This window comes from Janthinobacterium sp. SUN073 (genome assembly GCF_030397665.1).
Classification (GTDB): domain Bacteria; phylum Pseudomonadota; class Gammaproteobacteria; order Burkholderiales; family Burkholderiaceae_D; genus Janthinobacterium.
The window spans coordinates 1,117,467-1,348,152 of record NZ_JAPUBT010000001.1; the positions used below are offsets into that span (position 1 = coordinate 1,117,467).

At 63.9% G+C, this 230,686-nt stretch carries 199 protein-coding genes, 2 tRNA genes and 1 pseudogene (2 of these 202 only partly in view); 92 read left to right on the top strand and 110 right to left on the bottom strand.

All coding sequences use genetic code 11. From position 1 onward, the window contains the following. The 3 genes from O0882_RS05060 to ybaK all read right to left on the bottom strand — a co-directional run. Positions 1-34, bottom strand: partial view of a DsbA family oxidoreductase gene (locus O0882_RS05060; protein WP_289945844.1) — the 5' end (the start) only. 638 nt of this gene lie to the left of the window's left edge; the window shows 34 of its 672 coding nt (coding positions 1-34); the start codon lies at positions 32-34; the stop codon falls past the left edge of the window. 89 nt (positions 35-123) lie between these two features. Further along, on the bottom strand, positions 124-768 hold the full coding sequence (gene plsY / locus O0882_RS05065; protein ID WP_289945846.1) for a glycerol-3-phosphate 1-O-acyltransferase PlsY: 645 nt from the start codon (positions 766-768) through the stop codon (positions 124-126). Between the two features lie 97 nt (positions 769-865). After that, complete coding sequence (gene ybaK, locus O0882_RS05070; RefSeq protein WP_289945847.1) at positions 866-1,357, bottom strand: Cys-tRNA(Pro) deacylase; 492 nt, start codon at positions 1,355-1,357, stop codon at positions 866-868. Positions 1,358-1,394: 37 nt separating this feature from the next. Between ybaK and O0882_RS05075 the strand changes: the two genes are divergently transcribed. Beyond that, complete coding sequence (locus O0882_RS05075) at positions 1,395-2,357, top strand: endonuclease/exonuclease/phosphatase family protein (RefSeq protein ID WP_289945849.1); 963 nt, start codon at positions 1,395-1,397, stop codon at positions 2,355-2,357. On the opposite strand, the gene O0882_RS05080 is transcribed toward O0882_RS05075, so the two are convergent. Next, positions 2,354-4,888 (bottom strand): EAL domain-containing protein, encoded by a 2,535-nt coding sequence (locus O0882_RS05080; protein ID WP_289945850.1) that lies wholly within the window; start codon positions 4,886-4,888, stop codon positions 2,354-2,356. The two genes, O0882_RS05075 and O0882_RS05080, sit on opposite strands and share 4 nt — an antisense overlap. 393 nt (positions 4,889-5,281) lie before the next feature. Between O0882_RS05080 and O0882_RS05085 the strand changes: the two genes are divergently transcribed. The 4 genes from O0882_RS05085 to O0882_RS05100 all read left to right on the top strand — a co-directional run bounded on the left by O0882_RS05085 (position 5,282) and on the right by O0882_RS05100 (position 11,026). Beyond that, on the top strand, positions 5,282-6,514 hold the full coding sequence (locus O0882_RS05085) for an efflux RND transporter periplasmic adaptor subunit (RefSeq protein WP_289945851.1): 1,233 nt from the start codon (positions 5,282-5,284) through the stop codon (positions 6,512-6,514). 3 nt (positions 6,515-6,517) lie between these two features. Then, complete coding sequence (locus tag O0882_RS05090) at positions 6,518-9,631, top strand: efflux RND transporter permease subunit (RefSeq protein ID WP_289945853.1); 3,114 nt, start codon at positions 6,518-6,520, stop codon at positions 9,629-9,631. Positions 9,632-9,995: 364 nt separating this feature from the next. After that, the gene (locus tag O0882_RS05095; RefSeq protein WP_289946835.1) at positions 9,996-10,715 is read left to right on the top strand and encodes an MgtC/SapB family protein; all 720 of its coding nucleotides are present in this window, start codon (positions 9,996-9,998) and stop codon (positions 10,713-10,715) included. Next, entirely contained in the window at positions 10,715-11,026 is a 312-nt protein-coding gene (locus O0882_RS05100; protein WP_289945855.1) for a hypothetical protein, read from the top strand. The genes O0882_RS05095 and O0882_RS05100 overlap by 1 nt, the downstream gene beginning before the upstream one ends. Here O0882_RS05100 and O0882_RS05105 read toward each other — a convergent pair. Beyond that, a complete protein-coding gene (locus O0882_RS05105) occupies positions 11,018-12,415 on the bottom strand; it encodes an ATP-binding protein (RefSeq protein ID WP_289945857.1) in 1,398 nt (465 codons plus the stop codon). The two genes, O0882_RS05100 and O0882_RS05105, sit on opposite strands and share 9 nt — an antisense overlap. Beyond that, on the bottom strand, positions 12,408-13,088 hold the full coding sequence (locus tag O0882_RS05110; RefSeq protein ID WP_289945859.1) for a response regulator transcription factor: 681 nt from the start codon (positions 13,086-13,088) through the stop codon (positions 12,408-12,410). Before O0882_RS05110 ends, O0882_RS05105 begins: the two co-directional genes overlap by 8 nt. A gap of 228 nt (positions 13,089-13,316) precedes the next feature. On the opposite strand from O0882_RS05110, the gene O0882_RS05115 reads away from it, so the two are divergent. The 3 genes from O0882_RS05115 to O0882_RS05125 are packed head-to-tail and all read left to right on the top strand — an operon-like array spanning position 13,317 to position 18,802. Next, positions 13,317-14,441: an efflux RND transporter periplasmic adaptor subunit gene (locus O0882_RS05115; protein ID WP_289945862.1), complete on the top strand. Its 1,125-nt coding sequence runs from the start codon at positions 13,317-13,319 to the stop codon at positions 14,439-14,441. Then, the gene (locus O0882_RS05120; RefSeq protein ID WP_289945865.1) at positions 14,434-17,538 is read left to right on the top strand and encodes a CusA/CzcA family heavy metal efflux RND transporter; all 3,105 of its coding nucleotides are present in this window, start codon (positions 14,434-14,436) and stop codon (positions 17,536-17,538) included. Before O0882_RS05115 ends, O0882_RS05120 begins: the two co-directional genes overlap by 8 nt. After that, positions 17,525-18,802 (top strand): TolC family protein, encoded by a 1,278-nt coding sequence (locus tag O0882_RS05125; protein WP_289945867.1) that lies wholly within the window; start codon positions 17,525-17,527, stop codon positions 18,800-18,802. Before O0882_RS05120 ends, O0882_RS05125 begins: the two co-directional genes overlap by 14 nt. Positions 18,803-18,871: 69 nt before the next feature. On the opposite strand, the gene O0882_RS05130 is transcribed toward O0882_RS05125, so the two are convergent. From O0882_RS05130 to O0882_RS05155, 6 genes are all read right to left on the bottom strand, one after another. Beyond that, the gene (locus O0882_RS05130; RefSeq protein WP_289945869.1) at positions 18,872-19,078 is read right to left on the bottom strand and encodes a hypothetical protein; all 207 of its coding nucleotides are present in this window, start codon (positions 19,076-19,078) and stop codon (positions 18,872-18,874) included. An 80-nt stretch (positions 19,079-19,158) separates the two neighbouring features. Beyond that, positions 19,159-20,073 carry a site-specific tyrosine recombinase XerD gene (gene xerD, locus O0882_RS05135; RefSeq protein WP_289946837.1) on the bottom strand — a complete coding sequence of 305 codons (915 nt, stop codon included), beginning with the start codon at positions 20,071-20,073 and terminating at the stop codon, positions 19,159-19,161. Beyond that, positions 20,073-20,573, bottom strand: a complete 501-nt coding sequence (locus tag O0882_RS05140) for a methylated-DNA--[protein]-cysteine S-methyltransferase (protein WP_289945871.1) — start codon at positions 20,571-20,573, stop codon at positions 20,073-20,075. Before O0882_RS05140 ends, xerD begins: the two co-directional genes overlap by 1 nt. A gap of 425 nt (positions 20,574-20,998) precedes the next feature. Further along, positions 20,999-22,279, bottom strand: a complete 1,281-nt coding sequence (locus tag O0882_RS05145) for a TRAP transporter large permease subunit (protein WP_289945872.1) — start codon at positions 22,277-22,279, stop codon at positions 20,999-21,001. Continuing rightward, positions 22,276-22,848 (bottom strand): TRAP transporter small permease, encoded by a 573-nt coding sequence (locus O0882_RS05150; protein WP_071075592.1) that lies wholly within the window; start codon positions 22,846-22,848, stop codon positions 22,276-22,278. The genes O0882_RS05145 and O0882_RS05150 overlap by 4 nt, the downstream gene beginning before the upstream one ends. A 115-nt stretch (positions 22,849-22,963) precedes the next feature. Next, the gene (locus O0882_RS05155) at positions 22,964-23,962 is read right to left on the bottom strand and encodes a TRAP transporter substrate-binding protein (RefSeq protein WP_289945875.1); all 999 of its coding nucleotides are present in this window, start codon (positions 23,960-23,962) and stop codon (positions 22,964-22,966) included. A gap of 130 nt (positions 23,963-24,092) precedes the next feature. On the opposite strand from O0882_RS05155, the gene O0882_RS05160 reads away from it, so the two are divergent. Next, on the top strand, positions 24,093-26,105 hold the full coding sequence (locus O0882_RS05160; RefSeq protein ID WP_289945877.1) for a PAS domain S-box protein: 2,013 nt from the start codon (positions 24,093-24,095) through the stop codon (positions 26,103-26,105). A 32-nt stretch (positions 26,106-26,137) separates the two neighbouring features. Beyond that, a complete protein-coding gene (locus tag O0882_RS05165) occupies positions 26,138-26,722 on the top strand; it encodes a response regulator (protein WP_289945880.1) in 585 nt (194 codons plus the stop codon). Between the two features lie 82 nt (positions 26,723-26,804). Here O0882_RS05165 and O0882_RS05170 read toward each other — a convergent pair whose 3' ends face one another. Continuing rightward, positions 26,805-27,632 carry a siderophore-interacting protein gene (locus O0882_RS05170; protein ID WP_289945882.1) on the bottom strand — a complete coding sequence of 276 codons (828 nt, stop codon included), beginning with the start codon at positions 27,630-27,632 and terminating at the stop codon, positions 26,805-26,807. Between the two features lie 22 nt (positions 27,633-27,654). Continuing rightward, entirely contained in the window at positions 27,655-28,290 is a 636-nt protein-coding gene (locus O0882_RS05175) for a PadR family transcriptional regulator (protein WP_289945883.1), read from the bottom strand. 113 nt (positions 28,291-28,403) lie between these two features. On the opposite strand from O0882_RS05175, the gene O0882_RS05180 reads away from it, so the two are divergent. Further along, the gene (locus O0882_RS05180) at positions 28,404-28,781 is read left to right on the top strand and encodes a DUF3052 family protein (protein WP_289945885.1); all 378 of its coding nucleotides are present in this window, start codon (positions 28,404-28,406) and stop codon (positions 28,779-28,781) included. A 7-nt stretch (positions 28,782-28,788) separates the two neighbouring features. On the opposite strand, the gene queG is transcribed toward O0882_RS05180, so the two are convergent. Next, positions 28,789-29,880, bottom strand: coding sequence for a tRNA epoxyqueuosine(34) reductase QueG (queG, locus tag O0882_RS05185; protein ID WP_289945888.1), 1,092 nt, complete (start codon positions 29,878-29,880; stop codon positions 28,789-28,791). A gap of 78 nt (positions 29,881-29,958) precedes the next feature. Here queG and tsaE point away from each other — a divergent pair, with 78 nt between their 5' ends. From tsaE to O0882_RS05200, 3 genes are read left to right on the top strand one after another with little or no spacing between them, the layout of a single operon-like run. Continuing rightward, entirely contained in the window at positions 29,959-30,447 is a 489-nt protein-coding gene (gene tsaE / locus O0882_RS05190) for a tRNA (adenosine(37)-N6)-threonylcarbamoyltransferase complex ATPase subunit type 1 TsaE (protein ID WP_289945891.1), read from the top strand. After that, the gene (locus O0882_RS05195) at positions 30,411-31,808 is read left to right on the top strand and encodes an N-acetylmuramoyl-L-alanine amidase (protein ID WP_289945894.1); all 1,398 of its coding nucleotides are present in this window, start codon (positions 30,411-30,413) and stop codon (positions 31,806-31,808) included. The genes tsaE and O0882_RS05195 overlap by 37 nt, the downstream gene beginning before the upstream one ends. Positions 31,809-31,821: 13 nt before the next feature. Then, complete coding sequence (locus tag O0882_RS05200; protein ID WP_289945896.1) at positions 31,822-32,658, top strand: D-hexose-6-phosphate mutarotase; 837 nt, start codon at positions 31,822-31,824, stop codon at positions 32,656-32,658. Here the strand turns inward: O0882_RS05200 and O0882_RS05205 are convergent. Next, complete coding sequence (locus O0882_RS05205) at positions 32,655-33,644, bottom strand: carbonic anhydrase family protein (RefSeq protein WP_289945897.1); 990 nt, start codon at positions 33,642-33,644, stop codon at positions 32,655-32,657. The two genes, O0882_RS05200 and O0882_RS05205, sit on opposite strands and share 4 nt — an antisense overlap. Between O0882_RS05205 and O0882_RS05210 the strand changes: the two genes are divergently transcribed. Beyond that, positions 33,562-33,753 carry a hypothetical protein gene (locus tag O0882_RS05210; protein WP_289946896.1) on the top strand — a complete coding sequence of 64 codons (192 nt, stop codon included), beginning with the start codon at positions 33,562-33,564 and terminating at the stop codon, positions 33,751-33,753. The genes O0882_RS05205 and O0882_RS05210 overlap by 83 nt on opposite strands. 97 nt (positions 33,754-33,850) lie before the next feature. Here O0882_RS05210 and O0882_RS05215 read toward each other — a convergent pair whose 3' ends face one another. Then, positions 33,851-34,501: a VTT domain-containing protein gene (locus O0882_RS05215; protein WP_289945898.1), complete on the bottom strand. Its 651-nt coding sequence runs from the start codon at positions 34,499-34,501 to the stop codon at positions 33,851-33,853. A 248-nt stretch (positions 34,502-34,749) separates the two neighbouring features. Here O0882_RS05215 and O0882_RS05220 point away from each other — a divergent pair, with 248 nt between their 5' ends. From O0882_RS05220 to O0882_RS05260, 9 genes are all read left to right on the top strand, one after another. Then, a complete protein-coding gene (locus O0882_RS05220) occupies positions 34,750-35,688 on the top strand; it encodes a peptidylprolyl isomerase (RefSeq protein ID WP_289945900.1) in 939 nt (312 codons plus the stop codon). Between the two features lie 118 nt (positions 35,689-35,806). After that, entirely contained in the window at positions 35,807-37,714 is a 1,908-nt protein-coding gene (mutL, locus tag O0882_RS05225) for a DNA mismatch repair endonuclease MutL (RefSeq protein ID WP_289945902.1), read from the top strand. A 95-nt stretch (positions 37,715-37,809) separates the two neighbouring features. Continuing rightward, a complete protein-coding gene (gene miaA / locus O0882_RS05230; RefSeq protein ID WP_289945904.1) occupies positions 37,810-38,757 on the top strand; it encodes a tRNA (adenosine(37)-N6)-dimethylallyltransferase MiaA in 948 nt (315 codons plus the stop codon). Between the two features lie 91 nt (positions 38,758-38,848). Then, positions 38,849-38,925 (top strand) — tRNA-Met (locus tag O0882_RS05235). A 59-nt stretch (positions 38,926-38,984) separates the two neighbouring features. After that, a tRNA-Met gene (locus tag O0882_RS05240) sits at positions 38,985-39,061 on the top strand. Between the two features lie 183 nt (positions 39,062-39,244). After that, a complete protein-coding gene (locus O0882_RS05245) occupies positions 39,245-39,772 on the top strand; it encodes a sigma-70 family RNA polymerase sigma factor (protein WP_289945906.1) in 528 nt (175 codons plus the stop codon). Then, positions 39,769-40,767: a FecR domain-containing protein gene (locus tag O0882_RS05250; protein WP_289945907.1), complete on the top strand. Its 999-nt coding sequence runs from the start codon at positions 39,769-39,771 to the stop codon at positions 40,765-40,767. The genes O0882_RS05245 and O0882_RS05250 overlap by 4 nt, the downstream gene beginning before the upstream one ends. Positions 40,768-40,840: 73 nt before the next feature. Next, positions 40,841-43,315, top strand: a complete 2,475-nt coding sequence (locus O0882_RS05255; protein WP_289945909.1) for a TonB-dependent receptor — start codon at positions 40,841-40,843, stop codon at positions 43,313-43,315. Between the two features lie 110 nt (positions 43,316-43,425). Further along, a complete protein-coding gene (locus tag O0882_RS05260) occupies positions 43,426-44,997 on the top strand; it encodes a histidine-type phosphatase (protein ID WP_289945910.1) in 1,572 nt (523 codons plus the stop codon). Between the two features lie 66 nt (positions 44,998-45,063). Here the strand turns inward: O0882_RS05260 and O0882_RS05265 are convergent, their stop codons facing one another. The 6 genes from O0882_RS05265 to O0882_RS05290 form a co-directional block, all read right to left on the bottom strand. Beyond that, positions 45,064-46,350, bottom strand: a complete 1,287-nt coding sequence (locus tag O0882_RS05265) for an MFS transporter (RefSeq protein ID WP_289945911.1) — start codon at positions 46,348-46,350, stop codon at positions 45,064-45,066. 714 nt (positions 46,351-47,064) lie between these two features. Beyond that, positions 47,065-47,388, bottom strand: a complete 324-nt coding sequence (locus O0882_RS05270) for a thioredoxin family protein (RefSeq protein WP_289945914.1) — start codon at positions 47,386-47,388, stop codon at positions 47,065-47,067. 18 nt (positions 47,389-47,406) lie between these two features. Then, on the bottom strand, positions 47,407-48,102 hold the full coding sequence (locus O0882_RS05275; RefSeq protein ID WP_289945916.1) for a fumarylacetoacetate hydrolase family protein: 696 nt from the start codon (positions 48,100-48,102) through the stop codon (positions 47,407-47,409). A 91-nt stretch (positions 48,103-48,193) separates the two neighbouring features. Then, positions 48,194-49,396 carry a 3-oxoadipyl-CoA thiolase gene (gene pcaF / locus O0882_RS05280; protein WP_289945918.1) on the bottom strand — a complete coding sequence of 401 codons (1,203 nt, stop codon included), beginning with the start codon at positions 49,394-49,396 and terminating at the stop codon, positions 48,194-48,196. Positions 49,397-49,430: 34 nt separating this feature from the next. Then, entirely contained in the window at positions 49,431-50,072 is a 642-nt protein-coding gene (locus O0882_RS05285) for a 3-oxoacid CoA-transferase subunit B (protein ID WP_289945920.1), read from the bottom strand. Positions 50,073-50,082: 10 nt separating this feature from the next. Next, the gene (locus O0882_RS05290; protein WP_289945922.1) at positions 50,083-50,781 is read right to left on the bottom strand and encodes a 3-oxoacid CoA-transferase subunit A; all 699 of its coding nucleotides are present in this window, start codon (positions 50,779-50,781) and stop codon (positions 50,083-50,085) included. Between the two features lie 175 nt (positions 50,782-50,956). Between O0882_RS05290 and O0882_RS05295 the strand changes: the two genes are divergently transcribed. Beyond that, positions 50,957-51,784, top strand: coding sequence for an IclR family transcriptional regulator C-terminal domain-containing protein (locus O0882_RS05295; protein WP_289945924.1), 828 nt, complete (start codon positions 50,957-50,959; stop codon positions 51,782-51,784). Here O0882_RS05295 and O0882_RS05300 read toward each other — a convergent pair whose 3' ends face one another. The 4 genes from O0882_RS05300 to O0882_RS05315 are packed head-to-tail and all read right to left on the bottom strand — an operon-like array spanning position 51,785 to position 53,901. Further along, positions 51,785-52,642 (bottom strand): ChaN family lipoprotein, encoded by an 858-nt coding sequence (locus O0882_RS05300; RefSeq protein ID WP_289945925.1) that lies wholly within the window; start codon positions 52,640-52,642, stop codon positions 51,785-51,787. It lies immediately after the preceding gene. A 43-nt stretch (positions 52,643-52,685) separates the two neighbouring features. Then, positions 52,686-53,117, bottom strand: a complete 432-nt coding sequence (locus O0882_RS05305; RefSeq protein WP_289945927.1) for a DUF6691 family protein — start codon at positions 53,115-53,117, stop codon at positions 52,686-52,688. Further along, a complete protein-coding gene (locus O0882_RS05310) occupies positions 53,114-53,539 on the bottom strand; it encodes a YeeE/YedE family protein (RefSeq protein ID WP_289945930.1) in 426 nt (141 codons plus the stop codon). Before O0882_RS05310 ends, O0882_RS05305 begins: the two co-directional genes overlap by 4 nt. A gap of 8 nt (positions 53,540-53,547) precedes the next feature. Continuing rightward, positions 53,548-53,901 (bottom strand): metalloregulator ArsR/SmtB family transcription factor, encoded by a 354-nt coding sequence (locus tag O0882_RS05315; RefSeq protein ID WP_071075569.1) that lies wholly within the window; start codon positions 53,899-53,901, stop codon positions 53,548-53,550. Between the two features lie 331 nt (positions 53,902-54,232). Between O0882_RS05315 and O0882_RS05320 the strand changes: the two genes are divergently transcribed. Then, positions 54,233-54,616 carry a hypothetical protein gene (locus O0882_RS05320; RefSeq protein WP_289945935.1) on the top strand — a complete coding sequence of 128 codons (384 nt, stop codon included), beginning with the start codon at positions 54,233-54,235 and terminating at the stop codon, positions 54,614-54,616. Positions 54,617-54,677: 61 nt separating this feature from the next. Here O0882_RS05320 and O0882_RS05325 read toward each other — a convergent pair whose 3' ends face one another. Genes O0882_RS05325 through O0882_RS05335 form a run of 3 tightly spaced genes read right to left on the bottom strand, consistent with a single transcriptional unit; the run spans position 54,678 to position 57,039 of the window. Beyond that, positions 54,678-54,857 carry a hypothetical protein gene (locus O0882_RS05325; protein ID WP_099762197.1) on the bottom strand — a complete coding sequence of 60 codons (180 nt, stop codon included), beginning with the start codon at positions 54,855-54,857 and terminating at the stop codon, positions 54,678-54,680. Between the two features lie 19 nt (positions 54,858-54,876). Then, positions 54,877-55,458: a DUF1697 domain-containing protein gene (locus O0882_RS05330; protein WP_289945936.1), complete on the bottom strand. Its 582-nt coding sequence runs from the start codon at positions 55,456-55,458 to the stop codon at positions 54,877-54,879. Between the two features lie 15 nt (positions 55,459-55,473). Then, complete coding sequence (locus O0882_RS05335; protein ID WP_289945937.1) at positions 55,474-57,039, bottom strand: HAMP domain-containing sensor histidine kinase; 1,566 nt, start codon at positions 57,037-57,039, stop codon at positions 55,474-55,476. 207 nt (positions 57,040-57,246) lie between these two features. On the opposite strand from O0882_RS05335, the gene O0882_RS05340 reads away from it, so the two are divergent. Next, positions 57,247-57,585 (top strand): hypothetical protein, encoded by a 339-nt coding sequence (locus O0882_RS05340; RefSeq protein ID WP_289945938.1) that lies wholly within the window; start codon positions 57,247-57,249, stop codon positions 57,583-57,585. Next, positions 57,582-58,427: an HDOD domain-containing protein gene (locus tag O0882_RS05345; RefSeq protein ID WP_289945939.1), complete on the top strand. Its 846-nt coding sequence runs from the start codon at positions 57,582-57,584 to the stop codon at positions 58,425-58,427. Before O0882_RS05340 ends, O0882_RS05345 begins: the two co-directional genes overlap by 4 nt. Positions 58,428-58,568: 141 nt before the next feature. Here the strand turns inward: O0882_RS05345 and O0882_RS05350 are convergent, their stop codons facing one another. Beyond that, positions 58,569-58,895 carry a hypothetical protein gene (locus O0882_RS05350; RefSeq protein ID WP_034746769.1) on the bottom strand — a complete coding sequence of 109 codons (327 nt, stop codon included), beginning with the start codon at positions 58,893-58,895 and terminating at the stop codon, positions 58,569-58,571. A 663-nt stretch (positions 58,896-59,558) separates the two neighbouring features. On the opposite strand from O0882_RS05350, the gene miaB reads away from it, so the two are divergent. From miaB to O0882_RS05405, 11 genes are all read left to right on the top strand, one after another. Beyond that, positions 59,559-60,926, top strand: a complete 1,368-nt coding sequence (gene miaB / locus O0882_RS05355) for a tRNA (N6-isopentenyl adenosine(37)-C2)-methylthiotransferase MiaB (RefSeq protein ID WP_289945940.1) — start codon at positions 59,559-59,561, stop codon at positions 60,924-60,926. Further along, the gene (locus tag O0882_RS05360) at positions 60,923-61,987 is read left to right on the top strand and encodes a PhoH family protein (RefSeq protein WP_289945941.1); all 1,065 of its coding nucleotides are present in this window, start codon (positions 60,923-60,925) and stop codon (positions 61,985-61,987) included. Before miaB ends, O0882_RS05360 begins: the two co-directional genes overlap by 4 nt. Continuing rightward, positions 61,971-62,435, top strand: a complete 465-nt coding sequence (gene ybeY / locus O0882_RS05365; protein ID WP_289945942.1) for an rRNA maturation RNase YbeY — start codon at positions 61,971-61,973, stop codon at positions 62,433-62,435. Before O0882_RS05360 ends, ybeY begins: the two co-directional genes overlap by 17 nt. Positions 62,436-62,439: 4 nt before the next feature. Further along, complete coding sequence (locus O0882_RS05370) at positions 62,440-62,862, top strand: DUF4259 domain-containing protein (RefSeq protein WP_289945944.1); 423 nt, start codon at positions 62,440-62,442, stop codon at positions 62,860-62,862. A gap of 117 nt (positions 62,863-62,979) precedes the next feature. Continuing rightward, on the top strand, positions 62,980-63,858 hold the full coding sequence (locus tag O0882_RS05375) for a transporter associated domain-containing protein (protein ID WP_034746750.1): 879 nt from the start codon (positions 62,980-62,982) through the stop codon (positions 63,856-63,858). A gap of 79 nt (positions 63,859-63,937) precedes the next feature. Further along, complete coding sequence (lnt, locus tag O0882_RS05380; RefSeq protein WP_289945946.1) at positions 63,938-65,464, top strand: apolipoprotein N-acyltransferase; 1,527 nt, start codon at positions 63,938-63,940, stop codon at positions 65,462-65,464. Between the two features lie 147 nt (positions 65,465-65,611). After that, entirely contained in the window at positions 65,612-66,529 is a 918-nt protein-coding gene (gene glyQ / locus O0882_RS05385; RefSeq protein WP_289945948.1) for a glycine--tRNA ligase subunit alpha, read from the top strand. A 39-nt stretch (positions 66,530-66,568) separates the two neighbouring features. Beyond that, on the top strand, positions 66,569-68,671 hold the full coding sequence (gene glyS / locus O0882_RS05390; protein WP_289945950.1) for a glycine--tRNA ligase subunit beta: 2,103 nt from the start codon (positions 66,569-66,571) through the stop codon (positions 68,669-68,671). Beyond that, positions 68,671-69,258 (top strand): D-glycero-beta-D-manno-heptose 1,7-bisphosphate 7-phosphatase, encoded by a 588-nt coding sequence (gene gmhB / locus O0882_RS05395; RefSeq protein ID WP_289945952.1) that lies wholly within the window; start codon positions 68,671-68,673, stop codon positions 69,256-69,258. The genes glyS and gmhB overlap by 1 nt, the downstream gene beginning before the upstream one ends. 16 nt (positions 69,259-69,274) lie before the next feature. Next, positions 69,275-70,015, top strand: coding sequence for a lysophospholipid acyltransferase family protein (locus O0882_RS05400; RefSeq protein WP_100874414.1), 741 nt, complete (start codon positions 69,275-69,277; stop codon positions 70,013-70,015). Positions 70,016-70,059: 44 nt separating this feature from the next. Further along, positions 70,060-70,983 (top strand): SprT family zinc-dependent metalloprotease, encoded by a 924-nt coding sequence (locus O0882_RS05405; protein ID WP_289946839.1) that lies wholly within the window; start codon positions 70,060-70,062, stop codon positions 70,981-70,983. A gap of 58 nt (positions 70,984-71,041) precedes the next feature. Here the strand turns inward: O0882_RS05405 and waaA are convergent, their stop codons facing one another. From waaA to O0882_RS05425, 4 genes are all read right to left on the bottom strand, one after another. Continuing rightward, positions 71,042-72,316 (bottom strand): lipid IV(A) 3-deoxy-D-manno-octulosonic acid transferase, encoded by a 1,275-nt coding sequence (gene waaA, locus O0882_RS05410; RefSeq protein ID WP_289945956.1) that lies wholly within the window; start codon positions 72,314-72,316, stop codon positions 71,042-71,044. A gap of 18 nt (positions 72,317-72,334) precedes the next feature. Beyond that, on the bottom strand, positions 72,335-73,357 hold the full coding sequence (gene waaC / locus O0882_RS05415; RefSeq protein ID WP_289945957.1) for a lipopolysaccharide heptosyltransferase I: 1,023 nt from the start codon (positions 73,355-73,357) through the stop codon (positions 72,335-72,337). Between the two features lie 4 nt (positions 73,358-73,361). Then, entirely contained in the window at positions 73,362-74,744 is a 1,383-nt protein-coding gene (locus O0882_RS05420; protein ID WP_289945959.1) for a phosphomannomutase/phosphoglucomutase, read from the bottom strand. Positions 74,745-74,842: 98 nt separating this feature from the next. Further along, positions 74,843-75,151: an H-NS histone family protein gene (locus tag O0882_RS05425; RefSeq protein ID WP_289945961.1), complete on the bottom strand. Its 309-nt coding sequence runs from the start codon at positions 75,149-75,151 to the stop codon at positions 74,843-74,845. Positions 75,152-75,583: 432 nt separating this feature from the next. On the opposite strand from O0882_RS05425, the gene O0882_RS05430 reads away from it, so the two are divergent. From O0882_RS05430 to O0882_RS05460, 7 genes are all read left to right on the top strand, one after another. Continuing rightward, on the top strand, positions 75,584-76,423 hold the full coding sequence (locus O0882_RS05430) for a symmetrical bis(5'-nucleosyl)-tetraphosphatase (protein WP_289945964.1): 840 nt from the start codon (positions 75,584-75,586) through the stop codon (positions 76,421-76,423). 100 nt (positions 76,424-76,523) lie between these two features. Next, the gene (locus O0882_RS05435) at positions 76,524-77,444 is read left to right on the top strand and encodes an AraC family transcriptional regulator (RefSeq protein ID WP_289945965.1); all 921 of its coding nucleotides are present in this window, start codon (positions 76,524-76,526) and stop codon (positions 77,442-77,444) included. 129 nt (positions 77,445-77,573) lie between these two features. Further along, positions 77,574-78,128, top strand: coding sequence for a carboxymuconolactone decarboxylase family protein (locus tag O0882_RS05440; protein WP_289945966.1), 555 nt, complete (start codon positions 77,574-77,576; stop codon positions 78,126-78,128). 1 nt (position 78,129) lies between these two features. Beyond that, a complete protein-coding gene (locus tag O0882_RS05445) occupies positions 78,130-79,212 on the top strand; it encodes an acyl-CoA dehydrogenase family protein (RefSeq protein WP_289945968.1) in 1,083 nt (360 codons plus the stop codon). Further along, on the top strand, positions 79,209-80,003 hold the full coding sequence (locus tag O0882_RS05450; protein WP_289945970.1) for an ABC transporter ATP-binding protein: 795 nt from the start codon (positions 79,209-79,211) through the stop codon (positions 80,001-80,003). Before O0882_RS05445 ends, O0882_RS05450 begins: the two co-directional genes overlap by 4 nt. A gap of 17 nt (positions 80,004-80,020) precedes the next feature. Continuing rightward, positions 80,021-81,265 (top strand): ABC transporter substrate-binding protein, encoded by a 1,245-nt coding sequence (locus tag O0882_RS05455; RefSeq protein WP_289945972.1) that lies wholly within the window; start codon positions 80,021-80,023, stop codon positions 81,263-81,265. A gap of 2 nt (positions 81,266-81,267) precedes the next feature. Further along, positions 81,268-82,032: an ABC transporter permease gene (locus O0882_RS05460; RefSeq protein WP_289945973.1), complete on the top strand. Its 765-nt coding sequence runs from the start codon at positions 81,268-81,270 to the stop codon at positions 82,030-82,032. Here the strand turns inward: O0882_RS05460 and O0882_RS05465 are convergent. The 6 genes from O0882_RS05465 to O0882_RS05490 form a co-directional block, all read right to left on the bottom strand. Then, positions 82,022-82,771 carry a lysophospholipid acyltransferase family protein gene (locus O0882_RS05465; protein WP_289945974.1) on the bottom strand — a complete coding sequence of 250 codons (750 nt, stop codon included), beginning with the start codon at positions 82,769-82,771 and terminating at the stop codon, positions 82,022-82,024. The genes O0882_RS05460 and O0882_RS05465 overlap by 11 nt on opposite strands. 148 nt (positions 82,772-82,919) lie before the next feature. Further along, on the bottom strand, positions 82,920-84,221 hold the full coding sequence (locus O0882_RS05470) for a dihydroorotase (protein ID WP_289945975.1): 1,302 nt from the start codon (positions 84,219-84,221) through the stop codon (positions 82,920-82,922). Between the two features lie 24 nt (positions 84,222-84,245). Further along, a complete protein-coding gene (locus tag O0882_RS05475) occupies positions 84,246-85,211 on the bottom strand; it encodes an aspartate carbamoyltransferase catalytic subunit (RefSeq protein WP_289945976.1) in 966 nt (321 codons plus the stop codon). Continuing rightward, on the bottom strand, positions 85,204-85,728 hold the full coding sequence (pyrR, locus tag O0882_RS05480) for a bifunctional pyr operon transcriptional regulator/uracil phosphoribosyltransferase PyrR (RefSeq protein WP_289945977.1): 525 nt from the start codon (positions 85,726-85,728) through the stop codon (positions 85,204-85,206). Before pyrR ends, O0882_RS05475 begins: the two co-directional genes overlap by 8 nt. Positions 85,729-85,767: 39 nt before the next feature. After that, complete coding sequence (gene ruvX / locus O0882_RS05485) at positions 85,768-86,166, bottom strand: Holliday junction resolvase RuvX (RefSeq protein WP_232730726.1); 399 nt, start codon at positions 86,164-86,166, stop codon at positions 85,768-85,770. Beyond that, positions 86,163-86,765 carry a YqgE/AlgH family protein gene (locus tag O0882_RS05490; protein ID WP_101484723.1) on the bottom strand — a complete coding sequence of 201 codons (603 nt, stop codon included), beginning with the start codon at positions 86,763-86,765 and terminating at the stop codon, positions 86,163-86,165. Before O0882_RS05490 ends, ruvX begins: the two co-directional genes overlap by 4 nt. Positions 86,766-87,150: 385 nt before the next feature. Here O0882_RS05490 and O0882_RS05495 point away from each other — a divergent pair, with 385 nt between their 5' ends. Continuing rightward, the gene (locus O0882_RS05495; RefSeq protein WP_289945978.1) at positions 87,151-88,614 is read left to right on the top strand and encodes a deoxyribodipyrimidine photo-lyase; all 1,464 of its coding nucleotides are present in this window, start codon (positions 87,151-87,153) and stop codon (positions 88,612-88,614) included. 1 nt (position 88,615) lies between these two features. On the opposite strand, the gene O0882_RS05500 is transcribed toward O0882_RS05495, so the two are convergent. The 6 genes from O0882_RS05500 to O0882_RS05525 all read right to left on the bottom strand — a co-directional run bounded on the left by O0882_RS05500 (position 88,616) and on the right by O0882_RS05525 (position 97,905). After that, positions 88,616-93,901, bottom strand: coding sequence for an Hpt domain-containing protein (locus O0882_RS05500; RefSeq protein WP_289945979.1), 5,286 nt, complete (start codon positions 93,899-93,901; stop codon positions 88,616-88,618). A 73-nt stretch (positions 93,902-93,974) separates the two neighbouring features. Then, positions 93,975-96,212 carry a methyl-accepting chemotaxis protein gene (locus tag O0882_RS05505; protein ID WP_289945980.1) on the bottom strand — a complete coding sequence of 746 codons (2,238 nt, stop codon included), beginning with the start codon at positions 96,210-96,212 and terminating at the stop codon, positions 93,975-93,977. Continuing rightward, entirely contained in the window at positions 96,212-96,817 is a 606-nt protein-coding gene (locus O0882_RS05510; protein WP_354670242.1) for a chemotaxis protein CheW, read from the bottom strand. The genes O0882_RS05505 and O0882_RS05510 overlap by 1 nt, the downstream gene beginning before the upstream one ends. 26 nt (positions 96,818-96,843) lie before the next feature. Next, entirely contained in the window at positions 96,844-97,209 is a 366-nt protein-coding gene (locus tag O0882_RS05515) for a response regulator (RefSeq protein ID WP_099762169.1), read from the bottom strand. A 34-nt stretch (positions 97,210-97,243) separates the two neighbouring features. Further along, the gene (locus O0882_RS05520) at positions 97,244-97,666 is read right to left on the bottom strand and encodes a response regulator (RefSeq protein ID WP_289945981.1); all 423 of its coding nucleotides are present in this window, start codon (positions 97,664-97,666) and stop codon (positions 97,244-97,246) included. A gap of 86 nt (positions 97,667-97,752) precedes the next feature. Further along, entirely contained in the window at positions 97,753-97,905 is a 153-nt protein-coding gene (locus O0882_RS05525) for a rubredoxin (protein WP_010401308.1), read from the bottom strand. A 96-nt stretch (positions 97,906-98,001) separates the two neighbouring features. Between O0882_RS05525 and O0882_RS05530 the strand changes: the two genes are divergently transcribed. Together O0882_RS05530 and hemL are read left to right on the top strand one after the other, a co-directional pair. Further along, entirely contained in the window at positions 98,002-98,859 is an 858-nt protein-coding gene (locus tag O0882_RS05530) for a hydroxymethylpyrimidine/phosphomethylpyrimidine kinase (protein ID WP_354670243.1), read from the top strand. A gap of 50 nt (positions 98,860-98,909) precedes the next feature. Beyond that, positions 98,910-100,199: a glutamate-1-semialdehyde 2,1-aminomutase gene (gene hemL / locus O0882_RS05535; RefSeq protein WP_289945982.1), complete on the top strand. Its 1,290-nt coding sequence runs from the start codon at positions 98,910-98,912 to the stop codon at positions 100,197-100,199. Positions 100,200-100,204: 5 nt separating this feature from the next. On the opposite strand, the gene O0882_RS05540 is transcribed toward hemL, so the two are convergent. From O0882_RS05540 to mpl, 9 genes are all read right to left on the bottom strand, one after another. After that, a complete protein-coding gene (locus tag O0882_RS05540) occupies positions 100,205-100,921 on the bottom strand; it encodes an HAD-IA family hydrolase (protein WP_289945983.1) in 717 nt (238 codons plus the stop codon). Between the two features lie 286 nt (positions 100,922-101,207). Further along, positions 101,208-102,173 (bottom strand): magnesium/cobalt transporter CorA, encoded by a 966-nt coding sequence (gene corA / locus O0882_RS05545; protein ID WP_034746658.1) that lies wholly within the window; start codon positions 102,171-102,173, stop codon positions 101,208-101,210. A 221-nt stretch (positions 102,174-102,394) separates the two neighbouring features. Next, a complete protein-coding gene (mtgA, locus tag O0882_RS05550) occupies positions 102,395-103,126 on the bottom strand; it encodes a monofunctional biosynthetic peptidoglycan transglycosylase (protein ID WP_289945984.1) in 732 nt (243 codons plus the stop codon). Next, a complete protein-coding gene (aroE, locus tag O0882_RS05555; RefSeq protein ID WP_289946843.1) occupies positions 103,123-103,950 on the bottom strand; it encodes a shikimate dehydrogenase in 828 nt (275 codons plus the stop codon). Before aroE ends, mtgA begins: the two co-directional genes overlap by 4 nt. A gap of 11 nt (positions 103,951-103,961) precedes the next feature. Then, complete coding sequence (locus tag O0882_RS05560) at positions 103,962-104,819, bottom strand: energy transducer TonB (RefSeq protein ID WP_289946845.1); 858 nt, start codon at positions 104,817-104,819, stop codon at positions 103,962-103,964. Between the two features lie 137 nt (positions 104,820-104,956). Further along, positions 104,957-107,026: an RNB domain-containing ribonuclease gene (locus O0882_RS05565; RefSeq protein WP_289945985.1), complete on the bottom strand. Its 2,070-nt coding sequence runs from the start codon at positions 107,024-107,026 to the stop codon at positions 104,957-104,959. Between the two features lie 2 nt (positions 107,027-107,028). After that, entirely contained in the window at positions 107,029-107,643 is a 615-nt protein-coding gene (locus tag O0882_RS05570; RefSeq protein WP_289945986.1) for a chorismate lyase, read from the bottom strand. Further along, on the bottom strand, positions 107,640-108,224 hold the full coding sequence (locus O0882_RS05575; RefSeq protein ID WP_289945987.1) for a YqiA/YcfP family alpha/beta fold hydrolase: 585 nt from the start codon (positions 108,222-108,224) through the stop codon (positions 107,640-107,642). The genes O0882_RS05570 and O0882_RS05575 overlap by 4 nt, the downstream gene beginning before the upstream one ends. Then, positions 108,221-109,597 (bottom strand): UDP-N-acetylmuramate:L-alanyl-gamma-D-glutamyl-meso-diaminopimelate ligase, encoded by a 1,377-nt coding sequence (gene mpl / locus O0882_RS05580; protein ID WP_289945988.1) that lies wholly within the window; start codon positions 109,595-109,597, stop codon positions 108,221-108,223. The genes O0882_RS05575 and mpl overlap by 4 nt, the downstream gene beginning before the upstream one ends. A gap of 115 nt (positions 109,598-109,712) precedes the next feature. Between mpl and O0882_RS05585 the strand changes: the two genes are divergently transcribed. From O0882_RS05585 to O0882_RS05620, 8 genes are all read left to right on the top strand, one after another. After that, complete coding sequence (locus O0882_RS05585; protein WP_289945990.1) at positions 109,713-110,351, top strand: hypothetical protein; 639 nt, start codon at positions 109,713-109,715, stop codon at positions 110,349-110,351. Between the two features lie 19 nt (positions 110,352-110,370). Then, positions 110,371-110,922 (top strand): TlpA disulfide reductase family protein, encoded by a 552-nt coding sequence (locus O0882_RS05590; protein WP_289945994.1) that lies wholly within the window; start codon positions 110,371-110,373, stop codon positions 110,920-110,922. 82 nt (positions 110,923-111,004) lie between these two features. Continuing rightward, the gene (gene aroQ, locus O0882_RS05595; protein ID WP_100874447.1) at positions 111,005-111,442 is read left to right on the top strand and encodes a type II 3-dehydroquinate dehydratase; all 438 of its coding nucleotides are present in this window, start codon (positions 111,005-111,007) and stop codon (positions 111,440-111,442) included. Between the two features lie 90 nt (positions 111,443-111,532). After that, the gene (accB, locus tag O0882_RS05600; RefSeq protein ID WP_096237829.1) at positions 111,533-111,991 is read left to right on the top strand and encodes an acetyl-CoA carboxylase biotin carboxyl carrier protein; all 459 of its coding nucleotides are present in this window, start codon (positions 111,533-111,535) and stop codon (positions 111,989-111,991) included. A gap of 101 nt (positions 111,992-112,092) precedes the next feature. After that, positions 112,093-113,508, top strand: coding sequence for an acetyl-CoA carboxylase biotin carboxylase subunit (gene accC / locus O0882_RS05605; RefSeq protein WP_289946000.1), 1,416 nt, complete (start codon positions 112,093-112,095; stop codon positions 113,506-113,508). Next, entirely contained in the window at positions 113,505-114,449 is a 945-nt protein-coding gene (gene prmA / locus O0882_RS05610) for a 50S ribosomal protein L11 methyltransferase (protein WP_289946003.1), read from the top strand. Before accC ends, prmA begins: the two co-directional genes overlap by 4 nt. A gap of 8 nt (positions 114,450-114,457) precedes the next feature. Continuing rightward, on the top strand, positions 114,458-115,696 hold the full coding sequence (locus O0882_RS05615) for a DUF3426 domain-containing protein (protein WP_289946005.1): 1,239 nt from the start codon (positions 114,458-114,460) through the stop codon (positions 115,694-115,696). An 11-nt stretch (positions 115,697-115,707) separates the two neighbouring features. Further along, on the top strand, positions 115,708-116,646 hold the full coding sequence (locus O0882_RS05620) for a carbohydrate kinase family protein (protein ID WP_289946006.1): 939 nt from the start codon (positions 115,708-115,710) through the stop codon (positions 116,644-116,646). 117 nt (positions 116,647-116,763) lie between these two features. Here the strand turns inward: O0882_RS05620 and O0882_RS05625 are convergent, their stop codons facing one another. The 19 genes from O0882_RS05625 to O0882_RS05715 all read right to left on the bottom strand — a co-directional run bounded on the left by O0882_RS05625 (position 116,764) and on the right by O0882_RS05715 (position 139,694). Then, positions 116,764-117,297, bottom strand: coding sequence for a YggT family protein (locus tag O0882_RS05625; protein WP_289946009.1), 534 nt, complete (start codon positions 117,295-117,297; stop codon positions 116,764-116,766). An 83-nt stretch (positions 117,298-117,380) separates the two neighbouring features. Then, a complete protein-coding gene (locus tag O0882_RS05630; RefSeq protein ID WP_289946011.1) occupies positions 117,381-118,613 on the bottom strand; it encodes a hypothetical protein in 1,233 nt (410 codons plus the stop codon). A gap of 739 nt (positions 118,614-119,352) precedes the next feature. Further along, positions 119,353-120,504, bottom strand: a complete 1,152-nt coding sequence (locus tag O0882_RS05635; RefSeq protein ID WP_141170714.1) for a ribonucleotide-diphosphate reductase subunit beta — start codon at positions 120,502-120,504, stop codon at positions 119,353-119,355. Between the two features lie 118 nt (positions 120,505-120,622). Then, a complete protein-coding gene (locus O0882_RS05640; protein ID WP_289946014.1) occupies positions 120,623-123,577 on the bottom strand; it encodes a ribonucleoside-diphosphate reductase subunit alpha in 2,955 nt (984 codons plus the stop codon). Positions 123,578-123,959: 382 nt separating this feature from the next. Next, on the bottom strand, positions 123,960-124,571 hold the full coding sequence (gene ampD, locus O0882_RS05645) for a 1,6-anhydro-N-acetylmuramyl-L-alanine amidase AmpD (protein WP_289946848.1): 612 nt from the start codon (positions 124,569-124,571) through the stop codon (positions 123,960-123,962). Continuing rightward, on the bottom strand, positions 124,571-125,629 hold the full coding sequence (locus O0882_RS05650) for a sigma-54 dependent transcriptional regulator (RefSeq protein ID WP_354670244.1): 1,059 nt from the start codon (positions 125,627-125,629) through the stop codon (positions 124,571-124,573). The genes ampD and O0882_RS05650 overlap by 1 nt, the downstream gene beginning before the upstream one ends. A gap of 118 nt (positions 125,630-125,747) precedes the next feature. Next, the gene (locus O0882_RS05655; RefSeq protein ID WP_289946016.1) at positions 125,748-126,008 is read right to left on the bottom strand and encodes a PP0621 family protein; all 261 of its coding nucleotides are present in this window, start codon (positions 126,006-126,008) and stop codon (positions 125,748-125,750) included. Beyond that, the gene (gene ccsA, locus O0882_RS05660; protein WP_289946018.1) at positions 126,005-126,808 is read right to left on the bottom strand and encodes a cytochrome c biogenesis protein CcsA; all 804 of its coding nucleotides are present in this window, start codon (positions 126,806-126,808) and stop codon (positions 126,005-126,007) included. Before ccsA ends, O0882_RS05655 begins: the two co-directional genes overlap by 4 nt. A gap of 231 nt (positions 126,809-127,039) precedes the next feature. Then, positions 127,040-127,984, bottom strand: coding sequence for an ABC transporter substrate-binding protein (locus tag O0882_RS05665; protein ID WP_289946850.1), 945 nt, complete (start codon positions 127,982-127,984; stop codon positions 127,040-127,042). Between the two features lie 172 nt (positions 127,985-128,156). Next, complete coding sequence (locus O0882_RS05670) at positions 128,157-130,670, bottom strand: TonB-dependent receptor (protein ID WP_289946020.1); 2,514 nt, start codon at positions 130,668-130,670, stop codon at positions 128,157-128,159. Positions 130,671-130,750: 80 nt separating this feature from the next. Beyond that, a complete protein-coding gene (locus O0882_RS05675) occupies positions 130,751-131,722 on the bottom strand; it encodes a FecR domain-containing protein (protein ID WP_289946022.1) in 972 nt (323 codons plus the stop codon). Beyond that, positions 131,712-132,242, bottom strand: a complete 531-nt coding sequence (locus O0882_RS05680) for a sigma-70 family RNA polymerase sigma factor (protein WP_289946023.1) — start codon at positions 132,240-132,242, stop codon at positions 131,712-131,714. The genes O0882_RS05675 and O0882_RS05680 overlap by 11 nt, the downstream gene beginning before the upstream one ends. A gap of 128 nt (positions 132,243-132,370) precedes the next feature. Beyond that, positions 132,371-134,365: a MacB family efflux pump subunit gene (locus O0882_RS05685; protein WP_289946025.1), complete on the bottom strand. Its 1,995-nt coding sequence runs from the start codon at positions 134,363-134,365 to the stop codon at positions 132,371-132,373. Between the two features lie 5 nt (positions 134,366-134,370). Further along, positions 134,371-135,558, bottom strand: coding sequence for an efflux RND transporter periplasmic adaptor subunit (locus O0882_RS05690; protein ID WP_289946026.1), 1,188 nt, complete (start codon positions 135,556-135,558; stop codon positions 134,371-134,373). A 91-nt stretch (positions 135,559-135,649) separates the two neighbouring features. Next, positions 135,650-135,991 (bottom strand): DUF3325 domain-containing protein, encoded by a 342-nt coding sequence (locus tag O0882_RS05695; protein ID WP_096237848.1) that lies wholly within the window; start codon positions 135,989-135,991, stop codon positions 135,650-135,652. Continuing rightward, positions 135,988-137,691, bottom strand: a complete 1,704-nt coding sequence (locus tag O0882_RS05700; RefSeq protein WP_289946027.1) for a PepSY-associated TM helix domain-containing protein — start codon at positions 137,689-137,691, stop codon at positions 135,988-135,990. Before O0882_RS05700 ends, O0882_RS05695 begins: the two co-directional genes overlap by 4 nt. After that, positions 137,688-137,969, bottom strand: coding sequence for a hypothetical protein (locus O0882_RS05705; RefSeq protein ID WP_289946028.1), 282 nt, complete (start codon positions 137,967-137,969; stop codon positions 137,688-137,690). Before O0882_RS05705 ends, O0882_RS05700 begins: the two co-directional genes overlap by 4 nt. Positions 137,970-138,195: 226 nt before the next feature. Then, the gene (locus O0882_RS05710; protein ID WP_289946029.1) at positions 138,196-139,188 is read right to left on the bottom strand and encodes a FecR domain-containing protein; all 993 of its coding nucleotides are present in this window, start codon (positions 139,186-139,188) and stop codon (positions 138,196-138,198) included. Beyond that, complete coding sequence (locus O0882_RS05715) at positions 139,185-139,694, bottom strand: sigma-70 family RNA polymerase sigma factor (RefSeq protein ID WP_289946032.1); 510 nt, start codon at positions 139,692-139,694, stop codon at positions 139,185-139,187. Before O0882_RS05715 ends, O0882_RS05710 begins: the two co-directional genes overlap by 4 nt. Positions 139,695-139,933: 239 nt before the next feature. Here O0882_RS05715 and ffh point away from each other — a divergent pair, with 239 nt between their 5' ends. After that, positions 139,934-141,301: a signal recognition particle protein gene (gene ffh, locus O0882_RS05720; RefSeq protein WP_096237853.1), complete on the top strand. Its 1,368-nt coding sequence runs from the start codon at positions 139,934-139,936 to the stop codon at positions 141,299-141,301. Between the two features lie 345 nt (positions 141,302-141,646). Beyond that, positions 141,647-142,042 carry an SWIB/MDM2 domain-containing protein gene (locus O0882_RS05725; RefSeq protein ID WP_100874461.1) on the top strand — a complete coding sequence of 132 codons (396 nt, stop codon included), beginning with the start codon at positions 141,647-141,649 and terminating at the stop codon, positions 142,040-142,042. A 211-nt stretch (positions 142,043-142,253) separates the two neighbouring features. On the opposite strand, the gene O0882_RS05730 is transcribed toward O0882_RS05725, so the two are convergent. Beyond that, a complete protein-coding gene (locus O0882_RS05730) occupies positions 142,254-142,871 on the bottom strand; it encodes a lytic transglycosylase domain-containing protein (protein WP_289946036.1) in 618 nt (205 codons plus the stop codon). Next, on the bottom strand, positions 142,868-144,607 hold the full coding sequence (locus tag O0882_RS05735; protein WP_099762131.1) for a proline--tRNA ligase: 1,740 nt from the start codon (positions 144,605-144,607) through the stop codon (positions 142,868-142,870). Before O0882_RS05735 ends, O0882_RS05730 begins: the two co-directional genes overlap by 4 nt. 204 nt (positions 144,608-144,811) lie before the next feature. Between O0882_RS05735 and O0882_RS05740 the strand changes: the two genes are divergently transcribed. Further along, entirely contained in the window at positions 144,812-145,444 is a 633-nt protein-coding gene (locus O0882_RS05740; RefSeq protein WP_289946039.1) for an RNA pyrophosphohydrolase, read from the top strand. Between the two features lie 99 nt (positions 145,445-145,543). Here the strand turns inward: O0882_RS05740 and mqo are convergent, their stop codons facing one another. Continuing rightward, entirely contained in the window at positions 145,544-147,109 is a 1,566-nt protein-coding gene (gene mqo / locus O0882_RS05745; RefSeq protein ID WP_289946851.1) for a malate dehydrogenase (quinone), read from the bottom strand. 466 nt (positions 147,110-147,575) lie between these two features. Here mqo and O0882_RS05750 point away from each other — a divergent pair, with 466 nt between their 5' ends. From O0882_RS05750 to O0882_RS05760, 3 genes are all read left to right on the top strand, one after another. Next, complete coding sequence (locus tag O0882_RS05750) at positions 147,576-147,998, top strand: DUF1841 family protein (RefSeq protein ID WP_070218599.1); 423 nt, start codon at positions 147,576-147,578, stop codon at positions 147,996-147,998. Between the two features lie 154 nt (positions 147,999-148,152). Then, positions 148,153-150,246: a hypothetical protein gene (locus tag O0882_RS05755; protein ID WP_289946043.1), complete on the top strand. Its 2,094-nt coding sequence runs from the start codon at positions 148,153-148,155 to the stop codon at positions 150,244-150,246. Further along, positions 150,246-151,712 carry a virulence factor gene (locus O0882_RS05760; RefSeq protein ID WP_289946045.1) on the top strand — a complete coding sequence of 489 codons (1,467 nt, stop codon included), beginning with the start codon at positions 150,246-150,248 and terminating at the stop codon, positions 151,710-151,712. The genes O0882_RS05755 and O0882_RS05760 overlap by 1 nt, the downstream gene beginning before the upstream one ends. A 2-nt stretch (positions 151,713-151,714) precedes the next feature. Here O0882_RS05760 and O0882_RS05765 read toward each other — a convergent pair whose 3' ends face one another. The 3 genes from O0882_RS05765 to nirK are packed head-to-tail and all read right to left on the bottom strand — an operon-like array spanning position 151,715 to position 156,200. Further along, a complete protein-coding gene (locus O0882_RS05765; protein ID WP_289946047.1) occupies positions 151,715-153,994 on the bottom strand; it encodes a nitric-oxide reductase large subunit in 2,280 nt (759 codons plus the stop codon). A 14-nt stretch (positions 153,995-154,008) separates the two neighbouring features. Then, a complete protein-coding gene (gene ytfE / locus O0882_RS05770; protein ID WP_289946048.1) occupies positions 154,009-154,686 on the bottom strand; it encodes an iron-sulfur cluster repair protein YtfE in 678 nt (225 codons plus the stop codon). 29 nt (positions 154,687-154,715) lie between these two features. Further along, positions 154,716-156,200, bottom strand: coding sequence for a copper-containing nitrite reductase (nirK, locus tag O0882_RS05775; RefSeq protein WP_289946050.1), 1,485 nt, complete (start codon positions 156,198-156,200; stop codon positions 154,716-154,718). 150 nt (positions 156,201-156,350) lie between these two features. On the opposite strand from nirK, the gene norR reads away from it, so the two are divergent. Beyond that, positions 156,351-157,907, top strand: a complete 1,557-nt coding sequence (gene norR, locus O0882_RS05780; protein WP_289946052.1) for a nitric oxide reductase transcriptional regulator NorR — start codon at positions 156,351-156,353, stop codon at positions 157,905-157,907. A 14-nt stretch (positions 157,908-157,921) separates the two neighbouring features. Here the strand turns inward: norR and O0882_RS05785 are convergent, their stop codons facing one another. Both O0882_RS05785 and O0882_RS05790 read right to left on the bottom strand, forming a co-directional pair. Beyond that, a complete protein-coding gene (locus O0882_RS05785; protein WP_071075485.1) occupies positions 157,922-158,263 on the bottom strand; it encodes a cytochrome c in 342 nt (113 codons plus the stop codon). Positions 158,264-158,274: 11 nt separating this feature from the next. Further along, positions 158,275-158,604, bottom strand: a complete 330-nt coding sequence (locus O0882_RS05790) for a cytochrome c (RefSeq protein WP_092796428.1) — start codon at positions 158,602-158,604, stop codon at positions 158,275-158,277. 233 nt (positions 158,605-158,837) lie between these two features. On the opposite strand from O0882_RS05790, the gene O0882_RS05795 reads away from it, so the two are divergent. From O0882_RS05795 to O0882_RS05830, 8 genes and pseudogenes are all read left to right on the top strand, one after another. Further along, a complete protein-coding gene (locus O0882_RS05795; RefSeq protein WP_071075484.1) occupies positions 158,838-159,707 on the top strand; it encodes a MoxR family ATPase in 870 nt (289 codons plus the stop codon). A gap of 30 nt (positions 159,708-159,737) precedes the next feature. Beyond that, a complete protein-coding gene (locus O0882_RS05800; RefSeq protein ID WP_289946854.1) occupies positions 159,738-160,379 on the top strand; it encodes a GNAT family protein in 642 nt (213 codons plus the stop codon). Further along, entirely contained in the window at positions 160,373-161,542 is a 1,170-nt protein-coding gene (locus tag O0882_RS05805; RefSeq protein ID WP_289946053.1) for a hypothetical protein, read from the top strand. Before O0882_RS05800 ends, O0882_RS05805 begins: the two co-directional genes overlap by 7 nt. Positions 161,543-161,855: 313 nt before the next feature. Further along, on the top strand, positions 161,856-163,043 hold the full coding sequence (locus O0882_RS05810; protein ID WP_219132729.1) for a cation:proton antiporter: 1,188 nt from the start codon (positions 161,856-161,858) through the stop codon (positions 163,041-163,043). Continuing rightward, positions 163,044-164,174, top strand: coding sequence for a YbdK family carboxylate-amine ligase (locus O0882_RS05815; protein ID WP_219327933.1), 1,131 nt, complete (start codon positions 163,044-163,046; stop codon positions 164,172-164,174). It abuts the gene before it with no gap. A 236-nt stretch (positions 164,175-164,410) separates the two neighbouring features. Next, positions 164,411-164,893, top strand: a pseudogene (locus O0882_RS05820) (sigma-70 family RNA polymerase sigma factor); the annotation flags it as partial. Between the two features lie 27 nt (positions 164,894-164,920). After that, the gene (locus O0882_RS05825) at positions 164,921-165,727 is read left to right on the top strand and encodes a FecR domain-containing protein (RefSeq protein ID WP_289946857.1); all 807 of its coding nucleotides are present in this window, start codon (positions 164,921-164,923) and stop codon (positions 165,725-165,727) included. Between the two features lie 95 nt (positions 165,728-165,822). Next, complete coding sequence (locus O0882_RS05830; RefSeq protein ID WP_289946059.1) at positions 165,823-168,294, top strand: TonB-dependent receptor; 2,472 nt, start codon at positions 165,823-165,825, stop codon at positions 168,292-168,294. Between the two features lie 13 nt (positions 168,295-168,307). Here O0882_RS05830 and O0882_RS05835 read toward each other — a convergent pair whose 3' ends face one another. Both O0882_RS05835 and O0882_RS05840 read right to left on the bottom strand, forming a co-directional pair. Beyond that, positions 168,308-169,387, bottom strand: a complete 1,080-nt coding sequence (locus O0882_RS05835; RefSeq protein WP_289946061.1) for an alginate lyase family protein — start codon at positions 169,385-169,387, stop codon at positions 168,308-168,310. Then, on the bottom strand, positions 169,384-170,379 hold the full coding sequence (locus O0882_RS05840) for a type 1 glutamine amidotransferase (protein ID WP_289946062.1): 996 nt from the start codon (positions 170,377-170,379) through the stop codon (positions 169,384-169,386). The genes O0882_RS05835 and O0882_RS05840 overlap by 4 nt, the downstream gene beginning before the upstream one ends. A gap of 231 nt (positions 170,380-170,610) precedes the next feature. On the opposite strand from O0882_RS05840, the gene O0882_RS05845 reads away from it, so the two are divergent. Genes O0882_RS05845 through O0882_RS05855 form a run of 3 tightly spaced genes read left to right on the top strand, consistent with a single transcriptional unit; the run spans position 170,611 to position 172,467 of the window. Then, positions 170,611-170,919, top strand: coding sequence for a hypothetical protein (locus tag O0882_RS05845; RefSeq protein ID WP_289946063.1), 309 nt, complete (start codon positions 170,611-170,613; stop codon positions 170,917-170,919). Then, on the top strand, positions 170,916-171,947 hold the full coding sequence (dapA, locus tag O0882_RS05850) for a 4-hydroxy-tetrahydrodipicolinate synthase (RefSeq protein WP_289946064.1): 1,032 nt from the start codon (positions 170,916-170,918) through the stop codon (positions 171,945-171,947). Before O0882_RS05845 ends, dapA begins: the two co-directional genes overlap by 4 nt. After that, positions 171,925-172,467, top strand: coding sequence for a ParA family protein (locus O0882_RS05855; protein ID WP_289946066.1), 543 nt, complete (start codon positions 171,925-171,927; stop codon positions 172,465-172,467). The genes dapA and O0882_RS05855 overlap by 23 nt, the downstream gene beginning before the upstream one ends. Positions 172,468-172,521: 54 nt before the next feature. On the opposite strand, the gene O0882_RS05860 is transcribed toward O0882_RS05855, so the two are convergent. From O0882_RS05860 to kdpF, 7 genes are all read right to left on the bottom strand, one after another. Beyond that, entirely contained in the window at positions 172,522-173,271 is a 750-nt protein-coding gene (locus O0882_RS05860; RefSeq protein WP_289946068.1) for a TorF family putative porin, read from the bottom strand. Positions 173,272-173,403: 132 nt separating this feature from the next. Further along, complete coding sequence (kdpE, locus tag O0882_RS05865) at positions 173,404-174,102, bottom strand: two-component system response regulator KdpE (protein WP_096237871.1); 699 nt, start codon at positions 174,100-174,102, stop codon at positions 173,404-173,406. After that, positions 174,099-176,840: a DUF4118 domain-containing protein gene (locus O0882_RS05870; protein ID WP_289946070.1), complete on the bottom strand. Its 2,742-nt coding sequence runs from the start codon at positions 176,838-176,840 to the stop codon at positions 174,099-174,101. Before O0882_RS05870 ends, kdpE begins: the two co-directional genes overlap by 4 nt. A 58-nt stretch (positions 176,841-176,898) precedes the next feature. Then, positions 176,899-177,474, bottom strand: coding sequence for a potassium-transporting ATPase subunit KdpC (gene kdpC / locus O0882_RS05875; RefSeq protein WP_289946072.1), 576 nt, complete (start codon positions 177,472-177,474; stop codon positions 176,899-176,901). Between the two features lie 10 nt (positions 177,475-177,484). Beyond that, complete coding sequence (kdpB, locus tag O0882_RS05880) at positions 177,485-179,563, bottom strand: potassium-transporting ATPase subunit KdpB (RefSeq protein WP_289946074.1); 2,079 nt, start codon at positions 179,561-179,563, stop codon at positions 177,485-177,487. 4 nt (positions 179,564-179,567) lie between these two features. After that, positions 179,568-181,376 (bottom strand): potassium-transporting ATPase subunit KdpA, encoded by a 1,809-nt coding sequence (kdpA, locus tag O0882_RS05885; protein WP_289946075.1) that lies wholly within the window; start codon positions 181,374-181,376, stop codon positions 179,568-179,570. After that, complete coding sequence (gene kdpF, locus O0882_RS05890; RefSeq protein WP_034746483.1) at positions 181,376-181,465, bottom strand: K(+)-transporting ATPase subunit F; 90 nt, start codon at positions 181,463-181,465, stop codon at positions 181,376-181,378. The genes kdpA and kdpF overlap by 1 nt, the downstream gene beginning before the upstream one ends. Before the next feature lie 463 nt (positions 181,466-181,928). Between kdpF and O0882_RS05895 the strand changes: the two genes are divergently transcribed. From O0882_RS05895 to O0882_RS05920, 6 genes are all read left to right on the top strand, one after another. Beyond that, positions 181,929-183,926, top strand: coding sequence for a DNA topoisomerase IV subunit B (locus tag O0882_RS05895; protein ID WP_289946077.1), 1,998 nt, complete (start codon positions 181,929-181,931; stop codon positions 183,924-183,926). Then, positions 183,926-185,635, top strand: a complete 1,710-nt coding sequence (locus tag O0882_RS05900; RefSeq protein ID WP_289946078.1) for a molecular chaperone HscC — start codon at positions 183,926-183,928, stop codon at positions 185,633-185,635. Before O0882_RS05895 ends, O0882_RS05900 begins: the two co-directional genes overlap by 1 nt. After that, on the top strand, positions 185,632-187,350 hold the full coding sequence (locus O0882_RS05905) for a hypothetical protein (protein ID WP_289946079.1): 1,719 nt from the start codon (positions 185,632-185,634) through the stop codon (positions 187,348-187,350). Before O0882_RS05900 ends, O0882_RS05905 begins: the two co-directional genes overlap by 4 nt. Before the next feature lie 75 nt (positions 187,351-187,425). Next, positions 187,426-189,336 carry a hypothetical protein gene (locus O0882_RS05910; protein WP_289946080.1) on the top strand — a complete coding sequence of 637 codons (1,911 nt, stop codon included), beginning with the start codon at positions 187,426-187,428 and terminating at the stop codon, positions 189,334-189,336. Between the two features lie 47 nt (positions 189,337-189,383). Further along, the gene (gene parC / locus O0882_RS05915; RefSeq protein ID WP_289946081.1) at positions 189,384-191,738 is read left to right on the top strand and encodes a DNA topoisomerase IV subunit A; all 2,355 of its coding nucleotides are present in this window, start codon (positions 189,384-189,386) and stop codon (positions 191,736-191,738) included. 189 nt (positions 191,739-191,927) lie between these two features. Then, a complete protein-coding gene (locus O0882_RS05920; protein ID WP_289946083.1) occupies positions 191,928-192,116 on the top strand; it encodes a helix-turn-helix transcriptional regulator in 189 nt (62 codons plus the stop codon). Here the strand turns inward: O0882_RS05920 and O0882_RS05925 are convergent. The 12 genes from O0882_RS05925 to O0882_RS05980 all read right to left on the bottom strand — a co-directional run bounded on the left by O0882_RS05925 (position 192,113) and on the right by O0882_RS05980 (position 209,912). Beyond that, positions 192,113-192,460, bottom strand: coding sequence for a hypothetical protein (locus O0882_RS05925; protein WP_289946085.1), 348 nt, complete (start codon positions 192,458-192,460; stop codon positions 192,113-192,115). The genes O0882_RS05920 and O0882_RS05925 overlap by 4 nt on opposite strands. A 26-nt stretch (positions 192,461-192,486) precedes the next feature. Then, positions 192,487-194,817: a M43 family zinc metalloprotease gene (locus O0882_RS05930; RefSeq protein ID WP_289946087.1), complete on the bottom strand. Its 2,331-nt coding sequence runs from the start codon at positions 194,815-194,817 to the stop codon at positions 192,487-192,489. 165 nt (positions 194,818-194,982) lie between these two features. After that, positions 194,983-195,459, bottom strand: coding sequence for a hypothetical protein (locus tag O0882_RS05935; protein WP_289946091.1), 477 nt, complete (start codon positions 195,457-195,459; stop codon positions 194,983-194,985). Between the two features lie 215 nt (positions 195,460-195,674). Then, complete coding sequence (locus O0882_RS05940; RefSeq protein ID WP_289946092.1) at positions 195,675-196,892, bottom strand: acetate/propionate family kinase; 1,218 nt, start codon at positions 196,890-196,892, stop codon at positions 195,675-195,677. Beyond that, positions 196,889-198,304: a bifunctional enoyl-CoA hydratase/phosphate acetyltransferase gene (locus O0882_RS05945; RefSeq protein WP_289946095.1), complete on the bottom strand. Its 1,416-nt coding sequence runs from the start codon at positions 198,302-198,304 to the stop codon at positions 196,889-196,891. The genes O0882_RS05940 and O0882_RS05945 overlap by 4 nt, the downstream gene beginning before the upstream one ends. A gap of 9 nt (positions 198,305-198,313) precedes the next feature. Beyond that, positions 198,314-200,590 (bottom strand): DUF3141 domain-containing protein, encoded by a 2,277-nt coding sequence (locus O0882_RS05950; protein WP_289946096.1) that lies wholly within the window; start codon positions 200,588-200,590, stop codon positions 198,314-198,316. Between the two features lie 48 nt (positions 200,591-200,638). Further along, the gene (locus tag O0882_RS05955) at positions 200,639-201,763 is read right to left on the bottom strand and encodes an ABC transporter permease (protein ID WP_099762101.1); all 1,125 of its coding nucleotides are present in this window, start codon (positions 201,761-201,763) and stop codon (positions 200,639-200,641) included. A gap of 1 nt (position 201,764) precedes the next feature. After that, on the bottom strand, positions 201,765-204,512 hold the full coding sequence (gene rbbA, locus O0882_RS05960; RefSeq protein ID WP_289946100.1) for a ribosome-associated ATPase/putative transporter RbbA: 2,748 nt from the start codon (positions 204,510-204,512) through the stop codon (positions 201,765-201,767). Between the two features lie 2 nt (positions 204,513-204,514). After that, entirely contained in the window at positions 204,515-205,588 is a 1,074-nt protein-coding gene (locus O0882_RS05965; protein WP_289946101.1) for an HlyD family efflux transporter periplasmic adaptor subunit, read from the bottom strand. Between the two features lie 18 nt (positions 205,589-205,606). Next, on the bottom strand, positions 205,607-207,064 hold the full coding sequence (locus O0882_RS05970; protein ID WP_289946106.1) for an efflux transporter outer membrane subunit: 1,458 nt from the start codon (positions 207,062-207,064) through the stop codon (positions 205,607-205,609). A 10-nt stretch (positions 207,065-207,074) separates the two neighbouring features. Beyond that, the gene (gene fabI, locus O0882_RS05975; RefSeq protein WP_289946110.1) at positions 207,075-207,860 is read right to left on the bottom strand and encodes an enoyl-ACP reductase FabI; all 786 of its coding nucleotides are present in this window, start codon (positions 207,858-207,860) and stop codon (positions 207,075-207,077) included. Between the two features lie 612 nt (positions 207,861-208,472). Continuing rightward, positions 208,473-209,912 (bottom strand): IgA Peptidase M64, encoded by a 1,440-nt coding sequence (locus O0882_RS05980; protein ID WP_289946112.1) that lies wholly within the window; start codon positions 209,910-209,912, stop codon positions 208,473-208,475. A gap of 214 nt (positions 209,913-210,126) precedes the next feature. Here O0882_RS05980 and O0882_RS05985 point away from each other — a divergent pair, with 214 nt between their 5' ends. From O0882_RS05985 to O0882_RS29070, 3 genes are read left to right on the top strand one after another with little or no spacing between them, the layout of a single operon-like run. Then, entirely contained in the window at positions 210,127-210,729 is a 603-nt protein-coding gene (locus O0882_RS05985; RefSeq protein ID WP_289946114.1) for a TetR/AcrR family transcriptional regulator, read from the top strand. 8 nt (positions 210,730-210,737) lie between these two features. Continuing rightward, the gene (locus O0882_RS05990; protein ID WP_354670245.1) at positions 210,738-211,610 is read left to right on the top strand and encodes a hypothetical protein; all 873 of its coding nucleotides are present in this window, start codon (positions 210,738-210,740) and stop codon (positions 211,608-211,610) included. Then, complete coding sequence (locus O0882_RS29070) at positions 211,519-211,899, top strand: DUF418 domain-containing protein (protein ID WP_354670246.1); 381 nt, start codon at positions 211,519-211,521, stop codon at positions 211,897-211,899. The genes O0882_RS05990 and O0882_RS29070 overlap by 92 nt, the downstream gene beginning before the upstream one ends. On the opposite strand, the gene O0882_RS05995 is transcribed toward O0882_RS29070, so the two are convergent. The 3 genes from O0882_RS05995 to O0882_RS06005 all read right to left on the bottom strand — a co-directional run bounded on the left by O0882_RS05995 (position 211,890) and on the right by O0882_RS06005 (position 217,091). Continuing rightward, complete coding sequence (locus O0882_RS05995; protein WP_289946115.1) at positions 211,890-213,143, bottom strand: cyanophycinase; 1,254 nt, start codon at positions 213,141-213,143, stop codon at positions 211,890-211,892. The two genes, O0882_RS29070 and O0882_RS05995, sit on opposite strands and share 10 nt — an antisense overlap. Before the next feature lie 145 nt (positions 213,144-213,288). After that, positions 213,289-216,057 (bottom strand): TonB-dependent receptor, encoded by a 2,769-nt coding sequence (locus O0882_RS06000; RefSeq protein ID WP_289946116.1) that lies wholly within the window; start codon positions 216,055-216,057, stop codon positions 213,289-213,291. A gap of 35 nt (positions 216,058-216,092) precedes the next feature. Next, a complete protein-coding gene (locus tag O0882_RS06005; RefSeq protein WP_289946117.1) occupies positions 216,093-217,091 on the bottom strand; it encodes a MurR/RpiR family transcriptional regulator in 999 nt (332 codons plus the stop codon). A gap of 202 nt (positions 217,092-217,293) precedes the next feature. On the opposite strand from O0882_RS06005, the gene O0882_RS06010 reads away from it, so the two are divergent. Beyond that, complete coding sequence (locus tag O0882_RS06010; RefSeq protein ID WP_289946119.1) at positions 217,294-218,430, top strand: succinylglutamate desuccinylase/aspartoacylase family protein; 1,137 nt, start codon at positions 217,294-217,296, stop codon at positions 218,428-218,430. Positions 218,431-218,439: 9 nt separating this feature from the next. After that, complete coding sequence (locus O0882_RS06015; protein WP_289946120.1) at positions 218,440-219,828, top strand: YfcC family protein; 1,389 nt, start codon at positions 218,440-218,442, stop codon at positions 219,826-219,828. Positions 219,829-219,893: 65 nt separating this feature from the next. Here the strand turns inward: O0882_RS06015 and O0882_RS06020 are convergent, their stop codons facing one another. Both O0882_RS06020 and O0882_RS06025 read right to left on the bottom strand, forming a co-directional pair. Continuing rightward, complete coding sequence (locus O0882_RS06020; RefSeq protein ID WP_289946122.1) at positions 219,894-220,319, bottom strand: GNAT family N-acetyltransferase; 426 nt, start codon at positions 220,317-220,319, stop codon at positions 219,894-219,896. 165 nt (positions 220,320-220,484) lie between these two features. Continuing rightward, on the bottom strand, positions 220,485-220,682 hold the full coding sequence (locus tag O0882_RS06025; protein ID WP_289946124.1) for a hypothetical protein: 198 nt from the start codon (positions 220,680-220,682) through the stop codon (positions 220,485-220,487). 266 nt (positions 220,683-220,948) lie between these two features. On the opposite strand from O0882_RS06025, the gene argH reads away from it, so the two are divergent. Beyond that, the gene (gene argH / locus O0882_RS06030) at positions 220,949-222,346 is read left to right on the top strand and encodes an argininosuccinate lyase (protein WP_219115461.1); all 1,398 of its coding nucleotides are present in this window, start codon (positions 220,949-220,951) and stop codon (positions 222,344-222,346) included. Between the two features lie 52 nt (positions 222,347-222,398). On the opposite strand, the gene O0882_RS06035 is transcribed toward argH, so the two are convergent. After that, positions 222,399-223,055, bottom strand: a complete 657-nt coding sequence (locus O0882_RS06035) for a hypothetical protein (RefSeq protein ID WP_096237898.1) — start codon at positions 223,053-223,055, stop codon at positions 222,399-222,401. A gap of 673 nt (positions 223,056-223,728) precedes the next feature. Here O0882_RS06035 and O0882_RS06040 point away from each other — a divergent pair. From O0882_RS06040 to O0882_RS06060, 5 genes are all read left to right on the top strand, one after another. Next, positions 223,729-226,260: a M4 family metallopeptidase gene (locus tag O0882_RS06040; RefSeq protein ID WP_289946127.1), complete on the top strand. Its 2,532-nt coding sequence runs from the start codon at positions 223,729-223,731 to the stop codon at positions 226,258-226,260. A gap of 247 nt (positions 226,261-226,507) precedes the next feature. After that, positions 226,508-227,701, top strand: a complete 1,194-nt coding sequence (locus O0882_RS06045) for a type II secretion system F family protein (protein WP_289946128.1) — start codon at positions 226,508-226,510, stop codon at positions 227,699-227,701. Positions 227,702-227,711: 10 nt separating this feature from the next. Then, the gene (locus O0882_RS06050) at positions 227,712-229,409 is read left to right on the top strand and encodes a GspE/PulE family protein (protein ID WP_289946129.1); all 1,698 of its coding nucleotides are present in this window, start codon (positions 227,712-227,714) and stop codon (positions 229,407-229,409) included. Further along, complete coding sequence (locus O0882_RS06055; RefSeq protein ID WP_289946130.1) at positions 229,396-230,199, top strand: hypothetical protein; 804 nt, start codon at positions 229,396-229,398, stop codon at positions 230,197-230,199. The genes O0882_RS06050 and O0882_RS06055 overlap by 14 nt, the downstream gene beginning before the upstream one ends. Next, positions 230,190-230,686 carry the 5' portion of a hypothetical protein gene (locus tag O0882_RS06060; protein WP_289946131.1) on the top strand. It continues 46 nt past the right edge of the window, so the window shows 497 of its 543 coding nt (coding positions 1-497); it begins with the start codon at positions 230,190-230,192; its stop codon lies beyond the right edge, outside the window. Before O0882_RS06055 ends, O0882_RS06060 begins: the two co-directional genes overlap by 10 nt.

A 230,686-nucleotide genomic window follows, 5' to 3' on the forward strand; every position in this document is an offset into this window, starting at 1 on the left:
GAACGGGTGTGGCGGAGGAGGTGGGGACAGTCATGGGGGCAGCCTTTGCGCGAGTCGGTGGCGGCCGCACCGCGCGGCGCCGCAAGCACAGCATATGCGTGCGGGCCGCGGGAAATCAAGCGCTTACTTTTTCTTGACGGGCGCCTTGGCCCCATCCTTCTTGCCGCCGATCTTGCTTTCCTTACCAGAGAGCAAGTTTGCGATGTTCTGGCTGTGGCGGTAAGCCAGCAGCACGCTCATGACGATGACGGCCAGCAAGATGGGATCGACGCCGAACAGCAAGCCATAGTAAAACGGCGCGAACAGGGCCGCCACCAGGGCTGCCAGCGAAGAATAGCGAAACGCGTAGGCGATGATCAGCCAGGTGGCCAGGGTCGCCAGGCCCAGCCAGGGATTAATCCCCAGCAACACACCGAGGGCCGTGGCCACGCCCTTGCCGCCGACGAAGCGGAAGAACACGGGCCACAGATGGCCGAGGAAGACGGCGATGGCCACCAGCGCCACGGCCGTGTCGCCCACGCCCAGCGCGCTGGCAAAATGGTCGGCCAGGAACACGGCCAGCCAGCCCTTGGCGCCATCGCCCAGCAAGGTCATGATGGCCGCGCCCTTGTTGCCGCTGCGCAGCACGTTGGTGGCGCCCGGATTTTTCGAGCCATAGGTGCGCGGATCGGCAATGCCGTAGACCTTGCTCATCACCACGGCAAACGATATCGAGCCGAGCAAGTAAGCGGCCACTGTCATTGCCACGGTTGTGATTACTGGATTCATTTCTTCCCTTTATTATGTTTATTGCACCAGCGTCGAGGCTGGCGCAGCAGAATATACACCATGCTCCATGCCCCGCAACAGGCTTTGGACGATTTCCTTAATCCTGCAGCGCGCACTGCACCGGCTTGGCCTTGAGCAAATCCATGAGCACCTGCGGCGCCAGCGAGACGAGAAAACCGCGCCGCCCGCCATTGATGTAGATGCGTTCGAGCGCCAGGATGGATTGCTCCACGTACACGGGCATCGCTTTTTTGGTGCCGAACGGCGAGGTGCCGCCGATCATGTAGCCGGAATGGCGCTGCGCCACCTCGGGCTTGCACGGCTCGACGGACTTGCAGCCGATGCCACGCGCCAGGTTCTTGGTCGATACCTTGCAATCGCCATGCATGAGCACGATCAACGGCTTGGCCGCCTCGTCCTGCATCACCAGGGTCTTGATCACCGCGTGTTCCGGCACCCCCAGCTCGCGCGCCGAGACGCTGGTGCCGCCGTGCTCCTCGTAGGGATATGGGTGTTCATCGAAGGCAACCTGATGCTTGCGCAGCAGCTGCGTCGCCTGAGTTTCGGAAATATGCTCTTTTTTAGCCATGCGTGATACGCTGATCGTTCAGTGAGGAGTGCTAATTATGCAGCAAGAAATCCGCTTTGCCACATTCAATGTCTGCAACCTTGCCCCCGCCGGGGCGAAATTGTATGACAACCTGGAACCGTTGAGCCCGGCGCAATACGACGCCAAGGCGGAATGGACGGCGCGGCAAATCGACTTGCTCGACGCCGACGTGATTGGTTTCCAGGAAATTTTCTCGCAAGCGGCCCTGCGCGACGTGCTGTCGCGCACGCGCCATTACCGCGCAGCCGCCCTGGCCGGCCACGATGCGATGGACGCGGCCGGACGCATGCTGCCTACGGTGGCGCTGGTGTCGCGCCTGCCGCTGGCCGGCGCCGGAGTTGCCTGGACGAACTTCCCGGCCGGCGTGAGCGTATCCGCCGAAGACAATGTCTGCCGCTTCGCCCGCGCACCACTGCACGTGCAGGTCATCTTGCCTGGTGGACAACTCACGGATGTGGTCGTGGTGCACTTGAAATCGCGCCGGCCCGACTACCGCCATGGCGACGGCAACGATGCCATCGCCTACGCACTGGCCAACCTGCGCTCGCTGCAGCGGCGCGGCGCGGAAGCGGTGGCCCTGCGCGTGCTGGCAAGCGAACTGGGCCACAGCAGCCGTCCCCGCATCGTGCTCGGTGACTTCAACGACATCGCCAATGCCGTCACCACGTCCATCGTCATGGGCGCGGGCGCACCGTGCGAACCAGGCATGGAAATGCGAGAACGCCTGTACGACGCCAACGCCATCGCCCTGCGCCAGGATGCGGCGCGCCACGCGGGCTACACGAATATCCACGACGGCGCCTACATGACGATCGACCATATCCTCGTCTCCGAGCATTTCCACGCCGCCTCGCCGCGCGCCATCGGCGTGCTGCAGGAAGTCACGTATATCAACGACCATTTGCTGCTGGGCCTGCCGCACGCCTCCGACCATGGCCAGGTGCTGGCGCGCATCAAGCTGCTGGGAAACATTAACTAGTTCAATAACTTCGCCAGCGCACTGCCCTCGACTTGCGCGCTGGCATAGCGCCCCTGGTATTGCTGGCAGCCCTGCCCCCGCAGATAGGCCAGCTGCTGCGCCGTTTCCACGCCTTCGGCAATCACCGTCAATTGCAGTTCGCGCGCCATGGCGATGATGGTGGCGGCGACCATCGTGTCGGATTCGCCTGCCGCGCCGTCCGCCGCGGCGGGCAGGAAGGATGGGTCGATCTTGAGTTTATCCACCGGGTAATGGCGCAGATTGGCCAGGCGCGAATAGCCGGTACCGAAGTCATCGATGGCCAGCCTTGCGCCCAGCGCGCGCAGCTGCGCCAGCACGCCAGCCAGGCGCGCGCCGCCCTTCATCAGCAAGGACTCCGTCACTTCCAGTTCCAGGCAGGCGGCAGGCAAACCCGACACGGCCAGCGCCTCTTGGACGCTGAGCAATAAATTATTGTGCAGGCATTGCGCCGGCGACAGGTTCACGGCCACGCGCCAGGCCTGGCCCGCATCGTGCCAGGCGCGCGCGCGCCGGCAAGCTTGCTGCAGCACCCAGTTGCCAATCGATACCATCAAGCCACACTCCTCGGCCACGGCGATGAAGCGCTCGGGCGGCAGCACGCCCAGTTGCGGGTGGCGCCAGCGCAACAACGCTTCGGCGCCGACGATTTGCCCGCTGGTAACATCGAGCGCGGGCTGGAACTCCAGCACAAATTCATCGCGGCCCAGCGCGGCGCGCAAGCCCTGCTCCAGGCTGGCCCGCTCGATGATTTGCGCATTCATCTCGGCATTGAAAAACTGGAAATTGTTACGCCCGCCTTCCTTGGCATGGTACATGGCGATATCGGCGTTGTGCACGAGGGTCTCGATGCTGTCGCCATCGCTGGGAAAGATGGCCACGCCGATCGAGGTCGACACCTGCAGTTCGTATTCGCCCAGCTGATAGGGCTGCGTGACGGCATGCAGCAGGCTGGACGCCACATGGGCCACCTGGTCGATGCCGCCCACCTCGGCCAGGATGATGACGAACTCGTCGCCGCCATGCCGGCTGACGGTATCGACGCCGCGCACGCAGCGCACCAGGCGCCGCGCCACTTCCTTGAGCAGCAAATCGCCCACGTGGTGGCCCATGCTGTCATTGATGTGCTTGAAGTGGTCGAGGTCCAGGTACAGGATGGCCAGCATGCTCAGCTTGCGTCGCGCGGCCGCCAGCGCCTGCGACAGCCGGTCCAGCAGCAGTACCCGGTTCGGCAAGTCGGTCAGGAAATCATGCTCGGCCAGGTGGCGCGTGTGCTCCTCGTTTTTCTTGCGCTCACTGATATCGTTGAGGATGGCCAGGTAATTGCTCAATTGCCCCTGGCTGTCGCGGATGGCCGTCAGCGACAGCCAGGCCGGGTAGCGCCCGCCCGCCTTGCGCTGGCCCGCGATATCGCCTTGCCAATAGCCGTTGGCCTCGACTTCGTCCCACACGTGGTCGAAAAACGCCGGCGCATCCGGCTCCACGCCGTGCTGGACGAAAGGCTTGCCCAGCATGTCGTCCAGGCTGTAGCCGCTGATTTCGCTGTACGCGGGATTCATGCTGACGACGCGCTGCTGCGGGTCCATCACGACGATGGCGACACTGGCATGCTCGATGACCTGTACCGACAGGTACAGAGCCCGCTCGGCCAGTTTGCGCGAGGAAATATCGCGGATCACGGCGTAAAACAGATAGGTATGGTCGAGCGTGACGGAAGTGAGCAGCACCTCGCCCCAGAACAGCTGGCCCGCGCACGTCTGATAGCGCCAGTCGTAGCGGCAGTTGCCGTCGGCGTGGGCCTGCGCCGCCAGTTGCGTGCCGCGCAACGACGACAAGGCGCCATCGGGCTGGCGCAGCGGCGAAAAGTCGCTGAGGCGGCGCCCCAGCAGGCGTGGCCGGTCTTCACATTGAAACAGGGCAATGGCAGCCGGATTGGCTTCGGCGATGTACTCGTCGCGCAGCAGTACGATGGCGTCGGCGGACTTGTCGTACAGCTGGCGAAAATTGTCGCCCATCAGCAGCAAGGCACCCTGCGCGGCGCCATCCTGGCCGCTGGCCGTGATGTCGACATCGATGCACACCACTTGCCGCACACGTCCGGACTGGATGACGGGAAACACGGTGGAACAGATGCAGCGCGGCGCGGCCCCGTCGGCGTCCAGCTTCCACAGGCGTGTGCTGCGCGCCTTGCCGCTCTCCCACACGGCCGCCAGTTCGCCGGAGACATCCTCGGCCAGGCTGGCGGCATCCGGCAGCGAAGCGGCCACCCTGGCCCACGGCTGGCCCAGCGCCAGCTCGGCCGCCACGCCATACAGGCGCGCCGCACCTAAGCTCCAGTAGCGCACGATGCCGTCGCGGTCGATGCCACGCACGGCCAGGCCAGGCGCCTGTTCGACGGCGGCAACGATGATGGACAGCAAGTCCAATGCCTTGCCGGCCGGCCCCGCCTGCGGTTCGGCAGCGGCAAGCAGGCGCCCCGGCGACGGCGCGGCTCCGACAATCCGATCAGACATCAGGCCCCCGTGGCGCGGCCGCGCGGCAACCGGCGGGCGTGTGGCCTGTCCGGTGGCGCAACCATCCCGACCATTCTTGCGCGCCGGCGAATCGGCTTCTTGAGGATGCGCAAGCATCGTGACGTGCACGGCGGGCATGCTTACTGTGGTCTCCGGTCGCCGTTTTTTGCATTCCAGCCCCGATTTTGTGCAATCTGTCGCACGGCGATGGCGGCCGGACTTGAATCTTCCTAAAGTGGCAACATGCGCATCGCCGTGAACGGCCGCAGCGGCAGGCGTGCTGCCTGCGGCCGCCACGGCGATGCGCTACCCGAATTCCCTCCCGGCCAGCGACAGGCCGGGTCCGCACCGAGACCTGGCTCCGAGCCCCTGCGCCGCTCCTGAAAAAAACCTATGAAAAACGAGACCCTGCCCCCCGCCTCTCCCCTTGCCGCCACGCGCCGCCGGCGCTGGCGCACCCCCGTGCTGATCCTGGTCGTACTGGGTCTGGCCGGGGGCGGATGGACAGTGATGCAATCGAAGCAGCAAGCCGCCAAGACGGCCGAATTGCAAGCGAGCAAGAAAAAGGAGCAGGCAAAGTCCGCCGTGCATGAACTGGCGCAGGGCGACGTGGCCGCCATCGATGCGCGCGCGCTGACCATCAGCCTGCCCCTTGCCGGCTCGCTGGCGCCCGTGACCCAGGCTACCATCAAGGCCAAGGTCTCCGGCGTGATCCAGGAAACGACCTTGCAGGAAGGCCAGCAAGTGGCCAACGAGCAAATCCTCGTGCGCCTGGATGCGGCCGACCTGCGCGCCCGCCTGACGCAGCAGCAAGCCATGCTGGACGAAGCGCAGGCGCGCCTGTCCATGGCGGCCAAGAACGAGGCGAACAGCCAGGCCCTGCTCAAGCAAAAATACATTTCGCAGACGGCCTACGACACCACGCAAAACTCGGTCGACCTGGCGCGCGCCAACGTCAAGTCCGCCGCCGCCATGGTCGATATCGCCCGCATCGCGCTGGCCGATACGGTGATCCGCGCACCGATGGCCGGCATCGTCAGCAAGCGCCACCTGCAGGCCGGCGAAAAAGTCTCGCCCGACATGCCCGTCTACACCATCGTCAACCTGGCGCAGCTGACCCTGGAAGCGCCTGTGCCCAGCGCGGACATTCCCCGCATCAAACTGGGGCAAGACGTGCATTTCAAGGTCGACGGCTTCGGCGCGCGCGACTTCGCCGGCAAGGTCACGCGCATCAACCCCACCACCGAGAGCGGCTCGCGCGCCATGCTGGTCTACATCGCCGTCGACAATGGCGATGGCGCGCTGCGCGGTGGCATGTTCGCCAAGGGCAGCATCGTCACCGAGCGCTCGCCCGTGGCGCCACTGGTGCCGCTGACGGCCGTGCGCCATGAAAAGCAGGGCCCCGTCGTGTACGCGCTGGTGGGCAACAAGGTCGTCGCCCAGCCCATCACACTGGGACTGCGCAACGAGGATGAAGGCTATGCGGAAGTCAAATCCGGCCTGGTGCCGGGCGCCAAAGTCATCGTCGCCAAACTCGATGGCGTGAAACCTGGCCACAGCGTGACCTTCGCCGCGCCCGCCGCCGCCCCTGCTGCACCAGCGGCCGTGCTGGCACGGAAGGATTAAGCCATGTGGATGACCAAAGTCAGTATTCAAAACCCCGTCTTCGCCACCATGGTCATGGTGGCGCTGGTGGTGCTGGGCATCTTCTCCTACCGGGGCCTGGGCGTGGAGAGCATGCCCAGCGTGCAGTTTCCGTTCGCCGCCATTGAAGTGAACTACCCGGGCGCCTCGCCGGAAGCCGTGGAAAACGACATCACGCGCCCCATCGAAGACGCCGTCAACACCGTCAGCGGCATCAAGACCATCCGCGCCAACTCGTGGGAAGGACGCGCCGGCGTCTACCTGGAATTCGAGCTGTCGACCAACATGGACAAGGCCATGCAGGACTTGCGCGACAAGGTGGCCCTGGTGCGCCCGCGCTTCCCGAAGGAAGCCAAGGACCCGTTCATCGCACGCGCCGAAGGCGACAACGAGCGCCCCATCGCCACCATCGTGCTGACCTCGAGCGGGCATGACCTGCGCTCGCTGTCGACCATGACGGAGCAGATCATCAGCAAGCGCTTCCAGGGCGTGGCCGGCGTGGGGCAAGTCAAGCTGCGCGGCTTGCGCGCGCGCCAGATCCTCATCAGCATGAAGCCCATCGAACTCAATGCCCAGGGCATCGGTGTCGATGAAGTCATCCGCGCCATCCAGGCCACGAATACCAACTTGCCGGCCGGCTCCATCAGCCATGGCGCGGCAGAGCAGCTGGTGCGCGTGGAAGGCAAGATCAAGGATGCACGCGAATTCGGCAAGATCATCGTCGCGCGCCGCGCCGTCGGCCCCGTCTACCTGGACCAGGTGGCCACCGTGGTCGACGGCGAGCAGGAAGAACTGTCGATCTCGCGCATGAACGGCCAGCAAGCCGTAACGATGGAAATCACCAAGGTGCAGGACGCCAACGTGGTTGAAGTGGGCACCGGCATCCTGAAAGTGGCGGCGGACCTGCAAAAGACGCTGCCGCCCGATATCACCCTGCGCGTGCTGGACGACGAATCGGAGCGCGTGCAAAGCCAGCTCAACAACGTCAAGCGCACCATCATCGAAGGCGCCGTGCTGACCATGGTGATCGTCTTCCTGTTCCTGCACTCGTGGCGCTCGACCATCATCACGGGCTTGACCCTGCCGATCTCCGTGCTGGCCAGCTTCATTGCCATGAAGGCGTTTGGTTTCACGCTGAACTTCCTGACCCTGATGGCGCTGTCCCTGTGCATCGGCCTGTTGATCGATGACGCCATCGTGGTGCGCGAAAACATCGTGCGCCACCTGGGCATGGGCAAGAACCACTACAAGGCGGCCAACGACGGCACCAATGAAATTGGCCTCGCCGTGATGGCCACCACGTTCGCCATCGTCGCCGTGTTCGTGCCGGTGGCCTTCATGGACGGCATCATCGGCCGCTTCTTCCTGCAGTTCGGCATCACCGTGGCCGTCGCCGTACTCGTCTCCCTGTTCGTCAGCTTCACGCTCGACCCCATGCTGTCATCCGTCTGGCGCGACCCCGTCAAGGACCGCTTCAAGTACGCGCCATGGCTGGGCCGCTTCATGGCCTGGATCGAGACGGGCATCGACCGCCTGCACGTCTGGTACGGCAAGGTATTGAAAGTAGCCCTGCGCTGGCGCAAGACCACGCTGGCCACCGCCTTCGCCCTGTTCGCGGGCAGCCTGATGCTCGTGCCGATGATCGGCGGCGAGATGTTCCCGGAAACGGACCAGGGCTGGGTCAACCTGCGCTTCAAGACGCCCGTCGGCTCCAGCCTCGAATACACGGATTCCAAGGTGCGCCAGATCGAAACGGCGCTGAAGGAATTTCCCGAAATCGACAGCCTGGTGGCCAATATCGGCACGCCCGACGGACGCAACGCGGCCGAAGTGAACCTGAAGCTGACGGACATCAAGACGCACAAGCGCCGCTCGCAGCAGGAACTGGAAAAGCTGATCCGTGAACGCCTGGCGCCGATTGCCGGCATCACCCTGTCGGTCGGCAACCGCCCCATCTTCATCGCCATCCTCGGTACGGATGAAGGCAAGCTCGATGCCGTGGCACACCGCCTGATGGACAAGATGCGCAGCATCAAGGGCCTGGCCGACATGGAATACAGCCAGGAAGGCGCCAATCCGTCGACCACGGTGAAGATCAACAACGAACTGGCCAGCGACCTGGGCTTGTCGGTGCAGCAGATCGGCAATGCCCTGCGGCCGTTCGTGGCGGGCGACACGGTCAGCCACTGGTTAGCCAGCGACGGGCAAAACTATGACGTCAACGTGCAGCTGCCCAAGTCGGGCCGGCAAAAGGTGGCCGACCTGGCCGACCTGTCGCTGGCGTCCAGCAAGCTCGATGCGAACGGCAAGCCGGTCATGATTCCGCTGCGCCAGGTGGTCGAATTCGTGCCCTCGTCCAGCCCGCAAGTGCTGAAACGCCAGGCCTTGCAGCGCCGCGTCGCCATCTATGCGGGCGTGCAGGGCCGCCCTGCCGGCGACGTCGACGCCGACGTGCAGAAGGCCATCAAGTCCATCGACCTGCCGCCGGGCGTGCGCTTCGACGTGGCCGGCAATGCGCAGCAGATGGCCGAGACCATGGGCGGCGCGATGATGGCGCTGGGCATCGCCGTGATCTTCATCTACCTGGTGCTGGCGTCGCAGTTCGGCAGCTTTTTGCAGCCGATCGCCATCATGGTGTCGCTGCCGCTCTCCTTGATCGGCGTGCTGCTGGCCCTCCTCATGACGGGCAGCACCCTGAACATTTTCTCCGTGATCGGCTTCATCATGCTGATGGGCCTGGTCACCAAGAATGCGATTTTGCTGGTGGACTTCACCAACCAGCGCCAGCGCGAGGGCCTGGGACAGTTCGAGGCGCTGATGGAAGCGGGGCAAGTGCGCTTGCGCCCCATCCTGATGACGACCCTGGCGATGGTCTTCGGCATGCTGCCGATGGCCATCGGCATGGGCGACGGCGGCGAATCGCAAGCGCCCATGGGCCGCGCCGTCATCGGCGGCGTCATCACCTCGACGCTATTGACGCTGGTGGTGGTGCCCGTCGCCTACACCTACCTCGACAGCCTGGGCAAGCGCGCCGCGCGCTTTTTCGGTGGCGGCGAACATGCTGAATCCACCGACGACGGCAAGGCACACGCCCACTGACAGACCGGTCGCCTTCACCGTCCCCGCATTGGCGGGGACGACGCGGCGGCTTCCTGAAGAGAGCTTCAGTTGACCAAAGCGGCCCCACTGGCTAGACTGTCCCCCGTTATCAATGATATGGAGTGACTCGTGGGTGCTTGTTCCAGTGACAGTAGTCGATTGACCATCGGCGATCGGCCTTAGGCAAGACGCGCGCACTCCGCCCGCCTGGCCCATGGCAAGGTGCGGTTTTACCAGCGGCGATGCACATTCGCCGCCACTTCCCTCCTCATCGTTCCACCGTTATCGTCTGCTGCCCCCTTTCGGGGCGAATTGTCTTCGCCCTTGCACTCGCCTGTTCCTTCCCAGCCGGGAGAAACTGATGGTGGTATTTGATTTTGCGCTGCGCGTTGCCGCGGCATTGACCCTGGGCGCCATGATCGGCGCCGAACGCCAGCTGCGCCAGCGCATGGCGGGCTTGCGCACGAACGCGCTGGTGTCCGTCGGCGCCTCGCTGTTCGTGATGGTCTCCGTGCTCGAAGGCGATAGCGCCGGCCACATGCGCATCGCCGCGCAGGTGGTCTCGGGCATTGGATTCCTTGGCGCCGGCGTCATCATGCGCGAAGGGATGACGGTGCGCGGCCTGAACACGGCCGCCACCCTGTGGTGCTCGGCCGCCATCGGCGTGCTGTGCGGACTCGGTTTTGCATTGGAAGCGGCCATCGGCACGGGCTTCGTGCTGGTCGCCAACCTGGTGCTGCGCCACCTGGCGCAACGCATCAATGCCCACGGCAGCGAGGCGGGCATCGAGACGGAAAGCATCTACCGCGTGACGGCCGTGTGCGAGGCGGAGCAGGAAGTGCAGGTGCGCAAGCTGATGCTGCGCTTGATCAGCGGCATGCCGGCGCTGATGCTGCAATCCCTGCACAGCGAAGACGCGGCACAGGCGGGACGCATCGAAGTGCGCGCCGACCTGCTCACGCCCTTGTCCTGTCTGGGATTGCTGGAGCAGATCGTCAGCCAGGTCAGCCTGGAAGGCAGCGTCTCGGCCGTGCGCTGGGCGCTGGTGAATAACGCGGAATTTGTCGCCGAGCGGGGAGTGTGATGATGAAAAAATGGATGCTGTGGTTCGTACAACGGGGGCCGGCCGTCGCCACCTACCGCCTGACCGTCACCTGCCCCGCCGCACAAGCGGACCACGTCGTGCGCCTGCTGCTGGCCGAACTCAAGGGCGCCGGCCTGGCCCCGTCGCAAATGCTGCGCAGCTGGGACGATGCCCGGCAAGTGGTGCGGCTGATCGCCACGGTGCTGTGCCAGGCCGTGCAGCGCGCCGTACTGGTGCGCTTCGTCAACCGCGCGGGCGCCTGGCCGCAAGTACGGCAAGTGCGCTGGGAAGGCGTGGCCCCCTCAGCTTGAAGCGGGCAGGCGCAGGAGGAACAGCGCGCCGCCTTCCGGACGGTTCTGCGCCTCGATACTGCCGCCGTATGCGTGCACGATCGCTTGCGACAGGGCCAGGCCCAGGCCAAAGCCGGGCGCCTCGCCCGCGCGCGCCTGGGCGCCACGGTAAAAGCGTTCGAACAGATGCGGCAAGTCTTCCACGCCGATGCCCGGTCCCGCATCGCTCACACCCACCAGCACATGCTCGCCCTCGCGCGCCACATGCACGCTGATGCTGCTTCCGGGCGGTGAAAACTTCACGGCGTTATCGAGCAGATTGGCCAGCACCAGGTCCACCGGGCCGGCCGCCACCCGCGCGTGCACGGCCACGCCTGCATCGAAGACGATGCGAATGCCGCGCTGCGCTGCCGCCTTTTCCAGGCGCTGCGCGGCCGCCTGCACGAGCGGATTGAGTGCGATGGTTTCCACGGCATTGCGCTCCTGGCCCACGTCCAGGCGCGTCAGCATCAAGAGTTCTTCCACCAGGGTCGTCAGGCGCTGCACTTCATCGAGGCAGGACGCCAGCGCATCGACATACTCGGGCGTGTCGCGCGGCCGGCGCAGGGTGATTTCGATTTCCGTGCGCAGGCGCGACAGGGGCGAGCGCAATTCATGCGAGGCGTCTGCCGTGAAGCGGCGCTGCGCGTCATAGCCGTGTTCCAGGCGCTCCAGCATGGCGTTCAGGGTATCGACCAGGCGGCCGATTTCATCGGGCGTGCCGGGATGGGGCAGGCGCTGGTGCAGGCTGGCTTCGCCTATCGAATGCGCCTGCCGCACCACATCATCGATGGCGCCCAGCACGCGACGCGTGAGCATTTCGCCAGCCAGCCCGACGGCGCCCAGCAAGGCCAGCGCCATGGCGCCAAACAGCACGGTGGCCGCGGCCAGCACATGGTTGACGTCATCGAGCGAACCGGCCACCTGCACCGTCAGGCGCGCGCCGGAAGACGACACGGGCAGAGACACCATGCGCAGCGGCTCCTCGCCGAACTTGGGCAGGGTTTCGAAGACAGTCTCGCCAGCCGCCAGGCGCGCCAGCAGAATCGGTGACGCCGGCAGCTGCGCCGCCTCCAGGTTACGGCTGCGCGCCAGCACGCGGCCTTCGCCATCGATGATCTGCACCAGGCGGTCGAGCCGCATCAATGACGGCGGCGCCAGGCCCGACGCCACCTCGTGCACCTGCACGGGCTGGCGCGGCGCAGCCGGCAGCATGGCCATTTCCGTCTCGGCCAGCGCCAGCAGGGCCGCATCGAGTTGACCATGCACGGCGCGCGACAGGCCCCAATAGCCAGCCAGCGCGGTACAGGCGACGATGGCCAGGATGACAGCCAGGTGCACCCGCAGCAGGCGCTTGCGGAAGCTAGCCACCGTTGTTGTCCGCCAGGCGGAAACCGCGCCCGCGTACCGTGTGTATCAATTGCGGCAAGCCGGGCGCATCGACCTTGCCGCGCAAATTGCGCACGTGGACGTCGATCAGGTTGTCGATGCCGATCAGGTCCGCCTGCCAGATCTGCTCGGCCAGGCGCGCGCGGCTGACCACCTCGCCCGCCTGGCGCAGCAGAATCAACAGAATCGCATATTCCTTGGGTGTGAGCACCAGCGGCGCACCGGCCCGCGTCGCCTGGTGGCTGACGGGATCGAGCGTCAGGTCGGCCAGCGCCAGCACCAGCGGGCGGCTGATGTCGGAGCGGCGCAGCAGCGCGCGGATGCGCGCCAGCAGTTCCTCGAACTCGAACGGTTTGGTCAGGTAATCGTCGGCGCCCGTGTTCAGGCCCGCCACGCGGTCGGCTGTGGCGTCGCGCGCGGTCAGCATCAGCACGGGCGTCTGGATGGCGCGCGCGCGCAAATCGCGGCAAAAGTCGATGCCCTGTTTGCCCGGCAACATCCAGTCGAGCACGATCAAGTCGTAAGCGACGGCATAGCTTTCGTCCTCGCCCTCTTCGGCGCTGTGCACCACGTCGACGACGAAGCCCTCTTCCTGCAAGCCCCGCGCCAGCAGGCGCGCCGCCTTGCGATCATCTTCCACCAAGAGGATTCTCATGCCTGCCTTTCATCGAGCCCTATGTTTTCCATACGTGCATTTTAACGCGCCAGGCCCTGGCGCGACCGAACCTGAAGAATGATTCAGGCGTTCTTGGGAGCTTCTTCAGGACGACATTGCTATGCTTTTCCGGCGCTGTCATATCGCTGCCCGCGCTCCCCTCTGACCGCCCGCCTGGGCACGGCATCCACGCATGCCCCATCACCATCAATAACAAGGAAACACGGGATGAACACGACCACCCGCAACGCCCTGGGCGCCAGCTGCGCCCTCGCTCTCGCCTGCTCGGCCCTGGCCGGCTGCGCCAAACCGACGGCGGCGGCCACGCCGCCCGTCCAATCGACGCAGCAGGACGACGGCACCATCACGGTGCCGAAAGCGTCGCCACTGCGCCAGCGCCTGCAGATCGCGCCGGCCGAAGAACAGGATATCGCCACGCAGACCGATGCGCCGGGCAGCATCGAAGCCATGCCGGAAAAGCTGGTGAAAATCACGCCGCCCCTGTCGGGGCGCATTACGCGCCTGCAGCGCGCCCTGGGCGACAGCGTCAAGGCCGGCGATGCCCTGTTCACCCTGGATTCGGCGGAGCTGAGCGCCGCGCACGCGGACGATAGCAAGGCGAAGTCCGCCCTGCTGCAGGCGCGCCAGGAACTGCAGCGCCAGAAAACCCTGTTCGAGGCGGAGATTGCCGCGCACAAGGATTACGAGGCTGCCCAGGCGGCCTTCGACCAGGCCAACAGCGATGCGCATGCCAGCGCCGACAAGCTGGCCCAGTACGGCGCCAGCGCCGGCGGCTCGCGCCGCGACTACGTCCTGCGCTCGCCGATCGCCGGCACCGTGATCGAGATGAGCGGCGCCCAAGGCGGCTACTGGAACGATATCAACGCGCCCGTCATGACGGTGGCCGACCTGTCCACCGTGTGGCTGTCGGCCAACGTGGCCGAAAGGGATCTGGCGCAGGTGGCCGTCGGCCAGACGGCCCGCATCACGCTCGACGCCTGGCCCGGCAAAGATTTTGAGGGCAAGGTCGCCTATGTGGGCGCCGTGCTCGATAGCGAGACGCGCACCGTCAAGGTACGCGTGGCCATCGACAACCGCACCGGCATTTTCAAGCCGGGCATGTTCGCCCACGCAGGTTTCGCCGGCACTACCCGGCGCGGCCTGATGGTGCCTGCGGCGGCGCTACTGCAAAGCGGTCTGGTGACGCGCGTGATGGTCGAACGCGGCCCGCTGCGTTTCGAGGCGCGCGTGGTGCAGGTGGGCGCCAGCCGGGGCGGCCAGGTGGAAATCGTCTCCGGCCTGAAGGCGGGCGAACGCATCGTCGTCAAGGAAGGAGTGCTGCTCAATGGTTGATCGTTTCATCGCCACCTGCTGCCAGCGGCGCGGCATCGTCTGGCTGGTACTGTTGTGCGTGACCCTGTACGGCGTCTATTGCTGGAAGCAGCTGCCCATCGAAGCCTATCCCGACATCGCCGACGTCACCTCGCAGATCGTCACGCAGGTGCCGGGCCTGGGCGCCGAGGAAATCGAGCAGCAGATCACGATACCGCTGGAACGCGCCTTGCTGGGCACGCCCGGCATGCATGTGCTGCGCACGCGCAGCCTGTTCGCGCTGTCGCTGATCACGGTCGTGTTCGAGGACGGCAGCGACGGCTACTTCACGCGCGAGCGGCTGCAGGAGCGGTTGGCCGGCGTGAACCTGCCCTATGAAGCCAAGCCGGGGCTCGACCCCTACACTTCGCCCACAGGCGAGATCTACCGCTACACGCTGGAGTCAAAAACACGCTCCCTGCGCGAACTGTCGGAGCTGCAGTTCTGGACGGTCATCCCGCGCCTGCAAAAAGTACGCGGCGTGGCCGACGTCAGCAATTTCGGCGGTCTCACCACGCAATTCATGCTGGAACTCGATCCCGCAAAACTGGACAGCTACGGTTTCTCGCTGGCGCAGGTCAAGGACGCCATCAATGCCAACAACATCAGCGGCGGCGGCAGCGTCATCGACCGCGGCCAGCAATCGTACGTGGTGCGCGGCGTGGGCTTGCTGCACTCGCTCGACGACATGGGCAACGTGGTCGTCAGCAGCAAGAATGGCGTGCCCGTGCTGGTGAAGGACCTGGGCAAGCTCGCCTACGGCAACGTGGAGCGGCGCGGCATCCTCGGCAAGGACAACAATCCCGACACCATCGAGGGCATTACCCTGCTACTGAAGGATTTCAATCCCTCCGAGGCGCTGGCGGGCATCCATGCGGCCGTGGACGACTTGAATAACAATCTGCTGCCGAAAGACGTCAAGGTGGTCGCCTACCTGGATCGCAGCTCGCTGATCGACGCCACCCTGCACACGGTGGGATTTACCTTGGGCGAAGGCATGCTGCTGGTCGCCCTGGTGCTGCTGCTGTTCCTGGGCAGCCCGCGCGCGGCCGCCATCGTGGCGCTGACGATTCCGCTGGCCCTGCTGATCGCCTTCATCTTCATGCACCATTTTAAAATTCCCGCCAACCTGCTGTCGCTGGGCGCGATCGACTTCGGCATCCTCGTCGACGGCTCCGTGGTGGTGCTGGAAAACATGCTGCGCCGTCGCGAGCGCGAGCAGGAGCGGCCGCTCACCATCCATGACGCGATCGAGGCAACCCTGCAGGTAGCGCGCCCCATCATGTTCGGCATGGCCGTCATCATCGCCGCCTACCTGCCCCTGTTCGCCTTCCAGCGCATCGAATACAAGCTGTTCTCGCCCATGGCGTATGCGGTCGGCGCGGCACTCGTGGGGGCGCTGGTGGTGGCGCTGGTGCTGATTCCGGGCCTGGCCTGGCTGGCCTTGCGCAAGCCGCGCCGCACCTTCCATAACCGCGTGCTGGAACAGCTGGCGGCAGCATATGGCCGCTTCCTCGAGCGCATGGTGGGCAAGAAGCGCTGGGTGGCCGCCGTCTGCGCCGCCTCGCTGGCAGGGCTGGCCCTGCTGGGCGGCAACATCGGGCGCGACTTCCTGCCCTATCTCGATGAAGGCTCGCTGTGGCTGCAAGTGCAGATGCCGCCCGGGATCACCCTGGACAAGGCATCCGAGATGGCCAGCGAACTGCGCCGCGCCGCGCTGGAATTTCCAGAAGTGTCGACCATCGTCACGCAAACGGGGCGCAATGACGACGGCACTGATTACTGGACGCCGTCGCACATCGAGGCCAGCGTGGGCCTGCATCCCTATAAAAGCTGGAAGTCGGGCATGAACAAGCAGCAGCTGATCGCCAAAATGAGCGAGCGCTTCGCCCGCATGCCCGGCTACACGGTGGCCTTCATGCAACCGATGATCGACGGCGTGCAGGATAAATTGTCGGGCGCGCACAGCGACCTGACGGTGAAGATCTTCGGCGACGACCTCGACGAAGTGCGCGGCATCGCCGGCAGGGTGGCGCAAGCGCTGAAAACAGTCCATGGCGCCTCCGACGTGGCGGTGGACGTGGAGCCGCCGCTGCCCAACCTGAAGGTGGAGCTGGACAGGGCAAAGGCGGCCCGCTACGGCATCAACGCGGCCGACGTGGCCGACCTGATTTCCACCGGTATCGGCGGCGCGCCCATCGGCCAGGTGTACGTGGGAGAGAAGAGCTACGACATCGCCGTGCGCTTCCCCGCCGAGGTGCGTTCCAGTCCGGACGCCATCGCCAAACTGATGCTGACGGCCGCCAACGGCGCCAAGGTGCCGCTGGCGCAGGTGGCACAGATCGGCACCACCTCGGGCGAAAGCGTAATCGTGCGCGAAATGGGACGGCGCCACATCATCGTGCGCCTGAACGCCCGCGGACGCGACCTGGCCGGTTTCCTGGCCGAAGCGCGCCCGCTTGTGGCCAGGACCGTCGCCGACGAGCACCAGCGCATCGGCGTCGAATGGGGCGGCCAGTTCGAGAACCTGCAGCGCGCGCAAAGCCGCCTGGCCATCATCTTGCCGATGACCCTGGGCGCCATGTTCCTGCTGCTGTTCGGCCAGTTCCGCAACCTGCGCCAGCCGGCCCTGGTCTTGCTGGCCGTGCCGCTGGCCATGCTGGGCGGCCTGGCCGCGCTGCACCTGCGCGGCATGACACTGAACGTATCGAGCGCCGTCGGCTTCATCGCCCTGTTCGGCGTGGCCGTGCTGAACGCCGTGCTGATGCTGGCGCAGATCAACCGCTTGCGCAGTGAAGAAGGCAAGAGCTTGCGCGACGCCGTGCTCGAAGGCGCGCGCGACCGCATGCGCCCCGTGCTGATGACGGCCACCGTGGCCGCGCTGGGCCTGACGCCAGCCATGCTGGCCACCGGCCTGGGCAGCGACGTGCAGCGCCCGCTGGCCACGGTGGTGGTGGGCGGCCTGGTGACGGCCACCGCCCTGACCCTGCTGCTGTTGCCGGCCCTGTATTACCTGATCGAGGCGCATCTGGAACAACGCCGTAACCACATTGATGGAGCATCGCATGACACGCTTTAACTTGATCCTGGCGGCCTGGCTGATCTCGCCCGCCATCACCGCCGCGCCCCTGACCTTCGACACCTACCTGAGCGCCGTGGAAACGCACAGCCTGGAGCTGAAAGCGCAAAACGAGAGCATCGGCTCAGCCAGGGCCGGCATCGGCATCGCCGGCCTGCGCCCCGATCCGGAATTGACCCTGGGCGCCGCGCGCGAAACGCCGCGTTCGATCGAACGCCGTCCCATCACCTGGACGCCGGCCATCAGCATGGCCATCGAGACGGGCGGCAAGCGCGCCGCGCGCCTGAAAGCGGCGCGCAGCAATGTCACCGTCGCCGAGGAAACGGTGGCCGGCTTCAGGAGCGAACTGTACGCCACTGCGGCGGCAGCCTATACGGAAGCGTGCCGCACGCGCGAGGTACTGGTGCGCAAGGAGCACACCATGGCGGCCCTGTCGAAAGTGGTCGAGGCGAACGTGGTGCGGCGCAAGGCAGGCGACGTGGGCGGCATCGAGCTGCTGCAGTCGCGCGTGGAACGCGACCAGTTCCAGGCCGAACTGGCGCAGGCACGCAGCGAGGCGCAGGGCGCCATGCTGGAACTGTCGCCGCCGCTGGGCCGCCAGCTCGATGCGCTGTTTCCCGACGCGCAGCTGGCCTGCGACTTCACCGCCTTTGCGGGCGGCGACACCGGCACCCTCGTGCCGCAGGCGCTGCGCGAACGCAGCGACGTGCGCATCGCCCGCGCCACCTTGGACAATCTGCGCGATGGTGCGGCACTGGTGCGCGCCAACCGCTCCGTCGATCCCACCGTGACGCTGGGCCTCTCCGCCGTGCGCGGCTACCACGACGGCATCGATGCCCATGGCGAAGCGGTGGAAGGGTCGCCCCGTTCGCGCGCGCTGTCCATCTCGCTGGCCATCCCCATCCCGCTGTCGCGGCGCGACAAGGGCGACGTGGTGCAGGCCGAGGCCGGCGTCACGCAAGCGATACTGGCCTTGCGCCAGGCCGAGTTGAAAGCCGAAACGGACGTGCGCGCGGCGCAGCTGCATCTGCGCACGGCGCAGGAACGACTGGCGCGCTACCGCGACGGCGTGCTGCTCGATGCGCAAAAGGTCGTTGACGGCATCCGCCTGTCCTACTTCAGCGGTAATGCCTCGCTGCTGGAATGGCTGGCCGCGCAGCACTCGGCCGACGACGCCTGGCAGGGCTATCTGCAGGCGCGCGCCGACGTGGCCATCGCCAGCACACAGCTGCAACTGGCCATCGGCCAGCGGCCGCGCTTATAGCGGAAGGGGGAAGGTAGAACGAAGAGATGCCGGCGCGGCAATGCCGCACCGGTCATCAGGAACGGGCAATTACTGCGGCTGGGCGGGAGCGTCGCCTTCGGCGGCCGGATCAGCGTCAACGTCGGCGTCGTCCGCTTCCGGCTCATCGCCCTCGCTGCCATCGGCAGCCTTGGGATTGTTTTTCGCTTCCAGCTTGCGCCTGGCTTTTTCCTCGGCTTTCTTCTTCTTTTCCAGCTCTTTTTGCCGTTTTTCGTATTGGAAATTTGTCTTGGCCATTTACTACCTCTTTAGTTTTTAGATGTTACAGATAAGCACATAAGGCACATTATGACGTAATTGGACCAAACACCAAATGTTTAGCCTCGCGGATGATGCTGCGCATGCAGCAGTTTCAGCCGTTCACGGGCCACATGCGTGTAAATCTGCGTGGTGGAGATATCGGAGTGCCCCAGTAACAATTGCACAACACGCAAGTCCGCGCCATGGTTCAGCAAATGGGTGGCGAACGCGTGGCGCAGGGTGTGCGGCGACAGCGGCGCCGTGAGGCCCGCGTTCAGCGCATGTTTCTTGATGATGACCCAGAACATTTGCCGCGTCATGGCGCCCCCGCGCCGCGTGACGAACAGCGCATCGTCCATCTGCCCGTCGAGGATAATACCGCGCGCTTCCTTCAGGTAGCGCTCGATCCACAGCCGCGCCTGCTCACCGAACGGCACCAGGCGCGTCTTGCTGCCCTTGCCCGTGATGCGCAGCACGCCATCGTTCAGGCTCAGCTCCACGGATTTCAAATCCACCAGTTCCGACACGCGCAAGCCGCTCGCATACATGAGTTCCAGCATGGTGCGCTCGCGCAGGCCCAGCGGCGTGCTCACGTCGGGCGCCGCCAGCAGCGCTTCCACCTGCGCTTCGCTCAGGGTATGCACGAAGCGCGCGGGCTGCTTGGCCGAGACCATCTTCAGGCACGGGTCAGCCGCGATATGCTTGTGCCGCAAGGCCAGCTGGTAAAAACGCTTGAGCACGGACAGACGCCGGTTCGATGACGTCGCCTTGCTCTCGTCGTGGCGGGCGGCGAAATACGCTTCGATATCGGCCGTGGACACCTCGTACAGGCCCTCGCGCCCGGGCCGCGCCACTTCCAGCCAGCGCGAAAACAAACGCATGTCGCGCCGGTAGGCATCCAGCGAGTTTTTCGACAAACCATCTTCCAGCCACAGGCTATCGCAGAATTCATCGATCAAGGTGGCGTTGTCTGGCGCCAGCAGGCTGTTCATCATAGGTAAGCCGCCACGCCTTCATGCGCCAGCAGCCAGCGCTTCACGCCCAGGTGGAATCCCGTGGCATCGTCATGATGGGCAAAGCCGCCCAGGCCGCCAGCAGCCGTGACCCGGTGGCAGGGTATGACCACGGGATACCAGTTGGCGCCGCAGGCCTGACCCACGGCGCGCGGCGCCGAGCCGATGAACCGCGCCACATCGCCATACGTGCGCACCTGGCCGCGCGGGATGCCCGCAATCGCCGCCCATACGCGTTGCTGGTAGGCGCTGCCCAGTTCGGCCAGCGGCAAGTCAAAGACATAATCAGGGTCGCGGAAATAGCGCGCCAATTGCTGACAGGCCCGTTCGGAGGCGGCATCCTGCGCCGCCATTTCGGCGAAGTGCGGCGGCAGGTAGACCAGTTCGCGCAACTGGCCGTCCTGCACGCGCACGCCCATGGCGCCGAACGGCGCGGCCACGATGGCACTGAACAGTTCACTTCCCTGTTGTTTTTTCATCTGCTGATCATTCTTCAAGTGTGGCAAATATACAACCTGCAGGTACACCATGGTGCAGTCTGGCGATTATGCACCGTCTTCGGACAGGTGGGCGGACGTTTCCCGCGCACGAAAAAAAAGCGCACCAGTCGGTGCGCTTCAAATATTGCTTCACGTTCCCGGTCGTTTGGGTCCGCCGGTGCCGACTTGTGGCGGCAGACAGCGATGACTCAACAACTTCTGTGAAACGTGTGTCTCCTCAATATATCCCCGGTATCAATACCGTTTTTATAGACCACTCCCCCACCAACCTTGTTACCAATTCTGTCTTTCAGCCTTGCTACCAGGGCGTATAAGCATATACGTGTTTCCCCTTAAGGCTGCCCATCATAGCGCATTTATTCGGCCGGATCGACTTTTTTTGCAGCATGACGGGGACAACTGTTTTAGTTGTAAATTAAATTTGGCAGCCACAGCGAGATTTGTGGTACGTAGGTAATCAGGCCCAGGAAGGCCAGCATCGTCAGCAGCCATGGCATCACGGCCACGGTCAGCTCCGAGATGCCCATCTTGGTGATGCCGGACGCCACGTACAGGTTCAGGCCCACGGGCGGATGGCACATGCCGACCTCCATATTGACCACGATCAAGATGCCGAAGTGCACAGGATCGATGCCCAGCTTCATGGCGACGGGGAACAAAATCGGCGCCATGATCAGCACGATCGACGACGGCTCCATGACGTTACCGGCCAACAACAACAACACGTTGACTACCAGCAGGAAGCTGATCACGCCCAGGCCCTTGCCCGTGATCCATTCGGCCATCGCTTGCGGTATGTTTTCGCTGGTCATCAGGAACGAAAACAGCACGGCATTGGTGATGATGTACAACAACATCGCCGACATGGCGGCCGAATCGAGCAAGACCTTGCCCACTTGCTTGATCTTCAAGTCCTTGTAGACGAAGACAGCGATGATGAAGGCGTACACGGCAGCCATGGCGGCCGCTTCCGTCGGCGTGAAGGCGCCCGAGTAGATGCCGCCCATGACGATGACGATCAGCAGCAGGCCCCAGGCGCTCTTCTTGAACGTGACGAAGCGCTCGCCCCAGCTGGCTTTTTTCATGCGTGGATAGTTGTTCTTGCGCGCCAAAAACCACGTGGTCAGGCCCAGCAGCATGGCCAGCATCATGCCGGGAATCACGCCCGCCATGAACAGCTTGCCCACCGAAGTGTTGGTGCTGACGGAATACATCACCATCACGATCGATGGCGGTATCAAAATGCCCAGCGCGCCCGAGGTGGTGATGACGCCAGCGCCGAAGCCGCGTGGATAGCCCTGCTTGACCATGGCCGGCAGGATGATGGAACCGATGGCCACGACGGTGGCGGGGCTGGAGCCGGAGACGGCGGCAAACAGCGCGCAGGCCATCACGCCGGCCAGCGCCAGGCCGCCATGCCAGTGGCCCACCATGGAGCTGGCGAAGTTGATCATGCGCCGCGCCACCCCGCCATGCGTGAGGAAGTTGCCCGCCAAAATGAAGAAGGGGATGGCCATGATTTCGAACTTCTCGATGCCCGTGAAAATCTTCAGGGCCACCGATTCGATGGGCACGCTGGTCATGGTGAACAGGAACGTCAGTACCGTCAGGCCCAGCGAAATGGAAATCGGCATGCCGGTCAGCATCAGCGCCAGCAGCAACACAAAAATGATCAGTGCGTTCATGCCTTGGCTCCTTTTTCTTCCGCCGTCAATTCCTCTTCCAGCCCCTCGACGTGCGAGTGGTCGTGTTTGGGCAAGGCGCCCGTCTTGATGAAATGCACCATCACTTGCAGGAAGCGGAAGCACATCAGGTAGGAACCCAGCGGTACGGCCAGGTAAACCAGCCACATCGGCACTTCCATGTCGGCCGAAGTCTGGTCCGTGTGGCCGATCGACCATACGAAGCTGGCGCCCAGGGTACCGACGATGCCCGTAAACAGGGCGCCGGCACCCAGGCCGAAGACGATGAAACGGTCGCGCCAGCGCGGGTTCATGCGGTTGATCAAGACGTCGACGCCTACGTGGATGCCCGTGCGCACGCCATATGCGGCGCCGAACTTGGCCATCCAGACGAACATGTAGATGCACAGTTCCTGGGCCCAGCTGGTATTGATTTGAATCAGGAAGTCCTGCACGACCGGTATCGGCAAGCCTGCCAGGTAGCGGTGCACGACCGCGACGAAGATGATGAAGGTGGCTGCGCCCATCAGGGACGCGATCAGCCACTCTTCCAGGTGATCCAGAAATTTCATGGTGGACTTTCAAAGAATGCGGGTACGCTGGCACCCGCGCAGGACGCGCAGGTGCCGTTGCTACAGAAAGACAGGATGTCCCTGCCAGCCGCGCCGGGTGGCGCGGCCAGCGCGATTACTTCGCGCTTTCCTTGTTGATGGCCGAGATCAGATCCTTGCCGATGCGCCCTTCCATGGCCTTCTGCACGGGCGCCAGGGCCTTGCGCCACTCGGCTTGTTCCTGCACCGTCAAGGTATAGATCTGCGTCTTGCCCGCTTTCTTGATGGCCTCGAGGGCCTGGTCGTTGTCGCGCTGGGCGATGGCTTTTTCAAACGTGGTCGCCTCGCGCATGGCTTTTTCCAGCTGCGTGCGGATCTCGGGCGGCAAGCCATCCCAGAATTTCTTGTTGACGATGACGGCATAGCCCAGGTAGCCGTGGTTCGACACGGTCACGTGCTTTTGCACTTCATGCATCTTTTGCGTGTACATATTCGATGGCGGATTTTCCGTGCCGTCGACCACGCCCGTCTGCAGCGCCTGATACACTTCTGAGAAGGCCAGCACCTGCGGGTTGGCGCCCAGCGCGCGCATTTGCGCGTCGAGTACCTTCGACGACTGGATGCGCATCTTCAGGCCCTTGAAGTCGGCCGGATTGTGCAGTGGCTTGTTGGCCGACATCACCTTGAAGCCATTGTCCCAGTAAGCCAGGCCCGTGATACCCTTGGGTTCCAGTTTTTTCAGCAGGCTCTTGCCGATTTCGCCTTCGGTGACGTTGTACAGCGCCGTCTTGGTGGGGAAGATGTAAGGCAGGTCGAACGCTTCGAATTCCTTCACGCCCAGCGGGCCGAACTTGGCCAGCGACGGCGCCAGCATCTGCACGGCGCCCAGCTGCAGCGCTTCGAGTTCTTCCTTGTCCTTGTACAGCTGGCTGTTCGGGTACAGTTCGACCTTGACCTTGCCATTCGTGGCTTTCTCGGCCAGTTGCTTGAAGCGCTCGGCGGCCTGGCCTTTCGGCGTGTCGGTCGCCACGACGTGGCTGAACTTGATGACGATGGGGGCTTGCGCGTAAGCGTGGACGCCGGCGGTGGCGCCGATGGCCGCGCACAGCGCGACGAACATGGTTTTCATCTGCATTCTTGTCTCCTGAGTGGTTTTTTTAAAAACTTTGTTATTTGTCTACTTGGATATTGTGCCAAAGAAACTGTCCCGGCTATTGTGGTTAACCACAATAGCCGGCTCCCGATAAGCCGCTACCCTGCCAGCCATGCCGACTCCCCCCACCCTTGCACGCCGCTTCAAGCTATCGAGCCCGATGCGCTGGCTGCTGCCCGTCATCCTGCTGCTGCTGTTCCTGTCCATCCTGTTCTGGCTGCCCTGGCAGGCGCGCCAGATGGAAAGCAACGAGCGCCAGGAGCAGCTGATCGCCGACACGCTGTGGGTGGAGCAAACCATCCGCTTCCAGCTGGCGCGCAACGAGGAAAGCCTGTTCAACCTGGGCGTGGACATCGCCAGCGCCTCGCTGAGCGCGGAAAAAGTGCACGAACGGCTGCAGCAGATGCTGCGCAATGGCCGCGAATTACAGCGCGTGCTGTGGCTCGACACGGGCGGCAAGGTGCTGGCCAGCAGCGACAACAGCCTGCCGCACGCGCTGGCGTTTTCACCGGCCTCGCTGACGGCGGCCGACAATGCGCGCCGCCTGCACCGGGGGCAGTATGCCCAGCCCTCGCAGCAAAGCGGCTTTCCCGACGCGCCGCCGGGCGCCATGCTGATGGATTACCACCAGCCCCTGTTCGATGGCCAGCGCTATGTGGGCAGCCTGGTGGCCACCTACCAGATCAGCAGCCTGCTCGATGAAATGGTGCCGTGGTGGTTCGCCCAGGATAACCAGATTTCGCTGATCGACCGCGACGACAAGGTGCTGGCGCGGCGCGCCGCCGCCGGTCCCGGCCACGGCGTGTACACGCACAAGCGCGCGCTCGACGTGCCCGGCGCCAGCATCACCCTGTTTACCGACAGCGTGAAAAGCCAGCCCAAGCTGCTGCCCAATCTGCTGGTCGGCTCCGTCATCGCCCTGTCGCTGGGTTTGCTGTGGAGCTTGCTGGCCCTGTGGCGGCATATTTCGCGCCGCCTGGTGGCCGAAGGGGCGCTGCGCCAGCAGATGCTGTTTCGCACGGCGATGGAAAACTCGCTGGTGACGGGCATGCGCGCGCGCGACCTGGAAGGCCGCGTCACGTATGTGAATCCAGCGTTCTGCCAGATCGTCGGTTATCCGGCCGAGGAAATCCTGGGCCGTTTGCCACCCATGCCCTACTGGGTGCCGGAAGCACTGGAGGAATACCAGCAACGCTTCGTCAAGGCGCTGGCCGGCAATCCCACGCCGCAGTTCGAAACCTATTTCCAGCGCCCCGACGGCACGCGCGTGGCCGTGCTGATCTTCGAAGCGCCGCTGGTGGACAAGAACGGCAAGCAGACCGGCTGGATGGGTTCCGTGCTCGACATTTCGGACCGCAAGCGGGTCGAGGAACTGAATCGCCAGCAGCAGGAAAAACTGCAGACGAGTTCGCGCCTGGCCACCATGGGCGAGCTGGCCTCGATGCTGGCGCATGAACTGAACCAGCCGCTGGCGGCCATCTCCAGCTACACCACGGGCGCGCTGAACCTGATCCGCCGCGCCATCGAGCATGACGCGCCCATCGATCCGAACACCCTGAAGCCGGCGCTGGAGCAGGCCGGCGCGCAGGCGCAGCGGGCCGGCCAGATCATCCGCAGCGTGCATGATTTCGTGCGCAAGAGCGAACCGCAGCGCCAGGATATCGCCATCCGCACCCTGATCGACGGCATCCGCGCGCTGATCGACCTGCAGGCACGCAAATACTATGTCACCATCCAGGAAGAGCTGCCGCCGGACCTGCCGCTGCTGCGCGCCGACCCCGTGATGATCGAACAAGTACTGCTGAACCTGACACGCAACGCCATCGAGGCGATGCAGGACGCGGCGCCCGGACGGCGTATCATGCGCCTGCGGGCCAGCCACGATGCGCGGCAGGGCATGGTGACGGTGGACGTGATCGACCATGGCCATGGCATTCCCCAAGACGTGGCCGAGCGGCTGTTTTCGCCGTTTTTCTCGACCAAGTCCGAAGGCATGGGCATGGGCCTGAACATCTGCCGCACCGCCATTGAATTTCACGGCGGCGCGCTGACCTTCGGCGCCAACCCCGCTGGCGGTACGATCTTTACATTCAGCGTGCCGGCCGCGCCGCGCACCAAGCACTAACCGATAACCAATAACGACGAGCCGGAGACACCATGCTACACATCATCGACGACGAAGAGGTCGTACGCGACTCGCTGTCCTGGCTGGCCGCCTCGCGCAGCATCGACGCGCGCATCTACGCCAGCGCCCAGCAATTCCTCGATAGCCTCGACGGCAGTTTCGACGCCGCCGGCGACTGCGTGCTGCTCGACGTGCGCATGCCCGACATGAACGGCATTGCCCTGTTCGACCAGCTGGTCAAGCGCGACCTGACGGCGCGCCTGCCGGTGATTTTCCTCACCGGCCACGGCGACGTGCCGATGGCCGTCGACAGCCTGAAACGGGGTGCCTTCGATTTCTTTGAAAAGCCGTTCAACGACAACGACCTGATGGACCGCGTGCAGCAGGGCCTGGCCAATTCGCGCCAGGCGGGCGAACTGGCCGCCGTGCACGCGCGCCTGGCTACCCTGTCGACGCGCGAACGCGAAGTGCTGGACCTGATTTTGGCGGGCAAGATGAACAAGGTGGTGGCCGACAAGCTGGGCATCAGCATGCGCACCGTGGAAGTCCACCGCGCGCATATCTTCGACAAAATGCAGGTCAAGACGGCGGTGGAGCTGGCGGGGTTGTTGAAGTAAGTTGAAATCTGGGGTCAGACCCTCAAACGCGTCGACGTAATATCATACGTCGACGCATGAGGGGGTCTGACCCCGGCTTTAATCAGTTGTCATGGTGCTCATGGTGCTCTTCCACGCCATGCTTCCAATAGCTGGCCACATGCAGATGCTGCTTCGGCACCCCGGCGTCAATAAAGTGCCCGCGCAAGCCCTGCACCTGCGCATGCTCGCACGCGACCCACACGTAGCCATCGCCATCCCGCGGCAAGGCGACCTGCGCCAATTCTTCCAGCAACAGCGGCCCCTTGCGGCCATTGCGCGCCACCCAGCGCACGTCCAGCTGCGCCGCGCACTCGAGCGCGATCTGTTCGCCGTCTTCGACGATTTCGATCACGGCAATGGCCCGCGCCGTGGCCGGCAGCTGCTCCAGGCGGCGGGCAATCGCCGGCAAGGCCGTCTGGTCGCCCACCAGCACATACCAGTCAAAATCGAACGGCACCAGCATCGAGCCGCGCGGTCCGCCCACGCCCAGGGTCTGGCCGGGCACGGCTTGCGCCGCCCACAGCGATGCAGGCCCGTCGCCATGCAGCACGAAATCGATTTCCAGCTCGCGCCGTTCGGCGTCATAACGGCGCGGCGTGTAGTTGCGGGCGATGGGACGCGCGCCTTCCGCGTACTGGATCGGGTTGGCGCCGTTGCCCAGCATGGGAAGCACGGGGGTAGTCTCGCCCGGGGCGGGGAAGAACAGTTTCACGTGATCGTCGTGCGCTGGCGAGACAAAGCCGTCCAGGTCGTCGCCGGCCAGCGTGATGCGGCGCATGTGCGGCGTCAGTTGCTCGGTGCGCACGACGGTGAGCACGCGCAGTTTCAAGTCATGCCGCACGCGCTCGATGGCGTGCGGGCGTGGTGTTGCTGGTGATGCGGTAGTCATTGCTTATCCTTGTAAAGTTGGCTCAGTGGCCGTCGACGATGGCGTTCGCCGCCTGTTCCAGCACGGCGGACACGCGCTCGGCTTCCGCCTCGCTCCAGTTGCTCTTGTTCAGCAACAGCGCATGCTTGAGGGTGTGCATGGCCTGGTGCACGCGCTCGGGCAAGGCGTTTTTCGCCTGGACGCGGGCGAACATGTCGAGGCGGGCCAGGATGCCGTCCACCTGGGCGCGGTTCTCGTCGAGATAAGCGCGCCCCAGGTCCGTGATCGTATAGAGCTTCTTGCCGCTGGCGCTTTCGGAGGACGTCACGTGGTCCTGCTCCTCCAGCAAGGTCAGGGTCGGATACACGGCGCCCGGGCTGGGGGCGTAGGCGCCGCCGCAACGCTCTTCGATGGCCTTGATGATTTCATAGCCGTGGCGGGGGCTGATTTCGATCAGCGCCAGCACGATCAGCGGCAGGTCGCCGCGGCCGAAGACGCGCTCGGCCCGCTCACCGCGCCCTCGTCCACCGGGGCCACCGGGACCGCCATGGCCCATGCCGTCGCCGCGCTCGTCGAAGCCGCGCGGGCCACGGCCATGCATGAAGTATTCGTGGCGGTGTTCGCCGTGATGGTGGTGGTGGCCGCAATGGCCGTGTTCTGCGTGGTGTGAGTTTCTCATGTTTTCTCTTTAAAGATATATCGTTAGTAGGTATCGTAATTTTATAACGATACATCGATAAGTCAAGGAGAAATTTGTTATGCTCTTCTTTTCCCACTCCACACGCTCATGCCATGCCTGACAAAAACGCCTTTGAGAAGATGTATGTGAAAAATGCCAAGGCCCTGGCCGTACTCAATGACGGCAGCGAGCATGGGGAATTGCTGGCGCAGTTGCCTGCGGAGCGGCTGGTACGGGACGGTGAAAATGCCGACTGGCTATTGCTGTTCGCGCGCAGCCGCGCGGAACTGGAGCAGTATCTGCCGATGGCGCAGGCGCGCCTGGCGCCCGGCGGCGCGCTATGGGTGGCGTACCGCAAGGGCGGCGCGAAGGCGGGCAGCGACATCCAGCGCGACGATATCCGCAGTTTTGCGCAAACAATAGGGCTCGACAGCGTGGCGATGGTCGCCATCGACGCCGCCTGGTCGGCGCTGCGCCTGAAACAAGGCTAAACGCAGGTCAGGCGACGCCGTGCAGCGCCAGCGCCCATTCGACGTGCTCGCGCACGATGGCCGACGGGTGCTCGCGGCGCGACAGCAAGGCCGCGACGATATCGGCCTGCCCCCTGGCCTTGGCGGCCGCGTTGCCCATGCCGACGGCCAGGTTGCGCAGCCAGCGTTCGTGGCCGATACGGCGGATCGCGCTGCCTTCCATGCGGCGGCTGAATTCCTCTTCCGTCCAGGCGAACAGCTCCACCATGCCGGCGCTGCCCAGGCTGTGGCGCTCGTCGAAGTCGGGCACGACGGCGCGCTGGGCGAACTTGTTCCACGGGCAGACGGTCTGGCAATCGTCGCAGCCGTACACCTTGTTGCCGATCAAGGGGCGCATCTCGACGGGAATGGCGCCCTTCAATTCGATGGTCAGGTAGGAGATGCAGCGGCGCGCGTCGAGCTGGTACGGCCCCAGGATGGCCTGCGTGGGGCACACCGTGATGCACGCCGAGCACTGGCCACAGCGTGGCGTTTCCGGCGGGTCGACGGGCAGCGGCACGTCGATGAGGATCTCGCCGAGGAAGAAGAAGGAGCCACCCTGGCGGTTGATCAGCAAGGTGTGCTTGCCGCGCCAGCCCAAGCCCCCTTTTTGCGCCAGCTCGACTTCCATCACGGGCGCCGAATCGCTGAAGACGCGGTAGCCGAAGTCGCCGATCTCGTCCTTGATGCGCTCGGCCAGCTGCTGCAGGCGCGAACGCATCACCTTGTGATAGTCGCGCCCCCGCGCATACACGGAAATGACGGCCGCCGACGGATCGGCGTCGCGCGCCGCTTCGTGGGCGCGCCAGTCGGGACCCAGCGCCGGCGGCAGATAATTCATGCGCGCGCTGATGGCGCGCACCGTGCCCGGCACCAGTTCGGCCGGGCGCGCGCGCTTCATGCCGTGGCTGGCCATGTAATCCATTTCGCCGTGATACCCTGCATCGAGCCAGGCTTGCAAGGGCGCTTCCATGTGCGACAAGTCCACGTCGGCGATGCGCACCTCGGCAAAACCGAGCTCGCGCCCCCATTCTTTGATGGTGCGCGCCAGGACGGCGAGATCGGTGATGGTGGCGGACATAGGGGACTTTACGGAAAACGGCAGGCGCGTGGGCGGTTACAATGACAGCAGCCTCCATTTTATGCGATACCGAAGATCATGACCGAACACTTCAAAGCCCACCTCCACGACGAAGCCGGCACCGCCGCGCTGGGCGCCGCGCTGGCGCGCGCGCTGGCGCCCGGCCTGGCGATCTACCTGCACGGCGACCTGGGTGCCGGCAAAACGGCCCTCACGCGTGCCCTGCTGCATGCGGCCGGCCATGCGGGCCACGTGAAAAGCCCCACTTATACGCTGTCCGAACCATACACGGTGCAGCTCGACGGCCAGAGCGTCAACGTCATCCACTTCGACCTGTACCGCATGGGCAGCGCCGAGGAATTTCTCGATGCCGGTTTTCGCGAAGACTTCGACGGCCGTAATATCTGCATCGTCGAATGGCCCGAGAAAGCCGAACCGGTGCTGCCGCCGGCCGACCTGAATATTTATTTGAACGTTGCGGGGTCAGGACGTGATGTAGAATTGCAAGCGTCTTCTGAATTGGGTCTGTCATGCCTTCACCGTCTCAAATTCGCCCCGAACCTTTGATCTCCTCGCCCATCACCCGGCGCACGGTACTGAAGGCCGGCGGCACCCTGCTGTTGTCCGTGTTCGCGCCCATGTCGGCGATGGCGGCGCAAATTCTCGCCGTGCGCGTCTGGCCGGCCGAGGACTACACGCGCGTCACCCTGGAAAACGACAGCATCCTGAAGGCGACCCACTTCATCGTCAAGGACCCGGAACGGCTGGTGGTCGACATCGAAGGACTGGAGCTCAATCCCACCTTGAAAGGCCTGGTGGCGAAGATCCAGTCGAACGACCCGTACATCAAGCAGGTGCGCGTGGGCCAGAACCGGCCCAACGTGGTGCGCCTGGTGTTCGACCTGAAAGAGGAAGTCACGCCGCAGCTGTTTACCCTGCCGCCGGCCGGCTCCTACAACCACCGCCTGATCTTCGACCTGTATCCCGTACACGAGCCGGACCTGATCGCGCAGATGATCGAAAAGGGCGACTGGTCGAGCGACCCGGCCAAGCCACCGATGGCCGGCACGCATACGCCGCCACCCGCGCTGCCCCTGCCCGACAGCGGCAAGCCGCCCGTGGCCATCGCACCGCCGGTGGCGACCATCGTGCCGCCCGTGCCCGAACTCCGCCCGGAACAGCGCCCCGAAGCGCGCCCCCTGCCGGGCCAGAAAGTGGTGCGCATGATTACCATCGCGCTCGACCCCGGCCACGGCGGCGAAGATCCAGGCGCCATGGGCAGCCGCGGCAGCCGCGAAAAAGACGTGGTACTGGCCATTGCCAAGCGCCTCAAGACCAAGCTGGAACTGCAGCCGAACATGCGCGTCATGCTCACGCGCGACGCCGATTTCTTTGTCCCGCTGGGCATGCGCGTGGAAAAGGCGCGCAAGGTGCAGGCCGACCTGTTCGTCTCGATCCACGCCGACGCGTTCATCCAGCCGACGGCGCGCGGCTCGTCCGTCTTCGTGCTGTCCGAAAAGGGCGCCACCTCGACGGCTGCGCGCTGGCTGGCCAACAAGGAAAACCAGGCCGACCTGATCGGCGGCGTGAACGTAAAGAACCACGACAAGCAACTGGCCAGCGTCCTGCTCGACCTGTCGACGACGGCGCAGATCAACGACAGCATGAAGCTGGGCAAGGCCGTGCTGCGCGAAATCGGCGGCATCAACCGCCTGCACAAGGGCTCCGTCGAGCAGGCCGGCTTCGCCGTGCTCAAAGCGCCGGATATCCCTTCCATCCTGATCGAGACGGCCTTCATCTCGAATCCGGAAGAAGAAGCCAAGCTGACCGACAATGGCTACCAGGACCAGATGGCCGACGCCATCGTCACGGGCATCAAGAATTACTTTGCCAAGAATCCGCCGCTGGCGAAAAGCCGTCTGACCTGACATGGACACCCGCATGAACAAGAGTACTTTTGGCCAGTTGCCTGCCGTGACCATCCGCGCCGCCGATGGCGCGCAGGCGACGCTGACTTTATATGGCGGCCACTTGGTCTCCTGGAAGACCAGCGATGGCCAGGAGCGCCTGTTCTACAGCCGAGATTCCGCCCTCGACGGCAGCCGCGCCATCCGCGGTGGCGTACCTGTGATCTTTCCCCAGTTCGGCGCGCGCGGCACGGGCATGCGCCACGGCTTTGCGCGCGTGGCGACCTGGCAGCTGGAATCGACCGGCGACGCCGATGGTGCCGCCTGGGCGCAATTCATCCTGCACCACACGGACCTGCCGGACGCAATCGCCACCACCTGGCCCTGCGCCTTCACCCTGCGCCTGCGCGTGGCCGTCAAGGCACGGTCGCTGGAACTGCAGCTGTCCGTGCACAACACGGGCGAGCAGGCGTTCCCGTTCTCGGCCGCCCTGCACAGTTATTTTGCGATCGATCAATTGAGCGAGGCGCGCGTCAAAGGCCTGCAGCGCGTGCGCTATTCGGACGAGACGCCGCAAGATGCCTTGCAGGCGGAAGAGTTGCTGCAATTCGCGGACAAGCTGGACCGCATCTACTACCAGCTGCCGGGCGCCTTGCACCTGCAGTCTGGCAGCCACACCCTGCGCCTGGAGCAGCAGGGTTTTACGGATGCCGTCGTGTGGAACCCCGGCGCGCAAGACGCGGCCGCCCTGCCCGACCTGGCCGACGACGAATACCAGCGCTTCATCTGCATCGAGCCGGCGCTGATCCAGCCCGATATGCTCGCTGCCGGGGCGGAATGGACCGGCCGCCAGCACCTTGAATTTATTTAATTTGATTCTTTGATGATGCGTCCGCTGGCAGGTTGCACCGGGCGCGCATTCAAGGGATACAAGCGGCTGAACAACGCCATCTGCGCCGGCGACGCCTGCACCGGCTGCTTCATCACCAGCCACAGCACGCCCTCGCTGCATGGCGGCGAAGTCAGCGACCCCATATACGTGTAGTAATCGCGCCGCGCCGGCAGCATCTCGGCCGGATCGAGCAGGATGGTCGGTTGCATGGTCTCGAATTTTTCCAGCGGCAGGTTATTCCACACCGTCTGAATGGTCGCTTGCGGCGCACCGCGTTCCAGCAGCAGGGCCAGCACGGCCAGCCGGCCTTCCGCATCGCGGTGCACCAGGTGCACCACCATTTCAAACGCCTTGCCATTGATGCGCTCTTCGGACGGGCGGTGGAAATGGAATTGCTGCAGCTCGAACATGCGGTTCTGCACCGTGATGTAATTGCCGCCACTCACGCCCACCTGCACCGTGTGGCCATTGTCGACCACATTGAACGATGACGGGTGGTAGTCAAAGCTGATCTGCTCGAGTTCCACTTTCATGCCATCGCGGATATCGATCGGCGACTGGCGGCTGCCATTGCCGCACTTGGCCCAGTCGACATTGATCTTGCTCCAGTTGGCCGGGCCGCTGTCGCCCTCGTACGACCAGTGCGTGCCGCGCGCCACGGGAGGAGGTGGTGGTGGCGCCGCTTTCACCACCGCGGCGCGCTTGGCGCGGGCGGCGGCGCGGGCCGCCTGGGTGGCGCGCATTTCCGCCAGGCGCGCCGCGATACGTTCGGACAGGTCGACTTCCGCCGCTTCTTCCTTCTCGCGCGCCGTGGGCGCGACGACGACAGACGCCTTGACCTCCTTGCCCTCCTTGCCCTTCACCGATTCGGTCAGGGTTTTCATGGCGGCCGCGCGCGCCGACGCCGACATGGGCGCGGATGCGCTGGCGCTCGCCGCAGCGGGGGCATCTTTGGCGCTTGCCATGACCGCCATCGCGGCAAGGCTGCAAGCTAACAGGGCGCTCAAATGTCGCATGGAAATCCAGAAAGTGAGAATACCCTCTGGTTTACGGCTGGAAAGCAACAAAACTTGAATCAGTGGGGGAGTAAAACAGAAATGCGGAGAAGAAAATTAATCCAGGGCCAGCTGCGGACGGCGCCGCAGCGTGCTTGCCCTGGATCGACGGAGCGTCAAGCCGACTTGCCGACCATGCGCTTGTAGAGTTTCCACATGCCGCCCAGTACCACCGGCACCACGGCGGCACCGACACCGATCAGCACGATCAAGGTCAGGTGGTCGCGGATCCACGGGATATTGCCGAAGAAGTAGCCCGCCGTCACCAGACCGATCACCCATAACAGGGCGCCCGTCACGTTGTACATCTGGAAGCGCGCATGCGTCATGTCGGAAATGCCGGCCACGAACGGCGCGAAGGTGCGCACCACCGGCACGAAACGGGCCAGGATGATGGTCTTGCCGCCATGCTTTTCAAAGAATTCATGCGTACGGCGCATGGCATCCTTGTTGATCCAGCGGTAATCATGGGTAAACACCCTTTGCCCGATGGCCTCGCCTATCCAGTAATTGAGCGTGTTGCCCGTGACGGCGGCCGTCACCAGCAAGGCAATCAGCAAGCCCAGGTGCATCTGTCCCGTCGCGCAAAACGCGCCGGCGATAAATAACAAGGTATCCCCAGGGAAGAAGAACAGCACCACGAGGCCTGTCTCGCAAAAAATAATGGCAAACAGCACGGCATACACGAGGGTACCGTACTGCTCGATCAAGAGACCCAGCGTCTTGTCGACATGCACGATCATGTCGAGGAATTGCACAAAATCCATATATTTTTCCCTAAAGGTAGCGGCGGAATCATACACCACCCGGCCAGCGCAACGGCAGTCCCCTGCCCGATATTTCAGGATTAATTATGTGCTGCCCTTGCGCGTGTGGCAATTTAAGTAAAGGTTAAGGAAACGCCGCATCGGCAGGCAACTATCAGTATTGCTATCTGCAATGTTTTTCCAACGAAATATTGCCATTCCGGTATACACTTTCTGACCGGTGCAATCCGCGCCGACCAGGAGAGAATATGTATTTGCATTCACTGAGCGGCCTGACCATGGCCACCGTGCTGGGCCTTGCCCAGCTGTCCGCCCACGCGGCGCCTGTCCAGATCAAGGCACCCGCCGAACTGCCCCCCAAGGCGACCTTGGCCGATGTGATCAAGGCATCCAAGCCGTCCGACTGGCGTGCGCTGGACCCGGACAACACCCTGTACATGGACATTCCCGCCGGCCGCGTGGTGATCGAGCTGGCGCCCGACTTCGCGCCCAAGCACGTGGCCAATATCAAGGCCCTGGTGGCAGAACAGTATTACGACGGCCTGGCCATCACGCGCGCGCAGGACAACTGGGTGGCGCAGTGGGGCGATCCGAACGAGAAAAATCCCAAGCCCATCTTGCACGCCCGGCGCACCCTGCCCGGCGAATTCACGGTCCCTTTGACAAACATCAAGAGCTTCACGCGCCTGCCGGACCTTGATGGCTATGCGCCGCAAGTGGGCCATTCGAACGGTTTCCCGTCCGCGCGCGATCCGAAAACCGGCACGGCCTGGCTCACGCATTGCTATGCCACCGTGGGCGTGGGCCGCGACAGTGCCAGCGACAGCGGCGGCGGCACCGAGCTGTACGCCGTCATCGGCCAGTCGCCGCGCCACCTGGACCGCGACATCACGGTCGTCGGCAGAGTCGTCGCCGGCATGCCATTGCTGTCGACCCTGCCGCGCGGCACGGCTCCCATGGGTTTTTATGACAGCCCCGAGAAAAACGTGCCGATCAAGGCCATCCGCCTGGCCGCGAGCGTACCACCCGAGCAGCGCACGAACCTGGAAGTGATGCGCACCGACAGCGCCACCTACCAGGCCGTGCTGGAAGCCCAGCGCCACCGCGGCGGCCCGTGGAGCAAGGTCACGGCCGGCCACGTCGACCTGTGCAATGCGCCGATACCGGTGCGGGAAGTGGGGAAGTAAAGCGCCCCGAAGGGCAAATTCCGGGGTCGTACCCTGAGGGTACGACCCCAGCCTTCGTTTTGGGTTTCGAGCATCAGCACAGCAGCGCCTCCCCTTGCGAACCCGTTATAATCAGGGCATGAACGCTCCCATCACGCCCCACCGCCCGATCCAGGCCCTGCCTGACCAGTTGATTTCGCAAATCGCCGCCGGCGAGGTGGTCGAGCGGCCATCGGCCGTGGTCAAGGAGCTGCTGGAAAACGCCCTCGACTCGGGCGCCACGCAGATCACGGTCCGCCTGGAAGAAGGGGGCGTGAAACGCATCGCGATTACCGACAACGGGCGCGGCATCGATAAAGACCAGCTGCCGCTGGCCCTGGCACGCCACGCCACCTCGAAGATCGCGTCATTAAGCGACCTGGAAAACGTGGGCACCCTGGGCTTTCGCGGCGAGGCGCTGGCGTCCATCGCCTCGGTCGCCGCCGTCACACTGACGTCGCGCACGGCGGACGCCGCCCATGCGTGGGAAATCGTCGGCTCGCACAATGGCAGCGTCTCGCCCTCGTCGGGCGCGCACGGCACCACGGTCGACGTGCAAGACCTGTATTTCAACACGCCCGCGCGGCGCAAGTTCCTGAAATCCGAGCAGACGGAATACGGCCACTGCGCCGAAGTCGTGCGCCGCATCGCCCTGGCGCGACCGGACGTGTCGTTCTCGCTGTCGCACAACGGGCGCACCATCGACCAGTGGAATATCAGCGAACTGGCCAAGCGCAGCGCCCACATCCTGGGCAATGACTTCGCCGAAGCGCGGCTGGCGCTGGACGAGTCGGCCGGCACCCTGCGCATCCACGGCTTTGCCGGCTTGCCGACGGCCTCGAAGGCGCGCGCCGACGCCCAGTTCTTTTATGTCAACGGGCGCTTCGTGCGCGACAAGCTGCTGGTGCATGCCGTGCGCATGGCCTACCAGGACGTGCTGCATGGCGACCGTTTTCCATCGTACGTGCTGGCGCTCGACCTCGACCCCGCCCTGGTCGACGTCAATGTGCACCCGTCGAAGATCGAAGTGCGCTTCCGCGACAGCCGCTCCGTGCACCAGTTCGTCTTCCATGCGGTGCAGCGCGCGCTGGCGCAAACCTCGGCCACGGCGTTTGGCAGCGTGCCGGCGCCCCTGCCAGCCGCCTCCACCCTGAGTGGCGACAGCGCTGGTGCGGGTTTGAGTGGTTCTGGCATCTGGCGCCGCGAGCAGACGCAGACATCGTTCGGCACACAATTCACGAATACCTTTGCGCCCGCCTCGCCCGGCGCGGCGCGCCCCTTCTTTGCCGACGCGCCAGGCGTGGGGCAAGACACGGCGGCCTATGGCGCCCTGTTCGGCGGCGCCGCCGCCAGTTCTCCGGTCACGCAGGTGGAGCCGTACATCGCCTCGCCCGAAGCGATGGCGCGCGAAGAATACCCGCTGGGCTTTGCCCTGGCCCAGCTGCATGGCATCTACATCCTGGCGCAAAACACCAAGGGCCTGGTGCTGGTCGACATGCACGCGGCGCACGAGCGCATCCTGTACGAGCAGCTGAAGAACGCGCTGCAGGCGCAGGTGTCGGGCCAGGATATGCAGGTGCAATCCTTGCTGATACCCGTGACGTTCTACGCGGACGCCATCGAAGTGTCGACGGCGAATGAAAACCAGGACACCTTGAAAGCGCTGGGCTTCGACATCGCCGCCCTGTCGCCCACCACCCTGGCCGTGCGCTCCGTGCCGACCCTGCTGAAAAACGCCGACGCGCAAACCCTGGCGCGCGACGTGCTGCGCGACGTGCGCGAATACGGCGGCTCGCGCGTGCTGATCGAGCGCCAGAACGAATTGCTGGGCACCCTGGCCTGCCACACGGCCGTGCGCGCCAACCGCATTCTGTCGGTGCAGGAGATGAATGCCCTGCTGCGCCAGATGGAGAGTACGGAACGCGCCGACCAGTGCAACCATGGCCGGCCCACGTGGGTGCAGGTCGAGATCAATGCGCTCGATAAATTGTTCCTGCGCGGGCAATAATTTCAACCCCAGCAGCAAAGGCTGGGGTCGGACCCTCAGGGTCCGACCCCGGTATTTTGACGTTGGGGTTTGCATCACACAAAACACAGACCACCATGACAATCCCCCCACACCTCCCCCTGGCCGTCGCCATCATGGGCCCCACGGCCAGCGGCAAGACGGCCAGTGCACTGGCCATCGCGCAAGCCATCCCGTCCGAGATCATCTCCGTCGATTCCGCCCTCGTTTACCGGGGCATGGATATCGGCACGGCCAAGCCGTCGCAAGAAGAACTGGGCCAGGTACCGCATCATTTGATCGACATCATCGATCCGCTCGATGCGTATTCCGTGGCGCAGTTCCGCAACGATACGCTGCGCCTGGTGAGCGAAATCTCCGCGCGCGGCAAGCTGCCGCTGCTGGTCGGCGGCACCATGTTGTACTTCAAGGGCCTGGCCGATGGCCTCGACGACTTGCCCGGCGCCGATCCTGCCTTGCGCGCCCAGCTGGAAGAGGACGCGGCCGCCATCGGCTGGCCCGCCATGCATGCACGCCTGGCGCAGCAAGACCCCGTCACGGCCGCGCGCCTGGCGCCGCAGGACGCACAGCGCATCGGCCGCGCGCTGGAAATCATCGCCCTGTCGGGCCAGCCCATGTCGGCCCTGCTGGCACGGCGCGAAAAGACCGTGCTGCCGTTCCAGCTGCAGTCGTTCGCGCTGGAACCGTCGGACCGCGCCGTGCTGCATGCGCGCATCGCCACGCGCTTCGACCTCATGCTGAAAAACGACGCCCTGCTCGACGAAGTGGAGCATTTGCGCCGGCGCGGCGACCTGCATCCGGGCCTGCCCTCGATGCGCTGCGTGGGCTACCGCCAGGCGTGGGAGTATCTCGACGGCCGCATCGACCGCGCCACCCTGCGCGAGACGGGCATCATCGCCACGCGCCAGCTGGCGAAACGACAACTGACCTGGCTGCGCTCGATGCCGGAACGCATCGTCATCGATTGCCTGGGTGCCGATCCGGCCGCGGCCATGCTGGCGCAAATCCGGCCGTTGCTGAAATAATCATGAACGCTGCGGTACGCAAAAAATCCGCACATTTTTTTGCGCCGGCATTGACAAGGAAATGCGAAGACTGGATAATGCTCGGCTGTTGGGTGATATAGCTCAGTTGGTTAGAGCACAGCATTCATAATGCTGGGGTCGGTGGTTCAAGTCCACCTATCACCACCAAAGAACATCGATCAGGTTTGCCCTGGTCAAAACCAGCATCCGGTCTGACCGGTCTGTTTGGTGATATAGCTCAGTTGGTTAGAGCACAGCATTCATAATGCTGGGGTCGGTGGTTCAAGTCCACCTATCACCACCAAGAATTAGCAGCATCGAAAAACCCGCCACTGCCCCGTGCAGCGGCGGGTTTTTTCATTTCCGGCATCGCCGCGCATGCGGCCTGCGCACAACACCTGCGCCACTCGCATGCAATCGGGGATTGTGACAAACCGCCACTGTCGCTTACAATGAGAATAATTCTCATTCATATTATTCATCGCCCATGTCCGCCATCCAGCCCAGCCTGCAACAGCAAGTGCAGTCGCTCTACAGCGAACATCACGGCTGGCTGGTCGGCTGGCTGCGCAAAAAACTCAGCTGCCCGCATGGCGCGGCCGACGTGGCGCAAGACACCTTCGTGCGCATCATCGCCTCGCGCGACGCCCTGTTCGGCATGCGCGAGCCGCGCGCCTACTTGTCCACCACGGCGAAGCGCCTGCTGCTCGACCGCGCGCGCCGCCAGATACTCGAGCGCAGCTACCTGGCGGAACTGGCCCTGCTGGCCGACAGCCTGCCCGGCGCGCCGTCGCCGGACGAGATCCTGATGGCCGTGCAGGCGCTCGGGCAGATCGCCACGGCGCTGGATGGTTTGTCCAGCAAGCCGCGCGACGCCTTTTTGCTGCATTACCTGGAAGAGCAATCGCAGGCCGCCGTGGCCGCGCAACTGAACGTCTCCACGCGCATGGTGCAAAAATACCTGGTGCAAGCCTTGCTGGCCTGCCGCCACGCCTGCCCGGCCATGGCGGCATGAATAGCACGCGCCCCGATGTGGCAGCCGAGCAGGCCGCCCGCTGGATCGTGCGCCTCAGCGCCGACGACCCGGCCGAGCGCGACATCGCACAGGCCGGCTTCGCCGCGTGGAAGGCGGCCGACCCGCTGCACGCGAGCGCAGCCGCCGGCATGGAAAACCTGCTGCGTCAATTGAACGCCGTGCGCGAGCCGGCCGGCGGCGACCATCGGCCCGCGCGCGCCGCCCTGGCCGCCATCGCCCCCAAGCGTCCCCGCCTGCGCCAACTGGCCGCAGCCAGCGCCGTGGCCGTGCTGCTGCTGACCGGTGCGCTGCTCGTCGGCGAGCGCCCCGCCTATCTGCTGGCCGACCTGCGCAGCCCCACCGGGCAATGGTCCGCGCATACCCTGGCCGATGGCAGCCGGATCACCCTGGCCGGCAACAGCGCCGTCAACGTGCGTTTCAATGCGGGCGAGCGGCATGTGGAGCTGGTGCGTGGCGACATCCTCGTCGACGTGGCCAAGGATGCGCAGCGTCCCTTCTTCATCGACAGCGAGCATGCGGCGATCCGCGCGCTGGGCACGCGTTTTACCGTGCGCAGGGACGATGGCGCCACCATCCTGAGCATGCTGGAATCCAAGGTGCTGGCGCAGGTGCCGCAACATCCGGCCGTCGTGGTGCAGGCGGGCCAGCGCACGCGCATCACGGACGATGGCGTCGGGCCACTGACAAGCATCGATGCGGCCAGCGTGCAGGATGCGTGGCGCGCGCGCCAGATGGTGGTCGACGACTTGCCGCTGGCCGAGGTGCTCGACGAACTGGCGCGCCACCGCCCAGGCCAGCTGCACTACGACCGCGCGCAGATCGCGGGCATCCGCGTGGCCGCCGTGCTGCCGCTGGACGACACGGACAAGGCGCTGCAGCTACTCATCGACAATTTCCCGCAACTGCGCATCCGCATGCTGACGCGCTATCTGGTGATGGTCGACGCCCCCGCCAGCGGCGCCGCAAAAAAATAAATGCCCGCGCAGGTTCGTGTTGACGCATCTCGTGCGTCAAGGCAGCTGAGATCAATCAAAAAAGGCTGTCACCATGTCCGCTCGAATCGTTACCGTTTCCTCCCCGCGCGCGCTGCGCACGCGGCTGCATCCATTCGCCCTGGCCGCCCTGCTGCTGGCCGGCGCCGGCCTGCACACGCAGGTGCTGGCCCAGGCCGCCCCGGCTGTCGCCAGCTACGCCATCCCCGCCGGTCCGCTGGCCGGCGCCCTGAACCGCTATGCCCAGCAGGCTGGCGTGTCCATCGTCATCGACGCCTCCAAGGTGCAGGGGCTGCAGACGGCCGGCCTGCAGGGCAGCTACGCCCTCGAGGACGGCTTCGCCGTGCTGCTGCGCGGCAGCGGCTACGCCATCGGCAAGACGCCCACCGGCTATGTGCTGGTGGCTGCGCCGGCGTCCGCAGCCACGGCGGCGACCAGTGCCGCCTCGGCGGCCGAGCGCACCATGCCCTCGATTACCATCGTCGGCCAGGCCGAACAAGGCGCCACCACGGAAGGCAGCGGCTCCTACACGGCGCGCAAAATCACCCTCGGCAAGGGCGAGCAGTCGATGAAGGACATGCCGCAATCGGTGAGCGTGCTGACACGCCAGCGCCTGGACGACCAGGGCATCACGGACTTGCGCGAGGCCGTCAACAACGTCACCGGCGTGGTGGGCGTGCATGGCGTGGGACCGGGCGTGGTCATCACGGCGCGCGGTTTCCAGATCGATCAATGGCAGTACGACGGCGTGCCCATCGACCGCAACACCTATGCGCTGGGTAACTGGGGCCAGGAAAACATGGTCATCTACGACCGCCTGGAAGTGCTGCGCGGCGCCTCGGGCATGCTGGTCGGTACGGGCAGCCCCGGCGGCTCCGTCAGTCTGGTGCGCAAGCGCCCGACCGCCGGGCGCAGTGTCAGCATGACGGCGCGCGCCGGCTCGTGGGACCATTACGGCGCCCAGCTCGACGTCAGCATGCCCTTGAATGCGGATGGCAGCCTGCGCGGACGCGCCATCGTCGATGAAGACGATACCCATTCCTTCGTCGACCAGGTGTGGAGCCAGAACCGCACCCTGTACGCGGCGCTCGACTACGACCTGGGACCGGCCACCACCCTGGGCCTGGCCATCAGCAACGTCAACGACCACGGCCGTCCCACCTTTATCGGTCTGCCCCGCTACGCGGACGGCAGCGCGCTGAACCTGCCCCGCTCCACTTTCACGGGCGCCGACTGGAACCGCAGCGAAGCCAGGCAAACCAACGTGTATCTGGACCTGGAACACCATTTCAACAGCCAGTGGAGCCTGAAGGCATCGGCCGTAAACATGAAGGAAAACACCAGCTCCGTGCACCAGCGCGTGGCCATGCCCATTAATCCCGACGGCAGCGGCGCGCGCTATGGCGACTTTGGCATGGATTTCGACAACCGCAAGCGCGGCATCGATACCTACGTGCGCGGTAAATTCGACGGCCTGGGCATCGCGCAGGAAGTCCTCGTGGGCGCCAGCTATGTCACGATGGCGTCGGACGACGTCTATGCGCGCGCCTGGGAATCCGGTGCGGACGTTTTCAACATCAGACACAACCGCCCATGGCAAGACCTCGACAGCATCGCCGCGCGCGGCGTGCGTCCCGTCAGCACCTATGAAATACGCCAGAAAGGCCTGTATGGCAGCTGGAACGGCCAGTTGACCAGCAAGCTGAAAGCCGTGCTGGGTGGACGCTTCAGCTGGTACGACTTCGTGTATGCGACGCCCAAAGGTCCTGAAGAACAGCTCAACGCCAGCGCCAGGTTCACGCCATCGGCGGCACTGATTTACGCGCTCGATCCGCAATGGTCGGCCTACGCCAGCTATGCCGACATCTTCACGCCGCAAAGCATCCGCGATGCGCAAGACAAGGTCCTCAAGCCCATCACGGGCAGCAACTACGAGGCGGGCATCAAGGGGGAACTGATGGATGGCACGGTGAACACCTCGCTGGCCGTGTTCCGCTACGACCACAAGAACCGTGCCGTCACCGACTATGCTGCGGGCATGGTGTGCCCCGACGGGTACTGCTCGCGCGCCTCGGGCAAGGTGCGCAGCCAGGGCCTGGAAGCGGAAGTGTCGGGCGAAGTGGCGCGCGGCTTGCAGCTGTCGGCCGGCTACGCCTATACGACGACGACCTATCTGAACGACCCGGACGAGCAGGGCAAAGTCTTTTCCACCTGGACGCCAAAGCACATGCTGCGCGTGTGGTCCAGCTACACGCTGCCCGGCGCCTGGGACAAATTCAGCGTGGGCGCCGGCGTCAACACGCAAAGCCATACGCTCGATACCAATCGCACCTTCAAGGTTGCCGGTGTCTCGATCTGGAATGCACGCATGGCCTGGCAAGCCACGCCGCAAGTGGCCCTGTCGGTCAACGTCAACAACGTCTTCGACAAGCGCTACATCATCCCGGCCTACAACACCACCGGGTCGAACAACTACTATGGCGAGCCGCGCAACGTGCAGTTCACCTTGAAGTACACGCCGAAGTGGTAGGCTGACACGCTGCGGTGACAGCACAGGCGGGCCGGCATTCAGCCGTGCCCGCCTTTTTTTCGTTCAGTGCTAGGCTGGTATTCGAGAAATTATCCACCGAGAAAAAAACCATGCCCCCACCGCTTTCCCTGTCCAGCATTGCGCTGGCCCTGGCCTGCTGCGCCAGCCACGCCCTTGCCACCGATGGCGACTACCAGACCAAGACACCCTACGCGCCGCAGCAGGACCCGGCCACCTATGCCGCGCCGCCGGCCGGCTTCCAGCCCATCTTCACGCAACTGGTGGCGCGCCACGGTTCGCGCGGGCTGACCGGCATGAAGGGCGACGCGGCCCTGTACGCGATGTGGAGGCAGGCGGCCGCGCAGGATGCCTTGACGCCGCTGGGACGCGAACTGGGGCCCAACATCCTGGCTCTGATGCAGGCCAACGCACTGCTCGGCCATGGCGTGGCCGGTATCGACAAACCAGGCTATGGCAACCTGACGCGGACGGGCATCGAGGAACACCGGCAGCTGGCCGCGCGCCTGCTGGCGCGCCTGCCTACCCTGTTCGCGCAAGTGGGACAGGACGCGGCCACGGCGCCGCGCCAGCTCGTCACCATCCATTCCGGCGTGGACCGCGCACGCGACAGTGCGCGCTTCTTCACGCAATCGCTGCTGGAACACGCGCCCGCGCTGGCCCCCTTGCTGTACCTGCCGCCCGCGCCGGCGCCGTACCCGCAGGGACGCACGCCCGCAGTACAGCCGATATTACAACCGGATGGCGTCAACCGTTTCCTGCTGTACGCGCACAAGCTGGCACCACGGACGGATTTTGTAGCCGATCGCGCCAACCCGTATTTCGCCACCTATGCCGCCAGCCAGGCCTACCAGCGCTACGAAAGGACCAAGCAGCTGCATGCGCTGATGGACGCCCCGGCCAGGGAACCGGCAGCGGCCGCGCATGCGCGCCATGTACTCGAACGGCTGTTTACGCCAGCCTTCCTGGCGCAGTTTCACGGCGGCGCCACCAGCTATGCGGACACGGGCAGCTATACCTTCACCAGCGCGGACGGCAAACTCACGCGCACCATGACGGGCAACGGCAAGACCGTCATCCGCAGCCTGAATGCGGCCGCCACGCAACTGTATGAGTTGTATGCGATCGCCGCCGGCATGCGGCATGAGGTGCCGGCCGATTTCAGCCGCTACATGCCGGCCGAGGATGCGCGCTATTACGCGTCTGTCGCCGACCACGAGGATTTTTACCAGAAGGGACCGGCCACCACGGCCAGCGCGGGCATGACCTGGCGCTTCGCGCTGGCCTTGCGCGAGGATTTTTTCAATGAAGTCGATGCGCTGGCCGCCGGTGACCTGCGCCACGCGGCCAAGCTGCGCTTCACGCACGCCGAAATGATCATCCCGCTCGCTTCGGCCATGGGCTTGCAGCAGCCGCTGCCGCCAGAAACCAGCTACAGCCATGCAGACAGTCCGTGGCGCGGCCAGAGCGTCTCGCCACTGGCGGCCAACATGCAGTGGGATGTGTACCGCAACGGCGATGCTCGGCTCATCGTGCGCCTGCTGTACAACGAAAAGGAAACACCGTTCCAGCCATCGTGCGACGGCGCCCGCATCGCACCAGGCAGCGTCTTCTACGACTACACGGGGCTCAAAGCCTGTTACGGCCACGCGGCGGCGCAATAAAAAAGCCGCCAGCTGGGCAGCTGGCGGCTTGTGGGGCACTCAGATGGTGCGTGCGCGTTGACTCGTTTATTGCCAGGCTTCCTTGCCTGCCCTCGGCTTGCCCACCATCAGCAGCGCGCCCAGGGTCAGCACGGCCGCCAGCGACAGGTAATAGCCCACGTATTGCAAGCCATGGTTGGTGGCCAGCCAGGTGGCGATGTACGGCGCCAGCGAGGCGCCGAGGATACCCGCCAGGTTGAACGTCAGCGAGGCGCCCGTGTAGCGCACTTCCGGCGGGAACAGCTCGGACAGCATGGTGCCCAGCGGTCCGTAGGTCATGCCCATCAGGCCCAGGCCGACGGCCATGAAGAGCGTCACTTCCCACGTCACGCCGGAGCCGAACATCGGGGCCAGCACCAGGCCGAAGATGGCGATGGCGACGGAGACCCAGATCATGGTGGCGCGGCGGCCGCGGCGGTCGGCCAGCACGGCCGAAAACGGAATCGTCAGCGCAAAGAACAGCACGGCGAACAGCTGCACGACGAGGAATTCCTTGCGCGTGAAGCCCAGCTTGGTCGTGCCCCAGCTCAAGGCAAACACCGTCATCAGGTAGAACAGCACGAAGGTGGCCAGGGCGATGATGGTGCCCAGGAACAGCATGCGGCCATGCTGGCGGAACACTGTGGCGACGGGCAGTTTGACGACTTCGTTCTTGTCGATGACTTTCTGGAAGTCCGGCGTTTCCGTGATCTTCAGACGCACATACAGGCCGACGATGACCAGCAGCGCGCTGGCCAGGAACGGGATGCGCCAGCCATAGCTGAAGAATTGCTCATCGGTCAGGGTTTCACTGAGCAGCAGGAAGATGCCGCCCGACAGGAAGAAGCCGATTGGCGCGCCCAGCTGCGGGAACATGCCGTACCAGGCGCGTTTGCCCGGTGGCGCGTTTTCCGTGGCCAGCAGTACCGCGCCGCCCCACTCGCCGCCCAGGCCCAGGCCCTGGCCGAAACGGCACAGCGCCAGCAGCAACGGCGCCAGGGTGCCGATGGCGGCGTAGGTCGGCAGCAAGCCGATGATGACGGTGGAAATACCCATGGTCAGCAAGGCGGCCACGAGAGTCGCCTTGCGGCCGATGCGGTCGCCGAAGTGGCCGAATACGGCCGAGCCGATGGGACGGGCGAAGAAGGCGATGGCAAACGTGGCCAGCGACTGCAGCACGGCGGCCGACGGGTCGCCGGCGGGGAAGAACAGTTTCGGGAACACCAGCACGGCGGCGGTGGCGTAGATATAAAAGTCAAAGAACTCGATGGTGGTGCCGATCAGGCTGGCGAACAGCACCGTGCCGGGGGAATTTTTCTTGGGGGGGGTGCTCATTTACTGCGCTCCTTGGGGAGGGTGTCTAAAGGCCATTCTCTGGATGTTTTTTCAGGCAGCAGCACAGCACGTTGTATAAAGTAACCGCCAGTAAATTCTTGTTATTTCTGACTTCCATAAGCGGCGCGCTGCTGCGTTGGCAGCCGCTCGCAGTGCTCGCACTGCGTCGCGACAGCCGCCTTGCATCACATCCGCTTCTGTTCGTCATAAATTTACAATAATTTCCCGACGATTACTTCGCGCGTCGTTCGCATATCATAGCCGTGCACGCACGCATTTGCCGCGCATTTGCTATTAAATTTGCAAACAAAAACAACGGTTTTTGTTGCCGTAGCGAACTGCCGGCAACGCGCGCTATCGCGCTGTGATCAGTGCTGATTTAGAGAAACAACGGTCGTGCGCCATCCGGTTACCCGGGGCACGGCAGGAAAGGCGTCAGGGGATGGGCGACGTGTATCAGGCCCGGCGTATCGCCAGGCATTCCGTACCAGACCCGCGCGTCGGCATCGCGGCATCGGTCATTTGTGGTGAATCCTTGCCTGCGGCCCCTCCGGGTGGAGCGGGCCGGCGATGATCGCGCTGCATCACGAAGGATGCGGTTGATCTTGCTGTAAGCGGCTTATCATACGCGCAGTGGTGCAGTGCGGCAAGAAGTTGTGATGGAGCATGTGCGGTGGTGTCGGCTTACGCTGCGCTAAGCCGACCTACGCCGACCTACGCATCAATCAATGCAAAAGCCTGCTCAATCTCGCTGCTGTCGAGCGGACGCACGAGGCGCGCCACTTCCTGGCCATCTTTCAAAAAGATCAGGGTCGGCCACAGTTTCACCCGGAATGAACGCCCCAGGACACGGCCGGGGCCGTCTTCCACGCGCAGATGCGGCACCCCGGGGTGCTGCGCAAAGGCGGCGGCCAGCGGCGCCTGGGTGGCACGGCAATGGCCACACCAGCCCGTGCCGAATTCCAGCAGGGCCGGTCCCGCCAGGGCGTCGATCTCGGCGCGCGTGGGTTGTGCTACAGAATACGTGTCGTTCATCATGCCGTTTTCCTTGTCAGCTTAGACCACTTTCACGCGCAAAGTGCCCAGGCCATCGATGGCCCCCACCAGCTCGTCGCCGCGCTGCACGGCCGCCACGCCGGCCGGCGTGCCCGTGTAGATCAGGTCGCCCGGCTGCAAGGTGAAATAGGTCGACAGGTCGGCGATGGTTTCGGCCACGTTCCAGATCAGCATGTCGACGCTGCTGCCTTGACGCAGCGCACCGTTCACGTGCAGGGTGATGGCGGCATGCTGGACGTCGCCCGCCAGCGCGGCCGGGGTGATGGGACCGATGGGCGCCGAGTGCTCGAACGCCTTGCCCGTTTCCCACGGACGGCCCAGTTTTTTTGCCGCGCCCTGCACATCGCGGCGCGTCATGTCCAGGCCGATCGCATAACCCCACACGTGGCTCAGCGCGTCAAACACGCCGATATCGCTGCCGCCCTTGCCGATGGCCACCACCAGTTCCATCTCGTGCTGGAAATCCTGCGTTTGCGGCGGATACGGCAACTCGCCCGTCGTGCCGGCTGGCACGGGCAGCACGGCGTCGTTTGGTTTCATGAAGAAAAACGGCGCCTCGCGGCCCGTGTGTCCCATTTCCTTGGCGTGGTCGACATAGTTGCGGCCCACGCAATAGATACGGTGGACCGGGAAAGTATCAACGCTGCCGGTGACGGGAACGCTGGGCTGGATGGCTGCGGGAATGACATACGACATGAAGACTCCTGATCGGCACGATAAAAAGGCGGTGATGAAAAAGGGGACACCGCAGTGTCCCCCATTTTACGGTAACTTTATTTCAGCAGGGTCAGACCCGTTCCAGCACCAGCGCGATGCCCTGCCCCACGCCAATGCACATGGTGCATAAGGCATAGCGCCCGCCCGTGCGGTGCAGCTGGTTGACCGCCGTCATGGCCAGGCGCGCACCCGAGGCACCCAGCGGATGCCCCAGGGCGATGGCGCCGCCGTTCGGGTTGACGCGGACGTCGTCGTCGCGCACACCCAGCTGGCGCAGCACGGCCAGCCCTTGCGCGGCAAACGCTTCGTTCAGTTCGATGACGTCGAAGTCGGCCAGGCTCAAGCCCGTGATGGCCAGCACTTTCAGGGTGGCGGGCGCGGGGCCGATGCCCATGATGCGCGGCGCCACACCGGCCGTCGCCATGGCCACCACGCGGGCGCGCGGCGTCAAGCCAAAGCGGGCCGCGTTCGCTTCGTCGGCCAGCAGCAGGGCTGCCGCGCCATCGTTGACGCCGGATGCGTTGCCGGCCGTGATCGTGCCATCGGCGCGCACGACGGGTTTCAATTTGGCCAGGGTATCCAGGGTGGTGGCGCGCGGATGCTCGTCACGGCTGACGACGAGGGGCTCGCCCTTCTTTTGGGCGATGCTGACGGGGCAGATTTCGCTATCGAACACGCCCGCCTGCTGCGCCGCCAAGGCTTTGACCTGGCTGGCCAGGGCGAACGCATCCTGGTCCGCGCGGCTGATGCCAAAATCGCTGGCCACGTTTTCCGCTGTTTCCGGCATCGAATCGACGCCGTACTGGGCCTTCATCAAAGGGTTGATGAAGCGCCAGCCGATGGTCGTGTCTTCCATTTTCATGCCGCGCGCAAAGGCGCTGTCCGCCTTGCCCATGACGAATGGTGCGCGGCTCATGCTTTCCACGCCGCCGGCGATCAGCAAGCCCGCTTCGCCGCTCTTGATGAAGCGCGCGGCGCTGCCGATGGCGTCCAGGCCCGAGCCGCACAGGCGGTTCAGGGTGGCGCCCGGCACACTGTCGGGCAAGCCGGCCAGCAGGGCCGCCATGCGCGCCACGTTGCGGTTGTCCTCGCCCGCCTGGTTGGCGCAGCCGTACAGCACGTCCGTGACGGCCGTCCAGTCCACGTTCGGGTTGCGCGCCATCAAGGCACGGATGGGCACGGCGCCCAGGTCGTCGGCGCGCACGCCGGACAGGCTGCCGCCGTAGCGGCCGAACGGCGTGCGCTGCGCATCGCAAATGTAGGCGTGGGTCATGTTCTTTCCTCCAAGAAAGTGTATTGATCGTAAATTAGCGGGCATCCGTCAGTGGCACGGCCGTCAACGCTTGCAGCTGCGCAAAACTCAAGCCATCGGCCAGCTCGACGACCGTGGCGCCGGCGGGTCCCAGGTCGAGCACGGCCAGGTCGCTGTAGATACGGCTGACGCAAGCGATACCCGTGAGCGGATACGTACAGGCCTGCACCAGCTTGCTTTCACCCGTCTTGGTCAGCAATTCCATCATGACCCAGGTTTTTTTCGCGCCGATGGCCAGGTCCATGGCCCCGCCCACGGCGGGAATGGCGTCCGGCGCCCCCGTATGCCAGTTGGCCAGGTCGCCGGTGCTTGAGACCTGGAAAGCGCCCAGCACGCAAATGTCCAGGTGGCCGCCGCGCATCATGGCGAAGCTGTCGGCGTGATGAAAATAGCTGCCGCCCGCCAGCAGGGTGACGGGCTGCTTGCCCGCGTTGATCAGGTCGTAGTCTTCCTCGCCGGGTGCGGGCGCGGGGCCCATGCCGATGACGCCGTTTTCGCTGTGCAGGATGATCTCCGCGCCGGCCGGCAAGTGATTCGCCACCAGGGTCGGCAAGCCGATGCCCAGGTTGACGACACTGCCTTCATGGATGTCGGCCGCCACCTTGGCCGCCATTTGATCTCGATTCCATTTGTTCACTTGATACTCCTCAGGCAGCTTTGAAGCCGGCGGGGCCGGTGGCCGTGCGCGGCACTTGCACGATGCGCTGCACGAACAGGCCCGGCGTGATGACGTGTTCGGGGTCGATGCTGCCAAGCTCGGCAACTTCATGCACGGAAGCAATGCAGACCTTCGCGGCCATGGCCATGATGGGGCCGAAGTTGCGCGCCGTCTTGCGGTAGGTCAGGTTGCCCCAGCGGTCGCCCTGCTCCGCCTTGATCAGCGCGAAATCGGCGTGGATGGGTGACTCGAACACATACATGCGGCCGTCGATCTCGCGCGTTTCCTTGCCCTTGGCCAAGTCCGTGCCATAGCCCGTGGGCGTGAAAAAGCCGCCGATGCCGGCGCCGGCGGCGCGGATGCGCTCGGCCAGGTTTCCCTGCGGCACCAGTTCCAGTTCCAGCTTGCCCGCGCGGTACAGGGCGTCGAAGACGTGGGAATCGGCCTGGCGCGGGAACGAGCAGATGATCTTGCGCACCTGCCCATTTTTCAGCAGGGCGGCCAGGCCCGTATCGCCATTGCCTGCATTGTTGTTGACGATGACGAGGTCGCGCGCGCCCTGGGCGATCAAGCCGTCGATCAGCTCGGCCGGCTGGCCCGCGCCGCCGAAGCCGCCAATCATGACGGTGGCGCCATCGTGGATATCGGCCAGCGCATCAAGCACGCTGGAACGCAGTTTGTCGATCATTGTTGTCTCCTCCAATCAAATCCATTCACAATTTGTTCGCAATTAGTTCACATAGCGAACAAATATTCGTATTTAGAACTTATTTGTGAGAATATGCCTGATCGGCGCGCTTGTCAATTTGCCGTTTTCACCAGCGCCATGGCTATAATTGCCACCTTGACCCATTGGAATTGCCATGACCGACCGCCGCAGTACGCCCCTTTCCGCCGAAGAACTCCCTGATGCCGATGGCGCCCCCCGTCCTGGCGACAGCTATGTGCAATCGTTCGCGCGCGGCCTGGCCGTACTGCGCAGCTTTGGCGCGCAGGCGCCGCAACAGACCCTGAGCGAAGTGGCGGAGCGGGCGCAGCTGACGCGCGCAGGCGCGCGGCGCATCCTGCTCACCTTGCTGCATCTCGGTTATGTGGAAGCGGACGGGCGGCTGTTCCGTTTGACGCCCAAGGTGCTCGACCTCGGTTACGCGTATTTGTCATCCCTGCCTGTCTGGACGCAGGCACAGCCGCTGCTGGAAGAATTGATGCAGACCTTGCGCCAGTCGTGCTCGGCCACCGTGCTCGACGGCGACGACATCGTCTACGTCGTGCGCCTGTCCGCGCACCGCACCATGTCGATCAACCTGGGCATCGGCAGCCGCCTGCCCGCCTACTGCACTTCGATGGGACGGGTCTTGCTGTCGGGCCTGGCGCCCGAGGCGCTGCGCCAACGGCTGTCGACAATGGCATTGCTGAAAATCACGCCGGCGACCAAGGTCGATATCGAGGTCTTGATGGAAGAGATTGCGCAAGTGCGGCGCCAGGGCTGGTGCCTGGTGCAGGAAGAGCTGGAACAGGGCTTGATCGCCCTGGCCGCACCCGTGTTCGACCGGGCCGGCAAGGTGGTGGCGGCGATCAACGTCAGCGGCCAGACGGCGGGGCCGTCCGTGGCGCATTTGCTGGAACACAGCCTGCCGAAACTACTCGATACGGCCAGCCGGGTCAGCGCCCTGGTGCGGGTGCAGCAGTGATTATTTTCTAAATTTGGCGCACGGGTCCGGGCGCGGCTGCGCTGGCATCGTTTGCGTCAAGTCGAACGTGCCCTTGTAGCCACTGCCGCCCTGCTCCAGGTAGCCGATGCTGCGCACATTCAGTTGCGGGTCGGCCAGCTTCAGCCAGCGGGGCACGCCGATATCCTTGCGCACATGGTCATTGCCGGCGATCAGCACCACGTCGCGCGGCGCCTGGTCACGGATCAGCTTGGCCATCCAGATATCGCGCGCCACCTGGGCGTTGACGACACCTTTGATCATCATGTCGGGCAGCATATTGCAGCGGGCCGCCTGGACTTCCTTCTGTTGCCCTTCCAGGATATCGGCCGGCACGGGCGCGGCCAGGTAAGTGGCCACCATGGCGGGCGGCATGGCCCACTGGATGCCGTCGCGCACGATGCGCGAAGCTTCGGCCGGCGACAGGTTGCCGGCGACCAGGGTCAATTGATAGCTGATGACGAGGTCCAGCACGGGCCGGTACAAGCTCCAGTCCCAGCGCGGCTGTTCCATCACGCGGATGATGCAATCGGGGTCGGCGCAATCGCGCGCGGCGCGCGTCAGCAAGGCCTGGTTTTCGCGATCAAATTGCTCCATGACAATCACGGGACGCCAGCCAGTCGCCAGGCGGCGGCGCAATTCCTCGACGCGCAGGCGCTGGCCTTGCGCATTGTCCTGCACTTCCCCTAGCAGCAGCACTTGCGGATTGGGCAAGGTGTCGGCCACGGGTGCGGGAGCGGGCGGCGCTTCCTTCTTCAGCAAGCTGCCGCAGGCGGCCAATGCCAGCACGCTGCACAGCAGGGCGGCGCGCGCGCCGGCGCGGAAAATCACGGTCTTCATGTCAACGGGTATCCAGAGTGGTGATGCGCCAGATTGTACCGTCTCAGGCCGGCGCGGGTAGCTTGCGGCGCTCCAGCACTTCAAAGAGAAGCATGCCGGCCAGCATCGCGCCGACAAACAGCCACGCCTTCGGCTGGCCCGCCAGCAGGGAAACGAGGGCGGGACCGGGACAGAAACCGGCGATGCCCCAGCCTGCGCCAAAGGCCAGGCTGCCCAGCAGCAAGCGCCGGTCGATGCGCCGCGACGTGGGCAATTGCATGGGCTCGCCCAGCAGCGCCGTGCCGCGCCGGCGCGCCAGCCAGAAGGCGGGCATGGCCACGCCGATGGCGCCGCCCATCACCAGCGCCAGCGACGGGTCCCAGGCACCGGCCAGGTCGAGGAAACCGAGCACCTTGGCCGGGTTGCTCATGCCGGAGACGATCAGGCCCAGACCAAAGACGAGGCCGCTCAACAGGGAAAGGAGTAGCTTGCTCATAGGTGGCGCAACAGATAGACGGTGAGGAAACCGGCCGCCATGAAGACACAAGTGGCCGCCAGCGAACGGGGTGACAGGCGCGACAGGCCGCACACGCCGTGGCCGCTGGTGCAGCCGGCGCCATAGCGCACGCCCACGCCCACCAGCACGCCCGCCACGATCAGGGCCAACGTGCCCGCCTCGATCTGCACGGGCGGCAAGGCTTGCCACAATTGCCACAGCAGGGGCGTGCCGACCAGTCCGGCAAGAAAGGCGATACGCCAGCCCAGGTCGCCCTGGCGCGGACCCAGCAAGCCGCCGAGGATGCCGCTGATGCCGGCGATGCGCCCATTGAACAGGATCAATAGCGCAGCCGCCAGGCCGATCAGCATGCCGCCCGCCAGCGAGGCCCACGGCGTGAAGTGCTGCCAAGCAATAGTCATGGCCGGACTCAGTCCGCTTCGTCGTTGAACGGCAGACGCGGCGCGCAGAACTGCGCGTACAGCACTTGCAGCACGGCCAGCACGGGCGCGCTGGCGACGCGGTAATAGATCTGCTTGCCATCGCGCCGCGTGGCCACCAGCATCTCTTCGCGCAGCACGCCCAGCTGCTGCGACAGGGTCGGCTGGCCGATGCCCACTTTTTGTTCGAGGTCGCTGACGCAGTGCTCGCCCTGCGATAGCTGGCACAGCAGCATCAAACGGTCGGCATTGCCCATGGCCTTGAGCAGCGAGCTGGCCTTATAGGCCGAGCCACGCATGGCGTCGAGGTTGTATTCGGCGTGTTGTGTTGCCACTGTCTCCATCTTGCCCTCCCACAGGCGGTCATATTGATCATCATGCGATAAACAATATACTAATCAATATATTGTTTTCCTGCTGGCGATTCGCACAAAAAAATAACAGTCTTTTTTTGCGATAGCGTGCTCATGCCAAGTGTGCGGCAGCGATAGCGATCATGCTATCAAAATGATAAATATTCGTAATTTAAAGCAAATATGCGTAGCAAAATTGCCACGAATTGTGCTGTAATAAGACCTCATCAGAAAAATTGTGATACGCCCCCGTACGGGCGCATTATCCGTCCAGGCGCAGGCCGGTTTCGGTCGCGCCGCGCGGTGAACCAGGGAGTCAACGATGAAGATCTTTCAGCCGCTATGCGTGGCCGTGCTGGCGCTGTCGGCGTATGCCGGCAATGTGGCCGCCAGCGCGCCTGCCGTGAGCGACGACAGTCTCGCTTTCAACAACACGACGGACTATCCCACCTGGGAAACACCGGACTTGCCGTATGCACGCCTGCTGACGCAGCACACGACGCTCAATGCGACCCCGCGCTGGCTCAACGCCGGTACGCGCCAAAGCGCACTGGCGCCCCCCACCACCGCCGCCACTCCTGCCGTACAGCAGGTGCACGTGCCGCCGCCCGTGCCCGAAGCGAGCATGGTCTCGATGCTGCTGGTGGGACTGGGTTTGCTGGCCTTGAGCATGCACGGTGAAAAACAGGAAAAATTCGATGGCTGACCTTATTTGGGCGGCCGATGCCGCTGCGTCAAAAAAAATTCCGCCTGGTGCGGAATTTTTTTTACTTGTCCAGCAAGCGGCACACCCTTTCGATATTGCCCACCGGAATACCCGACTTCAGGGCGCGCGCGATGCAGCCCGCCTTGTCAGGGCCCGAGGCGGACATGAGCACGAAGGCCGTGCCCAGGGCGCTGACGGCGAGCAGAAGGATCAGCACGCCCTTGACGATATCCCAGTTCATGGCGTCTCGATGGCCGGCATCAGTGCTCCCTGGCTGAGGTGGCTGCCGACTCGGGCCCGTTCAGCAGTGCTTGTAATTTTTGCATGGTGGCCCAGTTGCGCGAGGTGACGCCATCGCCCAGCAGTGCACCCAGTGACGCCACCACCTTGCTGGCCAGCACGCCATCGGGACACCAGGCATACGCGGCCCATCGCCCCAGCGCCAGCGCTTCCGGCTGCCACGGCCGCTGCAAGAGCGGCGCCAGGCGCTGGACATCGGCCGGATTATTCAGCACCAAGGTCAGCAGACGGGCCGCATCGACCGCCGGCGCCAGGGTGTTTTGTTCGATCAGTTCGGCAAACTGGCTGGCCGACAGCACCGTCACCCGGGCCGCGACGCCCAGTTTCAGCACCAGCGCTTCCTCGATGCGCGCAGCGGCCTCGGCCGGCGCCGCCGCGCCCCCGTCATACACCACGTTGCCGCTGTTGAGTACCGTGCGTACCTGCGCAAAACCCAGGTCGCCCAGCAGCTTGCGCAGGTCGGCCATGGCCACGCGCTTGGCGCGGCCCACATTGATCCCACGCAAAAGCGCCACTTGCTGACTGTTTTCTGGCTGTGCCATGTCTCTTCTCCTTGCCTATGCCGGGCTGCTGGTGCTGTCCGGCAACGGCGTCACCGTGGGCAGGCGCAGCAGGAATGTCGCGCCCTGTCCCAGCGTGCTGCTGACCGTGATGGTGCCGCCAAACTGCTTGGCAATCAAGTTGAACACGATATTCAAGCCCAGGCCCGTGCCGCCCTGTCCCCGCCGCGTGGTGACAAACGGGTCGAACACGCGGTCGAGCATGTCGGGCGCGATGCCGCGGCCGTTATCGCGCACCTGCATGGCGATCCACTCGCCGTCGCGACGCACGCCGATATGGATGTTGCCGGCCGTGTCCGCATCGAAGGCGTGCTCGACACAATTCAAGACCAGGTTGGTCAGCACCTGCGCCAGCGCACCCGGATAGCTGTCGAGCATGATGTCAGGCGGGCAATCGATATCGATGCGGATGCGCGTCTTTTTCAGGGTCGGCTGCAGGCTCGAGATCACTTCCCCGATATAGTCGCGCAATTCGAACAAACGGCGCGCCTCGCTGACCTGGTCGACGGCGATCTGCTTGAAGCTGTGGATCAGGTGCGCGGCGCGATAGGCATTGTTCATGATCAGCCGCGCGCTCTCGCCGGCCGTTTCCAGGTAGCGCACGATATCGGTTTTCTTCACGCTGCCGCCGGCCACCGCTGCGCTGATGTGATCGGTGGCTTCCTTCAGCACCGAAGCGCTGGTCAGCGCGATGCCGACCGGCGTATTGATTTCATGCGCCACGCCGGCCACCAGGCTGCCCAGCGAAGCCAGGCGCTCCGACTGCAGCAACGATTCCTGCGCGCGGCGCAGCTCGTCCATCGCCTGCGCCGTCTCCTGCTGCGAACGGCGCGCCATGTCTTCCGCCTCGCGGCTGCCCTCGATGATGGATTTGAGCTTGCGCTGCACGGCATTGAAGCCGCGGATCACGTCGCCCAGTTCGTCGCGTCGGTTTTCCGGCAATTCTTCGACCTCGTCGCTGCCGCGCGTGGCCAGGTCGATCAAGCCGTCGCGCAACTGTTTCAAGGGCCCGAAGACGATGCGCAGGCTCAGCGCCAGGGCACCCACCAGGATGATGTCAAGCAGTAATACTTCCAGCACCTTGCGCCGCACTTCGCCGCGCAGGGCAGCATCGATCTGCGCGCGGCTGAAATTGACGATGACCTTGCCGACGATCACCGGCTTGCCGCCCGTGGCCGCCGCCACGGCATCGCGGAACACCAGCGGCGCCTCGACGGGCGTGCCGCCCATGGCCACATCGGAGGTCAAAGGCACCAGGGTGCCAGCCGCGTCACGCACTTCCCCCGCGAACAGGCCCACGGAGGCGTCGTAGACGCGGATGCCGACCAGCTCCGGCGGCAGCATTTCGGCCGCGACAATGCTGTCGACCTTGGATTTATCGAGATCCCACAGGGCCGAAGGCAAGCTGGTCTGCAAGCGCGTGAGCACGCCGCTGCGCAGGCGCGCGCTGCCCGATTCAAGTTCCTGGCTCAGTGTATATTGGGTATAGCTGCCAGAAATGCCCAGCACCAAAGTGACGATCACGACAAAAAGCAGGGTCAGCCGGACTTGAATACTCACCATCGATCAACACTCCCCGGGCCTGGCCAGCCGCCGGCCCGCGGCGCGGGCACAGATACGTCAGCAATGCAACAGTCTGTATCAAATGTACGGTATGACATGCTTATTGGCAAGATTTACAGCGGCCCCGTTTTCGACAGGGGCCTTGATACAGGTTGAGACATTGCGTCATGGCAATGGTAATATCCCGCAATCATCTAAGGAGTCGTCATGGCGGTCATGCATCAACATCTACCCCTGGAACAAGTGCGTCCTGGCATGGTCTTGTCGGATGTCTTGCTCGACGCGCATGGACAAGTGCTGTTGCCGCAAGGCGCGGTACTGACGGAAAACATGCTGTCCCTGATGCCACGCCACGGCATCGCCATGCTGCCGATCCAGGCGCCGCCCCCTTCGCCAGAGGAAGTGGCCGCGCAGCAGGCGGCTGACAGCGAACGGCTGGCCTACCTGTTCCGCAAGCTGGATCCGGACGATCCCGCGGATGCGGCCACGACCTTGCTGCGCGACTATGTCACGCAATATCGCCTGGGTACGGGAGAGCGGGCATGAGCACCCAGCTGACGCTCGACGATATCGTCGCCCATCTCGATGACCTGCCTTCCTTGCCCGCCGTCGTCATGGAGTTGCTCAACAGCATAGACCAGGAAGACGTCGATATTTCCGTGCTGGCGAAAAAAGTCTCATACGACCAGGCGCTGACGGCGAAAACCCTGCGCCTGGCCAACTCCTCGCAATATGGCTTGCAAGTGAAGGCCACCACCATCCAGCAGGCGATCACTTACCTGGGTTTCCAGACCACGCGCAGCCTGATCACCTCGGCCGCCATCACGGGCTGCTTCCCGGAAGGGCGTTGCCCCGGCTTCGACGACAAGGCCTTCTGGCGCCATTCGGTAGCGACGGCCGCCTGCGCCAAGGTGCTGGCGCGGCAGATCCGCTTCAACCAGGATTACGCCTTCACGGCCGGCTTGCTGCATAACATCGGTCGCCTGGTGCTGGTCAGCAGCTTTCCCGCACACTACGCGCAAGTCATCGTGCACCAGGCGGCGCACGATTGCAGCCTGCTCGAAGCGGAGCAGGCCGTGCTGGGCGTGGACCACGTGCAGGCAGGCGTGGCACTGGCCGAGCACTGGAATTTTTCCGACACCATGCGCCTCGCGCTGGCCAACTACCTGCAGCCGGAAACGCCGGGGGCAGGTTTCCTGGCAGCGCTGATCCACGTGGCCAATGCCATCGTCTGTGCGCTCGACCTGGCGCAGGCGGGCGACGACATGGTCCCGCGCGTCTCGCCGGTGGCCTGGGATGCGCTGGGCCTGGGCGAAGAAACGTATCTGCAGCTGTTCCGCGAAACGGAGTTGCGCTACGACGAAATTACTTCAGCACTGCTGAGCTAAACGCTGCGCCACATGCCAACGGCTCTCGCCGCGAAGCGAAAGCCGTTATGGGTACTGCGGTGTCTCCATGCTGCCCGGTCCACACCAGCCTGTTGCCGCCAGCAGTGACGCAAGCGGCACAGTCAGCGTGCAACCGCCACATCAGTGCGCGTAATTCGATTCTTGCGCATCGCCGCGGTCTTCCGCTTTTGGACGGCCCTGGGCGTCGGACAGACGATACTTGGTGCGGCGGTCGCCCATCAAATCGCGCAGGTCACGGATGCTCATGCCCGTCACTTCGTGCATGCGGATCAGCAGCGAGGCGCCGACCGGCAAGCGGTGGTGGCGGATCTTGCTGATGACGGGTGGCGCCACTTCGAGCAAGCGCGACAGGGCTGCGTCGTTTTTCAGCTGCATCTTGCTCAGCAGAATATCCAGCAGGTGATTCGGGTTGTAACTCTCTTGCGATGCTAATGCATGATGTGCCATGATTTTTCCTCGTCTGGTGAATGTTCAAAGAATGCCGATACGAACTTAAGGCTGGCTTAGAGTGTTTAAATAAACGTCTTTCCATCAGCCTCAGCCTCCCCTCCGCCTTCCCTCCTTGTCGCACTGCCTGCACAGGACTCGCACAGCCAACGTGCGCAGCTTGCCGCGTGAGTAAATGCACTGCAACCCACTAAAATGAATTGCATATAAAACAATATACTAGTCCAAACAGGCCGCATCTGCGCCTCGCGCAAACTTCCTGATTGTTAAATATCAATCAAGCTGCTGGTTGGCTTGCCAACGATGCTATTTCAACACATTAGGATGCCAGCGGCCGCACACAAGGCTTTGCAGCAACTTGTTACAAATCAATGGTGTCGCATGGCAATAAATGCTTTACGGCATCGCCGTACCGGGCACCGTATTCACGCTGCAATCTTGTCGGCATACTCAGCACAACATGGCCCGTCCCGGCGATTTACGCTAAACTATGGCCTGAACTTGCAGCGAGCCTGCCAGCGGGCAGCCAGAGGCGCCCGGCCGGTGATCCACCGCCTCCCGCCCCGAGCGGCGCACGGCGCAATCTCCCTGCCCGGCTTATTTGCCGCCCCACTTATTTGCCCACTTTTTTGCCGCCACATTTACCGATAAGCATCCGACTCCATGCAGAAAAAAGTATTCATTAAAACCTTCGGCTGCCAGATGAACGAGTACGACTCGGACAAGATGGCCGACGTGCTGGGCGCTTCCGACGGCCTGGTGCGCACCGACACGCCGGAAGATGCCGATGTGATCCTGCTCAACACGTGCTCCGTGCGCGAAAAGGCGCAGGAAAAAGTGTTTTCCGACCTGGGCCGTCTGCGCGAGCTGAAACTGGCCAAGCCGCACCTCTTGATCGGCGTGGGCGGCTGCGTGGCCTCGCAGGAGGGCGACGCCATCGTCAAGCGCGCGCCATATGTCGACATGGTCTTCGGCCCGCAAACCCTGCACCGCCTGCCGCAAATGATCGAACTGCGCCGCTCCAGCGGCGCTTCGCAGGTCGACATCAGCTTCCCGGAAATCGAAAAATTCGACCACATGCCACCGGCCAAGGTCGACGGCGCCTCGGCGTTTGTTTCCATCATGGAAGGCTGCAGCAAATATTGCAGCTATTGTGTCGTGCCTTACACGCGCGGCGAGGAAGTGTCGCGCCGCTTCGAAGACGTACTGACGGAAGTGGCGGGCCTGGCCGCCCAGGGCGTCAAGGAAATCACCCTGCTGGGGCAGAACGTGAACGCCTACCGTGGCGTGATGGAAGGCGGAGAGATCGCCGACTTCGCCCTGCTGCTCGAATACGTGGCCGACATTCCCGGCATCGCGCGCATGCGCTTCGTCACCAGCCACCCGAAGGAATTCACGCAGCGCCTGATCGACGCCTATGCGAAGATCCCGCAGCTGGTCGACCATTTGTACCTGCCGGCACAGCACGGTTCCGACAAGATCCTGGGCGCCATGAAACGCGGCTACACGGGCCTCGAATACAAGTCCATCATCCGCCGCATCCGCGCCGTGCGCCCGAACATGGCCATTTCGTCCGACTTCATCGTGGGCTTCCCCGGCGAGACGCAGGCCGACTTCGACGCCATGATGAAGCTGATCGCCGACGTGGGGTTTGACAACAGCTACAGCTTCATCTTCAGCAAGCGCCCCGGCACGCCGGCCGCCAGCCTGGCAGACGATACGCCGCATGAAGTGAAACTGGCCCGTTTGCAGCAGTTGCAGGCGGCCATCGACGCCAACACGCGCAAATACAGCCTGGCCATGGTGGGCAGCGTGCAAACCATCCTCGTCGAAGGCCGTTCGAAGAAGGACACCGATGACAGTGAACTGCAAGGCCGCACGGAAAACAACCGCGTCGTCAATTTCGACGCCGGCCCGGACGCGCTGCAGCTGGTCGGCCAGCTGGTCGACGTGCGCATCACCGAAAGCCATTCCTACACCCTGCGCGGCGAACTCGTCGCCGGCGCTTCCGCATTGAAAAGAGCCAGTTGAAAACCAAAGCCCCGATACAGCCGCATTACTTCATCCCCGAGCCGCTGGACAACACGCGCCTGGCGCACCTGTGCGGGCCGCTCGATGAAAACCTGCGCCAGATTTCCGCCGCCCTCGACGTGACGATCTTCCGCCGCGGCGAGAAATTCATCGTCGGCGGCAGCAATGCCGAACGGGCCGTGGAAATCCTCGACCAGTTCTACGCCATCGCCAACAAGGTCGTGCCGCTGGAAGAAGTGCAGCTGGCCCTGGTGGAGCAGCGCGCCGGACTGTCCGCCGCCTCGGAACACCACGTCAACGCGCCTGCCAGCACCTTCGTCGAGCCGGACATCGCCAGCCCCGTGCTGAAAACGCGGCGCAGCGACCTGCGCGGGCGCACGCCGCACCAGATCGCCTACCTGCGCGACATCCTCGAACACGACATCAGCTTTGGCGTGGGACCGGCCGGCACCGGCAAAACCTACCTGGCCGTCGCCTGCGCCGTCGACGCGCTCGAACGCGATGCCGTCAAGCGCATCATCCTGACGCGCCCCGCCGTCGAAGCGGGCGAGCGCCTGGGCTTCCTGCCGGGCGACCTGGCGCAAAAGGTCGACCCGTATTTGCGTCCCCTGTACGACGCGCTGTACGACTTGCTGGGCTTTGACCGCACGCAAAAACTGTTTGAGAAACAGGTGATCGAGATCGCCCCGCTGGCCTATATGCGCGGGCGCACCCTGAACCACGCCTTCGTCATCCTCGATGAAGCGCAGAACACCACCGTCGAACAGATGAAGATGTTTTTGACGCGCATCGGCTTCGGCAGCAAGGCCGTGGTGACGGGCGACGTGACGCAAGTCGACCTGCACAAGAGCCAGACGAGTGGCCTGATCGACGCCGTGCACGTGCTGAAAGACGTGCGCGGCATCGGCTTTACGCAATTTAACAGCAGCGACGTGGTGCGCCATCCGCTCGTCGCGCGCATCGTCGATGCGTATGAAACGGCGCAGGCGGCCGGCGCCAACGCCGCCCAGTTACTTCCCTTATTGAAACCAGCTGCCGCCAAAAATGTCCGAAAAAAATAAACTATCGCTGTCCGTGCAATACCCGGACGCCCGCCTGGAAACCCTGATCACGCGGCCCAAAGTGCGCCGCTGGGTCAAGGCGGCCCTGTTCGCCCCTGCCGAACTCACCATCCGCTTCGTCGACGCGCAGGAAGGCCGTACCTTGAACCGCGACTACCGAGAAAAGGATTACGCCACCAATGTGCTGACGTTTGCCTATAACGAAGGCGAAGAGTTGAATGACGACGAGCCGACGCGCGCCGACATCATCCTGTGCACGGACGTACTGGAAAAGGAAGCGGCGGAACAAAAGAAAAGCGTGGAAGAGCACACGGCCCATCTGATCGTGCACGGCGTGCTGCATGCGCAGGGCTACGACCACATGGATGACGAGGAAGCGGCCGAGATGGAGGGCCTGGAAACGGCAATCCTCGCGAAACTCGGCATTACCGACCCGTACAAGGAGTAAGACCATGGGCACTTGGGCCACCGACGCCTTCGGCAACGACTACGCCATGGATTGGGCGCAGGATCTGCACGAATACAAAACCCTGGAACTGGTCGAGACGACGCTCGACAACGTCATCGACAGCACGGAAGCGGAACTCGAAGCGCCGTTCGCCGCCGAGGCGCTGGCCGCGCTGGAAGTGATCGCGCGCCTGCAAGGCCAGCCGGGAGAAAACGACCCGGCCACGGCGGAAGTGGACGAATGGGTGGCCGCCTGCAAGAAGAAAGTCACGCCGCCGCTGCTGGAAAAAGCGCGCCTGGCCTTCGACCGCATCATGGCCGAGTCGTCGGAACTGCGCCAGCTGTGGCAAGACAGCGAGCATTTTACGGACTGGCAGGCGGACGTGGCGGCCTTGCGCGCGCGCGTGCTGGGCCCGGACGCCGCGTAAAACATCGGGCAACGGCGCACTTCAACGTATTAAATTTGCATCAAAAGCGGGGAAATCCGGTATTCCCCCACTTTTGGTGTATCCTATATCCCTTCGCAACAACGGCTCACGCCTCCTATGCCCGAGCACCCTAGTGGCGTCAGAACTGACGTCAAGCCCCACCGGTCACTGTTTGAACGCCTGACCGCACTCATATCCCCCGAGCCAGAGAACCGTGCAGAATTGCTCGAAGTTCTACACGATGCGCATGAACGCAAGCTGATCGACGCCGACGCCCTGTCGATGATCGAAGGCGTGTTTCAGGTATCGGATCTCTGTGCGCGCGACATCATGATTCCCCGTTCGCAAATGGATGTCATCGACATCAGCAAGCCGATCGAGGAATGGATGCCGGAAGTCCTGTCCACCGCCCACTCGCGCTTCCCCGCGATCGAAGGCGAGCGCGACAAGGTCATCGGCATCCTGCTGGCGAAAGACTTGCTGCGTTATTACGCAGAAGAAACTTTCGACGTCCGCGACATGCTGCGCCCCGCCATCTTCATCCCCGAATCGAAACGCCTGAATGTGCTGCTGCGCGATTTCCGCGCCAACCACAATCACATGGCCATCGTCGTCGATGAATACAGCGGCGTCGCCGGCCTGATCACCATCGAAGACGTGCTGGAACAGATCGTCGGCGACATCGAGGACGAATACGACTTCGACGAAGCCGAGGACAACATCCTCTCGCTCAAGGAAGGCCAGTTCGGCCCCCGCTGGCGGGTCAAGGCGCTGACCGAGATCGAACAGTTCAACGAAGAAGTGGGCAGTCACCTGGTGGACGACGACGTCGACACCATCGGCGGCCTGGTCTCGAAGTACCTGGGCCGCATGGCGCACAAGGGCGACATCTTCGACCTGGGCAATCTGCGCTTCGAGGTGCTGCGCGCCGATGCGCGCCAGGTGCACGTGCTGCTCGTCGAGCGCCTGCCCAACGTGCCGGAACTGGAACTCTGACATGCGCGTGCTGTAGATGCGTTTCAGACGCTTGGATCCCAACGCCCCCGCCAAACCGCCCCGCAGCACATGGGCGCGCATGCTGACTGCCGCCATCGCCGGCGCTGTCGCGGTGCTGGCGTTCGCCCCGTTCGGCTACTGGCCGCTGCAAATCCTCAGCCTGGGCGTGCTGTTCTACCAGGTGCTGCGCGCGGCGAACGTCAAGAGCGGTGCGCTGATCGGCTGGGCCTACGGCTTCGGCTGGTGCGCGGCCGGCACGCACTGGCTGTATATCTCCATGCACCGCTATGGCGACATGGCCGCACCGATCGCCGCCATCGCCGTGGCCTTGCTGGCCCTCTTGATGGCCATTTACGTGGCCCTGGCCATGGGCGCGGCCGCCTGGCTGCGCCAGCGCTGGGTGCTATCCCTGCCCGCCATGACCCTGCTGGTGCTGCCGGCCACCTGGACCCTGTTCGAATGGACGCGCGGCTGGCTGTTTACGGGTTTCCCGTGGCTGGCCACCGGTTACGCCCACAATGCCAGCCCGCTGGGCGGCTTTGCGCCCATCGTCGGCGCGTATGGCCTGGGCTGGCTGGCGGCGCTGTCGGCCGGCGCCCTGCTCTTGCTAGTCCACCCCCTGCGCCGCACGCGCTGGAGCGCGCTGGGCGGCGTCATCGCGCTGTATGCGGCCGGCGTTGGCTTGCAATACGTGAACTGGACCCATCCTGTCGGGCGCCCCATCACAGTGCGCCTGTTGCAAGGCAATGTGCCGCAGCAGCAGAAATTCGACCCCGGCTTCGTGCTGGGCGCGCTGCAGATGTACCAGAGCGCCATCACCAGCGCGCCGGCCGACCTGATCGCCACGCCGGAAACGGCCGTCACCGTGCTGCCGCACCAGCTGCCGCCCGGTTATCTGGATAGCCTGGGCACGTATGCGCAGCAGACGGGCAGCACGATTTTGCTCGGCATGCCCGTGCTCGACGAACAACAGCGCTTCTACAATGCGGCCGTGGGCATCACGCCCAACGGCACGCCGGGCCCGTACTACCAGTACCGCAAGCACCATCTGGTGCCGTTCGGCGAATTCGTGCCGCCCGGCCTGCACTGGTTTGTCGCCATGATGGCCATCCCGCTGGGCGACATGGGCCGAGGCGCGGAAGTACAAGCGCCTTTGCCCGTGCGCGACCAGCTGGTGCTGCCCAATATCTGCTACGAAGACTTGTTTGGCGAAGAAATCGCGGGCCAGCTGGCCAGCGCCCACCGCCATGGCAAGCAGTCGGCCTCGGTGCTGCTCAATATCTCGAACCTGGCCTGGTTTGGCGAATCGATCGCCATCCCGCAGCATCTGCAGATTTCGCAGATGCGCAGCCTGGAAACGGGCCGTCCGATGCTACGCTCGACGAATACGGGCGCCACCGCCGTCATCGACGGCAAGGGCGTGGTGCAAAGCCTGCTGCCGCCGGAACAGCAAGCCGCCCTGGCGGCCAAGGTGCAAGGCATGGGCGGCATGACGCCATACATTCTGTATGGCAATAAACTGGTGCTGGCCCTGGCCGTGCTGGCCCTGCTGACGGCCTTCCTGCTGTCGCGCGCCGCGCGCCGTGGCCGCGCCGCGCAGCAATAAGCGGCCGATATTGCCCGAAGAGTCACAGTGGGCCCGTAAAAACCGCTAAAATTAGCAAAACTCCGGCCCGGACGCGCTTGACTGGCAGCGCCCGGGTTTCAAGCAAACCTTAACAAAGCGCAGCCTCCCGCGCGGCGAACCCATACGATGCTCACATTTCAACAAATTATCCTGACCTTGCAAACCTATTGGGACAAGCAAGGTTGCGCCCTGCTCCAGCCTTACGACATGGAAGTCGGCGCCGGCACCTTCCACACCGGTACCTTCCTGCGCGCGATCGGCCCGGAACCCTGGCGCGCCGCGTATGTGCAGCCTTCGCGCCGCCCGAAAGATGGCCGCTATGGCGAAAACCCGAACCGCATGCAGCACTACTACCAGTACCAGGTGGTGTTGAAGCCGGCGCCGGAAAACATCCTCGACCTGTATCTGGGTTCGCTGGCCGCCCTGGGCCTGGACTTGCAGCAGAATGACGTGCGCTTCGTCGAAGACGACTGGGAAAGCCCGACCCTGGGCGCCTGGGGTCTGGGCTGGGAAGTCTGGCTGAACGGCATGGAAGTGACCCAATTTACCTACTTCCAGCAAGTCGGCGGCCTCGATTGCAAGCCTGTGCTGGGCGAAATCACCTACGGCATCGAACGCCTGGCCATGTATTTGCAAGGCGTGGAAAACGTGTATGACCTGGTGTGGACCGAGTGGGAAGAAAACGGTGTCACGAAAAAACTGACTTACGGCGACGTCTTCCACCAGAACGAGGTGGAGCAATCGACCTACAACTTCGAGCACGCGAATACGGACCTGCTGTTCGAACAGTTCGGCAACTACGAAGCGGAAGCGAAGCGCCTGATCGAGCTGCAACTGACCCTGCCCGCCTACGAGAAGATCATGAAGGCGTCGCACAGCTTCAATATGTTAGATGCGCGTGGCGCCATCTCGGTGACGGAACGCGCCGCCTACATCGGCCGCGTACGCACCCTGTCGCGCCTGGTGGCGCAAGCGTATTACGACTCGCGCGAGCGCCTCGGTTTCCCGATGCTGCCCGCCGCAGACCAACTCGCCGCCGCCTGATCGCCTAGCTCATACACCGCTGTACCGGACAAGAACACCATGAACCAAACACTGCTCATCGAACTGCTGACCGAAGAACTGCCGCCGAAAGCGCTGGCCAAACTGGGCGCCGCCTTCACCGCCGGCATCGTCAATGGCCTGAAGGCGCGCGACTTCCTGGAAGCCGACAGCGTCGCCACCAGCTACGCCTCGCCGCGCCGCCTGGCCGTCTCCATCACCAATGTGCGCGAAGTCTCGCCCGATAAATCCATCCGTGAAAAAGTCTTGCCCGTCTCCGTGGCGCTGGACGCGAACGGCAACGGCACGCCGCCGCTGGCCAAGAAACTGGCCGCGCTGGGCTTCCCCGACCTGACGGTGGCCGACCTGGAACGCGCCGTCGATGGCAAGGCCGAAAGCTTCTTCTACACCTATACGGCGCCGGGCAGCCAGCTCGCCGCCGGCGCGCAAGCGGCATTGACGGAATCGGCCGCCAAGCTGCCGATTCCAAAACTGATGAGCTATCAGCGCCCGGACGGCACCACCGTGCAATTCGTGCGCCCGGCCCACAGCCTGATCGCCCTGCACGGCGTCAACGTGCTGCCTCTGACCCTGCTGGGATTGACGGCCGGCCGCACCACCCTGGGCCACCGCTTCCTCACCGACGGCAAGGCTATCACCATTGCGCACGCGGAAAACTATGCGGCCTCACTGATCCTCAACGCCAGCGTCATCGCCAGCAACGAGGAACGCAAGGAGCGCATCCGCGCCCAGTTGCTGGACAAGGCCGGTGCCGACCAGGTGCTGATGCCAGAAGCGCTGCTCGATGAAGTGACCGCCCTGGTCGAATGGCCAGTCGTGTATGAGTGCCACTTCGAGGAAGAATTCCTGGCCGTGCCGCAGGAATGCCTGATCCTCACCATGCAGACGAACCAGAAGTATTTCGCCCTGACGGACAGCGAAGGCAAGCTGCGCTCGCGCTTCCTGATCGTCTCGAACATCGAGACGGACACGCCAGAACATATCATCGGCGGCAACGAGCGCGTCGTGCGCCCGCGCCTGTCCGACGCCAAGTTCTTTTTTGAACAAGACAAGAAGAAGACCCTGGCATCGCGTTTGCCGCTGCTGGCCAACGTCGTCTACCACAACAAGCTGGGCACGCAAGCTGCCCGTACAGAAAGAGTAAAAGCATTAGCCGGCGCCATCGCCGCCAAATTGGGCTACGACGTGGCCCTGGCCGAACGGGGCGCCCTGCTGGCCAAGGCCGATCTGCTGACCGATATGGTGGGTGAATTCCCCGAGCTGCAAGGCATCATGGGCACGTATTACGCGCGCCATGATGGCGAGCCGGAAGAAGTGGCGCTGGCCGCTTCCGAACACTACCAGCCGCGTTTTGCCGGCGACAGCCTGCCATCGACCGCCACCGGCACCGCCGTGGCCCTGGCCGACAAGCTCGAAACCCTGGTCGGCATCTGGGCCATCGGCCTGGCGCCCACGGGCGACAAGGACCCGTTCGCGCTGCGCCGCCATGCCCTGGGCGTGCTGCGCATGCTGCTGGAAAAGCGTTTGCCATTGTCGATCCGGGGCTTGCTGGGCGACGCCGCCGCGCAGTTCGCCGCCGTTCCCGGCTTCAAGGACCCAATCGCGGATGTCACCACCTTCATGCTCGACCGCCTGCGCGGCATCCTGCGCGAACGCGGTTTCTCACCGAATGAAATCGAAGCCGTCGTGGCACAGAATCCTGACCGCCTGGACGACATCGTGCAGCGCCTGGAAGCCGTGCAGGCGTTTGCCGCCCTGCCGGAAAGCGCCTCGCTGGCGGCAGCCAACAAACGCATCACCAACATCCTGAAAAAGAACGAGGAAGCGCTCAAGCTGGTTGCCGACAATGGCGTCAACGTGGCCCTGCTGCAGGACGAAGCGGAGAAAAAACTCGCCGCCGCCGTCTCGCGCGTGCAGCCGGAAGTCGACGCGGCCTTCGCCAAGGGCGACTTCACCAGCACCCTGCAAACGCTGGCGCAGCTGCGCGACGACGTCGACGGCTTCTTCAACGACGTGATGGTGATGGCCGAGGATGTCGCCCTGCGCAACAATCGCCTGGCCTTGCTGTCGTCGCTGCACGGCATGATGAACCGCGTGGCCGACATTTCCAAGCTGGCGGCATAATGGGCATTCCGGCGCTGAAACTGATTATTCTCGACCGCGACGGCGTCATTAATCATGACTCGCCGGACTTCATCAAGTCGCCTGCCGAATGGCTACCGATCCCCGGTTCGCTCGAAGCGATCGCCCGCCTGAACCAGGCAGGCTATCGCGTCATCGTCGCCTCGAACCAGTCAGGCATCGCGCGCGAATATTTCGACATGACGGTGCTGAACGCGATTCACCAGAAGATGCACACCCTGGCGCAGCAAGTGGGCGCCGATATCGACGCCATCTTCTTTTGCCCGCACGCGGGCGCGGACAATTGCGACTGCCGCAAGCCGAAACCGGGCATGTTCCATGAAATCGCGAAGCGCTACAACACCAGCCTGAAAGGCGTGCCCACCGTTGGCGATTCGCTGCGCGACCTGCAGGCAGGTTTCATCAGCGGCTGCGTGCCCTACCTGGTCTTGACGGGCAAGGGCGAAAAAACCAACGAAACAGGTGGCCTGCCACCCGGCACCCAGGTTTTCCCCGACCTGGCCGCCGTGGTCAGCCACCTGCTCAGGGCGCCAGCGGCGCCAGCGCCCACCGTGGCATTCAGTATCTAATTTTCGGAGAACCGCATTGCGTAATATTTCCCTGTTCCTGCGATCCCTGCTGTTCATGACCATCATGATCGTGGCCACCATCGTCTGGGCCTGCGTGTGCTTTTTTGCCGCGCCATTGAGCTACAACAAGCGCTATTGGGTCACCTCGCGCTGGAACGTGTTTATCCTGTGGTGCGCCAAGGTCATTTGCGGCATCCGCTATGAAGTCAAGGGCGCCGAGAACTTCCCGGATGCGCCGGCCATCGTGCTGTCAAAGCACCAGTCGGCCTGGGAAACCATCTTCCTGCTGCCCAGCCTTCCCCGTCCGCTGGTGTATGTGTTCAAGAAGGAGATCCTGTACATCCCGTTCTTTGGCTGGGCCATGGCGCTGCTGCGCATGATCCCCATCGACCGCAAACAGGGCAAGCATGCCTTCAAGAGCGTGGTCGCGCATGGCAAACGCCGCCTCGCCGACGGCCAATGGATTATCATGTTCCCGGAAGGCACCCGCATCCCCGTGGGCCAGGCGGGCAAGTACAAGAGCGGTGGCACGCGACTGGCCATTGCCACGGGTGCCGTGGTGGTGCCGATTGCGCATAATTCAGGCGAATGCTGGCCCAAGCAGTCATTCCTCAAACGCCCGGGACTGATCACCGTCTCGATAGGCAAACCGATTTCGCCGGAAGGGCAAACCCCGGACAGCATGATGCAACAGGTGGAAAATTGGATAGAATCAGAAATGCGCGTCATTTCGCCTCACGCCTACAACGCTGGCTAGACGGCATCAGCGCGGTCATCCAGGAGCCGACACTGCGCCAGCAGATGAAGACCATCAAGGTCGGCGACCAGCAACTGGATCTGTTCGCGCATGACGTCTCGACCAGCACGCCCCCGGCGGTGCGCCCCACGGCACCGCCAGCGCCGCCCGTGGCACCACCGCTAGTGGTACCCGCGCCACCCATCGTTCGCCCCGCCCCATCGCCCCTGCCGTCCCCCCCACGCCCTGCCGATGGCCCTCCGCTGCGTCAGCTGCAGCTGGGCAGCCACCTGGTCGAATTCGCCCTGCGCCGTTCCACGCGCCGTTCCATCGGCTTCATGATCGACGATAACGGCTTGCGCGTGACCGCGCCCAAGCGCGTCACCCTGGCCGAAATCGACAATGCCATCCGCGCCAAGCAGGGCTGGATCGTCTCGAAGCTGCTGGAAAGGGGCGAGCGCAAGGTGCAGCGCCAGCAGCGCCCGCCCGTGGCATGGATCGATGGTGCCGCGCTGCCCTACCTCGGTGGCGAGATCACATTGCGATTGCACCAGGCGCCGCGTCACCGCGCCAGCTTCCAGCGCGAAACGAATGAACTGCACGTATGGGTCACGCCCACGGGCAGCGAGCAGCAGTTGAAGGACAAAGTGAAGGGCTGGTTCCAGCACGAGGCGCGCCAGCTGTTCGAAGCGCGGCTGGACCTGTATGCGGACAAGCTGGGTGTGCGCTACGATGCATTATCGCTATCCTCGGCCGGCACGCGCTGGGGCAGCTGCACCATCGAGCGCAAGATCCGCCTGAACTGGCGCCTGATCCACTTCGCCCTGCCGCTGATCGACTACGTGGTGGCGCATGAACTGTCGCACCTGCTGGAAATGAACCACAGCTCCCGCTTCTGGGCCATCGTGGAATCGATCTATCCCGATTACGATGGGGCCAAGCAGGCGCTCAGGAAACGCTCGCAGGAGCTGCCGGTGTTGTTCGCGTAAACGATATTGTTGGCGGCTGTCGGATTACGCGCTAGCGCGCTAATCCGACCTACCTCGATCACGGCAGCAGCGGTTGGATGGCCGCGATGGTACGCGGCGTGGCGCCACGGTGCTGCGCCGCGAAGGCCAGCGCCTTTTGTCCCATCGACGCCAGCTGCGCGGGGTCTTGCAGCAAGACTGACGCTTGCGCCATCAGCGCATCGGCATCCGCCACCCGCGCGGCGCCGCCGGCGGTGATCGCCTGCTCGGTCACCAGCGCAAAATTGAAGGTGTGCGGGCCGATCAGCACGGGCTTGCCCAGGGCCGCCGGCTCGATCAGGTTTTGCCCGCCCAGTGGCAGCAGGCTGCCGCCGACAAAGGCGCAATCGCAGGCCGCGTAGTACGCAAACATCTCGCCCATCGAGTCGCCCAGCAGCACCTGCGTGCCCGCCGCCACAAAATCGTCCTGCGCCAGGCCGGACCTGCGCTGCACGCTCAAGCCATGCGTCAACACCAGCTTTTCCACCTCGTCGAAGCGCTGCGGATGGCGCGGCACGATCAGCAGCAGAACACCATCGGGCAAGCTGGCGCGGGCAAAGGCATCGAGAATCAATGGCTCTTCACCTTCGCGCGTGCTGGCGCACAGCAGCACGGGACGCGCACCGATGGCGGCGCGCAGCCAGGCACCCGTCGCCAGGGCCGCCGCGGGCACGACGACATCGAACTTGATGCTGCCCGTCACGACCACGTTCTGCACGCCCAGCATGCGCACGCGCTCGGCGTCGTCCTGCGTCTGCGCCGCCACCAGGGTGATGCCGCGCGCCGCGTCGGCAATGAGTTTACCCAGGCGCTGCGCCTTGCCCAGCGAACGCTGTGACAAGCGCGCGTTGGCCAGCACCACCGGCACTTTGTGGCGATTGCATTGGTGGATCAGGTTCGGCCACACTTCCGTCTCCATCAGGATGCAGATGCGGGGCGCAAAATGGCGGATGAAACGGGCCGGCATGGCGCCCGTGTCGTACGGCAGATAGCTTTGCAGCAGGCGCGGGCCGTGCTTGGCGAACAGGGTTTTACCGGTCGCGCGCCCTGTGGGCGTCATGTGCGTGAGGACGATGCGGGAATCGGGCCAAGCGGCCAGCAGCGCATCGATCAGCGGCTCGGCCGCGCGCGTCTCGCCAACGGAGACGGCGTGCAGCCAGAGCGTGGCTGGTGCAAGTGCCAGCTGGCGAGGGTAAAAACCCAGGCGTTCGCCCCAGTGCTGCCGGTAGCCGGGTTCCTGGCGTCCGCGCAGCCACAGCCGCGCCAGCACCAGGGGCAAGGCCAGCCACCAGGCAAGGGTATAAAGAAGTCGCATGATTTTTTAACGCTGACGTCAGGCGGGAGGATAGTCGGCCAGCAGGCGCTGTGCCGCGGCCAGCACTTCCGGCACGCCGGGCGGCGCACCCTTGTCGCCCAGGTTGATGATTTTCGGCGACCAGTTGCCTTCCGTTTTCCACAGCGGCGAATCAGCATAGATTTCCACCGTCGGACGCACAAAGGCTGCGGCGATATGTGTCAGGCCCGTATCGACGCCGACCACCAGCGCCGCGTGGCGCGCCAGCAGCGTGGCATCGCCCATCGACAGCTTCGGCAGCACGCGCGCATTCGGCAGGCCGGCCGCCAGCACTTCTGCTTCCGCTTTTTCCTTGGGCGAACCCCAGGGCAGCAAAATCGGCATGGGCGCAAGCGCATGGCCCAGGGCGATCCAGTTTTCCGGCGCCCATTTCTTGGCGTCGCGCGCCGTGCCGTGGAAGTACACGCAGTATGGCGCCTCGCCCATCCAGTCCGGGCGCGGCTCGCTGCCTGACACTTCCGGCAAGCCGAAATCGGCCGGCGTGTCGAGCGTGTAGCCGAGTGCCGCGGCGGCCACCATGCGGCCGCGCGCTACCGCATGCGTGCGTGGATCGAGCGGAATGCTTTTCGTGTGAAAGATGCGCGAGATGCCTTCGTAGCCCGAGCCTTCGCTGCCATTGGCCAGGCCGACCTTCTGTCCGCCCGGCGCCAGGCGCGCGGCGCCCATGATGATGCCCGTCTTGAGCAAGCCCTGGGTATCGAACACGTAATCGTAGCGCGTCTGGCGCAGGCTGCGGAAAAAGGCCGCGATTTCCGCGCGCGTCTCCTTCTTGCCCAGGCCCTTGCGCCAGCGCCGCAGCGCGAACGGGAAGATGGCGCCCACGCGCGGGTTCAGGCGCACCAGGCTGGTGTAGCCTTCCTCGACCACCCAGTCGATGGTCGCATCCGGATAATGGCGGGCGATGTCCGCCACCATCGGCAGGTTATGCAGCACGTCGCCCAGCGAAGATACCCTCACCAGCAGGATTTTCAGGGGCGCCTGTGCGCCAGGTTGACCGGCCATGCTGTCAGAACGGCAGAACGGCGTCAGGCTTGGCGGCCAGGATCACGCTCTTGAACTGGCCCTGGATACGTGCCAGCGCCGCCGGCGTTTCCGCTTCGAAGCGCATCACGATCACCGGCGTGGTGTTCGACGAGCGGGCCAGGCCGAAGCCGTCCGCGTATTCCACGCGCAGGCCGTCGATGGTGATGATCTGTTCATTGTCGGGGAAGACGGCGTCGCGGCGCAGCATGTCCATCAGCGCGACGTTCTCGCCTTCCTGCAGTTCCAGGTGCAGTTCCGGCGTGCTGTCGGACTGCGGCAGAGAGTTCAAAAGGGCCGAAGGATCGACTTCGCGCGTGAGTATTTCCAGCAGGCGCGCGGCCGAATACATGCCGTCGTCGAAACCGTACCAGCGGTCCTTGAAGAAGATATGGCCGCTCATTTCGCCGCCCAGCGGCGCGCCCGTCTCGCGCAGCTTGGCTTTTACCAGCGAGTGACCGGTCTTGTACATCAGCGGCACGCCGCCATGCTTGCTGATCCACGGCGCCAGGTGGCGCGTGCATTTCACGTCGTACAGGATTTGCGCGCCCGGATGGCGCGTCAGCACGTCGGCGGCAAACAGCATCATCTGGCGGTCAGGGTAGATGATCTGGCCATCCTTGGTGACCACGCCCAGGCGGTCGCCATCGCCATCGAAGGCGATGCCGATCTCCGCATCCGTCTCGGCCAGGCAGCGGATCAGGTCTTGCAGGTTTTCCGGATGCGCCGGATCGGGGTGGTGGTTCGGGAAATTGCCATCGACTTCGCAGAACAGTTCAATGACCTCGCAGCCCATGCCGCGGAACAGGTCGCCCGCGAACGCGCCGGCCACGCCATTGCCGCAGTCGACGGCGATCTTGATCGGGCGCGCCAGCTTGACGTCGCCCAGGATGCGCTGCAGGTAGGCGGCGCGGATATCGTACGTGGCATAGCTGCCCGGCGTGCTGCTGGCGCTGCCGTCGTGGGCGACGATGCTGTGGTACAGCGCCTGGATCGCTTCGCCGTGGATCGCTTCGCCGGCCAGCACCATCTTGAAACCATTGTAGTCAGGCGGATTGTGACTGCCCGTGACCATGATGCCGGAGCGCGTGTCGAGCACATTCGTGCCGAAGTACACCATCGGCGTGGCCACCACGCCCAGGTCGATCACGTCGACGCCTGCGGCCTGCAAGCCCTGCGCCAGCGCCGCCGTCAGTTCAGGTCCCGACAGGCGGCCATCGCGGCCGATCACGACCCGCTGCTCACCCTTGGCCAAGGCGGCTTGGCCAAATGCCTGACCGATCTTGTAGGCCACGCTGGCATCGAGGGTTTTAGCAATGATGCCGCGAATATCGTAGGCCTTGAAGATCGTTCTGGACAATGGAAGCATGGTGTGGGCGGTATAGTATAAGTAAGGGTATCGATAAGGTGCCTGGCAAGGTACAGCGCGTGGCTGGCAGCTTGCCACTGCGCCAAGAGTATACCGAATTATACGCGCAGCAGATCGATGGACTTGCCCGATTCCACCCACTGCTTGACCCACAGCGGCTGGCGACCACGGCCTGTCCATTGTTGAGTAGCATTGTCAGGATGGCGGTAACGTACCGCGACTTTGCCCGTGCGCGGTTGCAAGCCTTCGAGTATCAGCTGTTTCAGCGGAATGCCCGCTTGCTGCGCGATGGCCATGATCTGTTCGCGCGCCTTGTTCAAATCTTCGCGCTCGCGGCTGTTCAATTCCTGCTTCACATTATCTTCCAGCTTGCGCAATTCCAGCATCGTCATCGTTGACAGATCCATCCCGTATATCCTTTACATTCAATTAAATAATAAAATCACGTGGAATATACTACATTGCATAAACATTTGCGCACGGTTGCCTAATCCCTCGCCGCTGAAATCGCGGACCTGAATTCATTTACCTGTTCAACATTAAGATTCACTGAAGAATATGCCGGAAGCGCACGTGGGTAAATGAATAAACATGAATAAAATGACATTCCGGCTGGCATGGCGCCATGCATCGACTCCAGCAAGTATGCCAGGGAAATATTATCGCTATAAAGCAGCGAAATATTCAGCTAAAGTAAATGCCCATACAAAATAATAGCGTCCGGCTTTTCCCTTCCGCCCGGTCATGCGCGTAATCCGGCATCAGCCGGAAAAGCTCCCGACGACCAAGGGCGGCCATGCTTATAATGCATGCGCGTAGTTCACTTCACCTCGGTACCTATGAAAACTTACTTTATCGGCGATCTGCAAGGCTGCCATGCACAAACCATCGAACTGATCGAACGGATCCAGGCGGCAGCGGATGGCCCGTACCGCCTGCTGTTCGCGGGCGACTTGATCAACCGCGGCCCGGCCTCGCTGGCCACCCTGCGCCACGTGCATGCGCTGGCGCAGCAAGGCCTGGCCGACAGTGTCCTGGGCAACCATGACTTGCATTTGCTGGCCGTGGCCAACGGCATCCGGCCCGAGCATGCGTCCGATACGCTGGGCGAGATCCTCGACGCGCCTGATCGCGACGAGCTGATCACCTGGCTGCGCCAGCGTCCGCTCGCCTTGCGGCACCAGGGGCATGTGCTCGTGCATGCGGGCTTGCTGCCGCAATGGAGCGCAACCCAGGCTTTGTCCCTGAGCGAGGAAGTGTCGACCATGCTGCGCAGCGATGGCTGGGTGGGGTTCCTGCGCAGCATGTACGGCAACGAGCCGGCCGCCTGGCGCGACGACCTGCAGGGTACCGACCGGCTGCGCTGCATCGTCAACGCCATGACACGGCTGCGCTTTTGCACGCCGGACGGCGTGATGGACTTCAAGATGAAGGAGAGCGGCAGCGCGCCGCCGGGCTCCGGCCTGCTGCCCTGGTTCGACGTGCCGGGCCGGCGCAGCGCGGGCGACACTGTCGTCTTCGGCCACTGGTCGGCGCTGGGACTGCAGTTGCGACCCGACCTGATCGGCCTCGATAGCGGCTGCGTCTGGGGCGGAAAACTGTCGGCCGTGTGCCTGGAAGACCGCTCGCTGCTGCAAGTCGACTGTCCCGCCTTCCAGCGGCACAGTGGCAAGCGGTAAGTGCCAAGTGATACGCATGGCGCGCATATGCTTAGTCGAAATCGGTCGTTTGCCTTGCCGCCCAAGCCCCGTATGATGCAGCTTTTACCTGTGCCATCCCATGCATCCTGATACCGACAGACTGGCGCGCTGGCTGCTCGGCAGCCTGGAGCTCGACACCGCCGTCCTGCATGTGGGCCAGTACTGTGGCCGCTGGCGCGCTTCCACGGCGGGCCGGGAACTGGGCAGCTTTCACCTGGTGCTCGATGGCCACTGCTATTTGCACCTCGATGGCGCGGCGCCGATAGCGCTCGGCCCGCGCGACGGCGTCTTCCTGCTGCGCGACTTGCCGCATTTCCTCAGCCCGCACAGCGATCCGCTGCAGGCGGCAAGCGCGCAAGCCATGCTGCCGCTGCAGACACCCACGCAGCAGCCGGCGACGGCGCTGGCCTGCGGCTTCTTTCAATTTCGCGGCGCCCTTTCCGCGCTGATCGTCGACTCCTTCCCGCCGTATCTGCTGATACGCGGCGACGCGCCCGCCTTCAGCGCCGCCGCAGCGCTGTTCGACCTGATCCTGCTTGAAGCGGGCGGCGATCCGGAGCAACCGTCGCCGCTCATCGCCCGCCTGGTCGAACTGCTGTTCTTTTACCTGATCCGCCACGTGGCGCAGGGCGAGCAGGTGGCGGCCGGCCTGCTGTCGCTGCTGCACCAACCCGCATTTTCGCCGCTGCTCGAACGCATGCTCGACGCCCCCGCCGACGACTGGTCGATCGAGAACATGGCCAAGGCGGCCTGCATGTCGCGCGCCAGCTTCTGCAAGCATTTCGCCAACGCCAGCGGCCACTCGCCAGCCCAATTCCTGCTCCTGCTGCGCATGAAGATCGCCGCGCGCCGGCTGCACGACGGCGTCTCCGTCGAACGCGCGGCCGAACTGGTGGGTTACCGCTCGCACGCCGCCTTTACGCGCGCCTTCAAGCGGGTCACGGGCGAGCAACCGGGTGCCTACCGGCGCGACCAGAGATTGCGCCAACTGGCCAGCTAAGTGCCTGCCGGAATCAAGGATCACACAATCACAGACGAACGAGCACAAAAGGACGACGCTGACGTCTGTTGCGTGCGCAATATGGCCGATATAATGCCCGGGTGACTTACCAACTTAGCAAGGTACCCCATGTCCCGTCTGACGCTGCACACTCTCGATACCGCCCCGGCCGATAGCCGCCCCTTCGTGGAAAAGGCCATCGCCAACAATGGCTTCCTGCCCAACCTGATCGGCGTGCTGGCCAATGCCCCGCTGGCATTGGAAACCTACCTGACCGTCTCGGGCATCAATGCGCGCGCCAGCCTGACATTAATGGAACGCGAAGTGGTGCAAATCACGGCCGCGCGCATCCATGGCTGCGATTTCTGCATCGCCGGCCATAGCGCCATTTCGCTGAAAAAGGCGGGCCAGACGCCCGACATCGTTCGCGCCCTGCAGCATGACCAGCCGACCGGCGACGCCAAACTCGACGCCGTCGCCGCCTTCGCCACGGCCGTCATCGCCACACGCGGCGCCGTCAGCGACGCCGAATATCAAACCTTCCTGGCCGCCGGCTACAACGAACAGCAGGCGCTGGAAGTCGTGCTGGGCATCAGCCTGGCCACCCTGTGCAATTTCTCCAACAGCCTGGCCGGCACGCCCGTCAATCCGCAATTGACGCCCTACCTGCCTGGCGCCGTCTGACATGGGCCACCTCAATCACTGGCTGCACATGCATGCCGACCAGCTCGATCAATCGTCGGAACTGTCTGAAACCGTTTTGCCGGCCCTCGCCGGCGACCAGTTGCTGGCCATCGGCGTGCCGCAGGAACACGGCGGCGCGGGCGGCGACGTGCGCGACGCCATCGACGCCATCGCCAACGTCGCCGAGCAATCGGTCACGGCGGCCTTTGTCTTCTGGGGCCAGCGCTGCTTCATCGAATTCCTGCTGCAAAGCGAGAACCGCGCGCTGGCCGAGCGCCGCTTGCCCGGCCTGCTGGCTGGCACGCAGGCAGGCGCCAGCGGCCTGTCGAACGCCATGAAATTCTTGTCTGGCATCGAGCAGCTGCAAATCACGGGCGTGCGCCAGGATGACGGCTTGCTGGTCGACGGCGGCCTGGCCTGGGTAACGAACTTGCGCAAGGCGGGCTTTGTCGCGGCCGCCGCCGTGGCGCCGAACGACGGCGCGCCACCCGCCATCGTCGCCTTCGACAGCGGCACGCCGGGCGTGCAGCGCAGCGACGACCTGGACCTGATCGCCCTGCGCGGCAGCAATACCGCCTCCGTCAAGCTGACGCAGGTGCACATCCCCGCTGCGGACATCATCAGCGACAATGCGCCGGCCTGGCTGCCGCAGGTACGCCCCTCGTTCCTCGGCATGCAGTGCGGCCTGTCGATCGGCCTGGCGCGCGCCAGCCTGGCAAAGGCGGCGCAGATCTCGGCCGGCTCGCGCAACGCGCTCACGCCGCGCATCGAAGCGCTGCAAGCCACCCTGGAGGCTGCTGTCGACACCTTGCTGGCCGGCGTGCACGATGGCCGCTTCAAGACGCAGGCGCCGGCCATGTTCCGCCTGCGCATACAACTGGCCGATGTGCTGCAGCAGGCCCTGATGCTGGAACTGCAGGCGATGGGCGGACGCGCCTACCTGAACGCGGAGCAGCAGGGCTTTGCGCGCCGCTGGCGCGAATCGTCGTTCATCCCCATCGTCACTCCCAGCCTGACGCAATTGCAGGCAGCCTTGCAGCTGTTCGACAGCCAGCAGGCGGCCAAGGCGGGAGCATCGGCATGAACGTTGCTGATTGGGCCTTGCAGGCGCAGGACCTGAGCTACGCCTATCCGGGCACGGCACCCGTGTTCCAGCACGTCTCGCTGGGCGTGCGCAAGCGCGAAATCGTCTGCCTGCTGGGCGGCAGCGGCTGCGGCAAATCGAGCTTGCTGCGCGTGCTGGCCGGCTTGCAGCCGCCGTCCACGGGAGCAATTCAATTCCTCGACGCTCCCATGCGCGAACCGGACCCGCGCAGCGCCCTCGTCTTCCAGCAAGCCAGTTTGCTCCCCTGGCTGAACGTCACGGGCAATGCCGGCTTCGGCCTGGACTTCAAGCACCAGCCGCAGCTCACGCGCGAAGCGCACCAGGCGCGCGTGGCGCAAGCCATCGAAGCGGTGGGTTTGAAGGGCCGCGAAAAGCTGTATCCGTCCGCGCTGTCGGGCGGCATGGCGCAGCGCGTGGCCCTGGCCCGCGCGCTGGCGCGCGAACCGGAACTGCTGTTCGCCGACGAGCCGTTTTCCGCGCTCGACGCCATCACGCGCGCCGAGATGCAATCCTTGCTCGTCGACGTGGTGCACCGCTGGCACACGGCCGTGCTGCTCGTCACGCACGATATCGATGAAGCGATCCTGGTGGCCGACCGCATCTTGCTGATGGGTGGCAAGCCCGGCAACATCGTGCGCGAATGGCCCGTTGCCATCGCCCAGCCGCGCATCGGCCACAGCGCCGAAGTGATCGCCCTCAAGATGGACATCCTCGACGCCCTGCAGGCGCTGCAAAAGCAGGATCAAACGCCCGCCTTTGCTCCCCACTAATCGACCGGAACTTTCCCATGACATTCGAAGATCAAAACAAACCCCTGCATATCTGCGCCTCCTCCGATTGCGACTGCGGCCTGACACGGCGCGACTTCCTGCGCATGTCGGCCCTGGCCACGGCCAGCGTCGCTTCGCCCCTGCTGTTCGCCGGCGACGCCATGGCCCAGCAAGGCCCGAAAGGCGACGACCAGCCGGTGAAAATCGGCTACCTGCCGATCACCGACGCCACTCCGCTGCTCGTCGCCCACGCCCGCAAGCTGTTTGAAGCGGAAGGCTTGCAGGCGGAAACGCCGCGCCTGTTCCGCAGCTGGGCGCAGATCATCGAAGCCTTCGTCGCCGGCCAGGTCAACGTCATCCATTTGCTGTCGCCGGCCACCCTGTGGGTGCGCTACGGCGCCAAGTTCCCCGCCAAAGTCGTCGCCTGGAACCACGTCAACGGCTCCGCGCTGACGGTGGCCAACGAGATCAACAAGGTCTCCGACCTGGGCGGGCGCACGGTCGCCATCCCGTTCTGGTACTCGATCCACAACATCCTGCTGCAGCAAATCCTGTCCTCGAATGGCCTGACCCCGGTCACGCGCGCGCGCAACGCGACCATCAAATCGAATGAAGTCAACCTGATCGTGCTGGCGCCGGCTGAAATGGTCTCGGCCCTGGCCAGCAAGTCGATTGCCGGCTACATCGTGGCCGAGCCGTTCAATGCGGCGGCGGAAAACGCCGGCATCGGCAAAATCCTGCGCTTCTCGGGCGACGTGTGGAAAAACCATGCGTGCTGCGTCACGTTCCTGTCCGAGCGCGACATCAACACGCGTCCCGAATGGGCGCAGAAGGTGACCAACGCCATCGTCAAAGCGCAGCTTTGGACGCGCTCGAACCAGGTCGACACGGCCAAGCTGCTGTCGAACGTGGGCGAGCACCGCTACACGCCGCATCCGCTGCAGGTGCTGACCAAGGTGTTGGCCACCACCGATTACGCGAGCTACGAAAAGCAGGGCCTGATCGTGCACAAGAACTGGCAGCAGCGCCGCATCGACTTCCAGCCATATCCATTTGCCTCGTACACGGAAGAACTGGTGCGTGCCATCGGTCGCACCAAGGTCGAAGGCGATACGCGCTTCCTGGCCAATCTCGATCCGAAATTCGCCGCGCGCGACCTGGTCGATGACCGCTTCGTGCGCAAGGCCATCACGGCAGTCGGTGGCCCGGCCGCCTTCGGCTTGCCGGCCAATCTGCTGCGCAGCGAAACCGTGGCGGTCTGACGATGGCAAAGAAGTTGTTCACGAAGTTCGGCCTGCCCCTGGTGGGGCTGGCCTGTGCCTTGCTGTTGTGGTCCATGGGCGTGACGGCGCTGGAGAAATCCACACCGATCGCCACCGCCTTCGCGCCGCTGCCCACGGCGCTGGCGTTCCGGGAAATGCTGGGCGGTTCGGATATCTGGCTGCACGTGGTACTGAGCCTGCAAAGGGTAGCTGTCGGCCTGGGGCTGGCGATCATCATCGGCGTGCCGCTGGGCGTGCTGGTGGCCATGTCGAAAAGTTTTTCCGGCGCGGCCATGCCGCTGTTCCAGCTGCTGCGCATGATTTCGCCGCTGTCGTGGATGCCGATTGCCGTGATGGTGCTGGGCGTCGGTGACGCGCCCGTGTACTTCCTGCTGGCGTTTGCGGCCGTCTGGCCGATCCTGCTCAATACGGCGGCCGGCGTGGCGCGGCTCGACCCGAACTGGCTGCTACTGGCGCGCAGCCTGTCGGCCACGCGCAGCGAGATCGTCTTCAAAGTGATTTTGCCGGGCATTACTGCCGATATTCTGACGGGCGTGCGCCTGGCCATCGGCATCATCTGGATCGTGCTGGTGCCGGCGGAAATGCTGGGCGTGTCGGCCGGTCTCGGCTACTTCATCCTCGATACGCGCGACCGCCTGGCGTATTCGGAGCTGATGGCCGCCATCGTGCTGATCGGGATTTTAGGTTTTATCCTCGACTACCTGGCCCGCGCCGCCCACGCGCGCTGGCTGCACGTCAAGAATTAAGCTGGTCCAGCGGCAGCGCGGCGGCCACCGCCGCCTGCGTTGCCGCCGCCAGCTCACGCCGGTGCGCGTCGGCCGTAGCAACGGAAGCCAGGCAGGTCAGGCGCGCCGTGATGGGGGGACCGCTCAGGATCGCCACCATGCTTTGCGCAAAGCTCATGTCGCCGATGAAGTCGACGGCGTGATGCAAGGCCCCCTTGTCATCCACATACACGAGCGCGAACGGCTGCACCGGTACTTGCGCATCGATGGCCGCCTCGAACAGATTCGCGTGAAACGGCAAAATCCGCCCTTGCGCGGCGGTCGTGCCTTCGGGGAAGAACGCAATGCGTTCGCCCGCCGTCAATTTATCCACCAGCCCCTGGAAAATCAGGCGCAGGTCACGCTTGCTGCCGCGCGAAATAAAGATGGTGCCGGCGCGCCCCGCCAGCCAGCCGAGGATGGGCCAGGCGCGGATTTCCGCCTTGGCGACGAAACGGCACGGGTGGACGGCATTGATGACGAAGATGTCGAGCCACGAAACGTGGTTCGCCACCACCATCGCATGGTCGAGTGCCGGCACGCTGTCGGCCGGCAGCGCCACGTGCACGCCGCAGATGTCGAGCAGCTGCGTCGACCAGCGGCGGATGCGCCGGTTGCGCCCCTCCAGGTCCAGCCAGGGGAACAGCACGGCGCTCTTGGCCATGCCGCAGCTCAGGTGAATGGCGATGCGCGCGAGGCGGTAGGTAAGCAGAAGTTTCAAATGACACCAAGGTTGGAAGCAAAGCCATACGGCCGCGTAGGTCGGCTTAGCAGCGCCCGCGAGGCGCTGCGTAAGCCGACAGGAGCCGCCATGGGACTTGTCGGATTACGCGTACCGCTAATCCGACCTACGGCTCCGATACAAATATTTAACGCTGAAACGCCACCCGTCCAGCCACGATGGTCGCCTTGACGATGCCGCTCAGCTCATAGCCGAGGAAAGGCGTGTGCTTGCCCTGGCTGGCCAGCGACGCCGACGACACGGTCCAGCGTGCGGCGGGATCGAAGACGCAGATGTCGGCCGCTTCGCCCACGGCCAGGCTGCCGGCCGGGATGCCGGCGACCCTGGCCGCGTCCGACGTGACCTTGGCCACGGCGCGCGCCAGTGGACGGGCGCCGGCTTGCGGCTGCGCCAGCGCATAGTCGTCGGCCCATTTCAGGGCCAGCGACAGCAGCAGTTCCAGACCCGTGGCGCCGGGCGACGCTTCGCCGAACGGCAGCAGTTTTTCATCATCGTCGACGGGCGTATGGTCCGAGCACATGGCGTCGACCGTGCCGTCCAACAGGCCGGCGCGGATCGCATCGCGGTCGCGCTGGCTGCGGAACGGCGGCGTGACGCGCGCGTTCGAATCGAAAAAGCCGATATCGGCGTCCGTCAGGTGCACATGGTGCACGCCCACGTCGCAGGTGACGGGCAAGCCTTCGGCCTTGGCGGCGCGGATCAGTTCCAGGCCAGCCGCCGACGAGATACGGCACAGGTGCACGCGCGCGCGGCTGGCGCGCATCAATTCAAAGATCGTGTGCAGGGCGATGGTTTCGGACATCACGGGGACACCGGACAGGCCCAGGCGCGAGGCCAGCGGACCGCTGTGGGCGATGCCGCCGCGACCGATATGCGGATCCTGCGGGCGCAGCCAGACGGTGTAGCCGAAGGTGTTCGCGTACTGCATCGCGCGCAGCAGCACGGTGGTGTCTTCGATCGGCTCTTCCGCCTGCGCGAAGCCGATGCAGCCCGCTTCCGTCAGTTCCGCCATTTCCGTCAGCGACTTGCCTTTCAAGCCCATGGTCAGCGCGCCCAGCGGGTGCACGTGGGCCTTGTTCTGCGTCTTGGCGCGGTATTTCAGCATCTCCACCAGGCCCGGCTCATCTAACACCGGGTCGGTGTCGGGCGGGCAGACCAGGCTCGTGACGCCGCCCTGCAGGGCCGCCTGCAGTTCCGACTCCAGCGTCGCCTTGTATTCGTAGCCCGGCTCGCGCAAGCGCGCGGACAGGTCGACCAGACCGGGGGACACCACCAGGCCGGCCGCATCAAAGGTGGTATCGGCCTTGAAACCGGCCGGGGCGCTGCCCACGGCCAGCACTTTGCCGTCGGCGATAAACAGGTCTTGCAAGCCATCGATGCCGTTGGCAGGGTCGATCAGGTGGCCGTTCTTGATATGTAGTGTCGTCATGCTCGCTTACTCGTCCTTGGGCTATCAGCCCTGATTACCAGCCAAAATACTCATCACCGCCATGCGCACGGCGATACCGAACGTCACCTGCGGCAGGATCACCGCCTGTGGACCGTCGGCCACGGCCGAATCGATTTCCACGCCGCGGTTCATCGGACCCGGATGCATGACGATGGCGTCCGGTTTCGCCAGCGCCAGGCGCTCGGGCGTCAGGCCATAGCTCTTGAAATATTCCTGCGCCGATGGCAGCAGCGCGCCGCTCATGCGTTCATTCTGCAGGCGCAGCATGATGATCACGTCCACGCCTTTCAAGCCTTCATCCATGTTGGTGAAGGTGCGCACGCCCATTTGCTCCAGGCCGCCCGGCAGCAGGGTGTGCGGGCCGATGGCGCGCACTTCCGGCACGCCCAGCGTGGTCAGCGCATGGATGTCGGAACGGGCCACGCGGCTGTGCAGGATGTCGCCCACGATGGCCACCGTCAGGTTAGTGAAATCCTTCTTGTAGTGGCGGATCGTGTACATGTCGAGCAAGCCCTGGGTCGGGTGCGCATGGCGTCCGTCGCCCGCGTTGACGACGTGGACGTGCGGCTGCCTGGTGTCGATCAGATGCTTGGCGATCAGGTAGGGCGCGCCCGACTGCGCGTGGCGCACGACGAACATGTCGGCATGCATGGCCGTCAGGTTGTCGATGGTGTCGAGCAGGGACTCGCCCTTGCTGGCCGACGAGGCCTGGATGTTCAGGTTGATGACATCGGCCGACAGGCGCTTCGAGGCGATCTCGAAGGTGGTGCGGGTGCGCGTGGAGTTTTCAAAGAACAGATTGAAAACGCTCTTGCCGCGCATCAGCGGCACCTTTTTCACATCGCGGTCGGAAATGCCGACGAACGAGGAAGCGGTATCGAGGATGTGGTTGACGATAGACTTCGGCAGGCCTTCAATCGTCAGCAGATGTTGCAGTTCGCCGTGTTTATTCAGTTGCGGATTAAGCATGGTGGGTATCTAGGGTGAGCGTGAATTTTCCATCGTCGGCTTGCTTCAGGACCAGGGCCTGGCCCGCCGGCACGGCAGTGAAGGCAGCCACGAAATCGGCGGCCACCGGCAGCTGGCGCTCGCCGCGGTCGACCAGGGCGGCCAGCATGATCTTGGCCGGACGGCCATAGTCGAACAATTCATTGATGGCCGCGCGCGTGGTGCGGCCCGTGTACAGCACGTCGTCGACCAGCAGGATGGTGGCGCCGGCCACGTCAAAACTGATCTGCGTCGGCTTGACGTCGGCATGCAGGCCTTTCTGGGCGAAGTCGTCACGGTAGAACGACACGTCGAGCACGCCCAGGCGGTCGACCAGTTTCAGGTCGCGCGCCAGGCGTTCGGCCAGCCAGGCGCCGCCCGAATGGATGCCGACGATGGCCACGTTGGGGATGCCCGCCAGGCCGCTCTGCACCTGCTGCAGCAAGACCGCGTACAGGGCCTCGGCGTCGAGTTGGGAAGGATTCGTAGGATGCGGCATAGAGTTCTTAATCATTCAGGGAGGGAGTCTAAGGTCAGATTAATAATTCGCGTCGAAATACTGTTGCAGGATGATGGCGGCGGCGCGGTCATCGATGACTTCGCCGCGTTTGGCGGCGATGACGGCCGAGGAATAACGTTCGTCGACCAGTTCCACCGGCAGGTTGAAGCGGCCATGCACCTGGTTGGCGAAACGGCGGCAACGCGCGCTCATTTCATGTTCGGTGCCATCCGGATGGCTGGGCAAGCCCACCACGATGCGGCTCGCGCCCCACTCCTTGATCAGGCTATCGATGGCGGCAAACTTCGGCTCATTCGCCGTGGCCGTGATCACGCTGAGCGGCTTGGCCTGGCAAATCATGCTATTGCCGATGGCCACGCCGATGCGTTTCAAGCCGAAATCGAAGGCGAGGATGGTGTCGATGGCGTCACCGCTCATGCGTGTCCGGCTTCCGATGCCAGCATCAGGGGATCAATGCCCAGCAATTTGATGGCCGCCACGTAACGCTGCTCGATGGGGAAGTCGAACAGGATGTCGGCCGAGGCACCCACCGTCAGCCAGCCGTTGCGGCCGATCTCGTCTTCCAGCTGGCCCGGGCTCCAGCCCGAATAGCCGATCGACACCAGCATGCGCTCGGGACCATCGCCCTTGGCGACGGCTTCGAGCACGTCGATCGAGGTGGTAAATGCGATTTCATCGGTCACCGTCAGCGACGAGGAATAGTGCGCGCCCGGCGTATGCAGCACGAAGCCGCGGTCGTCCTGCACGGGGCCGCCGAACATGATCGGTTCGTTGATGATGGGCGTGTCGCTGCCGGCCGCCAGTTTCAGGTCGATGCGGTCGAACAGCACTTCCATGGTCATGTCGGTGGGTTTGTTGATGACGACGCCCAGCACGCCGTTTTCATTGTGCTCGCAGACGTACACGACCGTGCCGCCGAAGATCGGATCTTGCATGGCCGGCATCGCGATCAGGAAATGGTTGGCCAGATTCAAGGTGGAGGAACCGGTCGCGGCCGGCTCTCCCACACCCTGCATCAAACGATGTCCTGGTAGAGTCTGGTCAATTTTACTCTTTTTCATACGCGATGCTCTCTCTGTGGGCTTGCTGGCAAGTCTCGCTTACCCCGCTATCGTACGCCTGGCGCAAGCTGCCGCGAATGCTGGGCGGCGCGCACCGTGATGCCAGGCGCTATTCTTGTTATGTTGTAAATTAATGGTCAATTCGCTTTGCCTGCCGACGCATTTCAATGCCAATTGTAAAATTGATTGCACAATCGCTGTCGCACATAAACCACCACGAACACACCCGCTAGTTTACACTGAATTGCCGCCGCAGCGACGCCAAAGGCACGACGCGCGCGGCCATAAAGCCCTGTTGGCGGCAAAAAATGGCTATCTTTGACCCTGAACACGCAAAATAATGACAATCAAGACTTCCCTGGTGTGGTTCCGGCGCGATCTGCGCGCATTTGACCATGCTGCATTGCATCACGCCCTGCGCCAGAGCCAGGCCGTGCATTGTGTCTTCGTCTACGACACGTCCATCCTGGCAGCGCTGCCGCGCCGTGACCGGCGGGTCGATTTCATCCATGCCAGCGTGGCCGAACTGGCTGACGAGCTGCGCCAGCTGGGCGGCGACCTGATCGTGCTGCACGCGGACGCCGCCGAAGCCATCCCGCGCCTGGCCGCCGAGCTGAACGCCGACGCCGTGTTTGCCAACCACGACTACGAACCGCAAGCGATCGCCCGCGACGCCAAGGTAGCGGCCGCGCTCACGCACGAGACGCGCCTGTGGTTCAGCTTCAAGGACCAGGTCATCTTTGAAAAAGACGAGGTGCTGACGCTTTCGGCCAAGCCATATACCGTCTACACGCCGTACAAGAATGCCTGGCTGAAGAAAATGCGCGCCGAACCCGACTGCCTGGCGCCGTTCGCTATCGAACCGCATGCGGCCAGCCTGGCGCCGCCGCGCAGCGGCACGCCGGCCCCGCTGCCCGCCTTGGGGGAGCTGGGTTTCGAGGCCAGCAACCTGGCCGAACTGGCCATTCCCACCGGCATGTCGGGCGCCAGCACACTGTTCGAGGATTTCCTGCCGCGCCTGGCCCGCTATGATGTGGCGCGCGATTTCCCCGCCCTGAAGGGGCCCTCGTATTTGTCCATGCATCTGCGCTTCGGCACCGTGTCGCTGCGCTACCTGGTGCGCAGCGTGGTCGACCTGATGGACCGGGGCGGTGGCGGCGACGGCGCGCCCGTGTGGCTGGCCGAACTGATCTGGCGCGATTTCTACGCCATGATTTTGTACCAGAACCCGCATGTGGAAGGCGGCGCCTTCAAGCCGGCCTACGACGCGATCGCCTGGGAAACCGGCCCCGAAGCCGATGCCGCCTTTGCCGCCTGGTGCGAGGGACGCACCGGCTATCCGCTGGTGGACGCGGCCATGGCACAGCTGAACCAGACGGGCTATATGCACAACCGCCTGCGCATGGTGACGGCCTGCTTTTTGATCAAGGATCTGGGCATCGACTGGCGCCGCGGCGAAGCGTATTTCGCGCTGCACCTGAATGACTTCGACCTGGCGTCGAACAACGGCGGCTGGCAATGGGCCTCCTCGTCCGGCTGCGACGCACAGCCCTACTTCCGCATTTTCAACCCCATCACGCAGTCGGAAAAATTCGATGCGAACGGACGCTTCATCCGCCGCTACCTGCCGCAGCTGAAGGCGCTGGGAGACAAGGAAATCCACGCGCCCTGGCTGGTGCCGCGCATGCTGCTCGATCAAAAAAACATCGTGCTGGGACGCGACTATCCGGAGCCGCTGGTGCAGCACGATGAGGCGCGCAAGGAGACCCTGGAGCGCTATGCGGTGGTGAAGGTGGTGGCGTAGCTCAGGCCTCCGCCAGCAAGCGCCCCACCTCCGCCAGCAATTCCTCTTCCTGGAACGGCTTGCCGAAATACGCATTCACGCCCAGCTCGAACGCGTGCGCGCGATGCTTGTCGGCGCTGCGCGAGGTGACCATGATGACAGGGATGGCACGTGTCTTGTCATCGCTGCGCACATTGCGCGTCAGGTCAAAACCGTCCATGCGCGGCATTTCCACGTCGACCAGCAGCACGGCCGGCATGGCAGCCGGTTCCAGCGCATGCAGCTGCTCCAGCGCATCGAGGCCATCCTTGGCCAGCAGTACTTGATAGCCTTCGCGCTCGAACAAACGCTGCATCACGCGGCGCACCGTCAGCGAATCGTCGACCACCATCACGCGCACGGCTGGCGCGGACAGCGCACTGGAAGCGGCATGCTGTTCGCTGCTGGCCAGCGCATATTGCGACAACAGTTCCGGGTGATGCTCCAGGTGCTGCGCCAGCGCCACCGGATTGAGGATCAGCACGATGTCGCCCGTGCCCAGCACCGTGGCGCCGGCGATGCCCGGCATGCGCGCCAGTTGCGGGCCCACATGCTTGACCACGACTTCGCGGTTGCCCACCACGTCATCGACCTGCAGCGCCAGCCTGTCATTGCCATTCCGCAGCAGCAGCACGGGCGCATGGCGCTGCGTGGCCTGCGCCGCCGGCGTCTCGCCCAGCATGGCCGACAGGTGGTGCAGCGCCAGCGACTGCCCATGCGACTCGATGTGCCCGGCCGCCCGCACCTGCTCCAGCTGCTCGCCTTTCAGGTGCAGCACCTGTTCCACCAGCACCGATGGCAAGGCATACGTCTTGCCGTTCGCCGCCAGCAGCACCACTTGGGTCACGGCCAGGGTCAGCGGCAAGTGGATGGTGAAGCGCATGCCCTGGCCCGCCTGCGTCAGCGTTTCCACTCTTCCGCCCAGGGCCAGCGCTTCGGAGCGCACGATGTCCATGCCAAAACCGCGCCCTGCCAGTTCCGTCAGGCTGTCGGCGGTGGAAAAACCGGGCGTAAAAATCAGTTCGGCCGCCTGCGCGTCGCTTAGTGGCGCGTCTGTCGCCACCAGGCCGGCGCCGTGCGCCTTGGCGCGGATGCGTTCCAGGTCCAGCCCCGCACCATCGTCGGAAAAAGCGATCGCCACTTCATTGCCCTGCTGGCTGACCTGCACCAGCAGCTCGCCCGTTTCGCTCTTGCCCGCAGCCAGGCGCGCCTCGCGCGGCTCGACGCCGTGCACGATGGCGTTGCGCAGCAGGTGCTCAAACGGTGCCGCCATGCGTTCGAGCACGCTGCGGTCGATTTCCACGCCGCCGCCGCGGATGTCGAGGTTGACGCGCTTATCGACTTCCTTGGCGCTTTGCCGCGCCACGCGGAACAGCCGTTCGGCGATGCTGGCAAACGGCACCATGCGGATCTGCATCAGGTCGCGCTGCAGCTCGCGCGTCAGGCGTGCCTGCAGCACCAGGTCGTCCGTCACCGCGTCGACACTGAGGCTGAGGTTTTCATGGAACGAGGCCACGTCGTTGACGCTTTCGGCCATCATGCGCGTGAGTTCCTGCAGACGCGTAAAGCGATCGAATTCGAGCGGGTCGAATTCGCGCTCGCTGCCGACGGCCATGCGCGAGGCGATCTGCGATTCGGCCTGCATTTCCACTTCGCGCAGCTGGCGCCGCAGGCGCGCCAGGTTGTCGGAAAATTCGGATAGCGAAGCGCCCAGCACGCCAACTTCATTTTCCATTTTAGAACGCGTGATCGACACTTCGCCGGCCTGGTTCACCAGGCGGTCGAGAATATCGGCGCGCACGCGCACCAGCGCCGCCTTCGGTTCGGCGGCCGGCGTATCCTCCATGCCCGGCAAGGGCAGCAAGGGTTGCTGCAGCTGTTCGAACAGGTGCAGCGCATGGTCGTAGTGGGCCAGCAATTCCTCAAAGGCCTGCGGCGTGGCGGTGCCAGCGTGCAGCATATTTTCGATATGCGTCTCGATTTCATGCGCATGCTGGCCCAGGCGCATGGCGCCGGCCATGCGTGCGCTGCCCTTGACCGTGTGCAGGGTGCGCAGCAGCATCTGCGCCTGGCCGCTGTCATGCGGCTGTTGCTGCCAGCTGCGTAGCGCCTCGCCGATCTGCGGCAGCAGGTCGGCGCCCTCTTCCAGGAAGACGGACAATAAATCGAGGTCGAGTTCATCGCTGATGCCGGCGCTGGCCGCCAGCAGCGCGGCCGCATCGGCCGGGAGGATGGCGGGCGCCGGCGCTTCCGGCGCCGCATGCTCCAACGGCGGCGCGTGCTCGAAACCGGCGTCGAACAGGTCGTCGCCAACACCAGTGTCCTGCGCCGGCGCCGGTGCCGGCACTTCGGCAGCGGCCGGCTGCAGCGCGTCGGCGACGATGCTCGCATACGCCGCTTCGAACAGGGACTCGAGCTGGGGCAAAGGGACTTCGGCGAGCTGCTCGGCAGGCTGCGCCGGCACGCCGACGATGCTGGCGTAGGCGGCCGCAAACAGGGCGTCGAGCCGGTCTTCCTGGCTCTCGCCGGGCGGCGCCGTCAGGGTGCGCCACAGGGTGTTGAGCGCTTCGATCATGTCCGGCTGCGTTGGCGCCAGGTCGCCCAGCGCAAACGCCTGCAGCATTTGCCCGATGCGCTGCGTGGCTTGTTCCAGCACGTCGTGCTGTTCGGCGCGCAGGCCGGCCAGCGGCGGCACCACCGTTTCGATCACCGTTTCCAGCGCGTGCGCCAGGTCGCGCAGGGACTGAAAGCCCACCGTGCCCGACGTTCCCGCCAGCGTATGCACGGCTTGCAGCGCCTCCGCGCTGACGGCGCGCCGTTCATGGCGCCATTCACCGAAGTCGCGCGTCAGCACGCGCAGCAATTCATCCGTCTCGGCCAGGTAAATGTTGTACAAGGGGAGGCTGACGCGCAGTTCACCAACGTGCTTGAGGTTATCGTCAGGCGCTTCGTGGGCGGCGGGCGCCGTGGCGGACGGAAAGCCGATCACATTGCCGTTGCTGGCCACCGGTGCGGCCGATGCCGGGCGAGGCTTGCGCAGTTCGAACGGGCCGCCGTCGCGCACGCGCTCGGCCGCCGCCAGCAGCATGCCAGCCTCGCGCTCGCGCCCCGCGCCGCCTTCCAGTTCGGCCACCCATTCGCTGAGCTGGTACCAGCCGTAATTCAGCAGGGTAAACAGATCATCGCTGACAGGGCGCGCTTCGGCAAGCCAGGTATTCATGACACGCTCGATGGAGCCAGCCGCCTCGGCAAATTGCGCCAGGCCGATCATGCGGCTGCTGCCTTTGAGGGTGTGGAAAGAGCGGCGCAGCATGGCCAGGTGGTCGCCGCTGGCGGCCTGCTCGCGCGGCAGGGCCAGCGTGGTGTCGATAAAGGCCAGCACTTCGCGCGCTTCGGCGATGAAGATGTCGAGCATCTCCGCGTCGACATCGGTCACTGCCGGCGCGGCCTCCAGGCCGGCAGGCGCGGCGGGCGCCAGGGCCTGGTCGAGCAAGGGTACCGGCACGACGCCGGCGGCGGCGACTTTTTCAAATGGCAGGGCGCGGAAGGTGCCGGCGGCGGCATCGAAATGGAAACGCCCGCTGGCCGCTTGCGCGTTGCGGCCCAGCATATCGACAAAAAATCCCAGCGCGCTGACATTTTGCGCGATCTCGTCGAGCGCCCCGGCGTGCGCCTCCGCATTGGCTGGCGTATTGGCGTCGCCACCGGCCAGCTGCCGCACGGCCGCATCGACCTGCAGCACGGCGGCGCGGGCGTCTTCCTGTCCCAGCCCGGCCAGCTGCCGCTGCAACTGCTCCAGCACGGGGGCGACGCCGTCGAGGGTTCCCATCCCCGCCCCCGCCGCATCCGCGTAATACGCATTGAGCACCTTTTCCACCTGACGCAAGCCCGACTTCATGTCCTCGGCCAGCGCGGCGACGGTCTGGCCCTGCTCGATCTGGCGCGACAGCTCACCGGCCGTGACGGGCGGCGGTGCTTCGCCAGCGAGCAGCGCCTGCAGGCGCGCGGCGATGGTTTCCGCATTGCCGGCGAAATCGTCGGGCAGGCGGCGCACCTGCTCCAGTCCCGTGTCGGCAAACAGCAGCGCCATGCCGATTTCATTCTCCAGGGCCGCACTGCGCCCGCTGGTCACGGCTAGCCGCGCCACGGCCGCGCATTCGCGCAGCAGGCTGGCCAGGGCTGGCTGCCGCAGAATGTCGGTCTGTGCCGCTACCTGCTGCAAGGACTGTTCGAATGCGTCGCCCAGGGCAGGATCGAGGTCGGCTTGCGCCAGACGGCTCCAACTGGCGCGCGCCTGCGCCAGGGCCGTGCGTGCGCCGTGCAAGGCTTCCTGGTCGACCTGGCCGTAGCGCCGCGTTTCCAGGTCGGCGGGCACCATGCCGTCCAGCGCGAAGGCGGCACGCAGCTGGCGTGCCTCCGGCGTCGGCTCGGGTGCCGCAGCGATGAAGAACAGGGCGTCGCGCAGCATCGCTTCGGGCAGGCTGGCCGTGCCCTGCGCCAGGCGGCGCAATTGCAGGTTGATCAGGCCGAACAACTGTTTGACGTTGAGCGTGCCCATGCCCTCGCCGCTGGCCGCCAGTCCCGCAAACGCCTGCATGGCGAACCAGAAGGTACGCGCCGGCGCTTCCTGCTGCGCGTCAGCCACCAGGGTCAGGGTGGCATGCAAGTCGCTGGCGTGCTGGCGCCGCGCCGCTTCATCCTGCGCTTTCAGGAAGGGCAGCAACGACTTTTCAAAGCGCCCGCGCCAGGCGGGATAATCGGCTGCCGGCGGCGATTCCGCCAGCGCGATGGCCTGCCCTTCCAGCATCGATGAAGGCGGGAAAAACAGGTCGGCCGGGTGAATGCGTTCGGCGCCCAGCATGGTTTGCAGGTCGCGGTAGTAGGGGAACAACCGCGTCGGCTGCGGCGGTGTGCCTGCCACCAGGTCTTCCAGGTATTCGGTCAGGGCCTGATACAGCCGGGCGACGATCTGCGCATGGTCGATCGTGTATTCCAGGCTGCCGTCGCGAAAGCGCGCCAATGCCTGTTCCGCGCCATCCGTCAGCAGGCTGGCACCGGCCACGTCCACCATCACCAGCGCACCATGCGCCTGGTGCAGGTGCGAGCGTGCATGCTGCAGGGCCGTGGCGCGTTCCTCGCGCTCGCGGCCACCCGCCTCGAACAGCGCCGTTTTCGAACGGCCCAGCGCTTCGCGGATTTCCACCATCACCCACGACAACGGCTCGCTGTCGAACGGCTTGGACTGCTGCGGACTATCAGGTGTGCTCATGCATGCCTCGGTAAAGAAATCGTAGCGCAAAAATCGGTACGCACAACACGCCGCGCCTGGACTGGCGCGGCGTTCAGGCGGCGACGCGGAAGCGCGACACCGAGTTTTTCAGTTCCTGCGCCAGCATCGACAACTTGTGGATCGACTGCGCCGTTTGCTGCGTGCCATCCTGGGTCTGCTCCGTCACGCTCAGGATATGCTGGATATTCAAGGCCACGCCGCTGGCCGAACCGGCCTGCGTGCCGGTGGCAAACGAGATGCCCTGGATCAGTTCGGCCAGGTGTTTCGAGACCTGGCTGATGTCGTTCAAGGCCGCGCCGGCCGCGTCGGACAGGCGTGCGCCCTCGACCACGCCGTGCGTGGATTTTTCCATCGCGCGGGTGGCGTCCTGGGTATCGGCCTGGATGGTGCGCACGAGCGCGCCGATCTGCTTGGCGGCGGCGGCCGAGCGTTCGGCCAGGCGCTGCACTTCCTCGGCGACGACGGAAAAGCCGCGCCCCGCTTCGCCCGCCGACGCAGCCTGGATGGCGGCGTTCAGCGCCAGCACGTTGGTCTGCTCGGTGATGTCGGAAATGAGCTCGGTGATTTCGCCGATTTCCTGCGACGATTCGCCCAGGCGCTTGATGCGCTTGGAGGTATCCTGGATCTGCTCGCGGATTTCATGCATGCCCTTGATGGCGTTTTCCACTGCCGTCGAACCCTGCTGCGCCGCCGCCACCGACTGGCGCGCCACGTCGGCCGAAACACTGGCCGACTTCGACACGTCGGTAATCGCATTGGCCATCTTGACCACGGTGGCGCTGACGCCCTGGATTTCGCGCGACTGCTGCTGCGACGCGATCAGCAGCTTGCTGGAGATGCTTTGCGCCTGCGTCGAGGCGCGGTTGACCTGTTCGGCCGTCGCCGTCACCCTCCCCACCAGGCCGCGCAATTCCTCGACCGTATAGTTGACGGAATCGGCGATGGCGCCCGTGATGTCTTCCGACACGGTAGCCTGTACCGTCAGGTCGCCGTCGGCGACCTTCTGCAATTCGTTCATCAGGCGCAGGATGGCCGCCTGATTCTGCTCATTCCTGGCCTTCGCCTCTTCCTCTTTTCCCTGCGACAGCAGGCGCAGGATTTCCGCTTCCTGGCGCCGCCGCTCGGCGTCGCGCGTGCGGTTGACGGAGTCCTGCAGCAGCACGCGGCCGATACCTGCCGCCGCGATCAGGGTCAGCAACACGCCGCCGACCATCATCCAGAAGGCCATGCCCAGCGTTTCCTGGTTCACGTGGTACATCTGCTGCAGCAGGGTCAAGCGCTGGCGCAGGTCTTCGTTCTCGTTGAAGATCAGCTGTTCGGCGCTTTTCGCCGCACTGAATTTATCCAGGCGGTCGAGTATTGACGAGACCAGCTTCTGGTAAGTGTCAAAACTGGCTTTCAGCGCCACCAGCCGGTCGCGCAGTTCGGCGTCGCGCGTGGGCGCCAATTGCAGCGACATGCTGCCATTGAGCAGGCCTTCGACGGCGGTGCGGAAATACGTCGTGTCGCGCCCCAGCGAAAATGCCGTTTCCGAGCTGATGCTGCCCGACGACAGGAACTCGCTGGCACTGCGGCTCATGCGCTGGCTCAGCATCATCAGGCGGCCGATGACGGCCAGGTCGCGCGCGTTACCGCCGCGCTGCACCTTGAGCGCCGCGATTTCCTCGGTCTGCGCCAGCAGTGCCGGCGACAGCGCGTTCAATTGCTGCAAGGTCTTGTCGAATTCACCCAGCTCCGTTTTCAGGCGCAAGATGGTGCTGGCCGCGCGGTCGCTGCTGGCCCACTTCTTGCGCGCGTCGGCCACCGCCGCCAGCAGGCCGGAACGCGACTCGCCGATATCGCGGCCGTGATACGTCCCGCCGCGCAGCATCAGGCGGAAATCCTGGTTCAGTTCATTGCGGCTTTCCTCGAGCTGGCGAAACGCTTCAGGATTACCTTGCACGGCGTTCGGCGCGGCCTTGCCGATGCGCTGCGAATGCATCAGCGCGTCGCTGGCCAGCTGCGTCTGCGCCGAGGCGATATTGCCGCTGCGCGTGTTGAGGCCGACGAACAGCAGGCTGGCGGCCAGGCTCAGGGCCATCACCGTCGACAGGATGCTCAACTGCTTTTGCAGCGGAAAATGGCCGATCAGCGGCAGCTTCAAGTCGCGCACCGGCGTGCTGGCCAGCGACTTGCGCCGTCCCAGCGCGTCGCGCAGGCGCAGCGGCAGGTCGCCCGCCGATCCCGGCTCGCCGGGCGCGTGCTCCGCTTCGGGCATGCCGGCCGCCAGAATGGGGGAATGGGCGCCCATCAGCAAATATCCTTGTGTACAGGGAAGCCGTCAAAGCCAGCATCGAGGAAGCGTTCCGCTTGCGCCAGCTGCGCCAGGTCCAGGCGCAGCCACTGCTGCCCTTCGCTGTCGCGCAGCGCCTGCGCCGCCCACGACGGCGGTGCATGCGGCACGGAGACGGGCTGCATCGTGCGCAGCTGGCGCAAGCCCAGCACGCGCTCGACCAGCACAGCGCAATTGAGGCCCAGGCGGGGAGAAAAGGTGATGATGCGGCAGTGATTGCCAGGCGTGCAGGCCGGTTCGCCCATGTAGCGGGCCAGGTCGACGACCCCCGTCAGGCGTCCGCGCATGGCCGCCAGGCCCAGGTACCAGTCCTGCGCCAGCGGCACGCCCTGGATCTGCACCCCGGCAGCGATGACGATTTCACCGAGCTGCGTCAGGTCGAGCAGGCACGGCTGGCCACCGAGCATCACGCCCAATTCCTTGCGCGCCGCCAGCGCGCCGCTGCGCGCGGCCTGTATCCGCTCGATCAATTGCAGCTGATACTGGCGCAAGCGCCCCTGCCGCGCGCCCGTCTCGAAGGATGGCATGGCGGCAGCGGCAGGCGAAAAGGCCGCGGTGGACACGCCGTTACCTGGCATCGTTTGCATTCTCAGGAAAGCGCGGCGATCTTGGCCAGCAACTCGGCTTCGACCACCGGCTTGACCAGGTAATCGCGCGCGCCCTGGCGCAAGCCCCAGATGCGGTCCGTTTCCTGGCTCTTGCTGGAGCAGATAATCACCGGCACGTCCTGCAGTTCGGGATCGCGCGCAATCGCGCGCGTGATCTGGAAGCCATTCGCACCGGGCATCACCACGTCCATCAGGATCAGGTCGGGCCTGGCCTGCTTCAGTTGCGCCAGCGCGTCGGCGCCGTCCTGCGCCGTAAAGACGGCATAACCGGCACGCACCAGCATCTCGCTCAGGTAGTAGCGTTCTGTCGCCGAGTCATCGACGATCAGAATTGTGTGTATGGCCATCTGCTTCCTTGCTGCGTTGTCAATCAATAAATCACTACTCAAAATGCCTGGCCAGGTGCAGCCGCACGGCCTCCAGCAGCGCCTCGCGCGCCAGCGGCTTGGCCAGGCAGGCGCTGGCGCCTGCCATGGCGCCGCGCGCGCGGTCGAACAAGCCTTCCTTCGACGACAGCATCAGCACCGGCGTGGCGTGATGCGCCGCGCTGGCCTTGATCAGCGCGCAGGTGCGGTAGCCGTCCAGGCGTGGCATCACAATGTCGCACACGATCAGCGCCGGCCGGCAATCGGCGATCTTGGCCAGGGCCTCGAAGCCGTTTTCCGCCACCACCACGCGATAACCTGCCTCGCGCAAGACCTTTTCGGCCGCGCTGCGGCTGGTGGCGCTGTCGTCGATGACCAGTATGATGGCGCCGGCGCACACGGCATCGGACGCTGCCTCGGGCAAAATTGGACACGACATGTAATTATTCGACAATCTTTCATACCATAGCACAGGCTGCCGCGATAGCTGCGTGCGGCAGCACCATCCCGGGGATCTGGATTAAATTAAAGCGCCACCATCTCGAAATCATCCTTGCGCGCACCGCATTCAGGACAGGTCCAGTTCATCGGAACATCGGCCCAACGCGTGCCGGGAGCGATGTCTTCGTCAGGCAGACCGGCCGCTTCATCATAAACCCAGCCGCAAATTAGACACATCCACGTTTGGAATTGCTGCGTTGTTTCGTTGCTACTCACGTTCTGCCACCCTTCAATCAAGTAAAATGCTGAATTAGGTATCTTAATCTACCCGCCGTGCAAAACCAAACTTCTCCCCTCATATTAAGCTTCGGCGTGTCCGATCCGGTCGGCGCGATCGGCATCCAGGCCGACCTGGCCACATTTTCAGCCTTCGGCTGCCATGGCCTGTCGGTCACCACGGGCCTCTTGATCAGCGATACGGCGCGCGTGGAAGACGTGCAAGCGGTCGACCCGGACTGGGTTTCCGACCAGGCGCGCGTGCTGCTGGAAGACATGTCCGTCGCGGCCATCAAGATCGGTGCGCTGGGCAGCGTGGAAAACGTCACGGCCATCGCCGAAATCGTCTCCGACTATCCGAACGTGCCGCTGATCCTCGATCCCTTCATTTCGGCGCTGCCGGAACAGGGCATGGACGACGAAGACATCCTCACCGCCGTACGCCAGTTGCTGATCCCGCAAACGACCCTGCTGGTACTCTCGCCGGTGGAACTGGAGCGCCTGGCTGAAACCTGGCGCGACGCCGACCCGGACGACACGCTGCAAAACGATGTCGACTACCTGGTGGCGCTAGGCTGCGAATACGTGCTCGTCACCGGCATGCCGGCCGACGCCAGCAAGTCCGGCACGGGCGAAGGCAAGCTGCGCGCCAATACCCTGTTCGGCGAGGACGGCGTGGTGCGCCACGACGAATGGCAGCACCTGCCGGGCATCTTCAACGGCGCCGGCAGCACCCTGTCGGCGGCGGCCACCGCCCTGCTGGCCCTGGCGGAAAACGAAGACGATGTACCGCAGGTAGTCGTGGCGGCGCAGGAATTTACCACCGGCGCGCTGGCCCACGCGCAGCGCCACGGCATGGGCAAGCTGGTGCCGAACCGGCTGTTCCGGCAGCAGCGCCAGCGCGGCGCCCAATAGACACCGATCAGACGACACAGACAACGATCCACTTTCAAGGCACGATTATCATGACGACGACTTCACAGAACGACATCCTGTTTGCCCGCGCACAAAAAACCACGCCAGGCGGCGTCAATTCTCCCGTGCGCGCCTTCCGCTCCGTCGGTGGCACGCCGCGCTTCATCACGCGCGCCGAAGGCCCGTACTTCTGGGATGCGGATGGCAAGCGCTATATCGACTACATCGGCTCCTGGGGCCCGGCCATCGTCGGCCACGCCCATCCGGAAGTGGTGAAAGCGGTGCAGGACGCTGCCGCGCGGGGCCTGTCGTTCGGCGCGCCGACCGAAGGCGAAGTGCTGATGGCCGAGGAAATCACGCGCCTGGTGCCGTCGATCGAGCAGGTGCGCCTGGTGTCGTCGGGCACGGAAGCGACCATGAGCGCCCTGCGCCTGGCGCGCGGCGCCACGGGACGCGACAAGATCGTCAAGTTCGAAGGCTGCTACCACGGCCACGCCGACTCGCTGCTGGTGAAAGCGGGCAGCGGCCTGCTCACCTTCGGCAACCCGACGTCGGCCGGCGTGCCGGAAGATTTCGTCAAGCACACCCTGGTGCTCGACTATAACAACGTGGAACAGCTGAAGGACGCCTTCGACAGCTTCGGCGCGGAAATCGCCTGCGTCATCGTCGAACCGGTGGCCGGCAACATGAACCTGGTGAAAGCCACGCCGCAATTCCTGCAGGCGATGCGCGAGCTGTGCACGCAGCACGGCGCCCTGCTCATTTTCGATGAAGTCATGTGCGGCTTGCGCGTGGCTCTGGGCGGCGCGCAGGCGCTGTACGGCATCAAGCCCGATCTCACGGCGCTGGGCAAGGTGATCGGCGGCGGCATGCCGGTGGCGGCCTTCGGCGGCAGCGCGGCGCTGATGCACCACATGGCGCCGCTGGGCGCCGTCTACCAGGCCGGTACTTTGTCCGGCAACCCGGTCGCCGTGGCGGCCGGCATGGCCACCTTGAAACTGATCCAGCAACCCGGCTTCTACGAGCGGCTGGGCGCCACCGCCAAGCGCCTGGCCGAAGGCCTGACCGCCGCCGCGAAGGAAGCCGGCGTGGTCTTCTGCGCCGACTACATCGGCGGCATGTTCGGCATCTATTTCAGCGCCACGCCACCGACCAGCTACGCGGAAATGATGGCGGGCGACCGCAGCAAGTTCAACGTTTTCTTCCACGCCATGCTGGACGAAGGCGTGTACTTCGCGCCCGCCGCCTTCGAGGCGGGCTTCGTCTCGGCACAGCACGATGATGCCGTCATCGACGCCACCATCGCCGCCGCGCGCAAGGTGTTTGCCGCCCTCGCCTAAGCGTTTTATACAGTCGCGGTGTCCATCACCGCGGCCACCAGCGCTGGCAGCTTGGCCATGTCGTTGAACACGACGTGCGCGCCGGCCGCCTTCAGGCGCGCTTCCTGGCCGGCGGCGATATGCCCGCCGCCGATGAATCCCAATACCGTCATGCCCGCCGCCACGGCGGCCGTCACGCCCGTGACGCTGTCTTCCAGCACCAGGCACTGGCTTGGCGGCACGCCAAAGGCGCTAGCCGCCGCCAGATAGACGCCCGGATGCGGCTTGGCGTGACCGACCAGGTCCGGCGTGAAAACGCGCTTGTCAAACAGCGGCGCCATGCCCGTGCGCTCGAGCGACGACAGCACGCGCGCGCTGACGCTGTTCGAGGCCACTGCCTTGGGTAAGGGGATGGCGGCCAGCGCCTGGGCCACGCCCGGCACGGCGCGCAATTGCGCATCGCAGGCCGCATCGACGGCGTTGCCGATGGCCATGATCTCGTCGGCCGGCAATGGCGGCAAGCCCAGTTCCTTGTAGATATCCTGCATCAGCGGCACCAGGCGCTGGCCCAGGCGCGGCTCGATCAAGCCCTGCAGGGTGACGCCCTGGGGCAGGTTGGGCAGGCGCGGCCCCAGCAATTCCAGCAGCGCTTGCAGGGCCACGGCTTCGCTGTCGACCAGCACGCCATCGCAGTCGCTGATCAGGTGGGTAAAGCGCAGTGGGGTGGTGGCGGTATCAGGCATGGACTCTCCAGAAGACAACGGTGACGGGAAATGCGGCGGCCAGCCGGCCAAGGCAGGCATCGCAACGATCATAGGTGGAACAGGCGGACACTACCACGCAGAAAACGTCTGAATGACGATACTTTTCTGCAAAAAGCAGACTACGGGGGACAGAATGGGGCGCCAGGCATACGGCTACGCGAAAATACCAATTCAATACCACGCAATGCCAGTGATTATCGCTGATTTTTGAAATTGCTGCGCTCGCCTTGAAATCCGGGACGCGGGAGCGTCCCGGCAAGAGGGCTTATTTCAGCCAGCCGCGGTGGCGGAAGTAGAGGAACGGTGCGATGGCGCTGGTGATCATCAAGCCCCAGGCCCACGGATAGCCGAACGACCACTCCAGTTCCGGCATCAGCTTGAAGTTCATGCCGTACACGCTGGCGATCAGCGTCGGCGGCAGGAAGGCCACGCTGGCCACCGAGAAGATCTTGATGATCTTGTTCTGATTGATGTTGATGAAACCGACGGTGGCATCCATCAGGAAGTTGATCTTGTCGAACAGGAAAGAGGTATGGCCATCGAGCGATTCGATGTCGCGCAAAATCTGCCGCGCTTCCTCGAACTGCTCGGAATTGAGCAAGCGGCCGCGCATCAGAAAGCTCACGGCGCGGCGCGTATCCATCATGTTGCGGCGGATACGGCCATTCAAATCTTCCTCGTGGGCAATCGCGTTCAGCGCTTCGGCCGCGTGCGCATCGGTAAATTCCTTTTGCAGCACGCGCGTGCTGACTTCTTCCAGGTTCTGGTAGATACCTTCGAGCACGTCGGCCGAATATTCGGCATCGGTGGCGTACAGGTCGAGCAGCACGTCCATGTAGTCGGCAATCGAGCCTGGCCGCGAGCGGGCGCGCATGCGCACCAGGCGGAACACGGGCAGGTCATCCGTATGCATGGAAAACAGAATCTTGCGCGCCAGAATGAACGCCACGGTGATGACGCGCGAGGGACCGTCGTCTTCTTCACGCAGGAAGTCGGTGCGCAGATGCAAATCGCCGTTTTCCGCTTCGTAATAGCGGGCCGACGCTTCAATATCCTTGACTTCGTCCTCGCCCGGCAGGGTGACGTTGTAGATGGCCTTGACCCAGGCCCGTTCATCATCGGTGGGGTCGGTCAGGTCGACCCACACCGGTTCGGCATTTTCGAGGTCTGCGCGGCTGTCGATCGGCACCTGGTTGAGCCGGCCATTCTGTAATACAAAGACATTGATCATGCGCGCTCTCAGCCGGATGTGGGGTTATCGTGATGTGCTGGCGCTGGCGCCAAAAATGAAAACAGCGCAAGTGTACCCGCAAAGGCCTTTTCACGACCACCCCCGGCGCCGCTTTTTCACGGAAAAAGTGCGGCATGACACCAAGGGAGACGATTAAGATGCTGCGTCGCAATAGTGCCAATCAGGCAGCTTTGATTTTATGCAAATAAAGCCGGCTGCCATCAAGGCAATTCCGCCGCCCCCATGCGGCGCAGGATGACACTGGTACGCCGGTTCAGATAGCCCGTGTCGCGGTGACGGTCATAAAAGCGGGGATTCGGCAACATCACGGCCAGTTTCGCCGCCTGCGCAGCACTCAGGCTGGCCGCGCTGACATGGTAATAGTGGCGCGCGGCCGCTTCGGCGCCGAAGATGCCCGTGCCAAATTCCACCACGTTCAAATAAATTTCAAAGATGCGCTGCTTCTCCATCAGGCTTTCCAGCATGTACGTGATGATCAGTTCCTGGCCCTTGCGCACATAGCTGCGCGAACCGGACAGGAACAGATTCTTCGCCAGTTGCTGCGTGATGGTCGAACCGCCCGCCACGACCTTTTGTTTTTTGCTATTTTTCTCATATGCCTTTTGCAAGGCTTCCCAGTCCACGCCTTCGTGCTCGGAAAAATTCGCGTCTTCCGAGGCGATGATGGCCCGTTTCAGATTGTTCGAGATGCGGTCGTACGGCACCCACGTCTGCTTGATCGCGGCATTCGGATTTTTGTCCTGCAAGACGGACAATTGTTCGCGCATGAAGGCCGTGCTGGATGGGTTGTGGTCGATCCACCACCAGATTTGCAGGAAGAAATACAGTTGCACGACGATGAAGGCCAGGATGGGCACGATGAACAGCCACTTGATCCAGCCGTAGCGGTTGCCGTTCCCCCCTTTGCGCGCGCCCTTCTTGCCGCCGCTCACAGGCTGCCCCGCAATTGCGCCAGCAAGTCCTGCGTCTGCGGCCGCACGCCGCGCCACACGTAAAATGCTTCGGCCGCCTGCTCCACCAGCATGCCCAGGCCGTCGCGCACCTGCGCGCCATGCTGCGCGGCAAAGTCCATGAAGACGGTGGGCTGGGCGCCATACATCATGTCCAGCGCCAGGGTGTGGCTGCCGAAAATACCAGGCGGCACGGGCGGCAAGTCGCCCGCCAGGCTGGCCGAGGTGGCATTGATGACGATATCGAAGACGCCGTCGGGCTGCGTGAAGGCGCCGGCACGCAGCTGGGCAGCGTGACTCGCCGCATCGGCAAACTGCGCCACCAGCGCCTCGGCCGTGGCCACGGTGCGGTTGGCAATGAAGATTTCCTGCGGTCCCTGTTCCAGCAAGGGCAGCACCACGCCGCGCGCGGCGCCGCCCGCGCCCAGCAGCAAAATGCGCTTGCCGGCGATGGCCACGCCCGCGTTGCGCACGATGTCGGCCACCAGGCCCGCGCCATCGGTATTGTCGCCAAGAATGGTCTCGCCCTCGAAACGCAGGGTATTGACGGCACCGGCTGCCCTGGCCCGCGGCGTCAGGACGGTGGCCAGCGCACACGCATCGAGTTTGAAGGGCACCGTCACGTTCGCGCCCTTGCCGCCCTCGGCGGCAAACGTGCGGGCCGCCAGGGCAAAGCCATCGAGCGGCGCCAGCCGGCGTTCGTAGACGATGGGCTCGCCCGTCTGCAGGGCAAACGCGGCGTGGATCAGGGGGGACTTGCTGTGGGCGATGGGATTGCCGAAGACGCAATATTGATCGGGATTCATTTCTTGCTTGTTCAATTGCTGCCGCCAGTCAGGTTAGCTTCCATTTTTTCTTCGCGGGTAAATTTGAAACGGGTGATGACGACCCACAGGTCATCTTTATCACTTGACAACATATTCGGTGGGAAACGGCCGAACGGTGCCGCGCGGCGCACGATGGCCAGGGCGGCTGCGTCCAGCGCAGGGTTGCCCGAGCTTTTTTCCACGCGGGCGCCGCCTTCCTTCTGGTAAATCGTGCCGTCCTGAAAGATGGGAATGTAGACGACCAGTTCGCCATATATCTTGCGGCCATTCTTTTGCGGGAAATTCAGGGTACCGATTTCCTCGATGCGCTTTTGCAGGGTCTTGTAATACATGGCATAGCCGACCTCCTGCGTGCTGGGCGTAATAAAAGTCTTGCGCGGACGTTTATTCTGGTCTTCCACGGTCTGGCTGATCTCGGCCGCCATGCGTGCGATGGCCTTGCTGCTTTCCATCAAGTCCGAACCGGACGCCAGCGGATTGGGCTTGTCCTTTTCCGTGACGGGCGCGGCGCTGTAAGGCGTCGGCCTGGCGGCCTGCGTCAGCAATTCCTGCTGTTTTTGTTCCAGTTCGGCAATGCGCCGGGCGCTGGCCTTGACGCTATCGCCCTCTTCCACCTTGCGCATGTCCGGCAAGGGCGACTTGGCGCGGCCCTTGTCGGCCTGCCCACCGCCGTCGAGGTTGGCTTGCGCCAGCGCATCGGCCTTCAGCGGTTTGTTCGCATGCTTGGCGTTGACCAGGATCACTTCCAGGCCGGGATCGGTGGCGACGGCCCGCTGCGGCGCCGGGGCGACAAAATGCATCGCCAGCAAGGCGCCGTGCGCCAGCAGCGATACCGCCACGGCAATCATCAGGAAACGATACTCTCGGAAAGACTTCACGCGCAACCCAGTTCCTTACAACACACGATACAAGATGGCTGAATTCTACGTCAAAGGGCGATGCCGGCAACAGTTTTCAGCACCGCCCTGGTGGCCTGCCTGGGACCTTACTTGACCTCGGGCTCGCTGACCACGTCTTCACTGGCCAGTTCCGCCACTTCCGCATCGGCGTCGCTGACCTGGTTCGCCGCTTCCGGCGCTACTTCCTCCGCACCGTCGTCGCCCGCGTCTTCTTCGTAGTCGAGCTCGGCATCGGCCGCCGCATCGGGCACGGCGGCGATTTCCAGCAGGCGCGCTTCGATGCTCAGGTCGACTTCATCCCAGCGCAAGAGATCCAGCTTGACCTGCGCACCGCGCGCCACCGATGGCATGCCCGGCAGCTTGATGACCAGCGGAATGTCGACCAGGCGCAAAATCTCGTCTTTCAGGACGACTGCATCGACCTGGCGCGCGTTTTCCTGGTGCAGCCAGCGCAAGCACCAGTAGCGTTCCATGTTCGACTGGAAATCGCCATACGCGGCATACGCGGCGTCGAACGCCGAGACGATGGCGAACAGGTTCGCATCACGGGGCTTGAACGGGGCCACCAGCGGCGCCGTCACGCCATGCTCGGCGCAGGCGATGATTTGCCACTGGTTTACCAGATCCGTGTAGCGGCGCAAAGGCGAGGTGCTCCACGCATATTGATCCACGCCCAGGCCCTGGTGCGGCGCCGCATGGGTCACCATGCGCACCTGCATCTTTGCCGCCCAGCTATTGCCGCTGCCGCCGCCCTGGCTGCGGTAAATGCCCGGCACGCCATGGTCGTGCAGCATCTTGCCCCAGGTACTATTGGCAAAAATCATCAATTCAGCGACGATCTTGTCCAGCGGCGCGCCACGCTTGCGGCGCGCCACGGTGACGATATCGTTTTCCACATAAAAGTTGAAATCGACACGGTTATTCTGTTCCGGCTTCAGGCCGAACGCTTCGCGCTTCTTCATGCGGCCCTGTTCCAGCTGCTGCGCCCATTGCCACAGCACGGCAAAATCGGCCTTGTGCGGATACTCGCCTTCGCCGCTGGCCAGGGTTTCCTCGTTGACCAAGTCGTCGAGCTGGTTATGCCGCAAATTGCTGGCGATCGGCACCAGTTCGGCGCGCGTCTGCGTGCTGATGACCGCCCAGTCGGCTTTCGGGTCCAGCGTGGCGTACAGCGACAGGGCTGGGCACGTCGTGCCTTCCGCGAGCGTGAAAGCATTCACGATTTCGTCCGGCAGCATGGTGATCTTGTCGCCCGGCATGTAGACGGTCGACATGCGCTGGCGCGCCATCTTGTCGATCACGTCTTCCGGGCGGATGCCCAGGCCCGGCGCGGCGATGTGGATACCCACTTTCACGGTGCCATCGGGCAGCGGCTGCACCGAGAAAGCATCGTCGATCTCGGTGGTAGTCACGTCGTCGATCGAGAAGGCGGCCACCTCGGCCAGCGGCAGCTTGGCCGTCACGGCGGGCACGGGCACGTTCGGGAAGCCGGCACCTTTCGGGAAATTCTCGAAGAGGAATTTCGACAGGTGCAAGTCTTTCGGCGAAGCAATACCGCCGACGGCCAGCATCAGTCGCGGCGGCGTCGTGTGCAATTCCGTGCATGCCGCTTCCAGCGCCTTGTATTCGATGGTGTTCTTGTCCGGCTTGAACAGCAGCTGCAGCACCATGGGCTGCATCGAGGCGGGCAAGCGGTTCTGTTTCAGCTCTTCCACGTAGCTTGCCTGCACCAGCGCCTGCTGCTTTTTCTTTTCGATGCCGGCCAGGGCCGCCTTCAGCGACGCTTCCGGCGCCGCCTTGTAGCGGCCACGGCCCTTCTTGTAGAAATACACGGGCGCCGAATGCAGGGCCAGGATCAGGCCGGCCGCTTCCGGCGGCAGCGGTGCGTGGCCAAAATACTCGGCGCCCAGCTCGGCAAAGCCGAACTCGTCTTCGCCCGCCACTTCCCACAGGAAATCGAGGTCGATCTCGGCGGCAATGCTCTTGGCCTGTTCCAGCAGCTCGGCCGGGGCCGGCTTTTCATACTGCAGCAGCACATCCTTGACCTTGACCTTGGTGCGCTTGCCACTGGCCATTTCCACTTGATACGCTTCACCCGCTTGCGACAGGACCGTGCCGACCTTGAAATCGCCGGATTCTTCAAAAAATAGATTCATTGTTATGCTTTGTTTATTAATGTGTCGGTTGTAACGGTGCGAGTGAGGGACGTCAACTCCAGCACCGCCGGCAAAAATACTTCAGTTACCAGCAGCAATCCCTGGTGACGCTGATACAGGCAGCGGCGGGCAAAAAACAGCGCCTGTTCGTCGACGCGCTGCCCTTCCCGTGCCAGCGCCGCCTGCGCCCGCTGCACCAGCGGGTGGCCGGCGCGCAAGCGGGCAAATTCAAGGCTACCGCGCCGCACCATGCGGTCACCGAACAGGGTCGTACCCAGCGAGCGCTCGCCCAGCGCGGAAAACAAGGGCCAATCCGTGGCCGTCGCCTGCATGGGCACGACGGTATGGCCAAACACGGCCGGTTTGTCATCACAACGCAACAACACTTCGCGTTCCCACACCCGGCCCGCGCGGTGCAAACCAATGATGGCGGCCTCGTCGCTCAGGCAACGTGCCGTTTCCTGATGCAAACATTGCACGCGAAATGCCTGACTATGCGCTTTCAGCTTGGCCGTCAGCGACCCGCCGCCCGTCAGCCAGTGGCGCAGGGGGGGCGGCGCATTGACGGCATTCACGTGCGCATGCCATTGCGCCTGGCGCAGCGAACCCGGCCTCACCGGGCGGCGTCCGCATCGATGCCGCAAAAGGCCAGCACGGGCGCCAGGTAGTCGGCAAATTCGCTGATGCCATGGTCACTGCCGTCGATGACGCACTGCTGCGCCCCCTGATAATGCGCCAGCATATCGCGGTAGTCGAGCACTTCATCACCGGTGGCGGCAATCAGGAAGTAACGTTGCGGCTGCGTAATTTTCGCTACGGCAAACGCACGCAGTTCGTCGATATATTCGCGCTTGAACTCGAATGGCTGGTTCGAATGGAACTCGGTCGTCACGCCCACATGCTGTTCCAGGTCGATCAGCGGCACAATGGCGGGGTTCAACAGCACGGCACGGCAACCGAGCCGCTCGGCCAGCCAGGTGGCGTAATAGCCGCCCAGGGACGAGCCGATGATGGTCAATTCGGCAGGCGCCACGTCCTTGACCAGTGACAAGGCCATTGCGATGGCCAGCTTGGGCGAGGCCGGCAATTGCGGACACAGCCACTCTGCCTCGCGGCCCAGCGCCTGCATCTGCGCGGCCAGCAGGCGCGACTTCATCGACAGGGGCGACGAGCGGAATCCATGCAGGTACAGAATCATCGGCCCAGCGCCTCCAGCAACTTCTGGTGCACGCCGCCAAAGCCGCCGTTGCTCATGACCACGATCTGGTCGCCGGGACGGGCGGCAGCCGCCACGGCGGCCACCAGAGTATCGATGTCTTCATACGCGCTGGCAATCTTGCCCAGCGGCGCCAGCGCGTCGCCCAGGCTCCAGCCCAGCGCGGCATGGCTGCCGAAACCGAAGACCAGGTCCGCATCCTTCAGGCTGCCGGGCAGCGCATCTTTCATGGCGCCCAGCTTCATGGTGTTCGAACGCGGTTCCAGCACGGCCAGGATGCGGCCGGCGTTACCAATCTTCTGGCGCAGGCCGCCCACGGTGGTGGCAATGGCCGTCGGGTGATGCGCGAAATCGTCGTACACGGTCATGCCGTTGACCACGCCACGCACTTCCATGCGGCGCTTGACGCTCTCGAACGTGGCCAGCGAGGCGCATGCCTGGGCAATGGGCACGCCCACATGGCGCGCGGCGGCGATGGCCGCCAGCGCATTGCTGCGGTTGTGCTTGCCCGTGAGCCCCCACGCCACATGGCCTTCCTGCTGGCCATTGAAAACCACGTCGAAGCTGCCATCGGCCTGCTCTTGCAGTTGCCAGTTGGCATCTTGGCCGAAACTTTCTTTTTCACTCCAGCAACCACGCGCCAACACGCGCTGCAGCGACGCTTCGTCGCCATTGAACACCAGGCGGCCGATGCCGGGCACCGTGCGCACCAGATGGTGGAATTGCGTCTCGATCGCGTGCAGATCAGGGAAGATGTCGGCGTGATCATATTCCAGGTTATTCATGATGGCCGTCTTCGCGTGGTAATGCACGAACTTGCTGCGCTTGTCGAAGAAGGCCGTGTCGTATTCATCGGCTTCGATGACGAAGAAGTCCGATTCGGCGCTCTTGCCATCGATCTTGCCGGACAGACGGGCGGAAATGCCAAAGTTCATCGGCACGCCGCCGATCAAAAAGCCCGGCGCATAGCCCGCGTCTTCGAGTATCCAGGCCAGCATGGCCGAGGTCGTCGTCTTGCCATGCGTGCCGGCCACGGCCAGCACCCACTTGTTGCGCAAGATGTGTTCGCCGATCCACTGCGGGCCGGACACATACGGCAGGCTGCGGTTGAGGATTTCTTCCACCAGCGGGTTGCCGCGCGAGACGACATTGCCAATCACATACAAATCCGGGTTCAGCTTGGTTTGTTCGGGATCAAAGCCCTGGATCAGTTCGATTCCCTGCGATTCCAGCTGGGTGCTCATCGGCGGATACACGTTGGCATCGCAACCGGTGACTTTATGGCCGGCTTCCTTGGCCAGCACGGCCAGGCCGCCCATGAAGGTACCGCAAATGCCGAGAATATGAATATGCATGTGATCAGTGCGAAAGGTGCACGCTTAAGTAAGTAAGACGGTGAGATAAAAAAGAGCAAGTGTGGGATTTTACCTGACGCCATGACTTTTTCCGCTTCGGAGTATCATCTCGCTCATGACGAACGATGCATTTGACGATAGCGCGCAGCTGCGCCAGGAAATCGCCGCCGCTGCCGCACGCCTCGTGGCGCAGGATGGCGCCGATTATGGCAATGCCAAGCGCAAGGCGGCACGGCAAGTCCTGGGCGACGCGCCGAACCGGCCCCAGGTACTACCTGACAACGACATGATCGAAGAACAGGTGCGGCAATACAATGCCCTGTTCCTGGCCGACAGCCAGCCGGCGCGCCTGTTCCAGCTGCGCACGATCGCGCTGCAGGTCATGGAAGCGTTGCAACAATTTCATCCCCTGCTCAGCGGCCCCGTGCTCAATGGCACGGCCGGCCCCCACGACGAGATCTATTTGCAGCTGTTTGCCGAGAGCGCCAAGGAAATCCACATCTTCCTGCTGAATAAAAATGTCGTGCTCGACATGTCGGAAAGCCCGCATTTCAAGGGAGCGCGTTATGATGCGGTCGAGACAGCCAGTTTCTTGTGGAGAAACGAAGGCGTGCACGCAGCCATGTATGAGCTCGACGATATGCGCGGCGCACTGAAAGCCAAGGCGGACGGCAAGGTGCTGCGCACCGACATCGCCGGGCTGCGCAGCCTGCTGGCCGCCAGCCTTGCCGATGGCGTGCCGGCTGCCGACTAACATTGATATAGATAAAGTTATGACAAAAAAGAATTGGATCGGCTGCGCCATCGTCGCGCTGATGTTTGGCGGCATGGGCGCCTACGTGGGCATGCATAAAGAGAAAGCAAAAGCGGGACCGCTGACGACGACCATCGCGCCCGGCGCGACGGGCCCCGTCAACGAACTGTATGCGCTGTCCCTGCCGGACGCGGCGGGCGCCACGCAAGCCTTGTCGCAATGGAAAGGAAAAAACCTGCTGGTAAATTTCTGGGCGCCCTGGTGCCCGCCTTGCGTGGAAGAAATGCCGGAGTTATCCGAAGTACAAGGCCACTATGCGGCGAAAAACCTGCAAGTGATCGGTATCGGTATCGATTCGGCCAGTAATATTGCCACTTTTGCCAGCAAGGTCAAGATCGCCTATCCTGTGTATGTGTCCGGTCTGAGCGGCACCGACCTGTCGCGTCATTTTGGCAATGCCACGGGCGGTTTGCCCTTTACGGTGCTGATCGGCGCCGATGGCGAAGTCAAAAAGACCTATCTGGGCCGCTTGAAATTTGATCAGTTGCGCGCCGATCTGGATAAATTGTAAATTCGGAGCGTGCTTTTTTCTCTTGCCAATGCGTATCTTTGGCGGCAAAATGCGGAACTTTCGCTAAAACGGTCTTCCATACATGGCAAAAAACCTCCTTCTGCTCAACGGTCCCAACCTGAATTTGCTGGGAACGCGCGAGCCAGAGGTCTACGGCGCCAGCACCTTGGCCGATATCGAGCAGGCAGCAATGGCGCAAGCCATGGCGGCCGGTGCCGACCTGATCTGCTTTCAAAGCAACCATGAAGGCGCATTGATCGACCGCATCCATGCCGCGCGAGCGGAAGGGATCGATGCCATCGTCATCAATCCGGGCGGCCTGACCCATACCAGCGTTGCCTTGCGCGATGCGCTGGCCGGGGTCGCCATCCCGTTCGTGGAAGTCCATATCTCGAATATTTATCAACGCGAAACGTTTCGACATCACTCATTTCTCAGCGCGATCGCGCAGGGGACGATCTGCGGGCTAGGTATCGATGGATATCGGTTTGCCATCGACTTTGCGCTTAAAAAACGTTAATCTACGCGATCTGCACGCATTTAGCGCGGCGATAGGTTCTGGACATCACCGCATCACTCATAAAACAAACTACATTCCTAGGGGTTTTACATGGATCTACGAAAACTCAAGACCTTGATCGACCTGGTCGCCGAATCGGATATCGCAGAGCTGGAAGTGACCGAAGGCGAAAGCAAGGTTCGCATCGTCAAATCGTCGGCCATGCCGCAAAACCAGATGGTCATGATGCAGCCGCAAGGCATGCAAGCCCACTACCAGCCAGCCGCGCCAGCCGCGCCTGCGCCAGCGGCCGCAGTCGTCGCCGCCGAGCCTACGGGCTATGTGGTCAAGTCGCCGATGGTTGGCACCTTCTACCGCTCCTCCGCTCCTGGCAGCGCCGCCTATGTTGAAGTGGGCTCGGCCGTCAAGGAAGGTGATACCCTGTGCATCATCGAAGCGATGAAGCTCCTGAATGAAATCGACTCCGATAAAGCCGGCGTCGTGACCCAGATCCTGGTCGAAAACGGCCAGCCGGTCGAATTCGGTCAACCCTTGTTTGTGATCGGCTAAAACCCAGTCCACACGGCCGGCAACGGCCGTTTGCAGTTTTAGCCCCTCACACTTGTTGTTTCGCCGGCTCGCCGGCTCTCACAGACATACGCGAACCTACCATGTTTGAAAAAATCCTGATTGCCAACCGTGGTGAAATTGCCCTCCGTATTCAGCGCGCCTGCCGCGAAATGGGCATTAAAACGGTTGTAGTCCACTCCGAAGCCGACAAGGACGCAAAATACGTCAAGCTGGCCGACGAATCCGTTTGTATCGGCCCGGCACAGTCGGCCCTGAGCTACCTGAACATGCCCGCCATTATCAGCGCCGCTGAAGTGACGGATGCACAAGCGATTCACCCAGGCTATGGCTTCCTGTCGGAAAACGCCGACTTTGCCGAACGCGTCGAAAAATCGGGCTTCGTCTTCATCGGCCCACGCTCCGAATCGATCCGTTTGATGGGCGACAAAGTGTCGGCCAAGCAAACCATGATCAAGGCCGGCGTACCGTGCGTGCCCGGCTCGGAAGGTGCATTGCCGGACGATCCGAAAGCGATCGTGCAAATTGCCCGCAAGGTCGGCTACCCGGTCATCATCAAGGCCGCTGGCGGCGGTGGCGGACGCGGCATGCGCGTCGTGCACACGGAAGCTGCCCTGATCAACGCCGTGTCGATGACCAAGACGGAAGCCGGCACGGCTTTCGGCAACCCTGAAGTGTATATGGAGAAGTACCTGGAAAATCCGCGCCACGTGGAAATCCAGATCCTTGCCGACGAACACAAGAACGCCGTCTGGCTGGGCGAGCGCGACTGCTCCATGCAGCGCCGCCACCAGAAAGTGATCGAAGAAGCACCAGCGCCGGGCATCCCGCGCAAACTCATCGAGAAAATCGGCGACCGTTGCGCCGAAGCCTGCCGCAAGATCGGCTACCGCGGCGCCGGCACGTTTGAATTCCTGTACGAAAACGGCGAGTTCTATTTCATTGAAATGAATACCCGCGTGCAAGTGGAACATCCCGTCACCGAGATGATCACCGGCATCGACATCGTGCAAGAACAGATCCGCATCGCCGCTGGCGAAAAACTGCGTTTCCGCCAGCGCGACGTCTTGCTGTCGGGCCACGCCATCGAGTGCCGCATCAATGCCGAAGATCCGTTCAAGTTCACGCCATCGCCAGGCAAGATCGTCTCGTGGCATGCGCCGGGCGGCCCTGGTATCCGCGTCGACTCGCACGCCTACGCCGGTTACTACGTGCCGCCGCACTACGACTCGATGATCGGCAAAGTGATCGCTTACGGCGCCACGCGCGAGCAAGCGATCCGCCGCATGCAGATCGCGCTGTCCGAAATGGTGGTCGAAGGCATCAACACGAATATCGCCCTGCACCGCGAACTGATGATCGACGCACGCTTCATCGAAGGCGGCACCAACATTCACTATCTGGAACAGAAACTGGCCGACATGCCGGACCTGGGCAAGAACCTGAATGGCGGCAGCCCCAGCATCGCCAAGAAATCCGAAATCAAGGCGGGCGCATGAGCTGGACGGAAATCGTCATCGAAATCGCCCGTGACAACGCCGAGGCCATGTCCGACGCCTTGATGGAAGCGGGCGCCCTGTCGGTCTCGGTGGAAGACGCCGATGAAGGCACGGATGCCGAGCAGCCCCTGTTTGGCGAGCCCGGCATGGAACCGAAGGAAGCGGCGTGGGAACGCAGCCGCGTGGTGGCGCTGACCGACGTCGACGCCGACCAGGCCGCCATCGTGGCTGCAGCCGCCGCAGCAGTCGGCATGGCGGAAGTTCCCGCCTTTACCATGCGCCCCGTGGAAGAGCAGGACTGGGTGCGCCTGACCCAGTCGCAATTCGCCCCGATTCATATCGGCAAGAATATCTGGGTCGTGCCCAGCTGGCACGAGGCACCGGATCCTGACGGCCTGATCCTGGAACTGGACCCGGGCCTGGCTTTCGGCACGGGCAGCCATCCGACCACGCGGCTATGCATGGAATGGCTGGAAGCCAATCCCGCTCCTGGCAAGAGCGTGCTCGACTACGGTTGCGGCTCCGGCATCCTGGCCATGGTGGCCAAGAAGCTGGACGCGCAAACCGTGGTCGGTGTCGATATCGACCCGCAAGCGATCGAATCGGCTGGCTTGAATGCCGAACGCAACCAGTGCGAAATCGAATATTTCTTGCCAGACACGTTTGCCACGTCGGCACACGCCACGGTCAAGTTTGACATCGTCGTCGCCAACATCCTGTCGAGCCCCTTGAAGCTGATGGCGCCCATGCTGTCGGGCCGTGTTGCCGCCGGCGGCGCGCTGATCCTGTCCGGCGTGCTGGCACGCCAGGCCGAAGAAGTGGCCGCGGCCTACGCACCGTTCATCGAACTGGGTGTGTGGGCCGAGCAAGATGGCTGGGTGGCCCTGCATGGCCGCCTGGGCAGCACGCAAGCGCCTGCGTCCCGCGCGGAAGGTGCATAAGCACAGCAATGGCCCTCGCCACCAAATGCCCCCATTGCAACACGATATTTCGGGTCGCTGCTGACCAGTTGAAGTTACGTGGGGGCATCGTGCGCTGTGGCACGTGCAGGGAAGTCTTTGACGGCAATGCCGCGCTGGTCGATCCAGCCGCGGCATCGCCGTTTTTAACGTCCGGCCCCGGCGCTGCCGCCGCGCTGTCGACCACGTATCCGGCCGACACCAGCCTGCCGTCCGCCACGGACGACGAACCCATCTATTCTCTCGACTTCGACACCTCGTTCGACCCGTTCGGCATCTTGCCGCCAACGGCGCAGCTCAAGGAAGACGACGGCGAGCACATCGAGCTGGACCTCGACGTCAGCCTGCCCGACGAGGCGCTGGCTGACGCGCCTGTCGCCGCCCCTGTCATGCCACCGGCCGAAGCAGCGGAAGCGCCGCTGCCCCAGCCGATGGCACCGTTCAAGCGCCGCCAGGTCGATGACGCCCCCGCCTTCGCCACGTATTTGCGCGACAGCCGCCGCGAATCGAGCCTGGAAACCGAGGCCGCCCCAGCATTGCCTGCCATCGACAAAGTCAGCCTGGACAAACCCGTGCCCGTCGCGTCTGCGCCCACGCGTTTGGAACCGACCTTGGCCGACCACACATTTGAACCACTGCCCGCCCCTGTTACGCCCGAGCCAGCGATTCAGGCCGAGGCCGAGGAAACGGCAGTGGCGCCAGCCGACGACGAACCGGCCTTTGTGATCCAGGGCCGGCGCCGCGAACAGAGCGGCAAGGCCTTGCGCGCGGCCATGGCCATCGGCTCGGTGCTGCTGCTGCTCCTGTTATTGCTGCAAGTGATGACCACCTTCCGCAATCCGCTGGCGGCGCAGTTCCCGCAGTGGAAGCCGACCCTGGTCGCGCTGTGCAAGCTCAGTGGCTGCCAGGTCGACTTGCCGGCGCAGATCGAAGCGCTGTCCATCGAACAGGGTGAATTGCAAACCATCAAGGAACAAACCTTTTCCTACGTCTCGCTGCTGCGCAACCAGAGCCGCAGCGTGCAAGCCTGGCCCAGCATCGAACTGATACTCAACGATGCCAACGACAAGCCGCTCTTGCGCCGTGTCATCGCGCCGCGCGACTATCTGCCGGCCACTATCGATGTGAGCAAGGGTTTTGCGGCGCGCTCGGAACAAACCATCAAACTGTACTTTGCATTAGACCAGCTCACGGCGTCTGGTTACCATATCGCCATCTTTTACCCTTAACCGACACTATCATGACCAACACATCGCTGATCTGCGGCTCGCTCGCCACCGACACCATCATGCAATTCCCCGGCCGCTTCGGTGAATCCCTGCTGGCCGACCAATTGCACAAGGTGAACGTGTCCTTCCTCGTGCCCACCATGCGCACGGAGTTCGGCGGCTGCTCGGGCAACATCGCCTACAGCCTGAAAATGCTGGGCGGCGACCCGCGCATCGTCGGCGTCATGGGCCAGGACAGCGCCGCCTACCTGGAACGCCTGCAAAAGCTGGGCATTTCCACCGCCAACATCCTGATCAAGGCCGACAGCTACAACGCGCAGTGCTTCGTCACGGCCGATGCGGACAATAACCAGATCAATGCCTTCCACCCGGGCGCCATGTCGTTCGCACATGAAAACCCGGTCGCCAATGCGGGCCCGGCCAAGGTTGCCATCATTTCGCCCGACGGCGACCAGGGCATGCTCAAGCACGCCGCCGACCTGGCCGAGCTGGGCATCCCCTTCATGTTCGACCCGGGTCAACAGTTGCCACGCTTCAATGGCGACCAGTTGATCGACTTCATCAACAAAGCCACGTATGTGTCGGCCAACGATTATGAAATGGAAATGTTGATGGAACGCACGGGCTTGACCCTGCCGGAGATCGCCAGCCGCCTGGACGCGCTGATCGTCACGCGTGGCGAAAAAGGGTCGGAAATCTATACGGACGGCAAGCGCATCGACATTCCTGTCGTGGCCGCCAAGGAAGTGCTGGACCCGACCGGTTGCGGCGACGCCTACCGTGCTGGCTTGCTGTTCGGCATCACCAACGACCTGGGCTGGGAAACCAGCGGCCGTCTGGCCAGCCTGCTGGGCGCGATTAAAATCGCCACGCAGGGCGCGCAAAACCATGTGTTTACGCCAGAAAGCATCGCCGACCAGTTCGAAGCGGCGTTCGGTTACCGCTATTAATATGTAGGTCGTAGGTCGGATTAGCGGGGCGCAGCCACGCGTAATCCGACAACATCATTGGCATCGCGGGTGATGTCGGGTTACGCTACGCTAACCCGACCCACGCCACCATCACCGTTACCTCAGCACAATAATCATCCCCACCAGCACCTGCGCGATCTGCAACAGAATCAGCGCCACCAGCAGCGACAAGTCTAGGCTGCCGATCAGCGGCACGACCTTGCGGAGCGGACGCAGCAGCGGCTCGTTCAGGGCCCGTACAAACGGCGCCAGCGGCGCATGCGGGTTGACCCAGCTGAAGATGGCTTCGATGATCAGCAAGGCCATGAAACCGTAGAGTATCCATTGCAAAAAGCGTTGCAGCGACTTGAGCAGCACCACTTCGACGGGAGCACCGGAAATAAACAGGACCGAACTGGCCAGCAGCACGATCAGGAAGGCGCCGATCAGGCTGGCCCAGTCATACCCGCCCACGCCCGGCACCACGCGGCGCAGGGGGCGCACCAGCCAGTCGGACAATTGAAACGTGAATTGCGCCACCGACGAGGGGGGCCGCACGCGCACCGCCTGCATCCAGAAGCGCAGCAGCAATACGCCGCCCAGCAAGGTGGCAATGGTATCAACGATCAATGTAAGGATAACGATCAGCACGACTAATTCTCCAAAAAAAAACCGCTGTGTGATTGAGTCACACAGCGGCGTGTTGCCTCATCCAGGCACCCGTATCGTCAGAATTACGATGGGCGGGTGCTGGTTGGGAATGGCCAGGCTGCAGCCGGTGCCAACACGGTTTTTGCTACAGGTGCGATAGGTGCCGATGGCTTGGCGACAGGCGCTGCCTTCTTCGGTGCGGCCTTTTTAGGCGCGGCCTTCTTGGCGGCTGGCTTGGCGACCACGGCGGCAGGTGCCGCTGCTGCCGGTGCAGCTGCCACGACTGGCGCTGCGGCTGGCTTGGCGGCAGGTTTCGCTGCGGCTTTCGCTGCTGGCTTGGCTGCTACCTTGGCTGCTGGCTTGGCTGCAGGTTTCGCTGCGACCTTGACGACAGGTTTCGCTGCTGCTTTGGCGACCGGTTTGGCGGCTACTTTAGCTGCTGGCTTGGCGGCAACTTTCGCTACCGGCTTGGCTGCCACCTTGGCCGCTGGCTTGGCTGCAGCTTTGGCTGCCGGCTTCGCTGCGGCTTTCGCTGCTGGCTTGGCGACGACTTTTTTCGCTGCTGGCTTGGCTGCTGGCTTCGCTACTGCTTTGGCGGCAGGTTTCGCTGCGGCTTTCGCTGCTGGCTTGGCTGCTGCTTTGGCTACCGGCTTGGCAACGGCTTTTTTCGCTGCTGCCTTGGCGGCTGGCTTGGCTGCCGCTTTTGCTGCTGGCTTCGCTGCTACCTTGGCCGCTGGCTTGGCTGCAGCTTTGGCTGCTGGCTTCGCTGCTGCTTTGGCGGCCGGCTTGGCTGCTGCCTTGGCGACGACTTTTTTCGCTGCTGGCTTGGCTGCTGCCTTGGCGACCGGTTTGGCGGCAGGTTTCGCTGCGGCTTTTTTCACGGCTGGCTTGGCTGCTGCCTTGGCCACTGGTTTTGCTGCGGCTTTTGCTGCTGGCTTGGCGGCCGGCTTGGCAACGGCTTTTTTCGCGACAGGCTTGGCTGCTGCCTTGGCGGCAGGTTTCGCTGCCACTTTCGCGGCTGGCTTGGCTGCCGGCTTGGCTGCCGGCTTAGTTGCCGGCTTAGCTGCTGCCTTGGCCGCCGGTTTCGCTGCGGCTTTGGCTACTGGCTTGGCGGCCACTTTTGCTGCCGGCTTGGCAGCCACTTTTGCTGCAGGCTTGGCTGCGGCTTTGGCGACTGGTTTGGCGGCTGGTTTCGCTGCGGCTTTGGCAGCTGGTTTAGCGGCAACCGTCTTGACTGCGGCTGCCGGCTTCTTCGCGGCAGGAGCAGCCTTGGCGGCTGGTTTCTTTACTTCTGATTTCTTAGCGGCTGTTGCCATTTGTCTCTCCTTCATCTGAGATGAGAAATTTAAGCTACAAGATTTAAACCCGTCCGACCCACCACAGGGATAGGCCAGGCGAATTATTCATCGGCACAAACGGTCGTTTGCGCTAATGAATTCGGCACCAGCTGAACTGCTGCAACTCCTCACGTTTGCAGCACTTCAGCCATCGTCGGTGCCACCCTGCTTTATCTCGCAGCTGGTGGCAAAGTCTGAATTCGGTCATTCGTTTTCGATGCCGTGCGTTTTTTCGCTCCTCGCATCGCGCTCGCCACAACACCCATGCGTCAAATAAAAAACCGCCATGCCTGAAAAAATTCGGGCACGGCGGCAGACGAAAACGGTGTGGTTTTGTGCATATCCGTGTAAATCTGTATCCCTGTTTTGCGAGCTTTTTTCGCTACCGCGCTGGTTAAAAAACCCCGCATTCTAACGCTCGCATTTGCAATCTCATAAAGTACACGAAAACCTTGTCAATGCGCAACCGGCACGACACGTTTTCGCCCGCTTTTTTGCACGTTACGCGTGCTATCGCACAATCGCGCGGCAAATGCCGCCGCCAGCGTGTCCTGAAATGATTTTTTGGGCCCGCCATGCGTCCATTCGCGGCAGGCGAAAATCCTGGCGCAAGCCTCGTCGCAACGCTGCATGAAGCATGCATTTTTCCGCCGCCATGCAGGCGAAAAAAAAGCGCCGTCACGATGACGGCGCTTCCTGGCGTTGACAGAAAAAACGCTTATTCCCAGTTCAGCGCACCACCCGTTTGGTACTCGGTCACGCGCGTCTCGAAGAAGTTGCGTTCCTTCTTCATGTCGATCATTTCGCTCATCCACGGGAACGGATTTTCTTCCTGGGCGAACAGCGGCTCGAGGCCGATCTGCTGCGCGCGGCGGTTGGCGATGAAGCGCAGATAGCCCTTGAACATCGGTGCGTTCAGACCCAGCACGCCGCGTGGCATGGTGTCTTCCGCGTACGCGTATTCCAGCTCCACGGCTTGCATGAACAGCACTTTGATCTCTTCGCGGAATTCGGCCGTCCACAGCAGCGGATTTTCCATCTTGATCGTGTTGATCAAGTCGATGCCGAAGTTGCAGTGCATCGATTCGTCGCGCAGGATGTACTGGTACTGCTCGGCAGCGCCCATCATCTTGTTCTGGCGGCCCAGCGCCAGGATCTGCGTGAAGCCGACGTAGAAGAACAGGCCTTCCATCAGGCAGGCAAACACGATCAGGGACTTCAGCAGCTTCTGGTCGTTTTCCACCGTGCCGGTGGTGAACGCGGGGTCGGTCAGCGTGTTGATGAACGGGATCAGGAATTCATCCTTGTCGCGGATCGACTTGACTTCGTTGTAGGCGTTGAAGATCTCGCCTTCGTCCAGCCCCAGCGACTCGACGATGTACTGGTAGGCGTGCGTATGGATCGCTTCCTCGAACGCCTGGCGCAGCAGGTACTGGCGGCATTCCGGCGCCGTGATGTGGCGGTAGGTGCCCAGCACGATGTTGTTGGCGGCCAGCGAGTCAGCCGTCACGAAGAAGCCCAGGTTGCGCTTGACCAGGCGGCGCTCGTCGTCCGTCAGGCCGTTCGGGTTCTTCCACAGCTCGATATCGCGCTGCATATTCACTTCCTGCGGCATCCAGTGGTTGGCGCAGCCGGCCAGGTATTTGTCCCACGCCCACTTGTACTTGAACGGCACCAGCTGGTTGACGTCCGTCTTGCCGTTGATGATGCGCTTGTCGTCGGCATTCACGCGGCGCGCCACTTGCTCGGCGTTCGCTTCGGACGGCTCGGCACCGGCCGGCAGGTTCAATTCGGTATTTCCCAATGGCGCTTGCTGCGCCGGACGCGGCACAGCTGCCGACGTGGTTTCATCATCCCAGGACAACGACATAATCTTCTTCCTTTCCATGCCGGCGAGCCGGCGATCCGCAACAGGCCCGTTGTATCGGACAATGCGGACATTAACAACATTGAATCAGCCCAGAAGTTCTGGGCTGACAACTAAAATATTACTGGCAGGCTTCGCATTCCTCAAAGCCGTCATCCCCCGGACGCAGGTAGCAGGCTTCGCCATCGGCGTCGTCCGCTGCAGCTGCCACCACGGGCGCCACCACGGCGGCAGCGGCTGCCGCCACGACCGCTGCCTGGGCGCTCTGGGCGCTGGCCGACATGCCGCCATCGACTGCCACGGCGTTCAGGGCACCCGTCTTGGAGGTCGATTTCTCCATGTGGGTAGCGGCGATGGTACGCAGGTAGTAGGTGGTTTTCAGGCCACGCAGCCATGCCAGCTTGTAGGTCTCGTCGAGCTTCTTGCCCGACGCGCCAGCCATGTAGATGTTCAGCGACTGGGCCTGGTCGATCCACTTCTGGCGACGCGAAGCCGCTTCCACCAGCCAGCTTGGCGATACTTCAAAGGCGGTGGCGTAGATGTCGCGCAAGTCTTGCGGGATGCGGTCGATCTTCACCAGCGAACCGTCGAAGTACTTCAGGTCGGAGATCATGACTTCATCCCACAGGTCGCGCGCCTTCAGGTCGCGCACCAGGTAGCCGTTGATCTCGGTGAATTCGCCCGACAGGTTCGATTTCACATACAGGTTCTGGAACGTCGGCTCGATACAGGCCGATACGCCGATGATGTTCGAAATCGTCGCCGTCGGGGCGATCGCCACGCAGTTCGAGTTGCGCATGCCGAACTTGGCGATGCGTTCGCGCACCGGGGTCCAATCCATGGCCGACGAGGAATCGACTTCCAGGTAGCCGCCGCGCTCTTCGGCCAGCAGTTTCACCGAGTCCTGCGGCAGGATGCCACGGTCCCACAGCGAACCGGCATACGATTCATAGCGGCCGCGTTCTTCGGCCAGTTCCGTCGACGCCAGGTAGGCGTAGTAGCACACCGCTTCCATCGAGGTGTCGGCGAAGCTGACGGCGGCGTCCGAGGCGAACGGAATGCGCATCATGTGCAGGCAGTCCTGGAAGCCCATCACGCCCATGCCGACCGGACGGTGGCGCATGTTCGAATTGCGCGCCTTCTCGACGGCGTAGTAATTGATGTCGATGACGTTGTCGAGCATGCGCATGGCGGTGCGCACGGTCTTGGCCAGCTTGACGTGATCGAGCTTGCCTTCCTTCATGTGCGCCGGCATGTTCACGGAACCGAGGTTGCAGACGGCGATTTCGTCAGGGCCCGTGTTCAGTGTGATTTCCGTGCACAGGTTCGAGCTGTGGACGACACCGACGTGCGACTGCGGGCTGCGGATGTTGCAAGGATCCTTGAACGTGATCCATGGGTGGCCCGTTTCAAACAGCATCGACAGCATCTTGCGCCACAGGTCCAGCGCCGCGATCTTCTTGAACGAACGCATTTCGCCGGCGGCTGCCTTGGCTTCGTAGCCCAGGTAAGCCTTTTCAAAAGCCTTGCCGACCAGGTCGTGCAAATCCGGCGTTTCGGATGGCGAGAACAGGGTCCATTCGCCTTTTTCCATGACGCGCTTCATGAACATGTCGGGAATCCAGTTCGCCGTGTTCATGTCGTGCGTGCGGCGGCGGTCGTCGCCCGTGTTCTTGCGCAGGTCGAGGAATTCCTCGATGTCCATGTGCCAGGTTTCCAGGTAGGCGCAGACGGCGCCCTTGCGCTTGCCGCCCTGGTTGACTGCCACGGCCGTATCGTTGACCACTTTCAGGAACGGCACCACGCCTTGCGACTTGCCGTTGGTGCCCTTGATGTGGGCGCCCAGGGCGCGCACTGGCGTCCAGTCGTTGCCCAGGCCGCCGGCGTACTTGGCCAGCAACGCGTTGTCCTTGATGGCGTCGTAGATGCCTTCCAGGTCGTCCGAGACGGTGCTCAGATAGCACGACGACAGCTGCGAACGCAGGGTGCCGGAGTTGAACAGGGTCGGCGTCGAGCTCATGAAGTCGAACGAGGACAGCAGATTGTAGAACTCGATGGTGCGCGCTTCGCGGTCCGCTTCGTTCAGCGACAGGCCCATGGCCACGCGCATGTAGAACGCCTGCGGCATTTCGATGCGCACGTCATGGATGTGCAGGAAGTAGCGGTCATACAGCGTTTGCAGGCCGATGTAGCCGAATTGCAAGTCGCGGTCGGCAACGATGGCCTTGGCCAGGCGTTCCAGGTCGAAACTGGCAAGTACCGGGTTCAGCAGATCGTTGGCGATACCCTTGGCGATATATTGCGGGAAATACGTCAGGTACTCGGCGGCGGCGGCCGCTTGCGGCACTTCCTTGCCGAACACTTCCTTGCGCACCGTGTGCAGCAGGATGCGAGCCGTGACCTGGCTGTAGGCCGGATCTTTTTCCATCAGCGCGCGCGCCGCCAGGATGGCCGACTTGTGCAGCTCTTCGACGGGCACGCCGTCGTACAGGTTCTTCACCGTTTCAGCCAGGATGGCGTCGGCATCGACGTGCTTTTCCAGGCCGGCGCAGGCGGCGTTGATCAGGTCGCGCACTTCCTGCATGTCCAGCAGGCGGCGCACGCCGTTGTCAGTGACGTTCAGTTGGGGTGCGGTCACTTGCGCGGAAGCGCCCAGCGCCTCCTTCTGCAAGCGGCGCTCTTCCATGTGCTTGGCGCGGTACAGCACGTAGGCACGCGCCACGTCGTGCTCGCCCGAACGCATCAGCGACAGTTCCACCTGGTCTTGCACGTCTTCGATATGGAAGGTGCCGCCACCCGGATGGCGGCGCACCAGCGCGGCGACGACGCCGTCGGTCAGTTGCTCCACCAATTCGCGGACGCGTGCCGAAGCGGCGCCTTGGCCACCGTTAACGGCCAAAAACGCCTTGGTCATGGCGATGGCGATCTTCGAAGGCTCAAATGCCACCACCGCGCCGTTGCGGCGGATGATGCGATAGTCGCCCAATGCCGCGCCCGTGCTCGCCACGCTATTGGCCGCGCCTGGCGCTGGCGATACTGGCGTTGGATGGATGGAAATATCTTGTGGTGATTGCATTGAAGCTCCCGTTGTCAGCTAAAGTCAGCCTGCAGTTTTGCTGCCGCGTGTGTTGTTGAATAGAACGCCCGATGGTCAGGGTTTCTTCAGGTATTTGTTGCTAAATAGTAAATTATATACAGCCAAAAATCATACGGCCAACCTGTACAGCCCGGCTGGCGCGAAACACGATCAAGGGTGATGAAACGCCAGTTCCCGTTGCCATATCAACAAACAGGGTAGCTTTGGTAATAATTCTGAAAACGTCTGTGATGGCACTACATATAGTCTTTAAATCCAAGTTATGTACTAATTGTAGTGCCCATCGAAAGGCGATGCAATAGTTTTCCGGCATCCGCCAGCGTAATTTTTTGTATTTTCATATACGATTTCGGTTGACTTTTCAGGGCACGGATGGAAAGCCCAATCCCCGCGTAGTAAGCGCTAACGCAGGCTGCCCGCGCATAGTTTCCAGCCAGCATACTTGATAAAAATGCCAGTCAAAAAACGGCCCCGGATCCGTCTTCCTTCCCGGCGCAATGTGCTCGTGGCCGCGCACCTGGGACAGCCCGTAGCGCACCACCAGTGCCGCCGTCAGCGCCGCCAGCACATGGTATTGCCGCTGCTGGAAGGGCACATCGTCCGCGCCTTCCATTTCGACACCGATGGAATAGCCGTTGCACTGCGGGCGTCCTTCGAACATGGACGCGCCGGCATGCCAGGCACGTTGATCAGTAGAAACATATTGCAGCAGCGCACCATCGCGCCGCACAAAAAAGTGCGCCGACACCTGCAAGCCACGCAGGTCGGCGAAAGAAGGATCGGCATTATAGTCTACCCGGCCGGTAAACAAGTCCGACACATGCGGTCCGCCGAAGTGGCCGCCCGGCAAGCTGATGTTATGGATCACCAGCAAATCGACTTGCGCACCGTCCGGGCGCGCATCGTGGTATTGGGAGTCATAGCGCAGCGCGCCGTCGCACCAGCCGTCTTCATCTATCGTCCATGCTGTCATCAAGGTAGCGCTTCCTGTATCGTCAATTTCTGCATGCGGTAACGCAGCTGGCGCACGCTCAGGCCCAGCTGGCGCGCCGCCCGTGCGCGGTGATAGCGCGCCTGCACCAGCGCCCGCATGATCATGTCGCGCTCGGCCTGGCGCAAATACATGTCCAGCGGCAAGGCGGGCGGCACGCCGCACAGCGCCATGCCGGGCAGGCACAATTGCCGTTCCGGCAAGTCCGGCAAGGCAGGCGCCGCCCGCAACGGCATGGCGCCCGCCGCGGACGGCAAGGCCAGCGCATCGAGGGCAATCACGCCGCCGTCGGCAAAGGCCAGTGCCCGCTCCAGCAGGTTTTCCAGTTCGCGCACATTGCCGGGAAACGCATACGCGGCCAAAGCCGCCAGCACGGGCGGCGCCAGGCTCACGGCCTGGCGTGGCGCCAGACGCGCCAGGATCACCTCACATAATACCTGCAGATCGCCGCGCCGATCCCGCAGCGGCGGCAGCGCCAGCTCGATCACATGGAGGCGGTAAAACAGATCCTGGCGAAACGTGCCGGCGGCCACGCCGCGCGTCAGGCCATGCTGGCTGGCGCACAGGATGCGCACGTCGACGGCCTCGTCAGTACTACCGCCCAGCTTGCGCACGCGGCGCTCCTGCAGCACGCGCAACAGCTTGACCTGCATGGCCAGCGGCAGATCGTCGACTTCATCGAGCAGCAAACTGCCGCCATGGGCCGCCTGGAACAGGCCCTGGCGCTCATGCAGCGCCCCCGTATAGGCGCCCTGGCGGCAGCCGAAGAATTCCGCCTCCATCAACGCTTCGGGAATCGCGCCGCAGTTGACGGCAATAAAAGGGAAGCTGGCGCGCGCGCCCTGCGCATGGATGGCGCGCGCCGCCAGTTCCTTGCCCGTACCCGATTCGCCGCGGATGGCCACCGGTGCGCCACAGCGGGCGATACGGGCGATCTGCGCACGCAGCGCCTGCATGGGCAGTGAGTTGCCGCTCAGTTGAGGCGCCGGTGGCATGCCGGCGGCGGTCACGGTATGCGGGCTGGGGCTGGGACGGGACATGGGACGCGCCTTTCTGCAATGGCGGCGACGAAGCGCCTGCCGCAGATGCTACGCCGGGCGGAGGCCGGGGGACGTTACGATACGGATGAGCAACGCGAGCGAATCTGCCGGCCTGCCCTTACAGCGTGGCGTGCGCGTGGCTGCAGTAATCGTGGCCCTTGGCCTGCACGTTTTCCGAGGCCGGGTAGTACACGCCGCAATGGGCGCAGCACAGCATCAGCTCTGCATCCGGCAATTGCTGCGGCCGGCCCGGCGGCGCATACGGGTTAGGCGGTTGTTGCTGCTGCGCGCGGGCGCGCTGCTGCATGCCCCGGATTTTGCTGCGGATAGCAAACAGCACCAGGAACACCAGCGCCAGCCAGAATAAAACACGTGTCATGCGTATCCTCGGTGTAAAACCACTTCCAGTACAAAACGGCTGCCGACATAGGCCAGCAACAAGGTGGCGAAACCGGCTAGGGTAAAACTCAGGGCCGTCTTGCCGCGCCAGCCGCGAAAGCGGCGCCCCGCCAGCAGCGCGGCAAACAACAGCCACGACAGCATGGTAAACACCGACTTGTGATCCCAGGTCAAGGCCTTGCCAAATAATTGTTCGGAAAACACGATGCCTGACAGCACGGTCAGGCTCAGCAGGATGAAGCCCAGGCCAATCATGCGAAACAGCAACTTTTCCATCGTCAGCAGGGCCGGCAACTGGTCCAGCGCGCTGCCGATGAAGCCGCGGCTTTCGCTGCGCGTATGCAAACGCGATTCCTGCAGCGCCATCAGTACGGCGTGAAAGGCGGCAATCGTCAAGGTGCTGTAGGCGAGCACGGCCACGGCAATATGCCAGCCGAAGACGGCCGACTTGCCTTCCATGCTGACCTGGCTGCCAGGAAAGGCCCAGGCCAGGCCGATGGCGATGACGGCGCTGGGCATGACCATGCGGCGCAGTCCATCCAGACTGAAATTGCGGTTCTCTATCCAGTAGGCGCCCACCGATACCCACAGCGCGGCCGACAGCATGGCGGAAAAGCCGAAGCGCAAGGTGCCCGGCGCCATCAGGTCGAACCACAGGGTGGCGGCGTGCGCCAGCCAGGCGACGCCGGTCAGGCCGGCAATGAGCCGGGCACGGGACGAGGGGAGCACCGCGCACGCCGCGTACAACAGGGCGGCGATAAGAAAGAAATAGATCTGCATAGTTTAAGTTTACACCATAGCCGACAAGCGCGATTCAAGCGACAGCCCGGGTGACAGGCATTCCGCCGCCAGCCAATGCTGCAAGCCTGCCATGATATCGCGCCTGAGGCGCAACGGGGTAGCGCACCCTCAAGATTTCGACAATCTTTCGCGCCGCCCACCTATATATATGTGTGCCGCAAAAAATGATGGCCCGCTCAAGCGGGCCATCGGGCACTGCCCATCTCCGGTTTACTTCACGTTCAGGCTCTTTTTCGCCTGCTCCAGCAAGTCCGTCTTGACCCAGTCCTTGGCCACGGGCGGCTTCGTCATGCGGCCCACGCCCGTTTTCACCATCACGTCGGTGGTTACCTGGATGTGCTCGGGCGAGATGTCGTACGAATACGGCGAATTGCTGATCGCGTCGTCGAAGTCATCCTTCGTGATCTGGCCGCGGAACACGACTTCGCGCACATATTTTTCCGCCGTCGCCTTGTTATCGATAAAGGTTTTCGTCGCTTCGACGAAACAGCGCATGAATTTTTCCGCCACCGGGCGGCGTTCTTTGTAGAACTTTTCTGTCATCACCATGGTACGCACGGGCTCGCCGATCGGCGTGTCGTACGGTTTCAGGATTTCCGTACCAAAACCTTTGTTGATCGCCTGCGACGATTGCGGTTCCGACTGCATCATGGCGTCGATATTCTTGCCCATCAGCGCCTGGTTCAAGTCGGCGTAGGCCAGGAACACCAGTTGCACATCCTTGCCCTTGGTGTCGGCATACGTCAGGCCCGCTTGCGCCAGCTCGGCCAGCAGCAGCACTTCCTGGATGCCGCCGCGCGTCACGCCCACGCGCTTGCCCTTCAGATCCTTCACGTTGGCGATATTTTGCCCCGTGCCCCCGACCAGGCGCGCGCCGCCCTTGGCAAAGCCGGCCACCACATAGATGGGCGCGCCGCCGGCACGGCCGGAAATGGCCGCTTCGGACGCCGTCGCACCCACGTCCAGCTCGCCCGCGATAATCGCCTGCATCACATCGAGGCCCTTGGCGAAGATATGCTCTTCGACCTTGATGCCGCACTTGGGCGCGATTTCCTTGATGTACGACACGGCGCCGTAGTGGGCAAATTTTAAATTACCCAGGCGCACGACTTCCTGTGCCTGGGCCTGCACGGCGCCCATGCCGAACGCCAGCATGAGGGCGGCGGCGATACCAGTCTTCAAGGTTGATTTCTTCTGCATCGGGTTCTCCTGTGGTGGTTGGTGTGTGCCCGCTGGGGCATAAAACACAGCTTTTTTTATTATGGGGAGATAGTACCGCGTGTTGGGGACAGGGCAACATTTTTTTGCCCTGTCCAGACCGCCCTGCTTAAAACGTGGCGCGCAGGGTCACGCTCGCATTGCGTGGCGCGCCATACCAGTTGCCACCGCCTGAGTAGCCCGTCTTTTCATAGTAGCGCTTGTCAAAGACATTATTGACGTTCAGGGCCAGCGACCAGCGGGGATCGATGCGGTATTGCGCCAGCGCGCTCCAGACGGCATAGCCGCCCTGCGTAAACTGGAAGTCTTGCGCGGCGCCGGCGCGCGTGACCACCGTGCCGCTCGTGTAGTTGGCGCTCTGGATGGCGACGTTGCCGCCCACCTTCCAGGCAGACCAGGTGCCAGGCAAGGCATACGCCGTCGACAGCTTGAACAGATGCTTGGGCGTAATGCTGCTGAAAGGCAAGCCCGTGCTGTCGTTCTTGCTGTGGTTGAAAGTATAGCCGGCGGCGGCCTGCAAGCCGGGCAAGAGTTCGCCACCCACTTCCATATCCACGCCGCGGCTGGTCACCTTGCCCTGCGGCAGATAACAGCAATTGCCCGCATACAGATCTGTTTCTTCCGGATAGCCGGGGTCCAGCACCGCCTCGCCATTGCGTTCGACATGGAACAGGCTGAAGGTGGCATTCAAGCGCCCATCGAGCAATTCGCCCTTGAGGCCGCCTTCATAGCTCTTGCCCGTGATGGGCTTGAGCGAAGTGCCCGGCATCGGCCCCGCCTTGTACAGCGCCTGCGGCTTGAAGATGGCGGAATAGCTGGCATATGCCGACCACTGTGCGTTCAGGTCGTAAATGATGCCGCCATACGGCGTCAGCTTGGTCGGCTCGCTGAAGCGGCTGTCCGAGTCGGGCGCCCACACGCCCGTGTCGCCATCGAGGGATGCCACGTATTGCTTGAATTTGTAACGGGCCAGGCGCGCGCCCAGCACCACGTGCAGCTGGTCGCTGGGATGCAGGCGCACGGTGCCATACGCGCCATACTGTTCCTGCTCCCATGGATGAAAACGGTACCAGACGGGGCCATTGTCGCCGCCCGCCCATGGCGTGGCATCGGGATTGAAGGGATTGGCCGGCGTACTGCCGGCCCCCGTCTGCCGGGCCGAATCCCAGTAGCTCGTGACCTTCTGCCGGTCGGCTCCCAGCAGCAACTCATGCGTGCGTCCCAGCAGCTTGAAATTGCCCGTCAGATTCAAGTCCAGCACATTCTGGTGATTCCAGGCATTGTTGCGCGTACCGGCCCACACTGCGCCATCACTGCCGCCAGGCTGCACGGCGCCGGTGGTAAACGTGCCGCGCCCCTTGGCGCTCTGCTCGACGTGGCTGGCATTCAATTTCAGCTTCCAGCCGGTGGCAAAATGGTGTTCAAGCTGGGCAAACAGCTCCGTGACCGCATTGTCGACATAAGCCCAGGGCTGGCTCAGATTGGTCGAGCGCGGCAGCTGCAAATCCGTGCCATCGGCATAACGGGGCAGACCGGAACCACTGCCATTCGTATCGCGCTTGCCATGCGAACCACCCACGGTCAACAGCGACCCCGTGGGCAGGTCCGCTTCCAGCACGCCGTACACGAGTGCCTTTTCCGTGCGGAAGTGGCGCATGAAGGAGCCATCATTTTCATACATGGCCACCACCCGCCCGCGCAGCCGTCCATCGTCGGTGAGCGGGCCTGTGGCGTCGATATCGGCGCGATAATTGCTCCAGCTACCCGCCGACAGAGCGGCCGCCAGTTGTCGACGCTCAAGAGGTTTCTTGCGCGCCAAGTTAATGATGCCACCCGGATCACCGGCGCCGGACAGCAGGCCGGACGCGCCGCGCATCACCTCGACCCGGTCGTACATCGCCATATCCTGGATCGCCGTCGCGGTGTAGCTGCCGATATTGAAGGGCGCGCCGCCATCGATCTGCATGCTGTCGATCTGGAAGCCCCGCGAATAGAAATTGTAGGCGTGGCCGTTTACGCGCTGCAAGGTGATGCCCGGCGTCAGCGCCATGGCGCCACCGATATCCTTGACGTCCTGGTCATCGAGCTGCTGGCGCGTCACCACCGATACAGACTGGGGAATTTCGCGAAACGACTGGTCCGTCTTCGAAGCGATGCTGGTGACGCGGCTGGTGTACGAGCCCGTGCCTTCCGTGCTGCCATCGGCGGCGCGGCGCGCACGCACGCGAATCGCGGCCAGGGTTTGCTCATCCGCGGCGCTGGCGGCAGTGGCCGCAACGGCAGCCGTTGCCGGCAGCGCTTTTTGCAAGGTATAACTACCGTCGCTGCGGCCGGTGATTTCCAGGCCGCTGCCGGCCAGCAGCCGCGCCAGCGCCTCGCGCGGCGTGTAGCTGCCGCTCAGGGCCGGGCTGCTCAGCCCCGCCGTCAGGGCTGGATCGAACGACAGGGCGATGCCCGTCTCGACGGCCAGGGTGGACAGGTTGCGGCCCAGGGGACCGGCCGGCAGCGCGACGCTGCGCGCGGCGGGCGCGTCCGGCGATGCGGCATGGACGGGCGCGGCCATGGCCAGCACGGCCAGGTGAACGGCGAGACAAACGATGGAACGGAGGGGAACTGCAGGCATGACGTTTCCTTTACATGGCAAGGGGATCTTCTTCCCCTTGCCAGCCCGGCGCGAAAAAAGTGTCAGGTTTTTTCAACTATTTATTCAGGTGCATCCAGGGTCACCCAATAGCCGCCAAGGCGCGTGCGCGCCGCCACCGGATAGGTCGACACCAGCATCACCAGCGCCGCATCCGTGTCCGTGATGGGAAAGGCGCCCGAGACGCGCACATTGGCCACGCGGGGATCGCAGCGCACGATGCCGGGCCGGTAGCGGCCCAGTTCCAGCGCAAAATCGTGCAGGCGCATGTCATCGGCCAGCAGCATGCCGCGCTGCCACGCCAGCGCGCCGCCGTCCAGCGCAGCGGGTTCGCCGATGGCCGCCGCCGTGAAGGCCACCTGCCGTCCCGCTGGAATGATATGCTGCGCACCGCTGCGCGCCCGCACGCGCACGCGGCTTTCCCGTACCGCCAGCAGCGTCCGGCCATCATCCTGGCGCACGGAAAACTGCGTGCCCAGCGCTTCGAGCCGGCCTTCGGCCGTGACGACAAGGAAGGGACGGCGCTGCGCATCGGCGGCCGTGCGCACGGCGATTTCGCCACGCCGCAGGGTCAGCAGGCGCTGCGCGCCATCGAACTGCACGTCCAGGGTGGTAGCCGTATTGAGGCTGATGCGGCTGCCGTCGGCCAGCACGATGTCGCGCCGCTCGCCGGTCGCTGTCCGGTAGTCGTGGCGCCAGCCTTGCTGCTCCATCAGCAGCCAGGCGCCGGGCACCACCGCCAGCAAGGCGGCCAGTTTCAGCAGCGCGGCGCGGCGCGCCGAAGTGCGGTCCAATTCGCGCGAGCGGTCCAGCGCCGGCATGGCCAGCTCCGGCGGCAAGCCGCCCAGTTTTCCCAGCAACGCTTCGGCACGCTGCCAGGCACGCGCATGTTCCGGGTCGCTTGCGCGCCAGCGTTCGCACTCGCGCCGCTGCTGCGCGCTGGCGGCGCCCGAGTGCAGCTGCATCAGCCAGTCGGCCGCCTGCTCGAGCACGCGCGAATCAATCGGCACACGGGCGCCCAAGCTAGTCGCCATCGAGCCGCAGGCACGCCAGGAACGCCTGCTTCATATAGCGCTTCACGCTGGTCAGCGACACATTGAGGCGCACCGCGATGGCGTCATAGGTCAGCCCTTCCAGCTGCGACAGCAAAAAGGCGCGCCGCGCGGTGGCCGGCAGGGCATCGAGCATGGCGTCAACCTGGTGCAGGGTTTCCAGGATCAGCAATTGGTCTTCACACGATGGCGCTTGCAGTTCGGGCAACAGGGCGATGGCGTCGAGATAGGCGCGTTCGAGCGCCTGGCGCTGATACCAGTTGATCAGGATGCCGCGCGCCACCGTCGTCAGGTAGGCGCGCGGCTGGCTGATGGCGACGATGTCGCGCCCGGCCAGGATGCGCACGAAGGTGTCGTGCGCCAGGTCGGCTGCGTCAAAGGCATTGCCCAGCTTGTAGCGCAACCAGCCATGCAGCCAGCCGTGGTGCTGCTGGTACAGCGCCTGGGCGGCATGCGTGGGAGAAGAGTGGTCTTGCTGTAGGGCGAAGTCGGCGGCCGACATGGGCATCCTTTCCTGTCAGGCGCCTGGCACCAATGCAAATAAGAATTATTCTCATTTTAGCCGAAAGAACAACGCCGGCGCAATGCCTGGCCGCGATGGCAGGCATGGCGCCGGCGTTTTTACAACACCTACTGTCCGGCCAGCGCCACCACCGGATCGAGTCCCGACGCCTTGCGCGCCGGCATGAAGCCAAACACCAGCCCCGTCACCACGGCGCAGGCAAACGCGCCGGCGATGGCGCTGAGCGAAAAGATCACCGGCACGTCCCATACGAGCAGCAAGCCGGCCACCGTCACGCCGACCACGATGCCGGCCACGCCGCCCACCACCGACACCAGCACGGCTTCGGTGAGGAACTGGCGCAGGATGTCGCGCCGGCGCGCGCCCGTCGCCATGCGAATGCCGATTTCGCGCGTGCGCTCGCGCACCGTCATCAGCATCACGTTCATGACGCCGATGCCGCCCACCACCAGCGACACGGCAGCGATCAGGCTGAGCATCATGGTCATGTTGTCCTGCGTCTTGGCTTCGGCGGCGATCGACGCGGCCGCGTTGCTGATGCCATAGTCGCGGATGCGGTGGCGCTCGAACATCGTGGCGTCGACCGCCGCTTCCACTTCCGTCACGCGCTTGACGTCGGCCACCGCCAAGACCGTGTAGGTCGGCTCGCGCTGGCCGAAGACGCGGATGCCGGCCGTGGAAAACGGCAGCAGCAGCACGTCGTCTTCATCCTTCTCGCCCGTCAGCGCGCCCTTCGCGCTCATCACGCCGATCACCTGGAACGGCACATTGCCGATCAGGATGCTCTGCCCCACGGGGTTGGGCACGTCGGGCATCAGTTTTTCGGCCAGGTGCGCGCCCAGCACGGCCACGGTGGCCATTTCGCGCTCGTCTTCTTCGGTAAAGAAGCCGCCCTTGGCCACCGGCCAGGTCTGGATCTGCGGCAGGGCCGGTCCCGTGCCGCGCACATACGTCTGCACGTCGAGGTTACCGTGGCGTATGACCTTGTTGCCCGTGACATTCGGCAGCACGTGGGTGATGCCCGGCACATCCTTGAGCGCATCGAGGTCGGCCAGGGTGATGCTGCGCCCGGGGATGCGCGAACTTTCGCCGCGCGACGCCATGTACAGCAAATTCGAGCCGAACGCGCCCAATTGCGCCATCACTTGCTGGCGCGTGCCCAGGCCGATGGCCAGCATGACGATCACGGAAGCGACGCCGATGACGATGCCCAGCAGCGTCAATCCCGTGCGGAAGCGGTTGATCCACAGCACGCGCCAGGCGGCGCGCGCCGCGTCGAGCAATTCCGTGCCCAGCGACGCCCCCGTGTCATGAGCGGCGCGCGACATGTCGAGCGGCGGCAGGGCCGTCGACGTGGCGGGAATGGCGATGGCGCCCGAGTCTGCGATGATTTCGCCATCGCTGATCTCGATCACGCGGCGCGCCTGGGCCGCCACCTTGCGGTCATGCGTAATGAGGATGATGGTGTGGCCCGCGTCGGCCAGTTCACCCAGGAGCGCCATGACTTCGGCGCCACTGCTGCTATCTAAGGCCCCCGTTGGTTCATCGGCAAGGATGATGCGCCCGCCATTCATCAGGGCGCGCGCGATCGACACGCGCTGCTGCTGCCCGCCCGATAATTGATTCGGCCGGTGGTCGAGCCGGTCACCCAGGCCCAGGCGCTTGAGCAGCGCTTCCGAGCGGGCGTGGCGGGCGGCGGCCGGCATGCCCGCGTACAGGGCCGGCACTTCCACGTTTTCGCGCGCCGATTCGGTGGCGATCAGGTGATAACCCTGGAAGACGAAGCCGAACGCCTCGCGCCGCAGCCACGCCAGCTCATCGGGATTCAGGCTGGCCACGTCCTGGCCGGCGAAGCGGTAGCTGCCGTCGCTGGGACGGTCAAGGCAGCCCAGCAAATGCATCAGGGTCGATTTGCCGGAACCGGAGGCGCCCACGATGGCGACGAATTCACCGGCGCCGATGGACAAGGTCAGGCCGCGCAGCACTTCCACGGCCGGCGCGCCGTCATGGCCGCCGTAGCGCTTGCGGATGCCGGCAAGTTCAATCAGTGGCGCCGGCTGGCCAGGTTCTCCGGCTTGCCCCAGTGACGCGGCCTCGCTCATGGAGCTCACAGCTGGAACCTGCTGGCGCCGCTGCTGGCCGGCTGCTCGCCCGTGACCAGCAATTCACCTTCGCGCAAGCCTTGCAGCACTTCCGCGCTGAGGCGGTTGCGCACGCCGACGGTGACGGCGCGCGTATCGACCTTGCCGTCGGCATCCATCACGCGGGCCGTGAACTGCCCCGGCCTGGCGCCTTCCTCGGTCGATGGTTTCAGGGCCGGCAAGGGCACGGCCAGCACATTGTTCGCCGCCGCCGTGACGAACACCACCTGCGCCGTCATCTGCGGCATCAGTTCGCCATCGGCATTATCCACGTCGAACAGCACCGTATATAAAATCACCTTGCTGGTCGACGGCGCCAGGGCCGTGCCGGCGGCGGAACCACCGGGCACGGGCGGCGCCGGCAGCACTTGCCGCACCTTGCCGCTCCAGCGCCGCTGATCGCCGCCCAGGGTGGTGAAGTAGACGGGCATATCCGGGCGCACGCGGCGCACGTCCGCTTCCGACACTTCCGTCCACACCGTCATGGCCGACAGGTCGGCGATGCGCAGGATGTTCGGCGTCTGGTAGGTGGCGTTCAGGGTTTGCCCTTCCTTGGCGTCCAGGCCCACCACCTTGCCGGCCATGGGTGCGTAGATGCGCGTATAGCCCAGGCGCGCCTCGTCCGCCTTCAGGCTGGCCTGGGTCTGGTCGATCTGCGCCTTCAGGTGGTCGATCTTGGCCCCGGCCGAGGCCAAGGTGGCTTCGGCCGTTTCGAGGTCGGCCAAAGGCGTCGAGTCGAATTTCGCCATCTGCTTCTGGCGCACGTGCTGCTGGCCCGCCAGGCGATGCTGCGCCTGCTGGTCGGCCAGCTGCGCGCGCAAGCCCGCCAGGGCGGCGCGGCCCGCGTCGACCGTGGCTTGCTGCACGCTGGGGTCGATCTCGGCCAGCAACTGGCCCTTTTCCACGGCGCTGCCCGGCTGCACGTGCAAACGCGTGATCTGGCCCGACACCTGCGCGCCCACGTCGACATAGGTTTGCGGCTGCAGGGTGCCGATGGCCGTGACGCTGGCCTCGATGTTGCCGCGCTTGACGGGCGCCGTGTCGAACACGGTGGCCGGGCCGCGCGTGACCCACAGGGCGCTGGCGCCTAACAGCGCCAGCAAGACCGCGCCGCCCAGGATACGGGCGCGGCGGGAAGGCAGGCGGGCCGCCATCAGGAAGCCGCCTTCAATACATTCAAAACATCAATCGGTGTCGCCGGGCGTGAAAAATGCATCAGTCTATCCTTGAAAATGGCGGTGAATATCACCGCAGGAACGTCACAAGCCCTGCCAGCGCGGCGACGGCTGCCAGCAGGGAACTACGAAACAGCAAGCGGGGGGCATACGGCAGCAGCAGGGCCACCAGCAGCGCGCCCGCGCCGATGAATCCCAGCCAGGCGACCACGCCGACGGTAGCGCTCCAGCCGGCCACGCAAGGCCAGATGGCCAGCGCCAGCAGGATGGCGCCGGCCAGTTGCAGCGCGCGCCGCACGTTTGGCGCCGCGTCCCTGCCCCAGACCTGGCCATGGTGGCGGTCCATCGCCAGCGACAGGCTGGCCATGCCCGCATACGACAGGCCCAGCGCGCAAAGGATGGTATTGATCATGATTGTCCTTCCGTAGTGACCTGCAGGCTGGCCGTGGGTGCAGCGCTTTCCTTGTGCGCAGCCTTCCTGACCGGTTTTTCCTTGCGCTTCCGGACTTTCCACGCGCCCCAGGCGGCCAGCAGGCCGAAGGCCATGCTGCACAGTTCCACGCCGGCGCTTTCCCAGTCGCCGCGCGCGACCTGCGCCACCAGGTTGTCGCCCGTGCTCAGCACATTCAATACCGGCAGCAGCAGGCACATTGCCGCCAGCAAGCCCAGTTGCTCGATCCACGCGCGCTTTTCCGCGCGCAGGCAGGCGTGCGCCAGCATCAGGAACCACACGCCGAAGAAGGCGCGCACTTCCCAGCCGGCGCGCTGCTCCAGGCCGACGGGGATCAGACGGTTGGCCCACAGGAAGCCCACGCAGGCGATGGACAGGCCGGCAATCGCCGCCACGTTCAGGCAGGCGATGACGCGGTACACGCGCTGCGTATAGGCGCCGAACTCGCCGCCGGACTTCTGGCGACGCTTGACCATGAACATGATCGCGCCCGTGCCCATCATGGCCGTGCCGGCCAGGCCGCAGAAGAAATACAGCCAGCGCATGGGCGTGCCGCCGAACCCCACCATGTGCAGGTTCGACATGACGGAGCGCGTCAGGCCCGCGCCGCCCGTATCCGACTCGCCGGGCAGGCGCACGGCGACCTGTTCACCCGTGGCCAGCGCATAGCAGGCCCGGCCCGAATTGGCGCTGAGGCGCTCGAACAGTTCCGTGTCTTCATTCCAGCCGTACATGCACACGCGCATGGAGGCATCGTTCGGATTGTCCAGCACCACGGCGCGGATTTCCTGGCCGATGGCCTGCTCGGCGCGCTGCGCAAACGATTCCAGCGCGGGAATGGCCAGCGGCTGGCCGATGCGCGCAGGTTTGCCCGCATCATTCCAGTCGGCCAGGAAGGCCCGCTTGGGGTTGTCCATGCCGTATTGCGCCGCCACGGGGGCCGGCACATAGTCATCGCTGAAAAATGCCAGGCCTGTGTAGGCGATCATGAACTGGAACGGTAACGTGAGCACGGCCACCGCGTTGTGCGCGTCGAGCCACGAGCGCTGGCCCTTGGCCGGGCGGAAGGTGAAGAAATCCTTGAAGATGCGCTTGTGCGTGATGACGCCGCTTACCAGCGCCACCAGCATGATCATGGTGGTGATGGCGACGATCCACACGCCGATGCGTCCCGCGTGCAGCTCGTAGTGGAAATCGACGAAATGGTGGCCGCCGATGGTTTCCCGCTCCGTTGCCTCGCGCGCATGTTCGATGACGGCGCCCGTCAGCGGATCGAGGTCCGCCGAGCCATAGCCACCGCTGGGCTGGAACCAGTAGGCGGACAAGCCGTGGCCGGGGCGCTGCACGGGCCAGATTTCCCACATGTCCGCCTGCGGGTGTTCCTTCGCCATGAAGTCGAGCGCCAGTTCCAGGCGGTGCGCACGGTCCGTGACCTTTGGCAGCGGCGGATCGTTCGCATGCGCCGCCTCTTCGAGCGCGTGTTCGGGCGTCATCCAGTGGCCGATCGGGTCGTCGAAGACGGCCAGGGTGCCGGTCAGGAAAATGGCGAACAGCAGCCAGGAAATCCACAGCCCGCTCCACGTATGCAGCCAGGCCATGGCCTGGCGCAAGCCGCCCTGCTGCGGCGTTTTCACCACTTTATCTACCTTGACGGCGTTCATGCGGCACCTCGCGACAGCAGCAGGCCAAGCCCGCCGCATAAAATCGCCGGCAGCAGCATGCCGAGCCAGGCGCGGCGCAGGTCTTGCACGGCAAAGACCCAGACCACGGCGCAGGTGTAGACGACGAAGGCGCTCAGGGTCGCCGTCAGCACGGCTTCGGCGCGCGACAGCGGCAGCACGGCCGACAGCAGCACGGCCACGCCGGACGTGAGGGCATAGCCGCCAAAGATGGCGGCGAGCACGCGCGAGAACAACAGCATATTGGCAGATTTCATCATCGCGGCGTCCCCGGGTATGGCTGTTGTGCCGGGCGGCAAACCTTGTACATCAGATGCATCACACTGCGTCCTTCCATCAAAGTTGATTATGGCGGCGGCACGCAGCGGCATGAAACCGCGCAACGTGGCGCCTTGAATGGGTACTTGAAATTACGTCTCTCAACTACAGGTGCCGCGAGCATCGAAAACGGGCAGTCCGATTGAACAATATTTTTATCGAGGCGGGCTACGCGGCCGGCTCCACCGTCACCCAGTAACGCGTGCGGCTGCGCACCTGCACCGGCAGCGAGTTGGGCAGCATGTTCAGGATGCGCTGGGTATCGGCCAGCGGGAATACACCCGACAGGCGCAGCTGGGCCACTGCCGGTGCGCAGTCGATCACGCCCGGGCGGTAGCGGGCCAGGTCGGCCAGGAAGTCGCCCAGGGTCACATCGTCGACGATCAGCTGCCCGCGCGACCAGGCATCGGCATACGCGTCGATGGCGTGCGGCGCATCCGGCGCATGGCGGGAAAACGCCACGCCGCGCCCGGCCGCCAGCAGCAAGGGCGCGCCAGCGCTGTCGCGCGGGCGGATTTCAACGGCGCTTTCAAACACCTCCACGGTGCTGTAGCCATCCTGCTGGCGCACGACGAAGCGCGTGCCCAGCGCGCGCACCAGGCCTTCGCGCGTAGCCACCACCAACGGCGCGACGCTGCCGGCACCGTGGCCGCTAATGACGAGGATTTCGCCGGCCAGCAATTCGATCAGGCGGCGCTTGTCATCGAAACGCACGTTCACGGCCGATCCCGTATTCAAGCTGAGCACACTGCCATCGTCCAGCACCACCTCGCGCCGCTCGCCCGTGGCCGTGCGGTAGTCGGCGCGCAGGGCGCGCACGTCATCCCAGGCGCCCGTCTGCGCGGCCAGCAAGCCGCCGCCGGCCGCCACGCCCAGCCACGCCAGCAACTGGCGCCGCTTGCCATTGACGGCTTGTTGCTGCGTGCCGGCCAGCGCCTGCGCGGCCGCACCGCGGTGCAAGCCGTTGAAGCGCTGCGACACCGCGTCGATATGCTGCCAGGCCCGTTCATGTTCCGGGTCGGCCCCGCGCCAGCGCTGCCAGGCGGCGTGCTCCGCTTCGCTGGCCTCGCTAGACATCAGCACGGTCAGCCACTCGGCCGCCTGCTGCTGCACGTCCTCGCCGATGGCCGCCGGGGCCACGGGTTCTGCCAGCGTGCTCATGCCGGCAGGGAGAAAAACACCTGGCGGTTGGCACGCGTCAGGTATTGCTTGACCGAGCTGGCCGACACGTTCAGGCGCGCGGCGATCTCGGCATAGCTGAGGCCTTCGAGCTGCGCCAGCAAAAACGCCGTGCGCACGGGCGCTGGCAAGCCATCGAGGGCGGCATCGATTTCCTGCAAGGCTTCCAGCGCCAGCAGCCGTTCTTCCGGCGCGGGTGCCACCTCGGGCGGCAGGCAAGCCAGCGCCTGCAGATACGCGTCTTCCAGCACTTGCCGGCGGTAGCGGTGCGCCACCAGGCGCCGCGCGATGGTGGCGAGAAAAGGCCGCGCTTCGCGGATCTGCGGCGCCGTACCATTGGTCAGCACGCTGACAAAGGTGTCTTGCGCCAAGTCCGCCGCTTCGCCCGCATTGCCCAACTTATGCCGCAGCCAGCCCTGCAGCCAGCCGTGATGGCTGCTGTAGAGCGCGTGCAAGTCTTGTTGCTGGGCAAAATCGGCGGCCGACATGGCATCCCTTTCCGCTCAGGCGTGCGTCGCCCGAGAATGTAAATAAGAATTATTCTCATTTTAACCGTGTTTTTGACTTTCATGCAATCGCGGCGTTGGCAGAAATACCAACTAATTCAAAAGCCGGCCAACCGCCAGGCGCTGCAGCGCAGGACCGCCAGCCACCCGCGATGGGGTAAAATGGCGCCCATCGTCCGGCTTTCGCCGCCCACTCCCAAGCTTTTCATTGCAGGTTCATCATGTTAGATAATCTCACCCAACGGCTTGCCAAAGTCGTCAAGACCATGCGCGGCGAGGCGCGCCTGACCGAAGCGAACACCGCCGACATGCTGCGCGAAGTGCGCCTGGCGCTGCTCGAAGCCGACGTCGCCCTGCCCGCCGTGCGCGAATTCATCGCCAAAGTCAAAGAAAAAGCCATGGGCGAGGATGTCATTTCCTCGCTCACGCCAGGCCAGGCCCTGGTCGGCGTGGTGCAGCGCGAGCTGGCCGCCCTGATGGGCGCCGACCTGGGACCGGAAGCGTCGCAGATCAGCTTTGCGCAGCAGCCACCCGCCATCATCCTGATGGCCGGTCTGCAGGGTGTCGGCAAGACCACCACCGTCGGCAAGCTGGCGAAATACCTGAAAGAAGAAAAGAAGAAGAAAGTACTGACCGTCTCGGCCGACGTGTACCGCCCTGCCGCGATCGCCCAGCTGCAATCGGTCACCGCTCAGGTGGGCGCCGACTTCTTCCCGTCCGCCAGCACCGACAAGCCGGTCGATATCGCGCTGGCCGCGCTGGACTGGGCGAAAAAGCATTACCACGACGTGCTGATCATCGATACGGCAGGTCGCCTCGGTATCGACGAAGAGATGATGCGCGAAATCGCCGCCATCCACGGCGCCGTGAAACCGATCGAAACCCTGTTTGTCGTCGACGCCATGCTGGGCCAGGACGCCATCAATACGGCGAAAGCCTTCAACGATGCGCTGCCGCTGACCGGTATCGTGCTGACCAAGCTCGATGGCGATGCGCGCGGCGGTGCGGCCCTGTCGGTGCGCCACATCACGGGCAAGCCGATCAAGTTTGCCGGTGTCTCCGAAAAACTCGACGGCCTGGAAGCGTTCGACCCGACCCGCATGGCCAACCGCATCCTGGGCATGGGCGACATCCTCGCGCTGGTGGAAGAAGCGCGCAAGGGCGTCGACAGCAAGGCAGCGGCCGACCTGGCGCAAAAGATCAAGGTCGGCGGCAAATTCGACATGAACGACTTCAAGGCGCAACTGGGCCAAATGAAGAAAATGGGCGGCATGGCCAACCTGATGGACAAGCTGCCGGCCCAGTTCCAGCAGGCGGCGGGCGGCAAGAACATGGATCAAGCCGATAAACAGGTACGCCGCATGTGCGGCATCATCGACTCGATGACGCCGCAGGAGCGCGCCAAGCCTGAACTGATCAAGGCCACGCGCAAGCGCCGCATCGCCGCCGGCGCCGGCGTGCAAGTGCAGGAAGTGAACCGCATGCTGACGCAATTCGAGCAAATGCAGACGATGATGAAGAAATTGTCGGGCGGCGGCATGATGAAGATGATGCGTTCCATGAAGGGCATGATGCCGGGGATGCGTTAATCCATCAAAATCCCCGCTCGCGGGGATTTTGATGGCGTTCATTACGCCACACATCGAGGTAAAAACACCGTTTCAAGTAATGCCGGATTGCATTTTCATGTGTCCGGCATCACTCTTCCCTCCCCCCCGCAGTGCTCCTCCCCGCATAGCCAGCAAGCATGCCATTTACGGGCAAAAACGCCGTTCTGCGCCCCCAAGCGGTGCGCCCGGGCGACAGCATCGCCATTTCCCTGCTTTTTCCTCGTGAAAACGTGAAAAACACTTGCATACAAGGTAAATCCACACCAATATTAGCCGTGCGATTAATTGCGCAATTTCCCATGTGTTTGTTAAGGAGGCTCGAAGATGGCAACAGCCAAAAAAACCCCAGTAGCAGCGCCAGCCAAAGCAGCAGCAGCCAAGCCTGCAGCCGCCAAAAAAGCAGCACCCGCAGCCAAAGCAGCAGCTAAACCAGCAGCGGTGAAGAAAGCGGCAGCACCGGCAACACCACGCAAGCCAAACGCAGCATTCATGAAAGCAATGACGCCATCGAAAGAGTTGGCCGCCGTTGTTGGCGCAGCACCACTGCCGCGCACGGAAGTGACCAAAAAGGTATGGGATTACATCAAGAAACTCGATCTGCAAGATCCGGCCAACCGCCGCATGATCAATGCGGACGACAAGCTGAAAGCTGTTTTCGGCGGCAAAGCCCAAGTCTCCATGTTTGAAATGACGAAGCTGATCTCCGATCATTTGAAATAATCAGATACGCGCCGGCCCAACACCGAGCGAGTGCCCCGCAGCTGATTCAGCGAGCGGGGCATTTTTTTGGGGTCAGTCCCTGCGGGATCGGAATTCGCCCCACTGGGGCGCATTCCCCCTGCGGGTCTGACCCCGGCCGTTGCGGTGGGATTTAAAAAACATGAAACCCGGCAAATACTGGGGTCGGACCCGCAGGGTCCGACCCCACCCCTCATTTAAACTCCCACTGCTTCCACGCCGCCCTTACCGCATTCGGGTACTCGGCCCGCCCCCGGCTGCCGTTATACCGCCCCAGCGCCAGGTACAAATCCCCGCGTTCCATATCCAGGTACATGCGCAAGATCGCGCAGCCATAGCGCAAATTCGTTTGCATGTGGAATAGCTTGCTGCGGTCGCTGTCGCCGATGACGCCCGTCCAGAACGGCATCACCTGCATGTAGCCGCGTGCGCCAGCCAGCGAGACGGCATATTTTCGGTAGGCCGACTCCACCTGGATCAGGCCCAGCACCAGGGCCGGCTCCAGGCCAGCACGGCGCGCTTCATACCAGACGGTTTCCAGGAATTCCGTGCGCAGCTGTGCGTCCGGCAGCTTGCGTTGCAGGCGTTGCGACATCTGCGCCAGCCATTGCTGGTAGCGCTGCAGTTCGATGGGGGTGGCAAATTTGGGTTGCGGCGGGCGTTCGTCGCGGATCGCGTGCGACAGGGCCAGGCGGACGGAGTCGGCCAGCGCCTCCTCTTTCTGGTTGCCGGCCTGCGCCGGGAAAGCGCAGGCCAGGCCGGCGGCCAGCGCGAGCGCGCCAGCCACCTTGCTTACGGATGGACGCTTCACTGCGCCATTTTGCCCTGGATGAAGGCGACGATCTCGTCCGGCGCCACGCCAGTGGCTTCCGCGTCGCGGCGGCCCTGGTATTCCAGCTTGCCTTCTTTCAAGCCCCGTTCGCCGATGACGATGCGGTGCGGCACGCCAATCAGTTCCCAGTCGGCAAACATGGCGCCAGGGCGCAAGCCACGGTCGTCGACGATGACATCCACGCCAGCGCCTTGCAGGGCCGCGTACAGCTTCTCCGTCTCTTCCTTGACCAGTTCGCTGCGGTCCATGCCCATCGGGCACAGCACGACTTCAAACGGCGCGATCGAGGCGGGCCAGATGATGCCCTTGTCATCGAAGTTCTGTTCGATGGCGGCGCCCAGGATGCGCGTCACGCCGATGCCGTAGCAACCCATCTGCAGCGGCGCAGGCTTGCCGTTCTCGTCGAGGAAGGTGGCTTTCATGCTTTCCGAGTACGCCGTACCCAGCTGGAACACGTGGCCCACTTCGATGCCGCGCTCAATCGCCAACGCACCCTGGCCGTCCGGCGACGCGTCGCCGGCGACGACATTGCGCAAGTCGGCCACGATGGCTGGCTCGGCCACGTCGCGGCCCCAGTTGGCGCCCGTGTAGTGGAAACCGGCGTCATTCGCGCCGCAAACGAAGTCGCTCATGTGGGCGACCGTGCGGTCCGCCACCACGGTGACGGGTGCTTTGGTGCCGATCGGGCCCAGGTAGCCGGGAATCGTGCCGTAGACTTCCAGGATTTCCGCTTCCGTCGAGAAACGGTGACCGGCCAGGCCGGCAACCTTGCCCACCTTGATCTCGTTCAATTCATGGTCGCCGCGCAGCAGCAGCATGAAATGCTGTTGCGTGACTTTGTCATCCTTGCCCGTCGTATCCACCGTCAGGGCGATGGTTTTCACGGTTTGCGACAGTTCCAGGCCCAGCAGGGCCGCCACGGTTTCGCACTTGACGGTGTCCGGCGTGGCCGTTTTCGTCAGCGCCTGGGCTGCGGCTGGGCGCTCGCCCGCTGGCGGCAGCGCTTCGGCCGCTTCCATGTTGGCGGCGTAATCGGACGTCGGGCAGTACACGAGCGCGTCTTCACCCGTGTGGGCGATGACGTGGAATTCATGCGAACCGGAACCGCCGATGGCGCCGTTGTCGGCGGCCACGGCGCGGAATTTCAGGCCGAAGCGCGTGAAGATGCGCGTGTAGGCGTCAAACATGACCTTGTACGACGCTTGCATGCCGGCCAGGTCGCGGTCGAACGAGTACGCGTCCTTCATGGTGAATTCGCGGCCACGCATCAGGCCGAAGCGGGGACGGCGCTCGTCGCGGAACTTGGTCTGGATATGATAGAAGTTCAGCGGCAGCTGGCGGTAGGACTTGATTTCCGTGCGCACGACGTCGGTGATGACTTCTTCCGACGTGGGCTGGATCGCGTATTCGCGGCCGTGGCGGTCTTTCACGCGCATCAGTTCGTCGCCCATCTTGGTCCAGCGGCCCGTCTCTTGCCACAGTTCGGCCGGCTGCACGAGCGGCATCAGCAGTTCGATGCCGGCGGCTTTGTTCATCTCGTCACGGATGATGGCTTCCACCTTGCGGATCACGCGCAAGCCCATCGGCATGTAGGTATAGATGCCGGAACCGAGGCGTTTGATCATGCCTGCACGCATCATCAATTGGTGGCTGACGATTTCCGCGTCAGAAGGTGCATCTTTAAGTGTGGAAATAAAAAAACGGGAGGCGCGCATAACGGTGAATTCTTTTTAAAAAGAGAGGGTTATAATCAACCTAATTTTAAAGGATTAGCTGGCTGATGCGTCCATACTTTACACAAATGCGCTCAATTGGTGCGATTCCGGCGCTTTTCGCACCCCGAAAAGGTCACCGGCTTGCGAAGTTGTGGGTAATTATGTAAAAAAGGACGCTCGGTCGCAGAAAGTTTGAGGTGCATTATGCTCGACCGTGAAGGGTTTCGGCCCAACGTCGGCATCATCCTGCTAAACGCCCAGAACGAGGTGTGGTGGGGCAAGCGGGTGCGCGAGCACTCATGGCAGTTTCCACAAGGCGGTATCAAATATGGCGAAACACCGGAACAAGCCATGTTTCGCGAACTTGAAGAGGAAATCGGACTCAGACAGGAGCACGTCAAAATTGTCGGCCGCACCCGCGACTGGCTGCGCTATGAAGTGCCAGACCACTTCATCAAGCGCGAGATTCGCGGCCATTACCGTGGCCAGAAGCAGATTTGGTTTCTGCTGAGAATGTGCGCGCGCGATAACGACGTCAATCTGCGCCTGACCGACCATCCCGAGTTCGACGCCTGGCGCTGGCATGAATATTGGGTCCCGCTCGATGTCGTCATTGAATTTAAACGCGATGTGTACCAGCGCGCCTTGCAGGAGCTGTCCCGCTTCCTGACCTGGCCCGTGCATGGCAACGCACAGCAAGCGCAGCGCCACACCTCGCGCTACCTGCGCCAACCCCATGCGCCACGCCCGCAGGACGGCGCGGCACTGGCCAAGCCTTGCGACGGCATCGCCGCCGAAGGGTGTACGCCGGAGCCGATCTTGCCGGGCAAGGGGTAGTCCACCGCAATGAACGCACTTCCCACGCAAAAGGGGCAGCCTGACCAGGCTGCCCCTTTTTACATACCGGCAGGAAACTTCTCTGCCAGAGCATTCAATTTAGTTGGCCGCAGGCGCCGGTGGCACGTCCAGCGTAATCGCTTTCAAGCCCAGGATATTGCTGCTGTAGTGGCGGATCTTGTTGGCCAGGGCCGGGGCATTGTTCAGCTTTTGACCGTACGACGGCACCATTTCCACCATCTTCGCCTGCCATTCCGGCGTGGCCAGACGGCTCTTGAATGCCGTTTGCAGCACCTTGATCATGATCGGCGGTGCGGTCGAGGCACCAGGCGAGGCGCCCAGCAGGGCAACGATGCTGCCATCGGCGGCGCCGACGACTTCCGTGCCGAACTGCAGCAAGCCGCCTTTGACCGGGTCATCCTTGACGATCTGCACGCGCTGGCCCGCGTTTTGCAAGGTCCAGTCTTCCATCTTGGCATTCGGCAAGTATTCGCGCAGGGTCTTCAGGCGGTCTTCCGGCGTGTTCATGACTTGCTCGACCAGGTATTTCGTCAGCGGAATATTGTCGTAGCCGGCTTGCAGCATCGGTTTCACATTGCCCGTGCCGATCGAGGCAGGCAAGTCGATCCATGAACCGTTTTTCAGGAACTTGGTCGAGAAGGTGGCAAACGGGCCAAACAGCAGCGCTTTCTTGCCATCGATGATGCGCGTGTCCAGGTGCGGCACGGACATCGGCGGCGAACCGACGGACGCCTTGCCGTACACCTTGGCCGCATGCGCCGCCACCAGTTCCTGGTTGGTGGTGACCAGCCATTGGCCGCCCACCGGCACGCCGCCGTAGCCCTTGGCTTCAGGAATGCCCGATTTTTCCAGCAGCGGCAGCGAACCGCCACCGGCGCCGATGAAGACGAACTTGGCGCGCACGATCTTTTCCTTGCCGGCGTTCAAGTCTTTCACCGTCACGTTCCACACGCCATCGGCGCCGCGCTGGATGTCTTCCACCTGATGGCGCAGGTGCAGGACCATGCCATGGCTGTCCGTCAGGTAGCTCACCAACCCGCGCGTGAGGTTGCCGAAATTGACGTCGGTACCGATTTCCATGCGCGTCGCCGCCACTTTCTGGCCCTGGTCGCGCCCTTGCATGACCAGCGGCGCCCATTGCGCGATCTGCGCCGGGTCTTCCGAGAACAGCATGCCCTTGAACAGGTTTTCCTTTTGCAGCGCGGCGTAGCGCTTCTTCAAAAAGGCAATATTGTCGTCACCCCACACAAAGGCCATGTGCGGCACATTGTTGATGAAGGTTTGCGGCGCGCCCAGGTGCTTGTTGGCCACCTGATAAGCCCAGAATTGCTTGGAAATTTCGAATTGCTCGTTGATGGCAACGGCTTTCTTGGTCTCGATGCTGCCATCGGCCGCTTCCGGCGTGTAGTTCAGCTCGGCAAATGCCGAGTGGCCTGTGCCCGCGTTGTTCATCGCGTCCGAGCTTTCGGCGGCCACAGAATCGAGGCGCTCGACCATTTCCATCGTCAGCGAGGGATCGAGTTCCTTGAGCATGCTGCCCAGGGTGGCGCTCATGGTGCCGGCGCCGATCAGCAGCACGTCGACCGGTTTTTCGGACGAAGCCGGCGGGGTCTTGTCACATGCCGCCAGGATCAGGCACGACATCAAAAGTAATAGCGATTTACGCATTCGTAACTCCATTTTTGGATACTGAAGGATGATTCTTGCGCGCCACCGTGGCGGCACCATCGCTGTATGAAATGAAAACAGTTGGCCAACCGGCACGCCAGGGCGGCCGGACAGCTCAATGTCGATGGTGATAGGCATGCTGCCGCGCTCCGGGATACGCCAGGAGCGAGATCTGGTGGCAAAGGTGCGGGCAATGGAAGCACGGAGTGGCAACAAAATCGCCGTCATGTCCAGAGCAAATATCAAGAGCGGCGATTTTATCACCGTTATTTGGCACCGCCAGCCCATGGCGGTAGTGGATAATACTTACTGCAGGGTATTAAATGACGGTGACTATCGGGTCATGCCAGCAGGTGCCAGACGGCAAGAAGGGCATCCCCGATGCCCTTGGTTGATGTACGCGGTACAATGCCGGCTGCCCTTTAGCCATAGTCCTTCAGCCATGTTCAACCCCTCTTCCGACGATGTGCGCCGCTTCTTTTGCGACACCTTGCGCAAGCACCGCGCCCATGAGATCCTCACGCCGATGGAAGCCATCGCGCTCGACTGGATCCTCGAACATCCCGAGTATGAAAACGAGCTCTCCGACGTCGAGGCGGCGCTGGCGCGCGACTATTCCGTCGAAGGGGGACAAGCCAACCCGTTCCTGCACCTGTCCATGCATCTGTCGATCACGGAGCAGGTGCAGGTGGACCAGCCGCGCGGCATCCGCCCGGCCGTGCAGCAACTCACGCAGCGCCTCGATTCGGCCCATGCAGCCCAGCACGAAGTGATGGAATGCCTGGGCCAGATGATCTGGGCTTCGCAGCGCTCGGGCTTGCCACCCGATACGGACGCGTATATCGACTGCGTGCGCCGCCGCTAAACCCAAGGTAGTATTCTGCACAAGTTTGCTTGATCTGGCATAAGACATACAGATAAGCAACACTCTACAGTGGCAACTCCAGCCATGAACAGGGTGTGCCATGAGCGATCCCAGCAACGGACCGGTTAAGCCCGCTATCGATCCCCGCCTTATCATGGCAGGCAAGATCTGCGGCAGCACCAATTTCAGCCACAGCCTGCTGGACTGCCTGCAGCAGGTGCCGTCACCGGGCATCGTTATCTTTGTGCATGGCGTCAATTCCGATGGCGAGTGGTACCACCAGAGCGAGGAGGGCCTGTGCAAGGGCTTGAATACCCGCCTGAAACGCTGCGATGAGCACCTGGCCTACCCCAGCGTGGAAGGTGGACAGTTATGGCCCGTTACCTACCGGCGCGAATTGACGGATGACGGCTTTGTCGACCCCGACCGCACGCCCAACACCTTCATTGCCGACGCCGGGCACCACTCGCCCGTGATCCAGTTCCGCTGGGGTTACAAGGCCAGTGACCTCGAATTACAGGAATACGGCGCTTCCATTTATCTCAACGAATATGACTACTGGGGCGGCGGGCCATTCGCGAACGGCTGTTCTTCCTTGCCTGACCTGTGGGGCAATGGCTTGCTCGACAGCTTGTTTCTGTGGATACATATCGAACACCTCAACCCCCTCAACGACGCCATGGTGTTTTCGGCGCCGCCCCGCCCGTATTTTGTGCTGGCCGCGCTGCGACTGGCGAAGCTGGTCGAATCGATACGCAAGGAACAGGCCGACGTGCCGATTACCCTCGTGTGCCATAGCCAGGGCAATATGATCGGCATGGCAGCCGCCTTCCTGGGCGACAAGATGGCTGATGTGCAAGATGCCGCAGGGATCAAGGGTCGCTGCGTGGCCGACACCTATGTGCTGTGCAATCCGCCATACAGCGTACTCGAAGACAACAGCACGGAAGACTGGGTGCAAGGCCAGGAGGCGGATCCGGACGGCAACGTGGGCCGGCAGACCTGCCAGGCGCGCCTCGAGACCTTGGAAAATTTCTTCAAGATCGTCGGCCAGCAGGCCGATGTGCCGCCGCCTTCAGCAGCGCTGGCGCAACTGGCCGCCAACCACGCGCACGGTTTTACGCTGGATAGCGACAGCAACAAATACCGCTGCGGCCCCGTCAGCACCACACGCGGCAAGGTCACCTTGTATTGCAATCCGCATGACCAGATCATCTCCTCGACCGCCATCCAGGGCATGGGCTGGCGCGGCCTGTGCGCAGCCGAAATCCAGGCGGCGCAAGGAAAGAATGTATTCACGCAGCGGGTGTTTTCCCAAGGCTACCCCGTCGGCAAGCCAGGAACTTATGATTACTGGAGCAAGCAACACAATCATCCGGAACGGGGCAGCCTGGACTTCTGGGTGCCGCATTCGAAGATCGCCGACTATTCCAGCCAGAAAGGGCGATTGGCCAACAGCACGGGAAGCGGCCGCGCCATGACGCAAATCGCCGCCCTGGCCCTGATTCCCCTGGCGAAAGGAGCGGGCGTGCGCATCAACGCGCTGCCGCCGCGCGACTGGAGCATCCCCGTCAATGCGCCGGCGCTGCCCGAACCGTTCTTGCCGCAGGCAGTGCAGTACGGCGTGGCCAGCGAGGACTTCGACCAGCTCTACAATCCGCGCGGCAGCCTGCGCGATCCACGGCGCAGCCATGCTGCCGGCGATCCATACCACGCCTTGAGCGACGAGCAGATAGGCGCGCCCAAGGGCGACCGCGACAGCCACGCCGCCATGCTGTACGAAGACCACGCCCGCGTGCGCTTGATGGCCAAACGCACGGGCCGCACGCCGATGGGAGAGAAGGTCAGCGAGGAAGACATGCCGGCCACCGCCAGCGAAGAGCACAAGCGATGGCGCGGCGACATCATCACCGCCAATCTGGCCGCCAACCTCGACACGCACGCCACCGACCATTCAACCATCATGACCAATGGCATGCATGCGGAAAAGGCGCTGGCGTATGACGTGGCGGTGGGGGTGAGCCATATTCCAGAAAAGGCGTTGCGCAAATTGCGAGTGATAGCCGATTGGCGATTGTTGAAGAACTTGGATGACAGTCATTCGCACAAGATATTTTATGAATACTTTAGAACTGGCAAATTCAAGACAATGAGTGTGTTCGATTGGGTTCATAGTCCTGGCAGCACTGGCGCGTTACCAGATTCCATCGTTAACAAACGCAGGAACTCGCGCTGGAAGGATCACTGATGCGTGCACTGATCGCCACGCCCCTACGCCGCCTGGCTTGGAGCTGCTGTGCATTTTTCCTGCTTGCCAGCGTGGCAGTCTGGTTCGCCAGCCAGTCCGACGCCGCTCCCCTCAGCGATGGAGACATGATGAAACGCTATCTCGTGATGCCGTTTGTATTTGCCCTTATGATATTTTCCTTGCTCAGTGCTTGCGCGATCAAGCCAGCCACGAAAGGCGATGTCGCGACAGCGACGCCTGCGCAGCCAGCCAGGCCTTATATGGCCCAGGTGGTGGGCGTGCAATGGCTCAATCCCTTGCAACGGCGCGACTATTCGACGGAGTGGCAATTGTTGTGGACCTTGGGACTGGCCAAGCCGAACCAGAACGATGACAAAGTCAGGGAAAATCCAGCGCGCTTCAGCAAGGTGCAATCCATCGGCATGATTGCATCGGGAAACGATGGCGAGGAGACATTCAAAGGCTATCACCATAAATACGTGGATGAGCTGACACTATTGTTCCGTCAATCCTATTTCGCCAATGGCAGTTACTTCTACAACGCGCACTCGCTGAAAGACAAATCGACCCGGCGCGAACTGGCCGGCATCCATATCGAGTATGCACTTCCCGCCGGAAGGCTCGATCCAGTGGAAGCGGGCAACTTTGTGCGCGACAATATCAACGATACCTTCAGCATCGGCAACCCCCACTTCCCCAATTCCTGGACTACGGCAACGCCGCCCGATGTGCGCGTGACGATGGGCGGCGCGAACGCAGGTTTTACCTCGCTGGCGGCGGGCTTGGCATATTTGCAAGCGCATCCCGATAAAACCGTATGGGTGATGAACTGGGACGCGCCCAGCTTTCCACCCAAGGATGAGCAGTTCGATGAAAATATCGCTCTGTTGATACTGGCCGGTCCCGACTTCAAGACGCAGCGCGCGCCGCTGGCCTGGCTGGGCTTCCCGGCAACGGCCGCCGTCGCCGACTACCAGGCGGCGAAAGGTCAACCGCCGCGCGCGGTGCAGGCATGGACGGCGGCCATCGAACAGGCGGCGGTGCAGGCCAATCTCGATACTGACAAGATAGCCTATGTGATCCACGATGCGGGCAATAGATATCCGGCATCTTCCGAGCGGATCGGCTCGCTGGCGCAAAGCCTGACCCTGAATTTACCCGATCTGGATTTTACAAAGCAAACCTTCAACACCTCGGCCCTGCTGGGCGAGATGGGGGCCGGCACGGCGCTGACGAATGTGGCGCTGGCCGTCGCCTACGCGAATCACCAGGGCCGGCCGGTGCTGGTGGCGGGCACGGGCGACCTGGAGGCGCCCGTTGCCGTGCTGGTGGCGCCACCCGCGGTGGCGCGTCCCATCGATCCGGAAAAACCCTGGTTCCGCGCACGCGGCGAAGCTTCAGTCTTTTTACCGTGGTGGGGACTGCGCCACGATGCCAAGACCTTGATGCAGGGCTATTCGAACTGAGCTCACAATGGTATGCTGGCAGCCGCCGGCCGCGTGCCCTCGCTCACCTGCGGCCTTAGCAACCCCAGCACCACCTGCAGCGCCATGGCGACGGCGCCGACGATGAAGACCACGTCGCCGAAGGTGCGTATCCAGCGCAGGTTCTGCAACAGCGGCTGCTGCATGAATGCCTCGCTGCGCGCATACCACAGGCCTTCCGTGACGCTGGCGTGGAACTGGATGATGCCAATCGGCAGCAAGCTGGTAAAGAGCATCAGCACCAGGCCCGCGTTGAGGCCCCAGAACGCCGTCTTCATCAACGCCGGGCTGAAGCGGTAATCGGGCCGCAAATAGCGCAGTACCAGCAAGGTAAAGCCCAGCGCCAGGAAACCGTACACGCCGAACAGCGCCGCATGCGCATGCGTCGCGGTGGTGTTGAGTCCCTGGATGTAATACAGCGCCACGGGCGGGTTGATCATGAAGCCGAAGACACCGGCGCCCAGCATGTTCCAGAAGGCGACCGCGACAAAGCACATCATCGGCCAGCGCAACTGCTCCATCCACGGCGCGCGCGCTTTCAGGCGCCAGTTCTCCCAGGCCTCGTGGCCCAGCACGATCAGCGGCACCACTTCCAGCGCGCTGAAGCTCGCGCCGATGGCCATTACGGGCGTGGTGGTGCCGGAAAAGTACAGATGGTGGAAGGTGCCGGGTATGCCGCCCAGCATGAACAGCGAGGCCGACGCCAGGCTGGCCGTCGTGGCCATGCGCACCGACACCAGGCCCAGGGTCGAGAAGATGAAGGCCAGCGCCGTGGTGGCGAACACTTCAAAGAAGCCTTCCACCCACAGGTGCACCACCCACCAGCGCCAGTACTCCATCACCGACAGATGCGTGCGTTCGCCGTAGAACAGGCCGGCGCCATAGAACAGGCCGATGGCGCCCACGGACGCGGTCAGCAGCGCCAGCAGGTTCCTGTCGCCGCCCGGCTGGCGCAGGGCTGGCACGACGCCGCGCAGCATCAGCACGAGCCACAGCAAGATACCGACGAATTTGCCAATCTGCCACAAACGTCCCAGGTCCACATATTCATAGCCCTGGTGGCCCAGCCAGAAATTCCACTCGGGCGGCATGATTTGCGCAATGGCCAGGTAATTGCCGATAAACGAGCCGACGACGACAGCGACCAGGGCCCAGAACAGCACGTCGACGCCCAAACGCTGCCACTTCGGGTCCTTGCCGCCATTGATCAGGGGTGCGAGGAACAGGCCGGCGGCCAGGAAGCCCGTGGCGATCCAGAACAGCGCGGCCTGGATATGCCAGGTGCGCGTGAGCGCATACGGGAACCAGCGCGATACGTCGATGCCGTAGAACTGCTGCCCTTCCACCGTGTAGTGCGCCGTGAAGCCGCCGATGAAGACCTGGAAGATGAACAGCGCCACCACCAGGAACAGATATTTTCCCAGTCCCCGCTGCGAAGGCGTCAGCGCGAAAGTGGTGAGCGGATCGCGTGCGCCGGGCGTCGGCAGCGCTTCATCGTGGTCACGCAGGAAGGCCCAGCCCCAGACGAGGAAGCCCACGCCGGCCAGCAGCACCACCACGCTGGCGACCGACCAGACGAGGTTTTCGCCGCTGGGCTGGTTGCCGATCAGCGGTTCATGCGGCCAGTTGTTCGTATAGGTCACTTTCTGGCCCGGACGTTCGGTGGCGGCGGCCCACGCCGTCCAGAAGAAGAACTGCGTCATCTGCGCGCGCCGCTCGGCGCTGGGCAGGGTATTTTCCTTCATGGCGAAATGCTCGCGGCTGGCGTGCAGCGCAGGCGCGTCGGAGAACAGCTGGTCGTAATAGTGCGCCGTGTTGGCGATGGCTTGCACGCGGCGCGCCGACAGGCGCAGCACTTGCGCATCGTCGACCCGGTTGGCGCGGTATTCCATCTTGAGCGCTTCGCGCAGCGCCGCCTGCGCGGGGCCGTCGAGCGCCGCGTAGGCCTTGCCATGCTGCTCTTGCGCGGCCAGTTCCAGCCAGGCCGTCAGTTCGCGGTGCAGCCAGTCGGCCGTCCAGTCGGGCGCCTGGTAGGCGCCGTGGCCCCAGATGGAGCCCAGCTGCATGCCGCCCACCGATTGCCAGGCCGTCTGGCCGTCGAGGATGCCCTCGCGGTCGAACAGTTGCCGGCCATCCTGCGCCAGCACTTGCGCGGGAATCGGCGGCGCCTGCCGGTAGACTTCCGTGCCGTAGTAGCCGAGCAGCGAAAACGTCACGATCAGCACACCGATCAGGGTGAACCAGAGTTTTTTATAGGGACCCATGGGTCTTTCCTTTGTCAGTGCACCACGGCCGGCGCAAAGCGCTCGAACAGGATATTGTTTTCAGTATGGATGTGCGCCATCAGGTCGGCACGGAAGGTGCGCAAGCCCGTGTACAGTGCGCGCCAGGTGGTGCAGGCGCCAGCCGGTGCGGTGATATCGTTCGTCATCGCCTCCATCGCGCGCAGGGCCACGCCATGGTCGTCGTGCTCCATGCGCATCACGTTGATGGGCGCGCCGGCCCGGGGGCCCTGGCCGCGCACGATCATCGGGAACAGCACGTCTTCTTCCTTGCGCATATGGCTTTCCAGCTCCTGCGCCATGGCCGACAGGTGTTGCGCCAGCCCGTGCGGACAGTCGGCGCGGTCGCCATGCACCTGCTCGACCTTGCGCGCCAGGCGTATCAGCTCGGGCAACTGCTCGCGGTGCACGGCGTGGTAGCGCGCCAGGATATGTTCCACCAGTTCGGTGGCCGGGGCGTCCTGCCAGTCACGCTCGCCGCTGGTATCCGCGCGCTCTGCCAGCAGCCGCAGTTCCTCGACGATGGGCGCCGTGTCCACGCCAGCCGCTTCGGCCGCCGCGCGCAGGGTCTTGTTGCCGCCGCAGCAGAAATCCAGGCGGTGCGCATCGAACAGGCGCGTGGCGCCAGGGATGCGTCGGGCCAGCTGGCCCAGGGATAACTCGATCATTTCCATAACAGTTCCTTGAGGATGAATAGGTAGATTTATTGCACGGCGCCCGCGTGATACACGCCGGGCACGGGTTCGCCCGTCACTTCCAGCACGCCCACGGCGCCCTTGCCGGCGCGCGACAAGGCATGGTCGACCAGCAGATAGCTGCCTGGGTGCTGCACCTTGAGTTCGACGATGGTCGCGCCGCCAGGTGCCACCAAGGTGGTTTGCACGTCGTGTTTCGGGCTGCTGATCGAGCCTTCGCTATACACCTTGTCGAAGATCTCGCCGATGATGTGGAACGACGAAATCTTGTTCGGGCCGCCGACGCCGAAATAGATGCGCACCGTCTCGCCGACTTTCGCCTGCAATTTATGCGTCTTGCTCAGGGCGCCCACTTCGCCGTTGAAGACGTAGTAGTCGGGCAGCTCATTGGCCATTTTTTCCAGGTTCGGTTCCTGATGCACGGGCGCGCCGTGCGGACGTCCCGTATACATCTCGCCCTGCATCACGTAATACTCGCGGTCCACCTTCGACAAGCCGCCTTCCGGTTCGACCAGGATCATGCCGTACATGCCGGCCGCGATATGCTGCGGCACCAGCGGCGTGGCGCAGTGGTAGACGAACAGCCCCGGATTGAGCGCCTTGAAGGTGACGGTCTTTTCCTGCCCCGGCGCGACCTGCGTGTGCTGTCCGCCGCCATGGCCGCCCGTCACGGCGTGCAAATCGATCGAGTGGATCATCTTGCTGTCCTTGGCATTGAACAGGGTCAGTTCGACCGTGTCGCCCACCTTCGCGCGCAGCATAGGACCGGGCACCTGACGGTTGAAGGTCCAGTACGTAAAGGTGGTGCCGTCATCGAGCTTGCCCGGCAGTTCCACCGTCTCCATGCGGTATTTGAGCAACTGCGGCGCGCGCGCGCCGATGGCGACGGGTACCTGCGCCGGGTTGGCCGCCACGCTGACGGCCGACGGATCGGGGCCGCGCATCGGCGACGGCGCGGGCGTGTACAAGGCCAGCGCGGCGGCCTGGCTCGATTCGCCGGCAGCGCTGCCGGCGGCGGCAGCCTTCGGTGCCCCGGCTTCGGCCAGCGACGTGCCGGTGACTTCCAGCTTGCCTTCCATGCCGATCTGGCGGTGGCCGGGGATCGAGCAGTAATAGGTGAACGTACCGGCGCGCGTGACCTTGAAGCGCACGCTGGTGCTGCCGCTATTGGCGCTGAATTTGGCGGATGCCACGTTGAGTTCCGGGATCAGCAGATCGTGCTCGGCGCCTTCGCCGCTTTTCAGCACCAGTTCGACCGTATCGCCCACCTTGGCCGCCAGCACCGGGTTGACCTGTCCCTTGGCGTCGATGAACACCATCTTGCCGTCGACGATATTGGTTTGCAGCTCATAGCGCTTGACCGCGGAGGCAGCAGGTTTGGCGGCGGTGGCGGCGGCGCTGGCCGGCAGGCCCGCCTGGGCTTGCACGGACAGGGGCATGGCCAGGACGCAGACGGCGGCGGCGATGGCGCGGAGGGAGGGAGTCGTTTTCATCAAGCTTTCCTTGGTCTTGTATGCCGGTTCGGCACACTTATCTAGGCAAACCGTGTGCCAGGAAAAACTTGTTTTAAATCAACGATTTGAAAAATGCAGGGTCGGCATGACCCTGTTTAGGCGTGGTCCGTTGTACCCTGCATGGTACTTATGACCACCACTGCCATCCACCTGCTGTTACTCACCGACCTGGTCGCCGACCTGCCCGTGGCCGTGCGCCTGCAGCGCCTGGTGGGCAGCCTGCGCGCGCACTTCGGCTGCGAGGCCGTGGCCTTGCTAAAAATCGACGGCGAACACCTGCGCCCCGTGGCGATGGCCGGCCTGGCCAGCGATGCGCTGGGACGCCGCTTCGCCATCGCCGACCATCCGCGCCTGGCCGCCATCCTGCAGCGGCGCGGCGTGCTGTGCTTCCATCACGACAGCTCCCTGCCCGATCCCTACGATGGCCTGATCGCCGAGCGGGCTGGCGAGCCGCTGCCCGTGCACGACTGCATGGGCATGGCGCTGGACCTGGAAGGCGAACGCTGGGGCGTGATCACGCTCGACGCCCTGCAGGTGGGGACCTTCGACGCGCGCGCGCAGCGCGACCTGGGCGAACTGGCCTGCGCCATCGAGGCGGCCGTGCGCGTGACCCGCCTGGAAACGGAAATCCGCGCCCTGCGCCTGTCGGGCGGCGCCATGCTGGCCGATGCGCAGGCGCCGCGCGAGGAACACGACTTCGTCGGCCAGAGCAGCGCCATCATGCAACTGCTGCACGAGCTGCAGGTGGTGGCCGAATCGGACCTGCCCGTGCTGTTGCTGGGAGAGACGGGCGTGGGCAAGGAACTGTGCGCGCACCGCCTGCACCGGCTGTCGCGCCGCGCCGGCAAGCCGCTGATCCACGTCAATTGCGCGGCCTTGCCCGAGTCGCTGGCCGAAAGCGAATTGTTCGGCCATGTGCGCGGTGCGTTTTCCGGCGCCGTCAGCGACCGGCCCGGGCGCTTCGAGGCGGCCGAAGGAGGCACGCTGTTTCTCGATGAAGTGGGAGAGTTGCCGCTGTCGATACAGGCCAAGCTGCTGCGCACCTTGCAAAATGGCGAAATCCAGCGCCTGGGCGCGGACCGGCCACGCCGGGTCAACGTGCGCGTGATCGCCGCCACCAACCGCAGCCTGCGCGAGCATGTGCGCGACGGTACCTTTCGCGCCGACCTGTATCACCGTTTATCCGTGTATCCCGTGCCGATTCCGCCGCTGCGCGAGCGGGGCAATGACGTGCTGCTGCTGGCCGGCGGTTTCCTGGAACTGAACCGCGCGCGCCTGGGCCTGCGCAGCCTGCGCCTGTCCGCCGCGGCGGAAAACGCGCTATGCCACTACCGCTGGCCGGGCAACGTGCGCGAACTCGAACATGTGATCAGCCGGGCCGCGCTGAAAGCGGTGATCCGCGGTGCGGACCGCAAGGACATCGTGACCCTGGAAACGGATATGCTCGACCTCGATGCGCTGGACGCGCCGGCCGGCACGGATGCGCTGCCGCCCCTGCCAGGCGTGTGCGGCACGCCGGCGGCGCCGCTGCTGTCGATGCATCAGATCGTCGAAGCGAGCCAGCGCCAGGCCATCCGGCAAGCGCTGGCCCTGCATCAGGATAACTGGGCCGCTGCCGCGCGTCAGTTAGGGCTGGACGCCAGCAATTTACATAAACTGGCGCGCCGGGTGGGACTGAAAGCCTGACGCTGCGCTACAACTCAGCGGTGAATCACCAGGGTGGTCGGCAGGCTGTGCAGGTAGGCGGCCAGGTCCTTGATGTCCTGGTTGCTCAGCGGTTTTACCTGGCCCGTCATGATGGCGTTGTTGCGGCCGTTGGCCTTGTCGCCCCGTTTATATGCCGTCAAGGCGTGTTCCAGGTAATCCTTGTGCTGGCCCGCCAGTTTCGGGTACGACGGGTCGATGGGCGAACCATAATCCTTGCCGTGGCAGGTGGCGCAGCTGTATTTTTCGGCCAGGGCTTTACCTGTATTGATATTGCCGGCGGCGCTGGCGCCAAACGAGACGGTGGCGCAAACGAGGGCGGCGAGTAGTGTTTTCATCTGGCTGATCCTCAGTTCGGCTTGGCTTGTTGCGCATAATACGCGGCGACATCGGCGATATCCTGGTCCGACAGGCTGCTGGCGATGCCCTTCATGCTGGGGTGCTTGCGATCGCCCTTCTTGTAGGCTTGCAGCGCATTTTCGATGTATTTTGCCGGCTGGCCGCCGATCATTGGCACCTGGAACACTTCGGGGAAGGTCGCCTTGTAACCGGGAATGCCGTGGCAACCGATACACATTTCCACCTTGGCAGTCGCTGCCTTGGCGTTTCCTACAATGTCAGCCGCTGTGACGGCATTTGCTATGCCGGCAAGCACGAGAAGTGCAAATATTTTTTTCATAGTGGCAATGTGAACAAAGGTAATCGGAGAAACGCCAAAGCTGGTTTTTTTTGATCTTATGTGTTGACAATTAAGGTTGACAATTAATCTGCTGCTTGCCGATTCTAGCCAAGATATTCTTGCAAGTCCACCTATAAAACCCGCATTGTAGGCAGGCGGGCACAGGCCGTCCGCGTGGCGGTGCGCCACAGTTCTGTTTATACTCTCCATTTCCCTACTTTGGCAGACCGCTCATGCAAGCACAGCACTCCCAGCAAGGCCAACGCTTCGAAGGTTCCGACAGCTATGTCGCCACCGCCGACCTGAAACTGGCCGTGAACGCGGCGCTGACCCTGCAACGCCCGCTGCTGATCAAGGGCGAACCGGGCACGGGCAAGACCATGCTGGCCGAGGAAGTGGCCGCCGCGCTGAACATGCCACTGATGCAATGGCACATCAAATCGACCACCAAAGCGCAGCAGGGCTTGTACGAGTACGATGCCGTGTCGCGCCTGCGCGATTCGCAGCTGGGCGACGAGCGCGTGCGCGACATCCAGAACTACATCGTCAAGGGCGTGCTGTGGCAAGCGTTCACGGCGCCCGAACCGGTGGTGCTGCTGATCGACGAGATCGACAAAGCCGACATCGAATTCCCGAATGACCTGCTGCGCGAACTGGACCGCATGGAATTCTATGTGTACGAAACGCGCGAAATGGTCACGGCGCGCCATCGTCCGCTGGTCATCATCACCTCCAACAACGAGAAGGAATTGCCGGACGCCTTTTTGCGCCGCTGCTTCTTTCATTACATCAAATTCCCGGACAAGGACACGATGGAGCAGATCGTCGCCGTCCACTACCCGCACCTGAAACAGGAATTGCTGGCCCAGGCGCTGCAAACCTTCTACGAAGTGCGCGACGTGCCAGGACTGAAGAAAAAGCCGTCGACCTCGGAATTTCTCGACTGGCTCAAGCTCCTGCTGGCCGAAGACATCCCTGCCGAGGCGCTGCGCAGCAAGGACAACAAGGCCGTGGTGCCGCCGCTGCACGGCGCGCTGCTGAAGAACGAGCAGGACGTGCACCTGTTCGAGCGCCTGATGTTCATGTCGCGTACCAACCGCTAAGGAGCGCCGGTGAACGACATCAGCCCGGACATGGTCTTCGTGCCCCTGGAACTGCACGGTATCCGCCTCGAAGCGCTGGCGCCGCACCACGCGCAAGGCCTGCGCGCGGCGGCCACGGATGGCGAACTGTGGAATCTGCGCGTCACTTCCGTGCCCGAACCGGACCAGGTGGACCAGTATATTTTCAAGGGCATCGAAATGCGCCCCGCGCGCTTCGCCTTTGCCGTCATCGACGTGGCCAGCGGCGAGGTGCTCGGCACCACCAGCTACCACGACGTGGTGCCAGCCATTGGCCGCCTGGAAATCGGCTACACCTGGTATGCGCAGCGCTGCCAGCGCAGCCACGTCAACACCACCTGCAAATTGCTGCTGCTGACGCACGCCTTCGACACGCTAGGCTGCGCGCTGGTGGGCCTGCGCACCGACAATTTCAACCACGCCTCGCAGGCGGCCATCGAACGCCTGGGCGCGAAAAAGGATGGCGTGCTGCGCCACCATGCGCTGCGCCGCGATGGCACCGTACGCGACACGGTCATGTACAGCATCACGCGCGGCGAGTGGCCGGAAATAGCCGCCCATCTGCGCTACAAGCTGGCGCAGCGCCCCATCGCCGCACTGCCCCGCGCAGGAGCTGAAGGGACCGAAGCAGGGACAGAGGAAGCGCCATGCTGATCGATTTCTTCTTCACGCTCAAGGATGCGAAGATTCCCGTCTCGATCAAGGAATTTCTGACCCTGCTTGAAGCGCTGCAAAAGAACATCATCGACGCCTCGATGGACGATTTCTACTATCTGGCGCGCCTGACCCTGGTCAAGGATGAAGCGCATTTCGACAAGTTCGACCGCGCGTTTGCACAGTACTTCAAAGGGGTCAATGCGGCCTTCGAGACGAATGCGGCGATTCCGCTCGACTGGCTGCTGAAACGCATGCAGCGCGAGCTCTCCGAAGAGCAAAAGGCGCAGCTGGAAAAATTCGGCTACGACAAGCTGATGGACCGCCTGAACGAGCTGCTGAAGGAGCAGAAGGAGCGCCACGAGGGTGGCAGCAAGTGGATCGGCACGGGCGGTACGTCGCCGTTCGGCAATGGCGGCACGAATCCGGAAGGCATCCGCATCGGCGGCAAGGGCGGCAACCGCACGGCCGTCAAGGTCTGGGAAGCGCGCAGTTACAAGGATTACGACACCGAGCGCGAACTGGGCACGCGCAACATCAAGGTGGCCTTGCGCCGCCTGCGCAAGTTCGCGCGCGAAGGCGCGGAAGACGAACTGGCGCTCGACGCCACCATCGCCGCCACGGCGAATAACGCCGGTTATCTGGACATCCGGATGCGGCCCGAGCGCAAGAACCGCATCAAGGTGCTGATGCTGTTCGACGTGGGCGGCAGCATGGACGACCATATCGAGCGCACCGAGGAACTGTTCTCGGCGGCGAAGACGGAATTCAAGAACATGGAATTCTTTTACTTCCACAACTGCGTCTACGACACTCTGTGGAAGAACAACCGGCGCCGCAATGCCGAGCGCTTTTCCACCTGGGACGTGCTGCGCAAGTATCCGCCCGATACCAAGCTGATTTTCGTCGGCGACGCCACCATGAGTCCCTATGAAATCCTGCAACCGGGCGGCAGCGTCGAATACAACAACGAGGAAGCGGGATCGACGTGGCTGGCGCGCTTTACCCAGGCGTTCCCGAAATTCATCTGGCTCAATCCCGAGGCGGAGGGATTGTGGCAGTACCGCCAGTCGATCGGCGTGATGCGGCAATTGATGAACAACCGCATGTTCCCCCTGTCGATCGACGGGCTGGAACGGGGCATGCGTCTGCTCAGTAAATAAAGTCGCACAACAAAAAGTCCATGGCGGCATGCCGCCGCCATGTCGTACACTGCGGTACAAAACTACCGTGCGGAGCATCTCCGCTGCGGGCGGGTACCATACGCTGACACCAGCCCTGCCCCATCCTGCTGCATCCTGTGCGCGGCCGCCATGGCCGCGACACTGTTCGATTGCGCACATCGTGCGCGCCTTCTGCTCCGGTAGAATCGGCGTATCGCTCTGCGCAAACCATGCACCATCGCTGCACCACGACATTGCCGCGCCAGCCTCCGTGCTGCCGGCCGGTGCCAGCGCCATTTTCAAAGGAATGAGCATGCAAAGTCTGATCTCGATCGCCGCCGACCTGTCCTGGCCGTTCGCCATTACCCTGGCCTGGGTGGTGGGCGAATTCGGCCACCGCTGGACGGGCCTGCCGCGCATCAGTTTTTACGGCGTGATCGGTTTCGTCCTGGCGCAGACGCAGGTAGGCGTGCTGCCGCAGACGGACGCCGGCCCCATGCTGGTGCTGGCCGACGTGGCCTTCGGCCTGATCCTGTTCGAGGTGGGCTACCGCATCAACCTGCGCTGGCTGAAGAACAACCCGTGGATCGCCGTCACGGGCCTGGTCGAATCCCTGCTGACCTTTGCCGTTGTCTACTTCATCGGCATCGAATTCGGCAGCACCTCGATGACGGCGCTGCTGCTGGCGTCCCTGGCCATGTCCACCTCGCCGGCCACCATCATGCGCGTCATCAACGAGGAACGCAGCTCGGGCCAGGTGACGGAACGCATCGTCCACCTCACTGCCTTGAATTGCGTGCTGGCCGTCTTCACGTTCAACATCATCGTCGGCTTCTGGATGTTCCAGAGCTCCACCGACTTGATCGAGGCGAGCAGCAGCAGCGCCGCCGTGCTGGCCGCCTCGGTGGGCGCCGGCACCGTCTTTGGCATCGTCGTGCCGGCCATGCTGCGCCGCCTGGGCAATATGGCGCAGGATGCCACCGTCGCCTTTGCACTGTCGGTGATGCTGCTCGTCGCCCTGACCTACACCACCAGCCTGTCGCCGCTCCTGGCCACCCTCACGTTCGGCCTGGTGGCGCGCCACCGCAGGGTCGCCTTCAGCCAGGCGCAGCGCAATTTCGGCGCATTGGGCGAGCTGCTGACGGTACTGCTGTTCGTGTATGCCGCCTCGACCCTGGAATGGGCCAGCGTGACGGCCGGCGCGGGCCTGGCCCTGGCCGTCGTCGGCGGGCGATTGCTGACGAAAGTCGCCGGCGTCGCCGCGTTCTCGCATGTCAGCGGCATTTCCTGGCGCAAGGGCGTACTGACGGGCGTGGCGCTGACGCCCGTCTCCGTCTTCATCATCCTGCTGCTCGAGCACGCGCGCCAGCACGGCGTGAACTTCGGCGACGAATTGAACGCCCTGGCCGCCATCACCCTGGGCCTGGAACTGATCGGCCCCGTGCTGGTGCAGCGCGTGCTGATGCTGGCCAAAGAAACCCACGAAATCAAGGAGCGCTAAATGCCGCTGGAACCCTTTGGCCAATCGGCCGCGCTGACCTTTGGCGTCGAACTCGAACTGCAACTGGTGAACCTGTCGGACTATGACTTGACGGCCGCCAGTCCCGACCTGCTGCATCTGCTGAACAAGAAGCCCTTCCCTGGCAACGTCACGCCGGAAATCACCGAGAGCATGATCGAGATTAACTCGAGCGTGCACACGCATCACGGCCCCCTGCTGGAACAGTTGCAGGAAATCCGCGACACCCTGATCACGGCCGGCGACAAGCTCAATATCGGCATCGCCGGCGGCGGCACGCACCCGTTCCAGCAATGGTCGTCGCAAAAGATCTTTTCCAAGCCACGCTTCCAGGAGATTTCGGAACTGTACGGCTACCTGGCCAAGCAATTCACCATCTTCGGCCAGCACGTGCACATCGGCTGCGCCTCGGGCGACGACGCCATGTTCCTGCTGCATTCGCTGAACCGCTACATCCCCCACTTCATCGCCCTGTCGGCTTCTTCGCCCTACGTGCAGGGACGCGACACCCTGTTCGATTCGGCGCGCCTGAACTCCGTGTTCGCGTTTCCCATGAGCGGACGCGCGCCGTTTACGCTGAGTTGGGATCAGTTCTCCAACGAGTACTTCGCCAAGATGGAAAACACAGGCATCATCAAGAGCATGAAGGATTTTTACTGGGACATCCGTCCCAAGCCGGAATTCGGCACCATCGAACTGCGCGTGTGCGACACACCGCTGACGGTGGAGCGGGCCGCCGCGCTGGCCGCCTACCTGCAGGCGCTGTGCCGCTACCTGCTCGAACGCAAGGAGGTGCCGCCGGTGGAAGACGATTACCTCGTCTATAACTACAACCGCTTCCAGGCTTGCCGCTTCGGCCTCGATGGCGCCATCACGCATCCGAAGACCTACGAAACGATGTCGCTGCGCGAAGACATCATGACCACCCTGCGCAAGATGGAACCGCACGCCGAAGCGCTGGGCAGCACGCCAGCCCTGAAACACCTGTCAGACGTGGCCAAGCAATGGAGCGACGCGCAATACCTGCGCAAGCAGCACAGCCTGCAGGGCAGCGCCGAAGGCATGGTCGATTCGGCGATCCGCTGCTTCCGTGGCGAACCGATGAATTATTGAGGGCTGGCCCGTTCACCCCAACACCTGAACTGCCGGGGTCGGACCCTCAGGGTCCGACCCCGGATCTTGCTTTTGGGGTGCAATCAGGCGCAACCACGCCAACCCAAAAAACCACACCCGCCGCCCCCGTCATTTACAGTCCCCGTCCCCGCTTGTTACAATAGGTGAGAATGATTCTTATTATTGTTTAAACCAAGGACCCAGCCCCGCTGGATGGGCCATGCAAAGGGAACGCGATGCCGCTGGCAGAGCCGCTACAACGCCAGGACATCGCGACACTGTATGCCGACCACCACGGCTGGCTGCAGGGTTGGCTGCGTAAAAAACTCGGCAGCACGGCCTGCGCGGCCGATGTGGCGCAGGACACCTTCATGCGCCTGCTTGACCGCGAAGACGCCGTCGCCGCGCGCGAACCGCGCGCCTTGCTCGCCACCGTGGCGCAGCGCGTGCTGTTCAACCATTACCGTCGCCAGAAACTGGAACAGGCCTACCTCGATGTGCTGGCGCAGCTGCCGCCCCGCCATGCGCCATCGCCGGAAGAACGCGCGCTGCTGCTGGCCACCGTGTCTGAACTCGACCGCATGCTCGACGGCTTGCCGCCCCCCGTCAAACGGGCTTTCTTGCTACGCCAGCTCGACGAACTGCCGCAGGAAGACATCGCGCGCCAGCTCGGCATCTCGCTGGCGACAGTAAAACGCCATCTGCAGCGCGCCGGCAGCGCCACGCAGGCGTGGCAGCAGCTGCAAATGCAGCATGAACACCTGCCGCCCGCGGCGCACGCGAGCCTGCTGCGCGCCTGCGTGCAAGCCAACGCGCCGCGCCGTCATGCCGTCAAGACCCTGGCCCTGCTGCTGGCCTGCGGCGCCTCGCTGTATGCGTTTGAGCGCCGCAGCCCATGGCGCGGCTGGACGGCCGACTATCGCACGGCCGTCAACCAGCGCCGCGTCGTGACCCTCGATGACGGCACGCAGCTCACGCTCAACACCAGCAGCGCCGTCAATATCGTTTACAGCGGCGCACAACGCCGCATTCAACTGCTGGCCGGAGAAATCTTCATCGCCACCGCCAAGGATGCAGTACAACGTCCCTTCTTCGTCGGCACACCGCACGGCAGCCTGCAGGCGCTGGGCACGCGCTTCACCGTGCGCCTGCACGATGGCTATGCCAGCGCCGGCGTGCTCGAAGGCGCCGTCGCCGTGCTGGCCGATGATGGCGCACGGCGCCTGCTGCTGCGTGCCGGCGAAGGCGCGCATTTCGACGGCACGGGTGTACACCGCCAGGCGCTGGCGCCGTATGGCGGCGCGTGGCTCAATGGCATGCTGGTGGCGCGCGACATGCGCCTGGCCGATTTCCTCGCCGAGCTCTCGCGCTACAGCGACCATCCATTGACCTGCGCGCCCGCCATCGCCGGCCTGCGCGTGTCCGGTTCCTACCCGCTGGCCGATGTGGGCGCCATCCTCGACGCCGTCAGCGCCAGCCTGCAACTGCGGCGCAATACCGTCACGCGTTTCTGGGGTCATCAAGTCGTCAGGATCGAACTGGCGGCCCACTGAAAAATATTTTCTGCAAAGTGAGCTGTTTAAGCGTGCTCGCGTGACTTGGAAGACAGGCAGTCTCCATCTTGCGCATCCACGAAAGGTTACATTCCATGCACCACGCTTCGCGTTCCCTCCTTACCCGCACCGTCCTGGCCTGCGCCCTGTCGCAGATCGGCATGGCCCTGGCCCTGCCGGCATCAGCCCAGGCGCAAGCCCGGCAAGTGCACAGCTACAGCATCCCCGCCGGCGCGCTCGGTGACGTGCTGACCCGCTTCGGCAGCGACAGCGCCATTTTATTGTCGTTCTCCAGCGAGTCCACGCAAGGCTTGCGCAGCGCCGGCCTGCAAGGCAGCTATGGCGTACAAGACGGTTTCCGCGTGCTGCTGGCCGGCAGCGGCCTGCAAGCCGTGCCGCAATCGAATGGCGGCTACCTGCTGCAAAAGATCCCCGCCAGCGCCAGCGCACCCACGACGGACAGCCGTGGCGTGGCCGTCATGAGCGGCGTCACCGTGGTGGCGGCGGCCGAGCGCAGCGCCGCCACCAGCGGCACGGGCAGCTATACGGGCGGCCCTGCCAGCGGTGCCACAGGACTGGCCCTGACGCAACGCGAAACGCCGCAGTCGCTGACCATCGTCACGCGCCAGCAGATGGATGACCAGAACAGCAACGCCGTTTCCGACGTCATGAAAAACGTCAACGGCGTCAACGTGCAAAACTATGACAGCGACCGCTGGAGCTTCTGGGCGCGCGGCTTTGCCGTCACCAATTTCCAGTACGACGGCGTGTCGGCCATCTACGACGGCGTCTACGACTGGGGCACGACCAACAGCGACATGGCCATCTACGACCGCATCGAAGTGCTGAAAGGCGCGACGGGCTTGATGAGCGGCTCGGGCGACCCGTCGGCCACCGTCAACATGGTGCGCAAGCGCCCCACCGCCAGCTTCGAGGGCTCGGCGACCCTGGGCGCGGGATCGTGGGACAACTACCGCGGCGAAGCCGATGTCTCCGGTCCCCTGAACGACAGCCGCACCGTGCGCGGCCGCCTGGTCGGCGCCTACCAGGACAAGCATTCCCACCTGGACCGCTACACGCAGCAGAAATCCGTCGCCTATGGCATCGTCGAGGCGGATCTGACACCCGTCACCCTGCTGACGGCCGGCTTCACGCACCAGGATTACAAGCCGCGCGGCTCGACCTGGACGGGTTTCCCCGTGCTGCTGGCCGACGGCTCGCGCACGGATTTCCCCACCTCGTGGAATCCGGCCACGGACTGGAGCCGCCGCGACATGCAGAACACCACGCTGTTTACGTCGCTGGAACATACGTTCGCCAACGAGTGGAAAGTAAAATTGAGCGCCAACCAGCTGCGCAGCAAGCATGACAGCGTGCTCGGTTCGGCCAGCGGCGGCAATCCCGCTCCCGTCACGGGCGAAGGCGCCTACTTCTTCATGGGCAAATACAAGGGCGACCGTCGCCAGACCACCGTCAACGTGGACGCCAGCGGGCCATTCACGGCCTTCGGCCGCCGGCATGAAGCGATGCTCGGGTATTCCACCTCGACGGCAAAACAGGATGGCCCCGTATATGAGTCGATCTATCCCCCCGTCGAAGGCAGCTATTTCGACTGGCGCGGCCAGTACGCGGAACCGGCGTTCACGCGCCTGGGCAACGACAACGACAAGACACGCCAGAGCGGCCTGTATGGAGCGCTGCGCCTGCGTCCCGTCGACGCGCTGTCCATCATCGTCGGCGCCCGCGTCAGCAACTACAAGCAGGAGCAGGACCGCACCTTCTTCGACAGCGGCACGGCGCGCATCAAGTCGCGTATCGACGAAAGCAACGTCATCACGCCGTATGCGGGCGTCGTGTATGACCTGGACAAGACGTATTCCCTCTTCGGCAGCTACACGAGCATCTTTGCGCCGCAAAGCAACCGCGACATGAACCGCAACTTCCTCGCCCCCGTGCGCGGCAAGGGTTTCGAGGCGGGCGTGAAAGCCGAATTCATGGAAGGCAAAGTCAACGCCAGCGCCTCGCTGTACCAGATCCGCCAGAGCAACGTGGCCAACTATGTGGGCGAGGTCAATGGCGAAGAAGCGTATGAGGGCATCGACGGCGTCACCAGCCGCGGCCTGGAAATGGAAGTGACGGGCGAAGTGCTGAAAGATGTAAAACTGAGCGCCGGCTATACCTATACGCGTATCCGCGACAAGGATGGACAGGAAGTATTTTCCACCATGCTGCAAACGACGCAGCCGCCGCACCTGCTGCGCGTGCAGGGTACATGGCGCCTGCCAGCCAGCCTGAATAAAATCACCGTGGGTGGTGGCGTCAACTGGCAAAGCGGCTTCTACGGCCATATCTGGAACCCTGCCGTCAATGACTATGCGCGCATTGAACAAGGTGGCTTTGCCCTGGTCAACCTGTTGGCCCGCTACGAAATCAGCAAGAACACGACGGCCAGCCTGAACGTAAACAACCTGACGGGTAAAAAGTACTTCACGGGCCTGGGCCTGTTCCAGACGGGCTTTTACGGCGAACCGCGCAATGTGATGTTCACCGTGCGCACGAAGTTTTAACGCGAAGTTCTCACTAAGCGCCGTACAGCGCCAGCGCCCAGGCTGGCGGGCGCAATTCCAGCGCCAACGGCAGGTAAGCAGGGTCAAAGCGCGCCGCCAGCAGGTACACATTGGCGGCGCCCTTGGTCTCCCAATTCCCCGTAAAACCTTTTTCGCCGGCCGCCACGCGTTTGCGGTCGAAGGGCACGGCGCTTTTCGCGAATTCCTCGTGCGTTTTCCTGCCCTGCGCGTACGGCGCCAGCCAGGCCAGCGCCTCGGCCAGGCGCCGCGCTTCCGGCGCGCCATACCAGTCGTCGCCATGCGCCTGCGCCATCAGGGCCGTCGTCAACAACGGCTCCAGGCTGTAGGTGGTGTAATGCAGGGCGTCGCGCTGCTCGAAGTCGAAGGGCACGCCGCCGGCGCCGATATTGCGCGGCACGTGCGCCAGGAAGCGCTCCTTCGCGCGCGCGATCAGCAAGGCGTCGCCCGTGACATACGCGGCGGCCGTGCCGATCTTGATGCGGTGGCTATGCCAGTTGTTACGCGCCGTGGACGGGCCGCCCACCTTGATGGGGTCACTCAGATACCCTTGCGCCAGGGTGCGGCAAAACGCCTGCACCTGCTCGCGCTCGACGCCGTTCAAGCGCTCCTGTACCAGGTCAAAGCCGATCAGCAGGCTGGCCAGCTCCGTCTCGTCGACGGGACTGAACGAGGGCTGGTAGCCGCTGCTCCAGGCCAGCAGCAACTGGCGCGCCGCCTCGAAATGCGCCATCTCGCCCGATAATCGCCAGGCCAGCGCCTGCAAGCGCACCTGGCGCCAGTCCTCCTGCGCCTGCTGGCTGGTCTCGCGTCCGCCTTCTCCCTTCAGCAAGCCGCCCGTGCGCACTTCGGCCATCAGGTGCACGGGCCGCGCCGCATCCTTGCGCGCCGCCTTGACCACCTGCTCGGCAATGGCCGGCGCCACCCGCGCCTTGAGCGTGCGGGCGCGCGCAGCGGACGTCAGCGCAAACGGCCGCGCCCCCTCACGCGGGTGCGGCGCCGCGCGCAAGCCCGCCAGGGGCAGCGCCAGCAGGCCGGCCAGCAAGGTGCGCCGGCGCATCAGATGCGTACTCAAAACCGCGTCTCCCGCGCCGCGCGCAAAAAATTATCGAGGATGGGCGTGCAATCGAGCAGTTCGACGCCGCCCGCCGAATGAAATTCCGGATGCCATTGCAAGCCCATGACGAAGCGCGCCCGCTGGTAGCGGATGGCTTCGACGATATTGTCGCCCTGCGAATACGCTTCCACGGTGATATCGCGCCCCAGCTCCTTGACCGACTGATGGTGGATGGAATTGACCAGCGCCTCGCCCGTCTTCGGGAACATGCCCGCCAGCGACGAGCCTTTCGGGAAGACGATGGTGTGGCGGTGGCGGTCATACAGGTCGTTGACGTGGGAGGTCGCGCCTTCCACGTCCGAGGCGATGTCCTGGTACAGGGTGCCGCCAAAGCCCACGTTGATCAGTTGGCAGCCGCGGCATATTCCCAACACGGGTTTGCCCGCGTCGACGAATTCGTGCAGCAGTTCCAGTTCGTACAGATCGCGCGCGCGGTCGCCGTTCCATTCCGGCCGCGTGGCCGCCTCGGAATACGTCTGCGGCGAGACGTCGGCACCGCCCTGCAGCACCAGGCCGTCCAGGTGGCGCGCATAGTGGCGCAAGGTGATATTGCTCGGGTGTAGCTGGCCACTGGTATTGACGGTCGGGATCATGAACACCAGCACATCGCGCGACATGACCCACTGCGCGATCGACTCTTCCAGGTATTGCAGGTTCTTGCTGCGCAGGCCAGTGGCGCCCGGCTCCGGGTGGAAAATGCGCGCCGAGATGCCGATGCGCAGGGTACGCCGCATGAAATCGCGGCTGGCCTTGTCGCGCATGGAGCGGTAGCGCGACGAGATCACCCGCCAGGCCAGCGCCAGCGGCGTGTCGTTATCCTTCAGGTAGCGGGGGGCAGCGTCGCGCGCGCGGTGCTCATCATCGGGCGCCCGGCGGCCCACGCGGTCGGGCCGCGCTGACGCTGCGGGATCGGTGGAAGGGGGATGCTGGGGATCTTTTTCGTCTGACATGGCAAGGCTGACTGAAAGCGGAGACGTTTTCAATATAAACCCCTGCCTCCCAAAGCACGATTCAATTTTGTAACAAAAGCACATGCGCGGCGCATCCACGCAACACGCCGGCAGTAAAACTGCATACAGCCTGCATACAGTCCGTTTACGCGGGCGGCCCCGCTTTTTAGAGAATCTTTACGCCCCCGCTGCTAATCTTGAACGTACCTCAACCACCGCTGCAAAGCCACCATGGAACCCCATTCACGCCTGCAAACGCATCAAGCACATCAAGCACTGCCCCACCGCCATCCCCGCCTGCCCACTTTCCTCATGCATATCACGGTCGACAAGTCCTGCCTGGCCGAGCTGCGCCAGCTGGTCGTCAAGACGTGCGGCGGCATGCTGTCGTTCATGCGCGTCGAGGCGGTCGACCACGCCGAACGCATGAAGGTCTGGCTGTGCGTGACGGAGCCGGCCCTGCGCCTGACCATGGATGCCGTCATGCGCCTGCTGCCGGCGGCGGAATTTGGCCGCATCAGCCAGGGGAAATCGCTATGAACCAGTATGCCTGCGAGCAGGCGATGTCTTCATCGCGCATCACCGCGCACTTCCAGGGCATCTGGGTGCCGATGGTCACGCCATTCCGTGACGGCGAAATCGATCTCGACGCCGCCCAGCAGCTCGCTTGCGAGCTGGCCACCAGCGGCATCGATGGCCTGGTCGTGTGCGGCACCACGGGCGAAGCGGCCATGCTGAGCGCCGCGGAACACACCATGCTGCTCGATAGCGTGCTCGAAGCCATCGGCCCCCGCTTCCCCGTCGTGATGGGTATCGGTGGCAGCGATACGCGCAGCGTCGTCGCCACGGTACAGCGCTATCACGACCATCCGCTGGCCGGTCTGCTGATCTCGGCACCGTCATATGTACGCCCTTCGCAGGACGGCATCGTGCGCCATTTCGAGGCCATCGCCGCCGCCACCGACCAGTCCATCGTGCTGTACAACGTACCGGCCCGCACGGGGGTCAATATCGAACCGCAGACAGCGGCGCTGCTGGCGCGCGACTCGCACTTCGTCGCCATCAAGGAAGCGGGCGGCAAGCTGCAGCAACTGGGCGAACTGCTGCTCGACACGCGCCTGGACGTGCTGTGCGGCGACGATGCGCTGCTGCTGGCCAGCCTGTCCATGGGTGGCCATGGCGCCATGTCGGCCGCCGCCCAGATACGCCCCGACCTGTATGCGCAGCTGTACCACCTGGTCAGGCAGGGCCGCCACGGTGCCGCCGGCGCCCTGTTCAAGGTCATGCTGCCCGTCATCCGCCTGCTGTTTGCCGAACCCAATCCTGGCCCCGTGAAAGCGGCGCTGGCCATGCAGGGCAAGGTGCGCGACGAGCTGCGCCTGCCGATGACGCCGATGTCCGCCGCCGGCCAGCACAAGCTGGCCGAAGCACTCGAGCCCCTGATGGAACTGCCCGTATGGACAGCCGGCGACAAGGACGCGCCGCGCGAAGGCTGTCTGCTGCAACTGGTCTCCGCTTCCAACATCATGCCAGCCGTACGCCAAGATGATCATCGCCATCACGGATGAACGCGGGGGGATGGAAAAATCCATCCTGGCCGGGCGGCTGGCCGCCTCGCGCGCGCTGGCCGGACGCAAGGTATTGCTGCTCGATGCCGATCCGCGCCAGGGAGCCATGGAGCAGGCGAGGAACATGCACGACGGCGCCATGCACGGCAGCCTGACGCGGCCACGCCTGATGGCGCGCGCCATCAGCGCCAAGGGTTTGCAGCCGGAGCTGGAACACCTGGTGAACTGCTACCACGACATCGTCATCGACAGCGAAGGCCGCGACTCCATGGGCAGCCGTTCGGCCCTGATCGCCGCGCGCGTACTGGTGGTGCCGCTGGACGGGGTCGTGGACAGCGACGCGCAGGCTGGCCTGGCGCGCCGCATCGCGCACGCGCGCAGCGTCAATCCGGACCTGCGCGTCCTGCTGGCAACGGACACACAAGCGGCCCCCGCCCATGCCCTGGCCACACAGATTCCGGCCGCCCGCGTGGTCAGCCTGGGACAGTTGTACTGCGCCGTCTTTAACCTTTCCACTTAGCCCGGCACGCAAAAAAGGCGGCGCATGCGCCGCCTCTTCTTTCATCTGCGTCAATTAAAACGTTTTGCTGACCGTCAGCTGCAGCGCCGTCTTGCCCATGAATTTGCCATTTACGGGCGACGCATAGGCCAACTTGCCCGCGTTCGTGCCGATCACGGCCAGCGCGCCTGTCACCACGCCGAAATCGCGCGTGACGCCCACTTTCCAGTCCGTGTAGCTAGCCGCATCATTGTTTTTGACCTTCTGGTGGCCCGCGTGCAGGTTGCCGGTCCAGCCGTTCGTCAAGTCGATATTCGCGCCGATGTCCAGGTAAGCGCTGTTCTTGCTGTTGACCATACCGAACAGGTTGGAGACGGCGTGCGAATACTTGATATAGGCGGGGCCATACGACAGCTGGCCGTAGACTTCCTGCGTGTCCGCGTTGGCCAGGCCGGCGATATTCTTCAAGCCGTTGTCCGCATACACATACGCCAGCACGCCCACGTCGTAGCCGATATCGGTCGTCAGTTGGCCGCGCTTGCCCGCATACAGGTCCACTTCCACGTCGCCGCTGCCGCCCGCATCCTTGGTCCACTTGATGGTGGAAGCCCAGGCGCCCGCATACAGGCCGGTCGGATTGTTGACATAGTCGACGCCGCCCTGCAGCGCGGGTTTCAAGCGCGTCTGCGAAATGCCGCGATAGCGATAGTCGGACACGCCGGCCACGTTGAAGCTGACTTCGTTGTCGGGCTTGGCCTCTTCCGCGTGGGCCAGGCTGCCAGTAAAGGCGGTCGCGACGGCAAGTGCAAGTAGCATTTTATTCATGGTTTTTTCTTCTTCATGGGTGGTATGGGCCTTTGCCAACATGGCGCAGCTGGCCCGCCGCTGCAAAAAAATAGGGTAAAGCGTCCCCCTGGCGCGCGCGGCGCCTGTTTTCCAACAGGGGATTCACAGGTGTTAGAGCGGCAGCAGCAGCCGGTAGCCGACGGCCGTTTCCGTCAGCAGGTGCTGCGGCTGGGCCGGATCGGCTTCCAGCTTCTGACGCAAATGCCCCATGTAGATGCGCAGGTAATGGCCGTTTTCGCTATTCGATGGCCCCCACACTTCGCGCAGCAGCTGCGGATTGGTGACCACCCTGCCAGCGTTCTTCACGAGTACCGAGAGCAAGCGAAATTCCGTCGGCGTCATGTGCACCAGTTGCTTGTTGCGCGTCACCAGGCGATCCTTCAGGTCAACCCGCACGTCGCCGAACTGCACCACGCCATCATCGCTGGCGGCGGGCTGGCGCTGGCGGCGCAAGGTGGCGCGCACGCGGGCCAGCAGTTCGCCCACGCCGAACGGCTTGGTGAGATAGTCGTCGGCGCCCGCGTCCAGCGCGCGGATCTTGTCCTCTTCGTCGACCCGTGCCGACAGCACGATGATGGGCACGGCCGACCATTTGCGGATGTCGGCGATGAAGTCGATGCCGTCGCCGTCGGGCAGACCCAGGTCCAGCACGATCAGGTCAGGCCGGCGCGTGCCGGCATCGATCAAGCCGCGCTGCATGGTGGCGGACTCGAAAATCTGCCAGCCCTCGTCTTCCAGCGCGGCGCGCACGAAGCGGCGGATTTGCGGTTCATCCTCGACCAGCAAGGCGGTGGCGGAAGGTTCATTCATGATGGTTTTCCTGTTTCATGGTCGTTGGCGTCATCGAGCTCGATCTCTGGCGGCGCAGGGGGCGTGCCCAGCGGCAGGCTGAAGACGATGGCAGCGCCCTGTCCCGGCGTGTGCGGCTGCGCGTGGATGGTGCCGCCGTGGGCTTCGACGATGGCGCGGCAAATGGCCAGCCCCAGTCCGACGCCCGGCTTGTTCGATTCGCGCTCGCCGCGCGTGAATTTTTCAAAGATGGCCTCTTCGCGGCCGGGCGGCAGGCCCGGGCCATCGTCAAACACCCTCACCTGCAAAAACTGGCCGTGCACCCCGGCCGCGACCGTGATGGTGCTCCCGGGCGGCGTGTACTTGGCCGCGTTTTCCAGCAGGTTGCACAGCACGCGCTCGATCAGCACGGCGTCGTAGCGCACCAGCGGCAAATCCGGCGCCAGCTGCGTCTGCACGGCATGCTGCTGCAATTGCGGGCCGCTGGCGCGCAGCGCGCTGCCCACCACTTCTTCCAGCGCCTGCCATTGCAGGTTCAGGCGCACCTGCCCGCTTTCGATGCGCGCCATGTCCAGCAAGTTCGCCACCAGGGCGCTCATGCGCACGGTTTCGGACTGCAGCGAGCGCGCCATGTCCAGCTGCGCGGCCGACAGCGCAGGCCTGGACAGGGCCAGCGACTCGGCCAGTCCCACCAGTGACGTCAATGGCGTGCGCAAATCGTGCGACAGGGCCGCCAGCAGCGAATTGCGCAGCCGCTCGGACTCCATCTGCAGCAGCGCGCCCTGGGCCACGTCGATGTAGTGCACGCGTTCGAGGGCGATGGCCGCCAGGGCGGCAAAGGTATCGAGGTGCTGGCGCTGTTCCGGCACCAGCAGCCAGCGCCCGTGCTGGGCAGCCTCCAACGGCAACAGCGCCAGCACGCCCCGCGTGCGCATCGGCGCGATCAGCGGCAGGTAGAAAATGGGCGAAGCCGGCAAGGTATCCGTGCCCGTCCCCGCCGCCTGCGCGTGGTCGAAGGCCCACTGCGCGATGCCGATATCGAGCGGCTCGCCGCCGTTCGACGTCTGCAAGCTGCCCTCGTCATCAGGTAAAAGCAAGGTGGCGCGCGCGCGGAAAGCCCGCTCGATGGCGCTTTTCGTGATGTCGAAAATCTGCTCCGTCTGCAGCACGCCGGACAATTCACGCGAAAACTCGTACAGGGCGCGGGCACGCGCTTCACGGTGCGAGGCCACGCGCGCCTGGAAGCGCAGGCCGGCCGTCAGGTGGCCCGTGATCAGGCCCACGGCCAGCATCACGCCAAAGGTGATCACGTACTGAAAATCGCCCACCGCAAACGAAAAACGCGGCGGTACGAAGATGAAATCGAAGCAGGCCACGCCCACCAGGCTGGCCAGCGCCGCCGGTCCGCGCCCCAGGCGCACGGCCACCAGCACCACCGTCAACAACGACAGCATGGCGATATTGGCCAGGTCCAGGTAGGGTTGCAGGGGCACCGAGGCGAGGGCCGTGCCCAGGCTGGCACCGGCGGCCAGCAGGTAACGCCAATGGCGCGATGGCCTGCGCGGCGCCTGCGCATCGTCGCCCGCCGCACGCCGCAGCGCCGCATCGGCTGGTGGCAAGCCGACCTCGATCAAATCGATATCGGGCGCCAGACTGGCCATGCGCACGGACGGCGGCGCCTGCCACAGGCGCGCCAGTACACTGGTTCGGCCACGGCCCACGATGACTTTCGAAATATTCGCATTGCGCGCATACTCGACCACGGCGCCGGCGATGTCGGCGGACGGCACAATGGCCGTGCGCGCGCCCAGGTCCTGCGCCAGTTTCAGGGTTTTCAGGATACGTTCGCGCTCGCGTGCCGGCAGGCGCTGCAGGCGCGGCGTTTCCACGTACAGTGCGTGCCATTCCGCATTCAGCTGGCTGGCCAGGCGCGCCGTGCTGCGGATCACGTGTTCGCCCCCCGCGTGCGGTCCCACGCAGGCCAGCAGCGCGGCGCCCGTCTTCCACACGGGATTGATGGATTTCTCGACGCGGTAAGCCTGCACGTCGTCCTGCACCCGGTCCGCCGTGCGGCGCAAGGCCAGTTCGCGCAAGGCGATCAGGTTGCCCTTGCGGAAAAAATGCTGGGACGCCCGCTCAGCCTGCTGCGGCTGGTATACCTTGCCCTGCTTCAGGCGGCGCAACAGTTCGTCGGCCGGGATATCGACCAGCACCACTTCATCGGCGCGGTCGAACACCGTGTCGGGCAGGGTTTCTGCCACGCGCACGCCGGTAATCCCCCCCACCACATCATTGAGGCTTTCCAGGTGCTGCACATTCACGGTCGACAGCACATCGATGCCGGCCGCCAGCAATTCCTCGACATCCTGCCAGCGCTTCGGATGGCGCGAACCGGCCACGTTCGAATGGGCCAGTTCATCCATCAGTATCAGCGACGGCGCGCGCAACAGGGCCTCGTCCAGGTCGAACTCGAACAAGGTCTTGCCCCGGTACTCGATGGCTTTTAGCGGCAGCACTGGCAAGCCGTCAAGCTGGGCCGCCGTATCCTGGCGCCCATGCGTTTCCACCACGCCCACCAGCAAGTCCTGGCCATCGGCCAGCAGTTTGCGGGCGGCCGCCAGCATCGCATAGGTCTTGCCGACGCCGGCCGAGGCGCCGAAATAAATGCGCAGCCGGCCGCGCGCGGCTTTCTTTTCCTGCGCCTGCACTTGCGCCAGCAGGGCATCAGGGTCGGGGCGTTGGCTGTCGTTGGGGAGCATGGGCATCTTTTAATGTCAAAACCAGGGGCAAAACCGGCGGCTCCGCCCCTGCATCATCTTACTTCGCAGCCGCATCGAGCGCCAGATTCAGTTCCAGCACATTCACGCGCGGTTCGCCGAAAAAGCCGATATATGCGGTTTTCTGCACCTTGGCGATGGCGTTTTCCACCTGCGCCAGCGGCACTGCGCGCACGCGGGCCACGCGCGGCGCCTGGTACAGGGCTGCCGCCAGGCTGATTTCCGGGTCCAGGCCGCTGCTCGACGCCGTCACCAGATCAACGGGAATGGCGCGCGTATTGCCGGGATCAGCTTCCTTCAGGGCGGCGATGCGCGCCTTGACGGCGTCCACCAGGGCCGGATTGGTCGGTCCCTGATTCGAGCCGCCCGAACCGGCGCCGTTATTGGCCATCGGCGCGGTGGCCGATGGCCGGCCCCAGAAATACTTGGGCGAGGTGAAGGACTGGCCGATCAGCATCGAGCCGACGGGCTTGCCACCACGCTCGACGATGCTGCCGTTGACTTCATCGTTGAAAGCCAGCTGCCCGATGCCGGCCGTGACAAACGGATAGACCACGCCGCAGATCACGGTCAGCGCGGCAAACAGGACCAGGGCGGGACGTACGATAGTGCTCATGATGGTTCCTTTAGACTAAATTGAGTGCGGACAGCAGCATGTCGATCAGCTTGATCCCGATGAAGGGCAGGATGATGCCGCCCAGGCCGTAGATCAGCAGATTGCGGCGCAACAGGCTGGCCGCGCCGATGGCCCGGTATTGCACGCCTTTCAGCGCCAGCGGAATCAGCACGACGATGATCAAGGCATTGAAGATCACGGCCGACATGATGGCCGACGCGGGGCTGGACAAGTGCATGATGTCGAGCGCCTTCAACTGCGGATAGGTGCCCACGAACGCCGCCGGGATGATGGCGAAGTACTTGGCGATGTCGTTCGAAATCGAGAACGTCGTCAGCGAACCGCGCGTCATCAGCATCTGCTTGCCGATTTCAACGATTTCCAGCAGCTTGGTCGGATTCGAATCCAGGTCGACCATATTGCCAGCCTCTTTCGCCGCCTGCGTACCCGAATTCATGGCCACGGCCACGTCGGCCTGCGCCAGCGCCGGTGCGTCGTTGGTGCCGTCGCCCGTCATCGCCACCAGGCGGCCTTCGGACTGGTAGCTGCGAATCAGCTTGAGCTTGTCTTCCGGCGTCGCTTCGGCAAGAAAATCGTCCACGCCCGCCTCGGCGGCGATGGCCGCAGCCGTCAGCTTGTTGTCGCCCGTGATCATGACGGTCTTGATGCCCATGCGGCGCAGTTCCGCAAAACGCTCCTTGATGCCGCCCTTGACGATATCCTTCAGTTCCACGACACCCATGACGCGGCCGTCGTCGACCACCACCAGCGGCGTGCTGCCACGGCGCGCAATATCGTCGACGGCGCGCGACACCTCGACCGGATACGGCTGGCCCAGCGCTTCCACATATTTTTTCATGGAATCGGCCGCGCCCTTGCGCAACTGGCGCACCAGCTGATCGCCCGGAATATCCACGCCGCTCATGCGCGTTTGCGCCGTGAAGGGCACGAAGGTGGCGTGCAGGCTGGCCATCTCGCGTTCACGGATGTTGAACTTCTGCTTGGCCAGCACGACGATGCTGCGACCTTCCGGCGTTTCATCGGCCAGCGAGGCCAGTTGCGCCGCGTCGGCCAGCTGCTGCTCCGTCACGCCAGGCGCCGGCACAAAGGTCGAGGCCTGACGGTTGCCCAGGGTGATGGTGCCCGTTTTGTCGAGCAACAGCACGTCCACGTCGCCCGCCGCTTCCACGGCGCGGCCCGAGGTGGCGATCACATTGGCTTGCATCATGCGGCTCATGCCGGCCACGCCGATGGCGGACAGCAGGCCGCCAATGGTGGTCGGAATCAAACACACGAGCAGCGCGATCAGCACGGTGATGGTGACCGGCGTGCCGCTGCCGGCCGCCGCCACGGAAAACAGCGAATACGGCAGCAAGGTCACGGTGACGATCAGGAACACGATCGACAGCGCCACGAGCAGGATCGTCAGGGCGATCTCGTTCGGCGTCTTCTGGCGCTTGGCGCCTTCGACCATGGCGATCATGCGGTCGATAAACGCTTCGCCCGGGTTGACGGAAACGCGCACCAGCAGCCAGTCCGACAGCACGCGGGTGCCGCCCGTGACGGCCGAAAAGTCGCCGCCCGATTCGCGGATCACGGGCGCCGATTCGCCCGTGATGGCGCTCTCGTCGACGGAGGCCACGCCGGCCGTCACTTCGCCGTCGGCGGGAATCACGTCACCCGCCTCGACCAGCACCGTCATGCCCTTGCGCAGGTCGGTGGCTGGCGTGGGCAGCCAGGAGGTGCCGTACTTCGGCGTTTGCATTTTCTTTGCCATCACCGTCTGCTTCAGGGCGCGCAGCGAGGCCGCCTGGGCCTTGCTGCGGCCTTCGGCCAGCGCTTCGGCAAAGTTCGCAAACAGCACGGTAAACCACAGCCACACGGCGACGGCGATGATGAAGCCGAACGGCGCTTCACCCTGGCCGTTCAGGGCCTGGATGGCCAGCAGGGTCGTGATGATGCTGCCGACATAGACGACGAACATCACGGGGCTGCGCCACTGCGTGCGGGGGTCAAGTTTTTTGAACGCATCGACGATGGCGGGGCCAATCAATGCGGAATCGAACAAGGTCAGGCTTGTGCGTGACATTTTATTAGCCTCGTGTGAAAAGTTGCAGGTGTTCGACGATCGGGCCCAGGGCCAGCGCGGGAACGTAATTGAGCACGCCGACCAGCACCACCACGCCGATCAGCAAGCCGATGAACATGGGGCCATGCGTGGGCATGGTGCCGGCATTGGCCGACAGGCGCTGCTTGGCCGCCAGCGAACCTGCCACCGCCAGCACGGGTACGATCACGCCGAAACGGCCGAACCACATGGCGATCGCCAGCATCACGTTGTAGAACGGCGTGTTGGCGGACAGACCGGCAAACGCGCTGCCGTTGTTGTTGGCCGCCGACGTGAAGGCGTACAGGATCTCCGAGAAACCGTGCGCGCCCGGATTGGCCACGCCGATCTTGCCCGGTTCGACCATTACGGCGATCGCCGTACCCGTCAATACCAGGGCTGGCGTGACCAGGATGGCCAGCGACACCATCTTCATTTCATAGGCCTGGATTTTCTTGCCCAGGTATTCAGGCGTGCGGCCTATCATCAGGCCGGCGATGAAGACAGCCAGGATGGCAAACATCAGCATGCCGTACAGGCCCGTGCCCACGCCGCCGAAAATCACTTCGCCGAATTGCATCAGCAGCAGCGGCACCATGCCGCCCAGGGGCATGTAGGAGTCGTGCATGGAATTGACTGCACCGCAGGATGCCCCCGTCGTCACCGCCGCGAACAGGGTCGAGGAGCTGATGCCGAAGCGCGTTTCCTTGCCTTCCATATTGCCGCCCGATTGCAGGCTGCTGGCCTGCTGGTCCACGCCCAAGGCTTGCAAGGCGGGATTGGCTTGCTGCTCGGCGCTCATCACACCGACCGTCATGACGACGAAGATCAGGGTCATCGCGGCCAGCACGGCCCAGCCCTGGCGCAGGTCGCCCACCATGCGGCCGAACGTGAAGCACAGGCCGGCGGGAATGATGAAAATAGCCAGCATCTGCAGGAAGTTCGACAGCACGGTCGGGTTTTCGTACGGATGCGAGGAATTGGCATTGAAGAAACCGCCGCCATTCGTGCCCAGCAGCTTGATCGATTCCTGCGAAGCGACGGGGCCCATGGCGATCGTCTGCGTGGTTGCCACTTGCGCTTCCATCACGGGCTTGCCGGCCGTATCCAGAACGGGCTGACCGTCGGCCGTCACTTTCGGCGTTTCATACGCCACGTGGTCGAGCAGGGTCACTTCCTTGTAGGCGGAAAAATTCTGGATCATGCCTTCGCCCATGAAGACGACCGACAGGGCCAGCGACAGCGGCAACAGGATGTACAGCGTGGAGCGCACCAGGTCGACCCAGAAGTTGCCGATCGATTTACCCGAGCGCGAGGCGAAACCGCGCACCAGCGCGAAGATCACGGCGATGCCGGTGGCCGCCGAAAAGAAATTTTGGCATGCCATGCCCAGCATCTGGGTCAGGTAGCTCATGGTCTGCTCGCCGCCATAGCCCTGCCAGTTGGTATTGGCGACGAAGCTGACGGTGGTATTGAACGAGGAATCGGGGCTGACGGCGCCCAGGCCCTGTGGATTGAGGGGCAAGAAGCCCTGCAGGCGCTGCAGGCCGTACACGAAGACGGCGCCCACCGTGTTAAACACGATCAGGGCGATGGCGTAGCTTTTCCAGCCCATGGCCTTGTCGGCGGGCAGACCGGACCAGCGGTACAGCAGGTTTTCAAATTTTTGCAGCCAGCCCAGGCCGCGCACGGGGCCGTCGCCGGCCACCCTGGCCATGTACAGGCCCAGCGGATAGCCGGCGGCCAGCAGTACGGCCAGGAAGGCCACCAGCAGCATTATCGATTGCGTCGTCATCACAGTTCCTCCGCCTTCAACAGCGCCACCAGCAGGTACACGAGCAGGCCAGCCGAGACCACGGCGCCCAGCACATAAAACGCGTTCATTTGACGCTCCCTAATTTGTCGCAGGCGACGGCAAAGCCGGCCGCCACGACGAAAAAAACGGCAATCAAGCCGAGATACACGATATCCATTCCCACCCTCATTCAGGTTTGTTTTGATAGTGAGCAGATTAGCCAAAAGGGTCTAAAAAATTCGTAAAGACTGGGGAGGTGCTTGTAAACAAGATGTAAAAACGGCGGCTTTACCGCATAAAATTGTCCACAATGGGCGCCAAACCACGCGCGCGGCGCACTGTTGTTGCCCTGGAGTAGCGCTATTGCTCGCTGGACAAGATAGAATGCGCGAGCGTCCGCACAAGGACGCCAAGCCTGCCGCACTGCCCTCCCCCAGTGACGCTGGACGGGATATACTGTATATTCATACAGTTATCGCCGCCGTTGTCACTGCGCCCCGCAGTGCCATGGCCTGGCGTTCCAACCACTGTCTTTACTTAGCTTGAACACGTATGGCCACTAAAAAACCAGCATCCGACTACAGCGAATCATCCATCCGTGTCCTGAAAGGACTGGAACCCGTCAAGCAGCGCCCGGGGATGTACACCCGCACTGAAAATCCGCTGCACATCATTCAGGAAGTGATCGACAATGCCTCCGACGAGGCGCTGGGCGGTCATTGCACGCATATCGCCGTCACGCAAAATACGGATGGCAGCATCACCGTCGAAGACAATGGCCGCGGCATTCCCGTCGGCATCCACCCTGAAGAAGGCGTGCCGACGGTGGAAATCGTGTTTACACGGCTGCACGCAGGCGGCAAGTTCGACAAGGGTTCGGGCGGCGCCTACGCGTTCTCGGGCGGCTTGCACGGCGTCGGCGTGTCCGTCACCAATGCGCTGTCGACACGCCTGGAAATCACCGTCTGGCGCAAGGAAAGCGATGGCAACGGCTTGCATCACATGGTGTTTGCGAATGGCGACGTGATCGAGCCCCTGAGTTCCCGCCCCGCCCCGCGCGACGGCAAGAAGTCGGGCACGCGCGTCACCGCCTGGCCCGACGCGAAGTATTTTGATTCGCCGAATATCTCGCAAACCGAGCTGCAGCGCCTGCTGCGCTCGAAAGCCGTGCTGCTGCCGGGCGTGACCGTCACGCTGACCAACGCCAAGACGGGCGATACGCAAACCTGGCAGTACGCGGAAGGCTTGCGCGGCTACCTGACCGAATCGCTGGCGCAGGTATCGAATGGCGAAACCCTGATTCCCCTGTTCGAAGGCGCGCAATACGCGGGCCCGGACTCGGAAGGCTTTGCCGAAGGCGAAGGCGCGGCCTGGGTGGTGGCGTGGACGGAAGAAGGCGCCATCGTGCGCGAATCGTATGTCAACCTGATTCCCACCTCGAATGGCGGCACGCACGAATCGGGCTTGCGCGACGGCCTGTTTGGCGCCGTGAAAAACTTCGTCGAAATGCACTCGCTGCTGCCGAAAGGCGTCAAATTGCTGCCGGAAGACGTGTTTGCGCGCGCCTCGTTCGTGCTGTCGGCCAAGGTGCTGGACCCGCAATTCCAGGGCCAGATCAAGGAGCGTCTGAATTCGCGCGACGCCGTGCGCCTGGTCTCGACCTTCACCAAGCCGCCGCTGGAACTATGGCTGAACCAGCACGTCGACTACGGCAAGAAGCTGGCCGACCTGGTGATCAAGCAGGCGCAGTCGCGTCAGCGCTCGCTGCAAAAAGTGGAAAAGAAAAAATCCTCGGGCGTGGCCGTCCTGCCGGGCAAGCTGACCGACTGCGAATCGTCGGACATCACGCGCAATGAACTGTTCCTCGTCGAGGGCGACTCGGCGGGCGGTTCGGCCAAGATGGGCCGCGACAAGGAATTCCAGGCGATCTTGCCCCTGCGCGGCAAGGTCCTGAATTCGTGGGAAACGGACCGCGACCGCCTGTTCGCGAATAACGAGATCCACGACATTGCGGTGGCCATCGGCGTCGATCCGCACAGCGTGGGCGATACACCCGACCTGTCCGGCCTGCGCTACGGCAAGATCTGCATCCTCTCGGATGCGGACGTGGACGGCTCGCACATCCAGGTACTGCTGCTGACCTTGTTCTTCAAGCACTTCCCGGCCCTGATCAACAAGGGCCACATCTGCATCGCCCGCCCGCCCCTGTACCGCGTGGACGCGCCGGCGCGCGGCAAGAAGCCGATGCAGAAGATCTATGCGCTCGACGACGGCGAACTGGTCGCCATCGAGGACAAGCTGCGCAAGGAAGGCGTGAAACAGGGCGCCTGGTCGATCTCGCGCTTCAAGGGCCTGGGCGAGATGAACGCCGAGCAGCTGTGGGAAACCACGATGAACCCGGACACGCGCCGTTTGCTGCCCGTGACTCTGGGCGAAATCGACCACATGACTTCCTCCGCGCGCTTCAATATGTTGATGGGCAAGGGCGAAGCGGCAGGACGCCGCGCCTGGATCGAGGAGCACGGCAATGAGGCGGAGGCGGATATCTGATGATCATCGGTATCGACTTGGGCACCACCAACAGCCTGGTCGCCATCTGGCGCGACGGCAAGGCTGCCATCATCCCGAACGCACTGGGCGAGCACCTGACGCCGTCGTGCGTCAGCATCGATGACGACGGCACCGTGCTGGTGGGCCGCGCCGCGCGCGAGCGCCTGCAGACACACCCGCAACTGACGGCGGCCGTTTTCAAGCGCTACATGGGCAGCGAAAAGAAGATCACCCTCGGCACGCAGCAATTCCGTCCGGAAGAGCTGTCTTCGATGGTGCTGCGCGCGCTGAAGGAAGATGCCGAAGCCTTTTTGGGCCACAAGGTCGAGGAAGCCATCATCACCGTGCCCGCGTATTTCAGCGATGCGCAGCGCAAGGCCACGCGCATCGCCGGCCAGCTGGCGGGCCTGCGCGTGGAGCGACTGCTGAACGAGCCGACGGCCGCCGCGCTGGCCTACGGCATCCGCGACAAGGAACAGGAAAGCAAATTCCTCGTCTTCGACCTGGGCGGCGGCACGTTTGACGTGTCGATCCTGGAGCTGTTCGAAGGCGTGATGGAAGTGCGCGCCTCGGCCGGCGACAATTTTCTGGGGGGCGAGGACTTCGTCACGGTGCTGGTCGACGCCTTCCTGCAAGGCAGCGGCTTGCGCGACGCGGCCGGCAGCCGTTTGTTCGATCCGCGCCAGCAGCAGCTGCTGCGCGATGAAGCCGAACGCGTCAAGCGTCTGCTGTCGGAGCAGCCGTCCGTGCGCATGGCCACGCGCTACCAGGACAAGGAATACAGCTGGGAGATCAGCGAAGACAAACTGGCGCAGCTGTGCGAACCGCTGCTGGCACGCTTGCGCCTGCCCGTGGAACGGGCGCTGCGCGACGCCACCATCCGCGCCGCCGAATTGAATGAAGTGGTGCTGGCAGGCGGCGCCACGCGCATGCCGCTGGTGCGCAAACTCGTCTCGCGCATGTTCGGCCGCTTCCCCGCCATCCACCTGGACCCGGACGAAGCGGTGGCGCTGGGCGCCGCCGTGCAGGCGGGCCTGAAGATGCGCGACGCGGCCCTCGAAGAAGTGGTCATGACGGATGTGGCACCGTATTCGCTGGGCATTTCGATTTCGCGCCAGGTCGGCGCGAACCAGTATGAAGGCGGACATTACCTGCCCATCATCGAGCGCAACTCCGTGGTGCCCGTCTCGCGCACGGAAAACATCACCACCATCTACGACAATCAGAAGGAAATCAACGTGGCGATCTTCCAGGGCGAGTCGCGCCTGGTGGCCGACAACGTCTTCCTCGGCAAGATCAGCTTCCCGATCCCCGCGAAAAAGGCCGGCGAGATCGGCATCGACGTGCGCTTCACCTACGACGTCAGCGGCGTGCTGGAAGCGGAAGTAACGGTGCTGGCCACGCAAGAACGCCACAAGATGGTCATCAGCGACAATGCTGGCGTGATGACGCCGGAGCAGATCGAGCAGCGCTTTGCGGAACTGGCCGACCTGAAGATACACCCGCGCGAGCAGATGGAAAACCGCACCCTGGTCACGCGCGCCGACCGCCTGTATGAACAGTCGCTGGGCGACGTGCGCCAGTACCTGGCTGCGCACACGGCCAATTTCCAGGCCGCGCTGGAGACGCAGGACCCGTCCACCATCCGGCAAGCGCGTACGGCGTTTGCGGAGGTGCTCAAGGAAATAGAAAGTGACAGTTTCCTGTGACGGGTAGCGAGACGCTGGATATCTGGCAAGTCCTGGGCATCGCCGAGACGCGCGATGAACGGGACATCAAGCGCGCCTATGCGCGCCAGTTAAAGCTGAACCGTCCTGAAGATGGTGCGGCCGCCTTCCAGCGCCTGCGCGATGCCTATGAGTATGCGCTGCGCATTGCCGCGCACAGCCAGGAACAGCAGGCGCCTGAAGCATCCGCCACCCCGGCCACAGCGCCCGCGCCAGCCCCGCTGGCAGCTGGCAAGATCGACTTTGGCAAAACGCCGCCAGCGGCATCGCCTGCCATGACAGCCGATCCCCGGAAAGAAGCACAGATCCTGTGGCGGGAATGGCTGGCCTCCGGCAACGGCATCAAGCTGTCGACGCTGGAAAAGCGCGAAGCGATGACCCACCTCGCCGTACGCGAGGAATTTGAACTCCTGGCCCTGCGCTACTGCGCCACGGCCGCGTGTCATGACGCCACCCGTGGCCACTTCATCGAGCACTACCAGTGGGACCAGCGGCTGCCGCAATTGCGCAAAATGGATGCGGAAGCTGCACGCGGCCTGGTCGGGCACCACAATGCGACGGCTTCGCTGGCTTATTTGCGCAGCAGCGGAGAGTACAACGCATGCCTCGATCTGCTGATGGCCGCACCGCCGGCATCCGCATTCTGTCTGCACGATGTGCGATTGACGCGGACCCTGCTGGCACTCATCGAGGGCATACGCGCGCATCATGGCGACCTGCTGGCCTACAAGATCGATCCCGCGTCGATCGCCTGGTGGGAGCGCAAGGCGCGCGCCAAAAAATACTTCGGCGGTACCGCCATACGTTCCGCAGTGACCGGCCTCGCCATCTACGGGCTCGCGCTGTTCATGCATGAGCGCTGGGGTTTCTTCGGCATCGACTTCTTTTATGCGATTTTCTTCGTGCTGTCACAGCTGCTATCCTTCTCGGCCTACGCCGCATACGCCTTTTACCGCCCTGCCGCGCTGATTGAGCGGATGGCGCAGTTCAGGCAGCAGCACTTCGGCGTCTATCTGCAGTACCGGCATCGGCACCTGTGGCAATTCGGCTGGGTGTATGCCTATGCCGGGCTGTCGCTGCTGCTGTTTATCAACCATCCATCGCCGATGCTGGTCTCCGGCGCCACGCTCCTGCTTGCCGTCTGCGCGCTAGTGGCCGTATTTGCTTCCTCGGCGCACTTCAAGCTGCGCGCCTATCTGCTCTTGCTGCCGATTGCCTCGCTGCTGGCCTGGATGATGCGGGAAACCGCCTTCGACGCCTTTCCTGCCGGCGCCTGTTTTGCTTTCAGCCTGTGCCTGCTGATACTGCTGGCGCGCAGCGGCGCGCAACTGTATCAGGCCCTGGGCTTGCCAAAGGCGTGGCACCACCGCTTGCGCATCACCTGGCTGGTGGGTGGCACCTTGCTGTTTTTTGTCGCGGCGGCGGGCGTGCTGCCGGCCGGCCTGGCCCCGGTGCTGGCCTGGCTGTGGTGCCTGGCCGGTGTGCCGCTGTACACATTCACGATGCCCAATATTTCCCGCCACCTGGTATGGCCAGCCCTGCTGCTGGTGAAGATCACGCTGGTATCGAGTACCTCCTTTTTTGCCAATTTGCCCGATGCCCGCCTGATACTGCCGGAAGCCCTGCTGCCACTCATCGCCATGCTAATCCTGGCCAATCTGTTCTATGAAAACCAGCAAGAAAACGTCCATGCCTGAACGCGCCCCCATGCCCAAGCAAGCCACTTCACCCGACCTGTCCCGGAACGGGAGCGACGTCTGATGGACGGCGGCATGCATGGTGCTGAACGCAGCCTGTGGGAAATCCTCGGCACGGCGCCGACGGGCGACGAGCGCGCCATCAAGCGCGCCTACGCGAAACGCCTGAAAGTGACACGGCCGGAAGACGACCCGGCCGCCTTCCAGGAACTGCGCGACGCCTATGAGTATGCGCTGCGCCATGCACCGCGCTTTGCCGCGGAGCTGGCGGAGATGCACGCCACACCAGCGACTGAACTGGCGGAGCCGGGTCCTGCGGATCCGCCTCCGGCGCTCGTTTCCCGCTTGAAGTCAGACGCCGGCCTGGCGGTACCGGAGCCAGAGCCAGTACCTGTGCAAGAGCCGGCAGCCGAACTGTGGGGCGTCATCGCCGACGCGGCGCAGGAGACACACACGGCGCAGGAAGCGCCTGCGGAGCTGTGGGGCGTCCCCGACGAACCAGCGCAGGAACGCACGCCGCCACCGGAATTATGGGGCGTGGTCGCCATCGATCCCGTCCAGGAAGGCGCCAGCCTGTGGCAGGCACTCCTGGCGCAGTCCCGGCGCCGCGACGGGGCCGCTCTGCTGCCCGGCTTCCTCGAGCGTGAAGAATTGCTGAACCTCGACGTGCGCGAGGAGTTCGACCTGTGCGCGCTGCGCTACTGCGCCGGCGCCGGCTATGACCTGTCGCTGCGCCAGGCCCTGTTCGAGCAGTTGGGCTGGGACCGCGATTTTTCCTACCTGGCGCGCAGCCATGCGGATCTGGTGCGCAGCGCCGTACAGCGCTACCGGGCCGACCGCTCGTTCGCCCATTTCAGCGACAACCGCGACAACTACCCGGGCCTGGACTGCATCATGTCGCAGCAGGCACCGTCGGCCTATGCACGCCAGCTGTTCGACAAAAAATTCAACCTGCAGCTGCGCGAGCTGCTGCAAACGATACGCTGGCAGCATAGCGAAATGCTGGCCTATAAACTCGACACCGATCTGTTCGAACAATGGGAGCAGGCGGTTTTTTCGCGCCGCTATTTCAAGCAGACGGCCTTCGCATCGGCGGGCCTGGGCTTCGTGCTGCACCTCATCCTGTCCAGCCTGTTCAAAGTCGCCGGCATCAGCCTCGGTGACATGGGCGCGTATGCCAGCCTGCTGGGCTGCCAGGCGCTGGCCTTTGCCCTGCTGGCCATGCACGCGCTGCGCTGGCCCGCGCCCCTGTTCGCGCGGCTGCACGCGCTGCAGGAATGGCTGCAGGAGCGCCTGCCCGTGCTGCGGCAGCGTCACGGACTGCTGCAGCTCGCCTGGATCGTGCCCTTTGTGCTGCTGGCGCTATTGCTGTTCCTGCCCGAGCGCAGCGAGGCGCTGCGCATCGCCACCTCGGTGGGCTTGTGCGCCTCGGCGCTGCTGGCATATGCCATGAACCGCCAACTGCTCAACGGCGTGCTGCTCGCCGCTGCCCTGGGCCTGGCGCTGGTCGCTGCCATGTTCATGAACGGCACAGGCTCTGCGGCACTCGTCATCGCCAATGGCATGCCCATGATGTTTTGCCTGTTACTGCTTGCCTTGCGCAGCGCCGCGGGCCTGTATGAGGAATGCGGCTTGCCCGTGGCGCGTTTGCCGCGTCTGCGCGTGGCATGGCTGATCGGCTGCGCCGGCCTGCTGCTGCCCCTGTATCTGCAGCTGCTGCCAGCCGTGCCGCTCGGTGCCGCGCTGTATGCCTGGTCATGCGCAGGTCTGCTGATTTCGCCCAGCGATTTGCGCTGGAGGACGGTCTGGCCGCTGGTGCTGGTGCCCTCCCTTGGCAGCTTTTTGCTGGCCAGCCAGGCCGCGCCCGTGCGCTCCATGTCGATGATGCATAACGGCGTCGAGCTGGCCCTGATTGTGCTGTACTTCACCCTACGCTGCATCTATCTGCGCTACGGCGCCGCCTTATCCCGACCAGGGCTGTCATAATCAGCCCCACGAATTCAACCGCAACCACTAACACCGAAACAAGCGCCATGTCCACACAAACCAATTTATTTGACGATGCCCAGCCTGAGCCGATCGAGCCGGATGAACCGGTATTCGACGGCGAAGCGCTGACCCTCTCTACCTTCGCCGAGCGCGCCTATCTCGATTACGCCATCTCCGTCGTCAAGGGCCGCGCCCTGCCCGACGTGTGCGATGGCCAGAAACCCGTGCAGCGCCGCATCCTGTATGCGATGAATGAGCTGGGCTTGAATTCCACGGCGAAGCCGCGCAAATCGGCGGCCGTGGTCGGCGACGTGCTCGGTAAATTGCATCCGCACGGCGACCAGTCCGTGTACGACGCACTGGTGCGCATGGCACAGGATTTCTCGCTGCGCTACCCACTGATCGATGGCCAGGGCAACTTCGGCTCGCGCGATGGCGACGGCGCCGCGGCCATGCGTTACACGGAAGCGCGTCTGACGCCGATCGCCAAGCTGCTGATGGATGAAATCGGCATGGGCACGGTGGATTTCCAACCCAACTACGACGGTTCGACGGAAGAACCGAAGCTGCTGCCGGCGCGCCTGCCGATGGTGCTGCTGAACGGCGCCTCCGGCATCGCCGTGGGCCTGGCGACGGAAATCCCGTCGCACAACCTGGCGGAAGTGGCAAAAGCGGCTGTCGCCATGATCCGCGATCCGAAGATGACGCACGCCGAACTGATGGCCATCATTCCCGGCCCGGACTTCCCCGGCGGCGGCCAGATCATCACGCCGCCCTCGCAGATCCAGGACATGTACGCAAGCGGGCGTGGCAGCATGAAGGTGCGCGCGCGCTGGAAGATCGAAGAGCTGGCGCGCGGCCAATGGCAAGCCGTCGTGACGGAACTGCCGCCGGGTACCTCGTCGCAAAAGGTGCTGGAAGAAATCGAGGAACTGACGAATCCGAAGATCAAGCTGGGCAAGAAGGCGCTGTCGCCGGACCAGGTGGCCCTGAAGGCGCTGATCCTCAATTCGCTCGACACCATCCGCGACGAATCGGGCCGCGCCGCGCCCGTGCGCCTGGTGTTCGAGCCGAAGTCGAAGAACCAGGACCAGACGGAATTCATGCTGATGCTGCTGGCGCACACCTCGCTGGAATCGTCGACCTCGATCAACCTGGTGATGATAGGCGGCGATGGCCGCCCGCGCCAGAAAGGGCTGGGCGATATCCTGCGCGAGTGGATCGATTTCCGCTTCGAGACCGTCACGCGCCGCACCAGCTACAAACTGGGCAAGGTCAAGGACCGCATCCATATTCTGGAAGGGCGCGAAGCGATCCTGCTCAATATCGACAAGGTGATCCAGATCATCCGCAATTCGGATGAACCGAAAACGGCCCTGATCGAAGCATTCAAGCTGTCCGAGCGCCAGGCCGACGATATCCTGGAAATCCGCTTGCGTCAGCTGGCGCGCCTGGAAACGATCAAGATCCAGCAGGAGCTGGCCGAGCTGCGCAAGGAAGAAAAGTCGCTGCAAGACCTGCTCGATAACCCGGGCTCGATGAAGCGCGCCATCATCCGCGAAATCGAAGCGGACGCCAAGCAGTTCGGCGACGCGCGCCGCACCCTGATCGAGGAAGCGCAAAAAGCCGTGGCCGAACAGAAGGTGGTCGATGAGCCGGTCACCGTCATCATTTCGGAAAAAGGCTGGGTGCGCGCACGCACCGGCATCGGCCACGATGCGGCGCAGTTCACCTTCAAGGCGGGCGACACCCTGCATGGCGCCTTCGAATGCCGCACGGTCGACACCCTGCTGGGCTTTGGCAACAACGGCAAGATTTACTCGGTTCCCGTCTCGGCGCTGCCCAACGCGCGCGGCGACGGCGTGCCGATCACGACCTTGTGCGACCTGAGCGGCGGCACGCCCGGCAACGCCGTGCGCATCCTGCACTACTTTGCGGGCAATGGCGCCACCAATTTGCTGCTGGCGTCGAGCGCCGGCTACGGCTTCATCGCCAAGGCGGGCGACATGAGCAGCCGCCTGAAAGGCGGCAAGGCTTTCATCACCCTGGACGATGGCGACGTGCCTCTGGCACCGAAAGTCATCCCCGAGGTGGCCAGCGCCCTGGCCTGCCTGACGGAAGGCGCGCGCCTGCTGGTGTTCGGCCTCGATGAAATGAAAACCCTGTCCAAGGGCGGCACCGGCGTCAAGCTGATCGACCTCGATGCCAAGGACAAGCTGCTGGCCGTGCAGCCGATCACCCAGCGCGGCGTGGTGGTCTCGGGCATCGGCCGGGCTTCGAAGCCGCAGGATGCGTCGCTCGGTGCCACCGCCCTGGCCGAGCATTTCGGCAAGCGCGCGAAGAAGGGCAAGGCGCTGGCGGCCAAGCTGAAACCGGTCTCGATGGCGGCCATCGGCTGATCGCCACCCGGCCATACGAAAAGACAGGTTCGCCTGTCTTTTTTTTCGCCCATCTCCGCGTAGGGGCGGCAGGCAAAAATAATTTTGCAAATACGTCCCCCGTTTCCGTTATCCCTGCAGGCATGCCACCGGCATGCCGCCCGCAGACAGGAGAACAAGGATGACAAACAAGGTTTCAGGCAGGCTGCCATGCAGCGCCTGACCCCGGCCGAGCGGCTGGTAGCGGCCATGGCGGCCGAAGGCTTGCCGTATAAAAGCATCGCCAGGGAACTGGGCAAGTCGCCGGCCACCGTGCGCAATCAGCTACATGCGATTTACCAGAAACTCGGCGTGGGCAACCGCACGGCGCTCGCCTGCAAACTGCGCGGCAAGCCTTAACGCCGCGCCAGGCGCAACACGTCGGGCGTCGCTTCGACGATATCGATCACGTCCTGTGCCCCGCTGGCATCACCGAACGCATAGCGGCCCATGCCCAGGGGCACCAGCCGGGTAACGGGGCCGGCGCGGGGACGGTCGTCGGGGCTGGGCGCCATGGATGTCGACGTCGCCTCTCCTCCTTCCATGCTCCCTGTTCCAGCGCCAAACTCCAGCACCTTGCGCCCCTTGCGGCTGGGAGGAAAGGCGAACGTGGCCGTGGGCCGGTACACCTCGATACCGTCCGCATCCTCTTCGAAGGAATGCGTCCAGCTACCGCTGGGCAATGCCATCGTCATGCCGTGCATGCCGCCTCCCGTTGATCACTTTGACGTCAGAAGCACGATACCACGCCGCCCAGGCTTTCATAGCCGCTCACCGAAGGCGACCAGGCCGTACCGTTCCACGCCTTGTGGAACAGGGCGCCATTCGTGCCCGTGACAAACACGTCGAGGCGGTTGGCCGCCCAGGCCGTGGCGCGCGGGCGCGAGGTACACACGCCGCCCAGGCTTTCAAATCCCGTCAGGGATGGCGACCAGGCGGTGCCGTTCCAGGCCTTGTGATACAGGGCGCTATCGGTGCCGATGACGAACAGGTCGAGCCGGTTGGCCGCCCACGACACGGCTTCCACCTCGCCCACGCAGATACCGCCCAGACGTTCGAAGCCATCGATGGACGGCCCCCATTTCGCGCCATCCCACCATTTATGGTACAGCGCGCCATCGGTGCCCGTGACAAACACGTCAAGCCGGTTCGGCCCCCACGCCACCGCCTTCGGCGACGAAGTGCAGATGCCCCCCAGGCGCTCATAGCCCGTCAGCGACGGCCCCCAGGCCGTGCCGTTCCACCACTTGTGGTACAGCGCATGGTCGGAACCGATGACGAACACGTCCAGGCGGTTCGGTCCCCAGGCCACCGCTTCCGGTTGGCCCAGGCAGATGCCGCCCATGGCTTCGTAACCCGTCAACGATGGTCCCCAGGCGGCGCCATTCCACCACTTGTGATACAGGCCGCGGTCCGTGCCGACGACAAACACGTCGAGGCGGTTCGGCCCCCAGGCCACGGCGCGCGGGTCGCCCACGCACAAGCCGCCCATCGCTTCATAACCGGTCAAGGACGGCCCCCACGCCGTGCCGTTCCACCATTTGTGAAACAGGCCGCTGTCGGTGCCCGTGACGAACACGTCGAGCCGGTTCGGCGCCCACGACACCACCTGTGGCGCACTGGTACAAATGCCACCCTGGCCTTCGTAGCCGGTGACGGATGGCGCCCAGGCCGAGCCATTCCAGGCCTTGTGATACAGCGCGCGGTCCGTGCCCAGCACGAAGACGTCGAGGCGATTCGCCCCCCAGGCCACGACGGGCGAGGAACTCTGGCGCGGCGTGGCGCCCGTACCGCCCGTCCCCGTGCCGATGCTGGCGCGCGGACCATCGAGGCAGGCCTGCATGCGCGCCACCTGGCCCGCCGTGAACATGAACATGGCGGGATCGTCGACATAATCCATGTAGTTCATGAACATGTCGCCATTCGGCCCGTTGCTGCAGGAAACATGCGGGAACGAAGGCTGGCCCGTGTTCGGCCCGCCCTGATTCGGCGTGTCGGCTACATTGTCCGTGCCCGAGCACCCCGTGCCGTCGTCGCCCCAGATATGGTTCAGGTTCAGCCAGTGGCCGATTTCATGCGTGGCCGTGCGTCCCAGGTGGAACGGTGGCGCCGCCGTGCCGCTCGTGCCGAAGGCCGATTGCAGGATCACCACGCCGTCGGTGGCGGCCGGACCGCCGGGAAACTGCGCGTAGCCCAGCAAGCCACCGCCCAGCTGGCACGCCCAGATATTCAGGTAACTGTCGGCCGGCCAGGCGTCCATGCCGCCCGTCGCCTGCGACTTGACGGCATCGTCGGCGCCAAACGAGGCCACCGTCGTCTGGCGCCGCTCGATGCCGCTGGTAGCCGCGCCATGCGGATCGATCGTGGCCAGCGCAAACTCCACGCGCGCATCGGACGTCAGCGGCAGGAACGGTGCCGGCGTGCTGTTCACATCCGGATTGACGCGCCGGAAATCGCGGTTCAGCACGTCGATCTGGCTGGCGATCTGCGCATCCGAAATATTCTGCGCGGCCGTATTCCATACCACGTGCACCACCACCGGTATCTGCGTCACGCCGGAACGGCCGGCGATGCCGCTGTCTCCTTCGTAGAGTCCGGCCAGATTTTCGATATCGGCGCGCACGTTCGCATAGGAGGGATCTTCGCTCAGCAGGCGGCGATGCACGTCCATCGTGGCGCAGGTGCGCGTTTGCGGCGTGCCTCCGCCCTGTCCACCGGCGTCGCCGCCCATGCCGCCCCCTCCGCCATCGCCATCGCGGTCGCCACCCATGCCGCCGCCATCGCCCGCGTGCATGCAACTGGCACCTGCCATGCTCTGCGATGCCTGCTGCATGCCGCCGCCCGGCATGTCGCCAGCATCCGCGGCGGCCACGCCCTGGGTGAGCGCCGTCTGGTCGGCATACGACACGCCCAGGCGCTGCCCTGGCATGGCGTCGCCGCCAGCCGCATCGGCGCCGGCCTGCATGTCGCCTTCGACCGGCATCGCCTGCATGGCGGACATGGCTGGCGCGCCTTCCGCTGAACCGGTGGCCGGTGATTTTTTCGTTTTAGCGGTGCTCATGGTGTCTCCCTTCGTCTGTTTGCCAGTTCACTATGGCACGCCGAAAAGAGGAGCATTTGCGCCAGATCAAGACTGGCAAGCGGTGGCTAAGAAAAATGGCAGACGAAAAAAAAGACAGCCGAAGCTGTCTTTGGGGCTTGCAGGCCGTGGCCCGCAAACGGGGAATTACTTGGCGGCGGCAGCCTTGACTTCAGCGTCGGCCTTGGCCTTGGCTTCTGCCGTCTTGGTGGCGGCGAGGGCTTTGTCGGCGTTCGCTTCCACTTTTTCCTTGGCGACCTTGGCATCCGCTTTCACGGCCGTCTTGGTGGCTTTCGCATCGGCCTTGGCATCGGTTTTATCCGCCTTGGCTTCCGCTTTCAGCTTGTCTTCCGCATCGGCGCTGACGACTTTGTCGTGGGCCTTGGCCTTGGTTTTGTTGGCCTTGTGATGGGCGTCGGCTTTCTTGTCGTCGGCCTTCATTTCAGCCTTGGCGACGTTGGCGTCAGCCTTGGCATCCACTTTGGCTTCCGAAGCGGCAGCCTTGTTGACGTCTTTTTGCGCGGAAGCCTGGGCTTTCACGACAGCTTCCGTAGCCGGCGCGGTTTGAGCGAAGGCTCCGGTAGCAAACAGGGTGGCGATCAGGGCGGCGAGTAATTTGTTCATGATGAGACCTTTCAATATGGTTTAATTTTATTCTTACTAAAGGCGGGCAAAATGTTCCAAATTTGCCAGGCATCGCGCTGTTTCTGGAGGTAGCGCAATGGCATGACTTCATAGTAAAGATAACTGGCAAACCACACTGTGCGCTATCGCACTCAACGGAAAATATGTGCAATTCGGCAAATTTCCCATTGAGCGCGGCCTGACGCTTCAGATCCTCATGCGCCTACGGCCAGCGCCGCATGGCGGGCAGCTACCCACTCCTCGTTGGCTGGCTCCACGCCCACCACGATGCGGCTGGCATCGGTGGAAATGCGGCTGGCGTTGCGCGCATTGGCCTGCGCATCGAGCACGGGGCCGATGAAACCGAGTTCGGCGCAGATGCGCTGGCGCAGCTCGGCACTGTGCTCGCCGATACCGGCCGTAAATACCAGCATGTCCAGCCCACCCAGCACGGCCGTCAGGGCACCGATTTCACGCACGATGCGGCGGATATACAGGGCCAGCGCGGCGCGGATGCGCTCGCCCGTGGCATCCTGCCGGTCCTGCTGCGCCAGCAGCACCGGCGGATCGGCCGACACGCCCGACACGCCCAGCAAGCCCGACTCGTGGTACAGCACATGCGCCACTTTTTCCAGCGACAGTTTTTCGATTTCCATCAGATAGATCACGGCGCCCGGATCGAGCGAACCGCAGCGCGTGCCCATCATCAGGCCATCGAGCGCGGAAAAGCCCATGGTGGTGGCCACGCTGTGCAAATTCTCCATGGCGCACAGGCTGGCGCCGCTACCCAGGTGGGCGACGATGACCTTGCCGCGCGCGACAGCACCAAAGCGCTGCTCCAGCACCAGCGACTGGTATTCGTACGACAGGCCATGGAAACCGTAGCGGCGCAAGCCTCGCTCCCACGCATCGTAAGGCAGGGCCAGCATCTGTTCGACCTGCGGCACCGTGTGGTGGAAGGCCGTGTCGAAGCACGCCACCTGGGCGATATCGGGCCGCGATTCGAGCAGCACCTCGATCGCTTCCAAGGCAAATGGCTGGTGCAGGGGTGCCAGTGGCACAAAACTTTTCAGGTCCGCCAGCACCTTGAAATCGATGCGCACGGGAGCGAAATACTTGCTGCCGCCATGCACCACGCGATGCGCCACGGCGCGCAGCGGGCGCCCGGCCAGCTGCGCCACGACTTGCGCGCGGATGTATTCGAGGGCCGCGTGATGCGGCTGCTCCGCATCGAGCTGCAAGGCGATTGCCGGCAGGCCGCCGGCGCGGTAAGTGGCATTTTCGCGGCCGATGCCTTCGACCTTGCCGCCCCATTGCGCCTGCTGCGGCAGCACGCCGCCGGCTTGCTCGAATAGGGCGAACTTGATGCTCGACGAGCCGCAATTGAGCACCAGGATCAGAGCGCCATCGGCATGGGTGATGTGCGTGTTCATGGTGGCGTGCTCCGGTAATGATTGGCCAGCATCACGGCGATGGCGCACGATGCGATGCGGCTGGCGCGCGAATCGGCGCGGCTGGTGAGGATGACGGGGATTTTTGCGCCCAGCACGATGCCGGCGCTGTCCGCGTCGCCCATGTATTCGAGCTGCTTGGCCAGCATGTTGCCGCTTTCCAGGTCGGGCACCAGCAAGATGTCCGCGCGGCCCGCCACCTCGGAAACGATGCCCTTGACGGTGGCGGCGGCGATCGACACGGCGTTGTCGAAGGCCAGCGGGCCATCGAGGATCGCGCCGGTGATTTGCCCGCGGTCGGCCATCTTGCACAGGGCGGCCGCGTCCAAGGTGGCCGGCATGTCCGCGTTCACCGTTTCCACGGCGGCCAGGATGGCCACGCGCGGGCAGGCCACGCCGATCACGTGCGCCAGGTCGATGGCGTTGCGCACGATGTCGGCCTTCATGGCCAGGTTCGGCGCGATATTGATGGCCGCATCCGTGATGATGAAAGGACGCGGATAGGCGGGCGTCTGCATCAGGAAGCAGTGGCTGATGCGGCGCTTGGTGCGCAGGCCGGCGCTGGCGGCCAGCACGGCCGACATCAGTTCATCCGTGTGCAGACTGCCCTTCATCAGCGCCTCGACTTCGCCCTTGCCTGCCAGCTCGGCGCCGCGCGCGGCGGCGGCATGGCTATGCTCGACATCCTCGATGGCGATGCCTGCCAGGCTCAGGCCCGCCTCAAGCGCCACCGCTTCCAGGCGCGCGCGCGGCGCCACCAGCACGGGCGTGATCAGGCCGGCCGCATGCGCGTCGAGCGCGCCCGACAGACTCAGTTCATCGCACGGGTGGATCACGGCTACCCGGATCGGGCCCAGCGTGCGCGCGTGTTCCAGCAGGCGCCGCGTGCCGTCGCCGTTATGCAGGCGCACTTCGGGCAAGGTGGCGCGCACTCTTTCAATCTGTTCGGCGGGCGCGATCACCTGCGCTTCGCCGTCGAGCACCACGGTGCCATGCTGGTTGACGCAGCGGCAGGCCAGGGTCACGTGGCGGTTGCGCGGCTCGCGCGCGGTGACGGTGACGCTGATGGCCAGCGTATCGCCGACGCGCACTGGCTGCAGGAAACGCAGGGTCTGGCCCGTGTAGACGGTGCCGGCGCCGGGCAGGCGCGTGCCCAGCACGGCCGAAATGAGGGCCGCGCCCCACATGCCGTGCGCGATGACGCCCTGGTAGCGGCTGGAGGCGGCAAATTCGGCATCCAGGTGCTGCGGGTTGTCATCGCCCGACATCACCGCGAACAGGGCGATATCGTCCATGCTCAGGGTGCGCGTGATGCTGGCGGTGTCGCCGATGGCGATCTGGTCGAAGGTGCGGTTACGCACGATATGCAAATCATCGTCTTGGGTGGTAGTCATCATGGTCTTCTAGGCAGAGGTAGTGTTTTTGGCAGGTTTGGCCTGGATAGCAGGCTGGGACGCAGTTTGAGATGCATGCGCGGCCGGTGGCAGCGCCTTCGCGTGCGCCTGGATCGCACGGTCGAAGACCTCCAGCATTTGCTGCAGGCTCGCTTCCTCGTCCGGCGTCGGCGCTTCGGGTACTTGCAGCACTTGCTGCAGCCATTCGCCCAGCGCGCCGATGGCATCCGGTTCGGCACGCGACAGCAAGGTGGGCAAGGCGGCGATGGCGGCATCGAAATCATGCAGCATCAAACGCGCCTGCTGGCGCACGGTGCCGCGGAATTCTTCCATGCTGAAACCCTGCGTGTACTGCGGCTTGACCAATTTGAGGGCCAGGTTGACGCGGCGCTCGTCGGCGATCATGCGGAAGCGGTAGATGTAGAACAGCGCGCGCACGGCCGCTTCCACCAGGCCCCCATGCTGCATGTCCTCGTCCATCTTGCGCGTTTCGCAACGCACGTATTCGCAATGCTCGGGCGAGATACCGGGATGCGGGCGCGGCGACGTGGTATCGCCGAGGGCTTGTCCCGTCAGCGCCTGCACCAGGGGTGAACCGTACACCAGGTCGAAGGTCGTTTCCTGCACCGTATCGCGCCAGTCGCGCCAGCTGTTCAAGCCGGCCGTGATGGCGCCGGAGATGGCCTCCTGCATGGCCAGCAGCGGGTTGTCCGGCGCCACCGGCTGGCGATGGGCACGCACTTTTTCCGCCTCCTTCGCCACCAGCTTGGCCAGCGGATTATGGTCCGTCCAGCGCTCGTACGAGACGCGCAGCGGATGCGTGAGCTGCAGGAAGCGCGCCGACTGCGGCGTGACCATGGCGCGCACCCACGGCTGCGCAAACGTGCGGTACAAAGCCAGGTTCACTTCGGAGACGCGCGCGGCGGCGGCGAACTTGCGGTCATTTTCCACGCTTGGCTGCACGATGGCGCGCACGTCGTCGATGCCGCGGTGTTCGACCTGCAGCACGTAGTCGCCGCTGGCCAGGTCCGCGTTCGGCGTATCGGGCGTCTTGTCGACGATCCGCGCTTCGTAAATGCCGGCCGGAAGCAGGTTGATCAGGTCGATATTGCTGGCGAATTTCTGGTGTTCCTTGTGTCCTACCTTGGACGAGACGAAAATGCCCAGGTGGCCGATGCTGTCATGTACGGCGTAGACGATGGTCTGGTCGTGCAGCAGCACATCGTTGTCGTCGCGGTACAGGTCCGTGATCCAGCCCAGCGCCTGCGGTGGCGGCGTGATGTTGTCGCCGTTCGAGCAAAATACGACGATGGGCGAACGGATATTGCGCAAGTCCAGGCGCACGCCGTCGGAGGTGATCAACTCCGCCGTGGCCAGGCGGTTGCCGATGAACAGATTGTCGACGATGTACTGCATCTCGACGTCGTTGAGGAACACGTGGCCACCCCAGTATTTTTCAAATTCCAGATAACGGGGCGCTTCCGTATCGATGTTCGCGTACAGGTTGTACTGCTTGCTCCACAGGGTGTTGGCCGGGTTCAGCTTCTCGAAATTCTGCACCAGGCTGGCGCCGTCGAAACGGCCCTTGCCCAGGTCGCCCGCCAGGGCCGTGGCCCAGCTGCCGCCCATCAGGCCACCCGCATAGCGCATCGGATTGCGGCCATGCCAGCCGGCCCAGTACGACACGGGCGCGCCGGCCACGATGATGGGGCCGAACAGCTCCGGGCGCATGGCCGCCGTCATGAGGATTTGCCAGCCCGCCTGGCAATTGCCGATGACGACAGGCTTGCCCTCGCTGAGCGGATGCAGGGCGATGACTTTTTCCAGGAAGGCCGCCTCGGCGTGCATCACGTCTTCCACCGTCTGTCCCGGCACGGGATCGGGCAGGAAGCCGATGAAGTAGCAAGGATGGCCGGCGCGCAGGGCCACGCCGATTTCGCTCTCGGCCTTGAAGCCACCGATGCCGGGACCGTGGCCGGCGCGCGGGTCGACGACGACGAATGGCCGCTTGGCTTGATCCGGCTCCGGGGCATCGGGCGTCAATATGCGCGCCAGGCCGTAGTTGACGGGACGCGCCAGCTCCAGGCCGGACATCACCAGTTCGGCGGGGAAGTCCAGTACGTTCGGTACTTCCTCGGCCAGATGCTCCTGGTACTGGTTGCCGCGCCGGCGCATCACGTCCGCGTACAGCACGATGCGCTGCCACGAGTCGCGCGCATAGTCGCCCAGCACGCCCAGCGACGGCAAGCCGCCGGTGGAGAAAAATGGAGCAGTTTCGATCTTCATGGCTATCCTTTTCATGCAAACAAATGCCGGAACATTCCGGCACGGGGGCTACGCCATCTGGCTGATGGTCTTGCGAAAGCGCGCCAGCGCGAAGGTAAACAAGGCCGTGCCGATGGCCAGCAGGGCCAGGAACGGTTTCCACACCACGTCGATGCCGGCGCCCCGGTACAGGATCGCCTGGCTCAGTTCGACGAAATGCGTGGTCGGGGCGATAAGCATGATGTTCTGCACCAGTTCGGGCATGCTTTCGCGCGGCGTGCTGCCGCCCGAGAGCATCTGCAGCGGCAGCAGCACGAGGATCAACAGCATGCCGAACTGCGGCATGCTGCGCGCCACGGTGGCCAGGAAAATACCCATCGAGGTGGTGGCAAACAGGTGCAGGGCCGCGCCGCACAGGAACAGCGCGATCGAGCCTTCGATGGGCACATGCAGCATGCCGCGCACCACCAGGTTCAGCGACAGGGCGGCGGCCAGCAGCACCACCAGTCCCATCGACCAGACCTTGCCCAGCATGATCTCGGCCGGCGTCACGGGCATCACCAGCAAGTGCTCGATGGTGCCGTGTTCGCGCTCGCGGATCAGCGCCGCACCCGTCAAAATGATCGACAGCATCGTCACCTGGTTGATGAGTTCCATCAGCGAGCCAAACCACGCCTGGCTCAGCGAAGGATTGAAGCGCGCACGCATCACCAGCTCCACCGGCGAGACCGTCGCGCCGCGATAGCGCTTGGCGAATTCGGAGATTTCACCGGCGACGATCTGCTGGATGTAGCCGCTGCCGCTGAAGGCCTGGCTCATGCGCGTGGCGTCCACGTTCAGCTGCAGCTCCGCCTGGCGCCCGCCGAGCACGTCCGCCTGCAGCTTGGGCGGGATCGTCAGGACGAAGGTGTACTGCCCCGCGTCCAGGCCCGCATCGACCTGGCTCTGGTTGATCATGGCCGGCGGCGTGAACTGCGGCGCAAAGAAGGCCGAGGCGATGCGCCCGGACAGCGGCGAGCCATCCTCGTCGACGATGGCGATCGAGGCCATGTGCAGGGTTTCCGGCTTGGCCGTGGCGGCCACGTAGATCGCCAAAGTGAAGGTGTAGAGGATCAGGATCAGCATCATCGGATCGCGGATCAGGCTCCAGATTTCCTTCACGCCCAGGCGGTAGATGTTTTCAAGATGCCGCATATCAGCTCTCCTGTTTCTTCAGCAGCGCCACCGTCACGCCGAGGATCACGGGGATCGCCACGATCAGGGGCCAGAACGAGGCGTGCAGGTCACCAAAGCCCAGCGCCTTGTTGAACACGCCGCGGCTGATATTGAGCATGTGCGTGGCCGGGTACATCAGGCCGATCGCCTTGCCCACGCCTTCCATCGAGGAGACGGGATTGAGCAGGCCGGAAAACTGGATGGCCGGGATCATGGTGCCGATCATGGTCACGAACAGGGCCGCGATCTGGCTGCGTGTAAACGTCGAAGCGAACAGGCCGATGCCGGTGGCGCAGATATTGAAGATGAACGTGGCGCCGATCAGGGTCAGCAGACTGCCCTTGATCGGCACGCCAAAGGCGGTGACCGCCAGCAGCGCCATGAGGGCGAAGTTGAACATGGCCAGCACGACGTATGGCACCTGCTTGCCGAGCAAGAATTCCAGGCGCGTGACGGGCGTCACGTACAGGTTGATGATGGAGCCCAGTTCCTTTTCACGCACCACGGACAGCGCCGCCAGCATGGCCGGCAGCATCAGCAGCAGCAGGGGAATCACGGCCGGCACCATGGCCGGCAGGCTTTTCACGTCGGGGTTGTAGCGGTAGCGCGTCTGGATGGCGACGGGATTGCTCATCGTGATGCCATAGCGGTGCAGGGCCTGGTCGGCCAGCCACAGCTGATGCATGCCCTGCACGTAGCCCTGCACGGTTTCGGCGCGCATCGGCATGGCGCCGTCGATCCAGGCGCCTACCTGGGCTGGCGCGCCGCGCTGCACGTCGCGCGCAAAGCCGGGCGGAATCTCGATCGCCAGCGACAGTTCGCCGCTGCGCATGCGCTTGTCGATATCGGCATAGTCGCGCAGCGGCGCTCGCTCGACGAAGTAGCGCGAACCGGCCAGGTTGTTCGTGTAATTCTGGCTCAGTGTCGTCTGGTCGTGGTCGAGCACCGCGTAGCTCAAGTCCTCGACGTCGAGGCTGATGCCGAAGCCGATGACGAACAGCAGCAGCACGGAGCCGCCCAGCGCCAGGGTCAGGCGCACGGGGTCGCGGCGCAATTCCAGCGTTTCGCGCCACATGTAGCTGAGCATGCGCCCAAGACTGAAGCGGCTGCGCTGCTGCTTCTGCTGCGGCGCCTGCACTGCCGCCTTTTGGCCCGGCGCCTCGCTTTCCTGCGCTTCGGCCGCTGCCGTGCCGCCGCCCGCCTCTTCCAGGTAGGCGATGAAGGCCGCTTCCAGCGATGGCGCGCCCTTCTTGCGTACCAGTTCGGCCGGCGCATCGCTGACCAGCACTTTACCCGCATGCATCAGCGAGATGCGGTCGCAGCGCTCCGCTTCGTTCATGAAGTGGGTGGAAATGAAAATGGTGACGCGGTCGCGCCGTGCCAGCTCGATCATCAGGCGCCAGAAATTGTCGCGCGCGATCGGGTCGACGCCGGACGTGGGCTCGTCGAGGATCAGCATTTCCGGCTTGTGCACCATGGCCACGGCCAGCGACAAACGCTGGCGTATGCCCAGCGGCAGGCTGTCGGGCAAGTCGTCCATCACGGCGCGCAAGTCGAAGCGCTGCGCCATCTCGTCGATGCGGGCGGCGATTTGCGCTTCCGGCACGTGGAACAGGCGCGCATGCAGCACCAGGTTCTGGCGCACCGTCAGTTCGCTGTACAGCGAGAACGCCTGCGACATGTAGCCGACCCTGCGGCGCGTGTCGATATCGCTGGAATCGACTTCCTTGCCGAACAGCCAGGCCTTGCCTTCCGTCGCCGGCAGCAGGCCCGTGAGCATCTTCATGGTGGTCGACTTGCCGCATCCGTTCGAGCCGAGAAAGCCGAAGATCTCGCCGCGGCCGATGCGGAAATTCACATGATCGACGGCCGTGAAATCGCCGAAGCGCATGGTCAAGTCTTGCGCCTCGATGGCGACGTCCTGCGCGCTGGCGGCATCGAGCGGCGTAATCACCACAGGCTGGTGACCCGCGCGCTTGGCTTCGGGCAGCAGCTTGATGAAGGCCGTTTCCAGGTTGTCGCTTTGCGTGCGCGCCAGCAGTTCGGCCGGCGTGCCCGTATCGAGCACCTTGCCGTCATCCATGGCCACCAGCCAATCGAAGCGCTGCGCCTCGTCCATGTAGGCGGTGGCGACCATCACGCTCATTTGCGGGCGCTGCACGCGAATGCCGGCGATCAGGTCCCAGAACTGGGCGCGCGCCAGCGGATCGACGCCGGTGGTCGGTTCATCGAGAATGAGCAGGTCGGGATCGTGGATCAGCGCGCAGCACAGGCCCAGTTTCTGCTTCATGCCGCCCGACAGCTTGCCCGCCGGGCGCGCCAGGAAGGGCTGCAAGCCCGTGCTGCGGGTCAGCTGGTCGATGCGGCGCCGGCGTTCGGCGGCATCGTGGCCGAACAGGCGCGCGAAAAACTGCAGGTTTTCCTCGACCGACAGGGTCGGATACAGATTCTTGCCCAGGCCTTGCGGCATGTAGGCGATACGGGGGCAGACATCGTCGCGATGGCGCGCATCGCGCATGTCGCCGCCCAGCGCCATCACGCTGCCCTGCTGCACGGCGCGCGCGCCGGCCACCAGCGACAGCAGGCTCGATTTGCCCACGCCATCGGGCCCGATCAAGCCGACCATGCGGCCGGCCGGCACATCGAGGTCGATGGCGTCGAGCGCCACCGTCTTGCCGTAATGCTGGCTGACGCCCTTGATGCTGACGACAAATGGGGTCACGTCCATGGTCACTGCGGAACCTTGGCCGTCAGTTCAGCGGGCCATGCCTGCTGCGCATCGAGACGCACCCAGGCCACGCCGGGCAAGCCCACCTTCACCAGCGCCAGGTGCTTTTGCAGCAGCTCGCGGCTGATCTGCGCTTTCACGCGGAACATCAGCTTCTGGCGCTCGCTGGCCGTTTCCACCGTCTTCGGCGTGAACTGCGCGCTGGCGGCGACAAAGGAAATCGTGGCCGGAATCACGTAATTGGGCGCCGCGTCGAGGATGATGCGCACTTCGCCGCCCATCGCCACCTTGCCGGCCGCCGTCTCGGGCAGGAAGAAGGTCATGTAGACGTCCGACAGGTCGACCAGGTTGAGCACCTTGCCGCCACCGGCCAGCACTTCGCCCTGCTGCGCCACCAGATATTGCACGCGGCCGTCGCGCGGCGCCGCCAGCTGGCCATCGGCCAGGTCGGCGTCGATGCGCGCGGTGGTCGCTTCGGCGGCCGTCACGGCGGAACGCGAACCGACCACTTGCGCCCTGGCCGCGTCGATGGCCGCCTGCGCCGCCGTGACCTGCGCCTTGGATGCATTCAGGGCCGCGGCCACGCTGCGCACGCGGGCGCGGTCGTCGTCGAGTTCCTGCACCGAGGAAGCGCCCTCCTTCGACAAGGTTTCCGAGCGGGCCAGGCGGCGCTTGGCCGCATCGAGTTCGCTTTCACGCTGCGCCACCAGGGCCAGCGCGGCCGCCTTGTCGCTCTCGCGCACGGCCACCTGCGCCTGCGCACCGACCACCGCGTCGGAAGCCTGCTGCTGGCGCGCGCGCGCCTCATCGCGCTGCGCCGTCAGCGAGTCCACCTGCATGGTGGCCAGCGGCTGGCCCGCCTTGACGAAGTCGCCCTCGCGCACGAGGATCTCCTTGACCCTGCCAGCCAGCTTGGTGGCGACGTCGATTTCGGTCGCTTCGATGCGGCCATTGCCGCTGACAAAACCTTCGCCAGGGCCGGTAGGACGCATTTTTTGCCAGGCCACATAGCCCAGCACGAGAACGGCCACGATCAGCGCGGCGGGGATGAGTTTCTTCTTCAGTTGAGCATTCATGGTATCGGGGCGATCAAATTAGTGGGTGGAAGCGGCGGCGGCGACAGGCGCGCCGCCGCCCAGGGCCGCATACAGGCTGACCTGGCTGGAGAGCAGCGCGCGGCGCGTCTGCACCAGTTGCTGCTCGACCGTCAGCAGGTCGCGCTGCGCATCGAGCACTTCGAGGTAGGGCGCGGCGCCATTGTCATAGCGCAGTTTGGCCAGGCGTGCGCGTTCGCTCTGCGCGGCCAGGGTAGTCTTGCCGATGTCGACCTGCAGCGCCAGCCAGCGCCGGTTCGACAACGCGTCGGCCACTTCGCGAAACGCGCCCTGCACGCTCTTTTCATAATTGGCCACGGCCACGTCACGGCGCACCTCGGCCAGGTCCATGTTGGCGCGGATGCGGCCCGCGTCAAAGATCGGCAGCACCAGGCGCGGCGCGAAATTCCAGGCGCCGCTACCCGAGTCGAACAGGCCGCTCAATTCCGCGCTGGCCGTGCCGTAGGCCGCCGTCAGCGAAATGGTCGGGAAGAAGGCGGCGCGCGCGGCGCCGATATTGGCTTGCGCGGCACGCAGCTGATGCTCGGCCGCCATCAGGTCGGGACGCTGCGTGAGTAAAGCCGAGGGCAGGCCCGCATGCAGCGGCTGCAGCACGCTGGCGTCGTCGAAGCGGCGCACCTCAGCAGCCACCGGCGTCAGGTCGACCGGGCCGCCCACCAACTGGGCCAGCGCGTGCGCCTGCACGGCGCGCGCCTGCTCCAGCTGCGCCGACAGCGACAAGGCCTGGCTGAGCAGGGTTTCCACCTGCGTCAGGTCCAGCTTGGAAATCGAACCGACCTCGAAGCGACGCGTAAAGATGCGCAGCGACTCGGCACGGCTGTCGACCGTGGCACGCGCCAGCGCCACCCGCTCATCGAGTTCGCGCAAGCCCAGGTAGCCATTGGCCACCTGCGCCACCAGGGCCACGCCGACGGCGCGGCGCGCCTCGTCGCTGGCCAGCAGGGTTTGCAGCGCGCTGTCCTTCAGGCTGCGCACGCGGCCCCAGAAATCGAGCTCCCAGGCGCTCACGTTCAAGCCCGTTTGGTACTGCGCGCTCGTCATGGGACGGCCCGTCACGCTCAGGTCACCGGGCACGCGCGCACGGCTGCCGGAGGCGCCCAGCGCAATGGTGGGGAATTGTTCCGCGCGCTGGATGCCATACGCGGCGCGCGCCTCTTCCACGCGCAGGGCGGCGATGCGAATATCGCGGTTGCCGGCCAGCGCCTGCGCAATCAGCGCCTGCAGGCGCGCGTCGGCAAAGTAGGCTTGCCAGGCGATGTCCGCCGCGTGCGCGCCGGCGGGATCGATTTCCGGATACTGCGCCGCCACGGGTAGCGGCGGTGGCGCGTACGGCGGCGCCATCGAGGCGCAGCCGGCCAGGGCCAGCGTGGCGGCCAGTGCAGTGGCCAGCGCGGCCATCCTGGCGCACGCAGATAAAGCGGGAACAGGCATGATCATCTTCTTCCAGTCAATTCAGAATGTTGTAGCCGCCGTCGACATACAAGGTGCCGCCCGTGATGGCGCGTGCGCCGTCGCCGGCGAGGAAGGCGCACAGCGCGCCCACGTCCTCGATGGTGGCCAGGCAGCGCATGGGCGAGCATTCGATGGCATCGGCCATCAGGCGGTCGAAATGGGCAATGCCGGAAGCGGCCCGCGTCTCCAGGGGCCCCGGCGAGATGGCATTGACGCGGATGCCTTGCGGACCCAGTTCCGCCGCCAGGTAGCGCACCGATGCTTCCAGCGCCGCCTTCACGGGACCCATCAGGCCATAGTCGGCGATGACTTCCTCGGCGCCCAGGTAACTCATGGTCATCAGGCTGCCACCGTCCGGCATCAGCGGTTCGGCCAGCTTCGCCATGCGCATGAAGGAGTGGCAGGAGATATCCATCGCCTGCGCGAAGCCGTCAGCCGAACTGTCCGTGACGCGGCCATGCAAGTCTTGTTTGGGTGCGTAAGCGATGGAATGGACGACGAAATCGAGCCGCCCCCACTGCTGCTCGATCTGCGCAAACAGCGCTTCGAGCTGGCCCGGCACGGCCACGTCGAGGGGCGCCATGATGGCCGCCTGCACTTGCTGCGCCAGCGGTTCCACATGTGGACGCGCCTTGTCATTGAGCCAGGTCACGGCCAGTTCGGCGCCGGCCGCGCGCAAAGCGCTGGCGCAGCCCCAGGCGATGCTTTGCGCGTTAGCGATACCCACCACCAGCCCACGCTTGCCCTGCAATGGCAAGTACTGCTGCAAGGCGGCCGTCATGCCTGAACTGGACGCAAGGCGGGCCAAGGCGTGGCCGCGTTCACGCAGCGCACCGCGCCAGCGCGCATGGCGGCGGCGCAAGTGGCCAGGGTGACGCCGCCGGCGCGCGCATACGGCAAAGCAATGGGAGTGTGGGGGTGTAAGGTACTGCACGCGTCAGGCGCGGGGATCTGCATCTTCATGAATCGGGCTTCCGTCACTGAAATTCGAGGCCAGCACCAGTGCGTTCTCGGGGAACTGGTACGGGGCGAAATTACTCTACAGCATTTAGAAGCGTGATTCGTGATGAGTCCGGTCCGCATGCATAATGCTTTTGAGCTAGGTCAACTATAAGTGCGATTGCGGCAATGCAGCATTGATGTAAATCAAATTTTACCTCAATATTAACTAAATGAAATATTTTTCAGGCAAGCGTGCGGGCATGCCCATTTGATAACTCTGCTGGGCTGACAGGAAGAAAAAGGACTTTGCCAGCGCAGTTGGGCATTGCTGTAAAAACAAGCAGCGCTGGGCGGCGGCGGATGGCAGGCAGCGGGGGAGAGATGGACTGGGGACCATGCTATTGCATTGCAACATGGCCCACCATACCTTGCGGAACTGCGCTGAACGGCCTTATTGGCGCGACGCCGCAGGACGCGAATACAGGTCGATGATGGTGCTGATGCCATCCTGGCATACGGAGCAGAACGTCTCGCTGCGGTCGAACATGATGCACTGCATCTCGGGCCGGTAGTAGCCGGACGACTCGTAGTTCGCGCCTTCGAAAGCGCCCACCGCATGGCGCTGCGGCGCCTTCGAGAACAGCTGCTGCGTGTACGCCAGGTCGGCCTTGAACAAGTCGCTCATCTCGCTTTCCGGGCGGTTGGCCGCGCGCAGGGCGGCGCGCTGCTTCTGGTATTGGCGCGCATGGCTGTCGTACGCTTCCTTCGGCCATGGCGTCGGCAGCGGCGTGCCTGCCTTGACGTGGTTCTGCCATTTCAGCCTGGCCGGATCGCGCAGCGCCGTGGCGTTCGGCTCCCACGGCTCCTGCCGCTCGCCATTCGACTGATAAGCCACGGGCGAGGTGTAGTACTCGTCGGCCAGGCCGGCGAAATGGTGGCCGAATTCATGCACGAACAGGTAATTGGCCCAGTCGTTGTTGGCTGCGGCCGTGCTGAACTGGCCGAAGATGCCGCCACCGCCGTAGGTATCGTTATTGACGAGGATTTCGATGAATTCATACGGCGCATACTGCGCCAGGTCGCGCAGGGCGCGGTTGTCCGTCGTCAGCACATAACGCTCGCTGCCGAAAATATCGTAGCGCGTGCCCAGCGGCGACGCATGGTGCACGCCCGTTGATGGACGCGACACGCCCGATTCCTGCGTCGGCGCGGCCATGGCCCACACGTTGAAGTCATTGGCCCGCTCGCGGAACGGCGAGACCGTAAACAGGTGCTCGGCCAATTTCCGCGCCGTCGCTTCGAACTTGCCCATTTCGGCGGCCGTGTAGCCGTCGCCCATGATCAGCAGGTCGACCTTCCCGGACGAGGGGCCACTGATGCGGATCGGGATCGGCTTGACGGGTGCCGGCGGCTGCTTGCGGATCACGTCCTGCGCGGCCGGGTCGACATCGGTGCTCCACACAATGGAAAACAGGCCGCGCTCGTCGCGCTTGAGGATGCGCACGCGCACGGGGTGCTCGGGCTGCGGGAAACGCACGGATTCCTGGAACGCGCGCGTGGTGGTTTTCGCTTCATCGGTACTGGCCCATTCACCGAAAATGGTGGAGAAGCCGCGCGAATACAGCACCTTGCCCGACTTGATGTCGACCACTTCCAGCAGGTTGTTGCCACGGTTGCTGTCATCGATGGGGCGCGCCAGGTTGCCCGGCCATGGCAAGGGCTCGACCAGCACGCGCTCGACCGCATAATGCTCGCCCAGCGCATTGCCACTGTGCTGGTAATCGAGGCGCATGGTGGCCGGCTGGGCGGCACCGGCAGCGTGCGCGACAGGGACGATGCCGGCGGCCAGCGCCAGCGCGCAGAGGAAGGATCGAATCGGGGTCTGCTGCATTTCATTCCTGACACGGTAGAAAAACGGGTAAAAGAAGCGGTTTTCCAAACAAACAGCGGCGCCAGCGGCGGGCATGGAAAAATCCGGTGCGGCACATTGTAGCGACAGGAATACGCACTGCAAAGCACCTATTTCACGCACCCGCTTGACCGCGCCACGCAATCCATTTATATTAGACTGACTAGTCGATCAATTAAAAGGATAGCCAACCGCCATGCGCACCATCGATCCCGGCAAACACGCGGCCCGTCGCGACGCCATTCTCGCCGCCGCGCGCACTTGCTTCGCCCGCAAGGGCTTTCACCAGACCAGCACCGCCGCCATCTGCGCGCAAGCGGGCATGAGTCCTGGCAACCTGTTTCACTACTTCCCCACCAAGCAAGCCATCATCGCCGCCATCGTCGACCAGGAAGGCAGCGAGACGGCCGCCTATTTCACCGGCGTGCAAGGCGGCGCCGATGCGTACGGCGCCCTGCTCGACTTCATGGACCTGGTGCTGGCGCTGGCGGCCGACGGGGATTTTGCGGGACTGGCGCTGGACATTTCCGCCGAAGCGATGCGCGATCCAGATATCGCGGCCAGGGTGGCGCGCAACGATGCCGTGCTGCGTGCCGGCGTGCAGGCGCTGCTGGAAAGCGCTGCTGCGCGAGGTCAGGTCGACGCCGCGCTCGACCCCGCGCAAACGGCCGGCTGGATCGCCGCGCTGATCGACGGCATCTTCAACCGGGTCGCCGTCGATCCCGATTATGCACCGCCGGCGCAGCGCGCCAGCCTGCACCTGCTATTGGCGCGCTTCCTGCGCCCTGCCCTGGCATGAGCGCCTCCATGCAAACCCGGCCCACGCGCATCGCCGACGTCGACGCCCTGCGCGGTTGCGCCCTGTTCGGCATTTTGGTCGTCAATATCGGCGCCTTCGCCACGCCGTGGTTCGGCCTGGGCTTGACCGATCCGGCCTTTCACGGCGGCGTGGACCGCGCCACGCATTTTCTCGTCGCGCTGCTGTTCGAGACCAAGTTCTATCTGCTGTTTTCCTTCCTGTTCGGCTACAGCTTCACCTTGCAGATGCAGGCGGCGGCGCGCGCCGACGCGCCGTTCGTGCCGCGCATGCTGCGCCGGCAAGCGGGCCTGTGGCTGATCGGCGCCCTGCATGCCGTGTTGCTGTTTCATGGCGACATACTCACCACCTACGCCCTGCTGGGCATCGTGCTGCTGGCAGTGCACCGCTGTGGCGAACGGCCCGCCCTGACCTTGGCCTTGATCCTCATCGCCGTCTGCGTGGCATTCTGGGCGGGTATGGCCTGGCTGCAAAGCCTGCAGCCGGCGGGCGACGCGGCGGACAACGCCGTGGCGATGGTGCAGAAGGCGGCGACCGCGCTGGCCGCCTACCGCGCCACCCCGGCCACCGTCGTCCATCAGCATTTGCGCGAACTGAGTGACATCTGGATCGTCCTGCTGCTGGTGCAAGCGCCGTGCGCACTGGCCATGTTCCTGTGCGGCCTGGCCGCCGGCAAGCGCGAGATGCTGCTGCACGCCAGCGCATACCTGCCGCTGCGCCGCCGCCTTCTATGCGTGGACGTCCGTGTATGCGCAAAGCCAGGCATGGCAGGTGGCGGGACTGGCCGCAGGACTGGCGAGCGCGCCGCTGCTGGCCGGCGCCTACGTGGCGCTGGCGCTGGCCCTGTTCGAGCGCCTGCGTGACGGCACGCTGTTTGCGCTGCTGGCCGATACGGGCCGCATGGCGCTGTCGAACTACCTGCTGCAGTCGGCCATCTGTGCCTGGCTGTTCCTTGCGTATGGCGCACGGCTGATGGGCAGCGTCTCGCCGCTCGGTGCGCTGGCGCTGGCTGTCATCATCTTTTGCGTGCAGCTGCCACTGAGCCGCTGGTGGCTGCGCGGCCACGCTTATGGCCCCGTCGAGTGGCTGCTCAGGGCATTGACGATCGCCGCGTGGCCCCGCTGGCGGCGATCGCGCGCCGCCTATTTGTAGCGGTACAGGGGCTGGCGCAGCTGGATCGGGCGGATATCGAGGCGCAACTTCAGCACCGAATACGCTTCCGCCTCGGTCGAACTGTAGCCGACGCTGTTGACCGTTTTACTGAAGCGGAACTCGAAGCCCAGATCCGGGTACGGGTCGCGCGGGTTGCCGAAGGCGATGCCGATGGCTTCCTGCTGCGCGTTGTCGATCAGGTTGCCCATCAGGTCGAGCACGGCGTTATTGCCGAGGATATCGTTGGTAAACACGGGTTCGCGCATGTCGGGTTGGTTCGGATCGAGCTTGTTGTCGGCCTTGTCCGGTGACGGCGTAAATACGCGCGTGACGAGGTTGAATTTGTCGCCCCGGTCCAGATAGCTGATGGCCGCGTTGCTGATATTGAAATTTTTCACGCCACGGTCGCTGATGGCGCCCGACAGGTCGATCAGCAAGGCGCCGCTGTAGCCGATGACTTCCACGTCGCGCATGGCGTCGACCACCATGGCGCTGTTTTCATCGATACCCAGTCCCAGGTGATAGCCTTTTTTCAGCATCACGGGAATCATGCGCGCAAAGCGCCCGCGTACCAGCAGATGCTGGTCCACGAAGACATCGCTGCCGATGAAGCCCAGGCCCGGCGCAATCTCGCGGCCGTCCGTGACGCCCATCTTGAGCATGTCGAGCACGGGCTTGGCGTCATAGAACATGGTGGTGCTCATGATGGCGGCGCCGGCGCTGGAACCGGCGATCACGCCGCCATTGCGATAGACCGACCAGATGGCTTCCAGCGCGGCCGTGCGGCTGCCGTCCGGGCGCAGCAAGGCTTGCGTGATGCGGCCCTGGTCGCCGCCGGCAAAATAGATGCCGGTGGCCGACTTGATCTGCGTGACGATGGCCGGATCTTCGGCCGCCTTGCGGTAATCGCGATTGGGCAGCTTGACGGCCAGCGGCACGAAAAAGGCATCGGCGCCATATTGATTGAGTTTTTTAATGATGCTTTCACCCGACTTTTCGGGATTCATCGCAGCCGAGGCCAGCACGGCGATCCGCGCGCCCGGCCCGCCCGACAACTTGACGATGCGCTGCCAGACTTCGGCATTGTCGGCGCGCAGGCCGCCGCCGATGATGACGAGGGTGCCCTGCGGGGCGCTGCCGATGGCACTGCCGCCAGGCGCCGCCACGGCATGGAAGCTGCACAATGCCAGCGCGAACAGCAGCGCGGCGCGGAAGGTGTGATACAGGCTTGAAGATGATTTCATGGTGCCTCTCGAATACATGGAAAGGGGCACGCGCCTGGCGCGCGCCCTTGCTGCCAAAACTGCTGCTTGCAACCCAACGCCATCGAGCTACGATACTACCCGCTGCGTGTGACAGCCGTATTGCGGTATCTCCTGCTTTGCCGCCTTATTTGAAGCTGTAATTGGCGCTGGCATAGAAGCGCCGGCCGCGCGGGTCCGAATAAGTAGGGTCATAGCCGGACAGGAAGTAGTACGCCTGGTTCGAGTACGGCGGGCTGGTATTGAACAGATTCTGTATGCCCGCGCGCAGCTTGAACTGCTTGCTGACCGCATACGCGCCCGACATGTCCCACAGCGTGTAGGCCTTCACCCGGTTCGGCTTGACCACGCTGCCATCGTCCGTGTTGATGGCCGAGTTCTGGTCATCGTAGCCTGTCGAATACGTGTTCGACAGGCTGGCCGAATACGGGCCGTTATCCCAGTCCAGCGTGATCGTATGGCGCCAGCGCTGTACCACGCCCTCCGTGACGAATTTATTCAAGTTACTGATAAACACGTCTCCAGGGCTGGTCTGGATTTTCGAATCGAGCACGTAGGTGCCGCTCAGGTGGCCACCGAAACGCCCCCACGCCGTTTTCACGCCATGCAGGTCGGCCGTGATATCGATGCCCGAGGCTTTTTGCGCGCCGCGGTTCTCCTTGCGCAGCTCGATGTAGTCGATTTCATTGTCTTCGTCGCGGTGCACCAGGTTGCCGTACTTGGACAGGTTGGACAGGATGATGTCGTCGCCGATTTCGCTGATCAGGTTCGTGCGCTTGATGTTCCAGTAGTCGGCACTGAAGGTCCAGTGCTGGCTCGGTTCGAGCACCAGGCCGGCCGTGAACTGGCGGCTGCGTTCCGGTTTCAGCTTGTCGTTGCTGTAGCGGCGCGTACGCCAGTTATCGGCGCAGACAGAGTAGTCGTTGTCCTCGGCTTCGCAGTACACGGGATCGGGCAGGGTCGCCGTCTGGCTGTAGACGGTGGGCCGGTGCAAGTCCGACATCGATGGCGCACGGAAGCCTTTGCCGGCCGAGGCGCGCAGCAGCACCTGCTTGCTGGGCATGTAGGTCAGGCCGATTTTAGGACTCAAGGCGCCGCCCACCTGCTGGTAATGGTCATAGCGGCCCGAGAGCTGCGCCTGCCACTGCTTGCTGAATGGCAGCAGCAGTTCGCTGTAGATGGCCTGCACATTGCGGCTGTCGCTGGTGGCCTTGCCCCCTTCTGGCGCGTCATCGTTGGTGATGTTATTACTCATCAACAATGCGGATGGCCGGAAGTCCGTGCGCTCGCGCCGCACTTCGCCGCCCACGGCCAGCGCCAGGTCGCCGCCGCCCAGTGCCATCAGCGCGCGCGACACCTTGAAATCGAGCGAGTCCATGACGCCGCGCGCATGCCGCACTTCGTCGTTGACCTGGATACTATCGAGCAGTGCCTTGCCTGCCGCGCTGGACGGGCCGAACGGATTGATGGAGCCATCCGTGATGCCCTTCTGAAGCTGGTCGGCCAGGAGGTAGCCGTGCGTGTCCTTGTCCCTGACCACGTTGACGCTGTGATTCAAGCCAACGTCGTAATCCCAGCCGCCCACGGTGCCGGTAGCGCCCACCACGTAACGCTGGCTTTCGCTGGTCAATTCGCTGGTGCGCATGCCCGCTTCGTTCAGGCGGATGCGCAGGGCCAGCGTGCCAGTCAGCCCGGCCGCGCTCAGCTGCGGCACCATGCTGGCGTCGATTTCGCCATCCGGCCGCGCTGTCGATCCCACGTAATAGCTGCGCGAACGGCTCAACGCCACCTCCGCATACAGTTGGTGGTCATTGTTCAATTTGAGGACGCCGCGCGTCAGCAGGTTCTGCTTGTCCGTCTTCGGATACAGCTCGGTGTCGCCCATGTAGTTATAGGTACACGCATCGACACCGCCCGTGCCCGACGGCAGATACACATTGGCAGGGCCGCTGCAGCCAGGAATCGACAGGTTGATGAGGCGATTCGTGATCGGCTTCCCATTGAGCAGGAAGCCCTGTTCCTGCAGGTAGTCGCGCTGGTCGCTGGAGAGGCGAATATTCGCCGGACTGGTATAGCTCGACAACAAATGGCCGAGGCGTTCCGGCACATACAGGTTCGGAATGAACTTGCGCTGCGAAGTGCTCAGGCGGTCGGTTTTTTGCAGGTCGACCACGGCAAAGATATTGTAGCCATCCGCCGCCAGGTCGCCCGTGCCGGCCGTGATGCTGGCCGTGCGCTTGCCGGCACCGCCTTCCTGCGTGCCGCTGCCGTAGACATTCAGCTCCACGCCCTGGTAATCCTTGCGCGTAATAAAATTGATGACGCCGCCGATGGCGTCCGTGCCGTACAGGGCCGAAGCACCGTCGAGCAATACTTCCACGCGCTGCAGGGCGGCGGCGGGAATGTTATTCAGGTCCACGCCCGCATCGTCGCCGGGCGAGGCAAAGTTGGCCATGCGCCGGCCATTGAGCAGCACCAGCGTGGACGAAGTGCCCACGCCGCGCAGGTTGGCGCTGTTGAAGCCGCGCTGGTCGCCGCCCACATTAATGCTGACGCCATCGGTCAGGCCGCCCACGTTGGCCGACACGCGCGCCATCAGCTCGGCCGCCGTCGTCACGCCCGCCTTTTCGATATCGGCGCGCGTGATGACCTGCACCGGCAGCGCCGTCTCCGATTCCAGGCGTTTGATGGCCGACCCCGTGATCTCCACGCGCTGCATTTTTTTCTGCGCCGGCTCGCCATCCCGCGCCAGCTCCTGTTCCTGCGCCTGCGCGCCGCTGGCCAGCATGCCCAGCGCCGCCGACACGCTCAAGGCGCCCAGCGCCAGGCGCACGCCTTGCGCCAGCAGCGACTCGCGTGGCAATACGGAACCGCCATCTTGTCTTTTCATGTACATTGCAACTCTCCCCGATGGTATATATCTGATTTTTATCATGATTTTTTCACTGCCTTGCGCTGCCTGGATACTGCTTTCCGGGGCCCCGGCACGCCATGCTCGCCGCCGTACAGATAGGCGGCGATGACTTCGCTCAAGCGGGCCGCTTTTTCAACGTTCTTCTTGTTCGACACCATCAGCGCCACGGCCAGCGCCTCGATCATGGCCAGCGCCGTGCTGGCGCTGCTGGGCAGGACGGGATGCGTGCTTTGCGCATACAGCGCGTGATCGGCCAGTTCGGCCAGGGGGGACGCGGGAGAGTCGGTGAGCGCCACGATGCAGGCGCCGCGGTCGCGCGCGAAGCTGGCCAGGCCGATGCAGTCGAGCGTGTAGCGGGGGAACGAGATCACCACCAGCACGTCGTGCGCCGTCAGGTTGACCAGATGCCCGGCCGCCACTTCCGAACCGCCGATGCCCACCACTTCCACCACATGCGGGCAAAACGGCTGCAGATGCTGCACCAGCATGCCCGCCAGATTGGCCGACAGGCCAAAACCCATCACATACACTACCTTGGCGCGCGTCAGGCGCCGCACCACGGCCTGCATGGCGGGCGGCGACAGGGCATCGGACGTGGCGGCGATATTCGCGGCCGCATACTCCAGGCTTTCCGTGACGGGTGATGTGGCGCGCGCACGCCGTTCTATCGTACGGCGCAATTTGTCGACTGGCTGCAACAGCGATTGCAGGGTTTCGGCCATGGCGCCGCGCATGGCCGAATAATTCTTTTGCCCGATGTCGCGCGCGAAGCGACTGATGGTCGCCGTCGATACCTGGCAGCTATCGGCCAGCTCCTCGATGCCCAGCGCCGTCACGCGCATCTGGTTGCGCAGCAGGTAATCGGCGATCTGCCGCTGCGAGGCCGAGCCGCTGGCCAGCACGTGCATCAGCGTTTGCCCCAGCGGCGATTGCGCGAAGGCGGCATCGGGCGACGCCAGGGCGGCGGCCACGGGCGTGCGGGAGCTGTTGCGGGCAGGACTGGCGGATGATTTCATATCACTGGCGGCCTGTGTTCTTGTGTATGGCGGATGACGGTTAAAAAGGCGAAAACGGGTCGCTGGAACTTACTCTACTCATATCAAAAAGAAAACTCAACAAATATTTGTAAAAGGATTTTCATTGATTTACTTCGTGAAAATAATGCTACATAATCGACCGAAATCCATCAACCGCGCCCCGTTTTGGGGCGAATTTACCATGCAAGTACAACAGCATCCCATCTCCAGCGCGCACGCCAGCGTAGCGTGCCAGTTGAGCAGCTTTCACTTTGGCACGGCGGCGGCCGGCAGCCGCAGTGGCAAGAAGGTGTATATCCAGGCGGCGCTGCACGCGGACGAAGTGCCGGGCATGCTGGTATCGCAATTTTTGCGCCGCGAACTGCTGGCGCTGGAGGCGGCGGGCAAGATCCACGGCGAAGTGATCCTGGTACCGGCCGCCAATCCCATCGGCCTGGCGCAAGCCATCCATGGCGCGCCGTTCGGCCGCTTCGACCTGACCACCGGCATCAACTTCAACCGCGCCTACCGCCACGTGGCCGATGAACTGAAAACCACGCTCGATGGCAAGCTGGGGCAGGATGCGCAAGCCAACGTGGCGCTGATACGCCAGCATGCGCGCGACGCCGTCGCCGCCTGGCGGCCGTCCACGGATGCGGAGACGCTGAAAAAGACGCTGCTGGGCATGGCCATCGATGCCGACATCGTACTCGACCTGCATTGCGATAACGAGGCGGCCCTGCACATCTATACGGGCACGCCGCTGGCGGCGCAGATCGCGCCCCTGTCCGCGCTGCTGGGCGCGCGCGCCGTGCTGCTGGAACTGGCGGCCGGCGAAGAGCCGTTCGACGAAGCCTGCAGCCGCCTGTGGTGGGACCTGGACGCACACTTCCAGGGCCGCTATCCGATTCCCGCCGCCTGCCTGTCGACCACCGTCGAATTGCGCGGCGAAGTGGAAGTGAGCTACGCCCTGGCAGAGCGCGACGCCACCGCCCTGCTGCGCTTTCTTGCCATCGAGGGCGTACTGGAGATAGCCGGCGCCGGCGACGACCTGCCCGCACCGCAATGCGCTCCCACGCCGCTGGCCGGCGTGGAACCGATCCTCGCGCCGCATCACGGCGTACTGGTGTACCTGCGCGAAATGGGCGAGGTGCTGGCCGCCGGCGATGCGCTGGCCGACCTGATCGATCCGGTCAGCGGCGAGACGACGACCTTGCGCTGCAGCGTCGCCGGAGTCTTCTTTGCGCGCAGCGCCCACCGCCACGTCTTGCGCGGCATGAACGTCGGCAAGGTCGCCGGCGCCATCGCCTTCCGCGACGGCAGCCTGTTGAGCCAATAAATGTCACCCATGAGAAAGTTCAAGCTCCCCAACACCTTCGTCCTGCTGTGCGGCATCCTGGCCATGATCGCGCTGGCGACCTGGCTGGTGCCGGGCGGGAAATTCGACACGCAACTGGTGAACGGCAAGCAGCTGATCATTCCCGGCACGTTTCACTACGTGGACAACAAGCCGCAGGGACTGGCCGCGCTGATGATGGCGCCCATCAAGGGCTTCGTCGACGCCAGCCTGATCATCGGCTTCATCCTGATCGTCGGCGGCGCCTTCGCCGTGCTGCAAAAAACGGAAGCCTTCGATTCGCTGATCAAGGCCATCGCCAAGGCGCATACCAGTTCGCGCTTCGTGCGCGCCGCCATCATTCCCGTCTTCTTCACCATGTTCTCGCTGGGCGGCGCCACTTTCGGCATGAACGAGGAAGCCATTCCCTTCATCCTGATCTTCGTGCCGCTGGCGCTGGCGCTGGGCTATGACACCATCACGGGCGTGTCGATTCCCTTCATCGGTTCGCAGGTGGGCTTTTCCGCCGCCTTTTTAAATCCGTTCAACGTCGGCATCGCGCAGGGCATCGCCGGCGTGCCGATCTTTTCCGGCATCGGCTACCGCCTGATCGTATGGGCCATCGCCACGGCCGTCAGCATCGTATTTTTGATGTGGTATGCGGCGCGCATCAAGCGCCATCCGGAAAAAAGCCCGACCTACCTGCTCGACATCGAAAAGCGCAACGAGCATTCGATGGACCTCGACAGCTTTGCCGGCATGACCCGCACGCACCGCGCGGTGCTGTGGATTTTCATGGCGACTTTGCTGACGATGGTCGTCGGCGTCGTCAAGTACGACTGGTTCATCGATGAAATCGCCGCCCTGTTCCTGGTGATGGCCATCGTCGTCGGCCTGGTTGGCCGGCTCGACATGGACAGCCTGGTGGCGTCCTTCGTGCAAGGCGCGCGCGACATGGTCAGCGTGGCGCTGGTCATCGCGCTGGCGCGCGGCACCATGATCCTGGCGCGCGATGCGCAGATCATCGACACCATGCTGCATGCGCTCACGCCCCTGGTGGCGTCGTCAAGCCCCGTCTTTGCCGCGCAAAAGATGTTCTTCATGCAGTCGGTGATCAACTTCTTCATCCATTCCGGCAGCGGCCAGGCGGCGCTGACCATGCCCATCATGGCGCCGCTGGCCGACCTGGTGGGCGTGACGCGCCAGACGGCCATCCTGGCTTTCCAGTTCGGCGAATTCACCACGCCGATGATTCCCACCTCCGGCATCACCGTCGGCGTGCTGGCGCTGGCGCGCGTGCCGTGGATTACCTGGGCCAAGTGGATGATCCCGCTGCAGCTGATTTATCTGGTGCTGGCGCTGCTGCTATTGATTCCGCCGTGCCTGATGCACTGGCAGTAAATACCCCGGCCATGGCGACACCCAGGCCCCATGGCTTTTTTGCGCCCGACTCTCAAGGTAATCAATCAACGCTGGTAGATGTCCGGCATATAGCGTTCCATCAGCGTTTCCGGGCGCAGCGGCGCCGTGAAACTGTAACGCGCGTACAGCGTATGCGCCGTGCCGGTGGCCAGCATGAAACGGCGCAGTCCCTGCAAGTCGGAATGTGCCATGACGGCTTCCATCAGGCGCTTGCTATAGCCGCGGCCCCGGTACTCTTCCAGTACATACACGTCGACCAGATAGGCAAACGTGGCGTAGTCACTGACCACGCGCGCGAACGCCACCTGGCGGCCGTCAAGCGTGCCGCCAAAGCATAGAGAATGGTCGATGGCGCGCTGTACGGTAGCCAGCGGGATGCCGATGGCCCATGTCGATTGCGTGCTGAGAAAATGGTGGATGGCTGGAACGTCGAGTTCCGCCTTGTCGGTGCTGATCATCAAATGTGACATCGCGCAGGCCCTGCTAGCGTTAAAAGCACGATCATCGGCCTTTTTGCTGCGGCTGTCACCAGGGCTGGATAGAACCGGGGGCGCCACCCGTTCTGCCTGTCCGTGATGCGGTGTTGCTGTTTGCTGCGGATGCTGCTTGTACTGCCGGCAATGCCATCGCCGCGCTTACAGGGCGGCTTTTTCTTCGGCGCTCAGACGCTTGGCGCTGACGTACACGGTGTGCATGGCGGCTTGATCGGCGCTGGCGGCGATGGGGGCTGGCGCGGCGCGAAATTTCGGCACGGCGGCGGTGGCCAGGCTGGTTGCGGCGGCGATGGCGATGATGGCAACGAAGATGGCTTCCATGTTTTTAGCGATGTTCATGATGGTGTCCTTTGAGTGGCTGGTTGTGTGTTGCGATGATTGAACTGTAGGCCGATCGCCCCTGAACTGCCATCGGATTGCGACCAAACGCACGATTCGCGGGACAGAATACAAAAAGCCCGGATGGAACGCAGAACAGCATCCGCAGCGTCGCATTTGACGCGTGCCAGCCCCATTCCCGGCCATTTCAGCGCCCTGCAAGCCCCTAAAAGCCCTACCGCAGGCCAACCTTGTTTATAATCGCCTTACACTAAAGGACTTCTTTCATGACTGATCAATTCTCCAAAAAGGGCGAAGCCTGGTCGGCCCGGTTTTCCGAACCGGTCTCGGACCTCGTCAAGCGCTACACAGCTTCTGTATTTTTTGACAAGCGCCTGGCGCTGTTCGACATCGAAGGTTCGCTGGCCCATGCGGAAATGCTGCATGCGCAAGCCATCATCAGCCCGGCCGACTACGCTGAAATCGTGCGCGGCATGGCGCAAATCTCGCAGGAAATCGCCGCCGGCCAGTTCGAATGGCTGCTGGACCTGGAAGATGTCCACCTGAATATCGAAAAACGCCTGACCGAACTGGTAGGCGATGCGGGCAAGCGATTGCACACGGGCCGTTCACGCAACGACCAGGTGGCCACCGACATCCGCCTGTACGTGCGTTCCGCCATCGACGACATCACCGCCCTGCTGGCGACGTTCCGCAGCGCGCTGACGGACCTGGCCGAACAGCATGCCGACACCATCATGCCGGGATTTACCCACATGCAGGTGGCCCAGCCGATCACCTTCGGCCATCACATGCTGGCGTATGTCGAGATGTTCGGCCGCGATGCCGAGCGCATGGCCGATTGCCGCAAGCGCGTCAACCGCCTGCCGCTGGGCGCCGCCGCCCTGGCCGGCACCACCTTCCCCATCGACCGCCTGCGCGTGGCAAAAACGCTGGGCTTTGACGACGTCTGCCACAACTCGCTCGACGCCGTGTCGGACCGTGATTTCGCCATCGAATTTTGCGCCGCTGCCGCCGTGCTGATGATGCACGTGTCGCGCATGGCCGAGGAATTGGTGATCTGGATGAGCCCTCGCATCGGCTTCATCGACATCGCCGACCGCTTCTGCACTGGCTCGTCGATCATGCCGCAAAAGAAAAACCCGGACGTACCGGAACTGGCGCGTGGCAAGACGGGCCGCGTGTATGGCCACCTGATTGGCCTCTTGACCCTGATGAAAGGCCAGCCGCTGGCCTACAACAAGGATAACCAGGAAGACAAGGAACCGTTGTTTGACACCGTCGACACCGTCATCGACACCTTGCGCATCTTCGCCGACATGGCCGGCGGCATCACGGTAAAACCGGAAGCGATGCGCGCGGCAGCCCTGCAGGGTTATGCCACGGCGACCGACCTGGCCGACTACCTGGTCAAGAAGGGCTTGCCGTTCCGCGACGCCCATGAAGCGGTGGCCCTGGCCGTGCGCGCCTGCGTCGATGCCGGTTGCGACCTGGCCGACCTGTCGCTGGAGCAGCTGCGCGCGTTTTCCCCGTTGACCGGTGAAGACGTGTTTGAAGTGCTGACGCTGGAAGGCTCCGTCGCCGCGCGCGACCACGTGGGCGGCACCGCGCCGCGCCAGGTGCGCGCCGCGATCGCCCGCGTGCGCACGCAACTGGAAAAATAAACCGCGCTTGCGCGCTCAAGCGCCCCGCTGCATCGCTGCAGCGGGGCGTTTTTCATTGCGCGACGATTTTCGACAGCACGGAAAAAGCGGCCCCCGTCTGCGATGCTTCCAGCAGCAAGGTCAGCTCCGTATACGTGCAGATGATATTGATCAGGTTGATGCGCTCCCAGGCCAGGCGCTTGAGGATGGCGTGATACACGCCCGGCGTATAGCAGGTTTCGGGCGCCAGATGCAAGGTCACGGCCGTCACCCGTTCCAGGCGCGCCAGTTCCTGCTCTTCGCCGAACACCTCTTCCACCAGCGCATGCAGCGAACGGCTGCAGATCACCATCACCTCGTTGACGCCGCGCGTGACGGTAATGAACGTGCCGCGCTGGGGCGCTGCCAGCGCCAGCAACTGGCGCTGGCAGGCATACGTCTGGTCGGAGTAGCGGTAGGTAAAAATCATCAATTCGCTGCGCGTGGACAGTTCGCCCGCGCGGTGCGCCAACACGATCTCGCCGCTTTTCTGCTGCGGCATCCGCTCGGCCAGGCGGCGCAGCGCCATCACCACGGCGGCCTGCCCCACCGGTTTCCACAGGTCGGTCTGCAATTGCGGCTGCAACTGGCGCGCCAGTTCCGACAAGTTGAGCAAGCCCCGGCCCAGCCCCTCGCTGAGAAACGCCGATTCCATCACGATCTGTTCCACTTTGGTCGCTATCGAAAGCATAGTTTTTCGGGCCGGTGATTCCGGTGCACGCACCAGGAGCCGGCAACCCTTCCTGAAAAAAGGATGCACTGCGCCAGCGGCCACGCCGGGTGGCGCGGTCGGACTCGCTGAAAAGCCCCCGTCGCAGGGGGAGGAGCCGAATAGCGGCGGCTAGGAAGGCGGATGCAGCATGCAGGCCGCTCCAGAGGGGAAATGGCTGAAACCAACAGCAGAAAACAGAACTGATGTCATGTGAAACTCCCGATTTTTTCCCGATGCGCCGTATCTGGACGCGGTCATTGCCGCGTGCGCTTTTTTTGTCTTCGCGTGCGCCACTGGGGACCACGCGCAGACCTAGTGTAGATCGCAACATTTAGAAAATGCAACAGTGTTTTTCCAACAGAACACGTCATTGAGGGAATGGGTCCAAAACAAAATTTGCAGCTTGCGATACATCAAACTTTGCGACGATATCGCGCCGATAAATGTTCAATTCTTAACAAAAATTCGCGTAGTGACCCATTTCTTGAATTTTTTGACATGGCGATCTCGACAAGTTTAGTGTCCCCTTACCCGACTTCATGCCACCACAAAAACGGCAGGCTATCCGCTCGCCGCCAGGCACGCCGGGGTGGCCATCAGGCATCGCGGCCAGCTCATTCACCATTTCCTTAACCGATACCATGGAGCAGAAATGAATTTACGTTTGACGATAGTTGCCGCATCCATCGCCGCCCTGCCGCTGATGGCCACCACGGCCGATGCCGCCACGCCGCTGCCACACACCCTGATGGCCGCCCCGGTCACCCTGGCCTCTCCACAAGAGAACGCCAGCCTGGTCAACAAGTTGGCCGCGCAGGCGCGCAGCCGCGGCCTGAATACCGAACATGGCTTTGCCGTCGGCGCCCAGCATCCGGGCGTCAGCGGCACGCGTGTGAGCCGCGTACAGCACACCTACAAGGGCTTGCCCGTCTTCGGTTCCGAGACGGTGGTGGTCAGCAACAGCGCCGGCGACATCGTCAGCGAATCCGTGTCGGACCGCGCTTCGGGCCTCGGTAGCGGCGGCATCAATGCCGTCACCCGCAGCGCCACCACCGATATCGACACCACGCCGGCAGTCAGCGCTGCCGCCGCCATCGCCGCCGCAGTGAAAAGCATCGGCGTGCCGGCCGTCGACCACGTGCCGCCGCATGCGCAACTGCTGATCTATCCCGTGATGAAAACCGTGCGCGTGGCTGGCGCCGAGAACAAATCGGAAGCGGCACTGAACGCCCTCGACGTGCAGGACGTGGTCGACCACTACGAGTTGGCCTACCTGGTGCAGACGCGCATGATCAGCGGTAACAAACCCGTCTACTACGATACCATCGTCAGCGCCAAGGACGGCCGCATCCTGCGCCAGTGGAAAGCCCTGAAAACCGTCGCCGGCATCGGCAACAGCCAGTACAACGGCCAGGTGCCGCTCAACACCACGCTCACGGGCAGCACCTACACCATGAAGGACCCCAGCCGCGGCACGGGCGGCAGCTTCGGCGGCATGGCCATCACGAATGCCAACCACGGCACCACCTCGGGCAGCGTGTACAGCAGCACCAGCAATACCTGGGGCGACGGCCAGCAGTACATCAACGGCGGCAGCACCACCAACGCCAATGGCCAGACGGCGGCCGTGAACGCGATGTGGGGCCTGATGAACACCTACGACACGCACAAGAATGTGCTGGGCTGGTCCAGCCTGGACGGCAACAACACGGCCACCCACATCGCCGCCCACGTCAACACGGCTTACGACAACGCCTACTACGACAGCAGCTGCAAGTGCATGTACATCGGCGACGGCGGCAGCTCGTTCAACAACCTCGGTTCCATCGACGTGATCGGCCATGAAATGGGCCACGGCATCACGGACGCCACCTCGGGCCTGATCTACTCGCAGGAATCGGGCGGCTTGAACGAATCGAGCTCGGACATCGCCGGCGAAATGGTGGAAGCGTATGCGCGCGCCGGCGGCACGGGCACCAGCATTCCCAACACGGGCAACGATTGGATGACGGGCAAGGAAATCGCCAAGAATGGCCAGCCACTGCGCTGGCTGTACAAACCGAGCAAGGATGGCAGCAGCCCGAACGCATGGAGCAGCACCATCAAGAACCTCGACGTCCACTACAGCAGCGGCCCGAACAACCGCATGTTCTACTTCCTGTCGCAAGGATCGAACTCCACGTCCAGCAGCGACTACTACAGCTCCTACCTGAACAAAAGCCCGCTGGCCATGACGGGTATCGGCAGCGACAAGGCCTACCGCATCTGGTTCAAGGCATCGACCACCAAGTTCACTTCGTCGACCAACTACGCCGATGCACGCAACAAGGTGCTGCTGGCCGCCGAAGAACTGTATGGCGTGGGCAGCGCCGAGGCGACGGCCGTCAAGCGCGCGTATGCGGCCATCAACGTGGGTGCCGACGTCGATGAAAGCGGCACGGGCGGCGCGGTGAGCATCACCAGCCAGCCGGCCAGCATCACCGTCGCACCGGGCGCCACCGCCTCGTTCGCCGTGGGCGCGGGCGGCGGCACGGCGCCATACACCTACAAGTGGTACCGCAACGGCGCCGTGATCAGCGGCGCCACCTCGCCCGCCTACAGCTTCACGACCGTGGCGGCCGACAGCGGCGCCGTCTTCAAGGCAACGGTGACGGATTCGTCCTCGCCCGCCGTGACGGCCACGTCGAACAACGCCACCCTGACGGTGGGCACCAGCAGCGCCACCGAACGCGTGACGAACGGCGGCTTCGAGTCCGGCGCCACGGGCTGGAGCGGCACCACGGGCGCCATCGGCACCTTCACGGGGCAGACCGCGTACGAAGGCACGCAGTACGCCTGGCTGGGCGGCAATGGCGCCACGGCCAGCGAATCGCTGACGCAAAGCGTGGCCATTCCGGCCGGCGCCACGTCCGCCAACTTGAGCTTCGCGCTGCATATCGACACGGCTGAAACGGGCAATACCGTGTACGACAAGCTGGTCGTCACCGTGAAGAACAGCGCCGGCACGGTGCTTGGTACTCTGGCCACGTATTCGAACGTGAACAAGGCGGCCGGCTACCAGATCCGCACCTTCGACCTGATCGCCTACAAGGGCCAGACCGTACAGATCTCGTTTGCCGCAACCGAGGACGCCTCGCTGCAAACCTCGTTCGTGATCGACAAGGTCAGCCTGATCACCCAGTAAGCGGCTGAACATGCGGGCAAGCCATCGATACAAGGGCTTGCCCGCGCATGCAACACCGCACGATTGATTTTCTGGCAATTCCAGTCTACCCTGCGGCAAATCATTGCCTCTTGCTGCTGCCGGTACCCGCGACGAATTGAACTTTTTTTGGATTGTTCCCGACCGATGCCTACCATGACCGCACGCGCCTTCCTCCCTGGCAGCCTGTCCCTGTCTACTTCCGTCGCCCTGCTCACCTGAGCCGACGATGCAGTTCCACCTCCAGGTGCAGGGCCCGGCCGGCAGCCAGGCACTGGCCGTCGACGCCGCCAGCGAGGCCGAGGCGATCCGCGCGGCCGTGCGCGGCGGCTGGCGCGTGCTGGCCGTCGACGCTGGCGCCACCTCAGACACGGGCGCCGCGCTACGCCCGGGCAAACAGGAACTGCCCCTGCTGCAATTCAGCCAGGAGCTGCTGGCCCTGCTCGAAGCGGGCCTGAACCTGGGCGAGGCCATGGCCACCCTGCACAACAAGGAAACGCGCCCGGGCGCCAAGGCCACCCTGGCCGCCATCGTGCTCACCCTGCAGCAAGGGCAGAGCTTTTCCGACACCTTGGCCGGTTTCCCCGACATCTTCCCCGACATTTACATCGCCACCGTGCATGCGGCCGAACGCTCGGGCAACCTGCCGGAAGCGCTGGCGCGCTTTGTCGGCTACCAGCTGCAGTTCGACGCCATCCGCAAAAAACTCATTTCCGCCGCCATCTACCCGTGCATGCTGCTCGTCGTCGGCGGCCTGGTGACGTTGTTCCTGCTCGGCTACGTGGTGCCGAAGTTCAGCGTCGTCTACGAAAGCTCGGGCCGCGAGATTCCCTGGATGTCGCAGATGCTGCTCGGCTTTGGCCAGACCCTGGCCGCGCATCCGCTGCTGTGTGCCGGCGCGCTGGCCGCCGCGGTCGGCGCCGTGGTCTTTGGCATCGCCAATGCCGGCGCGCGCCAGGCCCTGGTCTTGCGCTTGCTGCGCCTGCCGGTGCTGGCCGGGAAGGCGGCCGAATTTCGCCTGGCCCGCTTCTACCGCGCACTGAGCCTGCTGCTGCACGCCGGCATCCCGCTGCACAAGGCGCTGGCCATGGTGGCCCCCATGCTGCTGCCGGCGCAACAGGAGCAACTGGCGCAGGCGCGCCGCGCGGTGCGGGAAGGCATGCCGTTTTCCACCGCGCTGGAACACGCCGGCATGGCCACGCCGGTGGCGCAATCGCTGCTGAAAGTGGGAGAAAACACGGGCCGCCTGGGCGACATGCTGGAACGCTCGGCCAAGTTCCACGACGAGGAATTCGCCCGCTGGGTGGACTGGGCGTCGCGCCTGCTCGAGCCGCTGCTGATGACCATCATCGGCGTGGTGATCGGCGGCGTGGTGGTGCTGATGTACATGCCGATCTTTGAACTGGCCGGGAGCTTATCTTGAATTTCATGTCATGAACGCACGCGACGAAGAACGCACCGTCCTCGATGCCGCCATGCTGCGCCGGGCCCACGCCAGCGCGCTGGAACAGGGCCGCCCGCAGATGGCCGTGCTGCAGGAAACGGCGGCCCTGCCGCCCGAAGTCTTTTTGCGCCAGCTGGCCGCCCTGTTCCGCTACCCGGCCTGGACGATGGCCGAGCTGCAGGCCGCCTTGCCCGCCTTTGCCCTGCTGCCCTACACGGATTGCGCCCAGCGCGACTGCGTGCTGCTGCAGCCGGGCGCACCCGGCGCGCCGCCCGTGCTCGTCATCGGCAACCCGTTTGCCGAAGACTTGCTGCAATGGGCCGACTTCAGCCTGTCCACGCCCTTCACGGTGGCGCTGGCACACCCGGACGACCTGGCCGCCTATTTGCTGCAGCAGGAAAGCGTGCAGCAGGCGATGCAGGAGATGCAACACGGTGATGATGTGCCGGGACTCGACCAGAGCATCGAAGACATCTCGCTCATTCGCATCAGCGAGGACAGCAGCCCGGTGGTGAAACTGGTGAACTCCACCATCTACGATGCCCTGAAATTCCAGGCCAGCGACATCCACCTCGAATGCGACGTGGCCAGCCTGGTCATCAAGTACCGCGTCGACGGCGTACTGGTGCAGGCGGGCCAGGTGCAGGGGCTCCAGATGGCCGAACAGATCATCTCGCGCATCAAGGTCATGGCCGATCTCGACATCGCCGAGCGGCGCATCCCGCAGGATGGCCGCTTCAAGGTGCGCGTGAAAGGGGCGGAGATCGATTTTCGCGTCTCCATCATGCCCAATATCTTTGGCGAGGACGCCGTGCTGCGCCTGCTGGACCGGCGCGCGCTGACGGAGGCGGCGCAGGCGCTGCGCCTGGAGAGCCTGGGCCTGAACGAGGACGCCATCGAGCAGATCCGCCGTCTGGCGGCCAAGCCGCACGGCATGCTGCTGGTGACGGGGCCCACCGGTTCCGGCAAGACCACCACCCTGTACGCGGCCATCACGGAAATCAATACGGGACGCGACAAGATCGTCACCATCGAAGACCCCGTCGAATACCGATTGCCGCGCGTGCTGCAGATTCCCGTCAATGAAAAAAAGGGACTGACGTTCGCGCGTGGCCTGCGCTCCATCCTGCGCCACGACCCCGACAAGATCATGATCGGCGAGATCCGCGACGACGAAACGGCGCAGATCGCCGTGCAGGCGGCGCTCACGGGTCACCTGGTGTTTACCACCGTGCACGCGAACAACGTCTTTGATGTGGTCGGCCGCTTCCTGCACATGGGCGTGGATGCCTACAGCTTTGCGGCGGCCCTGAACGGTATCGTGGCGCAGCGCCTGTTGCGCCTCAATTGCATCCATTGCGCCGTCGACGCCAGCGCCGAAGTGCTGGCCGATGCGCAGCAATTGCGCGACAGCGGCCTGGCCCTGCACCAGCTGCAGGACTGGCAATTCATGGCAGGCAAGGGCTGCGGCCATTGCCGCGGCACCGGCTACAAGGGCCGCAAGGCCGTCGCCGAGGTGCTGATGCTCAGCGACGCCATGCGCGAAATGATCTGCACGCGCGCGCCACTGAGCCAGATGAAGGAAGAAGCGGCGCGCAACGGTTTTCGCCTGGCGCGCGAAGCGGGCCTGGACCTGGTGCGGCGCGGCGAAACCACTTTAGCGGAGCTCAATCGTGTCACTTATTGAACGCGTTAGCCGCGCCACCGTGTGCCTGTACCTGGCGCCGCACGGCTTGCACGGCGTGCTGCGCCGCGCCGGCCATCCCGTGCCCGACAGCGCCTTCCACCTGCCGATTGCGAACCCCGACGCCAGCTGGCAAGTGGCGCTGGCCGCCCTGCGCGGCTGGCTCGAACAGCACAATGAAAAAACACTGCCGCTGGCCGTCAGCCTGGCCAGCCGCTGGTGCGCCATGCTGGTGGTGCCGTGGAGTGGCGCCCTGCTCGACCGGAGCAGCGCACAGCGCTTCCTGCATAGCCAGTTCGCTGCCGTCTACGGTGATGGCGCGCGCGCCTGGCGCCTGGCTGCCGACGACGCGCCCTATGGCAAGCCGCGCCTGGCCTGCGGCATCGATGCAGCCTTGCTGCAAGGCGTGCAGGATGCGGCGGCAGCGCATGGCCGGCGCTGCCTGTCCATCGAACCCATCGTCGGGCCGGCCTGGCGCAGCATCGCTGGCGGCAAGCCTGCCGGTAGCAAACCTGCCGCCTTCGCCCTGGTGGAAGCGGGACGGCTACTGCTGGCAACGACGAGCAGCGGGCGCATCACGGCCCTGCACAGCCAATCCTGCGCTATCGCCTGGGGCGATGAACTGGATAGCGCGTGGCGGCGCTGGAACCTGCGCACACCGCAGCTCGACGCCATCGGACAGGTGGCGCTGCTCGACTTGAGCGGCGTGCCACAAGCGGAGGTGCCAGAGCGCTTCGTGCCCATCGCCGTGGCCAGCGGCGCCCACCTGATGCGGGAGGCCGCATGGGCCTGAGCCGCCTTGAATTCCTGCCGCCCGGAGCAAGGCAGACCTTCAAGGGCTGGCGCCTGGCCCTGTGCCTGGCGGGCGGCCTGATGCTGCTGCCGGCCGCCGTGTACTGGCTGGTGCAGGCGCAGGAAACGCGGCGCCTGGAAGCCCAGCTGGCGCAGCTGCAGCCAGCGCGCCCCGTGCGCGCCCCTCTCTCGGCAAGCCAGCAGCGCGAACGCGACCTCGAACTGAAACAGGTGGCCGCCGCCGTACGCCAGCTTAACCTGCCCGTCACGCGCCTGGTCAGGACGGTGCAGGCGCCGCGCGACGTGCGCGTGGCCCTGCTGGGACTGGACCTGAACGCGCAGCAGGGACAGGATGGCGCCAGCGTGCTGAAAATCGCCGCCGAAGCGGAAACGCCGCAGGACATGCTCAACTACCTGGCCTTCCTGAACCAGCAGCCCATGTTCAGCTCCGTGTATCTGCTCAAGCACGAGATGCACGCCAACGCGCC

Excerpts from the sequence above, each read along its gene's own strand:
- plsY (WP_289945846.1), bottom strand. The coding sequence starts at position 768 with ATGAATCCAGTAATCACAACCGTGGCAATGACAGTGGCCGCTTACTTG.
- ybaK (WP_289945847.1), bottom strand. The coding sequence starts at position 1,357 with ATGGCTAAAAAAGAGCATATTTCCGAAACTCAGGCGACGCAGCTGCTG.
- O0882_RS05075 (WP_289945849.1), top strand. The coding sequence starts at position 1,395 with ATGCAGCAAGAAATCCGCTTTGCCACATTCAATGTCTGCAACCTTGCC.
- O0882_RS05080 (WP_289945850.1), bottom strand. The coding sequence starts at position 4,888 with ATGTCTGATCGGATTGTCGGAGCCGCGCCGTCGCCGGGGCGCCTGCTT.
- O0882_RS05085 (WP_289945851.1), top strand. The coding sequence starts at position 5,282 with ATGAAAAACGAGACCCTGCCCCCCGCCTCTCCCCTTGCCGCCACGCGC.
- O0882_RS05090 (WP_289945853.1), top strand. The coding sequence starts at position 6,518 with ATGTGGATGACCAAAGTCAGTATTCAAAACCCCGTCTTCGCCACCATG.
- O0882_RS05100 (WP_289945855.1), top strand. The coding sequence starts at position 10,715 with ATGATGAAAAAATGGATGCTGTGGTTCGTACAACGGGGGCCGGCCGTC.
- O0882_RS05110 (WP_289945859.1), bottom strand. The coding sequence starts at position 13,088 with ATGAGAATCCTCTTGGTGGAAGATGATCGCAAGGCGGCGCGCCTGCTG.
- O0882_RS05115 (WP_289945862.1), top strand. The coding sequence starts at position 13,317 with ATGAACACGACCACCCGCAACGCCCTGGGCGCCAGCTGCGCCCTCGCT.
- O0882_RS05120 (WP_289945865.1), top strand. The coding sequence starts at position 14,434 with ATGGTTGATCGTTTCATCGCCACCTGCTGCCAGCGGCGCGGCATCGTC.
- O0882_RS05125 (WP_289945867.1), top strand. The coding sequence starts at position 17,525 with ATGACACGCTTTAACTTGATCCTGGCGGCCTGGCTGATCTCGCCCGCC.
- O0882_RS05130 (WP_289945869.1), bottom strand. The coding sequence starts at position 19,078 with ATGGCCAAGACAAATTTCCAATACGAAAAACGGCAAAAAGAGCTGGAA.
- xerD (WP_289946837.1), bottom strand. The coding sequence starts at position 20,073 with ATGAACAGCCTGCTGGCGCCAGACAACGCCACCTTGATCGATGAATTC.
- O0882_RS05140 (WP_289945871.1), bottom strand. The coding sequence starts at position 20,573 with ATGAAAAAACAACAGGGAAGTGAACTGTTCAGTGCCATCGTGGCCGCG.
- O0882_RS05145 (WP_289945872.1), bottom strand. The coding sequence starts at position 22,279 with ATGAACGCACTGATCATTTTTGTGTTGCTGCTGGCGCTGATGCTGACC.
- O0882_RS05150 (WP_071075592.1), bottom strand. The coding sequence starts at position 22,848 with ATGAAATTTCTGGATCACCTGGAAGAGTGGCTGATCGCGTCCCTGATG.
- O0882_RS05155 (WP_289945875.1), bottom strand. The coding sequence starts at position 23,962 with ATGCAGATGAAAACCATGTTCGTCGCGCTGTGCGCGGCCATCGGCGCC.
- O0882_RS05160 (WP_289945877.1), top strand. The coding sequence starts at position 24,093 with ATGCCGACTCCCCCCACCCTTGCACGCCGCTTCAAGCTATCGAGCCCG.
- O0882_RS05165 (WP_289945880.1), top strand. The coding sequence starts at position 26,138 with ATGCTACACATCATCGACGACGAAGAGGTCGTACGCGACTCGCTGTCC.
- O0882_RS05170 (WP_289945882.1), bottom strand. The coding sequence starts at position 27,632 with ATGACTACCGCATCACCAGCAACACCACGCCCGCACGCCATCGAGCGC.
- O0882_RS05175 (WP_289945883.1), bottom strand. The coding sequence starts at position 28,290 with ATGAGAAACTCACACCACGCAGAACACGGCCATTGCGGCCACCACCAC.
- O0882_RS05180 (WP_289945885.1), top strand. The coding sequence starts at position 28,404 with ATGCCTGACAAAAACGCCTTTGAGAAGATGTATGTGAAAAATGCCAAG.
- queG (WP_289945888.1), bottom strand. The coding sequence starts at position 29,880 with ATGTCCGCCACCATCACCGATCTCGCCGTCCTGGCGCGCACCATCAAA.
- tsaE (WP_289945891.1), top strand. The coding sequence starts at position 29,959 with ATGACCGAACACTTCAAAGCCCACCTCCACGACGAAGCCGGCACCGCC.
- O0882_RS05195 (WP_289945894.1), top strand. The coding sequence starts at position 30,411 with ATGCCTTCACCGTCTCAAATTCGCCCCGAACCTTTGATCTCCTCGCCC.
- O0882_RS05200 (WP_289945896.1), top strand. The coding sequence starts at position 31,822 with ATGAACAAGAGTACTTTTGGCCAGTTGCCTGCCGTGACCATCCGCGCC.
- O0882_RS05210 (WP_289946896.1), top strand. The coding sequence starts at position 33,562 with ATGGCGGCCGCGCGCGCCGACGCCGACATGGGCGCGGATGCGCTGGCG.
- O0882_RS05205 (WP_289945897.1), bottom strand. The coding sequence starts at position 33,644 with ATGGCAAGCGCCAAAGATGCCCCCGCTGCGGCGAGCGCCAGCGCATCC.
- O0882_RS05215 (WP_289945898.1), bottom strand. The coding sequence starts at position 34,501 with ATGGATTTTGTGCAATTCCTCGACATGATCGTGCATGTCGACAAGACG.
- O0882_RS05220 (WP_289945900.1), top strand. The coding sequence starts at position 34,750 with ATGTATTTGCATTCACTGAGCGGCCTGACCATGGCCACCGTGCTGGGC.
- mutL (WP_289945902.1), top strand. The coding sequence starts at position 35,807 with ATGAACGCTCCCATCACGCCCCACCGCCCGATCCAGGCCCTGCCTGAC.
- miaA (WP_289945904.1), top strand. The coding sequence starts at position 37,810 with ATGACAATCCCCCCACACCTCCCCCTGGCCGTCGCCATCATGGGCCCC.
- O0882_RS05245 (WP_289945906.1), top strand. The coding sequence starts at position 39,245 with ATGTCCGCCATCCAGCCCAGCCTGCAACAGCAAGTGCAGTCGCTCTAC.
- O0882_RS05250 (WP_289945907.1), top strand. The coding sequence starts at position 39,769 with ATGAATAGCACGCGCCCCGATGTGGCAGCCGAGCAGGCCGCCCGCTGG.
- O0882_RS05255 (WP_289945909.1), top strand. The coding sequence starts at position 40,841 with ATGTCCGCTCGAATCGTTACCGTTTCCTCCCCGCGCGCGCTGCGCACG.
- O0882_RS05260 (WP_289945910.1), top strand. The coding sequence starts at position 43,426 with ATGCCCCCACCGCTTTCCCTGTCCAGCATTGCGCTGGCCCTGGCCTGC.
- O0882_RS05265 (WP_289945911.1), bottom strand. The coding sequence starts at position 46,350 with ATGAGCACCCCCCCCAAGAAAAATTCCCCCGGCACGGTGCTGTTCGCC.
- O0882_RS05270 (WP_289945914.1), bottom strand. The coding sequence starts at position 47,388 with ATGATGAACGACACGTATTCTGTAGCACAACCCACGCGCGCCGAGATC.
- O0882_RS05275 (WP_289945916.1), bottom strand. The coding sequence starts at position 48,102 with ATGTCGTATGTCATTCCCGCAGCCATCCAGCCCAGCGTTCCCGTCACC.
- pcaF (WP_289945918.1), bottom strand. The coding sequence starts at position 49,396 with ATGACCCACGCCTACATTTGCGATGCGCAGCGCACGCCGTTCGGCCGC.
- O0882_RS05290 (WP_289945922.1), bottom strand. The coding sequence starts at position 50,781 with ATGATCGACAAACTGCGTTCCAGCGTGCTTGATGCGCTGGCCGATATC.
- O0882_RS05295 (WP_289945924.1), top strand. The coding sequence starts at position 50,957 with ATGACCGACCGCCGCAGTACGCCCCTTTCCGCCGAAGAACTCCCTGAT.
- O0882_RS05300 (WP_289945925.1), bottom strand. The coding sequence starts at position 52,642 with ATGAAGACCGTGATTTTCCGCGCCGGCGCGCGCGCCGCCCTGCTGTGC.
- O0882_RS05305 (WP_289945927.1), bottom strand. The coding sequence starts at position 53,117 with ATGAGCAAGCTACTCCTTTCCCTGTTGAGCGGCCTCGTCTTTGGTCTG.
- O0882_RS05310 (WP_289945930.1), bottom strand. The coding sequence starts at position 53,539 with ATGACTATTGCTTGGCAGCACTTCACGCCGTGGGCCTCGCTGGCGGGC.
- O0882_RS05315 (WP_071075569.1), bottom strand. The coding sequence starts at position 53,901 with ATGGAGACAGTGGCAACACAACACGCCGAATACAACCTCGACGCCATG.
- O0882_RS05320 (WP_289945935.1), top strand. The coding sequence starts at position 54,233 with ATGAAGATCTTTCAGCCGCTATGCGTGGCCGTGCTGGCGCTGTCGGCG.
- O0882_RS05325 (WP_099762197.1), bottom strand. The coding sequence starts at position 54,857 with ATGAACTGGGATATCGTCAAGGGCGTGCTGATCCTTCTGCTCGCCGTC.
- O0882_RS05330 (WP_289945936.1), bottom strand. The coding sequence starts at position 55,458 with ATGGCACAGCCAGAAAACAGTCAGCAAGTGGCGCTTTTGCGTGGGATC.
- O0882_RS05335 (WP_289945937.1), bottom strand. The coding sequence starts at position 57,039 with ATGGTGAGTATTCAAGTCCGGCTGACCCTGCTTTTTGTCGTGATCGTC.
- O0882_RS05340 (WP_289945938.1), top strand. The coding sequence starts at position 57,247 with ATGGCGGTCATGCATCAACATCTACCCCTGGAACAAGTGCGTCCTGGC.
- O0882_RS05345 (WP_289945939.1), top strand. The coding sequence starts at position 57,582 with ATGAGCACCCAGCTGACGCTCGACGATATCGTCGCCCATCTCGATGAC.
- O0882_RS05350 (WP_034746769.1), bottom strand. The coding sequence starts at position 58,895 with ATGGCACATCATGCATTAGCATCGCAAGAGAGTTACAACCCGAATCAC.
- miaB (WP_289945940.1), top strand. The coding sequence starts at position 59,559 with ATGCAGAAAAAAGTATTCATTAAAACCTTCGGCTGCCAGATGAACGAG.
- ybeY (WP_289945942.1), top strand. The coding sequence starts at position 61,971 with ATGTCCGAAAAAAATAAACTATCGCTGTCCGTGCAATACCCGGACGCC.
- O0882_RS05370 (WP_289945944.1), top strand. The coding sequence starts at position 62,440 with ATGGGCACTTGGGCCACCGACGCCTTCGGCAACGACTACGCCATGGAT.
- O0882_RS05375 (WP_034746750.1), top strand. The coding sequence starts at position 62,980 with ATGCCCGAGCACCCTAGTGGCGTCAGAACTGACGTCAAGCCCCACCGG.
- lnt (WP_289945946.1), top strand. The coding sequence starts at position 63,938 with ATGCTGACTGCCGCCATCGCCGGCGCTGTCGCGGTGCTGGCGTTCGCC.
- glyQ (WP_289945948.1), top strand. The coding sequence starts at position 65,612 with ATGCTCACATTTCAACAAATTATCCTGACCTTGCAAACCTATTGGGAC.
- glyS (WP_289945950.1), top strand. The coding sequence starts at position 66,569 with ATGAACCAAACACTGCTCATCGAACTGCTGACCGAAGAACTGCCGCCG.
- gmhB (WP_289945952.1), top strand. The coding sequence starts at position 68,671 with ATGGGCATTCCGGCGCTGAAACTGATTATTCTCGACCGCGACGGCGTC.
- O0882_RS05405 (WP_289946839.1), top strand. The coding sequence starts at position 70,060 with ATGAAGACCATCAAGGTCGGCGACCAGCAACTGGATCTGTTCGCGCAT.
- waaA (WP_289945956.1), bottom strand. The coding sequence starts at position 72,316 with ATGCGACTTCTTTATACCCTTGCCTGGTGGCTGGCCTTGCCCCTGGTG.
- waaC (WP_289945957.1), bottom strand. The coding sequence starts at position 73,357 with ATGGCCGGTCAACCTGGCGCACAGGCGCCCCTGAAAATCCTGCTGGTG.
- O0882_RS05420 (WP_289945959.1), bottom strand. The coding sequence starts at position 74,744 with ATGCTTCCATTGTCCAGAACGATCTTCAAGGCCTACGATATTCGCGGC.
- O0882_RS05425 (WP_289945961.1), bottom strand. The coding sequence starts at position 75,151 with ATGGATCTGTCAACGATGACGATGCTGGAATTGCGCAAGCTGGAAGAT.
- O0882_RS05430 (WP_289945964.1), top strand. The coding sequence starts at position 75,584 with ATGAAAACTTACTTTATCGGCGATCTGCAAGGCTGCCATGCACAAACC.
- O0882_RS05435 (WP_289945965.1), top strand. The coding sequence starts at position 76,524 with ATGCATCCTGATACCGACAGACTGGCGCGCTGGCTGCTCGGCAGCCTG.
- O0882_RS05440 (WP_289945966.1), top strand. The coding sequence starts at position 77,574 with ATGTCCCGTCTGACGCTGCACACTCTCGATACCGCCCCGGCCGATAGC.
- O0882_RS05445 (WP_289945968.1), top strand. The coding sequence starts at position 78,130 with ATGGGCCACCTCAATCACTGGCTGCACATGCATGCCGACCAGCTCGAT.
- O0882_RS05450 (WP_289945970.1), top strand. The coding sequence starts at position 79,209 with ATGAACGTTGCTGATTGGGCCTTGCAGGCGCAGGACCTGAGCTACGCC.
- O0882_RS05455 (WP_289945972.1), top strand. The coding sequence starts at position 80,021 with ATGACATTCGAAGATCAAAACAAACCCCTGCATATCTGCGCCTCCTCC.
- O0882_RS05460 (WP_289945973.1), top strand. The coding sequence starts at position 81,268 with ATGGCAAAGAAGTTGTTCACGAAGTTCGGCCTGCCCCTGGTGGGGCTG.
- O0882_RS05470 (WP_289945975.1), bottom strand. The coding sequence starts at position 84,221 with ATGACGACACTACATATCAAGAACGGCCACCTGATCGACCCTGCCAAC.
- O0882_RS05475 (WP_289945976.1), bottom strand. The coding sequence starts at position 85,211 with ATGCTTAATCCGCAACTGAATAAACACGGCGAACTGCAACATCTGCTG.
- pyrR (WP_289945977.1), bottom strand. The coding sequence starts at position 85,728 with ATGCCGCATCCTACGAATCCTTCCCAACTCGACGCCGAGGCCCTGTAC.
- ruvX (WP_232730726.1), bottom strand. The coding sequence starts at position 86,166 with ATGAGCGGTGACGCCATCGACACCATCCTCGCCTTCGATTTCGGCTTG.
- O0882_RS05490 (WP_101484723.1), bottom strand. The coding sequence starts at position 86,765 with ATGCAGGGTGTGGGAGAGCCGGCCGCGACCGGTTCCTCCACCTTGAAT.
- O0882_RS05495 (WP_289945978.1), top strand. The coding sequence starts at position 87,151 with ATGACAATCAAGACTTCCCTGGTGTGGTTCCGGCGCGATCTGCGCGCA.
- O0882_RS05500 (WP_289945979.1), bottom strand. The coding sequence starts at position 93,901 with ATGAGCACACCTGATAGTCCGCAGCAGTCCAAGCCGTTCGACAGCGAG.
- O0882_RS05505 (WP_289945980.1), bottom strand. The coding sequence starts at position 96,212 with ATGGGCGCCCATTCCCCCATTCTGGCGGCCGGCATGCCCGAAGCGGAG.
- O0882_RS05515 (WP_099762169.1), bottom strand. The coding sequence starts at position 97,209 with ATGGCCATACACACAATTCTGATCGTCGATGACTCGGCGACAGAACGC.
- O0882_RS05520 (WP_289945981.1), bottom strand. The coding sequence starts at position 97,666 with ATGTCGTGTCCAATTTTGCCCGAGGCAGCGTCCGATGCCGTGTGCGCC.
- O0882_RS05525 (WP_010401308.1), bottom strand. The coding sequence starts at position 97,905 with ATGTGTCTAATTTGCGGCTGGGTTTATGATGAAGCGGCCGGTCTGCCT.
- hemL (WP_289945982.1), top strand. The coding sequence starts at position 98,910 with ATGACGACGACTTCACAGAACGACATCCTGTTTGCCCGCGCACAAAAA.
- O0882_RS05540 (WP_289945983.1), bottom strand. The coding sequence starts at position 100,921 with ATGCCTGATACCGCCACCACCCCACTGCGCTTTACCCACCTGATCAGC.
- corA (WP_034746658.1), bottom strand. The coding sequence starts at position 102,173 with ATGATCAATGTCTTTGTATTACAGAATGGCCGGCTCAACCAGGTGCCG.
- aroE (WP_289946843.1), bottom strand. The coding sequence starts at position 103,950 with ATGAATCCCGATCAATATTGCGTCTTCGGCAATCCCATCGCCCACAGC.
- O0882_RS05560 (WP_289946845.1), bottom strand. The coding sequence starts at position 104,819 with ATGATTGCCGTGGCGGTATCGCTGCTGGCGCACGGCGCCTTGCTGGCG.
- O0882_RS05565 (WP_289945985.1), bottom strand. The coding sequence starts at position 107,026 with ATGAATCTATTTTTTGAAGAATCCGGCGATTTCAAGGTCGGCACGGTC.
- O0882_RS05575 (WP_289945987.1), bottom strand. The coding sequence starts at position 108,224 with ATGATTCTGTACCTGCATGGATTCCGCTCGTCGCCCCTGTCGATGAAG.
- mpl (WP_289945988.1), bottom strand. The coding sequence starts at position 109,597 with ATGCATATTCATATTCTCGGCATTTGCGGTACCTTCATGGGCGGCCTG.
- O0882_RS05585 (WP_289945990.1), top strand. The coding sequence starts at position 109,713 with ATGACGAACGATGCATTTGACGATAGCGCGCAGCTGCGCCAGGAAATC.
- O0882_RS05590 (WP_289945994.1), top strand. The coding sequence starts at position 110,371 with ATGACAAAAAAGAATTGGATCGGCTGCGCCATCGTCGCGCTGATGTTT.
- aroQ (WP_100874447.1), top strand. The coding sequence starts at position 111,005 with ATGGCAAAAAACCTCCTTCTGCTCAACGGTCCCAACCTGAATTTGCTG.
- accB (WP_096237829.1), top strand. The coding sequence starts at position 111,533 with ATGGATCTACGAAAACTCAAGACCTTGATCGACCTGGTCGCCGAATCG.
- accC (WP_289946000.1), top strand. The coding sequence starts at position 112,093 with ATGTTTGAAAAAATCCTGATTGCCAACCGTGGTGAAATTGCCCTCCGT.
- prmA (WP_289946003.1), top strand. The coding sequence starts at position 113,505 with ATGAGCTGGACGGAAATCGTCATCGAAATCGCCCGTGACAACGCCGAG.
- O0882_RS05615 (WP_289946005.1), top strand. The coding sequence starts at position 114,458 with ATGGCCCTCGCCACCAAATGCCCCCATTGCAACACGATATTTCGGGTC.
- O0882_RS05620 (WP_289946006.1), top strand. The coding sequence starts at position 115,708 with ATGACCAACACATCGCTGATCTGCGGCTCGCTCGCCACCGACACCATC.
- O0882_RS05630 (WP_289946011.1), bottom strand. The coding sequence starts at position 118,613 with ATGGCAACAGCCGCTAAGAAATCAGAAGTAAAGAAACCAGCCGCCAAG.
- O0882_RS05635 (WP_141170714.1), bottom strand. The coding sequence starts at position 120,504 with ATGTCGTTGTCCTGGGATGATGAAACCACGTCGGCAGCTGTGCCGCGT.
- O0882_RS05640 (WP_289946014.1), bottom strand. The coding sequence starts at position 123,577 with ATGCAATCACCACAAGATATTTCCATCCATCCAACGCCAGTATCGCCA.
- ampD (WP_289946848.1), bottom strand. The coding sequence starts at position 124,571 with ATGACAGCATGGACGATAGATGAAGACGGCTGGTGCGACGGCGCGCTG.
- O0882_RS05650 (WP_354670244.1), bottom strand. The coding sequence starts at position 125,629 with ATGTCCCGTCCCAGCCCCAGCCCGCATACCGTGACCGCCGCCGGCATG.
- O0882_RS05655 (WP_289946016.1), bottom strand. The coding sequence starts at position 126,008 with ATGACACGTGTTTTATTCTGGCTGGCGCTGGTGTTCCTGGTGCTGTTT.
- ccsA (WP_289946018.1), bottom strand. The coding sequence starts at position 126,808 with ATGCAGATCTATTTCTTTCTTATCGCCGCCCTGTTGTACGCGGCGTGC.
- O0882_RS05665 (WP_289946850.1), bottom strand. The coding sequence starts at position 127,984 with ATGCTGGCGTTCGGCATGGGCGCCGTGCAGGCCCAGGCACAGGAAGTC.
- O0882_RS05670 (WP_289946020.1), bottom strand. The coding sequence starts at position 130,670 with ATGCCTGCAGTTCCCCTCCGTTCCATCGTTTGTCTCGCCGTTCACCTG.
- O0882_RS05675 (WP_289946022.1), bottom strand. The coding sequence starts at position 131,722 with ATGGCGACTAGCTTGGGCGCCCGTGTGCCGATTGATTCGCGCGTGCTC.
- O0882_RS05680 (WP_289946023.1), bottom strand. The coding sequence starts at position 132,242 with ATGTCGGCCGCCGACTTCGCCCTACAGCAAGACCACTCTTCTCCCACG.
- O0882_RS05685 (WP_289946025.1), bottom strand. The coding sequence starts at position 134,365 with ATGAGCGAGGCCGCGTCACTGGGGCAAGCCGGAGAACCTGGCCAGCCG.
- O0882_RS05690 (WP_289946026.1), bottom strand. The coding sequence starts at position 135,558 with ATGGCGGCCCGCCTGCCTTCCCGCCGCGCCCGTATCCTGGGCGGCGCG.
- O0882_RS05695 (WP_096237848.1), bottom strand. The coding sequence starts at position 135,991 with ATGATCAATACCATCCTTTGCGCGCTGGGCCTGTCGTATGCGGGCATG.
- O0882_RS05700 (WP_289946027.1), bottom strand. The coding sequence starts at position 137,691 with ATGAACGCCGTCAAGGTAGATAAAGTGGTGAAAACGCCGCAGCAGGGC.
- O0882_RS05705 (WP_289946028.1), bottom strand. The coding sequence starts at position 137,969 with ATGATGAAATCTGCCAATATGCTGTTGTTCTCGCGCGTGCTCGCCGCC.
- O0882_RS05710 (WP_289946029.1), bottom strand. The coding sequence starts at position 139,188 with ATGAGCACGCTGGCAGAACCCGTGGCCCCGGCGGCCATCGGCGAGGAC.
- O0882_RS05715 (WP_289946032.1), bottom strand. The coding sequence starts at position 139,694 with ATGTCGGCCGCCGATTTTGCCCAGCAACAAGACTTGCACGCGCTCTAC.
- ffh (WP_096237853.1), top strand. The coding sequence starts at position 139,934 with ATGTTAGATAATCTCACCCAACGGCTTGCCAAAGTCGTCAAGACCATG.
- O0882_RS05725 (WP_100874461.1), top strand. The coding sequence starts at position 141,647 with ATGGCAACAGCCAAAAAAACCCCAGTAGCAGCGCCAGCCAAAGCAGCA.
- O0882_RS05735 (WP_099762131.1), bottom strand. The coding sequence starts at position 144,607 with ATGCGCGCCTCCCGTTTTTTTATTTCCACACTTAAAGATGCACCTTCT.
- O0882_RS05740 (WP_289946039.1), top strand. The coding sequence starts at position 144,812 with ATGCTCGACCGTGAAGGGTTTCGGCCCAACGTCGGCATCATCCTGCTA.
- mqo (WP_289946851.1), bottom strand. The coding sequence starts at position 147,109 with ATGTCGTGCCTGATCCTGGCGGCATGTGACAAGACCCCGCCGGCTTCG.
- O0882_RS05750 (WP_070218599.1), top strand. The coding sequence starts at position 147,576 with ATGTTCAACCCCTCTTCCGACGATGTGCGCCGCTTCTTTTGCGACACC.
- O0882_RS05755 (WP_289946043.1), top strand. The coding sequence starts at position 148,153 with ATGGCAGGCAAGATCTGCGGCAGCACCAATTTCAGCCACAGCCTGCTG.
- O0882_RS05760 (WP_289946045.1), top strand. The coding sequence starts at position 150,246 with ATGCGTGCACTGATCGCCACGCCCCTACGCCGCCTGGCTTGGAGCTGC.
- O0882_RS05765 (WP_289946047.1), bottom strand. The coding sequence starts at position 153,994 with ATGGGTCCCTATAAAAAACTCTGGTTCACCCTGATCGGTGTGCTGATC.
- ytfE (WP_289946048.1), bottom strand. The coding sequence starts at position 154,686 with ATGGAAATGATCGAGTTATCCCTGGGCCAGCTGGCCCGACGCATCCCT.
- nirK (WP_289946050.1), bottom strand. The coding sequence starts at position 156,200 with ATGAAAACGACTCCCTCCCTCCGCGCCATCGCCGCCGCCGTCTGCGTC.
- norR (WP_289946052.1), top strand. The coding sequence starts at position 156,351 with ATGACCACCACTGCCATCCACCTGCTGTTACTCACCGACCTGGTCGCC.
- O0882_RS05785 (WP_071075485.1), bottom strand. The coding sequence starts at position 158,263 with ATGAAAACACTACTCGCCGCCCTCGTTTGCGCCACCGTCTCGTTTGGC.
- O0882_RS05790 (WP_092796428.1), bottom strand. The coding sequence starts at position 158,604 with ATGAAAAAAATATTTGCACTTCTCGTGCTTGCCGGCATAGCAAATGCC.
- O0882_RS05795 (WP_071075484.1), top strand. The coding sequence starts at position 158,838 with ATGCAAGCACAGCACTCCCAGCAAGGCCAACGCTTCGAAGGTTCCGAC.
- O0882_RS05800 (WP_289946854.1), top strand. The coding sequence starts at position 159,738 with ATGGTCTTCGTGCCCCTGGAACTGCACGGTATCCGCCTCGAAGCGCTG.
- O0882_RS05805 (WP_289946053.1), top strand. The coding sequence starts at position 160,373 with ATGCTGATCGATTTCTTCTTCACGCTCAAGGATGCGAAGATTCCCGTC.
- O0882_RS05810 (WP_219132729.1), top strand. The coding sequence starts at position 161,856 with ATGCAAAGTCTGATCTCGATCGCCGCCGACCTGTCCTGGCCGTTCGCC.
- O0882_RS05815 (WP_219327933.1), top strand. The coding sequence starts at position 163,044 with ATGCCGCTGGAACCCTTTGGCCAATCGGCCGCGCTGACCTTTGGCGTC.
- O0882_RS05825 (WP_289946857.1), top strand. The coding sequence starts at position 164,921 with ATGCAGCATGAACACCTGCCGCCCGCGGCGCACGCGAGCCTGCTGCGC.
- O0882_RS05830 (WP_289946059.1), top strand. The coding sequence starts at position 165,823 with ATGCACCACGCTTCGCGTTCCCTCCTTACCCGCACCGTCCTGGCCTGC.
- O0882_RS05840 (WP_289946062.1), bottom strand. The coding sequence starts at position 170,379 with ATGTCAGACGAAAAAGATCCCCAGCATCCCCCTTCCACCGATCCCGCA.
- O0882_RS05845 (WP_289946063.1), top strand. The coding sequence starts at position 170,611 with ATGGAACCCCATTCACGCCTGCAAACGCATCAAGCACATCAAGCACTG.
- dapA (WP_289946064.1), top strand. The coding sequence starts at position 170,916 with ATGAACCAGTATGCCTGCGAGCAGGCGATGTCTTCATCGCGCATCACC.
- O0882_RS05855 (WP_289946066.1), top strand. The coding sequence starts at position 171,925 with ATGATCATCGCCATCACGGATGAACGCGGGGGGATGGAAAAATCCATC.
- O0882_RS05860 (WP_289946068.1), bottom strand. The coding sequence starts at position 173,271 with ATGAATAAAATGCTACTTGCACTTGCCGTCGCGACCGCCTTTACTGGC.
- kdpE (WP_096237871.1), bottom strand. The coding sequence starts at position 174,102 with ATGAATGAACCTTCCGCCACCGCCTTGCTGGTCGAGGATGAACCGCAA.
- O0882_RS05870 (WP_289946070.1), bottom strand. The coding sequence starts at position 176,840 with ATGCTCCCCAACGACAGCCAACGCCCCGACCCTGATGCCCTGCTGGCG.
- kdpC (WP_289946072.1), bottom strand. The coding sequence starts at position 177,474 with ATGAGCACTATCGTACGTCCCGCCCTGGTCCTGTTTGCCGCGCTGACC.
- kdpB (WP_289946074.1), bottom strand. The coding sequence starts at position 179,563 with ATGTCACGCACAAGCCTGACCTTGTTCGATTCCGCATTGATTGGCCCC.
- kdpA (WP_289946075.1), bottom strand. The coding sequence starts at position 181,376 with ATGACGACGCAATCGATAATGCTGCTGGTGGCCTTCCTGGCCGTACTG.
- kdpF (WP_034746483.1), bottom strand. The coding sequence starts at position 181,465 with ATGAACGCGTTTTATGTGCTGGGCGCCGTGGTCTCGGCTGGCCTGCTC.
- O0882_RS05895 (WP_289946077.1), top strand. The coding sequence starts at position 181,929 with ATGGCCACTAAAAAACCAGCATCCGACTACAGCGAATCATCCATCCGT.
- O0882_RS05900 (WP_289946078.1), top strand. The coding sequence starts at position 183,926 with ATGATCATCGGTATCGACTTGGGCACCACCAACAGCCTGGTCGCCATC.
- O0882_RS05910 (WP_289946080.1), top strand. The coding sequence starts at position 187,426 with ATGCATGGTGCTGAACGCAGCCTGTGGGAAATCCTCGGCACGGCGCCG.
- parC (WP_289946081.1), top strand. The coding sequence starts at position 189,384 with ATGTCCACACAAACCAATTTATTTGACGATGCCCAGCCTGAGCCGATC.
- O0882_RS05920 (WP_289946083.1), top strand. The coding sequence starts at position 191,928 with ATGCAGCGCCTGACCCCGGCCGAGCGGCTGGTAGCGGCCATGGCGGCC.
- O0882_RS05925 (WP_289946085.1), bottom strand. The coding sequence starts at position 192,460 with ATGCACGGCATGACGATGGCATTGCCCAGCGGTAGCTGGACGCATTCC.
- O0882_RS05930 (WP_289946087.1), bottom strand. The coding sequence starts at position 194,817 with ATGAGCACCGCTAAAACGAAAAAATCACCGGCCACCGGTTCAGCGGAA.
- O0882_RS05935 (WP_289946091.1), bottom strand. The coding sequence starts at position 195,459 with ATGAACAAATTACTCGCCGCCCTGATCGCCACCCTGTTTGCTACCGGA.
- O0882_RS05940 (WP_289946092.1), bottom strand. The coding sequence starts at position 196,892 with ATGAACACGCACATCACCCATGCCGATGGCGCTCTGATCCTGGTGCTC.
- O0882_RS05945 (WP_289946095.1), bottom strand. The coding sequence starts at position 198,304 with ATGACTACCACCCAAGACGATGATTTGCATATCGTGCGTAACCGCACC.
- O0882_RS05950 (WP_289946096.1), bottom strand. The coding sequence starts at position 200,590 with ATGAAGATCGAAACTGCTCCATTTTTCTCCACCGGCGGCTTGCCGTCG.
- O0882_RS05955 (WP_099762101.1), bottom strand. The coding sequence starts at position 201,763 with ATGCGGCATCTTGAAAACATCTACCGCCTGGGCGTGAAGGAAATCTGG.
- rbbA (WP_289946100.1), bottom strand. The coding sequence starts at position 204,512 with ATGGACGTGACCCCATTTGTCGTCAGCATCAAGGGCGTCAGCCAGCAT.
- O0882_RS05965 (WP_289946101.1), bottom strand. The coding sequence starts at position 205,588 with ATGAATGCTCAACTGAAGAAGAAACTCATCCCCGCCGCGCTGATCGTG.
- O0882_RS05970 (WP_289946106.1), bottom strand. The coding sequence starts at position 207,064 with ATGATCATGCCTGTTCCCGCTTTATCTGCGTGCGCCAGGATGGCCGCG.
- fabI (WP_289946110.1), bottom strand. The coding sequence starts at position 207,860 with ATGACGGCCGCCTTGCAGCAGTACTTGCCATTGCAGGGCAAGCGTGGG.
- O0882_RS05980 (WP_289946112.1), bottom strand. The coding sequence starts at position 209,912 with ATGCAGCAGACCCCGATTCGATCCTTCCTCTGCGCGCTGGCGCTGGCC.
- O0882_RS05985 (WP_289946114.1), top strand. The coding sequence starts at position 210,127 with ATGCGCACCATCGATCCCGGCAAACACGCGGCCCGTCGCGACGCCATT.
- O0882_RS05990 (WP_354670245.1), top strand. The coding sequence starts at position 210,738 with ATGCAAACCCGGCCCACGCGCATCGCCGACGTCGACGCCCTGCGCGGT.
- O0882_RS05995 (WP_289946115.1), bottom strand. The coding sequence starts at position 213,143 with ATGAAATCATCTTCAAGCCTGTATCACACCTTCCGCGCCGCGCTGCTG.
- O0882_RS06000 (WP_289946116.1), bottom strand. The coding sequence starts at position 216,057 with ATGTACATGAAAAGACAAGATGGCGGTTCCGTATTGCCACGCGAGTCG.
- O0882_RS06005 (WP_289946117.1), bottom strand. The coding sequence starts at position 217,091 with ATGAAATCATCCGCCAGTCCTGCCCGCAACAGCTCCCGCACGCCCGTG.
- O0882_RS06010 (WP_289946119.1), top strand. The coding sequence starts at position 217,294 with ATGCAAGTACAACAGCATCCCATCTCCAGCGCGCACGCCAGCGTAGCG.
- O0882_RS06015 (WP_289946120.1), top strand. The coding sequence starts at position 218,440 with ATGAGAAAGTTCAAGCTCCCCAACACCTTCGTCCTGCTGTGCGGCATC.
- O0882_RS06020 (WP_289946122.1), bottom strand. The coding sequence starts at position 220,319 with ATGTCACATTTGATGATCAGCACCGACAAGGCGGAACTCGACGTTCCA.
- O0882_RS06025 (WP_289946124.1), bottom strand. The coding sequence starts at position 220,682 with ATGAACATCGCTAAAAACATGGAAGCCATCTTCGTTGCCATCATCGCC.
- argH (WP_219115461.1), top strand. The coding sequence starts at position 220,949 with ATGACTGATCAATTCTCCAAAAAGGGCGAAGCCTGGTCGGCCCGGTTT.
- O0882_RS06035 (WP_096237898.1), bottom strand. The coding sequence starts at position 223,055 with ATGCTTTCGATAGCGACCAAAGTGGAACAGATCGTGATGGAATCGGCG.
- O0882_RS06040 (WP_289946127.1), top strand. The coding sequence starts at position 223,729 with ATGAATTTACGTTTGACGATAGTTGCCGCATCCATCGCCGCCCTGCCG.
- O0882_RS06045 (WP_289946128.1), top strand. The coding sequence starts at position 226,508 with ATGCAGTTCCACCTCCAGGTGCAGGGCCCGGCCGGCAGCCAGGCACTG.
- O0882_RS06050 (WP_289946129.1), top strand. The coding sequence starts at position 227,712 with ATGAACGCACGCGACGAAGAACGCACCGTCCTCGATGCCGCCATGCTG.